200 protein-coding genes, 7 tRNA genes, 1 other RNA gene, 3 pseudogenes and 1 CRISPR repeat array (1 of these 212 running past the window's edge) are annotated in these 228995 nt (G+C 62.2%); of the genes and pseudogenes, 141 read left to right on the top strand and 70 right to left on the bottom strand.

What is annotated here, in order from left to right:
* On the bottom strand, positions 1–2566 hold the 5' portion of the coding sequence (locus MAF45_RS03820) for a ribonuclease E/G (RefSeq protein ID WP_237978223.1). It extends 602 nt beyond the left edge of the window; 2566 of the gene's 3168 nt are visible here — the first part of the coding sequence; it begins with the start codon at positions 2564–2566; its stop codon lies beyond the left edge, outside the window.
* Between the two features lie 759 nt (positions 2567–3325).
* Between MAF45_RS03820 and MAF45_RS03815 the strand changes: the two genes are divergently transcribed.
* Together MAF45_RS03815 and MAF45_RS03810 are read left to right on the top strand one after the other, a co-directional pair.
* Positions 3326–4351: an RluA family pseudouridine synthase gene (locus tag MAF45_RS03815; RefSeq protein ID WP_237978222.1), complete on the top strand. Its 1026-nt coding sequence runs from the start codon at positions 3326–3328 to the stop codon at positions 4349–4351.
* The gene (locus tag MAF45_RS03810) at positions 4326–5009 is read left to right on the top strand and encodes an HAD family hydrolase (RefSeq protein ID WP_237978221.1); all 684 of its coding nucleotides are present in this window, start codon (positions 4326–4328) and stop codon (positions 5007–5009) included. Before MAF45_RS03815 ends, MAF45_RS03810 begins: the two co-directional genes overlap by 26 nt.
* A gap of 29 nt (positions 5010–5038) precedes the next feature.
* Here the strand turns inward: MAF45_RS03810 and MAF45_RS03805 are convergent, their stop codons facing one another.
* Positions 5039–5635, bottom strand: a complete 597-nt coding sequence (locus MAF45_RS03805; protein WP_237978220.1) for a Maf family protein — start codon at positions 5633–5635, stop codon at positions 5039–5041.
* Position 5636: 1 nt separating this feature from the next.
* Between MAF45_RS03805 and MAF45_RS03800 the strand changes: the two genes are divergently transcribed.
* From MAF45_RS03800 to MAF45_RS03695, 22 genes are all read left to right on the top strand, one after another.
* Positions 5637–6185 carry a YceD family protein gene (locus MAF45_RS03800; protein WP_237978219.1) on the top strand — a complete coding sequence of 183 codons (549 nt, stop codon included), beginning with the start codon at positions 5637–5639 and terminating at the stop codon, positions 6183–6185.
* Positions 6186–6259: 74 nt separating this feature from the next.
* Positions 6260–6445 (top strand): 50S ribosomal protein L32, encoded by a 186-nt coding sequence (gene rpmF, locus MAF45_RS03795; RefSeq protein WP_237978218.1) that lies wholly within the window; start codon positions 6260–6262, stop codon positions 6443–6445.
* Positions 6446–6718: 273 nt separating this feature from the next.
* A complete protein-coding gene (locus tag MAF45_RS03790; RefSeq protein WP_237978217.1) occupies positions 6719–7705 on the top strand; it encodes a beta-ketoacyl-ACP synthase III in 987 nt (328 codons plus the stop codon).
* A 121-nt stretch (positions 7706–7826) separates the two neighbouring features.
* A complete protein-coding gene (gene fabD / locus MAF45_RS03785; RefSeq protein WP_237978216.1) occupies positions 7827–8756 on the top strand; it encodes an ACP S-malonyltransferase in 930 nt (309 codons plus the stop codon).
* Positions 8757–8788: 32 nt separating this feature from the next.
* Positions 8789–9559 (top strand): 3-oxoacyl-ACP reductase FabG, encoded by a 771-nt coding sequence (fabG, locus tag MAF45_RS03780; RefSeq protein ID WP_237978215.1) that lies wholly within the window; start codon positions 8789–8791, stop codon positions 9557–9559.
* Between the two features lie 135 nt (positions 9560–9694).
* Entirely contained in the window at positions 9695–9937 is a 243-nt protein-coding gene (gene acpP, locus MAF45_RS03775; RefSeq protein WP_237978214.1) for an acyl carrier protein, read from the top strand.
* Positions 9938–10058: 121 nt separating this feature from the next.
* Positions 10059–11288, top strand: coding sequence for a beta-ketoacyl-ACP synthase II (gene fabF / locus MAF45_RS03770; RefSeq protein WP_237978213.1), 1230 nt, complete (start codon positions 10059–10061; stop codon positions 11286–11288).
* Positions 11289–11461: 173 nt separating this feature from the next.
* On the top strand, positions 11462–13264 hold the full coding sequence (gene lepA / locus MAF45_RS03765; protein ID WP_237978212.1) for a translation elongation factor 4: 1803 nt from the start codon (positions 11462–11464) through the stop codon (positions 13262–13264).
* 41 nt (positions 13265–13305) lie between these two features.
* The gene (gene lepB / locus MAF45_RS03760) at positions 13306–14112 is read left to right on the top strand and encodes a signal peptidase I (protein WP_237978211.1); all 807 of its coding nucleotides are present in this window, start codon (positions 13306–13308) and stop codon (positions 14110–14112) included.
* A gap of 43 nt (positions 14113–14155) precedes the next feature.
* Positions 14156–15040 (top strand): signal peptidase I, encoded by an 885-nt coding sequence (lepB, locus tag MAF45_RS03755; RefSeq protein ID WP_237978210.1) that lies wholly within the window; start codon positions 14156–14158, stop codon positions 15038–15040.
* 23 nt (positions 15041–15063) lie between these two features.
* A complete protein-coding gene (rnc, locus tag MAF45_RS03750; RefSeq protein ID WP_237978209.1) occupies positions 15064–15768 on the top strand; it encodes a ribonuclease III in 705 nt (234 codons plus the stop codon).
* Positions 15769–15827: 59 nt separating this feature from the next.
* Positions 15828–16781, top strand: a complete 954-nt coding sequence (gene era / locus MAF45_RS03745; RefSeq protein WP_237978208.1) for a GTPase Era — start codon at positions 15828–15830, stop codon at positions 16779–16781.
* A gap of 35 nt (positions 16782–16816) precedes the next feature.
* Positions 16817–17554, top strand: a complete 738-nt coding sequence (gene recO, locus MAF45_RS03740; RefSeq protein WP_237978207.1) for a DNA repair protein RecO — start codon at positions 16817–16819, stop codon at positions 17552–17554.
* A 123-nt stretch (positions 17555–17677) separates the two neighbouring features.
* Entirely contained in the window at positions 17678–18724 is a 1047-nt protein-coding gene (gene nagZ / locus MAF45_RS03735; protein ID WP_237978206.1) for a beta-N-acetylhexosaminidase, read from the top strand.
* Between the two features lie 87 nt (positions 18725–18811).
* The gene (pncB, locus tag MAF45_RS03730; protein WP_237978205.1) at positions 18812–20017 is read left to right on the top strand and encodes a nicotinate phosphoribosyltransferase; all 1206 of its coding nucleotides are present in this window, start codon (positions 18812–18814) and stop codon (positions 20015–20017) included.
* Positions 20018–20205: 188 nt separating this feature from the next.
* Positions 20206–21633 carry a sodium:proton antiporter gene (locus tag MAF45_RS03725; RefSeq protein WP_237978204.1) on the top strand — a complete coding sequence of 476 codons (1428 nt, stop codon included), beginning with the start codon at positions 20206–20208 and terminating at the stop codon, positions 21631–21633.
* A 220-nt stretch (positions 21634–21853) separates the two neighbouring features.
* On the top strand, positions 21854–23404 hold the full coding sequence (locus MAF45_RS03720; protein ID WP_237978231.1) for a 2-isopropylmalate synthase: 1551 nt from the start codon (positions 21854–21856) through the stop codon (positions 23402–23404).
* A gap of 120 nt (positions 23405–23524) precedes the next feature.
* On the top strand, positions 23525–23788 hold the full coding sequence (gene rpsO, locus MAF45_RS03715; protein WP_237978203.1) for a 30S ribosomal protein S15: 264 nt from the start codon (positions 23525–23527) through the stop codon (positions 23786–23788).
* A gap of 223 nt (positions 23789–24011) precedes the next feature.
* Positions 24012–26168: a polyribonucleotide nucleotidyltransferase gene (gene pnp, locus MAF45_RS03710; RefSeq protein WP_237978202.1), complete on the top strand. Its 2157-nt coding sequence runs from the start codon at positions 24012–24014 to the stop codon at positions 26166–26168.
* A gap of 105 nt (positions 26169–26273) precedes the next feature.
* Positions 26274–27047, top strand: a complete 774-nt coding sequence (gene tpiA, locus MAF45_RS03705; protein ID WP_237978201.1) for a triose-phosphate isomerase — start codon at positions 26274–26276, stop codon at positions 27045–27047.
* Between the two features lie 26 nt (positions 27048–27073).
* Positions 27074–27457 (top strand): preprotein translocase subunit SecG, encoded by a 384-nt coding sequence (secG, locus tag MAF45_RS03700; RefSeq protein ID WP_237978200.1) that lies wholly within the window; start codon positions 27074–27076, stop codon positions 27455–27457.
* 55 nt (positions 27458–27512) lie between these two features.
* Positions 27513–27597 (top strand) — tRNA-Leu (locus MAF45_RS03695).
* A 282-nt stretch (positions 27598–27879) separates the two neighbouring features.
* Here the strand turns inward: MAF45_RS03695 and MAF45_RS03690 are convergent.
* On the bottom strand, positions 27880–28836 hold the full coding sequence (locus MAF45_RS03690; RefSeq protein ID WP_237978199.1) for a hypothetical protein: 957 nt from the start codon (positions 28834–28836) through the stop codon (positions 27880–27882).
* Positions 28837–28967: 131 nt separating this feature from the next.
* Here MAF45_RS03690 and MAF45_RS03685 point away from each other — a divergent pair, with 131 nt between their 5' ends.
* The gene (locus tag MAF45_RS03685; protein ID WP_237978198.1) at positions 28968–29375 is read left to right on the top strand and encodes a hypothetical protein; all 408 of its coding nucleotides are present in this window, start codon (positions 28968–28970) and stop codon (positions 29373–29375) included.
* Between the two features lie 236 nt (positions 29376–29611).
* Here the strand turns inward: MAF45_RS03685 and MAF45_RS03680 are convergent, their stop codons facing one another.
* The 8 genes from MAF45_RS03680 to earP form a co-directional block, all read right to left on the bottom strand.
* Complete coding sequence (locus MAF45_RS03680) at positions 29612–30253, bottom strand: response regulator transcription factor (RefSeq protein ID WP_237978197.1); 642 nt, start codon at positions 30251–30253, stop codon at positions 29612–29614.
* Entirely contained in the window at positions 30250–32076 is a 1827-nt protein-coding gene (locus tag MAF45_RS03675) for a sensor histidine kinase (RefSeq protein WP_237978196.1), read from the bottom strand. The genes MAF45_RS03680 and MAF45_RS03675 overlap by 4 nt, the downstream gene beginning before the upstream one ends.
* A complete protein-coding gene (locus MAF45_RS03670; protein WP_237978195.1) occupies positions 32073–32432 on the bottom strand; it encodes a cytochrome c3 family protein in 360 nt (119 codons plus the stop codon). The genes MAF45_RS03675 and MAF45_RS03670 overlap by 4 nt, the downstream gene beginning before the upstream one ends.
* 86 nt (positions 32433–32518) lie before the next feature.
* Complete coding sequence (locus MAF45_RS03665) at positions 32519–33856, bottom strand: FAD-dependent oxidoreductase (RefSeq protein WP_237978230.1); 1338 nt, start codon at positions 33854–33856, stop codon at positions 32519–32521.
* 332 nt (positions 33857–34188) lie between these two features.
* Positions 34189–34530: a type II toxin-antitoxin system HicB family antitoxin gene (locus tag MAF45_RS03660; RefSeq protein WP_237978194.1), complete on the bottom strand. Its 342-nt coding sequence runs from the start codon at positions 34528–34530 to the stop codon at positions 34189–34191.
* Positions 34531–34661: 131 nt separating this feature from the next.
* Complete coding sequence (locus tag MAF45_RS03655) at positions 34662–36326, bottom strand: phosphoethanolamine transferase (protein WP_237978193.1); 1665 nt, start codon at positions 36324–36326, stop codon at positions 34662–34664.
* Positions 36327–36422: 96 nt separating this feature from the next.
* Positions 36423–36983, bottom strand: coding sequence for an elongation factor P (gene efp, locus MAF45_RS03650; RefSeq protein WP_237978192.1), 561 nt, complete (start codon positions 36981–36983; stop codon positions 36423–36425).
* A gap of 82 nt (positions 36984–37065) precedes the next feature.
* Positions 37066–38202 (bottom strand): elongation factor P maturation arginine rhamnosyltransferase EarP, encoded by a 1137-nt coding sequence (gene earP, locus MAF45_RS03645; protein WP_237978191.1) that lies wholly within the window; start codon positions 38200–38202, stop codon positions 37066–37068.
* A 110-nt stretch (positions 38203–38312) separates the two neighbouring features.
* Between earP and uvrC the strand changes: the two genes are divergently transcribed.
* Complete coding sequence (gene uvrC, locus MAF45_RS03640; RefSeq protein ID WP_237978190.1) at positions 38313–40184, top strand: excinuclease ABC subunit UvrC; 1872 nt, start codon at positions 38313–38315, stop codon at positions 40182–40184.
* Positions 40185–40294: 110 nt separating this feature from the next.
* Positions 40295–40918 (top strand): CDP-diacylglycerol--glycerol-3-phosphate 3-phosphatidyltransferase, encoded by a 624-nt coding sequence (gene pgsA, locus MAF45_RS03635; RefSeq protein WP_237978189.1) that lies wholly within the window; start codon positions 40295–40297, stop codon positions 40916–40918.
* A gap of 70 nt (positions 40919–40988) precedes the next feature.
* Here pgsA and MAF45_RS03630 read toward each other — a convergent pair whose 3' ends face one another.
* On the bottom strand, positions 40989–42635 hold the full coding sequence (locus MAF45_RS03630) for a formate--tetrahydrofolate ligase (protein WP_237978188.1): 1647 nt from the start codon (positions 42633–42635) through the stop codon (positions 40989–40991).
* 403 nt (positions 42636–43038) lie between these two features.
* Here MAF45_RS03630 and MAF45_RS03625 point away from each other — a divergent pair, with 403 nt between their 5' ends.
* The 16 genes from MAF45_RS03625 (at position 43039) to MAF45_RS03550 (ending at position 57357) form a co-directional block, all read left to right on the top strand.
* Positions 43039–43797: an electron transfer flavoprotein subunit beta/FixA family protein gene (locus MAF45_RS03625; RefSeq protein ID WP_237978187.1), complete on the top strand. Its 759-nt coding sequence runs from the start codon at positions 43039–43041 to the stop codon at positions 43795–43797.
* Positions 43798–43820: 23 nt separating this feature from the next.
* Positions 43821–44744, top strand: coding sequence for an electron transfer flavoprotein subunit alpha/FixB family protein (locus tag MAF45_RS03620; RefSeq protein ID WP_237978186.1), 924 nt, complete (start codon positions 43821–43823; stop codon positions 44742–44744).
* Between the two features lie 12 nt (positions 44745–44756).
* Positions 44757–45167: a PaaI family thioesterase gene (locus MAF45_RS03615; RefSeq protein WP_237978185.1), complete on the top strand. Its 411-nt coding sequence runs from the start codon at positions 44757–44759 to the stop codon at positions 45165–45167.
* Positions 45160–45981 (top strand): 1,4-dihydroxy-2-naphthoyl-CoA synthase, encoded by an 822-nt coding sequence (menB, locus tag MAF45_RS03610; protein WP_237978184.1) that lies wholly within the window; start codon positions 45160–45162, stop codon positions 45979–45981. Before MAF45_RS03615 ends, menB begins: the two co-directional genes overlap by 8 nt.
* The gene (locus MAF45_RS03605; protein ID WP_237978183.1) at positions 45978–47105 is read left to right on the top strand and encodes an AMP-binding protein; all 1128 of its coding nucleotides are present in this window, start codon (positions 45978–45980) and stop codon (positions 47103–47105) included. The genes menB and MAF45_RS03605 overlap by 4 nt, the downstream gene beginning before the upstream one ends.
* 164 nt (positions 47106–47269) lie before the next feature.
* Entirely contained in the window at positions 47270–47632 is a 363-nt protein-coding gene (rpsP, locus tag MAF45_RS11240) for a 30S ribosomal protein S16 (RefSeq protein ID WP_281069896.1), read from the top strand.
* Between the two features lie 208 nt (positions 47633–47840).
* Positions 47841–48344 (top strand): ribosome maturation factor RimM, encoded by a 504-nt coding sequence (gene rimM, locus MAF45_RS03595; RefSeq protein WP_237978182.1) that lies wholly within the window; start codon positions 47841–47843, stop codon positions 48342–48344.
* 26 nt (positions 48345–48370) lie between these two features.
* Positions 48371–49144, top strand: coding sequence for a tRNA (guanosine(37)-N1)-methyltransferase TrmD (gene trmD, locus MAF45_RS03590; RefSeq protein WP_237978181.1), 774 nt, complete (start codon positions 48371–48373; stop codon positions 49142–49144).
* 84 nt (positions 49145–49228) lie between these two features.
* Positions 49229–49612, top strand: coding sequence for a 50S ribosomal protein L19 (gene rplS, locus MAF45_RS03585; RefSeq protein ID WP_237978180.1), 384 nt, complete (start codon positions 49229–49231; stop codon positions 49610–49612).
* A 142-nt stretch (positions 49613–49754) separates the two neighbouring features.
* Positions 49755–50321 (top strand): NUDIX domain-containing protein, encoded by a 567-nt coding sequence (locus tag MAF45_RS03580; RefSeq protein ID WP_237978179.1) that lies wholly within the window; start codon positions 49755–49757, stop codon positions 50319–50321.
* Positions 50322–50458: 137 nt separating this feature from the next.
* Positions 50459–51808, top strand: a complete 1350-nt coding sequence (gene argG, locus MAF45_RS03575) for an argininosuccinate synthase (protein WP_237978178.1) — start codon at positions 50459–50461, stop codon at positions 51806–51808.
* 100 nt (positions 51809–51908) lie between these two features.
* Complete coding sequence (locus MAF45_RS03570; protein ID WP_237978177.1) at positions 51909–52850, top strand: cation diffusion facilitator family transporter; 942 nt, start codon at positions 51909–51911, stop codon at positions 52848–52850.
* A 76-nt stretch (positions 52851–52926) separates the two neighbouring features.
* On the top strand, positions 52927–54594 hold the full coding sequence (gene pyrG / locus MAF45_RS03565; RefSeq protein ID WP_237978176.1) for a CTP synthase: 1668 nt from the start codon (positions 52927–52929) through the stop codon (positions 54592–54594).
* Positions 54591–55445 (top strand): 3-deoxy-8-phosphooctulonate synthase, encoded by an 855-nt coding sequence (gene kdsA / locus MAF45_RS03560; RefSeq protein ID WP_237978175.1) that lies wholly within the window; start codon positions 54591–54593, stop codon positions 55443–55445. Before pyrG ends, kdsA begins: the two co-directional genes overlap by 4 nt.
* Before the next feature lie 62 nt (positions 55446–55507).
* Complete coding sequence (eno, locus tag MAF45_RS03555) at positions 55508–56797, top strand: phosphopyruvate hydratase (RefSeq protein ID WP_237978174.1); 1290 nt, start codon at positions 55508–55510, stop codon at positions 56795–56797.
* A 53-nt stretch (positions 56798–56850) separates the two neighbouring features.
* Positions 56851–57357, top strand: coding sequence for a septum formation initiator family protein (locus MAF45_RS03550; RefSeq protein ID WP_237978173.1), 507 nt, complete (start codon positions 56851–56853; stop codon positions 57355–57357).
* Between the two features lie 84 nt (positions 57358–57441).
* On the opposite strand, the gene hslO is transcribed toward MAF45_RS03550, so the two are convergent.
* Positions 57442–58356 (bottom strand): Hsp33 family molecular chaperone HslO, encoded by a 915-nt coding sequence (gene hslO, locus MAF45_RS03545; RefSeq protein ID WP_237978172.1) that lies wholly within the window; start codon positions 58354–58356, stop codon positions 57442–57444.
* 262 nt (positions 58357–58618) lie between these two features.
* Between hslO and MAF45_RS03540 the strand changes: the two genes are divergently transcribed.
* The 9 genes from MAF45_RS03540 to MAF45_RS03500 all read left to right on the top strand — a co-directional run bounded on the left by MAF45_RS03540 (position 58619) and on the right by MAF45_RS03500 (position 66106).
* Positions 58619–59482, top strand: coding sequence for a PHP domain-containing protein (locus MAF45_RS03540; protein ID WP_237978171.1), 864 nt, complete (start codon positions 58619–58621; stop codon positions 59480–59482).
* A 52-nt stretch (positions 59483–59534) separates the two neighbouring features.
* A complete protein-coding gene (locus tag MAF45_RS03535; RefSeq protein ID WP_237978170.1) occupies positions 59535–60194 on the top strand; it encodes a site-2 protease family protein in 660 nt (219 codons plus the stop codon).
* 3 nt (positions 60195–60197) lie between these two features.
* Entirely contained in the window at positions 60198–60767 is a 570-nt protein-coding gene (locus tag MAF45_RS03530; protein ID WP_237978169.1) for a class I SAM-dependent methyltransferase, read from the top strand.
* Between the two features lie 104 nt (positions 60768–60871).
* Entirely contained in the window at positions 60872–61753 is an 882-nt protein-coding gene (gene dapA, locus MAF45_RS03525; protein WP_237978168.1) for a 4-hydroxy-tetrahydrodipicolinate synthase, read from the top strand.
* Positions 61754–61817: 64 nt separating this feature from the next.
* Positions 61818–63002: an NlpB/DapX family lipoprotein gene (gene bamC, locus MAF45_RS03520; protein WP_237978167.1), complete on the top strand. Its 1185-nt coding sequence runs from the start codon at positions 61818–61820 to the stop codon at positions 63000–63002.
* A gap of 113 nt (positions 63003–63115) precedes the next feature.
* Entirely contained in the window at positions 63116–63631 is a 516-nt protein-coding gene (locus tag MAF45_RS03515; protein ID WP_237978166.1) for a DUF805 domain-containing protein, read from the top strand.
* On the top strand, positions 63615–64262 hold the full coding sequence (locus tag MAF45_RS03510; protein WP_237978165.1) for an FKBP-type peptidyl-prolyl cis-trans isomerase: 648 nt from the start codon (positions 63615–63617) through the stop codon (positions 64260–64262). The genes MAF45_RS03515 and MAF45_RS03510 overlap by 17 nt, the downstream gene beginning before the upstream one ends.
* Before the next feature lie 6 nt (positions 64263–64268).
* The gene (gene mutM, locus MAF45_RS03505) at positions 64269–65093 is read left to right on the top strand and encodes a bifunctional DNA-formamidopyrimidine glycosylase/DNA-(apurinic or apyrimidinic site) lyase (RefSeq protein WP_237978164.1); all 825 of its coding nucleotides are present in this window, start codon (positions 64269–64271) and stop codon (positions 65091–65093) included.
* A 29-nt stretch (positions 65094–65122) separates the two neighbouring features.
* Positions 65123–66106 carry a LysR family transcriptional regulator gene (locus MAF45_RS03500; RefSeq protein ID WP_237978163.1) on the top strand — a complete coding sequence of 328 codons (984 nt, stop codon included), beginning with the start codon at positions 65123–65125 and terminating at the stop codon, positions 66104–66106.
* Between the two features lie 192 nt (positions 66107–66298).
* On the opposite strand, the gene rsgA is transcribed toward MAF45_RS03500, so the two are convergent.
* Positions 66299–67237, bottom strand: a complete 939-nt coding sequence (gene rsgA, locus MAF45_RS03495) for a ribosome small subunit-dependent GTPase A (RefSeq protein WP_237978162.1) — start codon at positions 67235–67237, stop codon at positions 66299–66301.
* A gap of 197 nt (positions 67238–67434) precedes the next feature.
* Between rsgA and orn the strand changes: the two genes are divergently transcribed.
* A complete protein-coding gene (gene orn, locus MAF45_RS03490) occupies positions 67435–67998 on the top strand; it encodes an oligoribonuclease (RefSeq protein WP_237978161.1) in 564 nt (187 codons plus the stop codon).
* Between the two features lie 112 nt (positions 67999–68110).
* On the opposite strand, the gene nfsB is transcribed toward orn, so the two are convergent.
* On the bottom strand, positions 68111–68761 hold the full coding sequence (gene nfsB, locus MAF45_RS03485) for an oxygen-insensitive NAD(P)H nitroreductase (protein WP_237978160.1): 651 nt from the start codon (positions 68759–68761) through the stop codon (positions 68111–68113).
* A gap of 118 nt (positions 68762–68879) precedes the next feature.
* Positions 68880–70019, bottom strand: coding sequence for an AI-2E family transporter (locus tag MAF45_RS03480; RefSeq protein WP_237978159.1), 1140 nt, complete (start codon positions 70017–70019; stop codon positions 68880–68882).
* A gap of 140 nt (positions 70020–70159) precedes the next feature.
* Here MAF45_RS03480 and MAF45_RS03475 point away from each other — a divergent pair.
* Positions 70160–70235, top strand: a tRNA-Arg gene (locus tag MAF45_RS03475).
* A gap of 280 nt (positions 70236–70515) precedes the next feature.
* Here the strand turns inward: MAF45_RS03475 and MAF45_RS11440 are convergent.
* From MAF45_RS11440 to MAF45_RS03465, 3 genes are read right to left on the bottom strand one after another with little or no spacing between them, the layout of a single operon-like run.
* Complete coding sequence (locus MAF45_RS11440) at positions 70516–70776, bottom strand: integrase core domain-containing protein (protein ID WP_370659307.1); 261 nt, start codon at positions 70774–70776, stop codon at positions 70516–70518.
* Positions 70777–70799: 23 nt separating this feature from the next.
* Positions 70800–71954 (bottom strand): MFS transporter, encoded by a 1155-nt coding sequence (locus MAF45_RS03470; protein WP_237978158.1) that lies wholly within the window; start codon positions 71952–71954, stop codon positions 70800–70802.
* A 17-nt stretch (positions 71955–71971) separates the two neighbouring features.
* The gene (locus MAF45_RS03465) at positions 71972–72844 is read right to left on the bottom strand and encodes a carcinine hydrolase/isopenicillin-N N-acyltransferase family protein (protein ID WP_237978157.1); all 873 of its coding nucleotides are present in this window, start codon (positions 72842–72844) and stop codon (positions 71972–71974) included.
* A 168-nt stretch (positions 72845–73012) separates the two neighbouring features.
* On the opposite strand from MAF45_RS03465, the gene folE reads away from it, so the two are divergent.
* The 4 genes from folE to MAF45_RS03445 all read left to right on the top strand — a co-directional run bounded on the left by folE (position 73013) and on the right by MAF45_RS03445 (position 80292).
* Positions 73013–73702, top strand: a complete 690-nt coding sequence (folE, locus tag MAF45_RS03460) for a GTP cyclohydrolase I (RefSeq protein WP_237978156.1) — start codon at positions 73013–73015, stop codon at positions 73700–73702.
* Between the two features lie 127 nt (positions 73703–73829).
* Entirely contained in the window at positions 73830–75803 is a 1974-nt protein-coding gene (locus tag MAF45_RS03455) for a DNA topoisomerase IV subunit B (RefSeq protein ID WP_237978155.1), read from the top strand.
* A gap of 160 nt (positions 75804–75963) precedes the next feature.
* A complete protein-coding gene (gene parC / locus MAF45_RS03450) occupies positions 75964–78336 on the top strand; it encodes a DNA topoisomerase IV subunit A (protein WP_237978229.1) in 2373 nt (790 codons plus the stop codon).
* A 57-nt stretch (positions 78337–78393) separates the two neighbouring features.
* Positions 78394–80292 carry an ATP-binding protein gene (locus MAF45_RS03445; protein WP_237978154.1) on the top strand — a complete coding sequence of 633 codons (1899 nt, stop codon included), beginning with the start codon at positions 78394–78396 and terminating at the stop codon, positions 80290–80292.
* 35 nt (positions 80293–80327) lie between these two features.
* Here MAF45_RS03445 and gluQRS read toward each other — a convergent pair whose 3' ends face one another.
* The 7 genes from gluQRS to fdxA are packed head-to-tail and all read right to left on the bottom strand — an operon-like array spanning position 80328 to position 85566.
* Positions 80328–81194 carry a tRNA glutamyl-Q(34) synthetase GluQRS gene (gene gluQRS, locus MAF45_RS03440; protein ID WP_237978153.1) on the bottom strand — a complete coding sequence of 289 codons (867 nt, stop codon included), beginning with the start codon at positions 81192–81194 and terminating at the stop codon, positions 80328–80330.
* Entirely contained in the window at positions 81194–81604 is a 411-nt protein-coding gene (locus MAF45_RS03435; protein ID WP_237978152.1) for a hypothetical protein, read from the bottom strand. The genes gluQRS and MAF45_RS03435 overlap by 1 nt, the downstream gene beginning before the upstream one ends.
* A gap of 41 nt (positions 81605–81645) precedes the next feature.
* The gene (locus tag MAF45_RS03430) at positions 81646–82674 is read right to left on the bottom strand and encodes an asparaginase (protein WP_283206986.1); all 1029 of its coding nucleotides are present in this window, start codon (positions 82672–82674) and stop codon (positions 81646–81648) included.
* Positions 82671–83873, bottom strand: a complete 1203-nt coding sequence (locus MAF45_RS03425) for an aminotransferase-like domain-containing protein (RefSeq protein ID WP_237978150.1) — start codon at positions 83871–83873, stop codon at positions 82671–82673. Before MAF45_RS03425 ends, MAF45_RS03430 begins: the two co-directional genes overlap by 4 nt.
* Complete coding sequence (nth, locus tag MAF45_RS03420; RefSeq protein ID WP_237978149.1) at positions 83870–84610, bottom strand: endonuclease III; 741 nt, start codon at positions 84608–84610, stop codon at positions 83870–83872. Before nth ends, MAF45_RS03425 begins: the two co-directional genes overlap by 4 nt.
* 28 nt (positions 84611–84638) lie before the next feature.
* Positions 84639–85229 carry an RnfABCDGE type electron transport complex subunit B gene (locus MAF45_RS03415; protein ID WP_237978148.1) on the bottom strand — a complete coding sequence of 197 codons (591 nt, stop codon included), beginning with the start codon at positions 85227–85229 and terminating at the stop codon, positions 84639–84641.
* A gap of 13 nt (positions 85230–85242) precedes the next feature.
* Positions 85243–85566 carry a ferredoxin FdxA gene (gene fdxA, locus MAF45_RS03410; RefSeq protein WP_237978147.1) on the bottom strand — a complete coding sequence of 108 codons (324 nt, stop codon included), beginning with the start codon at positions 85564–85566 and terminating at the stop codon, positions 85243–85245.
* A 207-nt stretch (positions 85567–85773) separates the two neighbouring features.
* On the opposite strand from fdxA, the gene MAF45_RS03405 reads away from it, so the two are divergent.
* Positions 85774–85864: transfer RNA gene (locus tag MAF45_RS03405), tRNA-Ser, on the top strand.
* 195 nt (positions 85865–86059) lie between these two features.
* Here MAF45_RS03405 and MAF45_RS03400 read toward each other — a convergent pair.
* Entirely contained in the window at positions 86060–87022 is a 963-nt protein-coding gene (locus MAF45_RS03400; protein ID WP_237978146.1) for an AEC family transporter, read from the bottom strand.
* Between the two features lie 344 nt (positions 87023–87366).
* Here MAF45_RS03400 and dcuC point away from each other — a divergent pair, with 344 nt between their 5' ends.
* The 3 genes from dcuC to ssrA all read left to right on the top strand — a co-directional run bounded on the left by dcuC (position 87367) and on the right by ssrA (position 89855).
* Entirely contained in the window at positions 87367–88659 is a 1293-nt protein-coding gene (dcuC, locus tag MAF45_RS03395) for a C4-dicarboxylate transporter DcuC (protein ID WP_237978145.1), read from the top strand.
* Positions 88660–88843: 184 nt separating this feature from the next.
* A complete protein-coding gene (locus tag MAF45_RS03390; protein ID WP_237978144.1) occupies positions 88844–89434 on the top strand; it encodes a LysR substrate-binding domain-containing protein in 591 nt (196 codons plus the stop codon).
* Positions 89435–89491: 57 nt separating this feature from the next.
* Positions 89492–89855, top strand: a transfer-messenger RNA (tmRNA) gene (ssrA, locus tag MAF45_RS03385).
* A 321-nt stretch (positions 89856–90176) separates the two neighbouring features.
* Here ssrA and MAF45_RS03380 read toward each other — a convergent pair.
* The gene (locus MAF45_RS03380) at positions 90177–90830 is read right to left on the bottom strand and encodes a cupin domain-containing protein (RefSeq protein WP_237978143.1); all 654 of its coding nucleotides are present in this window, start codon (positions 90828–90830) and stop codon (positions 90177–90179) included.
* A 107-nt stretch (positions 90831–90937) separates the two neighbouring features.
* Here MAF45_RS03380 and MAF45_RS03375 point away from each other — a divergent pair, with 107 nt between their 5' ends.
* Positions 90938–92293: a DUF438 domain-containing protein gene (locus MAF45_RS03375; protein WP_237978142.1), complete on the top strand. Its 1356-nt coding sequence runs from the start codon at positions 90938–90940 to the stop codon at positions 92291–92293.
* Positions 92294–92804: 511 nt separating this feature from the next.
* On the opposite strand, the gene MAF45_RS03370 is transcribed toward MAF45_RS03375, so the two are convergent.
* Positions 92805–93629 carry a MetQ/NlpA family ABC transporter substrate-binding protein gene (locus MAF45_RS03370; RefSeq protein ID WP_237978141.1) on the bottom strand — a complete coding sequence of 275 codons (825 nt, stop codon included), beginning with the start codon at positions 93627–93629 and terminating at the stop codon, positions 92805–92807.
* Between the two features lie 230 nt (positions 93630–93859).
* Here MAF45_RS03370 and MAF45_RS03365 point away from each other — a divergent pair, with 230 nt between their 5' ends.
* Both MAF45_RS03365 and MAF45_RS03360 read left to right on the top strand, forming a co-directional pair.
* Complete coding sequence (locus MAF45_RS03365) at positions 93860–94756, top strand: isocitrate lyase/PEP mutase family protein (RefSeq protein ID WP_237978140.1); 897 nt, start codon at positions 93860–93862, stop codon at positions 94754–94756.
* A 47-nt stretch (positions 94757–94803) separates the two neighbouring features.
* Complete coding sequence (locus MAF45_RS03360) at positions 94804–95142, top strand: 7(1) septoil knot domain-containing protein (protein ID WP_237978139.1); 339 nt, start codon at positions 94804–94806, stop codon at positions 95140–95142.
* A 13-nt stretch (positions 95143–95155) separates the two neighbouring features.
* Here MAF45_RS03360 and MAF45_RS03355 read toward each other — a convergent pair whose 3' ends face one another.
* Positions 95156–95926 carry a GntR family transcriptional regulator gene (locus tag MAF45_RS03355; protein ID WP_237978138.1) on the bottom strand — a complete coding sequence of 257 codons (771 nt, stop codon included), beginning with the start codon at positions 95924–95926 and terminating at the stop codon, positions 95156–95158.
* 142 nt (positions 95927–96068) lie between these two features.
* Here MAF45_RS03355 and MAF45_RS03350 point away from each other — a divergent pair, with 142 nt between their 5' ends.
* Positions 96069–97361 (top strand): amidohydrolase, encoded by a 1293-nt coding sequence (locus tag MAF45_RS03350; protein WP_237978137.1) that lies wholly within the window; start codon positions 96069–96071, stop codon positions 97359–97361.
* Between the two features lie 152 nt (positions 97362–97513).
* Here the strand turns inward: MAF45_RS03350 and MAF45_RS03345 are convergent, their stop codons facing one another.
* Entirely contained in the window at positions 97514–99070 is a 1557-nt protein-coding gene (locus MAF45_RS03345) for a sigma-54 interaction domain-containing protein (protein ID WP_237978136.1), read from the bottom strand.
* Between the two features lie 231 nt (positions 99071–99301).
* Between MAF45_RS03345 and MAF45_RS03340 the strand changes: the two genes are divergently transcribed.
* The 4 genes from MAF45_RS03340 (at position 99302) to MAF45_RS03325 (ending at position 104174) form a co-directional block, all read left to right on the top strand.
* On the top strand, positions 99302–100831 hold the full coding sequence (locus MAF45_RS03340; protein ID WP_237978135.1) for a flavocytochrome c: 1530 nt from the start codon (positions 99302–99304) through the stop codon (positions 100829–100831).
* A gap of 29 nt (positions 100832–100860) precedes the next feature.
* Positions 100861–101226: a cytochrome c3 family protein gene (locus tag MAF45_RS03335; RefSeq protein ID WP_237978134.1), complete on the top strand. Its 366-nt coding sequence runs from the start codon at positions 100861–100863 to the stop codon at positions 101224–101226.
* A gap of 83 nt (positions 101227–101309) precedes the next feature.
* Positions 101310–102962, top strand: a complete 1653-nt coding sequence (locus MAF45_RS03330) for an HAL/PAL/TAL family ammonia-lyase (RefSeq protein WP_237978133.1) — start codon at positions 101310–101312, stop codon at positions 102960–102962.
* A gap of 90 nt (positions 102963–103052) precedes the next feature.
* Positions 103053–104174, top strand: a complete 1122-nt coding sequence (locus tag MAF45_RS03325) for a porin (protein WP_237978132.1) — start codon at positions 103053–103055, stop codon at positions 104172–104174.
* A gap of 122 nt (positions 104175–104296) precedes the next feature.
* Here the strand turns inward: MAF45_RS03325 and MAF45_RS03320 are convergent, their stop codons facing one another.
* Both MAF45_RS03320 and MAF45_RS03315 read right to left on the bottom strand, forming a co-directional pair.
* The gene (locus MAF45_RS03320) at positions 104297–105658 is read right to left on the bottom strand and encodes a tetratricopeptide repeat protein (protein WP_237978131.1); all 1362 of its coding nucleotides are present in this window, start codon (positions 105656–105658) and stop codon (positions 104297–104299) included.
* Between the two features lie 76 nt (positions 105659–105734).
* A complete protein-coding gene (locus tag MAF45_RS03315; RefSeq protein WP_237978130.1) occupies positions 105735–106655 on the bottom strand; it encodes a LysR family transcriptional regulator in 921 nt (306 codons plus the stop codon).
* A gap of 153 nt (positions 106656–106808) precedes the next feature.
* Here MAF45_RS03315 and MAF45_RS03310 point away from each other — a divergent pair, with 153 nt between their 5' ends.
* Together MAF45_RS03310 and MAF45_RS03305 are read left to right on the top strand one after the other, a co-directional pair.
* Positions 106809–107726, top strand: coding sequence for an AEC family transporter (locus tag MAF45_RS03310; RefSeq protein ID WP_237978129.1), 918 nt, complete (start codon positions 106809–106811; stop codon positions 107724–107726).
* A gap of 164 nt (positions 107727–107890) precedes the next feature.
* The gene (locus MAF45_RS03305; RefSeq protein ID WP_237978128.1) at positions 107891–108925 is read left to right on the top strand and encodes a threonine aldolase family protein; all 1035 of its coding nucleotides are present in this window, start codon (positions 107891–107893) and stop codon (positions 108923–108925) included.
* 31 nt (positions 108926–108956) lie between these two features.
* Here MAF45_RS03305 and MAF45_RS03300 read toward each other — a convergent pair whose 3' ends face one another.
* The 3 genes from MAF45_RS03300 to MAF45_RS03290 form a co-directional block, all read right to left on the bottom strand.
* Entirely contained in the window at positions 108957–110468 is a 1512-nt protein-coding gene (locus MAF45_RS03300) for a tripartite tricarboxylate transporter permease (RefSeq protein WP_237978127.1), read from the bottom strand.
* Between the two features lie 10 nt (positions 110469–110478).
* Positions 110479–110949: a tripartite tricarboxylate transporter TctB family protein gene (locus tag MAF45_RS03295; RefSeq protein ID WP_237978126.1), complete on the bottom strand. Its 471-nt coding sequence runs from the start codon at positions 110947–110949 to the stop codon at positions 110479–110481.
* Positions 110950–111091: 142 nt separating this feature from the next.
* On the bottom strand, positions 111092–112072 hold the full coding sequence (locus MAF45_RS03290; protein ID WP_237978125.1) for a Bug family tripartite tricarboxylate transporter substrate binding protein: 981 nt from the start codon (positions 112070–112072) through the stop codon (positions 111092–111094).
* 238 nt (positions 112073–112310) lie between these two features.
* Here MAF45_RS03290 and MAF45_RS03285 point away from each other — a divergent pair, with 238 nt between their 5' ends.
* The 6 genes from MAF45_RS03285 (at position 112311) to MAF45_RS03260 (ending at position 120492) form a co-directional block, all read left to right on the top strand.
* Positions 112311–113735 (top strand): aldehyde dehydrogenase family protein, encoded by a 1425-nt coding sequence (locus tag MAF45_RS03285; RefSeq protein WP_237978124.1) that lies wholly within the window; start codon positions 112311–112313, stop codon positions 113733–113735.
* A 222-nt stretch (positions 113736–113957) separates the two neighbouring features.
* On the top strand, positions 113958–114737 hold the full coding sequence (locus MAF45_RS03280) for a basic amino acid ABC transporter substrate-binding protein (protein ID WP_237978123.1): 780 nt from the start codon (positions 113958–113960) through the stop codon (positions 114735–114737).
* Positions 114738–114908: 171 nt separating this feature from the next.
* Positions 114909–115658, top strand: a complete 750-nt coding sequence (locus MAF45_RS03275) for an amino acid ABC transporter permease (RefSeq protein ID WP_237978122.1) — start codon at positions 114909–114911, stop codon at positions 115656–115658.
* A gap of 8 nt (positions 115659–115666) precedes the next feature.
* Positions 115667–116389, top strand: coding sequence for an amino acid ABC transporter ATP-binding protein (locus MAF45_RS03270; RefSeq protein WP_237978228.1), 723 nt, complete (start codon positions 115667–115669; stop codon positions 116387–116389).
* Between the two features lie 288 nt (positions 116390–116677).
* Positions 116678–118693 carry an FAD-dependent oxidoreductase gene (locus MAF45_RS03265; protein WP_237978121.1) on the top strand — a complete coding sequence of 672 codons (2016 nt, stop codon included), beginning with the start codon at positions 116678–116680 and terminating at the stop codon, positions 118691–118693.
* A complete protein-coding gene (locus MAF45_RS03260; protein ID WP_237978120.1) occupies positions 118690–120492 on the top strand; it encodes a 2Fe-2S iron-sulfur cluster binding domain-containing protein in 1803 nt (600 codons plus the stop codon). The genes MAF45_RS03265 and MAF45_RS03260 overlap by 4 nt, the downstream gene beginning before the upstream one ends.
* Positions 120493–120559: 67 nt before the next feature.
* Here the strand turns inward: MAF45_RS03260 and arsB are convergent, their stop codons facing one another.
* The 4 genes from arsB to MAF45_RS03240 all read right to left on the bottom strand — a co-directional run bounded on the left by arsB (position 120560) and on the right by MAF45_RS03240 (position 125182).
* Positions 120560–121834 carry an arsenical efflux pump membrane protein ArsB gene (gene arsB, locus MAF45_RS03255; protein ID WP_237978119.1) on the bottom strand — a complete coding sequence of 425 codons (1275 nt, stop codon included), beginning with the start codon at positions 121832–121834 and terminating at the stop codon, positions 120560–120562.
* A gap of 295 nt (positions 121835–122129) precedes the next feature.
* A complete protein-coding gene (locus tag MAF45_RS03250) occupies positions 122130–123248 on the bottom strand; it encodes a lipid II:glycine glycyltransferase FemX (RefSeq protein ID WP_237978118.1) in 1119 nt (372 codons plus the stop codon).
* Positions 123249–123420: 172 nt separating this feature from the next.
* Positions 123421–124704, bottom strand: a complete 1284-nt coding sequence (locus tag MAF45_RS03245) for an amidohydrolase (protein ID WP_237978117.1) — start codon at positions 124702–124704, stop codon at positions 123421–123423.
* 85 nt (positions 124705–124789) lie between these two features.
* The gene (locus MAF45_RS03240) at positions 124790–125182 is read right to left on the bottom strand and encodes a hypothetical protein (protein ID WP_237978116.1); all 393 of its coding nucleotides are present in this window, start codon (positions 125180–125182) and stop codon (positions 124790–124792) included.
* Between the two features lie 136 nt (positions 125183–125318).
* On the opposite strand from MAF45_RS03240, the gene MAF45_RS03235 reads away from it, so the two are divergent.
* A complete protein-coding gene (locus MAF45_RS03235; protein ID WP_237978115.1) occupies positions 125319–126032 on the top strand; it encodes an SIMPL domain-containing protein in 714 nt (237 codons plus the stop codon).
* 36 nt (positions 126033–126068) lie between these two features.
* On the opposite strand, the gene mutS is transcribed toward MAF45_RS03235, so the two are convergent.
* A complete protein-coding gene (gene mutS / locus MAF45_RS03230; protein WP_326520668.1) occupies positions 126069–128732 on the bottom strand; it encodes a DNA mismatch repair protein MutS in 2664 nt (887 codons plus the stop codon).
* A 92-nt stretch (positions 128733–128824) separates the two neighbouring features.
* The gene (locus tag MAF45_RS03225) at positions 128825–129619 is read right to left on the bottom strand and encodes an inositol monophosphatase family protein (protein ID WP_237978114.1); all 795 of its coding nucleotides are present in this window, start codon (positions 129617–129619) and stop codon (positions 128825–128827) included.
* Positions 129620–129818: 199 nt separating this feature from the next.
* On the opposite strand from MAF45_RS03225, the gene MAF45_RS03220 reads away from it, so the two are divergent.
* Together MAF45_RS03220 and cysE are read left to right on the top strand one after the other, a co-directional pair.
* The gene (locus MAF45_RS03220) at positions 129819–130622 is read left to right on the top strand and encodes an RNA methyltransferase (protein ID WP_237978113.1); all 804 of its coding nucleotides are present in this window, start codon (positions 129819–129821) and stop codon (positions 130620–130622) included.
* Positions 130623–130688: 66 nt separating this feature from the next.
* Positions 130689–131435 (top strand): serine O-acetyltransferase, encoded by a 747-nt coding sequence (gene cysE / locus MAF45_RS03215; protein ID WP_237978112.1) that lies wholly within the window; start codon positions 130689–130691, stop codon positions 131433–131435.
* 39 nt (positions 131436–131474) lie between these two features.
* Here cysE and nfsA read toward each other — a convergent pair whose 3' ends face one another.
* The 4 genes from nfsA to MAF45_RS03195 all read right to left on the bottom strand — a co-directional run bounded on the left by nfsA (position 131475) and on the right by MAF45_RS03195 (position 134572).
* Positions 131475–132206, bottom strand: a complete 732-nt coding sequence (gene nfsA / locus MAF45_RS03210; RefSeq protein WP_237978111.1) for an oxygen-insensitive NADPH nitroreductase — start codon at positions 132204–132206, stop codon at positions 131475–131477.
* A gap of 160 nt (positions 132207–132366) precedes the next feature.
* A complete protein-coding gene (locus MAF45_RS03205; protein WP_237978110.1) occupies positions 132367–133143 on the bottom strand; it encodes a UDP-2,3-diacylglucosamine diphosphatase in 777 nt (258 codons plus the stop codon).
* 56 nt (positions 133144–133199) lie between these two features.
* Positions 133200–133682 carry a peptidylprolyl isomerase gene (locus MAF45_RS03200; RefSeq protein WP_237978109.1) on the bottom strand — a complete coding sequence of 161 codons (483 nt, stop codon included), beginning with the start codon at positions 133680–133682 and terminating at the stop codon, positions 133200–133202.
* Positions 133683–133789: 107 nt separating this feature from the next.
* Positions 133790–134572, bottom strand: coding sequence for a tetratricopeptide repeat protein (locus MAF45_RS03195; protein WP_237978108.1), 783 nt, complete (start codon positions 134570–134572; stop codon positions 133790–133792).
* Positions 134573–134791: 219 nt separating this feature from the next.
* On the opposite strand from MAF45_RS03195, the gene cysS reads away from it, so the two are divergent.
* From cysS to MAF45_RS03155, 8 genes are all read left to right on the top strand, one after another.
* On the top strand, positions 134792–136210 hold the full coding sequence (gene cysS / locus MAF45_RS03190) for a cysteine--tRNA ligase (RefSeq protein WP_237978107.1): 1419 nt from the start codon (positions 134792–134794) through the stop codon (positions 136208–136210).
* Positions 136211–136378: 168 nt separating this feature from the next.
* Positions 136379–137506, top strand: coding sequence for an acetyl-CoA carboxylase carboxyltransferase subunit alpha (locus MAF45_RS03185; RefSeq protein WP_441295218.1), 1128 nt, complete (start codon positions 136379–136381; stop codon positions 137504–137506).
* Positions 137507–137540: 34 nt separating this feature from the next.
* Positions 137541–139028 carry a tRNA lysidine(34) synthetase TilS gene (tilS, locus tag MAF45_RS03180; protein ID WP_237978106.1) on the top strand — a complete coding sequence of 496 codons (1488 nt, stop codon included), beginning with the start codon at positions 137541–137543 and terminating at the stop codon, positions 139026–139028.
* 187 nt (positions 139029–139215) lie between these two features.
* A complete protein-coding gene (locus MAF45_RS03175) occupies positions 139216–140481 on the top strand; it encodes an aspartate kinase (protein ID WP_237978105.1) in 1266 nt (421 codons plus the stop codon).
* Positions 140482–140556: 75 nt separating this feature from the next.
* A tRNA-Ser gene (locus tag MAF45_RS03170) sits at positions 140557–140646 on the top strand.
* Positions 140647–140764: 118 nt separating this feature from the next.
* A CRISPR array of direct repeats spans positions 140765–142079; the repeat unit is 25 nt; unit sequence CCTTCTAAACCCTATCAATACTGGG.
* A gap of 104 nt (positions 142080–142183) precedes the next feature.
* Positions 142184–143248 (top strand): CRISPR-associated endonuclease Cas1, encoded by a 1065-nt coding sequence (locus MAF45_RS03165; RefSeq protein ID WP_237978104.1) that lies wholly within the window; start codon positions 142184–142186, stop codon positions 143246–143248.
* A 108-nt stretch (positions 143249–143356) separates the two neighbouring features.
* A complete protein-coding gene (gene cas12c, locus MAF45_RS03160; protein ID WP_237978103.1) occupies positions 143357–147220 on the top strand; it encodes a type V CRISPR-associated protein Cas12c in 3864 nt (1287 codons plus the stop codon).
* 353 nt (positions 147221–147573) lie between these two features.
* Positions 147574–149277 (top strand): IS1634 family transposase, encoded by a 1704-nt coding sequence (locus MAF45_RS03155; RefSeq protein ID WP_237978102.1) that lies wholly within the window; start codon positions 147574–147576, stop codon positions 149275–149277.
* Positions 149278–149524: 247 nt separating this feature from the next.
* Here MAF45_RS03155 and MAF45_RS03150 read toward each other — a convergent pair whose 3' ends face one another.
* Both MAF45_RS03150 and MAF45_RS03145 read right to left on the bottom strand, forming a co-directional pair.
* Positions 149525–150955, bottom strand: coding sequence for a lyase family protein (locus MAF45_RS03150; protein WP_237978101.1), 1431 nt, complete (start codon positions 150953–150955; stop codon positions 149525–149527).
* Positions 150879–152333 (bottom strand): lyase family protein, encoded by a 1455-nt coding sequence (locus MAF45_RS03145; protein WP_237978100.1) that lies wholly within the window; start codon positions 152331–152333, stop codon positions 150879–150881. The genes MAF45_RS03150 and MAF45_RS03145 overlap by 77 nt, the downstream gene beginning before the upstream one ends.
* 153 nt (positions 152334–152486) lie before the next feature.
* Between MAF45_RS03145 and MAF45_RS03140 the strand changes: the two genes are divergently transcribed.
* The 7 genes from MAF45_RS03140 (at position 152487) to MAF45_RS03110 (ending at position 159972) form a co-directional block, all read left to right on the top strand.
* A complete protein-coding gene (locus tag MAF45_RS03140) occupies positions 152487–153506 on the top strand; it encodes a LysR family transcriptional regulator (RefSeq protein ID WP_237978099.1) in 1020 nt (339 codons plus the stop codon).
* Between the two features lie 168 nt (positions 153507–153674).
* Positions 153675–154994 (top strand): anaerobic C4-dicarboxylate transporter family protein, encoded by a 1320-nt coding sequence (locus MAF45_RS03135; protein ID WP_237978098.1) that lies wholly within the window; start codon positions 153675–153677, stop codon positions 154992–154994.
* Between the two features lie 19 nt (positions 154995–155013).
* Positions 155014–156522 carry an argininosuccinate lyase gene (gene argH / locus MAF45_RS03130; protein ID WP_237978097.1) on the top strand — a complete coding sequence of 503 codons (1509 nt, stop codon included), beginning with the start codon at positions 155014–155016 and terminating at the stop codon, positions 156520–156522.
* Between the two features lie 59 nt (positions 156523–156581).
* Complete coding sequence (locus MAF45_RS03125) at positions 156582–157859, top strand: lyase family protein (RefSeq protein ID WP_237978096.1); 1278 nt, start codon at positions 156582–156584, stop codon at positions 157857–157859.
* Entirely contained in the window at positions 157849–159249 is a 1401-nt protein-coding gene (locus MAF45_RS03120) for a lyase family protein (protein WP_237978095.1), read from the top strand. Before MAF45_RS03125 ends, MAF45_RS03120 begins: the two co-directional genes overlap by 11 nt.
* 99 nt (positions 159250–159348) lie before the next feature.
* On the top strand, positions 159349–159684 hold the full coding sequence (locus tag MAF45_RS03115) for a M20/M25/M40 family metallo-hydrolase (RefSeq protein WP_237978094.1): 336 nt from the start codon (positions 159349–159351) through the stop codon (positions 159682–159684).
* Positions 159685–159729: 45 nt separating this feature from the next.
* Entirely contained in the window at positions 159730–159972 is a 243-nt protein-coding gene (locus MAF45_RS03110; protein WP_237978093.1) for a hypothetical protein, read from the top strand.
* Between the two features lie 20 nt (positions 159973–159992).
* Here MAF45_RS03110 and MAF45_RS03105 read toward each other — a convergent pair whose 3' ends face one another.
* Together MAF45_RS03105 and argH (MAF45_RS03100) are read right to left on the bottom strand one after the other, a co-directional pair.
* The gene (locus MAF45_RS03105) at positions 159993–161024 is read right to left on the bottom strand and encodes a LysR family transcriptional regulator (RefSeq protein ID WP_237978092.1); all 1032 of its coding nucleotides are present in this window, start codon (positions 161022–161024) and stop codon (positions 159993–159995) included.
* 220 nt (positions 161025–161244) lie between these two features.
* The gene (argH, locus tag MAF45_RS03100; protein ID WP_237978091.1) at positions 161245–162750 is read right to left on the bottom strand and encodes an argininosuccinate lyase; all 1506 of its coding nucleotides are present in this window, start codon (positions 162748–162750) and stop codon (positions 161245–161247) included.
* A gap of 327 nt (positions 162751–163077) precedes the next feature.
* Here argH (MAF45_RS03100) and MAF45_RS03095 point away from each other — a divergent pair, with 327 nt between their 5' ends.
* Positions 163078–163662 (top strand): phosphoribosyltransferase family protein, encoded by a 585-nt coding sequence (locus MAF45_RS03095; RefSeq protein ID WP_237978090.1) that lies wholly within the window; start codon positions 163078–163080, stop codon positions 163660–163662.
* A 263-nt stretch (positions 163663–163925) separates the two neighbouring features.
* Here MAF45_RS03095 and MAF45_RS03090 read toward each other — a convergent pair whose 3' ends face one another.
* Complete coding sequence (locus MAF45_RS03090; RefSeq protein WP_237978089.1) at positions 163926–164255, bottom strand: RnfH family protein; 330 nt, start codon at positions 164253–164255, stop codon at positions 163926–163928.
* 175 nt (positions 164256–164430) lie between these two features.
* Here MAF45_RS03090 and smpB point away from each other — a divergent pair, with 175 nt between their 5' ends.
* The 4 genes from smpB to MAF45_RS03075 all read left to right on the top strand — a co-directional run bounded on the left by smpB (position 164431) and on the right by MAF45_RS03075 (position 166716).
* Positions 164431–164898: an SsrA-binding protein SmpB gene (gene smpB / locus MAF45_RS03085; RefSeq protein WP_237978088.1), complete on the top strand. Its 468-nt coding sequence runs from the start codon at positions 164431–164433 to the stop codon at positions 164896–164898.
* Between the two features lie 425 nt (positions 164899–165323).
* The gene (locus MAF45_RS03080) at positions 165324–166025 is read left to right on the top strand and encodes a reverse transcriptase domain-containing protein (RefSeq protein ID WP_237978087.1); all 702 of its coding nucleotides are present in this window, start codon (positions 165324–165326) and stop codon (positions 166023–166025) included.
* Positions 166026–166045: 20 nt separating this feature from the next.
* Entirely contained in the window at positions 166046–166261 is a 216-nt protein-coding gene (locus tag MAF45_RS11435) for a reverse transcriptase domain-containing protein (RefSeq protein ID WP_370659305.1), read from the top strand.
* Entirely contained in the window at positions 166162–166716 is a 555-nt protein-coding gene (locus MAF45_RS03075) for a group II intron maturase-specific domain-containing protein (protein WP_237978086.1), read from the top strand. Before MAF45_RS11435 ends, MAF45_RS03075 begins: the two co-directional genes overlap by 100 nt.
* Positions 166717–166871: 155 nt before the next feature.
* Here the strand turns inward: MAF45_RS03075 and MAF45_RS03070 are convergent, their stop codons facing one another.
* Positions 166872–168137, bottom strand: a complete 1266-nt coding sequence (locus tag MAF45_RS03070) for a hypothetical protein (RefSeq protein WP_237978085.1) — start codon at positions 168135–168137, stop codon at positions 166872–166874.
* A 124-nt stretch (positions 168138–168261) separates the two neighbouring features.
* Between MAF45_RS03070 and dinB the strand changes: the two genes are divergently transcribed.
* A complete protein-coding gene (dinB, locus tag MAF45_RS03065; RefSeq protein WP_237978084.1) occupies positions 168262–169362 on the top strand; it encodes a DNA polymerase IV in 1101 nt (366 codons plus the stop codon).
* Here the strand turns inward: dinB and MAF45_RS03060 are convergent.
* Genes MAF45_RS03060 through MAF45_RS03050 form a run of 3 tightly spaced genes read right to left on the bottom strand, consistent with a single transcriptional unit; the run spans position 169359 to position 171551 of the window.
* On the bottom strand, positions 169359–170159 hold the full coding sequence (locus MAF45_RS03060) for a BPSS1780 family membrane protein (protein WP_237978083.1): 801 nt from the start codon (positions 170157–170159) through the stop codon (positions 169359–169361). The genes dinB and MAF45_RS03060 overlap by 4 nt on opposite strands.
* Positions 170159–171142: a homoserine kinase gene (locus MAF45_RS03055; RefSeq protein ID WP_237978082.1), complete on the bottom strand. Its 984-nt coding sequence runs from the start codon at positions 171140–171142 to the stop codon at positions 170159–170161. The genes MAF45_RS03060 and MAF45_RS03055 overlap by 1 nt, the downstream gene beginning before the upstream one ends.
* 46 nt (positions 171143–171188) lie before the next feature.
* The gene (locus MAF45_RS03050) at positions 171189–171551 is read right to left on the bottom strand and encodes a hypothetical protein (RefSeq protein ID WP_237978081.1); all 363 of its coding nucleotides are present in this window, start codon (positions 171549–171551) and stop codon (positions 171189–171191) included.
* A gap of 196 nt (positions 171552–171747) precedes the next feature.
* Between MAF45_RS03050 and polA the strand changes: the two genes are divergently transcribed.
* The 6 genes from polA (at position 171748) to MAF45_RS03020 (ending at position 181134) form a co-directional block, all read left to right on the top strand.
* A complete protein-coding gene (gene polA, locus MAF45_RS03045) occupies positions 171748–174555 on the top strand; it encodes a DNA polymerase I (RefSeq protein WP_237978080.1) in 2808 nt (935 codons plus the stop codon).
* Positions 174556–174842: 287 nt separating this feature from the next.
* The gene (locus MAF45_RS03040; protein ID WP_237978079.1) at positions 174843–176465 is read left to right on the top strand and encodes an ammonia-forming cytochrome c nitrite reductase subunit c552; all 1623 of its coding nucleotides are present in this window, start codon (positions 174843–174845) and stop codon (positions 176463–176465) included.
* Positions 176466–176579: 114 nt separating this feature from the next.
* Entirely contained in the window at positions 176580–177557 is a 978-nt protein-coding gene (gene ccmI, locus MAF45_RS03035) for a c-type cytochrome biogenesis protein CcmI (protein ID WP_237978078.1), read from the top strand.
* 15 nt (positions 177558–177572) lie between these two features.
* On the top strand, positions 177573–177821 hold the full coding sequence (locus tag MAF45_RS03030) for a chaperone NapD (protein WP_237978077.1): 249 nt from the start codon (positions 177573–177575) through the stop codon (positions 177819–177821).
* A 178-nt stretch (positions 177822–177999) separates the two neighbouring features.
* A complete protein-coding gene (gene napA / locus MAF45_RS03025) occupies positions 178000–180741 on the top strand; it encodes a nitrate reductase catalytic subunit NapA (RefSeq protein WP_237978076.1) in 2742 nt (913 codons plus the stop codon).
* A gap of 90 nt (positions 180742–180831) precedes the next feature.
* Complete coding sequence (locus tag MAF45_RS03020) at positions 180832–181134, top strand: nitrate reductase cytochrome c-type subunit (RefSeq protein WP_237978075.1); 303 nt, start codon at positions 180832–180834, stop codon at positions 181132–181134.
* A 199-nt stretch (positions 181135–181333) separates the two neighbouring features.
* Here MAF45_RS03020 and MAF45_RS03015 read toward each other — a convergent pair whose 3' ends face one another.
* The 3 genes from MAF45_RS03015 to MAF45_RS03005 form a co-directional block, all read right to left on the bottom strand.
* Complete coding sequence (locus MAF45_RS03015) at positions 181334–181765, bottom strand: META domain-containing protein (protein ID WP_237978074.1); 432 nt, start codon at positions 181763–181765, stop codon at positions 181334–181336.
* A gap of 107 nt (positions 181766–181872) precedes the next feature.
* Positions 181873–182739 (bottom strand): DMT family transporter, encoded by an 867-nt coding sequence (locus tag MAF45_RS03010; protein WP_237978073.1) that lies wholly within the window; start codon positions 182737–182739, stop codon positions 181873–181875.
* 71 nt (positions 182740–182810) lie between these two features.
* Positions 182811–183707: a DMT family transporter gene (locus MAF45_RS03005; protein ID WP_237978072.1), complete on the bottom strand. Its 897-nt coding sequence runs from the start codon at positions 183705–183707 to the stop codon at positions 182811–182813.
* A 141-nt stretch (positions 183708–183848) separates the two neighbouring features.
* On the opposite strand from MAF45_RS03005, the gene xseB reads away from it, so the two are divergent.
* The 5 genes from xseB to trhA all read left to right on the top strand — a co-directional run bounded on the left by xseB (position 183849) and on the right by trhA (position 189075).
* On the top strand, positions 183849–184178 hold the full coding sequence (xseB, locus tag MAF45_RS03000; protein ID WP_237978071.1) for an exodeoxyribonuclease VII small subunit: 330 nt from the start codon (positions 183849–183851) through the stop codon (positions 184176–184178).
* A gap of 21 nt (positions 184179–184199) precedes the next feature.
* On the top strand, positions 184200–185114 hold the full coding sequence (locus MAF45_RS02995; RefSeq protein ID WP_237978070.1) for a polyprenyl synthetase family protein: 915 nt from the start codon (positions 184200–184202) through the stop codon (positions 185112–185114).
* A gap of 56 nt (positions 185115–185170) precedes the next feature.
* Entirely contained in the window at positions 185171–187051 is a 1881-nt protein-coding gene (gene dxs, locus MAF45_RS02990; protein WP_237978069.1) for a 1-deoxy-D-xylulose-5-phosphate synthase, read from the top strand.
* 92 nt (positions 187052–187143) lie between these two features.
* Positions 187144–188169 carry a UDP-N-acetylmuramate dehydrogenase gene (gene murB / locus MAF45_RS02985; RefSeq protein WP_237978068.1) on the top strand — a complete coding sequence of 342 codons (1026 nt, stop codon included), beginning with the start codon at positions 187144–187146 and terminating at the stop codon, positions 188167–188169.
* A 234-nt stretch (positions 188170–188403) separates the two neighbouring features.
* On the top strand, positions 188404–189075 hold the full coding sequence (gene trhA, locus MAF45_RS02980; RefSeq protein ID WP_237978067.1) for a PAQR family membrane homeostasis protein TrhA: 672 nt from the start codon (positions 188404–188406) through the stop codon (positions 189073–189075).
* A 154-nt stretch (positions 189076–189229) separates the two neighbouring features.
* On the opposite strand, the gene MAF45_RS02975 is transcribed toward trhA, so the two are convergent.
* Positions 189230–190417, bottom strand: a complete 1188-nt coding sequence (locus tag MAF45_RS02975; RefSeq protein ID WP_237978066.1) for a metallophosphoesterase — start codon at positions 190415–190417, stop codon at positions 189230–189232.
* A gap of 298 nt (positions 190418–190715) precedes the next feature.
* A complete protein-coding gene (rpsT, locus tag MAF45_RS02970; RefSeq protein WP_237978065.1) occupies positions 190716–190985 on the bottom strand; it encodes a 30S ribosomal protein S20 in 270 nt (89 codons plus the stop codon).
* Positions 190986–191234: 249 nt separating this feature from the next.
* On the opposite strand from rpsT, the gene murJ reads away from it, so the two are divergent.
* On the top strand, positions 191235–192785 hold the full coding sequence (murJ, locus tag MAF45_RS02965) for a murein biosynthesis integral membrane protein MurJ (RefSeq protein WP_237978064.1): 1551 nt from the start codon (positions 191235–191237) through the stop codon (positions 192783–192785).
* A 5-nt stretch (positions 192786–192790) separates the two neighbouring features.
* Here the strand turns inward: murJ and MAF45_RS02960 are convergent, their stop codons facing one another.
* Positions 192791–193060: a hypothetical protein gene (locus MAF45_RS02960; RefSeq protein WP_237978063.1), complete on the bottom strand. Its 270-nt coding sequence runs from the start codon at positions 193058–193060 to the stop codon at positions 192791–192793.
* Between the two features lie 179 nt (positions 193061–193239).
* Here MAF45_RS02960 and aroC point away from each other — a divergent pair, with 179 nt between their 5' ends.
* The 23 genes and pseudogenes from aroC (at position 193240) to MAF45_RS02845 (ending at position 217235) form a co-directional block, all read left to right on the top strand.
* Positions 193240–194301 carry a chorismate synthase gene (gene aroC, locus MAF45_RS02955; RefSeq protein ID WP_237978062.1) on the top strand — a complete coding sequence of 354 codons (1062 nt, stop codon included), beginning with the start codon at positions 193240–193242 and terminating at the stop codon, positions 194299–194301.
* Positions 194302–194425: 124 nt separating this feature from the next.
* Complete coding sequence (gene leuC / locus MAF45_RS02950) at positions 194426–195853, top strand: 3-isopropylmalate dehydratase large subunit (RefSeq protein ID WP_237978061.1); 1428 nt, start codon at positions 194426–194428, stop codon at positions 195851–195853.
* A gap of 25 nt (positions 195854–195878) precedes the next feature.
* On the top strand, positions 195879–196541 hold the full coding sequence (gene leuD / locus MAF45_RS02945) for a 3-isopropylmalate dehydratase small subunit (RefSeq protein ID WP_237978060.1): 663 nt from the start codon (positions 195879–195881) through the stop codon (positions 196539–196541).
* Between the two features lie 114 nt (positions 196542–196655).
* Positions 196656–197732, top strand: a complete 1077-nt coding sequence (gene leuB, locus MAF45_RS02940; RefSeq protein WP_237978059.1) for a 3-isopropylmalate dehydrogenase — start codon at positions 196656–196658, stop codon at positions 197730–197732.
* A gap of 210 nt (positions 197733–197942) precedes the next feature.
* Positions 197943–199076, top strand: a complete 1134-nt coding sequence (asd, locus tag MAF45_RS02935) for an aspartate-semialdehyde dehydrogenase (protein WP_237978058.1) — start codon at positions 197943–197945, stop codon at positions 199074–199076.
* Positions 199077–199267: 191 nt separating this feature from the next.
* Positions 199268–200065, top strand: coding sequence for a hypothetical protein (locus MAF45_RS02930; protein WP_237978057.1), 798 nt, complete (start codon positions 199268–199270; stop codon positions 200063–200065).
* 6 nt (positions 200066–200071) lie between these two features.
* A complete protein-coding gene (gene truA / locus MAF45_RS02925; protein WP_237978056.1) occupies positions 200072–200857 on the top strand; it encodes a tRNA pseudouridine(38-40) synthase TruA in 786 nt (261 codons plus the stop codon).
* An 86-nt stretch (positions 200858–200943) separates the two neighbouring features.
* Positions 200944–201624: a phosphoribosylanthranilate isomerase gene (locus tag MAF45_RS02920; protein WP_237978055.1), complete on the top strand. Its 681-nt coding sequence runs from the start codon at positions 200944–200946 to the stop codon at positions 201622–201624.
* A gap of 74 nt (positions 201625–201698) precedes the next feature.
* Positions 201699–202892, top strand: coding sequence for a tryptophan synthase subunit beta (gene trpB / locus MAF45_RS02915; protein ID WP_237978054.1), 1194 nt, complete (start codon positions 201699–201701; stop codon positions 202890–202892).
* A gap of 6 nt (positions 202893–202898) precedes the next feature.
* Positions 202899–203696 carry a tryptophan synthase subunit alpha gene (gene trpA, locus MAF45_RS02910; protein ID WP_237978053.1) on the top strand — a complete coding sequence of 266 codons (798 nt, stop codon included), beginning with the start codon at positions 202899–202901 and terminating at the stop codon, positions 203694–203696.
* A gap of 110 nt (positions 203697–203806) precedes the next feature.
* The gene (accD, locus tag MAF45_RS02905; RefSeq protein ID WP_237978052.1) at positions 203807–204727 is read left to right on the top strand and encodes an acetyl-CoA carboxylase, carboxyltransferase subunit beta; all 921 of its coding nucleotides are present in this window, start codon (positions 203807–203809) and stop codon (positions 204725–204727) included.
* Positions 204728–204813: 86 nt separating this feature from the next.
* On the top strand, positions 204814–206136 hold the full coding sequence (gene folC, locus MAF45_RS02900; RefSeq protein ID WP_237978051.1) for a bifunctional tetrahydrofolate synthase/dihydrofolate synthase: 1323 nt from the start codon (positions 204814–204816) through the stop codon (positions 206134–206136).
* 38 nt (positions 206137–206174) lie between these two features.
* On the top strand, positions 206175–207059 hold the full coding sequence (locus MAF45_RS02895) for an SPOR domain-containing protein (protein ID WP_237978050.1): 885 nt from the start codon (positions 206175–206177) through the stop codon (positions 207057–207059).
* A gap of 45 nt (positions 207060–207104) precedes the next feature.
* On the top strand, positions 207105–207665 hold the full coding sequence (locus MAF45_RS02890; RefSeq protein ID WP_237978049.1) for a CvpA family protein: 561 nt from the start codon (positions 207105–207107) through the stop codon (positions 207663–207665).
* 120 nt (positions 207666–207785) lie between these two features.
* Complete coding sequence (gene purF, locus MAF45_RS02885) at positions 207786–209288, top strand: amidophosphoribosyltransferase (RefSeq protein WP_237978048.1); 1503 nt, start codon at positions 207786–207788, stop codon at positions 209286–209288.
* Positions 209289–209371: 83 nt separating this feature from the next.
* Positions 209372–209782 (top strand): VOC family protein, encoded by a 411-nt coding sequence (locus MAF45_RS02880; protein WP_237978047.1) that lies wholly within the window; start codon positions 209372–209374, stop codon positions 209780–209782.
* A 439-nt stretch (positions 209783–210221) separates the two neighbouring features.
* Positions 210222–211970 (top strand): biosynthetic-type acetolactate synthase large subunit, encoded by a 1749-nt coding sequence (ilvB, locus tag MAF45_RS02875; protein WP_237978046.1) that lies wholly within the window; start codon positions 210222–210224, stop codon positions 211968–211970.
* Positions 211967–212467 (top strand): acetolactate synthase small subunit, encoded by a 501-nt coding sequence (gene ilvN / locus MAF45_RS02870; protein WP_237978045.1) that lies wholly within the window; start codon positions 211967–211969, stop codon positions 212465–212467. The genes ilvB and ilvN overlap by 4 nt, the downstream gene beginning before the upstream one ends.
* Positions 212468–212546: 79 nt before the next feature.
* The gene (gene ilvC / locus MAF45_RS02865) at positions 212547–213563 is read left to right on the top strand and encodes a ketol-acid reductoisomerase (RefSeq protein ID WP_237978044.1); all 1017 of its coding nucleotides are present in this window, start codon (positions 212547–212549) and stop codon (positions 213561–213563) included.
* 186 nt (positions 213564–213749) lie between these two features.
* Positions 213750–214508 (top strand): SIMPL domain-containing protein, encoded by a 759-nt coding sequence (locus MAF45_RS02860; protein ID WP_237978043.1) that lies wholly within the window; start codon positions 213750–213752, stop codon positions 214506–214508.
* Positions 214509–214607: 99 nt separating this feature from the next.
* Positions 214608–215255, top strand: a pseudogene (locus tag MAF45_RS02855) (phosphatidylserine decarboxylase); the annotation flags it as partial.
* A gap of 429 nt (positions 215256–215684) precedes the next feature.
* Positions 215685–216431: a CDP-alcohol phosphatidyltransferase family protein gene (locus MAF45_RS02850; protein ID WP_237978226.1), complete on the top strand. Its 747-nt coding sequence runs from the start codon at positions 215685–215687 to the stop codon at positions 216429–216431.
* A gap of 111 nt (positions 216432–216542) precedes the next feature.
* The gene (locus tag MAF45_RS02845) at positions 216543–217235 is read left to right on the top strand and encodes a fumarylacetoacetate hydrolase family protein (protein ID WP_237978042.1); all 693 of its coding nucleotides are present in this window, start codon (positions 216543–216545) and stop codon (positions 217233–217235) included.
* 33 nt (positions 217236–217268) lie between these two features.
* Here the strand turns inward: MAF45_RS02845 and mltB are convergent, their stop codons facing one another.
* On the bottom strand, positions 217269–218390 hold the full coding sequence (gene mltB, locus MAF45_RS02840) for a lytic murein transglycosylase B (protein ID WP_237978041.1): 1122 nt from the start codon (positions 218388–218390) through the stop codon (positions 217269–217271).
* Between the two features lie 387 nt (positions 218391–218777).
* Between mltB and MAF45_RS02835 the strand changes: the two genes are divergently transcribed.
* The 3 genes from MAF45_RS02835 (at position 218778) to MAF45_RS02825 (ending at position 219037) form a co-directional block, all read left to right on the top strand.
* A tRNA-Gly gene (locus MAF45_RS02835) sits at positions 218778–218853 on the top strand.
* A 25-nt stretch (positions 218854–218878) separates the two neighbouring features.
* A tRNA-Cys gene (locus tag MAF45_RS02830) sits at positions 218879–218952 on the top strand.
* A 9-nt stretch (positions 218953–218961) separates the two neighbouring features.
* Positions 218962–219037, top strand: a tRNA-Gly gene (locus MAF45_RS02825).
* A 55-nt stretch (positions 219038–219092) separates the two neighbouring features.
* Here MAF45_RS02825 and MAF45_RS02820 read toward each other — a convergent pair.
* Both MAF45_RS02820 and MAF45_RS02815 read right to left on the bottom strand, forming a co-directional pair.
* Positions 219093–220514 carry a phosphoglucose isomerase-related protein gene (locus MAF45_RS02820; RefSeq protein ID WP_237978040.1) on the bottom strand — a complete coding sequence of 474 codons (1422 nt, stop codon included), beginning with the start codon at positions 220512–220514 and terminating at the stop codon, positions 219093–219095.
* A 157-nt stretch (positions 220515–220671) separates the two neighbouring features.
* Complete coding sequence (locus MAF45_RS02815) at positions 220672–221718, bottom strand: acyltransferase family protein (RefSeq protein WP_326520667.1); 1047 nt, start codon at positions 221716–221718, stop codon at positions 220672–220674.
* A 156-nt stretch (positions 221719–221874) separates the two neighbouring features.
* Between MAF45_RS02815 and galE the strand changes: the two genes are divergently transcribed.
* On the top strand, positions 221875–222876 hold the full coding sequence (galE, locus tag MAF45_RS02810; protein ID WP_237978038.1) for a UDP-glucose 4-epimerase GalE: 1002 nt from the start codon (positions 221875–221877) through the stop codon (positions 222874–222876).
* A 55-nt stretch (positions 222877–222931) separates the two neighbouring features.
* On the opposite strand, the gene MAF45_RS02805 is transcribed toward galE, so the two are convergent.
* The 6 genes and pseudogenes from MAF45_RS02805 to MAF45_RS02780 form a co-directional block, all read right to left on the bottom strand.
* Entirely contained in the window at positions 222932–224107 is a 1176-nt protein-coding gene (locus tag MAF45_RS02805) for a glycosyltransferase (RefSeq protein ID WP_237978037.1), read from the bottom strand.
* Between the two features lie 15 nt (positions 224108–224122).
* Complete coding sequence (locus tag MAF45_RS02800; RefSeq protein ID WP_237978036.1) at positions 224123–225115, bottom strand: glycosyltransferase family 9 protein; 993 nt, start codon at positions 225113–225115, stop codon at positions 224123–224125.
* 393 nt (positions 225116–225508) lie between these two features.
* Positions 225509–225652: pseudogene (locus tag MAF45_RS02795) on the bottom strand (IS3 family transposase); the annotation flags it as partial.
* Positions 225653–226134: 482 nt separating this feature from the next.
* Positions 226135–227214, bottom strand: coding sequence for an IS110 family RNA-guided transposase (locus MAF45_RS02790; protein WP_237978035.1), 1080 nt, complete (start codon positions 227212–227214; stop codon positions 226135–226137).
* A gap of 157 nt (positions 227215–227371) precedes the next feature.
* Positions 227372–228031, bottom strand: a pseudogene (locus tag MAF45_RS02785) (IS3 family transposase); the annotation flags it as partial.
* Positions 228032–228305: 274 nt separating this feature from the next.
* The gene (locus tag MAF45_RS02780; protein WP_237978034.1) at positions 228306–228506 is read right to left on the bottom strand and encodes a hypothetical protein; all 201 of its coding nucleotides are present in this window, start codon (positions 228504–228506) and stop codon (positions 228306–228308) included.
* Positions 228507–228995: the final 489 nt, after the last annotated feature.

Genomic DNA, 228995 nt, shown 5'->3' with positions numbered 1-228995 from the left:
CCGGCGCGATCGCAAGGCGGGCGGCCTTGTCCTCGATCGCCTTCATCTCCTGGGCGGCGAGCGCCTCTGGGTTCTCGGGCTCGGAGGCGGCACCCTCTTCGGAGCGGCGCGAGCCGCGGCGGCGGCGACGGCGGCGGGCCTCGCCTTCCGCGGAGGCGGCGGCCCCCTGCGCTTCAGGCCTGGCGCTCGGAGCCTCTCCGGACGGGGTCTGAGCGGGCTGCGCGGCGCGCGGCCTGGCCTTTTCCTCGGGAGCGGGCCTGGCGGCGGCCCCCTGCGCTTCAGGCCTGGCGCTCGGAGCCTCTTCGGACGAGGTCTGAGCGGGCTGCGCGGCGCGCGGCTTGGCCTTTTCCTCGGGAGCGGGCCTGGCGGCGGGCTCAGAAGCTTCGTTCACTGCGGGCTCCGTCCGCTCTTCCTGTGTCGGCGCGGCGGCGCGCTCCGTCTGGCGCACGCGCCTCGAGCGGCGGCGCCGGGTTTCGGACTCAAGGGGACGCGGCGCGCGGTGCTCCGCACCCCGCTCGCCCCGGTCTTCACGCTTTTCCTCGCCTTCTTCCCCGGTCTGGGTCCTCTCCTTCGCGGCGGCATCGGCGCGGCGCTCGGAGGCCGCGCGTCCGCGGCCTCTGCCGCGTCCGCGGCGGGCCTGACGCGAGTCTTCCTCAGACTCCGGCGCTTTCTTTTCAGGAGCGGCCTGAGCGGGCTTCGCCTCCTGCTTTGCGGGCTTGTCTTCCCCGGAGCTGCCGAGCAGCCGGTCAATCAGACGTGAGAAGAAGCCTTTCTTCGGCGCCGCGGCCCTGGGGGCGGGTGCCTTCGGGGCCTGCTCCGGCTCGGTCTTCCTCGTGTGCTCCACGTGGGCCGGGGCCGGCGTGTCACGGGCGATGCTCTTGATCACCGGAATCTGCTTGGGGCGGGCCGGGCGGTTGTCCTCGCTCTTCAGCGCGTAGGGGTCGGTCGCGACAGGCTGCAGGTCCTCGACGCGCTCAAAGCTCGCCACATTGTCCTCAAGCCGCTCGTCGGTCGCGCGCAGCCGCTCGATGTGGTAATGCGGGGTCTCAAGCGCCGTGTTGGGGATGAGCACCACGGGAATGCGGTTGCGCTGTTCGATCTTCGCGATGTCGGCGCGCTTTTCATTAAGGAGATAAGTGGCCACGTCGACGGGCACCTGGGCGTGGATCGCTCCGGTTCCGTCCTTGGCGGCCTCCTCCTGGATGATGCGCAGCACCTGCAGGGCGCTGCTTTCCGTGTCGCGGATCACGCCGATGCCGTTGCAGCGCGGGCAGGTGATGTGATGGCCTTCGGAGAGGGCCGGGCGCAGCCTCTGGCGCGACAGCTCCATCAGCCCGAAGCGGCTGATCTTCGCCATCTGGACGCGGGCGCGGTCATAGCGCAGGGCCTCCTTGAGGCGCTGCTCGATCGCGCGCTGGTTGCGGGGGTCCTCCATGTCGATGAAATCGATGACGACAAGGCCGCCCAGGTCGCGCAGCCTCATCTGCCGGGCGATTTCGTCGGCGGCCTCGCAGTTGGTGCGGAAGGCGGTCTCCTCGATGTCGGAGCCGCGGGTGGCGCGCGCGGAGTTGACGTCGACCGCAACGAGAGCCTCGGTGTGGTCGATCACGATCGCGCCGCCCGAGGGCAGCGTCACGGTGCGCGAATAGGCGGTTTCAATCTGGTGCTCGATCTGGAAGCGGGAGAACAGCGGGGTTTCCTCGCGGTAGCGCTTCACGCGGTTCACCATGTCGGGCATGACGTAGAGCATGAACTGCCGCACCTGGTCGTAGATTTCGTCCGTGTCGACGAGAATCTCCCCGATGTCGGGCTGAAAGTAGTCGCGCACCGCGCGGATGACGAGGTTGCTCTCCTCGACGATCAGGAACGGGGCGGGGTTCATGCGCTTGAGGTGCTGCCCGTCGACGACCGGCTCGGTGACGTAAGTGGTGGTCGTGCGGCCGTTTTCGGTGCGGGTGAGCTCGTACTGCGGGGTCGCGGCCTCGCAGATCGCGCTCCAGAGCTTGAGCAGGTAGTCAAGGTCCCACTGCAGCTCTTCCACGGAGCGGCCTATGCCGGCCGTGCGGGCGATGACCGACATGCCCTGCGGGAGGTTGAGCTCTTCGATCGCGTGGCGCAGCTCCTGGCGCTCCTCGCCCTCGATCCTGCGCGAGACGCCGCCGCCCCTCGGGTTGTTCGGCATCAGAACGAGGTAGCGGCCGGCCAGCGAAATGAACGTGGTGAGGGCGGCGCCCTTGTTGCCGCGCTCCTCCTTCTCGACCTGGACGATGATTTCCTGGCCTTCCCTCAGCGCCTCCTTGATGGTGCAGTTGTGGACGTCGACGTCCTTGCTGAAGTAGCTGCGGGAAACTTCCTTGAAGGGGAGGAAGCCGTGGCGCTCTTCGCCGTAGTCGACAAAGCAGGCCTCGAGCGAGGGCTCGATGCGGGTGATGATGCCCTTGTAGATGTTGGACTTGTGCTGCTCGTGTCCGACGGTCTCGATGTCGATGTCAACCAGGGTCTGCCCGTCGACGATCGCCACCCGGGTCTCTTCCGAGTGGATGGCGTTGAATAGCATGCGCTTCACTTGAGCACTCCTTGGCGCCACTGTCGCGGGCGCGTCAAGCGTGCGGAAGCCTGCACTGGGATTTTCGGCTGCGGCGGCCTGGCGGCCGCTTTCTCTCAACGCTGCTGAGCAATGCCCGGGTTCTCGCGTCGCCGGCATCCGGAGGCGGACGGGCCCGGTCTGCAGACAGCGCGGCCCCGGGCCCGGGGGAAGGAGTCCTCCGCGCCGCCGTGCAGCTCCGTCATGACAGCAGTTCGAGCGCTATCCACGTTCAGGGTTGATCCAAAAAAACAGCCAAAAAAACAAAACGTGCACGCACCGGCCGTTGCCCGCTTCTTTCTTCGGGGGGCGGGCCGGCTGCGGCACTCCATGCATTCTTTCGCAGTCGGGGGCGTGATGCTCTCGCACGGGCCCGACCGGCTCGTCCGTCCTCCAGCGCGCAGCTTCGCCGTGGCGTCTCGCCGGCGGCATTTCTGGGCGCGAGTACAGGACTTGCCTTAGTCAAAAAACAAATACTTTTTCCACGGCGGCGCCGGCCCGGGCGCGAAAATCGCCATAATGAAAGGCGCATCTTCGCTACGCGGGGGGCGTCACCGCCGCCCGGGGCCTCAGGGGCGCCGGGCTATCTGATCGTCAGGGGACCACAACGGCAGGCCGCGTGTTTTTTGCTGCGCGAAGCGCGGAAAAACGGCAGACCGGCAAGGGTTGCTCGAAACCGGATGGGGCTTAACGGGGGTCCGCACCTGAAAACGACGCCCTATAGTATAGTGGATAACATCTATGTCTGAGCTGAAATCAAGAGAAATTGTGCCGGTGCCCTCCTCGAGGGCCCTCAGCCTCTCGCCCGAGCAGGTGAACTGGGTGGAGATCGGTGAGGATGCCGCGGGGCAGAGAATTGACAATTTCCTGCTGCGGGTCTGCCGCGGGGTGCCGAAAAGTCACGTCTACCGCATCCTGCGCAGCGGCGAGGTGCGGGTGAACCGCAGCCGCTGCAGCGCCGAGCGGCGGCTTGAAAAAGGCGATGTCGTGCGGGTGCCCCCGATGCGGATCGCGCAAAGGCAGGATTCCGGCCCCCGGGCCGCTCCGCTGCCTGACGACACGCTTCCGATTCTTTTCGAAGACCGCGACCTGCTCGTGGTCGACAAGCCTGCGGGGCTCGCCTGCCACGGAGGCAGCGGCATTGCCTTCGGGCTGATCGAGCGGCTGCGGGCGAGCCGCCCGGGCGAGCCCTTCCTCGAGCTCGCCCACCGCCTGGACCGGGACACCTCGGGAGCGATCGTGATCTGCAAGAGCCGCCGCGCGCTGGTGCGCCTGCAGCGGCAGATGCGCGAGGGCGGCGTCGAGAAGCACTACCGGGCGCTTGTGAAGGGCGACTGGCAGAACGAGCGCCAGCACGTGAAGCTGCCGCTGTTCAAGTACGTCACCCGCGAAGGCGAGCGGCGCGTCCGCGTCGACGAGGAAAAGGGAGTTCCCGCCCACTCGATTTTCACGCTGCTGCGCCGCTACGGGCCGGTGAGCTACCTCGACGTCGAGCTGCTCACGGGGCGCACCCACCAGATCCGCGTGCACGCCGCGGCCAGCGGCTTCCCGCTCGTGGGCGACGACAAGTACGGAGACTTCGACTTCAACCGCTCGGTGGAAAAGGGCTCGCTCGGCGTCCCCTTCAGGCGCATGTTCCTGCATGCGGCGAGGCTTTCCTTCGAGCATCCGGTGACCCGCGAGCCGCTCCTGATCGAGGCGCCGCTGCCCGGGGCCTGCCGTAACCTGCTGGACACACTCGATGAACAGAGAAAAAAGGCCGTTTGAACTCTACGTCTTCGACTGGGACGGAACGCTCATGGATACGACGCGTTTCATCGCGTTGTCGATCCAGCAGGCTGCCCGCAGCCTCGGCTATCCCGAGCCCACATTTGCGGTGGCCGAGAGCGTGATCGGCCTCGGGCACGAGGACATGATGCGCCGGGCGGTGCCCGAGTGTCCGGCCTCGGAGTACGAGCGCTTCGCCGCCGAGTACTGGAAGGCCTACATCGGACAGGAGGCGGGGCTGCCCGGGCTGCATCCCGGCATTGAGGCGCTCCTCTCGAACATGAAGCGCGCGGGCCTGTGGCTGGCGGTCGCCACTGGCAAGAGCCGCGGGGGGCTCAACCGCGTCTTCCGCAAGACTGGGGCGGGGCCGCTTTTCGTTGCGACGAAGACGGCGGACGAAACCGCCTCCAAGCCTGCCCCGGACATGCTGATCGAGCTGTCCGAGGAGCTGTGCGTGCCGGCCCCGCGCATGGTGATGGTGGGCGATGCGGTGCACGACCTTGAGATGGCGCGCGCGGCCGGGGTGCCCGCGATCGGGGTCACCTGGGGCGCGGCCCGGCGCGACTCGCTCGAAGCGCTTTCGCCCCGGGCGGTGGTCGATGACGTGCCGCAGCTCGCGCGCGCGATGGGGGTGGAAGACCTGTTGCCCGCCGCCTGAAGCCCGCGGGCAGAAGGGAAGGGGCGCGCTCAGCGCAGCCCCGGAAGCACCTCGAGCCCGGACTGGGCGAGCAGCGTGGTGAGCGCGATGAGCGGCAGCCCGATGAGCGAGGTGGGGTCGTCGGACTTCACCGACTCCATGAGCGCGATCCCCAGGCTTTCGATTTTGGCCGACCCAGCGCAGTCAAAGGGTTTTTCGCGGTCCACGTAGGCTTCGATCGTCTCGCGCGAGAGCGGCCGCATGCGCACCTCGGTGGCCGAAAGCCGCTCGCGCGCCGTGCCGTCGGGCGCGATCACGGCGAGGGCCGTGTAGAAGGTGACGGTGCGGCCCTGCATGGCGAGCAGCTGTTCGACCGCACGCTCCCGGGTGTGGGGCTTGCCGAGCTTTTTCCCGCCCAGGTCCGCGACCTGGTCGGAGCCGATCACGACGGCCCCGGGGTGGCTCTTCGCGACAAAGCGCGCCTTTTCCACGGCGAGCCTCTGCGAGGTCTGCAGCGGGGTTTCGCCATCGAGGGAGCTTTCGTCGATGTCGGAGGCGATCGCCTCGTAGGCGATCCCGAGCCTGTCAAGCAGCTCGCGGCGGTAGCGCGAGCTTGAGGCCAAAATAAGCGGAGGATTCTTTATCATAATGGGCACTTATTGTAACGAACTAGAGGAAACAGGCATGGGAGCGGTCCTGATAGATGTGTTCAGGCTTTCGCAGGACCGGCAGTGCGCCTCCGGTGTGCTCGAGGTCTCTGAGCTGCCGAGGCTCGCCGCCGCTCCGGGGGCGTTTCTGAGCGGGCACCTCGCCTGGAGGGCGCAGGGAACCGAAGGGCGCCGCGGGCTTGCAGGGGCAGTGCTGAGTGTGAAGGGGGAGCTGCACGGGACTTGCTGCCGCTGCGGCGCTCCGATCACGCTGCCCGTGCACCTAGAGACTTCCTTTCTCTTTGCGAAGAGCGAGGCCGAGGCCGACGCCATCCCGCTTTCCGAAGACGGGGATGACGAAATTGTTGTAGGATCTACCCGCTTTGACGCGGCCGCGTGGGTCGAGGAGGAAGTGCTCCTGGCGCTGCCGCTTTTCCCTGCGCACGATGACTGCGAGCCGCCCTCCGGGCCCGGGGAAGAGGATGAGCCCGGCAAAGGGGGCAGCCGCAGTCCCTTTGCCGTTCTCGCGGGGCTGAAGGTCAGGCATTAGGTTTTTTCCGGAAGCCCTTCACAAAATTCCGGAGATTTGTTTATAATGCCCTGTTTTCAACGTGGGGTCTAAAAATGGCTGTACAACAGAATAAAAAATCGACTGCCCGCCGTGGCAATCGTCGTTCGCATGACTTTCTTTCCAATCCGGCTCTCGCCGTCGAGCCGACGACCGGTGAAGTGACTCGCCGTCACCACATCAGCCCGTCGGGCTTCTACCGCGGCAAGAAAGTGGTCGAGACCAAGAAAGACGAGGAATAATGTCCTGCAGCGGCATCGCCGCGTTTTTTTCCGGGTGTGGGCTTGCGGCCTGAGACAGCCTGTGCTGCCTGGGCCCCACGGCCAGAGCTTCTTCCTCTAGCGAAGGAGCATCGGCCTTCCTCTCGGGGAGGGCTGGGACAGGTCCCGGGTTCATGCCGGGCATGAACGCGTCGGTTCCGCAAGAGACATTGAATGCGCAAGCGAAGAAAAGAGGGCTGGTTCATCCAACCCTCTTTTTTTAAGTGTTTTTCATCCCGAGGAGGCTTGCTTCGAGTGACTGGACCAACTCTTTTCAGCCGTATTGCCGGCACCGGCAGCGCCCTGCCCACCAGGCGCGTGACCAACGCCGAACTGGCCGCAGCGCTTGCTGCACGAGGCATCGAAACGAGCGACGAGTGGATACGCACGAGAACCGGGATCGCCGAGCGGTGCATCGTCTCGGAAGGCGAGACGACCCACACGCTCGCCCTCGAGGCCTCCAGAAGCGCGCTGCAGGCCGCCTCCTGCGGCCCGTCGGACATCGACCTCGTGATCGTGGCCACGACCACCCCCGACGAGCTCTTCCCCTCCGAGGCCTGCAGGCTGCAGGCCTCGCTCGGCATACCGCCCTGCGGCTGCTTTGACCTGCAGGCGGTCTGCTCGGGGTTCGTCTACGCGCTCATCACAGCCGATTCGCTGATTCGGAGCGGCGCGGCGCGCCGGGCTCTCGTCGCGGGGGCGGACACCTTCTCGAGGCTGCTCGACTGGGATGACCGCTCGAGCTGCGTGCTCTTCGGCGATGGAGCGGGCGCCGTGGTCCTTGAGGCGAGCGACGAGCCCGGTCTGGTCGCAGGCGTCCTTGTTGCAGACGGCAGCCGCGGAGACATCCTGCGGGTTCCGGGCCGCATCGAAGGCGGCAGGCTCCTTGGCAGCGGCTTCCTCCACATGGAGGGGCGGGCGGTGTTCCGCGAGGCGGTGGAGTCGCTCGAGTCGACCGCCCGGGAGGTGCTCGCCCGGGCGGGGATGAACGCCTCGGACATTGACTGCTACATTCCCCACCAGGCCAACATCCGCATCATGACCCACGTGGCGGCCCGGCTCGGGATTCCACAGGACCGAATGGAAACGGCCGTGACGCACCACGGCAACACGTGCGCGGCCTCCGTTCCGCTCGCGCTCGACGAGGCGGTGAGAAGCGGCCGGCTGCGGCGCGGGCAGACGGCCCTGCTGCAGGGGGTCGGCGCGGGCATGACCTGCGCGGCCTCGCTGCTGCGCTACTGAAGCGGGGCGCCGGGGCCCGTCTCTGTTATATGATTCAGGAACGGCGCGGGGGCAGGCCGCCCGCAGGAGCGGAAAGGCCTCCTCCGGCGCGGCGGTACAGACAAAACTAAAGGAACCATTCATGCGCTTGGCAATACTTTTCCCCGGGCAGGGCTCGCAGAGCGTCGGCATGCTCTCCGGGTTTGCAGGCAACGTTGCCGCGGAGTCGGTCATGCGGCGTGCGGGCGAAGCCCTCGGCGAGGATCTTGTGCGGCTTTGCAGCGAAGGTCCGGCCGACAAGCTCAACCTCACCGTGAACACGCAGCCGGCGCTGCTTGCCGCTTCGGTTGCTTTCTACGAGGCGTACCGCGAGGCCGGCGGCCCCGAGCCCGCCGTCATGGCCGGGCACAGCCTGGGCGAGTACTCGGCGCTTACGGCCGCCGGCTCGCTTGAACTCGAGGAGGCGGTTCCGCTCGTGCGCTTCCGCGCCCGTGCAATGCAGGAGGCGGTGCCGGTGGGCCGCGGCGGCATGGCCGCGATCCTCGGGCTCTCCGACGAGGACGTGCGGGCGGCCTGCGCGGAGGCCTCCGCCGCGGGCGTGGTCGAGCCGGTGAACTTCAACTGCCCCGGCCAGGTCGTGATCGCGGGAATCAGCGAAGCGCTCGAGCGGGCCTGCGAGCTGTGCCGGCAGAAGGGCGCGAAGCGCGCGCTGAGGCTTGCCGTTTCGGCGCCGTTTCACAGCTCACTGCTCAAGCCGGCCCGCGACCGGCTCGCGCAGAGGCTTGAAAGCACCGGGGTGAAGCCCTGCCGCATCCCGGTCTACGCCAATGTGGACGCCCGGCTGCATACGACGCCCGAGGCCATACGCGGGGCGCTCGCGCGCCAGGCCTGCAGCCCGGTGCTGTGGTCCTCGATCATGGCCGAGATGAAGCGGGCGGGCGTCACGCACATGATCGAGTGCGGGCCTGGCCGCGTGCTCTCGGGGCTTGCGCGGCGCTGCGTCCCGGACATCCCCTGCTACAGCGTGAGCAGCGAGGAGACGCTTGAGGCGGCGCTTCGGGCGATCAGCTGAGGCAAAGGCCTGAAAGCACGAGGAGAAACTCTATGGAAAACAGCATTTTTTCTTCTGACTGCCTGTCCGGCCGCGTCGCGCTCGTGACAGGAGCAACCCGGGGCATCGGAGCCGCCACGGCCGACCTGCTTGCGCGCATGGGCGCGGAAGTGATCGGCACTGCCACGAGCGCCGAAGGCGCGGAGAAAATAACGGCCCGCCTTGAGGCCGTTCGCCCCGGCGCGGGCCGCGGCGCGCAGCTTGACGTTAACGACGCAGCCCTGTGCGACGAGCTTGTGGCCGGCATCGTGCGCGACCGCGGGCACCTTGACATTCTCGTGAACAATGCGGGCATCACCCGAGACGGACTGCTCATGCGGATGAAGGACGAGGACTGGGAGCGGGTGATCGTCACCGACCTGTCGTCGGTCTTTCGGCTCTGCCGCGCGGTCTGCCGCCCGATGCTCAGAGCGCGCTTCGGGCGCATCATCAACCTCACCTCGGTGGTGGCCTGCTCGGGCAATGCCGGGCAGACGAACTACGCAGCTGCGAAAGCGGGCCTCATCGGCTTTACCCGCTCGCTCGCGCGCGAGATCGGCAGCCGCGGCGTCACCGCCAACTGCATCGCCCCGGGCTTCATTGACACGGACATGACCCGGGATCTGCCCGAAGAGCACCGCGCCGCGCTGCTCGCGCAGATCCCGCTGGGGCGTCTGGGCCGAACGGATGATGTCGCGCAGTCCGTCGCCTTCCTCGCGAGCCCCGCCGCCGCGTACATTACGGGCGCCGTGATCCCGGTCAACGGTGGCATGTACATGGGATAATTCCGGCGGAATTGGTAAAATGCTTTCGAGTTCTTATATAATCTCAGCCCGATTGAAGTTTTGCTGCAGGGCCGGATTCACGATCCGTCAATTTTTCTCTGCAGAGTAAACATTTGTCCGAATCCGGAGAATTAAATGGAAGATATTGAACAGCGTGTCAAGAAGGTTGTTGCCGAACAGCTGAGCATCAACGAAGCGGACATCAAGAACGAATCCGCCTTCATTGAAGACCTCGGGGCGGACAGCCTCGACACGGTCGAGCTCGTGATGGCCCTGGAAGACGCCTTCGGCATCGAAATCCCTGACAGCGAGCAGGAGAAGCTGCGCACCGTCCAGCAGGCGATCGACTACATCAAGGCCCACCAGAAGAAGGCCTGATGCCTGACTTCCGGTTCCGGCGGCCCTGAAAGGCTCCCGGCCAGCCCGAGAAGAGGAAACCAGGAGCTGACTGGTTTCCTTTTTTTGTCTTGAGTTTTTTTGTTGTGGAGAACAGCACAATATGCGACGCGTAGTGGTCACCGGGCTCGGCATGGTCTGCCCGATCGGAAATACTGTGGAAGAGGCCTGGAAAAATGCCCTGGCAGGCGTCTCCGGCATCGGACGCATCACCCGCTTTGATCCGACCGAGCACGGCTGCCAGATCGCCGGCGAGGTGAAGGAGTTCGACGCCACCCGCTTCATGCCCGCGAAGGACGCGCGCCGCTTTGACCGCTTCGTGCAGCTCGGGGTCGCCGCAGCCACGCAGGCTCTCGAGGACAGCGGCCTGGAGGTGACCGAGGAGAACGCGCCGCGCATCGGGGTTTCGATCGGTTCGGGCATCGGCGGCCTCATCTCGATCGTGGAAAACGGCAACACGCTGCAGGCCCGCGGCCCGAGGCGCGTCTCGCCCTTCCTCATCCCGGGCTGCATCGTGAACTCCTGCTCGGGCGAGTTCTCCATCCTGAAGGGACTGAAGGGCCCCAACGTCGCCATGGTGACCGCCTGCTCGACCGGACTGCACTCGATCGGCGAGTCTGCGGCGATGATCGCCCGGGGAGACGCTGACGCGATGGTGGCCGGCGGCACCGAGGCCGCGGTCTGCCCGGTCGGCATCGCCGGCTTTGACAACATGCATGCCCTGTCGCGCCGCAACGACGAGCCCGAGAGGGCCTCGAGGCCGTTTGACCAGGATCGGAGCGGCTTCGTGATGGGCGAGGGCAGCGGCGTTCTCGTGCTCGAGGAGTACGAGCACGCCCGGGCACGCGGCGCCCGGATCTACTGCGAAATCGCCGGCTACGGGCTTTCGGGCGACGCCTACAACATCACCGCCCCGTCGGTCGACGGTCCGGTGCGCTGCATGCGCATGGCCCTCGAGCACGCGGGGATGAATCCCTCGGACATCGATTACCTCAACGCCCACGGCACCTCGACCCCGATCGGGGACGCCAACGAGTGCCGCGCCGTGCTCGAGGTCTTCGGCGAGGCCGCCCGGCATCTTGTGATGAGCTCCACCAAGTCGATGACGGGGCACCTGCTCGGAGGAGCGGGCGGCATTGAATCGGTCTTCACTGTGCTCGCCATCCGCGACCAGGCGGTTCCCCCGACCATCAACCTGGAGCACCAGGATCCCGCCTGCGCGATTGACTGCTGCCCGAACGAGGCACGGCAGATGCCGGTGCGCGCCGCGATGAAGAACTCCTTCGGCTTCGGCGGGACCAACGCGACCGTCATCTTCCGGCGGCTCGGCTGACGCCCCGCCGCTGCCGAAAGCCTTCCTTTCTGGTCCGGCCGCCGCTTCGGCCGGCCGGGTCCTCCATGATAAAATTCAACGCCTGCCGCGCGAGCCGGGGAGCGCAAGCAAACAGTCCCCGGCGGCCGCGGCGCTTTCGGCCGGACCCCCGGACGCGGACGCCATAAACTTCCATGAACAACATTCGCAATTTTTCGATCATTGCCCACATAGACCACGGGAAATCCACTCTCGCCGACCGCATCATCGAGCGCTGCGGGGGACTTTCCAGCCGCCAGATGGAGGAGCAGGTGCTCGATTCGATGGATCTCGAGCGAGAGCGCGGGATCACGATCAAGGCCCAGACCGCCTCCCTCAAGTACAAGGCGAAGGACGGCTGCGTCTATGAGCTCAACCTGATCGACACCCCCGGGCACGTGGACTTCTCCTACGAAGTGTCGCGCTCGCTGTCGGCCTGCGAGGGGGCGCTGCTTGTGGTCGATGCGACGCAGGGCGTTGAGGCGCAGACGGTGGCGAACTGCTACACCGCCATCGAGCTTGGCGTCGAGGTGATCCCCGTGCTCAACAAGATGGACCTCGCCTCGGCCCGGCCCGACGAGGCCCGCGCCGAAATCGAGGACGTGATCGGCATCGAGGCCGACGACGCGATCCTCTGCTCGGCAAAGACCGGGATGGGGATCGACGAGATCCTCGAGACGGTCGTGCACCGCGTGCCCGCCCCGAAGGGCGACCGCGCAGGCAAGCTCAAGGTCCTCGTGATCGACTCCTGGTACGACAGCTACGTGGGCGTCGTGATGCTCGTGCGGATCAAGGACGGCACGCTGCGGGTGAAGGACAAGATCAGGCTCATGGCCACCGGGGCGACGCACCTGGTCGAGCAGCTCGGCATCTTCAGCCCGAAGTCCACGCCCCGCGACATGCTCCAGGCGGGCGAGGTAGGCTTCATTGTGGCCGGCATCAAGGAGATCAAGGACGCCCGCGTGGGCGACACCGTGACGCTTGCCGCGAATCCGGCCGACGAGCCCCTGCCGGGCTTCATCGAGGTGAAGCCCCAGGTTTTTGCGGGGCTCTACCCGGTCGAGGCCTCGGAGTACGATTCGCTGCGCGACGCGCTCGAGAAGCTGCAGCTCAACGACGCGTCTCTGCACTTCGAACCCGAGGTAAGCCAGGCCCTCGGCTTTGGCTTCCGCGCCGGGTTCCTGGGGCTGCTGCACATGGACATCGTCCAGGAGCGGCTCGAGCGCGAGTACAACCAGAACCTCATCACCACGGCCCCGTCGGTCGTCTATGAGGTGAAGCTCACCAACGGCGAGGTGATCAAGGTCGACAACCCCTCGAAGCTGCCCAGCGTGGACCGCATCGAGGAGATCCGCGAGCCGATCGACACGGTGACGATCTTCGTGCCGAACGAGTACGTGGGCACCGTGATGAAGCTGTGCCAGGAGAAGCGGGGCATTCAGAAGAACCTCGCCTACCATGGCCGCCAGGTCCACCTCACCTATGAGCTGCCGCTTGCGGAGATCGTGCTCGATTTCTTCGACACGCTCAAGTCGATCACCCGCGGCTACGCCTCGATGGACTACGAGTTCCTCGAGTTCCGGGCCAGCGACGTGGTCAAGGTCGACATGCTGATCAACGGCGACCGCGTCGACGCCCTGTCGACCATCATCCACAGGAGCAGCGCGAGGCGGCGCGGCCGCGAGATCGCCGCGAAGCTACGCGAGCTCATCCCGCGGCAGATGTACGATGTGGCCATACAGGCCGCGATCGGCGGGGAGATCATCGCCCGCGAGAACGTGAAGGCCATGCGCAAGAACGTGCTCGCGAAATGCTACGGCGGTGACATCACGCGCAAGAGAAAGCTGCTTGAAAAGCAGAAGGCGGGCAAGAAGCGCATGAAGCAGGTGGGGCACGTCACCATTCCGCAGGAGGCGTTCCTCGCCGTGCTGCAGATGGGCGACGCGAGGAACCAGTAACGCGCCGGGCGGCTTGACGCGCGCTCGAAGGCAGGGAGGCTATGGACTACACGCTGCTCATTGTGGCGGTCACTCTGGCGGCCGGGGTCCTCTGGGGGCTCGACCGCTGGGTGTGGGCGCCCGAGAGGCTCGCGAGCCTCGGGCCGCACGCCAGGCGCCCGCGCTGGCTCGACTACACGGCCGGGCTCTTTCCGATCCTGCTGCTCGTGCTTGCGTTCCGCAGCTTTGTCTTCGAGCCCTTCCGCATTCCCTCCGGATCGATGATGCCCACGCTCGTGCCGGGCGACTTCGTGCTCGTGAACAAGTTCGTCTACGGCCTGCGGCTGCCGCTGCTCAACCTGAAGATCGTGCGGGCGAAGGAGCCCGCGCGCGGCGACGTGATCGTGTTCCGCTATCCGGTCAACCCGCGGCTCGACTACATCAAGCGCGTGGTGGGGGTGCCCGGCGACGAGGTGGTGTATCTTGACAAGAGGCTTGTGATCAACGGCGAGCGCCAGCCCCTGAGCCGTCTGCCCTCTTCGCGGGCGGGCGAGGGCACGAAGGAGAGCTGGCAGCAGCTGCGGCTCGAGAACCTCGACGGCCGGCGCCACCGCATTGTGCTCGATCCGCGTCTGTCGCCCGAAGTGCGCCCGGTGCCGGGGATGAGCGCCGCGCAGGACTGCCGCTACAGCCGCCGCGGCATCGTCTGCCGGGTTCCCGAGGGGCACTACTTCGTCCTCGGCGACAACCGGGATTATTCGCAGGACAGCCGCTACTGGGGCTTTGTCCCGGAAAAGAACATCGTTGGCCGGGCGTTCCTCGTCTGGGCCAATTTCTCGAACATGAAGCGGGTCGGCCGCATTCCCTGACGGGCGGCCCGGAAAGAAGCTGATAAGCAGAGAGGAGCAAGGAATGAACTTTCCACTGATACTGCTGGTGCTCACCGTGGTGACCGGCGTTTTCTGGCTGGGGGACGTCTTCTACTGGAAAAAGAAGCGGCTCGCGGCTGAAAAGGCGGCCCTCGAGCGCTTCGACCTCGAGCATGCCGGCGAGGAGCAGAGCCCGCAGCTGCTGGACGCGCGCAAGACCGCGGGCTACCTCGCGCGCCGCCGCCCCGGCTGGCTCGAGTGGACCGCGGGGCTCTTCCCGGTGATCCTCCTCGTCTTTGTCGTGCGCAGCTTCGTGATTGAGCCGTTTCGCATTCCCTCGGGCTCGATGCTGCCCACCCTCGAGGCCGGGGATTTCATCGTCGTGAACAAGTTCCAGTACGGCGTGCGCTTCCCGGTGCTCAACACGCGGCTCACCCGCGGAGAGAAGCCCAAGGCGGGCGATGTGATTGTCTTTGATCACCCGCTCACCCCGGGCACCGACCTCATCAAGCGCATCGTCGGCACCCCCGGCGACCATGTGGTCTACAGCGGCAAGAAGCTCTTCATCAACGGGCGCGAGCAGCCGCAGAGCGCGGTGGGCGACTATGTCGACCGCGAGCTCATGATCACGCTTTCGGAAAAGAAGGAAAAACTCGAGGGCGTCGAGCACCGGATCGTGCTCGACCCGCGCGCGCCCGACGCCACGAGCCCGATGGGTCCCTCGACCCACCCGGGGGCGATTCACTACACCGATCAGGGCTTTGAGACCACGGTGCCCGAGGGCTGCTACTTTGTGATGGGCGACAACCGGGACAACTCCGACGACGGCCGCTACTGGGGATTCGTGCCCGAGCAGAACATCATCGGCAGGGCTTTCTTTATCTGGCTTAACATAGGGCATATGTCCCGGGTGGGATCTTTTAGGTGAGTGTGTGCGGAAAAGAGCGCGAAATGCTTGAACTGACTGAGTTAGAAAAACGCATCGGCTACGCCTTCAGCAACAAGGCGCTGTTGCAGCGCGCGGTGACGCACCGCAGCTTCAGCGCGGACCACAACGAGCGGCTTGAATTCCTGGGCGACTCGGTGCTCGGCTGCACTATCGGCTACGAGCTTTTCAAAATGGACCAGCACTTCTCCGAAGGCAGGCTCTCGCGGGTGCGCTCGAACCTCGTGTGCGAGAAGGCCCTCGACGAGATCGCCGCCGAGGTGAAAATCAGCGATTTCCTGCGGCTTGGGTCCGGAGAGCTCCGCTCGGGAGGGCTCACGCGTCCCTCGATCATCGCCGACGCCATGGAGGCGGTGTTCGGGGCGGTGTTCCTCGACGGCGGGTTCGAGCAGGCGCAGAAGGTGATCCTGCGGCTCTACCGCGACATTCTCGAGGACCTTCCGGAGCGGATGTCGAAGGATGCGAAGACGAGGCTGCAGGAGCTGCTGCAGGGCAACCACCTGCCGCTGCCCGTCTACCGGGTGCTTAGCGCGGAAGGGCAGGCGAACGCGAAGACCTTCCGCTGCGAATGCTTCATCGAGAAGTTCGCCCTGCGCACGATAGGCGAGGGCACCAAGCGCCAGAGCGCGGAGCAAAACGCGGCGAAGGCGGCGCTCGAGGCGCTGCGCAGCCTGCCGCAGGCCGCTTCGCTTAAGGCCGTGGAGTCCTGAAGGCGAGCAAAAGGGCAGCGCGCCCCGGACGCACAGGGATAAAGGGAGAAGGGACAGTCATGACAGAAGAAAAATCCGCCGAAGCCCCCGGACAGGAGGGCATTGTCCTGCCGCCCGCGAGGAAGGTTCCCGCAGGCTTTCGTTGCGGCTACATCGCGGTGGTGGGCCGGCCCAACGTGGGCAAGAGCACGCTCATCAACCGGCTGGTGGGCGAGAAGGTCTCCATCACGAGCCACAAGCCGCAGACGACCCGGGACCGGGCGCTCGGGGTTCTCACGCGCGAGGACGCGCAGTACATCTTCGTCGACACCCCCGGGTTCCAGAGCCGCTACAAGAGCGGTCTCACGCACTACATGAACAATGTCGTCCGGGGCGTGCTCACCGACGTGAACGTGGTGCTTTTCGTGATCGATGCCTCGGGCTGGAAGGGGGCCGACGAAGAGGTGCTGCGGCTCGTGCCCCGGGAGTGCTCGGTGATCCTCGTGCTCAACAAGACCGACGAGATGAAGAACCGCGACGCGCTCCTGCCGCTCATGGCCCTTTCCATGCAGAAGTTCCCGTTTGCGGCGATCGTCCCGACTTCTGCGAAGAAGGGCACGCAGTGCGAGGAGCTGCTCACGGAAATCCGGCGGCATCTGCCCGAGGACGGGCCCTACTACGACCCCGATCTCTACACGGACAAGAGCTCGCGCTACCTCGCCGCTGAAACGGTGCGCGAGAAGGCCTTCCGGCTGCTAGGCGACGAGCTGCCCTACGGGATCGCAGTGACGATTGACAAGTGGGAAGAGGACGAGCGGCATGCGAACATCGTGGCCACGCTGCTTGTCGAGCGCGAGAGCCACCGCCCGATCGTGATCGGAGAAAAGGGGGCGAAGCTGCGCGAGATTTCGAGGCTTGCACGCGCCGACATCGAGCAGATGCTGGGCAAGCCCACGCACCTTGAGGTCTGGGTGCGCGTGCGCCGGGGCTGGAGCGACGATGCCCGGGCCCTGAAGACCCTGGGCTACAGCTGAGCCAGGAGCAGCCGGGAAAGCCCTGCGCCCGAGCCATGTCTTCCCAGTCCTTTCAGACAATCGGGGGCTTCATCAACCGCGTCAGCCCGGAGCGGGTCTCCGGGCAGCCCGTGTTCGTGCTGCGCACGCGCCCCTGGTCGGAGACGAGCCTGCTGGTCGATCTGCTCTCGCGCGACTTCGGCCGGGTCTCGGTGAGGGCCCGCGGCGCGAAGCGTCCTACGAGCCCCTGGCGCGGCATCCTCGCGGAATTCTGCCCGCTGCAGGCGGCCTGGAGCGGTAGCGGCGCGACCAAGACCCTCACGGGGCTGCGGTGGATGGGCGATTTTGCGCCCGTCGAGGGCGAGGCGCTGCTTGCGGGCTTTTACATCAATGAGCTCGTCATGCGGCTGACCGCGCTCGAGGATCCCCAGGAGGGGCTCTTCGAGGCGTACTGGGGAGCACTTCGCGTGCTCTCGGGGCAGGAGCGCGGGAAGACGGTCGAGCAGGCGCTGCGGCTCTTCGAGATGCGGCTGCTCGAGCTCTCGGGCTACGGGCTGCCCAGAACGTTCGAGGACGGGACCTATGAGCTGCGCGGCGCGGAGCTCGTGCGCGCCGGCGCGGGCAGCGGCCCGCGCTACAGCGCCGCGCTGCTGCGGGAAATCGTACAATGCCACTTCTCGGACCCGGCGATCCTGAAGGCGGCGAAGTCGCTGCTGCGTTCGATCATCGCCGCGGCCGTGGGCGACCGGCCGCTCAATTCGAGGCGGATCCTCTCGGAGCTGCACAGGCTCTGAAGCCTGGCGAGGGGGTTGCGCCCGGACGGGCTTCTCTTTCGGGGCGGCGCGGCCTAACCTGATGCAGCCTGAAACCCAAAAAAACGAGGGGCTCCCCGAAGGGGAGCCGCCACATGCACAACTATGCTAGGACCCGCAGTCATTGACATTGAAGGCACGGCTCTTACCGCAGCCGACCGCCGCCGCATCGCCTCGTCGCTTGCCGGCATGGTGATTCTCTTTACCCGCAACTACGAGAGCCCGGAGCAGCTGCGCGCCCTCTGCGATGAGATCCACGGCGCCAGGCCCGGAATCCTGATCTCGGTTGACCACGAAGGCGGGCGGGTTCAGCGCTTCAGGCGCGGCTTCACGAGGCTGCCCGCCCTTGCGCAGTACGGCCGGATGTACGGGCGCGACCGCGGGGAGGCGCTGCGGGCCTCCTGGGCCCACGGCTATGTGCTCGCCGCGGAGCTGCTCGCCTGCGGCGTGGACTTTTCCTTTGCGCCCGACCTCGACCTCGACTGGGGGCACTCGAAGGTGATCGGCCACCGCTCGTTCTCGCGCGATCCGCAGGCCGTGGCCGAGCTCGCGCTCGCGATGATCTCGGGCATGCGCGAGGCGGGGATGGCCTGCTGCGGGAAGCATTTCCCCGGGCACGGCTGGGCCGGCGCCGACAGCCACAAGGAGCTGCCTGAGGACGAGCGCGACCCGCAGCTCATCGTGCGCGAGGACGCAAGCCCCTACCGGGTCCTCGCCCCGGCGCTCGCTTCGGTGATGACCGCGCACGTCGCCTACCCGGGCATGGACCCGCTGCCTGCCACTTTCTCCAGGCGCTGGCTCTCGGAGGTGCTCCGGGGCCGCTGCGGCTTCGAGGGGCTCGTGTTTTCGGACGACCTCGCGATGGGCGGCGCCCGGGTCGCCGGGGGGATCCTCGAACGGGCCCGCGCCGCCCTGGACGCAGGCTGCGACGCGCTGATTCTCTGCAACGCGCCGCAGCTCTCCGACGAGCTCCTCGCGGGCCTTGACTGGAAGCGCAGCGAGCTCTTTGAGCGGCGCAGCGCACGGCTCAACCCCAGCCGGCTCTGGCCCGGCCGCAGCGCGCTCGAGCGCGATCCTCTTTACGCCCAGTGCCGGAGGCTCGTCCCCGCGACCGATTCCGATCTCGTCGACTGGGTGGAAGAGGCGCGCTGAACACTCCGGCGCGGTTGTGCCACAATGGCCGGCAGCCGGGGACGGCCCCGGGATTTTCCCGCGCCCCGGACTCTGAGGAGTTTCTGGATGATTATTGAGTCTTTGCTGGATACCGATCTCTACAAATTTACGATGATGCAGTGCGTGTTGCACCAGTTCCCCGGGGCCGAGGTGAAGTATCGCTTCAAGTGCCGCACCCCGGGCGTTGACCTGCGGCCTTACGTCTCCGAGATCAACGAGGAGATCGACCACCTGTGCGAGCTGCATTTCAGCGACCAGGAGCTCGCGTACCTCGCCTCGCTGCGGTATATCAGGCGCGACTTCGTCGAATTCCTGAGCCTTTTTCACCTCAAGCGCAAGTACATCCGCGTCTCGCCCTCGAACGACTATCCCTGCGGCATCGACATCTCGATCAAGGGGCCGTGGCTGCACACGATTTTGTTTGAGATCCCGGTGCTCGCGATCGTGAGCGAGACCTACTTCCGCCACCGCGTTCCCGCCGACGGCTTCGAGCTGGGCCGCCGCAGGCTTGCCGAGAAGTGCCGGATGATCCTCGAGGAGCCGGACAACGACAACCTCGTGATCTCGGACTTCGGGGCGAGGCGGCGCTTCTCGCGCGCCTGGCAGGAGGAGGTGATCGAATACTGCATCGAGCATCTCGGGCGCCATTTCTCGGGTACGAGCGACGTGCTCTTCGCCCGCGAGTTCGGGGTGGTGCCCCTCGGAACAATGGCGCACGAGTACCTGCAGGCCTGCCAGGCCCTGGGCCCGAGGCTGCGCGACAGCCAGACCTTTGGCTTCGACATGTGGGCGAAGGAGTACCGCGGCGACCTGGGGATCGCGCTCTCCGATGTCTACGGGCTCAAGCCCTTCCTCAAAGACTTTGACATGTATTTCTGCAAGCTCTTTGACGGCGCGCGGCATGATTCCGGGGATCCCTTCCGCTGGGGCGAGGCGATGATCCGGCACTATGCGGCGAACAAGTGCGATCCGAAGAGCAAGACCCTCATTTTCTCCGACGGGCTGGACATCCCGCGCGTGCTCGCGCTTTACCGGCGGTTCAACCACCGCATCCGCCTGGGCTTCGGAATCGGCACGAACCTCATGAACGACGTGGGTCCCAAGCCGCTCAACATCGTGATCAAGATGATTGAGGCAAACGGCCAGCCGGTAGCCAAGATCTCTGACACGCCCGAAAAGGGCATGTGCGAGGATCCGACCTATCTCGCCTACCTGCGGCAGGTCTTCGGGCTGGACGAGCCGGACACCGCCGCTGCCGAACCCAAAGCCTAGTCCTGCCGCCGCCCGGGGCGGCGGGCCCGTGCAAAAAAACGCCCCGCGCCCGTTCGGTGCGGGGCCGCGGATCCACTACAATAAAAAACATCCGGCCGCTGCGCCGCAGGGCTTCCGACCCTCGGGCAGCGCTGGATCAGCCCTCTTCGGACCGGAGGGGACCGTAAATTAAAAAAAGGATTCGGAAAATGTCTTGTTCCAACCTGCCGGGGCGGGCTCTGGCTGCTGCGGCCGCATTTTTTTCGCCGGCCGCTGCTTTTGCTTCTGAGATGAGCGGCGCGGAGCTCTCGCTCGCCTGGGCCGTTCCGTTCGCCGGGATTCTTCTCTCGATCGCCTTTATTCCACTTTTCGCCGCCAAGTTCTGGCACAACCACTTCGGCAAGGTCTCGCTCGCCTGGGCCGTGCTCACCATTGTGCCGATCAGCATGGTTTTCGGGCTTGAAAACGGCCTGATTGCTCTCAACGAGGCGCTGGTAGGCGACTTCCTGCCCTTCATCCTCTTCGTGGGCACGCTTTTCGTCGTGGCGGGCGGCATCCACATTTCGGGCAACTTCTCGGGCCGGCCTGCGGGCAATCTTGCCTTCCTCGTGGGCGGGGCGGGGCTTGCCAACATCATGGGCACGACCGGCGCGGCGATGCTGCTCATCCGTCCGCTGCTCAAGGCGACCGAGCACCGCAAGTACCGGATGCACACCTTCATCTTCTTCATCTTCATCGTGGCAAACATCGGCGGCTCGCTCACGCCGCTCGGCGACCCGCCGCTCTTCATGGGCTTCCTGCGGGGCGTGGACTTCTTCTGGCCTGCCCAGCACCTGTTCCTGCCGATGGTCTTCACGGTGGGGCTGCTCTCGGTGGTCTACCTGGTGATCGACACGATCTGCTGGAAGAAGGAGCATCCGCGCTCCCTTCCGGTCGAGCCTAAAAAGGAGGCGAACGAGTCGCTGCGGATCTCGGGCGCCGTCAACATCATGCTGCTCGTGATCGTGATCGGCGCGGTGCTGCTCTCCGGGGTCTGGGACTCGGGCTTCAAGGTGCAGTTCCTGGGCGTGACGCTCACCGGGCAGGGGCTGGCGCGCGACGGCATCTTCCTCGCCTGCGCGATTCTCTCCGTCATCCTCACCCCGAAAGTGGTCCGCGAGAAGAACCAGTTCTCCTGGGAGCCGATCCTCGAGGTGGCCAAGCTCTTTGCCGGCATCTTCGTGTGCATGGTGCCCGTGCTTGCGATGCTCAAGGCCGGGCACGACGGAAGCTTCGCGCCGCTCGTCGCGCTTGTGACCAATGCCGACGGAACCTACAACAACTCGGTTTTCTTCTGGCTTACCGGAATGCTCTCTTCGTTCCTGGACAACACGCCGACCTATCTCGCGTTCTTTAACCTCGCCGGCGGCGATCCCACCGTGCTGATGGGCGTGGACGCGAAGACCCTGATGGCGGTTTCCTGCGGCGCGGTCTTCATGGGCGCGAACACCTACATCGGCAATGCCCCGAACTTCATGGTGCACTCGATCGCCTGCAGCCGCGGCGTGAAGATGCCCTCCTTCTTCGGGTATATGGCCTGGAGCATGGGCATCCTCATCCCCACGTTCCTGATTGGGGACTGGCTCTTCCTCATGTAACGGCGTTCCGGCGGCCCTCCGCCTCCTTTCAGGAAAGGAAGGAGGCGGCCGCCTGGCCGGCTCTTCCCGTCCTCTCGCGCCCGATTCCCCAGTCCTGGAATTGGGCGCTTGCCTTTTATGCGCTATATTGATCAGAAATGCGGTCTCAGGCAAACCCGGAGCCCGGCCTGCGAAACGGCCGCCCCGGGCAGCGCCGGGACCAGCCTGAAGACTGGAGAACCTGATGGAAAAACTCATCATTTTCGATACCACGCTCCGTGACGGAGAGCAGAGCCCCGGCGCCACCATGACCGGGGATGAGAAAGTCCGCATCGCCCAGCAGCTCGAGCGGCTCGGCGTCGATGTGATCGAGGCGGGCTTCGCAGCCGCCTCGGTGGGCGACTTTCTTGCCATTCAGAAGATCAGCTCGATTGTGAAGAACTCGACCGTGTGCTCGTTGTCGCGCGCGCTCGAGCGGGACATTGAAAAGGCGGGTACGGCGATCTCGGCGGCGGCCCGCGGGCGCATTCACACCTTCATCGCCACTAGCCCCATTCATATGCAGATGAAGCTGCACATGACGCCCGAGCAGGTGATCGAGAACGCCGTGAAGGCCGTGCGGCTCGCCCGCGAGTACACGGACGACGTGGAGTTCTCGGCCGAGGACGCCTCGCGCAGCGAGCCGGACTTCCTCGCCCGGATCTGCGAGGCGGCGATCGAGGCGGGGGCGACCACGGTGAACCTTCCCGACACCGTGGGCTATGCGATCCCCGAGCAGTTCGGCAGCTTCGTGCGCGATATCCGCACCCGCGTTCCCAACTCCGACAAGGCGGTCTGGTCCGTGCACTGCCACGACGACCTAGGCATGGCCACGGCCAATTCCCTGGCCGGCGTGCACATCGGCGGGGCCCGTCAGCTCGAGTGCACGATCAACGGCCTGGGCGAGCGGGCGGGCAACTGCCCGCTTGAGGAGGCCGTGATGGCGATCTCGACCCGCTCCGACTATTTCCAGCTGCAGTGCGGCATCAACACCAAGGAGCTCGTGCCGACCTCGAAGCTCGTCTCCACGGTGACCGGCTTCCCGGTGCAGCCGAACAAGGCGATCGTGGGGGCGAACGCTTTCGCGCACGCCTCCGGCATCCACCAGGACGGCGTGATCAAGGCCCGCCAGACCTACGAGATCATGCGCGCCGAAGACGTCGGCTGGGCCAAGGACCGCATGGTTCTGGGCAAGCTTTCGGGCCGCAACGCCTTCAAGCAGCGCATCCGCGAGCTCGGCATCCCGGTGACGAGCGAGAACGAGATCAACGAGGCGTTCCTGCGCTTCAAGGATCTCGCCGACCGCAAGAGCGAGATCTACGACGAAGACATCCAGGCCCTCTTTGCTCCCTCGGGCTCGCAGCCGCTGTCGAACTACTACGGCTTCGTGAGCCTCGACCAGCGCTCCGAAACCGGAGAGCGCCCGTACGCCAAGGTTGTGATGACCGAGGGCGGCGGCGAGGTGACGACCGAGGCTTTCGGCAACGGCCCGGTGGACTCCGTCTTCAAGGCGATCGAAGCGCATGTGAAGTCGGGCGCCACGCTCGACCTCTACGCGGTCAACGCGATCACGGGCACCTCGGAGGCTCTGGGCGATGTGGTGGTGCGGCTCTCGCTGGGCGGCCGCATCGTCAACGGCGTGGCCACCGATGCGGACATCATCGCGGCGTCGGCCAAGGCTTACATCGCGGCCCTCAACAAGTTGAAGACCGTGAGCCCGATGAACGCGCAGCTCGCCGAGCAGACGCCCTGAGGGCGCGTCGTGGGGCGCTGCGCCGGCAGCGCCTCCGATTTTGCTATACAATAGCGACTTTCACGATTCAGGTTCCTAACGCCTGAAATCGCCCGTTTATCTTTTTTATGGTTAGAAAAAATGGCTGAAATCAACAAGCAGGACATCATCAAGCAGTACCAGCGCGCTGACCGTGACACGGGATCTCCCGAAGTCCAGGTGGCTCTTCTCACGGCCCGCATCAACGGCCTTTCCGAGCACTTCAAGACTCACGAGAAGGACCATCATTCCCGCCGCGGTCTGCTCATGATGGTTTCCCGCCGCCGCAAGCTGCTCGATTACCTGAAGCGCACCAACGTTGAGAGCTATCGCAAGCTCATTGATTCTCTCAACCTGCGCAAGTAATCCTGCTGTCGCGATGGTTCTAGGCGCTGCGGTCTGTCCGATTTCAAAAGAGTTCGGCCAGACCGCAGTTTTTTGTTTTTTCACAAGGCGCCGTTCGCGGGGATGATGGCTTCGCGTTGCGACATGGAGCCCTTTTTGAAGGCTGAGGAGCTCGATGCCGCAGCGTGCCGTCCACTGATTTTCCCTGGGAAACAGGTTGCCCCTTTACAAGGAAACTCAGAACATGACCATGTTCAACAAGGTCTCCAAGTCCTTCCGCTTTGGCGACAACGACGTCACTATCACGACCGGTGAGATCGCCCGCCAGGCCTCCGGCGCGGCCGTCGTCCAGATGGGCGACACGGTGGTTCTCGCCACGGTCGTTGCCAAAAAGGAAGCGAAAGAGGGCCAGGACTTCTTCCCGCTGACCGTCGACTACGTCGAAAAGGCCTATGCGGCCGGCCGCTTCCCCGGCGGCTTCTTCAAGCGCGAAGGGCGCCCCTCGGAACACGAGACGCTCACTTCCCGCCTGATTGACCGTCCGATCCGCCCGCTTTTCCCCGACGGCTTCTACAACGAAGTCCAGGTGATCTGCACCGTCGTGTCCGCCGATCCTGAAGTCGACCCCGACATTCCCGCCATGCTCGGCGCTTCGGCCGCGCTGTCCATTTCCGGCATCCCCTTCAAGGGGCCGATCGCCGGCTGCCGCGTCGCCTACATCAACGGCGAGTACGTCTGCAACCCGCACGTCTCCCAGATGCCCTCCTCGAAGCTCGATCTCGTCGTGGCCGGCACTGAGCGCGCCGTGCTGATGGTCGAGTCTCAGGCCGACCGCCTGCCCGAGGACGTGATGCTCGGCGCCGTCTCCTTCGGCCACCAGCAGATGCAGGTCGCGATCAATGCGATCAACGAGCTCGTCGAGGAAGCCGGCAAGCCCGCCTGGGACTGGCAGCCTCCCGCGAAGAACGAGGCTCTCATCGCCCGCATCCGCGAGCTCGCCTTTGACGGCCTGAAGGCTGCCTACGACATCCGTCAAAAGCAGCCCCGTTCGGAGAAGATCCGCGAGGTCTACGAGCTGGTGCACGAGACGCTTAAGAAGGACTGCGAAGCGAAGGGCGTGGAGCCCGATTTTGACCAGAACGAGGTCGACGGCATTCTCTTTGACATGGAAGCCCACCTTGTGCGCGACCGCATCCTGCGCGGCGAGCCGCGCATTGACGGCCGCGACACCCGCACGGTCCGCCCGATCGAGATCCGCATGGGCGTGCTGCCGCGCACCCACGGCTCGGCCCTGTTCACCCGCGGCGAGACGCAGTCGCTTGCTCTCACGACGCTGGGCACGAAGCAGGACGAGCAGATCGTCGACGGCCTGACCGCCGAGAGCCGCGATCGCTTCATCTTCCACTACAACATGCCGCCGTTTGCCACCGGAGAGACCGGCCGCATCGGCTCGCCCAAGCGCCGCGAAATCGGCCACGGCAGGCTTGCCAAGCGCGCCCTGACCGCCGTGCTGCCCGACTACGACGACTTCCAGTACACGATCCGCGTGGTTTCGGAAATCTGCGAGTCCAACGGCTCCTCTTCCCAGGCTTCCGTCTGCGGCGGATGCCTGTCGATGATCGACGCGGGCGTGCCTTTGAAGGGACTGGTCGCGGGCGTCGCGATGGGCCTCATCAAGGAAGGCAACAAGTTCGCGATTCTGACCGACATCCTGGGCGATGAGGATCACCTGGGCGACATGGACTTCAAGGTGGCCGGCACCGAGGACGGCGTGACCGCCCTGCAGATGGACATCAAGATCGACGGCATCACCGAGGACATCATGAAGCTCGCCCTCGCGCAGGCTCACGAAGGCCGCATGCACATCCTCGGCCTGATGAAGCAGGCCGTGGGCGACCAGAAGCGCGAGCTTTCCTCCTATGCGCCGCGCATGCTCGTGATCAAGATCAACCCCGAGAAGATCCGCGACGTGATCGGCAAGGGCGGCGCCACGATCCGCGGCCTCGTCGAGGAGACCGGCTGCAAGATCGACGTCGAGGAAGACGGCACGGTGACGATCGCCTCGGCCGACACCGAGAAGGCTCAGGAAGCCAAGCGCCGGATCGAAGAGATCACCGCTGAGGTGGCCGTGGGCCAGATCTACGAGGGCACGGTCACCCGCATCCTCGACTTCGGTGCGATCGTTCAGCTGCTGCCCGGCAAGGACGGGCTGCTGCACATCTCGCAGATCGCCAATGTCCACGTCGACAAGGTGAGCGACTACCTGAAGGAAGGCCAGAAGGTCCGCGTGAAGGTGATCGAGGCCGACGAGAAGGGCCGCGTGCGCCTTTCGATCAAGGCTCTCATCAATGATGAAAAGCGGGCGGCCGCCGAAGGCAGCCCTGACATCCAGCAGGCCTGAGCGGCCGGAGCCTGAAAGGCTTTTCGGATGACGAAGGAGGGGAACTGGCTTCCCCTCCTTTTTTTAGCTAAAATAATAAATCTTTCTCATCGACGGGCAATGGACATGAAGGGTCGCTCTTCTCTGGTTGTCGGCAACTGGAAAATGAACGGCTCCCTCGCCCTGGCTGAAAACTGGGCGAAGGAGTTGGCGGCGCTTTGGCGGCAGGCTGCGCCTGCGGCTGAAGCTGGCCTGTGCGTGCCTTCGGTCTTTCTCGACCGGCTTGTGCGCAGCCTCAGGGCTGAAGGCCTCGAGGCGGTCGAGCCCGGCGCGGAGGACGTGAGCGTGCGCGAGGGCTGCGGCGCCTTCACCGGAGAGGTGAGCGCATCGATGCTCAGGGACGCCGGCGCCAGGCTCTGCATCGTGGGGCACTCCGAACGCAGGACGCTTTTCGGCGAAAGCAACGCCTCGGTGGTTCTCAAGGTGAAGGCTCTGGCCGCCCAGGGGATCCGCCCGATCGTCTGCGTGGGCGAGACCCGCGAGGAGCGTGAGGCGGGCCGGACCTCCGAGGTGATCCTCGCGCAGGTGAGGGCGGTGCTCGAGGGCTGCGGGATTGAGTCGCTATCGGGCGGCGCCTTCGCCTACGAGCCGCTTTGGGCGATCGGCTCAGGGGCCGCGGCCTCGCTCGAGCAAATCGAGCCCGTGCACGCGGCGATTCGCGCTGCGCTTTGCGAGGCGGACGCTGGAGCCTCTGAGAAAGTGAGGGTTTTGTACGGCGGCAGCGTGAAGCCGGCCAATGCGTCGGCCATTCTCGCGCTGCCCCACGTCGACGGGGCGCTCGTGGGGGGCGCTTCGCTCAAGGCTGAAAGTTTTTATGGCATCTGCGCCTGCGGGCGCTGACAACCTTAGGTTTTAAGAGGAAAGACATGTCTCTTCTGATGAGCATTGGGCTGGCTGTCCAGGTGATCGCAGCCGTTGCGCTGGTGATTCTCGTGCTTCTGCAGCACGGCAAGGGCGCGGATCTGGGCGCGGCCTTCGGCTCCGGCGCCTCCGGTTCTCTCTTTGGCGCAGCCGGCTCCGGCACGTTCCTGTCCAAGATGACCTGGATTGTCGCGACGATCTTCTTCCTCGCGACGATTGCGATTACGCTCGGTTCGGGCGCCTTCGCCCGCCATAACCAGCTCGAGCGCCAGGCTGAGGGCGGCGGCGTGCTGGGCACGGTGTCCTCGGTTCCTGCGGATGCCTCGTCTCCGGCTGCTAATTCTAGTAATATCCCTAATACCCCTTCACAAAATCAGATTCCGAGGTAAAATACATAACCTCTGACGCAGATATGAATCTGCTTCAGGATCTTTAAGAATTCATGCGGTCGTGGCGAAATTGGTAGACGCACCACTTTGAGGGGGTGGCGGAGCAATCCATATGAGTTCGACTCTCATCGACCGCACCAGAATTTCAAGCGTCAGCAGACGGTTGAAAGCGAGGGCCGGAAGCGCGAGCGACCGGTGCTTTAAAAGACAGGGGTGTCGCCAAGTTGGTTAAGGCATCGGATTCTGAATCCGATATTCGTAGGTTCGAGTCCTACCACCCCCGCCAGCTGATCTTCCTTCGTCTGCCGCCCGTTTGAAAATCCGTTGAAAGCCTGCAGGTTGAAAATCTGCAGGCTTTTGCTTTATGCGCTTCGGGCGGCTGCGCCGGGAAAAGGGCGCGGAGCGCGCGGCGCCCGGAAGCGCTAGTGCTTCGGAAACGACTCCGGGACAAGCCTGGCCGAGACCCAGAACAGACCGGCGATAAACTGCCCGGAGAGCTTTTCTGCGCTCCATTCGGGCGTCTCCGCCGCATAGATCGCCAGAGGCTTTTCGCCGAAGGCCTGGTCCAGGACGCAGTCCAGCCGCAGGACGGCAGAAGAAAAGAATTCGAGCCTCGCGGCCTTTTCGGCCCTGCAGCGCAGCTCCATCAGGCACGCGTCGCTGCCGTGCGGGCTGATGAGCTGAAGGTTCTCCGTGGAGACTTTCACTTCCGGCAGAGCTTCCCGGCCGAGGCCTGGGTGCTGCGAGAGGAAGTCCTGCAGCGCCTCCTCATAAAAGGGGCCTGAGCTTACGCTGAAGGCTTCCCCCGGGGCGAGCTCGGAGGCCAGGCCGAAGCTCTGGCCCACAGCGACGGCGGAGACTTCGAACTCGCATTTCAGTCCGGGCTCGAGAAAGGCCCCGTCATAGAAGAAATACGGCAGCGCGCAGGTGAACACGGTTTCGCCGAATTTAAGGGCGGCGTCGCCTGAAACGCCGTTTGCGTCAGCATGCACGGCCATGACCTCAGCTTCCGCCCGGGTCCCGGGCAGGGCTGGCGCCGTCGTGAAGAGTTCGAAGTTCTCCTCGCCCGGCCTGCGGCGCAGGTAGAGCGAAAGACCGGGAAGCCCGGCCTTACGGGGCGGGTATTCGAGCGCGGTGAACTCGGTCTTATCGGCTCCCTGGGTGCGCCTCCCGCTGGGCTGCGCCTTCTGGATCGCGTCGGGCAGCACGGACAGCAGCGTGAGCCGGGCTTTGGCCGCGGCGGTGTCGTCGGCGGAGGCCTCCGGCGAGACAAGCCAGCCGAAAGGCTCCGGAAGAGCCACATCGCGGTTAAGTGAACCGTATCGCTCGATATAGTCCGCGTCGGCCAGCGTCATGTGAGCGGCCTCATACGTTTCCATAGCCCTACCCCCCTGCGCGATGAACGATTGGAAAGCCGGGCTGATTCCCGCCTGCCCGGGGAAAGAAAGCCGGCTGAAAGGAGAATAAAGGGAATTTTTCCCGCGGGCAACCCCAGAGGTCTGTTTTGCAAGTGAAAATTGAGCGCGGGCTTTCTCCTCTCAAACCGCTCTTCCTGCTTTTTTCTCCGGAGAAGGGCGGCTTCTTCAGGAAGGCGCTTCAGCCCGGAGAACTCGCAGCGGGAGCGTTTCGAGCGCTCCGGCCGCCTTTTCCCTGGGAGCGGCATCAGCCCTCGGCGATTTTTAAGCCTGACTTCGGGCTTTTAACCGGTTTGTCAAAATTGTCTGCTAACTTTTCTTCACGTTCAGAAGATCCAACGGGAGCAGCCGCAATGTCAGAGTTCGAGCATGAGAGCCGGCAGGAACAGATCGATTTTGAAGATGACGAGGATGATGAGGTGGACGAGGGGGAGGAGATCAGCTGGTTTGATGACGACGACGATGAAGCCGAGGGCGCTGCGTCCTTTGCTTCAATCGGGTGAAAATCGGCACAATTCTTTAATTTTCCTGCGAAGTGCACCGATTCAGCCATCAGGAAAAGCCCTCTGGCCGTCGGGGGCTGCGCTGTGAGATCATATTCACGAAGGCAGAGAAACCACGAGGTCAGTAAACCCTCATCAAGCTGGTTTCCGCCACAAGGCCCGGCCAAGACGCTGCGAGCGTCGCACACTCCCGGGCCTTTTCATTTGCCCTGTTTTCTTAAGCGCTCCGCCTGACTTTAAGGCTCAGAGAACTGTTCACCCTGCTTTAGAAGTTCCTTCAGTTCGTCAGAAGTGGAACTGACATGGAGCTTTTTGTTTGCGGAAGAACGGTGAGCCTCCACCGTGCGTTCGCTGATGCCGAAGCGAGTCGCGATCTGACGGCTGGACAGCCCCTGCGCGACGAGCCCGATGACCTCCCGTTCGCGTTCAGTCAGCAGCGAGAGCCGGTGCCGCGCCGAGGTGCTGTCAGTCACAACAGGGCTTTCTTCAAGGGATTTCCGCACCGCTTTCTCGATGACTGCCAGGAGCCTCGCGCTGTCGACGGGCTTTTGCAGAAAATGTACGGCCCCCTCCTGTATCGCCTGCACCGCCATGTCGATGTCTCCGTGTCCCGAAAGGAAAACGACTGGCAGGGGGCTGTTGCGCCTGATCATCTCATGCTGGAGCTCGATGCCGCTGATGTCAGGCATCTGGACATCCAGAATGAGGCAGCCTGGTACAGACGGGCTGTCGTTTCTGAGAAAGTCTTTGGCGGATTTGTAGCCCGCGCTTTTCCATCCGGCGCATCCCAGCAGGAATGACAGGCCTTTTCTGAGGTCCTGTTCGTCGTCCACAATCCGGATCAGAGCTTTTTCCTGAATGGTCTTGAGTTCGTTCATGAGACTGGGTTCTCCTTTTCCTGGGGCTTTTGATCGCGGCAGGGAAGTTCAAAGCTTGCCTGGAGTCCGCCCGCGCTCCTGCGCTCGAAGACAAGCTTGCTGCCGTAGGCCTCGAGCAGCCCGCGAACAATGGACAGCCCGAATCCCAGTCCCCCGGCTTTCAGGCTGGGACCTGAGGGTCTCAGTATTTTTTGAAAGTCCGCGTCAGTCAGAGCCGGACCGTTGTCGATGACAGTGACCCTGACGCAGTTCCCTTGCCGGCGGGTCAGGATCCGCAGGGTCGGTTTCATGACGGTTTCTGCTGCTTCCCCTGCGTTTTTAAGCAGGTTGAACACCACGCACTCCATTTCCAGCGGATCGACTTTAATCCATACGTCTGCTGCAGCAAGGTCTTTCTGAATAAACGGAGGGCGACTTCGCGAGACCCGGTAATTTTCAATTGTCTGATTCAAGACGGAGGAGAAATGCACCCAGGTGCGCCGGCTGCCGCTTTTGGCAGTCCTTGCGTACTGCCGGGCATGTTCGACAATGTCGTTGGCTTTCTTCGTCTGCCGTTCGATTTCTTCAAGCGGCTCCTTCAGGTGGTCTTCAGGGCCGATCACTCCCTTGCCGAGCAGCAGCTTCAGGCCGTCCAGGTAAAAAGAAATGGTTGCGAGCGGCTGCTTCATTTCGTGAGCGAGCATTCCGGATACCTGTCCGAGCGCTCCCATTTTTTGAAGAGCAGCAAGATGTTCGGAGGCTTCCCTCGCTTTTTCCTGCAGATCATTCTGCCTGGCCATCAGGGCCTGCAGCTGGCTGGTCCGGCGCCTGACGAGGTAGCCCGTCCGCCAGGAATGGAGAATCAGCCCCAGCAGCGACAGCAGCAACAGCGCGAGCGCCGGCCAGTATTCATTCAGAAAGCGCGTCAGGGTCCAGTCTCGCAGATACCTGTACTTGCCGAGCCTCAGGGATCTGTAGAGGTGGTCCACATGCAGATAATCGGTGGCGACTCCCCAGGTGTTTCCATGCTCATCGGGAGGCATGTTCATAATCGCCAGGGCGGCTGTCCGCGCCTCTTCAGGCGTCAGCCGGCCGGTGGCCGTGACAGTCCAGTCAGGATAGAGTTCGGTCGATCGAACGCAGGCTTCGCCCTTCTGCGTTTGAGAGTTGATGATGCGCAGCTTCGAGGCAAGCTCAGGGTGACTTTTGGCCCATGTCTCAAAGTAGCAGAGCCGCGCAAAAGCTGCGTCGGTCTGCCCCTCGGCGACCGAGGCCAGGGCTTCGCCGAGGGCGGCTCCCCCGCCGACGAACTGCATGGATGAAAAGAAATTCTCCCAGTCGGCGTCTATTTTTGCTATTTCCCCCATGGGAACGTGAAAGCCTGTGAATGCAACGGGCGTGTTCGCAATCAGGCTCTTTCCTTTGAGGTCTTTCAGGGTTTGCAGGGAGGAATTCCTGCGGACAAAAATGGCGGCACCTTCGCTGTGATTGGGATCCGGGTAGTTTTTCGTCACGAGAGTTCCCAGGACCCGGGTTCCGTGTTTCTGCTGAAGCCGGAAGGACTGTCCTGCGCTCGTGATGAAGATGTCGATTTTCCCGTCATTGAGGGCATCGTCGAGCCGGCTGACGGGAATTTCGACCATTCGGACGTCGCGGTCACTGAACCCTTTTCTCAGGCTCTCGACGGTGGCCTCAATGATCGTTGCCTTTTCTGTCGGTCGGACGAAATTGACAGTTCCGACGAAAAGAGGCTTCCTTGCGGCTTCACAGGCCGAAGTTGAGAACAGAGCCGCGAAGCCGAGGAAAACGCTGAAAGTGATTTTTAACGATGTCTGTGTCGTCACTTTTTAGGCATTGTGAACTGGAACTGGTGGCACTGGCTGCAGACGAGCTTGTCGGCCTTGTGACCCTGATGGCATTCGCGGCAGTCCAGTTCTCCCAGGTGATTGTCGTGAACATTGTTGGGCTTCATGTCCTTGGTGCGCTCTTTCAGCTTCGAGTAGTCGCCGTGGCAGCTCTGGCATTGCGATGTCTTGACCTTTTTTGCGGGCGGGTTCTCCTTGTGGCAGCCGGAGCACTGCACCCCGGCCTTGACGTGCCGGTCTGCCAGGAAGGGGCCTTCGCCTGCTGCGTAGGAAGGCATCGACAGAGTAAAGGCCAGGGCCGCTGACAGGGCCAAAGCGGAAATTTTGGAAATCATACTTGCAGTCTTACCGGTAGGAAAAGGGTAGGGGATTAAACCGCGCAGAAGCCGATTTAATCCCCGGTGCGGTTCAGTTCAGCCCGTCAGGCTTTTTTGGCCCGGGCAGCGGCGCTGCGGGCGGATTCGCGCCCCCAGATGATCGCCGCGCAGAGCTGGGAGCCGCCGATGTAGTCCTTGTAAAGGAGGCCGCCGATTGCGTTGCCTGCCGCATAAAGGCCAGGGATCGGCCGGCCCTCAGTGTTGAGCACTTCGCCTTTGAGTGAAATCTTCGGGCCGCCGAAAGTGGCCGTCATGCCGCCCTGGAACGGGAAAGCGCGGAACGGGGGCTTGACAAGCAGCCGTGCGCCTTTCAGCGTGTTGGGAGGATTGAGCGTGCCGCCCTTGCCGGCCTTGATCGCGGCGTTGTACTGATCCACCACTTTCACCAGGGTCGCTTCCGGAATGTGGGCGTTTCTCGCGAGTTCGGCGATTGTGTTCCCGGTGTAGATCGGCGCGTGGTTTCTTTGATAACGGTTGATGCGGTCCTGAACCGTCGAAATGTTCGTAACCTGATCATCAATGATGATGAAGGCCCAGTTGTTCGGTATGAGCTTCGGCATGGCTTTGGCGACATACACGTAGGTATTGACCTCGTCGATGAAGCGAGTCCCGTCCTGTTTGACCAGAATGCCGTAATTCACCATGATGGACGGATTGGCGCGCGTCGGGCCGTGAATCGGACCGCCGTGGAATTGATCCATATTGACATACATGGGATTGAAAGGCTCGGTCAGCGTGATGTTCTCGCCCGTGATGCAGGTCGATCCGCGGATCGGCATCCAGGCGACATCTCCGCCCATATAGCGGCAGATGAGCTCCTTGTTGTTATGGAAGCCGCCGGTGCACACGATGACACCGCCTCTGGCTTTGAATGTCACGAGTTCTTCGTCTTCGTCGACCGCCTTCACTCCGGTGGCGTGAAGCACCTCGCTGCGGGTGATTTCAATCACCTTGGTGTTGAAGAAGACGGGGATTCCGAGCGCCTTGACGCGATCGAGCATCTGTTTTGCCAGCTGCGCGCCGTGGGGCTTCAGGGGGCCGTCGACCACATGGCCTCTCTGCAGCATGGGCCAGGATTCCTTTTCGAGCTTGCGGAACTTGATCCCGCACTCGCCGGTCAGCCACTGGACGGCTTCCGCGGATTTTTCAACATACATTTTTGTCAAAGCAGGATCGCCCCGGTCCTGCGAGACTTTCATCATATCGGCGTAGAAGGCGTCAAGAGAATCATTGACGCCTTCCTGTTTTTGAACATAGGTGCCGGCGGCGTTGATGATGCCGCCCGAGAAGATCGTATTGCCCGAGGGGCGCGGCATTTTGTCCAGAATGCAGACCTTGCGCCGGCATTCTTTGCCTCGATTGCGGCTGCCATCCCGGCGCACCCGCACCCGATCACAATCACGTCATAGGTTTCGGTTCTGCCCTTTTCGGCTGCGGAGGCAGCGCCGGAAACGGTCGCGGCGCCAGCAGCGGCGGCACCGACCACGCTCGCCTTAATCAGGCTGCGGCGTGAAATTTCTCTTGTCATAGCTTCTCTCCAGGTTGCGGGCTTTTTATCTCAGGCCCCGTCGATTTCATTTTTCCCGGAGGGGTTCGTACGAACTTTGGCTTAGATCAACTAATCCTTGAGGCTTAATTCATGTGATTGATCATGGGCGCTCCGTCTCTGCCCGAGAGCGAAGCGGCGGGTTCCCGCATCGAAGGGCAGCCCCGCTTAATCGCCGCCGGAGGCAGGCAGTCCGGACAGAAGGCTTTTCTCGCTTGCCCTGAATCTGTTTGAGGCCTCGACGATTTCGGCGTCGAACGAATCGACAGGACGGACCAGAACGCCCTGGCGTGCGAGGCCCGAGCGCTCAAGGGCGCTCAGAATCTCCTTTTTCTTCATGGCCGGCGGCAGCGGGCGGCGGAACTTTTGCAGACACCTGCGCAGCGCGACAGCCGCATTGTCGTAGGCCTCCTGAATCGTGGCGCCAAAGCTCGCAAGCCCGGGAATGTCGGGAAAAGTGACGCGGTACCCCTTGTCGGTCAGCAGGAAAGCTGCAAGATATCTGGGCATTCTTCACACTCCACGCCAAGCATTATGACGTAAGGCATATTACCTAGATGCCGGCCCGATTCATTCGAATGTTACGCATTTTTACCTATGCAAAGTCCGGGAAACATCGCACAGGCCTTTTCTTACCGAACTTAGTCGCGGCTGAGGGCGGATGAAAAACGGCGCCTGGATTCAGGCTCTGACCATCGGTAGTCCGGATTGAGAAGGGACTCATGGGGCCGTTCGCCCTTCCAGCGGATCTCCGCCGCATCGAGCAGCAGGCTGTCGGTCCAGTCAGCCCTGAAGGGGCGCTCGGCCGCCTTTCGGACCGCCTGTTCAAGCGGCCCCCGCGCCCAGAGAAGGACAGGGATGCGGTAGCTTGAGGGAGAAGACGGGGAGTGCCCGACGCGGTTGTCGTAGCGGCCGGTCTCCACGCCGTGGTCCGACAGAAAAAGGCAGAGCGTGCTTCGGTTTCCGGCCCCGTCGCGGACGATCCTGAAGATTCGCGCGAGGACTTCGTCCTGATAGAGCATCGCGCGGTCGTAGTCGTTGAGCTGGCCGCGCACGATCGGCCCGCGGCCGAGCTTTTCCATGGATCTTGAGACGCTGTCGGATCCGCTCCAGGCGTCCTTCAGGCGATCCGGATAGCGCAGGGCGAAGTGCGGGTGGGCTCCGAGCATGTGCACGACAATGAGCTTCCTTGGCGCCGGATCCTGCATGGCGGCCGAAAGCGGCTGCAGGAGCTTCTCGTCCATGGACCGGGTGGAGCGGCCTGAGACGCGGTTGAGGAGGACGGCCTTGTCAGCGTAGTCCTGGTAGAGCTCCTTGATCGCGAGGTCGTCCTGGTTCGAGATCCAGATGATCCGGAAGCCGGCGGCGCGGAAGAAGGCGAAAAGATTGCCGCGGCCCTGCAGCTGCGCCTGGCCGGCAGGAAAGCGAAACATCGATTCGAAGGCGGCGATGGTCTGGGCTGCCGTCGACCAGCTGTCGGCAACGGCGGTGATTTCGCCTTTCTGCACCATGCCGCGCAGCTCCGGGGTCGTGTCGCGCGAGTAGCCGAAAAGGCTCATGTTGTCTCGGGTGAGGCTCTCGCCTATGACCAGAACGATGGTTTTCGGCGCGTCACCCACGTGAGTGATCAGGCTTTGCGAGACGTGGGCAATCTCGGCGTTACGCTCGTCGCTCTGCCGCCAGAAGTCCCGGTAGCTTTCCGCGCAGGCCGCGGCCTTGATCCAGGAGAGCGGCACCATGTGCGACCGCCATGAATGGTTGAAGAGGGTGAGTCCCGCGACGGCAGCGGCGGCCAGGCACAGGGCGGCGCCCGACGGGAGGCCGGGCCTGAAGTCGCCCGGCCGCTGCGGCAAAGAACAGCCCAGAGGAAGGCTGCGCCTCAGGCTCGAAAGAATCAAGGCGGCCTGAATCAGGAAAACCGCAAGTCCCGCGCCTGCCCAGAAAAGGATCTGGGGCTGGGCCGTGGCGAGGTACTCGCGGGCCTCCTGCGGGCTGGTGTTCGCAAGCGCCTGGATGACGAACCCCGAGAAGTAGTCCGACTCGTAGGACGTCATGAGAAAGCCCCGCAGGGCCGAATCAGCGCAGCTCAGCAGGCAGGCCGCAAGAAAAAAAGCTGCGGCGGCCCTGACCCATCCCGGCCTGCGCGGCGACAAGGCGAAAAAAAGCCCGAAGGGTATCAGAAGCGAGGCGAGCTGCGCCGAGCGAGCCGCAGGCAGCGCCGAAAAGGGCAGAAAAAAGCCGGCCGCAAGGCACAGGGCGGCTGCGCTCAGGCGCTGGCGGGAAAGAAGGAATGGGAGCTTTTTCATGCCTTGGGTGCCGGGGTAGGCCAGACGCGGGCCGAAAAAAGCCTGGTGCAGAAAATTGCGCCAGGCTTTGGTTCTTTCTCCTGAAGATCAGGGAAATTACTTCACGCGGTTGGAATACTCGCCGGTGCGGGTATCGATTTCAATCTTGTCGCCGACGTTGATGAAGGCGGGGACCTGCAGCTCGTAGCCGGTGTCCTTCAGCTTGGCGGGCTTCATGACCTTGCCGGAGGTGTCGCCCTTCACGGCGGGCTCGGTGTAGCCGATTTCACGCACGAGCTTGGTCGGCAGCTCAACGGAGATGGGCTGGCCGTTGTAGAACGTAAGCTCGGCGGGCATTTCTTCCTGCAGGTACTTCTTCGCCTCGGTCATGGCCTCTTCGCCGACTTCGTACTGGTTGTAATCGGAGTCCATCCAGACATAGGACGGATCGGCGTAGTAGGAGTAGGTCACGTCCTTGCGCTCGAGGATCAGGTCCTCGAACTTGTCGTCAGCGCGGTACACGGTTTCGGTGATGGCGCCCGTCAGAAGGTTGCGCATCTTCATCTTGACGGTGGAGGCGCCGCGGCCACCCTTGGAGTAAACGGCCTTGACCACAACCATCGGGTCCTTGCCAACCATGAAGACGTTGCCGGCGCGAAGTTCCTGAGCGGTTTTCATAATCTGAGTTCTACCTTTAGAGAAGCCTGGCACTTTCTGGCATTTGCTCGCGAACGGCCGGGCGGGGAAAATTTCAAGCCCATTATTCTAGCTCTTTTTTTATCTGTCTGGCTAGGCTGCGGGAGAGCGATCCGAGACCGGCCAGGCGGGCCGCCCAGCGCCGTCCGCCCGCGGCGAGAGCACCGGAGGCGCTGCGGAATGCCGCCCAGTGGCGGTTTTCCCAGCGGTTTTCATTCCAGGCGAGATTCGCCTCCCGCCAGATCGCCCCGGCGGGCTCGAGAAAGGACGGGGCGATCCGGTCCATGAAGGCGCGCAGCTTCACGATGTGCGCGTTCTCATCCTGCGGATAGATGGTCCAGAGGAAAGGCCTTGCGGAGAGCTGGGCGCGCACGAAGGAGTCTTCGCCGCGGACGATGAGGGCGTCGGCGCACCACAGCAGCCGGTCGAACTTGTCCTGCGCAACTGCGGGCACAGGCCGGAAGGACACCTGGGGAGCCTCCAGCGGGCGCAGCGCCTCGCCCAGCCTGCGGCCGGCCTCGCCGGGAGCGGCGAGAACCTGCAGCGGCCTGGGGTCCGCGGCCAGGGAAGCCGCCAGGGATTCGACCGGAGCGCTCGGGTAGGAGAAGAAAAAGAGGCTGAAGGGGCTGTCCGGATCCGCCCCGAGGCTACGAAGCGCCGCGGCCTTGTCCTGCGGGGAGAAGCGGTCGCGCGCCTCCAGCAGCCCGCGCTCTATCAGCACGCCCCCGGTCTTCTGCGTGAAGCCCGGAAAGAAGAAGGTTTTCGTCGCCTGGAGACGCGGGTGCGGCGAGGGCAGCCCGTGGCAGCCCTCCACCCAGTCTTCGGCCGAGAGGTACTCGAGGTTGAGCCAGGCTGTGGGCCGTCCGGAGGCGATCCGGGCGGCGATCGCCTCCTCAAATGCGTCCGGAAGCCGGCAGCCGAAGGTTTCGACCACAGCGTCGCCGGGGCCGCGCCCGAGGCATTCCTCCCAGCCCCGGACGGTGACGCCCGAGACGGTCTGGCCCGAGCGGCGCGAGGGGACGACGCCGGGCGCGATTCGCGCGAGGGTTGCGAGATCGTCGATATAGAGCGTGATCTTGAAGCCCTCCTCGCTGGAAAGCGCCCGGGCGAGCCTCCAGCACACGCCCGCGTCGCCGAAGTTGTCAATCACGTGGCAGAAAATGTCGCAGCGCAGGGGCCGCTCCTGAGTGTAGCTTTGCATGATTTGTCGCCGCAGCAGCAAGGGGCCGCGTGCTTTAGACTCTGAGGCCTTAAGGGGGAGGGAAAGCGCGTCAGCCGTGCTTTTCGGCCTTCCCCCACCAAGGAGACCTCATGCCCAAGGGAACGCCCCCCGCCGATTTCGATTACGCGCTTATTTTAAGAAATCTGCCCTCGCTGCCGGGGGTGTACCGCTACTTCGATGCCGCAGGGCACTGCCTTTACGTCGGCAAGGCCAGGGACCTGAAGAAGCGCGTCTCAAGCTATTTCCAGAAATCGGACCTGTCGCCGCGCATCGCGCTCATGATCTCCCAGGTCGAGAAGCTTGAGACCACCGTCACCCGGTCCGAGGCCGAGGCGCTGCTGCTCGAGCACAACCTGATCAAGTCCCTCAAGCCCAAGTACAACATCGTCTTCCGCGACGACAAGACCTACCCGTATCTCAGGATCGGCTCGGAGGCCTACCCGCGGATCAGCTTCTACCGCGGGGGCGTGGACCGCAGGAGCACGTATTTCGGCCCGTTCCCGAACAGCGGCGCGGTGCGCCAGTCGATCGCGGTGCTGCAGAAGGTGTTCCAGCTGCGCACCTGCGAGGAGACCAATTTCCGCAACCGCTCGAGGCCTTGCCTGCTCGGCCAGATCGGCCGCTGCTCGGCGCCGTGCGTGGGAGCGGTGAGCGAGGAGGAGTACGCGCAGGACGTGCGCCGGGCGAAGCGCTTCCTTTCGGGCGACGGCGGAGAGCTCATGTCGGAGCTTGAATCACAGATGGCTGCGGCGGCCTCCGAGCTGCGGTTCGAGGACGCGGCGAGGCTCCGCGACAAGCTTGCCGCGCTCTCGACCGTGCTCGAGGGGCAGACGATCGAGACCACGGGGGGCGACGTCGACGCCGACATCATCGCGGTCGCCGTCGACAGAGGCAGGGCCTGCGTGAACCTGGCCATGGTGCGCGGAGGGCGGCACCTGGGCGACAGGGCTTTTTTCCCGAGCCACGAGAAGGAGGCCGCGCCCGAGGATGCCCCGGATATCCTCGAGGCCTTCGTGTCTCACCACTACGAGGGGCTGCCGGTCCCGACCGTGGTCGTGACTGCGGACGCGAGGGACCCCGCGGCGCTCTCTGAGCTGCTCTCCGAGATCGCCGGCCGGCGGGTTCCCGTGGTGGGCGAGCCCCAGGGCGCCCGGCGCCGCTGGCTCGAGATGGCCCAGGCTGGCGCGAAAATCGCCCTCGAGAGCCACATCGCGGTCGAGCTGGGCGAGAAGTCGAGGCTGCAGGAGCTCGTCGACGCGCTGGGGATCCGGCCCGAGAGCGGGCGGCTCGAGGACTTCCGCGCGGAGTGCTTCGACATCAGCCACACGGCGGGCGAGGCCACCATCGCCTCCTGCGTGGTGTTCAGAAACTTCAGGATGGACTCCTCCGAGTATCGGCGCTTCAACATCGACGATGTGACGCCCGGCGATGACTATGCGGCGATGAAGGAAGTGATCACGCGCCGCTACAGCGCGGTGGCCAGGGGCCGCTCCCCGATGCCTACGGTGGTCTTCATCGACGGCGGGCGCGGGCAGGTCGAGATGGCCCGGGAGGTTTTCGATTCCCTGGGGCTGGACACTTCCCACATCGTGGGCGTTGCCAAGGGCGAGGGCCGCAAGGTGGGGCTCGAGACCCTCGTCTTTCCCCGCGACCAGCACCGCGAGCCCCTGGTGCTCGGGCCGCAGTCGCCCGCACTCATGCTCGTGGCCGAAATCCGCGACGAGGCCCACCGGTTCGCCATCACCGGCATGCGGGCGCGGCGCGCGAAGCCCCGCAGCCGCAGCCGCCTCGAAGACTTCGAGGGCGTGGGGCCGAAGCGCCGGGCGAGGCTGCTCGCGCGATTCGGCGGCATGAAGGGCCTGCGCAACGCCTCCGTCGAGGAAATCGAGTCTGTCGAGGGCATCTCCAAAACGCTCGCCGAAAAGATCTACCTGCAGCTGCACGGCGAGGCCTCGGCATGAAATTCACTGCTCAGGCGGACGAATTCGTCCTCAGCACGCATTACAATCGGGAACGTCTTCGTTATTTTTTTCTTCGCCCCGCGCCCTGACTGCGGGGCTGCGGTGCCGTTATGTCTGAAGTACAGAATTCCTCGACAGCCCGGTCACGGAGCCGGCTCAATGTGCCGATGGCGCTCACGTGGACCCGCGTCGCGCTGATCCCGTTCGTGATCGGGGTCTTTTATCTCGGCTGCCTCAGCCCGCACGCGCAGAACGTGATCGCCTGCGTGATCTTCTGCATTGCGGCTGTCACCGACGCCCTGGACGGCTTCATCGCGAGGCACTTCAACCTCACCACCCCGATGGGCGCCTTCCTGGACTCTGTGGCCGACAAGTTGCTCGTGTGCGCGGCGGTGATCGCGCTGCTCGCGCTGCGCCGCATCGACATGCTGGTCGCCCTCATCATCGTGGGGCGCGAGATCGCCGTGACGGGGCTGCGCGAATGGATGGCCAAGGTCGGAGCCTCCTCCCACGTGAAGGTGAACTGGTACGGCAAGGTGAAGGCGATCGCGCAGATGGTCGCCATCCCGATGCTGCTCTGGCACGATCCCCTCTGGGGGCTCAACATTTCTCTGATCGGGACCTGGCTCATCTGGATCGCCGTGATCCTCACGCTCTACTCGATGTGCGTTTACACGAAGGCTGCGATCCCCTTCCTGTACCCGGATGAAAAGCTGAAGAACCAGGATCGCTGAAGCGCTTTCCTGCGCACGAAAAAGCCGCCCCGGAGGGCGGCTTTTTTCACTCCCGGCCGGGCCGGGGGGATCAGGACAGGCCCACAATCTGCCCGTCCTTCACATCGATCTTGAAGGCGTTGGGAACTTTGGGAAGGCCCGGCATTCTCAGGATGGAGCCGGTCGTGATCACGACAAAGCCCGCTCCTGCGTTGAGGATCATGCGCTCCACGGGGATGGTGAAGCCCTTCGGGGCGCCCAGCAGCTTCGGATCGTGCGACAGCGACAGCGGAGTCTTCGCGATGCAGATCGGCAGCCGCCCGAAGCCGAGCGACTCGATCTGCTTCAGATCCTTCACCGCCTTGGGCGAGAGGCTGAAGTCCTTCGCGCCGTAGCAGCGCGTGATGACCGCCTGGAGCTTGTCGAGGATCGGGGCGTCCTCCTCGTAGGCGAAATTGATCGGACGGGGATCGCCCTCGCAGGCTTCGACCACCTGCCGCGCGAGTTCCTCGGTTCCGGCGCCTCCGCGGGCGAACCCGTCGGAAACGGCGAAGCGCGCGCCAAGCTCCTCGCAGCGCCTGCGGATCACCTCGATCTCAGCCTCGTCGTCGTTGGCGAAGTGGTTGAGGGCCACGACGACGTTCGGGCCGAAGCCCTGCATGTTGCGCACGTGGTGGTCGAGGTTGCACAGGCCTTTTTTGAGCGCCTCGAGGTTGGGCTGGCCGATGTCGGCCAGCGGGACGCCGCCGTGCCAGTGCAGGGCGCGGGTGCTTGTCACGATCACCGTGGCGTTCGGGCGCAGGCCGGCCGAGCGGCACTTGATGTCGAAGAATTTTTCTCCGCCCAGCTCTGAACCGAAGCCCGCCTCCGTGATGGCGTAGTCGCCGATCGTGAGGGCGGCCTTGGTGGCGGCCACCGAGTTGCAGCCGTGGGCGATGTTCGCAAACGGCCCGCCGTGGATGAACGCAGGGCCGCCTTCGATCGTCTGCACGAGGTTCGGCTTCACCGCCTCGAGCAGCAGCGCCATCAGCGCCCCGGTGCAGCCGATTTCCTTGACGGTGAGCGCCGAGCCGTCGCGCTTTGTGGCGACCACCATCCGGTCGATGCGCGCACGCAGGTCCTCCTCGTCCTTGGCGAGGCAGAACACCGCCATCAGTTCCGAGGCCACCGTGATGTCAAAGCCCGTCTCGGCGGGCACGCCGTTGGCGGAGCCGCCCAGGCCCGTCACGATGAAGCGCAGCTGCCGGTCGTTCACATCGAGCACGCGCTTCCAGGTCACTTCCTTGATGTCGTGCTCGCCGCGGAAGCGGCAGTTGTCGATGATGGCCGCGAGCAGGTTGTTCGCAGCGGTGATCGCGTGGAAGTCGCCGGTGAAGTGCAGGTTGATCGACTCCATCGGCAGCACCTGGGAATAGCCGCCGCCGGCGGCGCCGCCCTTCATGCCGAAGCACGGGCCGAGCGAGGGCTCGCGAAGCGCGAGGCAGGACTTTTTGCCGATCCTGCGCAGTCCCTGGGCGAGTGCGATCGAGGTCGTCGTTTTGCCCGAGCCCGCGGGCATGCCGGAGGTGGCCGTCACAAGGATGAGCTTGCCGTGGGGCTTGCGCTCCGGGGAGAGCTTGACCTTCGCCTTGTCGCGGCCGTAGGGCTCGAACTCCTCGTCAGAGAGCCCGATTTCGTGGGCGAGCTGCTCGATTGGCTTCAGCTTGGTCGCATGGGCGATTTCAATGTCAGACAGCATAGGGGTCTCCTGATTAATTCCAAATGGACAGAAAAACAAAAGAACTCAAAACACTTCATCTGATCATGGGCTTCGTGTTTCCCCAAAGAGCGGCAGGCTTCGCGCGGCGGGGCGCGGGAAAAGGAAAAAGGCAAAGCCCGTGGGCGGGAGCGCGCAGACACCTCCCCCCGGCAATCCCTCTATTTTGACAGAATCGGAGCCCGGGGCTCGGCGCCAGAAGGGGTAGCCGGCTTCGTCACGAAGAAGTAGAGAGGGGAGCTTTGGTGGTATCAAAAAGGCAAGCAGATGACTTTTTCTTCCTCGTTAAAGGCGGGAAGGGGCCTTTATAATGCCTCTCCACACAGCAAGGGCGGGCCCGAGCCGGTGCGTCTCCGCCCATGAACCCCTTTCCTAGGAGCAATGAATGAAGGTTCTGGTTGCAGTTAAAAGAGTGGTCGACTACAACGTGAAGGTTCACGCGCTGGCCGACGGCAGCGGTTTGGACGTTGACGGCAAGCCCGCGGTCCGGCGCTCCCTCAATCCCTTTGATGAGATCGCCGTCGAGGCTTCCGTGCACCTGAAGGAGACGGGCGCGGCCGATGAGGTGGTCGCGGTGAGCGTGGGCGAGGCGAAGGCCGTGGACACCCTCCGCGTGGCGCTGGCCATGGGAGCCGACCGCGGCATTCTCGTTCATACCGACGCGAAGACCGAGCCGCTGGGCGTCGCTCGGCTTCTCAAGGCTGTCGTGGACCGGGAGAAGCCCGACCTCGTCGCCGTGGGCAAGCAGGCGATCGATGACGACGCGGGTCAGACGGGCGCCATGCTGGCCGCCCTGATGGATGCGCCTTTCGGAGCGAACGCGAACAGCGTCGAGCTCAAGGACGGCGCGCTTTATGTCTCCTCCCAGACCGTGGACGGGACCGAGCTGAGGAAGCTGTCGCTGCCGGCGGTGTTCGCGGCCGACCTGCGGCTCGCAGAGCCCCGCTACGTGACGCTGCCGAGCATGATGAAGGCGCGCAGGAAGCCCGTGGAGACGATCGAGGCGGAGACGTTCGGGGCCGATTTCGCCCCGCAGCTGAAAATCACCCGCTACGACGCGCCGCCCGCGCGCAAGGCCGGCGTGATGGTGGGCAGCGTCGCCGAGCTCGTCGAGAAACTGCGTTGCGAGGCGAAGGTCCTTTAACTTTTTATCAGGCTGAAGACAAAATGACGATTCTGGTAGTAGCTGATTTTGAAGAGGGCAGCCTGAAGGCTTCCACGGCCAGCGCGGTGGCGGCCGCCTCTCTGGCGGGCGGTCCCGTGACCCTGCTCGTGGCCGGGCACGGCGCCGAAGGGGCCGGCCCCGAGGCTTCGAAACTGCACGGCGTGGAGCGCGTGCTCGCCGTCGAGACGCCCGAGCATCCGTCGCCCGAGACGATTGCGGCCCAGGTGCTGGCCAACTGCGGAGGCTGCAGCCACATTTTCTTTGCGATGAGCTTCCTGAACCGCGCGGCGATGCCCCGCGTTGCGGCAAAGCTCGGCGTCTCGCCGCTGAGCGAAGTCTCAGCCGTGCTTGGGCCGCACACCTTCCGCCGCGCGATCTATGCGGGCGGCGTGATCACCACGGTGCAGTGCCCGGAAGGGGCCGTCGTGGTGGCCACCGTGCGCACCACCTCCTTTGAGCCCGCCGCGGCGGACGGGGCCGCAGCCGTTGCGCCGGGAGCGGCGGCGCCAGCCTTCGAGGGCAGCGTTTTCGTCACCTCGGACGTGAAAAAGAGCGACAGGCCCGAGCTTCTCACCGCCAAGCGCGTCGTGGCCGGCGGCCAGGGCCTCGAGGATGCTGCGGGATTCCAGGCCCTGGACCGGCTCGCCGCCAAGCTTGGCGCCGCGGTGGGCGCCACCCGCGTGGCCGTCGACGCGGGGCTCGCTCCGAACGAGTGGCAGGTGGGGCAGACCGGCAAGATCGTGGCCCCCGATCTCTACATGGCCTTCGGCATTTCCGGGGCGCTGCAGCACCTCGCGGGCATGATGGGCTCCAAGGTGATCGTGGCCGTCAACAAGGATCCGGAGGCGCCGATCTTCGAGGTGTGCGACTACGGCCTCGTGGCCGATGCGAAGGAGTCAGTCGCCGAGCTTCTGAAGGCGCTTTGACGCGGAGGGGCCATGGGACTTTCCGAAACGCTGGGAATCCGCATCATGCCCGGAGACGATCCGCAGGAGATGCGCGGCGAGCTCGAGGTGACGGAGGGCTGCTGCCAGCCCTACGGGTACTGCGCGGGCGGCGCGATGCTCTCCATCGAGGAGACGCTCGCCGGGCGAGGATCGGCCGCGCTTCTCGAACCGGGGCTGATACCGATGGGCGTGCAGGTGAGCGCGAGCCATGTGAAGGCCGTGCCGCTGGGCGGACGCATCCACGCGGTGGCTAGGCTCCTGAGCCGCGGCCGCAGGCTGCACGTCTGGAACGTGGATCTCTTCGACGAGGCGGGCAGCCTCGTCTCGACGGCCCGGGTGACCAACGCCATCACGCATCTGCGCGGCGAGCGCCGGGCAAAAGCTGAGGAACAAAATGTCTGACATTGAATGGAAGCCGATCAAATCGTATTCCGACATCCGCTTCGAGCTCTACGAGGGCATCGCGAAGATTACGATCAACCGTCCGCAGGTGAGGAACGCCTTCACGCCGGTCACCGTGGCGGAGATGAGCGAGGCCTTCCGGATCTGCCGCGAGCGCGCCGACATCGCCGTCGTGGTGCTCACGGGCGAAGGCGACAAGGCCTTCTGCTCGGGCGGCGACATGCACTTCAAGGGGCGCGGGGGCTACGTGGGGCCCGACGGAGTGCCGAGGCTCAATGTTCTTGACGTGCAGAAGCAGATCCGCTGCCTGCCCAAGCCCGTGATCGCGATGGTCAACGGCTATGCGATCGGCGGCGGAAACGTGCTCGCCACGGTCTGCGATCTCACGATTGCTTCGGAAAACGCGATCTTCGGCCAGACCGGCCCGAAGGTGGGCAGCTTCGACGCGGGTCTAGGAGCCTCGTACCTTGCCTCGATCGTCGGGCAGAAGAAGGCGCGCGAGATCTGGTTCCTCTGCCGCCAGTATTCGGCCGCCGAGGCGCTGGAGATGGGGCTTGTGAACAAGGTGGTGCCTTTCGAAGAGCTCGAGGCGACCACCGTTGAGTGGGCGCGACGCATGCAGCAGTACAGCCCGCTCGCGCTGAGGTTCCTTAAGTTCGGCCTCAACGCCGAGCTTGACGGTCAGCTGGGGCTGCAGCAGTTCGCGGGCGACATGACGATGCTCTACTACATGACCGACGAGGCCCAGGAGGGCGGGAAGGCGTTCCTCGAAAAGCGGGCTCCGGATTTTTCCAAGTCTCCGAGGCTGCCTTGAGCGCTCCCGGGGAGAAGGCAGCCTCGGAGCTGCCGCAGCGGCTCTGGCTGAACGGCCGTGTGCTTGAGGGGCGGAAGGATTTCGAGCGCGCGCTCGAAAACGCCTCCGAGCAGGAGCGGCCGGTGCTGGAGTTCGGCCTAAGGTGGTGCTCCGATGAGCCCGAGATGGTGCTGCATACCTCGGGCTCGACCGGCCGCCCGAAGGAGATCCGCGCGAAAAAGATCTGCATGGCCGCCAGCGCGCGCATGACCGTGCGCAGACTCGGGCTGCGGGCGGGCGACACCGCGCTGCTGTGCCTGCCGATGGATTACATCGCGGGCCAGATGGTGGTTGTGCGCTCGATGCTCGCTGGTCTCAGGCTCGTTGCCCGCCGTCCGAGCCGCAGGCCTTTCGAGGACCTTGCCCGCGCGCCCGACTTCGCCGCGCTCGTGCCCCTGCAGGTGCTCTCGACCCTTGAGCACGAGGCTGAGCGCTCGCTGCTGGCCGCCACCCGCGAGGTTCTGATCGGAGGCGCGGCGGTCGACCGGGCGCTTGCCGCCCGGCTCGCGTCTTTTCCGAACCGGCTCTGGTCGTCCTACGGCATGACCGAAACGCTCTCGCACATCGCGCTGCGGCCGCTTTCGGGGCCGCGCGCCGGAGTTTGGTATGAGCCTCTCGAGGGCGTGCGCGTTTCCTCCTCGCCCCGCGGCACGCTCGCGGTGAGCGCGCCCGCGGTCGGCGTGTCCTTAATCGAGACCAACGATCTGGTCGTCTTCGAGCCGGGAAGCGACCGCTTCCGGGTGCTCGGGCGAACCGACAATGTGATCGACTCGGGCGGCATCAAAGTGCCCGCCGAGGCGCTTGAGGAGCTGATTGGAACGGTGCTCGAGAGCCCCTTCGCGATCGCCCCGCTGCCCGACCCCGAGCTCGGGAACTCGGTCGCCATCGTGGTGGAGGGGACGCCGGATCTCCCGCTGCCGGACTTCCGGGCGCTGCTGCGCGGCGCGGGGCTCTCGCCCTACTGGAAGCCCCGGAGCGCCGTCTTCGTGGAGAGGCTTCCGCGCACCCGCACCGGCAAGCTCGACCGGACCGCGCTCCGGGAGGCTGCCCGAAGCGCCCCGGGCCGCTTCCGCAGGGCGCTCTAGCGTGTTTCGGTCGCGCAGTTGCGGTGGAAAACGAATTGCAATAAAATCACACCTTTCCGACCTCGACCCCGAGGCAGGGGATCAAGTCGGACCTTTTTTTCCTGCCGGCGCCGGGCTCAGGTCCCGGCTGCGGCTTTGTTTTGTCAATTTACGAGGTAAATAGCATGGTTGTTATCCGTCTGGCTCGCGGCGGCTCCAAGAAGCGTCCGTTCTATAACGTTGTTGTCACTGACTCCCGCAAGCGTCGCGACAGCCACTACATTGAGCGCGTCGGCTTCTACAACCCGGTCGCCGCCGGTGCCGACGTTCGTCTTCACTTCGAAGAAGACCGCGTTAACTTCTGGGTTTCCAAGGGCGCCCAGATGAGCGACACCGTCGCCCGTCTGTTCAAGAACCGTGCCGCCCTCTCCGCCCCCGAAACGGCCGAGCAGAAGGCTGCCGTGGCCGCGAAGAACGCTGCCAAGAAGGCTGCCGCCCAGGCCGCCGCCGACGCGAAGGCCGCTGAAGAGGCAGCCCCCGCCGCCTGATTGTTCAGGCGCTGAAGCCGCGCGGCTTCGGGGCGGAATTGCCTTCGCGCCCCGCTGCAGGCCGCGTCGTTTCATACATCGGTCCTTTTTTCCGTACGTCCGGGCTTTGCGGCGTGCTACGTGTCTCGCCGCTGCGAGCGCTTAACCCGGTATCTAGGCGTAGGGAGGAAAGGGCCTCTTTTTTTGCCCGGAGCTTTTAAGCAAGACGATGACAAAATGGATCGAGATGGGCCGCACTGCGGGCCCTTACGGCGTGAAAGGCTGGATCAGGATTTCGCCCGCGGGCGAAGGAGATCTGCTGCTGGGCTCCAGGGCATGGGCCTTCCGGCCCGCCGCCGGAGGCGATCCCCGGCCCCTGGAGCTCGAGGGGGCGAGGGCGCACGGGGGGATGATCATCGCGAAGTGGAAGGGCTGCGACTCGCCCGAGGCGGCCCGGCTCTGGCGCGGCACGATACTGCTCGATCGCAGCGCCTTCCCGAAGCTGCCTGAGGGCGAATGGTGGGCCGCGGACCTTGAGGGCTGCGAAGTCGTGAACCGGGCGGGCGACAGGCTCGGGACCGTCACGGGGCTTGGCAGCAACGGCGCGCAGGACATCCTTCAGGTGAAGGGCGCCTCGCACGGCTACCTCATCCCCATGGTCCCCGCGTACCTGCTCGCAGTGGAGCCTGAAAAAAAGCTCATCACGGTCGACTGGGATCCGGACTGGTTCTGAGGGAGCCGAGAAAAGGGAGGCAAGCCATGCGCTTTGACGTCGTCACGCTTTTTCCTGAAATGTTCGCAGCGGTCTCCGAGTGCGGCATCACTTCCCGCGCCATGAAGCGCGGGCTCTGGCAGCTCGGGCTGTGGAATCCGCGCGATCAGACGCATGATCCGCACCGCACGGTCGACGACCGGCCTTTCGGGGGCGGCCCGGGCATGGTGCTCATGGCCGAGCCGCTCGCGCTCACCCTTGAGGCGATCCGCGCTTCGGGCAACGCGGGCCGGGTGGTGTCCTTCGCGCCCGGCGGCAGGCCTCTGGCGGACGCCGACATCGCGCGCTTTGCGCGCGAGGACGCCCCCCTGGTGCTCGTGTGCGGGCGCTACGAGGGCATCGACCAGAGGTTCCTCGACGAGTTCGTCGACGAGCAGTTCTGCATCGGGGACTTTGTGCTCTCCGGCGGGGAGCTGCCCGCCCTGTGCCTGATCGACGCCGTCGTGCGGCGTCTGCCCGGCGCAATCAAGGAGCTGTCGGCCGAGGACGAGTCCTTCGCGACGGGGCTGCTCGACGAGCCGCACTATACAAGGCCAGAACTCTGGCGCGGGCATCCCGTGCCAGAGGTGCTTCTTTCGGGCAACCACGCGGTGGTTGAGCGCTGGAACCGCGACCGGGCGCTTGAGGCGACTTGCGCAGTGAGGCCTGATTTGATTAAAATTGCGCGTTCCTGCGGAAAACTTTCGCGGGAAGACGAAAGGACGCTGCGGGCGATCGCCCGGGCGGCCAGGGAAAAGGCCGACGCCTCGAAAGAGGCGTGAGCCTTCTGATTTTCAAATCCATCCTACGGCGGCACTCATAAATTTTTTCCAAACGCCGCTCGTGATGGCACCGGAGTTTTTAAAGTGGCAAACATTATCGAAGTTCTCGAGCAGGAAGAAATCGCCCGCCTCAACAAGACCATCCCGGCGTTCGCCGCCGGCGACACCGTGGCCGTTGCCGTGAACATCAAGGACGGCGACCACACCCGCGTCCAGGTCTATGAAGGCGTCGTGATCGCCAAGCGCAACCGCGGCCTCAATTCTTCCTTCACGGTCCGCAAGATTTCGTCGGGCGAAGGCGTGGAGCGCACGTTCCAGACCTACTCCCCGGCTCTCGCCACGATCACCGTGAAGCGCCACGGCGACGTCCGCCGCGCGAAGCTCTACTACCTGCGCAGCCGCGCCGGCAAGACCGCCCGCATCCGCGAGCGCCTCGTCCGCAAGGATGCCGCGAAGGCCGCCGAGTAAGCGCCTGTTCGGGAAAAAGCGCGGGGCCTGCGGGCCCGCGCGCGAAGCAGTACACTTTGGAGAATCCGCCGGAGCTCAGCCGCACCGGCGGATTTTTTCAGACCTGAGGGAGCTCAGAAAGACAGGAAAGGAGCTGAAGGCGATGATGACCGATGATGAGAAGCTGCGGGAAACGAGGCTGGGCGGCGAGCCCGTGTTTGAGGGCAGGCTGCTGCACGTGTTCCGCGACCGGGTCCGGCTGCCCGACGGACGGGAGTCGACCCGGGAGTATATCCGGCACCCCGGCGCTTCAGCCGTCGTGCTGCTGCGCGGCGGCGAGGTGCTGCTTGAGCGGCAGTGGCGCTATCCGCTGGGCCGCGCGTTCTGGGAGGTCCCCGCAGGCAAGCTCGAGCCCGGCGAGGAGCCCCTGAGCTGCGCCCGCCGAGAGCTCGCCGAGGAGACGGGCTACGAGGCCGAGGGCTGGGCGAGCCTGGGCTCCATGTGCCCCGGGATCGGCTACTCGAACGAGGTGATTCACCTCTTTCTCGCGCGGGCGGCCTCGGGCGGCGAGCGCCACCTTGACGCCGGAGAGTTCCTCGACCTCTTCTGGGTGCCGTTTGAAGAGGCCGTCGCGCGGGCGGCCTCGGGCGACATCGACGACTCGAAGACGATCGCGGCCCTCTTCCGCGCGGAAAAGTACCTCGAAAGGAACCCCCGGGAAGGGCGGTGAGAAAAAAAGGGGGATTCCCCGGTCCCCTTGAGAGGCTGAATTCGAGGATAATGGGCAAGTGAGCGTCCGGATCCTTGCCATCTCCGGTCCCATTTTTTTACAGCCCATGGCTGGGCCAAACAAAACGATTACGGCAAATGTCACAAACAATCCTACAAAGCGTTCCGGTCGGCCAGAAGGTCGGCATTGCGTTCTCCGGCGGTCTCGACACGAGCTGCGCCCTTCACTGGATGAAGAAGAAGGGGGCTCTGCCCTACGCCTACACGGCCAACCTCGGCCAGCCTGACGAAAAGGATTACGAGGCGATCCCCAAGCGCGCCATGGAGTACGGCGCCGAGAAGGCCCGCCTTATTGACTGCCGGCCCCAGCTTGTGTCCGAGGGCATCGCCGCCATTCAGGCGAACGCCTTCCACATCTCCACGGGCGGAGCGATCTACTACAACACCACCCCGCTCGGGCGCGCGGTGACCGGAACGATGCTCGTGAACGCCATGCGCGAGGACGGCGTGAACATCTGGGGCGATGGCTCCACCTACAAGGGCAACGACATCGAGCGCTTCTACCGCTACGGGCTCATCGCCAACCCGAACCTCAAGATCTACAAGCCGTGGCTTGACACCGCCTTCATTTCCGAGCTGGGCGGGCGCGCCGAGATGAGCGCCTTCCTGCAGTCCGAAGGGTTTAACTACAGGATGTCCGCCGAGAAGGCCTATTCGACCGACTCCAACATGCTCGGCGCCACGCACGAGGCGAAGGATCTCGAGCACCTGAGCACCTCGATGAAGATCGTCGAGCCGATCATGGGCGTCGCCTTCTGGGACCCCGAGGTCGTGATCAAGCCCGAGGAAGTGACGGTCACCTTTGAGGAAGGCCGCCCGGTCGCCCTGAACGGCACCGAGTTCACCGACCTCGTGAAGCTCATGTACGAGGCCAACCGCATCGGCGGCCGCCACGGCCTCGGCATGTCCGACCAGATCGAGAACCGCATCATCGAGGCGAAGTCCCGCGGCGTCTACGAGGCCCCGGGCATGGCGCTGCTGCACATCGCCTACGATCGCCTCGTCACCGGCATCCACAACGAGGACACGATCGAGCAGTACCGCATCAACGGCATCAAGCTCGGCCGCCTGCTCTATCAGGGCCGCTGGTTCGACAGCCAGGCGATCATGCTGCGCGAGTCCGCCCAGCGCTGGGTGGCCCGCGCGATCACCGGCGAGGTGACCCTCGAGCTGCGCCGCGGCAACGACTACACGATTCTTGACACCCGCAGCCCCAACCTCACCTACGAGCCCGAGCGGCTCACGATGGAGAAGGGCGACTCGATGTTCACGGCCGTCGACCGCATCGGGCAGCTTACGATGCGTAACCTCGACATCGTCGATACCCGCCAGAAGCTTGGCATTTATGCGAAGCAGGGACTGCTCACCGGCGGCGCCGGCACCATGGCCCCGATGATCTCGATGGAGCTCAAGGCCGACAAGAAGTAAGCGGCGGCCGCTTCGTCCGCAGAAAAGCCGGGGAGCTGTTCCCCGGCTGCTTCGCCCTCGCGCAGATGCTGCTGTGGAGGGCGTTTTGTTTGATTGCAAAATGACAGAAAGAACGCCTTATCAGGTCTCGCGCCGGCAGGTCGAGCCCTACTCCTCGCACGAGCAGGGCGACTCCTCCTACAACCACTGCTCCACGAAGGTGAGGGTCTCGGTGCTCGGGACCGCCATCGCACTTACCCTGGGCTTCTCCGCGATCGAGCTGACGGTGGGCCTCATCGGCAATTCGCTCGCCCTCGTGGGCGACGCGGGCCACATGGTGACCGACTCCATGTCGCTGCTTTTCGCGCTGATTGCCAACATCTTTTCGAGGAAAGGCGCCGACGAGGACCACTCCTTCGGGCACGGGCGGCTCGAGGCGCTCGCCGCTTTCGTGAACGGGCTGCTCATGGCGGCCGTGATCTGCTGGATTCTCCGAGAGGCGGTGGGCCGCATCCTCACTCCGGAGCCCGTCTCGGGCGGCTCGGTCATGCTGGTGGCCGCAATCGGCCTCGCGGTGAACATGGGGGTGGCCTGGTCGCTCTCCCGGGACAGGAAGAACATGAACACGCGGGCCGCGCTCGTGCACGTGCTGGGAGACCTGCTCGGGTCGCTTGCCGCGATCAGCGCGGGCTTCATCATCTGGATGGGCGGCCCCACGATCGTCGACCCGCTGCTGTCGCTGTTTGTCGCTGTGCTTCTCGTGAAGGCGACCTACGGAGTGCTGCGCGAATCGACCCGGGTGCTGCTTGACGCCGTCCCTGAGGGAATCGAGTACGAGGCGGTGGGCGACACGATCGCCGCGGTTCCGGGCGTGCGCGCCGTGCACGACCTCCATGTCTGGACGATGGCGCCCGGACATGCGGCCGTGCAGGCGCACGTGCACGTAAGCGGCCCCGCCGAGTGGCCCGGGGTGCTCGAGGGGGTGAGGCTGGCGCTTTTCAAGCGCTTCGGAATCGACCACGTCACGATCCAGCCCGAATGGGACGCCGGGCAGAAGCGCTGACGGGGCTGCTGCGCCTCCGCGGCCTGCCCTCCTTTATAATTCTCTCTTTACAGTCCAACCTACTTTTGAGATCACGATGACCAAATTCGTATTTGTGACAGGCGGTGTGGTTTCCTCGCTCGGCAAGGGCATTGCGGCGGCTTCGCTTGCCGCCATCCTCGAGTCGAGGGGACTCAAGGTGACGATGATCAAGCTCGACCCGTACATCAACGTTGACCCGGGCACGATGTCTCCCTTCCAGCACGGCGAGGTCTTCGTGACGGAGGACGGCGCCGAGACGGACCTGGACCTCGGGCACTACGAGCGCTTCATCTCGGCGAAGATGCACAAGCCCAACAACTTCACGACCGGCCAGATCTACGAGTCGGTGCTACGCAAGGAGCGCCACGGCGAGTATCTCGGCAAGACCGTGCAGGTGATTCCGCACATCACCAACGAAATTCAGGAGTTCATCCTCAAGGGCGTGCGCAGCGCCTGGGACGGTCATCCCGACGTGGCCGTGATTGAAATCGGCGGCACGGTGGGCGACATCGAGTCGCTGCCTTTCGTCGAGGCGATCCGCCAGCTCTCCTTCCGCGTGGGCCGCAACAATACCTGCTTCATGCACCTCACGCTGTGCCCGTGGATCGCGAGCGCGGGCGAGCTCAAGACCAAGCCCACGCAGCACTCCGTGCAGAAGCTGCGCGAGGAGGGCGTCTATCCCGACGTGCTGCTGTGCCGCGCCGACCGCCCGATTCCGGAATCCGAGCGCGCGAAGATCTCGCTTTTCTCCAACGTCCCGATGGATCACGTGATCTCGGTCTACGATGCGAAAACGATCTACGAGGTGCCGCTTATCCTGCACCGCCAGCACCTGGACGACATTGTCTGCGCGAAGCTCGGCATCGAGGCGAAGCCCGCTGACCTCTCGCGCTGGGAGAACATCGTCAAGCACTTCATGGATCCGCAGGGCGGCTCGGTCACGATCGCAATGGTGGGCAAGTACGTCGACTACGCTGACTCCTACAAGTCCCTCAACGAGGCGCTCATCCACGCGGGCATCGCCACCGACACCCGCGTGAAGGTGAAGTACATTGATGCGGGTGACATCGAGACCCACGGCACGGACTGCCTCAAGGGAGTCGACGCGATCCTCGTGCCGGGCGGCTTCGGTAAGCGCGGCGTCGAGGGCATGATTCAGGCGATCGAGTACGCCCGCAAGAACAAGATCCCGTTCCTCGGGATCTGCCTGGGGATGCAGTGCGCGGTGATCGAGTTCGCGCGCCACGTCTGCGGCCTGGGCGGCGCGAACTCCACCGAGTTCGACATCGATACGCCGCATCCCGTGGTCTCGCTCATCACCGAGTGGCACGACCGCTCCGGCGAGGTGATCCACCGCGACGAGGCCTCGGACCTGGGAGGCACGATGCGGCTGGGCCGCCAGGAGTGCCCGGTGAAGGACGGCACGCTCGCGCACAGCATCTACGGCGACCACGTGGCCGAGCGCCACCGCCACCGCTACGAGGTGAACAACTCCTACGTCGCGCAGTTTGAGGAAAAGGGCATGGTGATCTCCGCGCGCACTCCGAAGGACCGCCTGCCGGAGATGATGGAGCTGCGCGATCACCCGTTCTTTGTCGGCGTGCAGTTCCACCCTGAATTCACGTCCAACCCGCGCGAGGGCCACCCGCTGTTCAAGGCCTATGTGAAGGCGGCGATCGCGCAGCGCGACCGCAAGGCCGCAGCGGAAAAGGCCAAGGCATGAAGCTCTGCGGATTTGAGGTTGGACTGGATCGGCCGATCTTCCTGATCGCCGGCCCCTGCGTGATCGAAAGCCGGGAGCTCTGCATCGAGGTCGCCGGGCGGCTCAAGGAGATCTGCGCCGGGCTTTCGATTCCCTACATCTTCAAGGCGAGCTTCGACAAGGCGAACCGCACCTCCGCGAAAAGTTTCCGCGGCATCGGCATGCAGGCCGGGCTGAAGGTGCTCGAGGACGTGCGCCGCGAGGTGGGCGTGCCAGTCCTCACCGACGTGCACACGGAGGCCGAGGTTCCGGAAGTGGCCGCCGTGGTCGACGTGCTGCAGACGCCGGCTTTCCTGTGCCGCCAGACCGACTTCATCCGCGCCTGCGCGAAGTCCGGCCGTCCCGTGAACATCAAGAAGGGGCAGTTCCTCGCCCCGCAGGACATGGTGAACGTGGTCGAGAAGGCGCGGCTTGCCGCCCGCGAGGCGGGACTCTCCGAAGACCGCTTCCTCGTGTGCGAGCGGGGTGCGAGCTTCGGCTACGGCAACCTCGTCTCGGACATGCGCTCGCTTGCCATCATGCGGGGCACGGGCTGCCCGGTGGTCTTTGACGCGACGCACTCCGTGCAGCTGCCGGGAGGCAACGGCTCGAGCTCCGGCGGACAGCGCGAGTTCGTGCCCGTGCTCGCCCGCGCCGCCGTGGCCGCCGGCGTCTCGGGGCTTTTCATGGAAACGCACCCGAATCCCGAGCGGGCCCTCTCCGACGGCCCGAACAACGTGCCGCTTGACCGGATGAAGGAGCTGCTTGAAACGCTGGTCGCAATCGACCGGACGGTGAAGCGTCCGGGCGTGTTTATCGAGCGCACTTTCTGAAGAATGACCGCAGGCCGGGCTCCGCGCCCGGCCTCACTGACACACAAAGCAAAGGAAAAAAGATGAGTTCAATCGTTGATGTTGTCGGCCGTGAAATTCTCGACTCCCGCGGCAATCCCACCGTGGAGTGCGACGTGTGGCTCGAGTCCGGCGTCATGGGCCGCGCGGCCGTTCCCTCGGGAGCCTCCACGGGAGTGCGCGAGGCGATCGAGCTGCGCGACAAGGACCCGAAGCGCTTCGGCGGCAAGGGCGTCACGAAGGCCGTGAGCCACGTAAACGAGGAACTCGCCAATGCGGTGCTCGGGCTCGAGGCCTCCGACCAGTCCTACATTGACAGCAGGATGATCGAGCTCGACGGCACGGACAACAAGAGCCGCCTCGGCGCGAATGCGATCCTCGCCGTGTCCATGGCGGTCGCCCGGGCCGCGGCCGAAGAGACGGGGCTGCCGCTTTTCCGCTACTTCGGGGGCGCGGGCGCGGTGACGATGCCGGTGCCGATGATGAACGTGATCAACGGCGGGGCGCACGCGAACAACAACCTCGATCTACAGGAGTTCATGATCATCCCCTACGGCGCCCCGACTTTCTGCGAGGCCGTGCGCTATGGCGCGGAGACCTTCCACGCGCTCAAGTCCGTGATCAACGGGCTCGGGATGAGCACCGCCGTGGGCGATGAGGGCGGCTTCGCCCCGGCCATGAAGAGCCACGAGGAGGCGATCGAGCTCATCGTGCGCGCGATTGAAAAGGCGGGATTCCGTCCCGGCGAGGACATCGGCATCGGGCTCGACTGCGCGAGCAGCGAGTTCTACGACGAGAAGAAGAACCTCTACACGCTCACCAAGCAGGGCGTCACCTACAGCGCCGAGCAGTGGATCGAGGTGCTCGAGGGCTGGGTGAAGAAGTATCCGGTGGTCACAATTGAGGACGGCATGGCCGAAGGCGACTGGGAAGGCTGGGCAAAGCTCACCCGGGCGCTGGGCGACCGCGTCCAGCTGGTGGGCGACGACCTGTTCGTCACCAACCCGAAGATCCTCGCCGAGGGCATTGAGCGCGGCGTTGCGAACTCGATTCTCATCAAGATCAACCAGATCGGCACACTTTCGGAAACCTTCGAGGCGATCCGCATGGCGCACCGCGCGGGCTACACCGCCGTGGTTTCGCACCGCTCCGGGGAGACCGAGGACTCGACGATCGCCGACATCGCCGTCGGCATGAACGCGGGCCAGATCAAGACCGGCTCGATGTCGCGCTCCGACCGCATGGCGAAGTACAACCAGCTGCTGCGCATCGAGGAGCGCCTGGGCGAGGCCGCTCAGTATCCTGGCCGCCGCGCCTTCGCGCATCTGCGCTGATGCCCGCCGGCGAAGGAATTTCAAGACCTTAGGACTGGAGCGGCTTCTGTCTTATGGAACGCTGGCGATACTGGCTCGCACTCGTGATCTGGGCTCTTGCGATCCTGATTCAGTGGCCGCTGTGGTTCGGCAAGGGCGGCTGGCTCAGGGTTTCGAAGCTCGAGCAGAGGCTGGTCGACACCCAGCAGCAGATCGAGCGCGAGAAGACCTCCAATGAGGCTCTTTACGCCGAGGTGATGTCGCTGCGCCAGGGCACCGACGCCATCGAGGAGCGCGCCCGCCGCGAGCTCTACATGGTGCGCGGCAACGAGGTGCTCTTCCGGGTGAAGAACTCGCCCGAGGAAGAGGCGCGGCTCGCCCAGGAGGAGGCGCGGCGCGCCGCCGACGAGGTGAAGGCCGAAAGCCGAGCTCTTGAAAAGTCGAAGGAAGGCGGGGCCGACATGGGCGATGACAGCGAGGGCGCGGCCGAAGAGATCCGCGAGGGCGAGGCTCCCCGCGCGAAGGCCGACCCGCGGAAGTCCGAAAAGAAAAGCGCCCAGGGGCAGGCCCAGAAGCGCTGATCTGCCGCCGGGCGCCGGCCTGGCCGTGCGCGCGTTGTACCGAAGCAGGAGGCCTTTTTCCGGCACTCCTGCTTTTTTTCTCCTTCAGTTGATCGAACCTGTGGCTTTCGCGGCCCGCTCTTCGAAGAGCGCCTGCACGTCAATCGAATCGAAGCTGTAGGTCTTTCCGCAGAATTCGCACGTGACGTCGATTGAGCCTTTTTCGGCGAGCAGCTCGAGGGCCTGCTTCTCGCCCAGCGCCCGGATCATGCCGCCCACGCGGTCGCGCGAGCAGCCGCATTCAAATCGGGGCGACCGGGGCTTGGCCAGCGAGGGGTTCTCCTGCCAGAAAAGCCTCCTCAGCAGTTCCCGGGGCTCGAGCCTGAGCAGCTCGTCGGCCGTGACCGTTTCGGCGAGCTTCTGCACGCGGTTCCAGTCCTCCGGATCGTAGTCGGGCGCCTCGCCGCGGCCGCCCTCGTCCGCCACCTTCTGCAGCATCAGGCCCGAGGCGGCCGTCGCGTCGGCCGACAGCCACAGCCGGGTCTCGATCTGCTCGGAGTGCGTCATGTAGGCGGCGAGGGCCTCGGCAACGCTGGAGGTCGAAGCGATGTCGACGATGCCCTGGTAGCTTTCGGCGCGCCGGGCGGGATCGGGCTGCACGAGCGTAATCGCGCAGCGCCCTCCACCCGCCGCGTTGACGAGTTCGCGCATTCCCGCACCTTCCGGCACCGGGACGTCCTCGCGCAGCCTCGCGACGGCGCGAAGCCCCAGATCGGGCTTCACCTCCACCATCGCGAGCCGCACCGGGCCGTCGCCCATGATCTGCAGCAGCACGGAGCCGGGGAAAGTGATCGAAGAGGCGAACATCGCCGCCGCGGCCGTCATTTCGCCGAGCAGCTTCTGCACGGGGGCGGGGTACGCCCTGCGCTCAAGGATCGTCTGCCAGGACTCCTGCAGCCGCACGGCGCTGCCGCGGGCGTTGGCCCTGGGAAAATAGAAATGCTCCAGAGTGTCGAACATGGTGCTCCAGTCCGGGGCGGCCGCGCGCCGCGGCGTCCCGATGAGGGTTAGGCGAGGGGCGGCGGACAGGGGTCGGGCCGCCCATCGGAGAAAAAGATCTCTATTTTAGGATTCCAGGGCTCCCTCCGTGCGGCGCGGCCGCGTTTCCCGCATTCTTGTCATGTCGCGGCGGCTCCTGAAGGCCGCGCAATGACCTAACATTGTGACCTGTTCGGTTTTTATTGTTTCGAAAGCGGAGCGCCGCGCCCTCCCTCTTTAGCCCATGAAGATCGACCTGCACACCCATTCAAACGCCTCGGACGGAGGGCTTTCCCCCTCGCAGCTCGTCACCCTTGCCCAGAGCTGCGGCGTCGGGCTGCTTGCGCTCACGGACCACGACACCGTGAACGGCCTTGAGGAGGCCGAGGCCGCGGCCGCGAAGGCAGGCATCACTTTCGTGCCGGGCATCGAGGTCTCGACGCTCTGGCGCGGGATCACCATCCATGTGGTGGGGCTCGGCATCAGGCACCGCGACGGCGTGATGCGCAGGATTTTCGAAAGCGTGGGCGAAAAGCGCATCAGGCGGGGCGTGGAAATAGGGCGGCGCTTTGAGGCCCTGGGCTATCCCGGCGCCTACGAGGGGGCGCTGCGCTACAGCTCGAGCCCGGAGTCTCTCGGGCGGGTGCACTTCGCGCGCTGGCTCGTGCGCGAGGGGATCGTGCGCAACCAGCAGGAGGCCTTCGACCGGTTCCTGCGCGACGACGGCCCGGCCTTCGTGCAGGCCGTCTGGCCGAGCATCGCTCGCGCGGTCGAGGTGATCGGCTCCTGCGGGGGCATCGCCGTGCTCGCCCATCCCGGGCGCTACCGCTGCAGGCCGGGCAAGTCCCTCGAGGAGCTGCTCGCCGACTTCAGGGCCGCGGGCGGGCGCGCGATCGAGGTGAGCTCCGGCAGCCAGTCGGCGGAATCCGATCGGCTGCTCGCCGCGATCGCCCGCGAGGAAGGCTACTGGGCGAGCCTCGGATCGGATTTCCACAACCTCGGCGGATCGCGTCCAAGGCCGGGCGGGGAAAGGCCTCTGCCCGAAGGGCTGGAGCCTGTATGGAAGCACATCCCGGGGCTGCCTGCGCTCGACTGGGACCGGGCGTGAGCGGCCTGCAGGGCCCACGCTCCGCCCCGCCTCCTGCTAGACTTCGTGCACTATGAACATCAATGCCATTGTCCAGCTCATCACCGTCTGCGCGATTCCGCTCATCTTCGCCATCACCATGCACGAAGCTGCCCACGGCTACGTCGCGCGCAGGTTCGGCGATGCGACCGCGTGGGCCATGGGCCGCGTGACTCTCAATCCCGTCAAGCACATCGACCCCTTCGGCACGATCATCCTGCCCGCACTGATGCTGGCCGCCTCGGCCGCGGCCGGAGGCCCGGGCTTTCTCTTCGGATGGGCCAAGCCCGTTCCGGTCAATTTCAGCGCGCTGCGCAACCCCAAGCGCGACATGATCTGGGTGGCGCTTGCCGGACCGCTGTGCAACCTCTGCCAGGCGATCCTCTGGGGCATTGTGCTCAAACTGCTGCTTGTCGCAGGCGTGCAGGAGGAGTTCTTCCTCCGCATGGCGGTCTGGGGCGTGAACATCAACATCTTCCTGATGGCCTTCAATCTGATCCCGATCCCGCCGCTTGACGGCGGACGCGTCGCCGTGGGGGTTCTGCCCTGGAGCATCGGCCGCTACATCGACCGCCTCGAGCCTTACGGGATGTGGATCGTGATCGCGCTGTGCTTTATCGGCGGGGCGAGCTTCCTGGTCGAGCCGCTTGTCCGGTTCGGGCAGGCCGTGGTCTCGCTTTTTGCGGGGATCTGAGCGATGCCGGCGGCCAGACAAGGCACCGAGCCCCGTCTGTCGGCCTGGGTGGAGAGGTTTCTGGCGCTTGCGCCGCGCTCGGGCGCGCGGGTGCTCGACCTCGCCTGCGGCCTCGGCAGGCACAGCCTGTACGCCTCGGTGCTGGGTTTTCGGGTGCTTGCGGCCGACCGCGAGCCCGATTTCGGCGTGATGTCGATCGGCATTCCTGCGATCGAGTTCCGGCGCACGGACCTGGAGTCGCAGCCTTGGCCGTTCGGAGAGGAGAAGTTCGCGGCCGTGATAGTCACGAATTACCTCCACCGTCCTCTGTTTCCTCGGATCGCCGGGGCGCTCGAAGAGGGCGGTCTGCTGATCTGCGAGACCTTCACCGCTCCGCAGGCCGAAGCTTTCGGCAGGCCCTCCAATCCCCTGCACTGGCTGCGCAGCGGCGAGCTGCTCGGGCTCGTGCGCCCGCTTTCGGTCGTTGCCTACGAGGAGGGCCGCACCGAGCGCGGCCGCTTCGTGCAGCGCATCTGCGCGGCAAAACCCTCGCCGGAACGGGGCGCGCAGCGCTTCGAGCTCGGGGCGCGCTGAGTTCCCGGTGCCTGCGGCTTTTGCTCTAAAATGAACTGAATTTTTGTTTCCAGACCGCGCCGGAAAACCTGCCGCGGCTTTGTTTAACCTAACTGGGCTGTCAAATGATTAAAGGTTCAATGATCGCCATCGTCACCCCGATGCGGGAGGATGGTTCGATTGACTACGACTCTTACCAGAAGCTGATCGACTGGCAGGTCCGCGAAGGCGCCGACGCCATCGTCTCGATGGGCACATCGGGCGAGAGCCCCACGGTTTCCTTCCAGGAGCACACCGACGTGGTGAAGGCGGCCGTGGAGGCCGTGGGCGGGCGGGTTCCTGTGGTGGCCGGCACCGGCGCGAACAGCACCGTCGAAGCGGTCAGGCTCACGCAGGAGGCCCGCGCGGTCGGAGCGGATTATTCGCTGCAGGTGGTGCCCTACTACAACAAGCCCACTCAGGAGGGCCTCTTCAGGCACTTCAGCACGGTGGCGAAGGAAGGCGGGTTGCCGGTGATCCTCTACAACGTGCCGAGCCGCACCGGCCGCGACATGACCAACGAAACAGTGCTGCGGCTGGCCGAGGTGCCCGGGATCGCGGGGCTCAAGGACGCGACGGGAGATCTCGCCCGCGCCGAGAGCCTGCTCGCCGCCCTGCCGAAGGACAGCGGCTTCGCCCTGTACTCGGGCAACGACGACTCGGCCCTCTCGCTCATGCTCGCGGGCGGTCAGGGCGTCATTTCGGTCACCGCGAACGTCGCCCCCCGGCTCATGCATGAAATGGCCGCCGCCGCGATCGCGGGCGATGTCGCCAGGGCCCGCGAAATCAATGAGCGGCTGCTGCCGCTTCACCATGAGCTCTTCTGCGAGTCCAATCCGATTCCGATCAAGTGGGCTCTGTGGCGCATGGGCCGCATTCCCTCCGGCATCCGTCTGCCGCTCACCTGGCTCTCCGAACCCGGCCAGAAGAGGGTCGAGAAGGCGCTCGCCGCCGCGGGCCTGATTTAAGGTACACTGATTCGCTCCGGGAGTCCTGAGGCTCCCGGTTTCTATGACTGGAAGGATCGAACACATGAATGGAAAAGTGCTGCGCGTAGCGCTGATTGCGGCCTTGCCGGCGGCTCTGGGCGCTTGCTCCTACCTGGGGCAGACCTTCAACAACGACAAGGTGCAGTACGAATCAAGCAACTCGCGCGCTCCGCTTGAGATTCCGCCGGATCTGTCGCAGTTGCCGAAGGAAAACCGCTACACGGTGCCCGAGCGGACCCGTCCCGTGAAGGCCTCGGAGCTGAGCAGCCGGGCCGCGGCCTCCGCCGCTTCCGGCGCGGCCTCCGGAACCACGACCGTGCTGCCCGAAATGGTGACCGCCAAGATCATGAAGGACGGCGACGAGCGCTGGGTGCACGCCAACGTTCCGGCCGAAAAGCTCTGGCCCATCGTGCAGGACTTCTGGGCCTCGGTGGGCCTCACGATCCGCAGCCAGGATCCGAAGACCGGCTACATTGAAACCGAGTGGGCCGAGAACAAGGCAAGGCTCCCCCAGGACATCATCCGCGCGACGCTGGGCAAGCTGATCGACGCGGTGTACTCGACGGGCGAGCGCGACCAGTACCGCTGCAGGCTTGAGCGCTCCGACCAGGGCGGCACCGACATCTACATCACTCACCGCTCCATGGTCGAGGTGGTGAAGAACAAGGAAGAGGCTACGATCTGGCAGCCCGGTCCGCGCGATCCGCAGCTTGAGGCGGAGATGGCGACCCGCCTCGCGCAGAAGATCGAGCAGGAGTTCAACCCCGGCGTGAAGAAGTCGGACCTGCCCTCCACCAAGGCGGCTGAGGCTGAAAAGAAGGCCGCGGGGGCGATCGCCGCCGCGCCCGTCTACAAGAGCGAGATTGTGAACGGGGCCGACGGCCGGGCCGCGGCAGTCCTGATCAAGGAGCCGTTTGACCGCGCCTGGAGGCGCGTTGCGCTCGCGATCGACCGCATGAATTTCACTGTGACGGACCGCGACCGCGCGAAGGGCATCTTCCTCGTGAAGTACCTTGATCCGGCCTACGAAGAGAGGATGAAGAAGGAGCAGGGCTTCTTCACGAATCTTTTCAGTCGCACCAAGACGGTTGAGCCGCCGGCCTATCAGATCAAGCTCACGGGAGAAGGCAGCCAGTCGCGCCTCACCGTGACGGGAGCCGACGGGTCGCCTGACAAGACCGGGGTTGCTCCGAAGATCATCACGCTGCTGGGCGAGCAGACCCGGTAGGAGCTCGGGCAGCGCGGCACTTTGCGGCCGGCTTTCGAAGGCGCAGTCGTGCGGCCCCGCGGGGGTTTCAGCGCGGACTGCGCCTTCGGCGGCTTTGGAAAAGGAGTCTGACAGTGACAGAAAACGGACGGCGCGGAGGATTCCTGCGCGACCTCTTCGCAGTGCTGCCCGATGGGCGGCTGCCGCGGTCGCGCTATGCGCTGTGCCTGATCGTGTGGGCCGCGGCGCTGGCGGCCTCGGCGATGGCCGCATCGTGGCTTCTGTCTAGGGGCGGCCCGGCCTGGGCCGCGGCGGGGGCCGCTGCCGTAAGCGGGTGGTTCGCCCTCACGGCCTCGGTGAGGCGACTGCACGACATCGGGCGCTCGGGCTGGTGGGTGATCGCTGCGGCGGCCCTTCTGCCGCTCGGGCTGCTGGTGCTGCTGTCCATGGAGGGCAAGCCTGGCGAGAACCGCTGGGGCGAGAACCCCAAGGGGTTGCTGCGCATCGACGACGAGCGGCTGCTCGAGCGGCTCGCGCGGGAGTCGAGGCCCGGCTCGGCGATGGACGAGATCCTTTCCGGAAAGGGCGCTGCCGGGCCGCAGGGCGCCGGCAGCCAGAATCAGGGGGAATGCAATGGCAAAGACAGTTGAGGCGGGCAGCCTCGTCACTATTTTCGTAACGGTCTGGGACCTGCGCGGCAACATCGTGGACCAGACCGGCGAGGAGGGCGTGTCGCTGCGCTGCGGCAACGAGGACGTCTTCCCGCGCATGGACCAGGCGCTTGTGGGGAAAAAAGAGGGCGAGAGCTTTGATGTCATCCTCGAGCCCGAGGAGAGCTTCGGGGACTTTGACGAGAACCTTGTCCACCTTGTGCCCGTGGCGAGCCTCGGAGTAAAGAACCTTAAAAAGGGCATGCGCTTCTCGCACATTCCCGGCGTGCCCGTCGACGAGGGCCGGGCCTACATCGTCACCGACATTGCCGACGGACAGGCGGTGCTCGACGGCAACCATCCTTACGCCGGCTGGACGCTGCGCTTCTCGGTGAAGGTGCTCCGGGTCGAGTCCCTCGAGGAGGGAGATGTGGACGACAGCGACATCTTCATACCCGATTTTCTCAAGCCCGCGAGCGCGAGCGTGAAGCGCGAGGCCGAGGACATGCTCGACGTCGAGCGGGCCCGCAAGAGAATCAGCGAGGCGCTCGACCGCAGGGAGCAGTCCGAGCCCGCCCATCCGATGGGCAGCGGGCTTTTTACCTCCTTCGTTCCCAAAAAAGACGAGTGAGGAGCCATGCCGGAGCTGCCGGAAGTCGAAGTGGTCCGCCGGTACCTGGACGAGCATCTGCCGGGTTCAGAGATCGAGTCGGTTGATGTGAAGCTGCCGAGGCTTCTTAAGAACGCGTCGCCCGAAGCCTTCGGGGCGGCGCTCAAGGGGCGGGTCTTTGCCGCCGTGCGGCGAAAGGGCAAGTACCTGGTGCTGGGTCTCGACGGCCCGAAGAGCCTTCTCGTGCATCTGCGGATGACCGGCCGGCTTGTCTGGAAGGCCGACCCGGGCGCCCGGCTGCCCCCGTACACCAGAATCGTCTTCCAGCTTTCGAAGGGCGTGCTCGCATACGGCGACGTACGGACGCTGGGCGAGCTGTGGCTCATTCCCTCGCAGGGCCTCTCGGGCGTTCCGGGCTTTGATGCGCTCGGGCCCGACGCGCTCGACCCGAAGCTCACGGCCGAGGGGTTCGCGCGGGCGCTGCGGGCGGGCAGAAGCAGTGTGAAGGCCTTCCTGCTCAACCAGCGCAACCTCGCCGGGGTCGGCAACATCTACGCCGACGAGGCGCTCTTTCTGGCCGGCATCAGGCCGGAGCGCCCCTGCGCTGCGGTATCGGCCCAGGAAGCCGAGAGGCTTTTCAAGACCGTGAGGCAGGTCTTCGAGACTTCGATAGAAAGCGGCGGGACCACTTTCCGGGATTTCCTCGACGGCAGCGGACGCGAGGGCGGCAACGCGGCGAACCTGTATGTTTACGGGCGCGAGGGAAAGCCCTGCAGGGTCTGCGGGACAGCGATCGAGCTCACGCACATTGCGGGCCGGGGCACGCGCTTCTGCCCGAAATGCCAGAGCTGAGGTTTTCTTGAGGAAGAAGGAGGCGAGATATGGGCAGCAGCGCCGCACCCGACTGCGAAACCGTGCTGATGCGCAGCGCCGAGACGTTTCTCGCGGTGTGCCGTACGCGTTCCTTTCACGAGGCCGCAGCCGAGCTTGGTGTGACGCAAAGCGCCGTGAGCCAGAAAATCGCGCTGCTCGAGTCGGCGCTTTCCGTCGAGCTGTTTGACCGCACAACCCGGCCTCTCACGGTGACGAGCGAGGCGAAGCTCCTGCGCAGCTCGCTCGAGGGCGCCCGCAAGAAGCTGGGCGAGGCGATTCTCGCGATCCAGGAGGAAAACAGCAAGCTGCCGGACATCAACTTCGGCATGATCGAGTCGTTCACCCAGACCATGGGCGCCGACCTCCTGGTCAGCCTCAGGGGGCGGACCCACCGCACCATTTTCCGCCAGGGCGCCTCGGATTACCTCATGCATATGCTGCGGCGCCGCGAAATCGAGACTGTCGTCGTCCTCGACAATTTCCAGAGGGGCGACGAGTGCATGTGCGAGCCGATCATGGACGAGCCCATGGTGGCCGTCATGCCCGCCTCGTTTGCGGCCGGCTCGCCCTGGACCCTGCAGAGGCTGTCGCGCTGCGGACTGCCCGTCCTGTCCTCGCCCCGCGACACCGGTATCGGCCTGCACATCGCGGCGGCCATGGACGCGGCCGGCGTGGACCTGCCTGAGCAGTACGGCATCGACAACAAGGCGGTTGTGCTCAGTCTGGTCGAAAGGGGATTCGGCTGGTGCCTCACCTTTCCGCTGGGACTGCTCGGCCACCGCATGGACTGGAGCCGCTTCTGCATCAAGCTCGTGAACGAGCCCGGAACGACGCGCCACATCGTCGGGCTCGCCATGCGTAGCAACCCGTCTTCGGCCCTGAAGCTCATCGCCGAAAACTGCAGGAGGCTGCTTGTGCCTAAAGTGGGGCAGATCGAGCGCATCTGGCCGGAGCTCAGGGGCCGGATCCGCATTCATCCGGGAAGTGATTAACTGCTTCTAATACTATCTATTAGTTTAAGCTATCTTTGTCCGGCGGCGTTCAGGACGCCGACTACAATTTGCAAAGATCTCTTTGAGAATGCAAAGATTTTTTCTCAAGGAGATCGTTGAATCAGACATATTCTCAGGCGGGGCCGCACGATTCGGCTGCCGCCTGTTTTTTTCTCCACGGTCTCCGGGCCCTTAAGGCGCATAAGTCCGGCGGCTGAGAACAGAGCGCGCAAGCGCCTCGTAAAACTCATAGCGCCGGGGGCTGATTTCTCCCCGATCGAGGGCGGCCTTCACCGCGCAGCCCGGCTCGGACAGATGCCGGCAGTTGGCGAAGCGGCAGCCCCGGGCAGCTGCCGCAGCGATATCGGGCATGCCAGAGATCACGTCCTCGAGCGAGAGGTGTTCGAGCCCGAATTCCTGAAAGCCAGGCGAATCGACGATCGCGCCGCCGCCTGTCAGGTCGTACCACCGCGCGGCGGTCGTTGTCTGCTTGCCGAGGTCGAGCGCCTCGGAAAATTCGCGGGTGAGGGCTTGCGCCTCCGGGACGAGAAGGTTAAGGAGAGTGGATTTCCCCATGCCCGACTGTCCGACCAGAAGCGTTCTGCGGCCGCGCAGCAGCGGCTCGAGAAGGCCGCGCGCCTCTACGGGGCGGACCCTGGCGGACACGCTGATGGTGCGCACTCCCAGGCGCGACAGCAGCGCGAGCGCCTCGTCCGCCTCAGGGGCGCCTTCCTGCAGATCTGACTTGTTGCGCACCGCGATCGCCTCGATCCCCGCCTTGCCGGCGGCAAGCAGCGCCTTCCAGATGAACCAGGGGTTGAAGGTCGGGCGGCTGGCGAATACGACGGCGACCTGGTCGATGTTCGCGGCAAGCTCCTTCACACGCCACTTGTCGCTGCGATAGAGCAGCGAGCTGCGGGGAAGGATTTCCTCGATCGCGGCCAGGCCGCCTGCGATGGAAACCTTCACCCGGTCGCCTACGACCACGTCTGCCTTTTTTCCCCTGCGGTGAGCTTCGAGAATCCGGCCCTCGCTCGTCCGGACATAGTGATGCCGGCCGTGCGTGGCGATGACCAGGGCCTCTGTGGAATTCAGGGCCGGAAGCGGGGATTTTTTTACACCGGGGCGCATGCTGTCTCTTCAGGGGGAAGCGTTTGAAAATGAAACTGCGGATGAACGCAGACTAGCGCGGACGTTTTTTTTCTTCAACATCGGGAAGGCAGGCCCCAGGGTGTCGCCTGCGGCCCGAAAGTGCGAAAATGGCGGAAATTTCAGCCTGCGGCGCCGTCTGCGGGCGCGAGCTCAATTCAAGCATAAAGGGACAGAAAATGGCAGCGGAACGCGATCCCCGTTTTTCGGAGACGAATTTGATCTGGGTGGACCTGGAAATGACCGGCCTGCAGCCGGAGGTGAACCGCATCATCGAGCTCGGGGCCGTGATCACCGACGCACAGCTCAACATCATTCACGAGGGGCCCGTGATCGCGATTCACCAGAGCGACGCGGTGCTCGCGGCGATGGATGCGTGGAACCGAAAGACCCACGGCGAGTCAGGACTCGTGCGCCGCGTTCAGGAAAGCACGATTGACGAGGAGCAGGCCACGGACCTCTGCCTCGAGGTCTTCTCGCGCTTCGTGCCCCCGGGAAAGAGCCCGATGTGCGGAAATACGATCGGGCAGGACCGGCGCTTCATGGCCCGCTGGATGCCCCGGCTCGAGTCCTTCTTCCACTACCGCTCGATCGATGTTTCGACTCTGAAGGAGCTTGCGAGGCGTTGGGCGCCGGAGGCGGTCTGGCGCTCCGTGAAGACGACGAAGCATCAGGCGATTTCAGACATCAGGGAGTCAGTCGAGGAGCTGCAGCATTACAGGAAGCTGCTGATGAAGGTCTGAGAGCGGCCTTCTGCTCTTGAAACAGGAAAAAAATCGAAGGACCGGAAGCCCCCGCCGGGCAGGCAGAAGCTTCCAGGCCTTTGCGTCGGGCGCCCCTTGCGGGGCGTCGTTTTTAGAGCTCGTGGATCACAAGATCGCGCGCGAGCCTTGACTTCGGGCGGATCGCATTGCCATCGTTGTCAGCGTGGTAGCCGAAGCTCACGACGAGCACCGAGGCGAGGCCTTTTTCCCTGAGGCCGAGTTCGCGGTCGAGCGCGGGGAAGTCAAATCCTTCCATGATGGTGGAGTCGATGCCGGCCTCGGCGGTCGCCATGACGACGAAGCCGCAAGCCAGATAGGCCTGGCGGGTGAACCATTCCGTGATTTCGGCCGGGCTGATCTGGTGCAGGCCGACGAAGTGCCGGCGGCCCTGGTCCTGGGCATTCTTCAGTTCCGGATTCGCATAGCGCCCGTCGAGATCTTCCTTCTCGAGCACGGCCTTCAGGTGCGATTCACGCGCAGCAAGGGGTACCGTGAAAACCACGACGTGACTCGCCTTGAGAACCCTCTCCGCATTGATGCTGAGGACGGCCTTGGCCACTTTGGCCCGGGCCGCCTCCGTTGAGGCGACGAAATATTCGACGGGCTGGTAGTTTACGGAGGAGGGGGCGAGCCGCAGGATTTCCTCAACCTTCGCCCAGTCTTCGGGAGAGATCTTCCGGCTGGGGTCGTAGTGCTTGGCGGTGTAGCGCTTCTGAACGGTTTCCAAAACGTTGCTGATCATGTGTTCCTGTCCTTAAAAAAGCGGGCCGCGGGGGACGCGGCGGCAGGCTAAGTGTAGCGGCGGGGTCAAAACCGCGTCAGGCCGCTTCCGCCCTCTTTCCTGAAGAGCGGCTTGTTTTTCAGCCGGCTTTCTTCTGCTCGCCGTCTCCGCCTTCAGCCGCCTCGCTGACAATTTCCATCGTCTGCGGGGACTTGGACACGGGCTTTGCGAGCCAGGCCGTAAACAGCGTGGTGCCGAGCGACAGCAGGATCGGTCCGAGCAGGATCCCGAGGAAGCCGAAGGCGATGAGGCCGCCGAACACGCCGAGGAAGACGAGCGCCATCGGCAGCGGGGTGCCCCGCGAAATCAGCAGGGGCTTGAGGAAGTTGTCGACGCTTGAGACCACGCAGGATCCCCAGATCGCGAGAAAGATCGCATAGCCCACCTCTCCCTTGAGATAGAGCGCGACGGCAAGCGGCCCCCACACGAAGGGAGGCCCCATCGGAACCATCGAGAGGATGAACACCATGAAGGCGAAGAGCGTCTTGTTGTCGATGCCGCAGATCCAGAAGCCGATGTAGGCGAGCAGCGCCTGGCCCAGAGCCGTGCCGAAAATCCCAAACACCACCGAGCGGGTTGTGTTCACGAGGATGTTCTGGAACGAGGAGGAGAGGTTGCCGCCCACTTTTTCAAGAAGGCTCTGAACTTTTTTCGCGAGCGTTTCGCCGTTCCTGTAGAAGATGAAGGCGACGGCCGCGATGAGCAGCAGCTGCACGATGATGTTCACCACCGAGGCGCTCGAGCTGATCACACCGCGCGTGAGGGCGGTGCCGGCCTGCTTGATGGCCGAGGCGACTTCGGGGTACTTGACTATTTTCCCGAGTGGCTCGTGCAGGTAGGAGCCCACCCAGGGCAGCGAGCTCGCCCAGGCCGGCAGCGGCATGCCTTCGGCCACCCACTCGCGGATGAGGATGAGGGCGCTCGAGAGCTGCTGCATGGCGAAGACGACGATGAAGGTGAGCGGCAGGATCACCATCACGCCGATGATCAGCACCATGATGGCTGAGGAAAGCGTCCTGCGGCCTTTCACCAGCGCGTCGACCCGGAGGAAAAAGGGCCAGGTGACCACGCAGAGCATTGCGGAAATCAGGATGGCGGTGGCAAAAGGCGCGACTACCATGTAGCAGCCGATGGCGATCAGCACGCCGAAGGCGATCTTGATCAGCAGGTCGATGCGGTCGGCCAGATTTTCTCTGAGGGAATTTAAGGGTATTCTCATGAGAGGGCTTTTAGGAATACACGTACTTGTTTTTCCGCCCATGGTATCGCGAAACACCGCGTTCGGGGGTCCGGCAAGCAAAGTTCTTTCATTTTGAGTAGAATCTATTCCTCGTTTCCGATCGAGGTCGGAAACCGGGCGTCCCCGTAGTTCAACTGGATAGAACAAGCCCCTCCTAAGGGTTAGATCCGGGTTCGAGTCCCAGCGGGGGCACCATTATTCTTAATAAAATCAGCAATTTACACAAAATTGTTGATTTTACCCCCTTCTTTGCCCCCTTCTGGGGTCTATCTGCTCCCCTGTTCAGCCTAGCTTTTTTTGCGGAATGTAGTTTCCTGAAATAGGTTGACTACTTTTGCCTCTTAACCCTTAAAAAGTTTGACTCGGTTAAGTTGCTAAAACGGAAGAAAGTTGACTTCTTTCTCCTAACCCCGAAATAAGTTGACTGCCGTCGCCTTCTTCCTTTCGGAGGTTGACTGCCAAAGTGCCGGCTGTACTAACCCTGCCGGCACGAATCCGAAAGTAAACATATCTCAGGGTTATTGCAAGCGTCGCGCTGATTTTTCAAGTGCATCTCCCTGCGGCGGGTCCACCGTTTAGGAATATCTCCAACGTTGTCCGCAGCATCTCTTGGTGTCTTCATGTCTACGCTCATGTGAGGATGCTCCTCGTTGTAGAACCTGACGGCCTTCTCAACCGCCTTCGTTACTTCCTGGATGGATTCGAACCGGACGCCCTTCAGGAGCTCGTTCTTCATCGTGTTATAAAGCGGCGGGCCGCTTAGTTTCCGGTTCGGTCCCTGAAGTGCACCAGCAGGGCCGAGCCTCCCATCAGGGCGGCCTGCGCGATGAAGATCCAGAAAACGCCGATCAGGGCCGTGACGGCGCCGAAACAGACCGGCACGATAGTATGGGCGGCGTTTCTCATCATGGTGCGGATGCCCAGCGCTTCGCCCACGCGTCCGGGCGGCGCGTTGTTGTGCAGCAGGGTCATCACGTTGGGCTGACTGGCGCCCAGGCCCAGCCCGAGCAGGAAAGCGACGGCCAGCAGCGGCGGCAGAGACGTGAAAAAGGGAAAGATGGCGTAGGCCGCCGCGCCTGCGGAAAGCACGAAGACCATGAATGTCCAGGGCCCGATGCGCCTTGACAGAATCGGCATCAGGAAGCGGACGATGAAGGTCGCGGAATAAAATGACCCGATCAGCCAGCCGATATGGGTGGCCGAAAGCCCGATCTCGTGTCCATAGACCGGGAACATGAAGTTTTCGAGTTCCCAGGCCACCGAAACAATGGCCGAGACGATAAGGACAATCCTCAGCGTTGGATGCCCGAGGAGCTCAAATGCACCGGCTCTGTGTTCTTTTTTCTTCACTTCGCCCCAGGAGGCGGGAACAATCTTCAGATTGAGGAGAAAGAGCGAAAAGCCCAAAACGATGGCCAGCAGCGCAAGCGCGTAAGCCCAGCGGTGGCCGAAAAGATCAATGGTGTAGCCCGACAGGACCGGGGCGCACAGGCCCGAGGCGGCAAACCCGACCGCGAGCCAGGAAAAGGCGTCGGTCCTGTGCTCGGGCCGCGACAGGCTGCCCATCATCTGCAGCGAGGCCATCTGGATGCACATGAACCCGATGCCGTCCAGAATGCAGCACAGATACAGGGGAACGATCCCGTAGCGGGCCATCGGAAAGGAAAAGGGAAAGAGCGCCGCCGCGGCCAGGCAGGCCGCGCCCGCCAGAATCGGCTTTTGCGCCCCCGCCCGGTCCATCCACCGCCCGAAGGGCATGGCGAGGAAGGTGGGGAAAAGCGCGAGCAGGCTCATCATGACGCCGACCTGAAACGCCCCGCCCTGATGCGCGAGCGCGTCAAGGCTCACGGTGACGCGCATGCAGACATAGCCGAACTGCAGCAGCACGCAAAAAGCAATGATGCGGAAGATCATGGCGGGCCGCCTTTCCATTATTTCTCAGATCCAGCCGGCAGGGCGACCCCGCCGGGGGCCTTGGGGAAAGGAGTTTCATCGACGGACCTGAGCGAGTGCGGATCGTCCTTCTGCTCTTCCCACTCAAGATGCAGCTGCGGGGCGCCCGAGGCAGGAATCCTCACGACCATGAAGGCGATCGTCCTCTCCCGGTGCGCTTCCCCGGTGCGCCAGATGCTGTCGTCAGGCCCGGCCGTGCGGTCGTGGCCCATGGCGATGAAGTCCTGGAGGCTGAAGGCCTTCCGAGAGGCGAGCAGGCTGCGGATGCGGCTCAGCCTCGCGGCGCTGCTTTCTCCGATTTTTTCGTTGAAGCGCTCCGAGCCGGGCTCGATGTAGTGGTTGGTGTGCGCGGCGGTGCCGTTTTTAACCCGCCGCACCGTGCGCGTAAGGTCCGGCAGGACTTCCACGATGGCCACCTCCGTGCGGTCGGCCAGGATGAAGTTCGCGGGATGGTCGAACACCTCCTTTGCCGCAAGCGCCTCCTCGACCGTTGCGCAGCGCTCCATCAGGTACTCCAGAGGTCGCTCGCCCGCGGGGCCCCTGAAGCGGGGGTAGGAAAGCCGCTTTTTCTTCGGGACGGATCCGGCGGTGGAAAGCCCTGCGGCCAGCCCCGCGCTGTTGATCCCCATATTGAAGGTGGGGCGCTTCCCGACAAAGAGCCCCCGGTACGCGTATCCCTTTTCGGGGACGACGGTGCGCAGCACCTGGCTACCCGGCAGCTGGTCGCGGACCTTGGCCATGAGCGTGCCGCCGCCGGCGGCTGCGCCCGCGGCTCCGTAGAGTGTGCAGGGCAGAGCCGCGGGCGAGGCGGCGAGAAGGAAGAGGGATAAAAGAGCGGGTTTCATTCTCATGGCGCATCGTTTCCGAGAGGGGCTCAGCCCATCATAGTCCCGGTCCGTCCGCTTCAGGGCCTCCGGGAGCCGTTAAACTAAAGTTTTTAGCAATGAGAGGGCAGGGTGCGCGCGGACGGCCCGCGCAGAAGCACTCCGGGCCCGTGGCAAGAGAAGGGCAGCACAGCAATGAATAAAAGCGCCGGAAAGCTCATTTCGGACATTATCCGCGAACGGCTGCAGAAGGCGGGAGCGGACTTCTGCGCGAACGACAATATCGCCGAGTATCTGCAGGAAGGCGATCTGGAGCGGCTCCAGCAGGAGGTCGAGGAGCGGGTTCAGGCGCTGCTCGGCTCGCTGGTGATCGACACCGAGCGGGATCCCAACACCCGCGAGACGGCTCACCGGATCGCCAAGATGTACCTGCAGGAGGTTTTCGCGGGGCGCTATGCCCCCCGCCCGAAGATCACCGAGTTCCCCAACACGAAGAATCTCGACCAGGTCTACACGGTTGGGCCGGTCACGGTGCGCAGCGCCTGCTCGCACCATTTCGTGCCGGTGATCGGCCAGTGCTGGATCGGAGTGATTCCCTCGGGGCACCTGATCGGGATATCGAAGTTCTCGCGGCTGGCCCAGTGGGTCTTTTCCCGCCCGCAGATTCAGGAGGAGGCGACCGTGCAGCTCGCCGACGAGCTTGAGCGGCTCATTCACCCGCACGGGCTCGCCGTGATCGTGCGCGCCCGTCACGAATGCATGTCCTGGCGCGGAGTGAAGGAAAACGACTGCGCCATGACGACTTCGGTGATGCGCGGCTACTTCCTGAAAAACACCGCGACCCGCATGGAGTTCCTCTCCCTCATCCGCGATCCCCGCGGCTGAGCGCCGTCCGGTCCCGCCCGGGCCTTCCGCGGCCGGCGGGAACGGGCCGGGGCCCGCGGGGGCCGCGCGGCCGGCTGCGTTAAAATGGCCCGGCCTAATTTTCCAAAAAGTCTTACTCGCCTGCGACATGTCAACCCGAAAAACCACCGGCAGCTACGTCGAATCGAGTGTCCGCGTTCTCAAGGGACTCGAACCCGTCAAGGAACGCCCGGGGATGTACACCCTCACCTGCGATCCCCTGCACATTATTCAGGAGGTGATCGACAACTCGAGCGACGAAGTCCTCGCCGGGTTCGGCACGAAGATCGAGGTCTGGCTGCACAAAGACAACTCCGTGACGGTCGAGGACAACGGCCGCGGCATTCCCGTGGGCCTGCACCCGACGGAGCACCAGCCCGTGGTGGAGCTCGTCTTCACCTCGCTGCATGCCGGCGGCAAGTTTGACAAGACCAATGGCGGGGCCTACGCCTTTTCCGGCGGGCTGCACGGCGTGGGCGTGTCGGTGACAAACGCGCTTTCGCGCCGCATGGAGGTCACCGTCTGGCGCGACGGACTGGAGAGCACGATCGCCTTCGAAAACGGCTTCACCGTCGAGCCCCTGAAGTCCCGCAAAAGCCCCAGGCGCAAGTCCGAGACGGGCACCCGCGTCACCGCCTGGCCCGATCCGAAGTATTTCGACTCGCCGGTGATCCCGGTTGACAAGCTCGTGCGGCTGCTGCGCTCGAAGGCCGTGCTCATGCCCGGCTGCGAGGTGATCTTCCACGACGAGACCGCGGGCAGCGACCAGCGCTGGCGCTACGAGGGGGGCCTGGGCGAGTATCTCGCCTCCGAAATGCAGTTCCAGCCCGTGATACCCGCGTTCGAGGCCGAGGGATTCGCCGGCCCGGAATCGGATAATTTCTCGGAGGGCGAGGGCGCCTCCTGGGTGGTCGCCTGGACCGAGGAGGGAGGGCTCGTGCGCGAGTCGTACGTGAACCTCATCCCGACCCCGGACGGCGGCACGCACGAGTCGGGTCTGAAGGACGGGCTCTTCCAGGCCGTGAAGGCGTTCATCGACGCGCACCAGCTCGCCGTGAAGGGCGTGAAGCTACTGCCCGAGGATGTCTTCTCGCGTGCTTCCTTCGTGCTGTCGTGCAAGATGCTCGACCCGCAGTTCCAGGGGCAGACGAAGGACCGGCTTACGAGCCGCGACGCCTTGAAGCTGGTCTCGACCTTTGTTGCGCCGCAGTTCGAGTTCTGGCTCAACGACCACGTCGAGGAGGGCCGGAAGCTCGCCGAGCTCGTGATCCACCAGGCGCAGCGCCGGCAGTCCTCCGCTCCGAGGATCGACCGCAAGAAATCCTCGGGCGTCGCGGTGCTGCCCGGCAAGCTCACCGACTGCGAAAGCTCCGACACCTCCCGCAACGAACTCTACCTGGTCGAGGGCGACTCGGCCGGGGGTTCGGCCAAGGTCGGGCGCGACAAGGAGTTCCAGGCGGTCCTACCGCTGCGCGGCAAGATCCTGAACACCTGGGAAGTCGCCCAGGGACGGCTGTTTGACAGCCAGATCATTCACGACATCGCCACCGCGATCGGCGTGAATCCGCACGCCGCCGCGGCTGAAGGCGACCTGTCGCACCTGCGCTACGGCAAGATCTGCATCCTCGCCGACGCGGATGTGGACGGCTCACACATTCAGGTGCTGTTGCTCACGCTCTTTTTCCGGCATTTCCCCGCGCTGGTCGAGGCCGGGCACGTCTTTGTGGCGATGCCCCCGCTTTTCCGCGTCGAGGTGCCGGCCCGGGGCCGCAGGCCCGCGCGGCGGATCTACTGCCTCGACGACCGCGAGCTCGCACGCACGCAGCAAAAGCTCGCCAAGGAGAAAATCGCCCCGGAGGACCTCACGATCGCCCGCTTCAAGGGCCTGGGCGAGATGAGCGCCTCGGAGCTCGGCGAGACCGCTCTCAACCCGGACACGCGCTGCCTGCTGCCGATCTCCTGGGGCGACGTGGACCGCGCGAGCACCTCGGCCGTGATGACGATGCTGATGGGGCACAAGGAGTCGGCCTCAAGGCGCGAATGGCTGGAGCGCTACGGCGACCAGGCCAACGCCGACGTTTGATGCCGGCCAAGGACAAACGCTTATGACAACGAAAGACGATCTGACGCAGCCCGGGGCGACGGCCGACGGCGCGGACGGAAAGGGGCCCGGAGAGGCCCGGGGCCAGGCTGCCCTCCCGGCGGCCGCGCAGCCCGATGCGCTTGCGCTCATGGGCCGCTTCATGGGCGAGACCGAGGCCGACGAGCGCGACGAGGGCAGGCTCACGCTCGCGCGGTTTGCGAGCCGCGCCTACCTCGACTATGCAATTTCAGTGGTGACCGACCGCGCTCTGCCCAACGTCTGCGACGGGCAGAAGCCCGTCCAGAGGCGTATCCTCTACGACATGTCGCGCGAGCTGCACCTGACGGCCGACAAGAACTACGTGAAGTCCGCCCGCGTCGTGGGCGACGTGCTCGGCAAGTTCCATCCGCACGGCGACCAGTCGGCTTACGACGCCATGGTGCGCATGGCGCAGCCCTTTTCGCTGCGCTATCCGCTGGTCGACGGGCACGGCAACTTCGGCAGCCGCGACGGCGACGGACCGGCCGCGATGCGCTACACCGAGGCGAAGCTCACGAAGATTTCCGAGCTGCTGCTCTCGGAGCTCGATCAGGACACGGTGGACTTTGTCCCGAACTACGACGGGGCCTTCAAGGAGCCGGCGGTGCTGCCCGCGAGGCTGCCCTTCGTGCTGCTCAACGGGGCGAGCGGCATCGCGGTGGGCATGGCCACCGAGATTCCGCCCCACAACCTCCGAGAGGTTGCCGCGGCCTGCCAGCTGCTGCTCGAGAACCCGCAGGCTGGGCTCGACGAGGTGCTTGCGGTGCTGCCCGCGCCGGACTATCCCGGCGGGGCGCAGATCATCTCGCAGCCTTCGGTGATACGCGAGATTTACCGCACGGGGCGCGGGACGCTGCGTGTGCGTGCCCGCTACGAGTTCGAGGAGATGGCGCGCGGGCAGTGGCGGCTCGTTGTGACGGAGCTGCCCCCGGCGGCCTCGAGCGCCCAGGTGCTCTCGGAGATCGAGTCGATCACCAGCCCGCGCCCGAAGGCCGGAAAGAAGTCCCTCACGCCGGAGCAGCAGCAGGCGAAGTCGGCCATGCTCGCGTTGCTCGGCCACGTGCGCGACGAGTCCGACAAAAACGTCCCGGTGCGGCTCGTCTTCGAGCCGAAGACCTCGAAGGTCGACCGCGACGGCTTTGTGGCCGCGCTCTTTTCACAGACGAGCCTGGAGTGCAACGCTCCGATGAACCTCGTCATGATCGGCGCGGACGGGCGCCCGCGCCAGAAGCCGCTGCTCGAGATCCTGCGCGAGTGGGTGGACTTCCGCGTGAAGACCGTCCGCCGGCGCACTGAAAACCGCCTCGGGCGGCTTCAGGACCGCATTCACGTGCTCGAGGGGCGCGAGAAAGTTCTTCTCAATATCGACGAGGTGATCCGCATCATCCGGGGCAGCGACGAGCCAAAGCCCGAGCTGATGCGTGCCTTCGCCCTCACCGACCGGCAGGCCGAGGACATCCTCGAGATCAAGCTCAGGCAGCTCACGCGGCTCTCCGAGATCCAGATCCAGAAAGAGCTGGCCCAGTGCCGCTCGGAGGCCGAGTCGCTTGAAAAGCTGCTTTCTTCCGAATCCAGACTCGCCCGGGCTGTCGCCCGCGAAATCGGCGCCGACGCCAAGGCCTACGGAGATGACCGGCGAACGCTCGTGCAGCCCGCGCAGACACTGCAGGCAGGGCCCCAGATGGTCGACGAGCCGGTCACCATCGTGATTTCCCGCAAGGGCTACATCCGCACAAGAAGCGGCCACGGCCACGACATCTCACTCATGAGCTACAAGGTGGGCGACGGTCCGGGCCGGGCGATCGAGTGCAGGAGCACCGATACCCTCATCGTGCTGTCGAGCTCGGGGCGCTCGTACTCGATCGCCGTCTCGCAGCTTCCCGGATCGCGCGGCGACGGGCTTCCCCTTTCAAGCTTCATCGAAATGGAGCCGGGGGCCGAGGTCGCCGGCATGCTCTGCGGTCCGGCCGAGCAGCCGGTGTTCCTCGCGAGCACCCTGGGCTGCGGCTTCATTTCGAAGCTGGGCGACATGCCCGCCCGGGTGAAGGCCGGCAAGGCGTTTCTGCGGGTTGACGACGGCCGGGCGCTCGAGCCGAAGCTCATCGGCGCGGACCAGACGCTCATCGCGGTGCTCTCGGAGCGCGGCAGGCTGCTTGTCTTCCCGATCGGGGAAGTCCGCTCGCTGCCCTCCGGCGGGCTCGGGGTGCAGCTGATGGGGCTCGAAAAGGGCGAGCGGATTGTCGCCGCCCTGCCGATTTCGCCCTCCGGGGTCGTCGTGGAGGGAGAAGGACGGGCCAAAAAGCCGCGCGAGGAGCCTCTGAGCGGGCAGCGTCTCGCCGAGTACACGCTGCACCGCACAAGGAAGGGCCGCGGGGTCTCGCCCCGCCTGATCCGCGTGACGGGCCTTCGGGAGCTTCCCGCCAAAGGATCCCCGCAGCCTGAGGCCGCGGCGCAGCCTTCCGAGGATGAAGACGGCAACATGACCCTGCTTTAAGCAGAGGGGCCCGGGCGGCGGGCCGCCCCGCACCGCCCGGCAAGGTGAATTGGACAGATGAAAAACGGCCAGATCAAATTTCGCAGCCTCTCGATGAGGCTGCTCGCGCTCACGGCTCTGTGGGTGTCCTTTGTGGTGGGGGTGGTGGGCTATACGATGCTGCTCAGCTGGAACTCGGAGTCTTCGGCGGCGGCTGTGAACCAGATCTATGAAATCAAGCTGAGTTTCCACAAGGCAGGGGTCTTCGCCAACCCCGGCTATTCGCCCGAGATGCTCAACGAGGAGATCAGCCATACGGAGAAGCTGCTCGACGGCCTGAGCGAGGAGAACTTCTGGAAGCCCTTCAAGCTGCCCAACACGCCGCAGGTGAAGGAAGGAATCGACCGCGTGCGCCTCATCTGGCTCAATGAGGTGAAGACGCGGCTGGTCAACAAGCAGCGCACGGGCCTGGTTTTCAACTCCTCCGCCTTCCACGAGTACATTGGCGCGCTCGATTACCTGAAGAACAACATCGAAAGCTACCGGCAGAGCTACATCGAGCAGATGCGCTACCTGCAGGTGCTCATCATGCTGCTGGCGATCGGCAGCCTCTTTGTCATCCTCTACCTGCTTAACGTCTGGGTGATCCGCCCGGTGCAGGCGCTGGGCAAGGTGATAGGCCAGGTGACGGCCGGAGACCTGTCGGCGCGCGTGCACATCGGCCGCAGCGACGAATTCGGGCAGATCGGCGAGGGCTTCAACCGGATGACCGCGAGGCTCGAGGACCTGTACAACAACCTCGAAGAGAAGGTGGCCGAAAAGACCGCCTCGGTGCAGGAAAAGAACACGAATCTTGCCCAGCTCTACGAGATGACCACCTTCCTGAGCCAGTCCAACGGGATTGAGGACATGGCCGAAGGGTTCCTCGAGCGCATCCGCAGCTACACCAAGGCCGACGCCTGCGCCGTCCGGCTCTTCGACAGCGCGAGCGACAGGCTGCCGTTCGCCGCCTCGATCGGGCTCTCCGGCCAGTACCTCGACGTCGCCACCCGGGAACCCAACGAAAACAATCCGGTGCGCGAGGCCTTCTCCAAGCCTCTGCCCACGCGCTTCGAGCTTTCCTCCATCAGCACCGACGGGGCGAGGCTGCTCATGAGCGAGGGTTTTGCCTGCGCCTATATCTTCCACCTGAGAAACGGGCAGAACAACCTCGGTATCTTTGAGCTCGAGTTCAAGGATGACCGTTACATTCCTTCGCCCGCCTTCCGTCAGCTCGAATCCTTCGGCACGCATCTGGGAATCGCGGTCGAAAACTACCGGCTCAACGAGCGCGAGCGCCAGTTCGCCGTGGTCCAGGAGCGCACATTCATGGCCCAGGGACTGCACGATTCGATCGCGCAGACGCTCTCCTTCCTCAACATGCAGGTGCAGCTGCTCGAGTCGTCGCTCGCGAGCAACGACCGTCCGATGGTGGCCGAGTGCGTGAAGCAGATCAAGGCCGGCGTTCAGGAGAGCTACGAGAATGTGCGTGAGCTGCTGCTCAACTTCCGGGAAAAGATCCACAAGGAGGACTTCAAGACCGCGCTGCTCACGGTGACCCGGCGCTTCGAGGCGCAGTCCGGCGTCGAGGCCCGCGTCGTGATCAACGGCAGCGGCCCGCACCTCACGGAAAAGCAGAAGCTGCAGATCACCTTCATCGTTCAGGAGGCGCTGTCCAACGTGCGCAAGCATGCGAAGGCGAAGCATGCGGAGGTGAGGGTGGAGAACTACGAGAATTTCACCGCCTCAGTGACCGACGACGGGGTCGGCATCGACCGCAGGCTGGCCGAGGCGCGGCGCGCGAGGCACGTGGGCCTGTCGATCATGGAGGAGCGGGCGAAGAAGATCGGGGCGAAGCTCACGATCGAGTCCGAGCCCGGGCGCGGCACCTGCGTGAAGGTCTTTCTGCCCGCCGCGGCGCGGGCAGCGGCTTCGTAAAAAAAGCGGAGGCCGCAGGCCGGGGGCTCTGTCCTTCAGCCGCCCCAGCGGCCGGCCCAGATCGGGATGGCCGCCCTGAGGAAGGCCTGGGGCGAGCCGGCTCCGATTCTCGGAAAGCCCAGCCCCGCCCAGGCCCGCTCGAGGCAGCCCATGGTGTCGTCCTCGGGCAGGGGCGCGGCCCCCGCCTGCTTCGAGAGCTTTTCCCCCCTTTCGTTCAGGACAAGCGGAAGGTGCAGGTAACGCGGCTGCGGCAGCCCGAGCGCCCTCTGCAGCGCGATCTGGCGTGGCGTGTTGTCGAGCAGATCCTCGCCCCGCACGATATCGGTGACGCCCTGGAAGCCGTCGTCCACCACCACTGCGAGCTGGTAGGCGGGCAGGCCGTCCGCGCGGCGGATGATGAAGTCTCCCAGCTCGCTTTCCAGCCTCTGGACAAAGGGGCCGCGGCGTCGGTCCGTGAACGCGACCGGTTCGTCGTCGACCCTCAGGCGTATCGAGCGCACGGGGCGCCCCCCTGTGCCGTTCCTGCACAGACCGGGATAGACCGCGGGATTGCCGCCGTAGATGTGGTGCCAGTCAAGGATTTCGTGGCGCGAGCAGGCGCAGCCGTAGGCCATTCCTTTTTCAAGCAGGCGGCTGAGTGCCTCCCGGTAGGCCCCAAGCCTGTCGTGCTGCCAGAGCACGGGCTCGTCCGAGGCCAGGCTGAAGCGGGCAAGCGTCTGCAGGATCTTCTCGCCCGCGCCCGGGATGTCGCGGAAGGGATCGATGTCCTCGATCCGCACAAGCCAGAGGCCGCCGTGGGCCCGGGCATCGAGCCACGAGGCGAGGGCGGCAAGGAGGCTGCCCGCATGCAGCAGCCCCGTGGGCGACGGGGCGAAGCGGCCCCGGTAGGCCGGCCGCGCCATCAGAGGCGAGCCGCCCCGAAGCGGCCGAGGACGTAAAGAGCGACGCTGGCGGCCGCGACCTCCGCCACTGCGCCCGGAAGGTCTTCGGCCTCGAGTACGGGAATGCCGAATTCGCCCGCCTCGTTCATCATGAGCACGCTTTCCTCGTAGGAAGCCTTGAGAAAGGCTGTCACGGCCGCATCGGAGGGATCCGCCCCAGCTTCGTCAAGGAGCCCCGAGGCGCCGCCTCCGTCGTCAACCTTCCAGCCGCCGGTCTCCGAGTCCGGCGCCACGTACACCATCACCTCTTCGCCTGTGCCGGGGTAGGTGTTCGGGAACCGAAGGGCGAGCGTTTCGTTTTCTTCATCCCAGAGAGACTGCGCGGGAATGCCGCCGGCAGCGAGTCCGGCTAAGGGTTCGGGCAAGGCCATGGCTGAAAGGCTCCTTTTTTGGCTCGGACAGATAGAAAAAGTCAGAAACGGGCGAAGAGCGCCTGAAGGCTCTCCCGGGAGGCGTCGGGCCGCATGAGCAGCGCGAGCTGCAGCAGCACGCGCGCTTGGGAAGGCGACAGCGACCCGCCGCAGACAAAGCCGTGCTGCGCGTCATTTATTTCGCCGGCCGCGAGGACCGCGCCGAAGGGCGAGCGGCTCGCCCGCACGACGGCGATCCCTTCGGAGGCCGCGGCGTCGGCCGCGTGCATGAGGCCCGAGGGAACGTTGCCGTCGCCCATGCCTTCGATCACAATGCCGCGGCAGCCCGCCTGCGCGCAGGCATCAAGGGCCACGCCGTCGACGCCCGCCCAGGTCGCGATGACCGCGACCCGCGGCAGCCCCTTGGTCTCATCCAGGTCGGCGCTCGAGGCGAGAGGCAGGCCGGGCACGCGCGCGGGAGCGGCTGCGAAATGCACTTCTCCGTTCTGCGTCCAGCCCACCGGGCCCGTGATGCGGGCGCGGAACGTGGCCACTGAAGTCGTGTGCGACTTCAGCAGCCCGCGGGCGGCGTAAAGCTCGCTGTTCATCGCGACAAGCACACCGTAGGCCGCGGCGCCGGGACAGGCGGCCGTGCAGACCGCATTGAAGATGTTTCTCGGGCCGTCGGCCGAAATGGCGGTCGAGGGCAGCATCGCGCCGGTGAGAACGACGGGGCGGCCGGGCTTGAGCACGAGGTCGAGGAAAAAGGAGGTTTCCTCCATCGTGTCGGTGCCGTGCGTCACCACGAACCCGTCAAACCGGTCCCGGTCCTCATCGATTGCGCGGGCGAGCCGGATCCAGACCGTCTCGTTCATGTCCTGGGAGGGGATGTTCGCGATCTGGCGCACGGAGACCTGGGCTACGCGGCCGAGATCGGGCACCGAGGCGAGCAGCTGCTCGCCGGAAAGCTCGCCCGAGTGATAGGCGGAGCCCGAGGCCGAGTCGCCGGTTCCGGCGATGGTGCCCCCGGTGGTGAGCACTTCAATGCGTGGAAGAGTCATTGTCTTACAGGCCTCCGAAAAAAGTGTCAGAGATGGAGCTCATCGCGGATGAGCGAGGATAGGCGTTTCACGCCTTCCCGCATCAGATCCTTGCGCACCGTCACAAAAGCGAGCCGGATGCAGTTCACGTCAGGCCGCAGGGCGTAGAAGAACTGGCCGGGCAGGTAGAGTATCTTCTTTTCAATGGCGCGGTGCATCATCGCGAAGGTGTCGAGCTGCTTCGGCAGGTGCAGCCAGATGAACATGCCCCCTTCGGGGTGCGTCCAGTGGATCTCTGGGTGCCGGGGCATCAGCTCCTCGAGCTCGGAGAGCATCGCCTCGGCGTGCTCGAGGTAGATCGCGCGGACTTCCGGAAGGTGCGTTTCCATGAGCCCTGAGGAAAGAACCCGGGCAGCCGCGAGCTGGTTCACGGCAGGCGTGGAGAGCACCGCGAAGCTCTGGATGAGCGTGAGGATGCGGATCACCCTGGCCGGTCCCGTGATGTAGCCCAGGCGGATCCCCGGGGCCAGGATCTTGGAGAAGGAGCTCATGCGGATTGTGCGCTCCGGGGCGAGCGAGCGGATGGTGCAGGGCGGAGCCTTGCGGTACCAGAGTTCACCGTAAGGGTCGTCTTCCAGGATCCAGAAATCGAGGCTGCGCGCCCGCTCGGCAAGCGCCTCGCGCGCGGCGCGGCCCAGCGTGCGGCCCGTCGGGTTGGAGAACGTGGGCAGAATGTAGGCAAAGCGTGCGCCGCGGGCCTCCTCGCCGATGGCCTCGGGCTCGAGCCCGTCGGGGCCTTCGGGCAGCTCGACGTAAGCGGGCCGCGACAGATTGAAGGCTTCGAGAGCGCCAATGTAGGTCGGGCGCTGGACGAGGATGCGGGAGCCCGGGTCGCAGAAAGCCCTCGCGCACAGATCAAGCCCCTGCTGGCTGCCGGAGGTGATGAGCACCTCATCGGGCGTTGTAGGCGTTCCGCGCTGCTCGGTCTCGTAGCGCGCGACCGCCTCGCGCAGTTCAATTTCGCCCTGCGGGCCGGAGTACTGGAGGGCGCGCTGGGCGCTGCTGCGCAGCACCTCGTCGCAGGCCCTGCGCATCGCATCGACCGGAAAGCCCTCGGGGCAGGGCAGGCCGCCACCGAAGGAGATAAAGGAGGGATCCGTGCCTTCGGCGAGAATGGGGCCGAGGATGTCGTCGGGAATGCCCTGCGCCGTCAGCGAGAGGCGCGGCATGGTCTGAATGTTCTCAGTCATGAGTCCTGTTTTTTCGTTTTATTTTTCAGTGATGGGGACGGCGTCCCGCGCTTCCTGCCCGCCGGCCCTTTGGGAAGGATGTGCCTCACGGGCACGGGCTGCGGCTGCGGGGTCTTTTCCGTGAACTCGCACAGAGCCTTGATCGGGCACTCCCAGCAGCGGGGGCGCCGCGCCGTGCAGCAGTACCTGCCGTGCAGCAGCAGCCAGTGGTGGACGTTGCGCAGCAGATCCTTCGGGCAGGTCCGGCGGATTTTCTCCGAGACCTCGTCGGGAGTCGATCCCCGGGCGAGCCCCGTGCGGTTCGCGACGCGGAAGATGTGGGTGTCGACCGCGACCGTCGGGTGTCCGAAGGCGACGTTGAGGACGACGTTTGCGGTCTTGTGCCCCACGCCCGGCAGCGAGCAGAGCGCGTCGAAGTCATCGGGCACCCTGCCGCCGAAGCGCTCGATCAGCTCCCGGCACAGCCCGATCACATGCTTTGCCTTGGAGCGGTAGAGCCCGATGCGGTTGATGTAGGGGATGAGCCCGTCTTCGCCCAGGGCGAGAATCGCCTCCGGGGTGTTCGCCCGGGGGTAGAGCACCGCGGTGGCTTCGTTCACACTCCTGTCGGTCGCCTGCGCGGAAAGCACGACGGCCACCAGCAGCTCAAAGGGGGTGCTGTATTTCAGTTCGCTTTGCGGATTGGGCCTCGCGGCTGCGAGCGCGCGGTAAATGGCCTCTCTTTTTTCCTTGTTCATGGACGTCCTCGAAAGGCAGGAGCGGGTCTCAGTTTTTTTTCGGGGCGAGCCCCAGAAGGGCGAGGATGGCCTCTTTTCTGCGGTTCTCGTCGCCTTCTCCCAGCGACCGGTAGAGCTCTGCGGCCCTGGCGCGCTCGCCTTCGAGCCGGCTGAGCTTCTGCTCGTGGCGGCGCCTTGCAAGGCGGGCGTCCTCCCGGCTCCAGACGCGGCCGGCTTCGACCATGTCGATGCAGGCAAGCGGGCAGGCGCTCTGGCAGAGGGCGCATCCCGTGCAGACGCCCTCGATCACGGCATGCAGCCTCTTCTGCCCCCCGATCACGGCGTCGACCGGGCAGACTCGGAGGCAACGCCCGCAGCCGATGCATTCCGAGGCGCGGATGCGGGCGATCGCAAAAGGCATCTCCCTGCCGTACTCCGGGTCGAGGGGCAGGGGCTTTGTGCCCAGGATACGGGCGAGCTGCCGGATGCCCGCCTCGCCCCCGGAGGCGCAGCGATTCAGCGGGGCGCGGCCTTCGGCCATGGCCCGTGCGTAGGCTGCGCAGCCCTCAAAGCCGCACTGCCGGCACTGGGTCTGGGGAAGGGCGTCTTCGAGGGCCTCGAGAAGTTCGGGCTGAGCCATGGGCGCGGCCCGCTCAGCGCTTCAGGTACTTCAGCTTGTCCTTGACGTTGGACCACTTTTCCCAGCCTTCCATCGGCGGCTTGCGGCGGGTGATCGAAGGCCACTGCTTGGAGAGCTCCGCGTTGATCTGGATGTACTGCTCCTGGCCCGCGGGAACGTCCTCCTCGGAGAAGATGGCCGCTTCGGGGCACTCGGGGATGCACACGGCGCAGTCGATGCACTCGTCGGGATCGATCACGAGAAAGTTGGGGCCTTCGCGGAAGGCATCGACCGGGCAGACGTCCACGCAGTCGGTGTGCTTGCAGTTGACGCAGCCGTCACAAACAACATGAGCCATGAAAATTACCTCTGGCAGTCAGTAAGACAAAAACGGCAGGATCTGCCGCTCACTTAAGGAAAACTATTATTTTACTCCCGGAGGAAATTTGACAATGGGAAATCGGTATGTATAATTTCAAGTCTCGCTGATCGCTTGCGATCGCGTCCGGAGACGTAAACCTTTATCCGGGCCGGGCCTGAAAGGCTTGAGCGAAACCCATCCCATGGAAGGGTGGCAGAGTGGTTGAATGTACCGCCCTGGAAAGGCGGCATAGGGCCTCGCCCTATCGAGGGTTCGAATCCCTCCCCTTCCGCCAGTTTCAGCGCCCGGACGAGCAGCGGCTCGCCCGGGCGTTTCGTTTCTGGTGAATCCCGCGGCCCCGCTCCGGGAGTCTGCCCGCTGCCGCCGGGGCCTGACTTCAGGCCTGAATGCCGCAGGTTTCCTTTCCGCCGAAAGAAAGCGGGGCTTCTTTTTTCGCTTTCCCGGCGCCCGGGTCTTCCGGCCTTCGCTTTCAGAAGACGTGCTTCAGGGCTGTCACGATAAGCGGCACCGTGAGGGCCGAGACGAGCGTCGTGATCACCATCGCGTTGGCGATTTCCGCCTCGATCACCCGGAACTGCTTGGCCATCAGATAGACGTTCACGCCGCAGGGCAGCGACCCCAGAAAGACCACGGCGGTCGATTCGACCGGGCCGAGCCCGATCAGACGGGTGAGGAGAAAGACGACCAGGGGCTGCACCGCGAGCTTTCCAAAGCTGACGATTGCCCCCGTGCGAAGGCCTTTGCCGATGCCGTATTCCGCAAGCCCCATGCCGACCACGACAAGCGAAAGGGGCGTGGCCGCGTTGCCGAGAAGCCTCAGAGGCTCATCCACGGCGTACGGCAGCTCGATTCGCGTGAGGTTCCAGATCGCGCCGGCGAAAATCGACAGTATGAGCGGGTTCTTAAAGACGATTCTGGCGGTATGCGCGAAAGCCGAGAGCGACAGCGCGCCGGTTCTCTGGGAGAGCTCCGCGGAGAAGGTCGCCAGAGTCCACAGCACCATTGCGTTAAGAGAGAGCACCGCGGCAACTGACGGAATGTACTGGTCGCCCAGCATCACCATCGCCAGCGGCAGTCCCAGCAGCCCGTTGTTGGAGAACACGCAGGCCGTCCCGAAGACCGAGGCGCCGACCGGCCCGATTTTGAGGGCCTTCTCCGCGAAAACATGGCCGATTGAAAAGACGATGAGGCAGGCGCCGAAGAAAGCGACGAGCAGCATCGGGTCGGCGCTGTTCTGACTCTTGAACTGCTGGGAGAGCAGCCGGAAGAGCAGCGCAGGCAGCGCAATCGAAAAGGCGAATTTTGCGAGCCCGTCGCTCGCGCTTTTCGGGAACCGTCCCCAGCGCGACAGTGCAAAGCCTGCGGCAATCAGGATGAAAAGCGGAATGCTTTTGGCAAACTGGAGCGCGAACTGTCCGAGAAATTCATCCATGGCCTGTTGTCCTATTGTTTTCTGCCGCGGCCGGCGGGCAGATCTTCCGGTCTATTCTCCGGCGCATTTCCGTTGCCTTCAGGCGGCAGGGGGCAGTCATATATATGATTTTCCTGGCGCTTCGCCGGCTGGTCCGGGGCCCCCTGGCCGGGATGGCGCGCCGCCGGGTCTAAAGTCAATCCCGCCTTAGTGATATTTCGTCGGGCCGTAGGATAGAAAAACGTTTTGTCCGGGCTTATAGTAGCAGGGTCTGATGCCGGCTGGTCCGGAAGCCGGGACCCGAAGTTGGGCGGCCAGTCCGGTCCGCGCGCGTCAGGCGCAACAAAAAAACAGAGAGTAAAAAAATGCAGACTTTCACTACGATTGTTGCCATAGTCGGGGTGATCGGCGTCATCTGGGGCCTTGTGAAGCGCTACGAGACTCGACTGGTGCTGATTGCCGGCGGCCTGTTCATGGCTTTCCTGTCATTGAAGCCGATGGTGGCCTTCCACCAGTTCGACAAGTCGATGACGAACCCCAACCTGATCATCGCCATCTGCTCGGCCATGGGCTTTGCAGCTGTCGTGAAGCTCACCGGCTGCGACGTTCATCTGGTCGGGCTTCTCACCAAGCCTCTGAAGAGAATCGGCATCTTCCTGCTGCCCGCCTGCGGGCTCGTCACGGCGTTGGTCAGCATCGCGCTGCCTTCGACCGCCGGCTGCTCGGCTGCAGTCGCGCCGACCATCATTCCGCTGCTGATCCGCGCGGGTTTCAAGCCCGCTGTTGCGGGCGCCGTGGTGGTGGCTCCGATTTCGACCTTTGCCTTCTTCAACCCCGGCGTCTCGCACAACGCCTTCATTGCGAAGATGGCGAACATGGACGTGATGGACCTGATTGGCCTTAATGCGAACCGCATCCTGATTCTGGGCTTCCTCACGATCATTCTCCTTACGGTGGTGTGCGTGGTCTACAAGGACTACAACAAGCATCAGACCAAAGAGGAAATGGAAGCGAACCTCGCCCTGAGCGGATCAGGCGGGAAAGTGGATCTGCCTGAGCATCCGAGCGTGCTGCGCGGCATCACCCCGCTGCTGCCGGTTGTGATCCTCGTGGTCTGTTCCATCTGGTTCAAGGAGCTCAAGGTTTCGGTAGCCACGGCCATGCTGATCGGCACCATCTACTGCTTCCTCGTCACTCGTGCGAATCCTGCTGAGATCACGAAGAAGTTCTTCGACGGCATGGGCTCCGGCTATGCGAAGATCATGGGCATCATCATCGCGGCCGGCGTGTTCGCCGCCGGACTCCGCGCCGCGGGCGTGATCGATCAGCTCGTTGACTTCCTCAAGCACGCCCAGGCCATTGCGAAGCTGGGCGGCTCCCTTGGGCCGTTCCTGCTCGGCCTGATCACGGGTTCTGGCGACGCTGCGGCCTTTGCCTTTAACGAGGCCGTGACTCCGCATGCTGCTGAATTCGGCATGACCATTCCTTCTCTGGGCATGCTCGCCGCCATCGCAGGCGGCCTTGGACGCCAGATGTCGCCTCTGTGCGGCGGCCTGATTCTTGTGGCTGGCGTCGCGGGGGTCTCGCCGATGGACATCGTGCGCCGTACGGCGCCGGTGATGACGATTCTGCTCGTCGTGCTTTACGTCATTTCCTGAAAAAAAACAGAAATGCCCCGGCGTCAGGGCCTGCCTGAGTGCAGGCCTTCACCCGGGGAGCCCTCTGAAACCCGGACGGAGTAGGCCTCCCTCCGGGTTTTTGCTTTTCCTGCAGCGCGGGCAGGCGAAGCGCTTCAGGCCGTGCTAACTTACCTCCACGGCTTTTTTCTTCCAGGAGACAGCGATGGCTGGCAAAACCTTTCGGCTCGGCACTCTCGAGAGCGTGCTCAGGACCCGGCTCGAGCCCGTGCGGGCGCGTCTTAAGGCGGCCTGTCCGATGACGGTCACGGTCGGGCACAGCCGCGACCTTTTCAAGCGCCTGAAGGCGGGCGAATTCGACGCAGTCTTTGCGATCGACTGCCCGGAGGATCCGGGGATCAGGCGGGCGAAGGCCTTCGGCGAGGACGTGATGCTGATCTATCCCGACTCGCACTGCCCGGTGGAAAGCGCCTTCGATCTCGAAGACCTTCCGATGGCGGCCCTGCCCGAGGGCTGCTCCTACAGAAGGCGGCTTCTTGCCTGGATGGACAGCCAGGGGGCGAAGCCCCTGTCAGTTGAGGACCAGCCCGATTACGCCTCGATTCTGCGGACAGTCGCCTCGGGCGGCGGCTTCGCCCCGGTGCCGGCCTCGGTGCTCTCGGCTTCGGACGTGAAAAGTGAGATTCAGGCCGACCGGCTGGAGGGGCCCGAGGGGCGCGTGTGGGTTGAGCTGCTGTGGCGGTCCGAGGCTCCCGCGCAGGGCATCGCGGCCCTGCGCTCGGCGCTTGGGTTTTGAGGAAATTTGTCAGCGGCTTTGCTCCTTGCTTCAAAACGGGTAAAATAAAACCCCTTTGGGGCTGCCTTGGTTTCGACGTGGGTCACGAAGCGGCACAATGCATGTCGAGGTCCGGAATCCTCGTTAAACAGTTCGGAAAGTAATAAACGCCAATAACGAGCGTTACGCTCTCGCGGCTTAATCCCGCGGGATGATGCACCGGCTTGTCTGAGGGCCGGGTCAGGCAACTGACAGCATCACCATATACTCAGGCTGGATCTGCGCGGAGTCGTGACGCGCAGGTTGAGATCAAGCGACTGGCTTTCGAAGGGCCCGCCGACGGGCATGAGCGAAAGTGAGACTTTAAAATCCGCCTGCTAAGCATGTAGATTTGTACGGGGACGATTTGCGGACGCGGGTTCGACTCCCGCCAGCTCCACCAGACACTAATCCCAGACTGTCTTAGGACGTCTGGGATTTTTTATTAAATCAAAAATTTACGAGAAAATTCCGTCTCGGACTGTCTAAGGCTGTCTAAAGAAATCCATGACTTTATGATGGATAGTATGGTAGGTAAATGAGAGTTAAGTAATCACATTGCTCGCAAAGACCCCGGGTATACCCGCCATGCTTTCAAGTGGTCCGATCGAGCTTAAAGAGCGTGAAACGCACACCCTGGTCCCGCAGAGTGCACCCGAAGGGGGCCGGGAATCAGGCCAGGGAGTGCTGCTCCGCACCTGATGCCGAGGGACCCCGGGGCGCTCTATGGGAGCTCAAGCAGCAGGGCCATCTGAAAGCCGGAAGGAGCCCCAACGCTGTGCCTGCCCCCTGCTGCGAACTTGAAGTTTTCGCCCGCCCGGATCGGATGCTTTTCGCCTTCGTACCCGATCAGGCCCTCGCCCGAGAGCGCCAAAACCAGGGCGTCGCCCGGCGCGGCGTGCTCGGAAAGGCCTGTGCCGGCGCCAAAGCTCATCAGAGCGAACTTAAGCGAGGGGCTTGCCACGAGATCAAGGTTCACAATCCGGCCGGGTTGCAGCGGGAGGATTTCGGTGATGTGCGCGGCGGCCCCGGGCCTGAGGACCGGATTCACACGGGCCGGGCTTTTAAGCGAGATTTCCAGATAGACCGCCCCTTCGGCGCTTCGGATGCCGACCGGATTTCCGACCGGAGTGAGGAAAAGGTCACCCGCCTTCAGCCCTGCGGCTTTGCCTCCGGCCAGGGCTTCGGCCTGGCCTTCCAGCAGGAGCCAGATTTTGGGGTGCTCGTAGAGCTCAGAGCCGATGTCCGTTCCGGCGGCAAGCGAAAAGCAGGAAATGGCATAGCGCCCGGTCTCGGAAAGGGAAGTTGAGATCGTGCAGCCCGCGGCCGGCGCGTTTTCCCCGGCCAGTGAGAAGACTTTTCCCGCGATGCCTTTCATTTGAGGAACCTCCTTGAAAAGGGTTGAAGTTTTTTAATATGTATTTAGAATACATCTTTAAAAATCGAAATGCGAATTTCTTTTCTCCAAAGCTCAGCAGGACTGCCATGACCGATTTGAAAGACATCAGGGGACTTGACGATAGGAAACTTGAGACGGCGCTCGCCATTCGCAAGGCGTACGAAGCGGGGAGGCTTTCGCTTGAAGAAGCCCACCGGCGCTTGAAAAGCGAAGTCCGGTCCCTGAAGCCCTGGGAGATCGCCAGGATCGAGCAGGACCTCACGGCGGAGCAGGGCGGCGACGACTGCCGCTCCCGCAGGATTTCAGAACTCTTTCTGATCTACGGCCCGGTGCTGGACCGCAGCCGCCCCGAGCTTCCGGACGACCACCCGATCGCCCGCTACTACCAGGAAAACGACCGCGAGCGCGGCATCGTGAAGGAAATCGAGGATCTCCTCCAGTATCCCGTGATCCGAAACCAGTGGCTCGAGCTCTACGACAGGCTCTCCGAGATCCGCAGGCATTTCTCCCGCAAACAGAACCAGCTCTACTCCGTGCTGGAGAAGAAGGGTTTTGAGCATCCCTCCACCCACATGTGGCTTTTCGACGACGCAGTCCGGGACGAGATTCGTGAAAACCGCAGGCTGCTGGAGGCCGGAGAGGACGATCAATTCATCGCCCGCCAGGCCTCCCTGGTCGAAGACCTGAAGGACCTGATGGAAAAGGAGGAGCAGGTGTTGCTGCCGACCTCGCTCATGCTGGTGAGCCGCCGCGAGTTTGACGAAATGCGCCAGGGCGATGCGGAAATCGGCTACGCCTGGCTCGGCGAGGCGGCAGCCCCGGCGCGCGGGCCTCAGGACGCGCCGGCCGAATCGGGCGCCAGGGAGGGGTTTTCAGCCGATCTCCAGAAGCTGCTCGTGCGCTACGGCCTCGGCTCCGGCGCTCCGGCCGACGGAAAACTCGAAATGAGAAACGGCAGGCTTACGCTCGAGCAGGTGAACCTCATGCTGCGGAACCTGCCGCTCGACATTTCCTTCGTGGACGAAAACGATCTTGTGGCTTACTACTCGGACACCGAGCACCGTATTTTTCCGCGAAGCCGCAATGTGATCGGCCGTCAGGTGCGGAACTGCCACCCGAGGACAAGCGTGAAGTACGTGGAGGAAATCCTCGCGAAGTTCAAGTCCGGAGAGGAGAACACAGCGGATTTCTGGATCGACGGGAAGGACGCTTTCATCTACATCCGCTATGTCGCCGTTCGGGACGAGAAGGGAAAGTTCCGCGGCGTGCTCGAGACCATGCAGGACTGCACCCGCATCCGCGAACTCACCGGATCCCGCACTCTGCTCACCTGGAGCAGCGAAACGCACGCTCCGGAGCGCGTCTATGGGATTTCGGAGCCGGGGACAAGCGACGACGAGCCCGTCACTAAAGACGGGAACCTGACGGGAAGAGCCTTTTAGCCGCCTCGGAGAAGTTCCTGAGGCGGGGTCGGCTCTTTTTCCCCGGTGTCAAAAGACAGCGGGGTCGGCGCGCCCGGCCAGGCTTCGCCACAATGAAACTGAAGGATATGGAACTCGCTGCGGCTGAGAAACAGGATCTGCCCGTGGCTGTAAGGCCGCCATGCAGGAAGCCCTTCAAAAGGGCTTTGAGTCGAAAATACGGACCGAGTGAAAAAAGGTCCTTCCCGACTTGCGATCGAGAAGATGCATCCATGCATCCGGGCGCAGAAGTCTGGAAAACATGCGCGCTCTGTTTCGAGCAGCGGAACACCCGCTTTTACGTCAAGCGGCAGCGGTTTTGCCGTTACGGAATTCTTTTACGCCAGACACCCGATGCCGGGCGTGCCGGCCAACTTTATCGGCGAAGGCGGAGAAGGGCTCTTTAATTTCCAGAAATGGAAGAAGCCGCTCCCGCATGGACCGGTCTTCCGGGGCCGCAGGCCTGAGGGCGCGGCTCCGGCGGCAGCGGAGTTCAGAAGGCGGCGAGGACCGAGCCCTTGTATTTGTTGTTCACGAACTCCTTCACCTCAGGGCTCTCAAAGGACTCGAGCAGGATCTTGAATTCCGGACGGCCCTTGCTGTCGGTCTGAACCACCAGCACATTGGCGAAATCCGAATCGGCTCCTTCCAGAAGGAAGGCGTCCCGGGAGGGAGTGAGGTTGGACTTCACGGCCCAGCTGCCGTTGATGACGGCAAACTCGACGTCCGGCAGGGTGCGCCCGAGGTTGGCGCTTTCGACTTCGCGGAACTTCAGGTGCTTCGGGTTGTCCACGATGTCGTGAACCGTGGCATGGGAGCCCGTTCCCTCCTTGAGTCTGATGATCCCGTTGCGCTCGAGCAGCTGCAGGCCCCGTCCCTGGTTCGCTGCGTCCGAAGGCACCGTGACGAGTCCGCCGTCATGGATTTCGTCCTTGCTGTGGATCTTGAGGGAGTACACCCCGATCGGGAATATCACAGTTTTCCCGAGAGCCGTGAATTTGTAGCCCTTGCTCTGGATGGCCTTGTTGAGGTAGGGGATGTGCTGGAAGGCGTTCGCGTCTATGTCGCGCGCGTTGAGCGCCTCATTGACCTGGGCGTAGTCGGAAAATTCAACCACCTGGACTTTCAGCCCCTTTTTGGCCGCTGCTTTTGCCGCCACTTCGGCCACTTCGGCGTGGGGGCCTGAAAGCGTCCCGAGCTTGACGGGCTTGAGGCCGCCCTCCGCAGTGCCGGAGTCCTGCTCCTTCCTGCCGCAGGCCGACAAGGCTGCGGCCGCGGCAGCCGTCAGGCCGAGGGCTAGAAATGTTCTGCGATTCATGGCGTTCTCCTTTGGTAATGTCGTGTGCTCGCCTGCAAGGCCCGGGGAGAGAGAGCCCGGGGCGGCGGTGTGATCTTTCTCTTTGTAAACTATCAGTTTTAATGAAGTCCGGACTTTTTATCTGCGGCTCGGCTGAGGTATTACCTGGCAGGGCGCTGATAAAGCCGCGGGGGCGCTTTTCGAGCGGGGCTGCGGCAGTACACTGAAGTCTCATTTTTGGGACATTCGCCATGACCTCAGCACACGACAAGCGCCTTCAGTTTCGCAGCAACTTGAAAAACGGGCGGTTTATGACCGCCCCCGGCATCTACGATGCCCTTTCGGCCAAAATCGCCCAAGAAGCTGGCGTGAACTGTCTCGCGATGGGCGGCTACGCGATTTCAGCCTCGCGCCTCGCGCGGCCCGACGTGGGCTTCCTCTCCCAGACCGAAATGGCCCAGGCGCTCAAGGAGGTCTGCGACGCGACGGACCTGCCCGTCATCGGAGACGGCGACACGGGCTACGGCAATGCTATGAACGTGCTGCGCGTCGCGTGTGAATACGAACATGCCGGGGCGTCGTGCATTTTCTTCGAGGACCAGGTCTGGCCCAAGCGGTGCGGCCACATGGATGGCAAGCAGGTGATCTCCGCCGAGGAGCACGCGCAGAAGATCCGCGCGGCGTTCGACGCGCGCGAGGATCCGGCCACCGTCATCATGGCCCGCACGGACACAAGGGCTGTCCACGGGCTCGATGACGCCATCCGCCGCGGCAGGCTCTATGCCGAGGCCGGCGCGGAGGTGCTTTTCATCGAGGCGCTCCGGGACCGCGCCGAGATGGAGACTGTGGCCCGGGCGTTCAAAGGAACGGGCGTCGCGCTGTTTGCCAACATGATCGAGGGCGGGAAGACGCCCATCCTCAGCAACCGGGAGATCCAGGAAATGGGTTTTGCCGGCGTCTTCTGGTCGTGCACGTCGCTTTATCTGGTGGCAAGCGCCCTGTACCGGGGGTTCCGCACGCTGGTGGAGGAAGGGACCACGGATTCCCTGAAAGGTCAGATGATCGAGTTTTCGCAGTTCAACCGCTTCGTCGGTCTGGACGTCTACCGGGAGCTCGAAAGAAAATACCGGGTCGGCCGGGACGACTGAGGGCGTGTGCGGTTCAGGTTTAAAGAGGGAGGCGGGGGAGGAGCGCGATGAGACTTCAAAGTATAGGCCGGACGGCGGTTCCAGGCGTTTTGTCTCTGCTTTTCATTTTCCCGGCCCCGGCCTGGGCCGGGGGAGTTTCTGGGGACTGCAGCTGGAACGGCATCCCGCTTTACGGAAACGTCAAAGTGGTCGATTCATTCCCGGACATCAAGGTGAAGATTGTCTCGAGCTTTCCCGACCTGAAGGTCAAAGAGGTCAATTCGTTCCCGGACTCCTGCGGGAAGTGGCGCTTCGTCGATTCGTTTCCAGACTTCAAGGTGAAGTTCGTCAATTCCTTTCCAGACATAAAAATCAAGTATGTGGAATCCTTTCCTGGGCTGCCCTAGAAGAGGGGGCCCTTCAGAGGTCGAAGGCCAGCCGTACCTTGAGGAAGTCCACCTTCATGCGCCGCATTTCAACCGGTACATGCCCGTAGGTTTTTGAAATGCGCCTGCAGCAGCAAAGCGGCGTGCCTGCGGCGATGGAGTTCCCGATCGCCTCGAGCGTGTCGCGGCCGCACACCTCGCATGAGACGTAGTTGGCGGTCTCCGTGATGACGACTCCGAAGGCCCGCTCGTAAAAGGCGTAGAGCGATTCATGGGGATCAAGGTTCTTTTTGAAGAACTCCAGCGTGAGACCCGGAAAATACCTGGCCGGCAGAAAGAGCTCGTCAAGCCCCAGAGAGCAGTCCGGGTTCGTGATCCGGCGGGTAATATGCAGGACTCGCTCGCCGGGCGGCAGCTGCAGGCTCTCGGAGAGCTCGCCCTGCGCCGGAAGCTCTTCAAAGCGCACGGGGACGCGTTCCTTCAGCTGCAGGGGCCTGCCGTCAAGCGTCTGAAAGGGCTGGAAGCGGTTCCAGTAGCGCCCGGCCCCGAAGCTGCCCACGTACGTTCCCGAGCCCTGGAGCCGCACCAGCACGCCTTCGTCCACAAGCTCGGAGACCGCGCGGCGCAGCGTGCCGACGGAAATGCCGATTTCGCGGGCGAGCACGGGCTCGGCGGGAATCCTCTCGCCGGGCTTCCACTGCTTGGCAAGCAGCCGCCCGATGATGGTCCTTTTGGCGGCCATGTAGCGGGGAATGCGGCGCCTGCTGCCCGGCGGGTTCCTGCGGTCGATTGATTCGCTAGGCATGATGTCCTGTGTTCCATCAAATCATATACATGATATGAGAAGAAGCGGGCCGACGGGCTTTGCCGTGTACAAAATAATCCCATGGGCAGAGCGGATCGCACAGGCGCGCCCGCCTCTGCCGGTTGAAAAAGGAGAAAGCAGCATGGCAGATGAATACGATGCTTACGTGCCGGAGATGGTTGAGACCCGGCGCAGGCTTCACGCCCACCCCGAGCTCGGCTGGACTGAATTTGAGACGACGGCTCTCGTGGCGCAGAGGCTGCAGGCTCTCGGCTTTGAGATCCATCTGGGCACTGAGGTGGTGAATCCCGAGGCGGTCCTCGGACGCGATCCGAAGGCCGCGAAGGCGGCCGAGGAGCGGGCTCGTGCGCACGGAGTTCCCGAAGAGATCCTGCAGCGCATGGGCGGCTACACCGGCTGCGTGGGCATCCTCGACACCGGTCGACCCGGACCCACGCTTGCGTTCCGCCACGACATGGACGCCCTGCCAATTCAGGAGATCACCGACCCGAAGAGCGGCCACCTGCCGGCCGTCGAGGGCTTCGCCTCCACAGTGAAGGGCGTGATGCACGCCTGCGGGCACGATTCGCACACTGCCACGGGCCTCGGGGTCGCGCACTGGCTCTCCGACCACAAGGCGGAGCTCTGCGGGCGCATCAAGCTCATCTTCCAGCCTGCCGAGGAGGGCACCAGGGGAGCGGGCGCGATGGTGGCCGCGGGTGTCGTCGACGACGTCGACTGGTTCTTCGGGGCGCACGTCGGCACCGTGGCGAAGCCCGGCGAAATCGTGATCCAGCCCGACGGCTACATGGCGACCACGAAATTCGACGTGAACTACACGGGCGTGCCCTCGCACGCGGGCGGCAATCCCGAGAAGGGCCGCAGCGCGCTCATCGCCGCGGCCGACGCAGCCGTGATGCTCACCGCGATCACGCGCACCTCCGAGGGCGACACGCGCGTGGCCGTGGGGCGGCTTGATGCCGGCGAAGGCCGCAACATCACTCCGGTGCACGCGCACATGGAGTGCGAGGTCCGCGGCTCGACCTTTGCAGCGAACGACTACATGTTCTCCCGCGCCCAGGAGGTGGTGAAGGGCTCGGCCGAAATGATGGGGGTGAAGTACGAGATCATCAAGACGGGCCAGGCCGGCGTGATCGAGACCACTGCCGCGGCGCTTGCCGCGATGCACAAGGCGGCCGAGGCGATTCCCGGCATCAAGGTGCGCGAATACCACAACGCGGGCGGCAGCGAGGACTGCACGCTGTTTATGCACCGCGTGGCCGAGCACGGCGGCAACCCCGGGTTCTTCCTCTTTGGCTGCAACCATCACGGCCATCATCGCCCTGACTTCGACACTCAGGACACGAAGAATATGAAACCCGCGTTCCTGGTTTTCGTGAACCTCGCGCGCGACATCTGCGGGCGCAGGGCCTGACGTCTCCTGACGTAAAAAAGGTGCGCGGGCGGTGGAACACCTCCCGCTACGTCCCTTTTTTCCGCGTCGGTGCTTTTGTTGAAGAGGCGGAAAGAGAAGGCGGATCGCCTGTCTCCTCTTTCCGCTTTTTTCGTCTGCTGCCGCCGCGATCCTTAAAGGAGTCCGAGCTTCGAGAGCCGGCTGCGCAGTGTGTTGGGATGCATTCCGGCGCGTTCGGCGGCGCCGCCCGGGCCCGAGATTTTGCCGTAGCAGCTTTTCAGCAGGGCCGCGAAATAGGCTTTCTGCAGCCCCTCCCAGTCGTAGGCCGCGAGATCCGGGGCGGCCGGCTCCGCGCGCTGCGGCAGGGGCCTTGCCAGGGCGGCGGGCGCGGGGCGGGGCCCCGGGCGCTGCACGAGGTGCCGGATGACGGGGCCCTCTTCAAGCGCAGCGCGCTCCGTCGAGTTCTCAAGCTCGCGGACGTTGCCGGGCCAGCGGTAGCGGACCGCCTCCTCCAGGGCCTGGGCTGTCAGCCTGGGAATTTCGGAGAGGTGGTACTTCGCGGCGATCCGCTTTAAGAACAGCCTCGCGAGCAGCCCGATGTCCCCCGGTCGGTCCCGAAGCGGGGGGAGCTTGATCGGGAAGACGTGCAGCCGGTAATAAAGATCCGTCCGGAAAAGCCCCTTTTCAACCATTTCCTCCAGGCTTCGGTTCGTGGCCGCGATGATCCGGACGTCGACGGGAATTGAGCTCTCGCCGCCCACCCGGGTGATGGTGCGCTCCTGCAGCACGCGCAGTAGCTTCACCTGCGCAAGCGCGGACAGCTCCTCGATTTCGTCCAGGAAAAGCGTTCCGCCTTCAGCCTGCTCGAAGTAGCCTGCGTGGCGGTTTTTAGCATCCGTGAAAGCGCCTTTTTCATAGCCGAAGAGCTCGCTTTCAATGAGCGAGGCGGGGATTGCGCCGCAGTTGATTGCGATGAAGGGGGCATTGCGCCGGGAGGACATCTGCACGAGGGTGCGCGCCGTCACCTCCTTGCCGGTGCCGGATTCGCCCTCGATCAGGACCGTGACGTCGGTGTCGGCAATCCGGCGCATTTTCTGCGCGACCTGGTAGAGCCCGGGCGAGGCGGCAAGGAACCGCTCGAGCGGCTCGGACTTTTCCTGCCGGAGCTGCCGCCTGAGGGCCTCGTTCTCCCTGCCGATGTGGGCGGCCCAGGCGCGGGCGACCCAGGTGGACAGCGGCTGGGCGAGCGATGCGATGAGCGCCGCCTGCGACTCAAGCCAGGCTTTCTCCCTCAGGCTGTAAAAACAGATGACGCCGACATGCTGCCCGTCGAGTTCGAGGCGCTGCATGACGTAGGAGCCTATGCCGGCAATGACGTTTCGGGTCGCCCATGCCGTGACGGGGTCCTCCGAGAGCGATCTTACGAGCAGCGTCTCCGGCCGGTGCTCGTAGGAGAGTTCGCCCACGAGCCCCTCGGGGATCTTCACCTCGATGTCGAGCCTCAGGCTCTCCGTGGCGTCGGCCCGGGCGAAGAACCGGATGCTTCGGGTCTCGGAGAAAAAGGTGTTCACGAAGATGCCGCTCACCGGCAGCCCCTGCTGCTGCAGCAGCCTCACGAGCCGCCGCAGAGCCTGCAGGGGGCTGGCGAGGCTGCAGACCTCGCTCACCGACTCGTAGAGCTCACGGGGAGCCTGGCCCGGGCCCTCAAGGCCTTTCTGATGAGTGTCCATTGTTAACGAAATGTCGTAATTTAACGAATATTCGTAATTTTATACGAAATATCGTTTCAATAGTTAGTTCAAAAAGCGTGGATTCAGTCTTTAATACGTCGAGAGAATTAGTTCTAAAAGCCCCACCGGACGGTGGATTACGCGCTGCGGGAGGTACTGCGTCTCAAAGCTGGCACGGTTTGTGCTTTAAGTCTCTGTGAAAAAATGAAAGAGCCTTTTTTTGAGGTCAGCATGAAAAAAAACATCATCCAGAAGGAGACCAGCCGCCGCAGCCTGATCAAGGCCGGCGCCGCCGTCATCTGCGCCGGGGCCGCAGCCTCGCACGCCGCCCCCGCGCCAGCGAAGGCGCGGTTTGACAAGATCTATGACGTGATCGTCGTGGGCTCGGGCTTTGCCGCCCTCGCCGCGGCGCTGCGCGCCCGTGAGCAGGGCGCTCATGTCCTGCTCATCGAAAAGATGCCGGCCTTCGGCGGCAACTCTGCAATTAACGGCGGGGCTTTTGCCGTGGCCGGCTCCCCCCTGCAGGAGAAGTCCGGCATCAAGGACTCCCCGGAGTTGATGCTCAAGGACATGATCCGCTCGGGCCGCGGTCTCTCGCACGTCGACCTTCTCAAGATGATCGTGGAGGGCACCCGCCCCGCCTTCGACTGGGTCGTGAGCTACGGGGTGAAGTTCAAGCCCTTCGTGCAGCACTTCGGCGGGCACAGCGTCCCGCGCATCATGCAGACCGTGGAGTCCACGGGCGGCGGCATCACTCGGCCGCTTGCCGAGGCCTGCCTTAAAAAAGGCGTCGAGATGCACAGGCGCGCGATGATGCGCGACTTCATCCGCAGCGCCGACGGCCGCGTGATCGGTCTGAAGGTGCGCGAAGGCTACATCTTCCCCAAGGAGGATTCCGGGGTGGACGTCACCTACGGGGCTCGCCGCGGCGTTGTGATGGCGACCGGGGGCTTTTCACGCAACATCTGGTTCCGCAGCCAGCAGGATCCGCTGCTTGATTCCCGGCTTGACTCCACGAATCAGCCCGGGGCGACGGGCGAGGGCCTTCTCAAGATGCTCGCGATCGGCGGCGCTCCCGTCCAGCTCGACCAGATCCAGCTCGGCCCCTGGAGCTCGCCCGAGGAAAAGGGCTTCGGCCTTGTCTCCCAGTTCAACACGATCGCCGGCTTCCCGATGGGCATCATGGTGGATCCGCGCACGGGCCGCCGCTTCTGCAACGAGCTTGCCGACCGAAAGGAGCGCGCCGACAAGATCCTCACCATGATTGAAAACGGCAAGCCCGTCTACCCCATCTGCTTTACCGACACGAAGGGCGTCGCGAAGGCTCAGACCCTAAAGAACGGCCTCAAGTACGGTGTGATCCACAAGTTCGACTCGCTTGAGGCGATTGCCCGCGGTTTCCACATGCCGGTCGAGGCTTTCGTCGCTCAGGTGAAGGAGTTCAACGGCTATGTCCGCGCGAAGGACGACAAGCAGTTCCACCGCCCGCTGCAGCTCGCGATCGTCCTGGACAAGCCCCCGTTCTACGCCGTGAAGGTCTGGCCGAAGGTCCACTACTGCATGGGAGGCGTCGGCATCAATCCGAAGGCCGAGGTGCTCGACGTGATGGGCCGTCCGATTCCCGGACTCTTCGCCGCGGGCGAGGTGACCGGCGGCGCCCACGGGGCGAGCCGCCTCGGGGGCTGCGCGATTGCAGACGGCCTGTGCTTCGGCCGCATCGCCGGACTGTCCGCGGCCAGCAGCACCCCTGTTGATCTTTAACCCAGGCGAAGAAGAGGAAGGAGACTGAAATGATGAAAAAACAGATGCTGGCCGCGATGTCTGCAGCCGTCCTCGGCGCCTTCGCCCTGAACGCCTGGGCGGCCCCTGCGGTTCCGATGGGAGCCCACCACGCGAAGATGAAGTGCGAGACCTGCCACACGAAGGACAACGCCGTGAAGGGCAACGCCTTCGTGCCGCCTTCGGACAAGACCTGCGAGGGCTGCCACGGCAGCTACGCGGCGCTTGCGAAGAAGACCGCGGGCGGCTCTGAGCCCAACCCCCACTATTCGGCCCATTACGGCGAGTCGCTGTCTTGCAGCGCCTGCCACAGGCAGCACGAGAAACCACAGTCCTACTGCAACAACTGTCACGACTTCAGGCACAAGATGCCCTGAAACCGAACACTGGGTCGAAAATAAAACTTTTTTTCAAGGGCACCGCTTGAGCGGGCCCGACTTACCACTGGAGAGAACTAAAAATGGCAAAAACTAGAATCATTGCCGCCGCCGTCGCCCTTGCCTTCGCCGGCAGCGCTTACGCCGGCGTCGTCACTCTGGACGGACACCACCTCACGATGGATCAGGCCTGGGAGGTCGCCAACGGCCAGTCCACCGTCGAGATCGCCCCGAGCGCGAGGCAGAATCTGATCCTGTCGCACAAGCTCGTGATGGAAGCCGCCGCTCAGGGCAAGCCCGTGTACGGCCTCACCACCGGCGTGGGCCTCAACAAGGACAAGAAGCTCTTTGACGCGAACGGCAAGCTCACCAAGGAGGTGCTCGACGCCTCCCGCGCCTTCAACTACAACGCCTTCCGCGCGCACTCGGCCGGCATCGGCCCGATGATGCCGGAAAACCTCGCCCGCCTGTCCATGGTGATCCGCCTGAACACCATGCTTGCGGGCCAGTCCGGCGCCCAGGTCCGCGTGGCTGACCTCTACCGCGAATTCCTCAACAAGCACATCACCCCCGAGATCCCCTCGCGCGGCACGATCGGTGAGGCCGACATTCTGCTCGCCTCGCACGTCGGCTCCGTGATGATCGGCGAGTGGCGCGCCCGCGTCGACGGCCGCCTGATGAGCGGCGCCGAAGCCCTCAAGGCAAAGGGCATTACCCCTCTGGTTCCCGAGGGCAAGGACGCCCTCGCGGTCCTTTCGAACAGCTCGGTCGCCATGGCCTATGCGCTTGACGGCTACAAGAAGGCCCTGCAGGTCACGAAGACGACTCCTGTTGTCTTCGGCCTTTCCCTCGAGGGGCTCAACGGCAACGTCGCCCCGTTCCTGCCTCAGACGGTCGCCGTGCGTCCGTTCCCCGGCCTCGACAAGGCGGCCGAGTCCCTGAGGCTCTCGCTCAAGGGCTCCTACCTCTGGCAGCCCGCGAAGGATCGTCCGCTGCAGGATCCGCTCTCCTACCGCACCACGGTCTACGCGCTGGCTGAAGCGAACAACGCGCTTGCCGACCTGAAGAAGGTGATCGACGTCCAGATCAACGCGGGCGACGACAACCCCGCCACGATTCTCAATGCGAAGCAGGACTACCGCTCCGAGAGCAAGCAGGTCGCCAATTACTTCATCGACGGCAAGGAAGTGAACGGCGCGATCATTCCGAGCGCGAACTTCGAGGTCCTGCCGGTTGCGCTCGCCCTGCAGCGCGCGTCTCTCGCGGTGGCCCACCTGTCGCACAACGCCGTGCAGCGCACGATCCACCTCTCCGATGAGCACTTCACGGGCCTCACCCGGTTCCTTACCGCCCCGGGCAACAAGGGCCACGCCTTCGGCGCGATCCAGAAGGCCTTCATGGGCATGCACGTCGACACGATGGCGCTCGCCCAGCCCGTGTCGCTCTACGGCATGCCGGTCGCAGGCGACATCGAGGATACGTTCACGCAGCTGCTGCAGGCCGGACAGCGCCTGGGCCAGATTGCCGAGAACACGCGCTACGTCTACGGGCTTGAGCTGCTGCACGGCGCCCAGGCAATCGACCTTCGCCGCCAGAAGAGCGGGAACTTCGCCATGTCCTCCGACACCGCGAAGCTCTACAACGCCTTCCGCAAGGTTTCTCCCTATGTCGACCGCGACCGTCAGTTCACCGACGACATTGAAAACGCCGCGAAGCTGATCGGCAGCTGGAATTAACGCTTTTCTCTCTCCGGACAGGGCGGCCCGGCGCCTTTTTGCGGGCGCCGGGCCGCACCTGTCTCTCTCTGCTATTCAAAGGAAAAAACCATGAATTCCAACAAGATTGCTGCGGCGCTCGCCGCCGCGGCCCTGTCCGGGGCGGCCGCAGCCGCCCCCTCGGTCACGATGTACGGGGTCGTTGACACGGGCCTGCAGTACACCCACGTCTCAAACCGGGGCGTCGACACGTTCGAGATGAATTCCGGCAACTATGCGGGCTCGCGCTGGGGCGTGAAAGGCGAGGAGAAAATCGGCTCCTCCAGCGTGGGCTTCATTCTGGAGTCGGGCTTCGCAAGCGATACGGGCGCGCAGGGCAAAAGCGGCAGCATCTTCAACCGCGAGTCCCAGATCTATGTGAAGGGCTCCTGGGGCCGGATCGGCGCTGGCCGGGTCGGGGCCTTCACCTCGGGCTCTTCGTCCCTTTCCCGCTACTGGGACTTTGAGCCCTTCGAGACCGGGTACTACGACGCGGGGCTGCAGGGCACGCAGGTGAACGTCTGGAGGCTCAACAGCAACACCCTCTACTACGTCTCCCCGAAGATGAACGGCTTTGAGTTCGGCGGCCAGTATTCGTTCACGGGCAGCACGTCCGACAAAGAGACGAACGGGATGGCCCGCGACAGCCACTTCGGGAACATCTACGCGCGCTGGGACGGAAAGAACGCGCGGGTGATCGCCGGGGTTGAGGCCGACTTCATCGGCCACGACTACCGGGACACCGACCCGAACAAGACGAGGTGGTCGGCGAAGCTTGCCGGCGCCTGGACCCCGAACGCGGGCCCGGTGACGCTGTTTGCGGGCTACAACTATTACAAGAACCAGAACCGCTTCACCGACTCGACCTGGGACGACGACTACAAGGTGGTCTATGACGGCAGCGGCCGCGGGCTCGAGGGACATGCCTTCTTCCTGGGCGGCCGCTACAGCGTTGGAGCCGCGAGCTTTCTCGGGCAGTTCCAGTTCCTCACGGGCAAGAACAAGGGCGCCGTGAAGGGCGATGAGGACGACTACAAGCGCTACGTGGGGTCGCTCGGCGTGCACTACTACTTCAGCAAGCGCACGATGGGCTACGGCGTCGTCTCCTACGCGAAGGGCACGGGGCTGCTTGACACCGACACGACCGAAACGAACCGGGTCGTGACGACCGTGGGCGTCACGCACTGGTTCTGACAGACAAGCGGCTCTTTTTTCCGGTCTTTCTTTTTAAGCCGGAAGTCTCCGGGGCGAAAGCCCCGGAGGTTCACTGGCCCTGTTTCCGAAGGGCCCTGGCGCGGGCGCTGTCCCGCGCCTTTTTAGTTGAGAATACGGCCGCCGCGCCTGAAGCCTGAGCTGGAGCCGGAAGCCGGCGCAGGCATCTGCGCGAGGTTGTATTTGGCCGTGACGCTGCCCTGGTCCGCCGCCCTCCCGAACCATTCCCGGGCCTTCTCCAGGTCCCGCGGGACGCCCCGGCCGTGGTAGTAGCAGGACCCGAGGCTGCACTGGGCCGGGGCGTCGCCCTGCAGGGCTGCCTTCAGGTACCACAGGGCGGCCTGCTCGTAGTCGAGCTCGGTCCCAATGGCGCCCTCGTAGCAGCCTCCGAGGTTGTTCTGTGCGACGGCAAGCCCCTGCCGGGCGGCCTTTTCATACCATTTGAACGCTTCCTTGTCGTCCGGGGCGACGCCCCGTCCCTCCTCATAGAAGACGCCCAGCGAGTTCTGCGCGTCGGCAAGGCCCTGCAGGGCCGCCTTCCTCACCCATTCGAAGCCCAGCGTCTCGCTTTGCTCGACTCCCGTGCCCTCGGAGTAGAGCAGCCCCAGGCTGTACTGGGCCTCGGCCACTCCCTGATCGGCCGCTTTTTTATACCAGCGGGCGGCAAGCTTCGGGCTGCGGGGCAGGCCCCGGCCCCATTCGCGGCACAGCCCCAGGAAATACTGAGCGTCGGGCTGACCCTGCGAGGCGGCTTTTTTCGCCCAGTACACGGCTTTTTTCTCATCCTGCTCGACGCTGATGCCATGGTCGTAGGAGGCCGCGAGCTCGTACTGGGCCTCCCGGTCGCCCTGCTCGGCGGCCTTCGTGAACCACTCGAAGGCCTTCATTCCGTCCCGGGGCACCCCCGTGCCCTCGTCGAAGCAGACTCCGAGCTCGTACTGCGCAACGGGCAGCCCCTGCAGAGCCGCCATGGCGATCCACTGCGCCCCGTACGCTTCGTTTTTTTCTATCCCCCTGCCGTCGAGGCACAGGCAGCCGAGCAGGTACTGGGCCTTGGGTTCGCCCTGCAGGGCCGCCTTGAGCGCCCAGCGAGCGGCCCGGGCGCTGTCCTTCGGGACACCTCGCCCCTCGTCGAGCATCAGCGCGACTTCGTACTGCGCCAGCGCGAGCCCCTGCTCGGCCGCCCGCTCGTACCACTTGAAGGCCTCGGGGTAGTCCTGGCCGATGCCCGAGCCTTCGTAGAGGCAGTCGGCGAAATTGAACTGCCCGGAGGCGCTTCCGCCCTCGGCCGCCTTCCTGTACCACTCGAGCGCGGTCTTGAGGCTGCGGCTCACGCCCCGGCCCGTTTCGAACCTCAGGCCGAGCTCGGACTGCGCGTCGGCGTCTCCCGCGAGGGCTCTCCTTTTGACTTCTTCGATGTCGGAGCCGCCCTCGGCGTCCTTCGGCTTTTCTCCGCTTCTTTTCATTGCTGTGTCTGTCGTTTTTTTCTGAAAAACTAGATTCTGCACCCTGGAGCGGATTCCGCAAGCGCCCGCCCCGGGATCAGCCGGCCTCAGAGCGCATCAGGTCGCAGAAAGTCTGCGCCGCGCGCGAGAGCTCTTCGCCCTCGCGCTTGAAAAGAACGAACCGCCCGCGCTCGAGCGGCTCCTTGAGCTCCACCTCGAAAAGATCCGGGTTCTTCAGGTGCCCGGGGGAGGGGTCGCATTTGATCATGGCCCCGAGGCCGAGCCCCGCCTGCGTGAGGTCCTCGATGATCGCCGAGGTGTCGCAGTCGAAGGCCGCATTGAGCTCGAGTCCCGCCGCGGCGAAGGTCCGGCTGAGGAATGAGCGCGAGTCGCTGCCCTCGCGCAGCACGATGAGCGGATAGCGGTTCAGCTCGGAGAGCGCGAGCCTGCGGCCCTCGATCGTCCCGAAGCGCCTGCGGCTGGCCGCGAAGAAGTTCCGGTACGGACGCAGCGGCAGCGCCTCGGTTCCAGCCGGAGCGGGCCCGTCGCCGTGCACGGCGTCGAGGAAGAAATCGATCCGGTCCGCGGCAAGCAGCCGCACGAGTTCCCCGCGCCGGTTCTCGCACTTCAGGTGCACGCGCACCCGCGGGAACGCCTCGGCGAAGCGCCCGAGATGCGGCATCAGGTAATAGTGCAGCAGGAGGAAGGGAAACGCGATCGAAAGTTCGCCCTCCTCGAGGTTGCGCAGGCCCGCGAGACGCCCCTGCCCGCGGGCGAGGGCCGACTCGATGTCCCGGGTTGTCGCAAAAAGCGCCTCGCCTTCAGCGGTGAGCGCAATTGAGCGGCCCCTGCGCGAAAAAAGTTGACAGCCCAGCCTCGACTCGAGCAGCGCGATCGAACGCGAGACCGCGGGCTGCGTGATGAAAAGCGCGCGGGCGGCGAGCGTCATGCTGCCGGTTTTGGCCACCTGGCCGAAGACCCGCAGCAGGTCAAGGCTGATGTCGCTGAGATTTTGCATGATGAAAGCCATTTTGCATCAGTTCTGTTTATGCATGCATAAACAAATATCACTATTTTTTCTAGGTATTTTTACTTAAAATCTTTTTCAAGAAGAAAGCCGCACACCCGCCCCCTGCGCGCGGGGCCCGGGCGCCGGCAAGGGGAGGCTCGGATGCCGTTTTTTGCCGTCATTGTTCAGCCCTTCATCCTGATCGCGCTGGGGTTCGCTTTGTCGAGAAGCCGCATGTTCCCCCGCTCGCTCTGGGAGGGCGTTGAAAAGCTGGTGTTTTACGTGCTGTTTCCGCCGCTGCTCTTTAACAGCGTCGCCAACGCTCAGCTCACGGTTTCCCAGACGGGGATTTTCCTCGCCTGCGGCGTCGGTTCGATGACGATCGGCATGGCGCTCGCCTGGCTCGTCTCGAAGATCGCCCCCATGGGGCCGATGACCGACGCGAGCCTCCGGCAGTGCGGCTATAGGTTCAATTCCTACATCGGGTTTGCGATCGTCTTTGCGCTCTTCGGAGCAAAGGGGCTCGCGCTTTTTGCGCTGCTCATGGGCGTCTGGGTGCCGATTTCAAACGCTGCGGCCGTGGCGGACCTCGCTGCCGCCTCGCGCTCGAAGGGGGAGGGCGCGCGGGGCATCCTCCGCTTGATTGTGAAGAACCCCCTCATCATCGGCACCGCCGCGGGCCTCTTCTTCAACGTGACGGGGCTGCACATGCCGGAGCTGGTCACCTCGGTCTTCAAAAGCCTTGGCTCGGCCTCGCTCGCGCTCGCTCTGATGTCGATCGGCTCGGGGCTGCAGCTCGGGAAATTCAGGCAGGAGGCGGTTCCCCTGTCGCTTGCCACGATCGAGCGGCTTGTCTGCGTGCCGGCCGCAGCGCTTGCGATCGGGCTCTTTTTCGGGCTCTCCCCGGTGGAGCTCGGGGCGCTCATGAGCTTTGCGGCGCTTCCCACGGCGAACTCCTGCTACATTCTCGCGGTCCGCATGGGCGGCAACGGCCCGGCGGTGGCGAATCTCACGACGCTGCAGACCGTGTGCGCGCTGTTCACGATTCCGTTCTGGATGGGGCTGCTGCAGTCGCTCTGACCCGGGGGCTGCGTCCTGCGGGGCTAGGGGAGCAGGAGGCGGCTCTTCCCGTTTGTCTGTCAGACAATTTCTGCGGGCGCATAGCCGGAAAAAAAATACAATGGGTTCCATCCGGCGGAGCCCTCCGCCCTTTTTTCCCTTCACTCAAGACAGGACCCCTTCGAATGATCCGATTCAACAACGACTACTGCTGCGGCGCGCACCCGCTGATCCTCAAGGCTTTCGAGCGGACCAACCCGGAGCGTTACCCGGGCTACGGCGTGGACGACTGGTGCGCGAAGGCGGCCGGCATGATCCGGGAGGCCGCCGGAGTCCCCGAGGCGGCGGTTTTCTTCTTTCCCGGTGCGACTCAGGCCAATTTCGTCGTCGCCGCCGCTGCCCTAGCCTCCACCGAGAGTGTGATCGCCGCCGACACGGGCCACATCAGCTGTCACGAATGCGCCTCGGTGGAAAACACGGGGCACAAGGTGCTCACGCTGCCCAACGTCGACGGGAAGCTCACGGCGGAGGCGGTCGAGTCCTGCGCCCGCCGCTACGTGGAAAGCGGGGAGGCCGAATACATCACGCGCCCGGCGATGGTCTACCTGTCGTTTCCGACCGAGAGCGGAACGCTTTACAGCCGCGCCGAGCTTGAGGCGATCTCCGCGGTCTGCCGACGCTACGGCATGCTGCTTTTCGTCGACGGGGCGCGGATGAGCTACGGGCTCATGTCGGAGGCGAACGACCTCACGCTCAAGGATTTCGGGCGCCTTGCCGATGTCTTTTACCTCGGGGGGACCAAGTGCGGCGCGATGTTCGGCGAAGCCGTGGTGATCACGCGTCCCGCGCTCGCCCGCCGCTTCAAGGCCCGCATGAAGCAAAACGGCGCCGTGCTGGCGAAGGGCTGGGTGCTCGGGCTGCAGTTCTGCACGCTGCTCGAAGGAGGGCTTTACTTCGACATCGCGAAGAAGGCCGATGAACAGGCGATGCGCATTCGCCGGGCGTTTCTCGGCCGCGGGTTTGCCATGTCGGGCTCAAGCCCCACGAACCAGCAGTTCGTGCTGCTGGGAGAGGAGCAGAAGCGGGCCCTCGCCCGGAAGTACATCTTCGAGGACGAGGGAGCAGTCCGCGGGGGGCTCAGCGTAGTGCGCTTCTGCACGTCCTGGAGCACGTCGGACGCGGAGGTGGATGAGCTCGTCGCGGACATCGCGGGGCTCTGAAGCCCGCCCTGGCTGCCTCCGGGATCTCCCGCTAGTCGTTGTCCTGGAAGGCGACCTCGCGCTTTTTGCGCACGGCCGGCGCGAGCACAACGATAAGGAGGACTGCGGCCGCGATCAGCAGCCCGCAGGAGATCGGCCGCGTGAAGAACACGCTCGGGTCGCCCCGCGAGAGCAGCAGCGCGCGCCTGAGGTTTTCTTCCATCATCGGCCCCAGGATGAAGCCAAGCACGAAGGGCGCCGCCTCGCATCCGAGCTTGATGAAGACGTAGCCCAGAAATCCAAAGGCGATCGACACCCAGATGTCAAACACGTTGTTGTTGATCGAGTAGGTGCCGATCACGCAGAAGGCAATGATCGCCGGGAACAGCCACCGGTACGGCACCCGCAGCAGCTTCACCCAGACGTTGATCATCGGCAGGTTGAGCACGATCAGCATCAGGTTGCCGATCCACATCGAGACGATGAGGCCCCAGAAAAGCCCGGGGTCGGTGCTCATCACGAGGGGGCCGGGCTGGATGTCGTGGATCATCATCGCGCCGATCATGAGCGCCATCACGGCGTTGCTGGGGATGCCGAGCGTGAGCATCGGGATGAAGGAGGTCTGCGCGCCCGCGTTGTTCGCGGTCTCGGGGCCCGCGACGCCGCGGATGTTGCCCTCGCCGAAAGGCGGGTTCGCGTTCTTGCCTGCGATCTTCTTCTCCATCGTGTAGGAGGCGAAGGAAGACAGAAGCGCTCCGCCCCCGGGCAGCACTCCGAGCAGCGACCCCACGGCCGTGCCGCGCAGGATCGGGCCCACGCAGTTCTTGATGTCGCTCCAGGTGGGCAGCACCTTGCCGACCGGAGCCGTGCTGAAGGACCGGGTGCTGCGCTGCTCGAGGTTGTTCATGATCTCGGCGTAGCCGAAGATGCCCATCGAGATCGCCACGAAGCTCAGTCCTTCCTGCAGGTCTTCGAGCCCGAAGGTGAAGCGCATGGCCCCGGAGTTGATGTCGGTGCCGGTGAGTCCCACGAGAAGGCCGAGCAGCACCATGCAGAACGCCTTGATGAGCGAGCCATTCGCGAGCACCACGGCCCCCACGAGGCCGAGCGCCATGAGGCTGAAGTATTCCGCGGCCTCGAACTTGAAGGCGATCGAGATCAGGGGCGGCGCGAAGGCCGCGATCAGGAACGTCGCCACGCACCCGGCGAAAAACGACCCGATGGCCGCGATGCCGAGGGCGGCTCCCGCGCGGCCTTTTTTGGCCATCTTGTGGCCGTCGAGGCAGGTGATCACCGCGGAGGCGTCGCCCGGAATGTTCACGAGAATCGCGGTGGTGGAGCCGCCGTACTGCGCTCCGTAGTAGATGCCCGCGAGCATGATGAGCGCGGCCGAGGGCTGCAGCGTGTAGGTGATCGGCAGCAGCATCGCGATGGCGGCCACGGGCCCGAGCCCCGGCAGCACCCCGATCAGCGTGCCCACGGTGACGCCTGCGAAGCAGTAAAGGAGGTTCGCAAGCGACAGGGCTTCTCCGAAGCCCGTTGCGAGATTATTCAGAAAGTCCACGGCCGCCCCCTTACTTCACGAGAAACGCCGGAATGACCGGGATCGTCATGCCGAGCAGGTAAACGAAGACCACCCAGCAAAGCGCCGCGAGGATCACGATGAGGGCGATCACCTCCTTCGCCCGGAACTCTTCGCTTGCGGCCGAGCAGACGGTGATCATGACGGCCAGCGCGATCACGAACCCGGTGAGGTCGAGCAGCAGGCAGAACAGCACGATGCCGCCCAGCACGAGGCCGAGTACCTTCCAGTTGAAGCGCGTGACGCGGCCCCCGTCGGGTGAGTCTCCGGCAAAGAAGAGCCCTTTGACCGCGCAGACGGTGCCCAGCAGCGCGAGGCACCCCCCGAGCAGCGTCGGGAAGTACGCGGGCCCCATGCGCTCGGCGGTGCCCAGTTCATTTTCCTGGGCCGTGACGATGAAAAAGATTCCGAAGGCCGCAAACAGGATGCCGGCCCAGAAATCCCTCTGATTTTTGATGCTCAAGGTGTAGTCCTTCGTTGAAGGAAGCAGAGGTGGGGGAGAAAAGGCGGCGGGAGGCAGCCTCGCTTTGGCCCGAAGCCAGTCTCCCGGTTCGGCGTGCGGGCCCTCTGATTCTCAGGCAGCAGGGGCCCGCGGCGGGAGTTTCTCAGTCGACCCGGGCGCCCGAGATCTTCACGATGCGGGCGTACTTCGGGATTTCTTCGCGGATGAGGGCCGCGAACTCCTCGGAGGTGGTGGGCGAAGCTTCGCCGCCCTGACGGGCGAGCCGCTCGACCACAGGCTTGGAGCGCAGGGCCTTGGTGAAGGCGGCGTTGAGGCGGTCAACCGTCGCCCTGGGGGTCTTTGCCGGGACGAAGAGCCCGTACCAGGTCGAGATGTTGAAGTTTTTCACGCCGCACTCGATCATGGTGGGCACCTTCGGCAGCGCCTTGGCGCGCTTCGCGGTGGTCACCGCTAGCGGCACGAACTTGCCCGCGTTGATGTTGGAGGTGGCCGAGGCGAGGTTGTCGAAGATGAGCTGCGTCTGGCCTGAGAGCACCGACATCTTGGCCGGGCCCGCGCCCTGGAAGGGGACGTGGACCATGTTGATGCCGGCCTCGGCCTTGAAGAGCTCGCCCGCCATGTGGCCGGCCGAACCGTTTCCGCCCGAGGCGTAGTTGAGCTTGCCCGGGTTCTTCTTCGCGTAGGCGATGAGGTCCTTCACGCTCTTGATCCCCGTCTTCTTCTGAAATTCGGGGGTGATCACGAGGACATTGGGAACGTGGGCGATCAGCGTGATCGGGGTGAAGTCCTTCACGGGGTCATAGGGCAGCTTTCTGAAAAGCGACGGATTGATGGCGTGCGTGGCGACTGCGCCCACCACGAGGGTGCGGCCGTCGGGCTTGGCCTTCGCCACGGAGCTCACACCGCGGTTGCCGCCCGCGCCGGGGCGGTTTTCAACAATGACGTTGCCGAGATCGGGCGCCACGGCTTCGGCGAGCGTGCGGGCCGCCACGTCAAGCGGGCCGCCGGCAGGCCAGGGAACCACGATGGTGATTGGCCTCTCGCCGATGGCAAGGGCGCTGGGGGAGACTGCGGAGAGGGCGGCTGCAGCGGCTGCTGCGCCAAGGAGGGTGCGACGATTCATGCGGACCACGATGATCTTCCTTTTGTTCGCCCGCGGGGCCTCGGATGACGCCGGCCGCCGCGCGCTGGTTGATGCGAAAAAATCGGAATTGCCTTCCATTAGAAAGGTTTGTCGCCTCAAGTGCAACTAAAATAAACGTCAACAAAGGGAAAACCCCTGTGCTTTCTTCAGGCCGCGCGCCGTCAGCCCTTTTTTCCCAGGGGCGGCAGAGGCGGCTTGTGCAAAAGGAGGATCGCAGATGGATTTTGGAAAGATTTTCATCGCCGGGCGCTGGAGCGAGCCTGCCTCGAAGGACTGGATCGTGGTGGAGAATCCCGCCACCCGCGAGGAGATTGCGCGGGTGCCCGCATGCTCGTCCGAGGACGTCGACCGGGCCGTGAAGGCCGCCTCGGCCGCTTTTCCAGCCTGGGCGGCCATGCCGCTTGAGGGCCGCATGGCGCTCATGGAGCGCTTTCTCGAGCAGTTTCGGTCCCTCGAGCCGCAGCTGGTCGACATCACCGTGCGCGAGCTTGGCTCGCCGGTCGCCTTCACGACGAAGTCCCAGGTCGAGTACCAGTACGTGCGCACCCGCTCCTACATCGACCTTGCGCCGAAGGTGCCGCTGTTTGAAAAGATGGCAGCCTCCTCGGTTTACCGCGAGCCCGTGGGGGTCGTGGGCTGCATCACGCCCTGGAACTATCCGCTCGGGCAGGTGATTCAGAAAATCGTGCCGGCGCTGCTCATGGGCAACACGGTTGTCCTTAAGCCGAGCCAGCACACGCCGCTTTCCTCCTATTACCTCACCGAGGCGATCGAGCGCGCAGGCTTCCCCGAAGGGGTCTTCAATCTCGTCACGGGCCGCGGCAGCGAGATCGGCACGGCGCTTTCCACGCATCCGCTGGTCGCGATGGTCTCATTTACCGGCTCGACGAGCGGCGGCATCACCGTGGCGACGAATGCGCTGCGCTCGGTCAAGCGCGTGAGCCTCGAGCTCGGCGGCAAATCCCCCTACATCATTCTCCCGGGGCTTAAAAACTGGGACGAGCCGATTCACATTCTCTTTAATTCGATCTTCCTTAATTCCGGACAGACCTGCACCGCCTTCTCCCGGCTTCTCGTGCCGAGGTCGGAGGCTTCCGCGATCGAGTGGCGGCTGGCCGAGATCAGCCGCGAGTACACCGTGGGCGATCCCCGGGATCCGGCTGTAAAGCTCGGGCCGGTGTCTTCCGAACGTCAGTTCAGGAAAATCCGGAGCTACATTGAAAAAGGCATCGAAGAGGGGGCGAAGCTGCTCGTCGGGGGCGTTCCGTCCGAGCCGGGCCCGAAGGAGGGCTGGTACGTCCATCCCGTGATCTTCACGGGGGTGAGCAACAAGATGACGATTGCCCGCGATGAGATCTTCGGGCCGGTGCTGTGCGTCATAGCCTACGACAGCGCCGAGGAGGCGGTCGCGATCGCGAACGACACCACCTACGGGCTCAACGCCGGCGTCTACGGCGAGAAGTCCCTCGCGCTCAAGGTCGCGCGCCGCATCGAGGCGGGCAACGTCTACGTCAACTCGAGTCCGCGCGACACTTCGGCGCCCTTCGGCGGCTTCAAGGCGAGCGGCATCGGGCGTGAGGGCGGCGTCTACGGCATGCTCGAGTTCACGCAGCAGAAGGCTCTCTTCGACACGAAGCTCTGAAAGAGCGCCTGCTCCAAAAGCCAGGGGGAGGAGCGCAGGGCCGCCTCTCCCCGGAAGGTCCCCGGAGCCTCTGAATCTTTTTTGGGGAAAAAAGGGGATTGGGATTTTTTTCCGCGGGCTTTTGGTGGATAATGTCGCAGTTTCAAATTTTTAACTGTGAGCGGCGGGGCCTCCGGCAGGTCGCCTCACGCTTCCGATTCAATCCAAAGGGAGAGTTCCTCTATGGTTCTCAAGCGCTTCCTCATCGCGGCCGCTGCTGTGGCCGCCATGACCGCCGGCCAGGCCTATGCGGCGGCCGTTGAATACACGGTTGGCACCGGCGCCACCTATCGTCCGTTCGAATTCCAGAATGCGAAAAAGGAACTCGTCGGCTTTGACATCGACCTCGTCAAGGAAATCGCCAAGGCCCAGGGCTTCAAGGTGAAGTTCGTGAACACCGCCTGGGGCGTGATCTTCGAGTCGCTCAAGAACGGCGACCGCGACTTCATCATCAGCGGCATCACGATCACTCCGCAGCGCAAGGAGACGATCGACTTCTCCGCCCCGTACTTCGCTGCCCACCAGCTCATCCTCACGCAGAAGAACGTCAAGGTGAAGGGGCTGGCCGACCTGAAGGGCAAGAAGGTGTCCGTGGTGGCCAACTCCGCGGGCGACATCGCCTGCAGCAAGATGTTCGGCAAGGCGAGCACCTCGATCAAGCGCTTTGACAACACGCCGCTTGCGCTCGAGGAGCTCAACGCCGGCGGCGTTGACGCCGCCGTGGGCGACGTGGGCGTGTTCGCGTATTACGCCCAGCAGAATCCCTCCAAGCACTTCAACATGGTCCGCGACCCGTCCTTCGAGGATCAGTACTTCGGCATCGGCGTGAGGAAGGGCAACACCAAGGTCCTCAAGGATGTGAACGAAGGCCTGAAGAAGGTGATCAAGTCCGGCGCCTACGCGAAGGTCTACCACAAGTGGTTCGGCGCCAAGGCCCCTGTGCCGAAGCTGCCGACCAAGTAAGAGGCTGCTGCAAAGCTGCAGCGAGGCCCCGGCCCGAGTTGACGCAGAGACTCCGCCGGGGCTGATTTTGCCGGGAGCCCGCTTTCCCTCGCCCCTTCCCCGCGGTGCGCGCGGCCCGAAGGACGGCAGGAGCGTCCGGCATTCAACCCGCATTTGTCCCATAGGCATTCAATGACTGCATTTAGATTTGACGTGGTGGGTGAATACTGGCCCCTTTTCCAGGAAGGCGCCGGTATGACAATCAAGCTCACGCTCGCCTGCGTGTTCTGTGGCGTGATTCTCGGCATGCTGCTCGGCCTGGCCCGCATGGCCTCGGCGCGGCACGCTCCGTGGAAAGGCATCCTGCACTACGGCGTGCGATGGCCCGTGACGGTCTGGGTCAGCTTTTTCCGCGGGACCCCGCTCTTCGTCCAGATTTTCCTCATGTACTTCGCCGTGATGCCGGTGTTCATCCACCCGGTCGACGGGCTGCTGGTGAGCGGCGATCTCGCCCGGGAGCTGAGGAGCGAGTACGGAGCCTTCATCGCGGGCTTCGTCGCCATTTCACTTAACGCCGGAGCCTACATGTCGGAGGTCTTCCGTGCAGGCATCCAGTCGCTCGACAAGGGGCAGGCCGAGGCCGCCCGCTCGGTGGGCATGACTTACTGGCAGTCGATGCGCTACATCGTCCTGCCGCAGGCCTTCCGCCGGATGCTGCCTGCCCTGGGCAACAACGCCATTGCTATCCTCAAGGATTCCTCGCTCGTGTCGGCGATCGGCCTTACCGAGCTCGCCTACGCGGCCCGCACGGTGGCCGGCGCTTCGGCGCGCTACTGGGAGCCGTACCTCACGATTTCCGCCATGTACTGGGTGATGACGCTCGGTCTGGCCTGGCTGATCCATGTGCTTGAGGCCCGGATGGGCAGAGGAGACCAGAAATGAGCGACGTGATGATTTCGATCCGCGGCCTGAAAAAGAGCTACGGAAAGCTCGACGTGCTCAAGGGCATCGACCTCGATGTGCACAGCGGCGAGAAGGTCGTGGTGATCGGCCCCTCGGGTTCGGGAAAGTCGACGATGCTGCGCTGCATCAACGGACTCGAGGATCCCGACGAGGGCACGATCACGATGAACGGCGTGGAGATCACCTCGAGGCGCACGAACATGAACAAGGTGCGCGAGCGCCTCGGCATGGTCTTTCAGCGCTTCAACCTCTGGCCCCACAAGACCGTGGCCGAGAACGTGATGCTCGGCCAGATGGTGGTGGGGCACCGCACGAAGGCCGAGGCCCGCGCGAGGGCTCTGGAGATGCTGCGCCGCGTGGGGCTCGAGGAGAAGGCCGATGTCTATCCGGTGACCCTTTCGGGCGGGCAGCAGCAGCGCGTCGGCATCGCCCGGGCGCTTGCAATGAACCCCGATGCGATCCTCTTTGACGAGCCCACCTCGGCGCTCGACCCCGAGCTCGTGGGCGAGGTGCTCTCGGTGATGAAGAAGCTCGCCGAGGAAGGCATGACGATGATCGTGGTCACCCATGAGATCGGATTCGCCCGCGAGGTCGCCGACCACGTGATTTTCATGGACGGCGGCGTGATCGTTGAGCAGGGCACTCCAGAGGAGGTTCTTGAGCACCCGAAGGAAGAGCGCACCCGGGGGTTCCTCAAGCGTGTGCTCTGAGGCTGTGCCCCGGGCTTTTATTTAAGTTAAACTCGGCTCTGCCTTCCGGCGGCGCCGGGTTTTTTGTGTGCATGACCGCGCGCGTTTCCCGGGGGCGCGTTCCGCGCGGAAGGTGAAGAAGAATAAGAAAGGATACTGACAACCCCCGGAAACAAGGGTGCCGAAGGAGACGCACCCGCCCGCGGCTTGCGGCCGCGCCGCCCCTTTTTTGCTGCGTCGGGGCGGCCGGGCGCGCGGCCCTGCGGGTTCCGGCCGGCGGCCGCTCGTGCCGCGGGCCAGTTGAATTTCATGCGAAAAATACTCTATGGAGTCTGGAAGGGCGTTAAGTACGACAACACCCAGGGCGGGCACGCCGCCCCGAAGGATCTGCCGCTTGACAAAATCAACAACTTCAATCCCGGCAATCCGATCGACGCCCTCATCAGCAACTTTGGCTTTCTCGTCTTTGACGAGTCGGTGTCCCTCGCCGGCATTCTCGCCCGCTACTATTCCTACGTGCATGAGATCTCCTGCGGACGCTGCACGCCCTGCCGCACGGGCTCGATCCTGATCGAGATGGCGCTGCGGGATGCACACGCCGGGCGGGCCGCCGAGGTCGACTGGGACCACATCCTGGAGTCTGCCGAGCAGATGGAGCAGACGAGCCTGTGCGGCATCGGCCGCACCACCGCCGTGGCGATGATCGGTGCGCTCACCTTCTTCAAGGATCGGCTGCTCGCGCCCGCCAAGCCGATGAAGGGCGACATGTATCTCACGATGACCGCGAAGTGCATCGAGGCCTGCCCGGCCCACGTGAACATTCCGCGCTACATCGACTACGTGCGCGACGGGCATCCGGAACTCGCGGCCGGGGTGCTGCTGCACCACTACCCGCTCGTGTCCACCTGCGGGCGCGTGTGCGTGAAGCCCTGCGAGAAGGCCTGCAACAGGAACGCCGTCGACGCCCCGGTGGCCATCAAGGAGATTAAGCGCTATATCTCCGACCACTCGGGAATGCCCATTTCCGAGCTTTTCAAGGGCATGGACCCGATGACCGACTACACGAAGGCCCGGGTCGCAGTGGTGGGGGCCGGGCCCGCGGGCCTGAACTGCGCCTACCACCTGCTCATGATGGGCTATCCGGTGGACATCTTCGACAAGGACCGGCAGGCGGGCGGCATGGCTCTCCGCGGCATACCGCCCTACCGGCTGCCCAAGGGCGTGCTGCAGAAGGAGACCGACGCGATCGGCGAGCTGGGCGGGGTCTGGCACTTCGGACAGAGGCTCGGGCGCGACTTCACCGTCTCGAGCCTCTTTGATGACGGCTACGGGGCGGTCTTTCTCGGCATCGGGTGCGCCGAGGGCGCTTACCTGGGACTGCCGGGCGAGGACACCAGCATGAAGGGCTACAGGAACGGCATTGACTTCCTGCTCGACATCGAGACCAAGGTGGCCGACGGGATTCTGCCGAGGATCGACGGCGACGTGGTGGTCGTGGGCTGCGGCAACGTGGCGATGGACTGCTGCCGCACCGCGCGCCGCATCGCCACCGGCAAGGTCCATGTGGTCTACCGCCGCACCGAGCAGGACGCGAGCGCCGACCCGGACGAAATCGAGGCGGCGCGCGAAGAGGGGATTGAATTCCATTTCCTCACCAACCCCGTCTCCATCCTTTCCGAGGACGGGCATGTGACGGGCGTGAAGCTTACCCGCATGCGCCAGACGGAGCGCGACGCGCGCGGCCGCCGCGGCGTCAAGCCGATCGAGGGCAGCGAGTACGACGTGAGCTGCTCGACACTCATCGCCGCAATCGGGCAGAAGGTTGAGCGCAACGTGCTTTCCGAGGCTGACGGCGTGCTGCTCGACCGCCGCGGAAACATTTCCGTGAACTCCGCCCTCGCGACGAGCCGCCCGGGCGTGTTCGCGGGCGGGGACTGCGCGAGCGGCCCCACGATCCTGATCGAGGGCCTCGCCAAGGGGCAGATGGCCGCCAACAGCATCGACGAGTATCTCTCGCGCGGCTCCGTGGGCTTCACGCCCCGCACGCGCATGGGCGAGATCATCCACGACTGCAGGCTGCTTGACGACGGCGCGGACTACACGCGGATCCTCAAGCGCCCGCGGGTCGAGACGCCGCACATCCCGGTCTCTGAGCGCAACAATTTCCGCGAGGTCGACCTTACGATCTCCACGGAGGCGGCCGAACACGAGGCCGAGCGCTGCATGCGCTGCTACAGGATGTACGCCGTGGTGACGCCCCGGCCCATTCCCGGCAACGACACCGACCGGCTCTATCGCAGGAAGCCCGAAACGGAGATGAAATGATGAAGGCCTGGATCAACAATCAGGAAGTCGAATTCACGGAGGGCGAGTCCATCCTCCAGGTGGCGAAGAAGGCCGGCATTTTCATTCCGACGCTCTGCGCCTTTCTGCCCCTTAACCACACGCCCGGCACCTGCCGGGTCTGCCTGGTCGAAATCGAGGACAAGAGCGCCCCGGGCGGCACCCGCGTGGTGACCTCCTGCACCACCCCGATGCTCGAGGGCATGCGGGTCATGACGCGCACGAGGCGCGTGCGGCGCATGCAGCGCCTGCAGATGGCCTGGATCTTCGCCGACCACGACCAGGACTGCGCGAGCTGCGTGCGCTACGGCAACTGCGAGCTGCAGGACGTCGCCATGTACGTGGGCCTCAAGCACAACACCTGCAACGGGCGCTTCACGACGCCGCGGCCCTTCGACCTCACGCAAAACGGGCTGCTGCGCGATGTGAACAAATGCATCCGCTGCGGGCGCTGCGTCGAGGTCTGCCGCCAGGTGCAGGGCATCTCCGCCCTCACGATCGACGACATCAGCACGCACTGCGGCGTGGGAATCGCGCACGCGAAGACCTGGGCGGAAAGCCCCTACTGCGTGCAGTGCGGCCAGTGCACGATGGTCTGCCCCACCGGTGCTCTGGGTGAGCACGACCAGGGCGAGACCGCGATCGACTGGTTCGAGGACCCGGAGATCAAGACGGTGGTCGCCTTCGCGCCGGCAGCCCGCGTGACCGTGGGCGACGCCTTCGGGATGGACCCCGGGGCGAATACCGAGGGGCAGATGGTGACGGCGATCAAGCGGCTCGGGGCCGACTACGTCTGCGACATCAACTGGGCGGCCGACGTGACGATCATGGAGGAGGGGACCGAGTTCATCGAGCGTCTGAGCTCCGGCGGACAGCTGCCGATGATGACCTCGTGCTGCTCGGGCTGGGTGAACTACGTCGAGAAGCACCATCCGGAGTTCCGGCAGAATCTTTCGACGACGCGCTCGCCCCAGGGGATTTTCGGCGCGCTGGCAAAGACCTGGTTCGCACGCGAGCACGGGCTTGATCCGGAGAAGCTGCGCTTCATCTCGATCATGCCCTGCACGGCGAAGAAAGACGAGGCCGCGCGCCCGCAGCTCTCCCGCAACGGCATGCCCGACACCGATCTCGTGCTCACGGTGCGCGAGTTCGCGAGGCTTCTCTTCCAGCACGGCATCCGGCTCGACCGGCTGCCCTCTACGCCCTTTGACTCGCCCTTCATGTCCCAGAACACGGGCGCGGGCGCGATCTTCGGGACGACCGGCGGGGTCATGGAGGCTGCGCTCCGCACCGTCTACCGCAAGGTGAACGGCAGGGAGCTCGACTCGGTCGACTTCATCCCGGTGCGCGGCATGGAAGCGGTCAAGGAGGCGAAGGTCGACCTCGGGAAGTTCGGCTCGGTGAAGGTCGCCGTGGTGCACGGACTGCGCAACGCCGAGAAGGTGCTTTCCGACATCGACTCGGGCCGCGCGGACTACAAGTTCCTCGAAGTGATGGCCTGCCCCGGCGGCTGCATCGACGGGGGCGGCACGATCCGCATCAAGAACAGCTACCTGTCGCGCTCGAAGGCGAGGATGGCCTCGATCTATAAGATCGACCAGCACAGGAAGCTGCGCCGCAGCCACGAGAACCCGGACGTCATCCGGCTCTATGACCAGTATCTGGGCGAGCCGGGCAGCGAGGTCGCGCACGAGCTGCTGCACACGGTCTACCGCAACAGGAAGAAGGACCCGCCCACCGAGACCATCACGGAGATCTGGAAGAAGGTGAAGCTCGGCTGAGGGCCGGACAGATGAGGGGGAGGCGGCTAGACTGCCTCCCCTTTATTTTTTCTCCGGGGCGCGGCTCCTAGCCCAGTGTGAGCGCTAGCGCCGCGAGCGCCGCCAGGAGCACCGGGGCGGTGAGGACGATGCCCGTGCGGATATACATGCCCCAGGTGACCTTCAGGCCCTTGTGGGCGAGCACGTGCAGCCACAGCAGCGTGGCGAGGCTGCCGATCGGAGTGATTTTCGGGCCGAGGTCGCAGCCGATGGCGTTCGCGTAGAACATGGCCGTGCGCACAGCCTCGGGCACGCCGGCCGACTCAATCGAGAGCGCCCCGGTCATGACGGCGGGCAGGTTGTTCATGACCGAGGAGAGCGCGGCGGCCAGGACCCCCGTGCCGAACACGGCCGGAGCCGTCCCCAGGGAGGCGAGCGCCTCGAGCGCCTGGGTGAGGCCCGAGGTGAGCCCCTCGTTTCTCAGACCGAAGACGACGAGGTACATGCCGAGAGAAAAGATCACGATCTGCCAGGGGGCCTGTCTGAGCACGCGCGAGATGCTGACGACCCGGCGCCGCCTCGAGGCGGCCAGAAGGAGGGCGGCGGCCGATCCGGTCACCGCGCAGACGGGGATGCCGCCCGCGCCTGCGGCAAAGCACAGCGCGGGCAGGGCCGCGAGGACGGCCAGCCCCAGCCGGAACACCAGGGGGTCGGCGACGGCGCTCGAGGCTTCGGGAAGCCGCGCGGCGTCGTACCGGCGAGGCAGCCAGCGCCGGTAGCGCAGCCACAGCACGCCGAGGCTTGCGGCGACGGAGGCGGCCGCCGCCGGCGCCATCGCCTCTGCGTACTGACCGAAGGCCGCGCCGAAAAAGTCGGCGGTGATGATGTTCACCAGGTTCGAGGTGGTGAAGGGCAGGCTCGCCGTGTCGGCTATGAAGCCCGCCGCCATCACAAAGGCGATCACGGCCTGGCGCGGAAGGGCGAGCTCGGCCAGAACCGCGGCGACCACCGGAGTGAGGATGAGGACCGCCCCGTCATTGGCAATCAGCGCGGCAAGCAGAGCCCCGAAGAGGATGACGCACACGAAGAGCCGCGAGGCGCTTCCGCCTGCGGCCCGGCAGATGCGGATCGCGGCCCAGCGGAAGAGCCCCGCTTCGTCAAGCGTGAGCGTGAGAACGATCAGGCCGATCAGCGTCGCGCTCGCGTTCCAGACCATGCTCCAGACCTTCGGGATGTCGGAGAGCGACACGCAGCCCGAGAGCAGCGAAAGGGCCGCGCCGAGCGCGGCCGACCAGCCGATGTCCAGCCCCCGGGGCTGCCAGATCACCAGGATGATCGTCAGGACAAAGATGGCGGCGGACATGTTCGAAGTTCCGGGGAGAGACAAGGATTGATGTGGATCAAAATCATAAGGGCCTCCGGGCCGATGCGGCCGGCGGCCGTGAAGCCCCTGAATCCGGGCCGCCCGCGGATCCGCTGATCCAATGGATGATGCCTGAATCAGCCAACCGACGGATCACACCGCATCCGTTAAGCGTATCGATTTTCATCGCAATATCAGTAATATATGAGGCAGCTCACAGAGTTGTTGAAGCTGCCCGGACAGGTTCTCTCCTTCCTGTCCGGGATTTTTTTATGCCCGCGTGCTCCCGCAGGCCTCAGGCGTAATAGCCCGGAGAGCTTAATTCCAGGGCTGAGAGCGCGGCGTATTTCTCCGGCTGCAGCGGATAGTCCCAGCAGCCGAGCTGGTGAAAGACCGATCCCCCGAATCCCTGCTTGAAGCGCAGCAGCCCGTACATCGGATGCGAGGGGGCGGGGTTCGGGGCGACGCCGAAAAGATCATACTCGCTGCAGCGGCAGGTCTTCGCCATCCGGATCGCCTGCCACTGGAGCGCGTAGGTGGGCATGAGCTCACGGTGCAGCGAGGACGAGGCTCCGTAGAGGTAGGTCGCGCGGCCGGCCGAAAGGACGAGGAACATGGCCGCCAGCGGCAGCTCGCCTGCATAGGAGACCAGCAGCTTCACCGTGACGCTGGGATCGACATTGTCGAGCTTGGCCGCCACCACGGACTGGAAGCAGCGGATCGGGCTCAGGTGCAGGCCGTTGCGCAGGGCGGTTTCCCGATACAGCCCGTACCAGAGGGGGAGTGCCTTCGCGCCCATGTCCCTCACCTCGATTCCTTTTTTGAGCGCGAGGCGGATGTTGTAGCGGGTCTTGGGCTTCATGCGCCCGAGGATCACCTCCTCGGGCTCGTTCAGATCGAGCAGGATGGTATCCGCGGGCAGCACGTTGGTGCTGGACTTGCGCAGGTTCCAGTTCCGGGTGGAGAAATTGAGCTGCATCTCCTGGAACTCCCTTTTCGGGGCTCCGCGCCAGAGCCCTTCGCTGTCGAAGTCCTCCTCGCGGCACCAGTGGGAGCGCCAGTTGAGGTCGTAGCGGATGCCGATGCAGTGCGGGCCAAGGTGCGGGCGCAGCTGCTCGGAGAGCTCCTCGAGGAAAGCGCCCTGGCGCTCTTCCGAGGGCTCGACCTCGGGGCCGTAGGGCAGATACGCGATGTAGTCTTCCCGGTTCACGAACTGGTAGAACATGATGAAGTCGGCGTTCGTGCGCGAGTAGCCCCCGACGCCGCAGTAGAGGTCGCTGTTGCGCACCGAATACTCGAAGGCCCTCGAGCGTATCCCGAGGCGGCGCTTCACGCCGGACCAGAAGGCGGTCTGCTGGACGATGGGGGTGCTGTAGGCGTCGCGGGCGTCCTTGGGCTCGAGCCGGATATCCATGTCTTCTTCCTGTGGCCTGATCCCGACTTTCAGTCGGTGGCGAACCGGCCCCGGAGGAGGTTCCGCCGGGGCTAAATCTAGGTATTTTACCCTAGATGAAGGGAGTTTTCTTCAGATAGGAAGAAGGCCTTTGCGTGCGGAAAGAGAGGGCGCGCCGCCCCTGCCCGGAGCTTCAGCCGAGGATCCTTTTGAGAACCTGCACCCACATCTCAAAGCCCGGCTTGTCGCTCACGGTGTCCTGGGTGTCGAAGTCCGGCCTGTGGTGGCCGTGGTGCGAGCAGCCGAAGAGAAAATAGCCGGGGTTGCCGCCGTGCTGCGCCACCCGGTGCATGAGCACGGTGCAGTCTTCGCTGCCGGGGCAGGGCGGTGCGGCCATGACCTTCATGCCGGGCACGGCCCGCGCGGCCTCGTAAAGAAGGCCGAGCGCGGCCTGCGTCGTGACGAGAGTCGAGCCCTGGCCCACGCGCCTCAGATCGACGCCGACTCCGGTCATGGAGGCGGCCCCGCGGACTACTTCCTCGGCCCGCTCGGTCATGAATTCGTTTGCCTCGGCGGTCTCGCCCCGCACTTCGAACTCCATATGGGCGTCGGCGGGCGTGATGTTGCGCGCGCTGCCCGAGACGAGCTTTCCCACGGCGACCCGTGTGTCGCCCTGGGAGGTCCGGGGGATGGCCGAGAGCATCACTGCGGCGTTCGCGGCGGCAAGCAGCGCGCTGCGCCCCTTCTCGGGGCTGCTCCCGGCGTGCGACGGGCAGCCCTTGAAATCCGCGTCGAATTTGGTGGTGGCCATGAAGCCGCGGTCGGCGATCTGCAGCTCGCCGGGCCCTGCGGTGGTGCCCACGTGTCCGCAGATGAGCCAGTCAGCGTCGTCCACCACGCCTCGGGCGGCCATGGCGGCCGCGCCCCGCGCGCCTTCCTCCGCGGGCTGGAAGATGAGCTTCAGGGTGCCGCGCAGGCCCGCTTCGTGGTCCCTGGCCCAGCGCGCGACGGCCAGACCGATCGCCGCGTGGTTGTCGTGCCCGCAGGCATGCATTTTTCCAGGGAAGACGGAGGCGAAGCCCTCCACGGCGGGCAGGTGGCCCGAGGCCGGATCCGTGGGCTCGTTGATCGGCAGCGCGTCCAGGTCGTAGCGGAAGGCGCACACGGGGCCGGGCCGCCCGGTTCTGAGCACGCCCACGCATCCCGTGTAGCCTCCCATGCGCGCGAGAAGCTCTTCAGGGACGCCGGCCCGGCACGCCCGTTCTTCGGCCTGCTGCGCCTCCTCGGCGCTGCGGCCCATCACGCGCTCCGGGTCGATCACCTCGAGCCCCAGATGCACCTCGAAGCCGAGCGACTCGAGCCTCTGCGCGACAAGGGCCGTGGTCTCGAACTCCGTCCAGCCGGTTTCGGGCCTTCTGTGGATTCTGCGCCGGGTCTCGATCAGCTCCGGCATGTAGGCGTCAAATTCATCGGTCATGCAGCACTCCTTTTTCCTTCGGGCTGCGCGGGGCGGTGCGGCTCCGGCTCAGGCCCGGAAAACTTTTTTCCGGTCGCTTTTCCCTTCAGCCGGCTGCCTCGAGGCTCACCTGCTCGAGCGCTCCTTCGAGCCCGTCGCGGATCTGGTCGGCCTCCTCCTCGGAGTAAAGCCCTTCGGCGGGGCTGGAGACGTAGGCGTTCAGGAAGTCCTCCCAGGGCACGTTCTCAAAGTAGTCGCTCGCCCAGTCGAACGCGTTGTAGTCGTCGACCGGCATGCCGGCCTCGTGCAGCAACAGCACCGCGGCCTGGGCGACCAGGCCCCGGTCCTCGCCCCGCCTGACCATTTCGTAGGCCGCCTTGAGGACGATCATGGCGAAGCCCAGGCGGCATTCGTCCTCCGAAAGGTAGTGTGAAAAGTCGCTTACGTCGACCCCCGCTTCATCGGGGTCGTCTTCGTCGAAATCAGGTTCGAAGCTCATGAAGATATCCTGCGTCGCCTTTGGGGCGCATGGCTGATAAGATGGGAACGAACCAATCATAGCGGCGGGCGAGGGCTTCGGCGAGGCTGCCGCAGCCCCGCGCCGGAAGAATTCTATGCGGGGAGGGAGCTGCACCATGGGACTGACGGACAAAAGCTGGATTTCGGGCGCCTGCGTGGGCCTGGGCGTGGCCGCGGGCCTGATCTTTCTCGGCTGTTCGGTCAAGGGCGCGGTGGACGCCTACATCGGCCAGGCCCGGGTGGTCACCGTCAAGGGGCTGGCCGAGCGCCGGGTGCCGGCCGACCAGGTGATCTGGCCGATCACCTTCCGGCGCACCGGGGACGATCTCCTTGCCACCCATGCCCTGCTCGAAGCCGACAGCGAGAAGGTCATCCGGTTCCTGAAGGACTCGGGGCTGGGCGAGGAGGAGATCTCCTTCGGGGCTCCGAACGTGCAGGACCGCCAGACTGAGTACTCGAACGGCGCCCGCGGTCCGCGCTATGTGCTCACCGGTGTGATTACCGTGAACACTTCGAAGGTCGCCCTGGTGCGCAGCCTGATCTCCAGGCAAAAGGAGCTCGTGGGGCAGGGCATCTCCGTGGCCTCCGAGGCCTGGAACACCCGCTACATCTACACGAAGCTCAATGACGTGAAGCCCGGCATGGTGGAGCAGGCGACGAAAAACGCCCGCGAGGTGGCGCAGAAGTTCGCCTCCGACTCGGGCTCGCACATCGGCAGGATCAAAGCCGCCACCCAGGGGCAGTTTTCCGTAACGGACGCCGACAGCAGCATGCCCTATGAGAAAAACGTGCGCGTGGTGACGACCGTCACGTATTTCCTGAAGGATTAGAGCCGGTCGGCCCGGCTTTCCGGACCCCTCAGGCTTTCAGGCTGGCTTTCCGCCGCGCGCCTGCTCGATCAGGGTGTAGAGCCTGACCAGCGCATCGCGAGGCGTGAGCGAGTCCGGGTCGAGCGCGGCGATTTCGTCGCGCAGCCTGAGCGCGGCCTGCGCCTCCGTGTCCTCCTCCTCTTCGGCCGGGGCTTCGTCCTGCGCGCCGGCGCCGGGCGAGGAGAAGAGGTCGGGCTGCTCGCCCGAAAGCCTTGAGCGCTCCTCGAGCTCGCGCAGCGTCGAGCGCGCTTCGCGGATCACCCGCTGGGGAACGCCTGCAAGCTGCGCTACGGCGATGCCGTAGCTCTGGCTCGCGGGCCCCTCGCGCACTTCATGCAGAAACACGACGCGGCCCGAACTCTGGATGGCCCGGACGTGGACATTTGCCACTTCGGCGCAGCTTTGCGAGAGCTGCGTGAGCTCGAAGAAGTGGGTGGCAAAGAGCGTATAGCTGCGGATCCGGTCGGCGAGCTCCCGCGCGATCGCGGCCGCAAGCGACAGCCCGTCGAAGGTCGAGGTGCCGCGCCCGATCTCATCCATCAGCACGAGCGAGCGGCTGCTTGCCTGGTGCAGGATCGCGGCCGCCTCCACCATTTCGACCATGAAGGTGGACTTGCCGCCCGCGAGGTCGTCGCTCGCGCCGATGCGGGTGAGGATCCGGTCGATCGGTCCGATGCGGGCCGACTGCGCGGGCACCCAGGAGCCTGCGAGCGCGAGCAGGGCGATGAGAGCGACGCTGCGCATGTAGGTGGACTTGCCGCCCATGTTGGGGCCGGTGATCACCAGGAGACGCCTTCCCGGCACGAGCTCGCAGTCGTTGGCGACGTAATGTTCGATTGCCTTTTCGACCACGGGGTGGCGAGCCCCGCGGATCACGATCCCGCTCTGCTCGGACAGCTCGGGCTCGGTCCACTCCATGTCGCGCGCGTGGCGCGCGAGCGACAGCAGCGCGTCGATCGAGGCGGCCGCTTCCGAGGCTTCTGTGAGCCGCTCGACCCAGGCCGAGCAGGACCTGACGAGCCCCTCGTAGAGCTCGCGTTCGAGCTGCACAGAACGCTCCCGCGCGGCGATCGCCTTGTCCTCCCAGCCCTTGAGCTCCGGGGTGACGAAGCGCTCCACGTTTTTCAGAGTCTGGCGGCGGCGGTAGTCCGCGGGCACCCGGTCGGCCTGTCCGCGCGTCACCTCGATGAAGTAGCCGGTCACGCGGTTGTATTCGACCCGCAGGTTGGGGATCCCCGTGCGCTGCTTCTCGCGGGCTTCCAGTTCGGTGAGGAAGTCGCCCGCGTGATCCCGAAGGCTCCGCAGCTGCCGCAGCTCGTCGCTGAAGGAGTCGGCGATGACCTCCCCGTCGCGCAGCGTCACCGCAGGCTCCGGCAGCAGCGCCCGGGTGAGCGTTTCAGAGAGCTCCTGCGGGGGGTCGAGCACGGGGGCGGCGGCCTTGAAGCAGTCCGAGAGGCAGCCCGCCGCGGCCTTGGAAAGCTTCGAGAGCTGCGGCAGCGCGTCGCGCAGCCCGGCCAGCTCCCGGGGCCGCACGGAGCCGAGCGCGATCCTCGAGGCGATGCGCTCGAGGTCGGGCAGCGGGCGCAGCGCCGAGGCGAGCTCCTCACACTTGTCGGGGTCGCCGACCAGTTCGCCCACGGCCCGGTGGCGCTCTCGGGGCACCTCGGGGGCGCGCATCGGCTGGGTGATCCAGCCGCGCAGCATCCTCGAGCCCATCGCGGTGAGGCAGTGGTCGATCGTGGAGAGCAGCGTGGGTCCGCCCCCGCTTCGCAGGGACTCGGTGAGCTCGAGGTTGCGCCGCGTGGCGGCGTCGAGCCCCACGAAGCGGCTCGACTCCTCGAGCACGAGCGGCCGGATGTGCGGCATCGACTCGATCTGGGTCTGGGAGACGTAGCCCAGGACCGCGCCCGCAGCGGCGAGGATCCCGGGCTTTTCAGAAACCGCCCACGCGTCCAGGCTTTCCATCTGGAAGTGGTGCCGCAGCTGCTCGGCCCCGTGCTCGGGGTCGAAGTGCCAGTCGGGCAGCGGCGTGACAAGCGCCCCGGAGGCAAAGCCCTGGGCTTTCTCGCGGATCGAGTCCGGCACCAGGATTTCCTTCGGCGCGATGCGGGCGATCTCGCCCGCGAGCTCCTCCTCGGCGACGCTCATCGCCTTGAAGGCGCCGTTTGAGAGCACAAGGCTCACGATCGACCATTCCGGCGCCTTTTTCCCGAGCGGAGGCTCGAGCGCGAGCAGGGCCGCGTCGGCCTTCGAGGGCAGGAGCTCCGATTCGGTGAGTGTGCCCGGGGTGACGATGCGCACGAGCTTGCGCGGAACCGCGCCTTTGTTCGTCGTGGAGTCGCCCTGCTGCTCGACGATCCCGACGGCCTTGCCCGCCTTCACGAGGCGCGCGAGGTAGGAGTCGAGCGTCATGTAGGGCACGCCCGCAAGCGGCACCGGCACGGTTTTCCCGCGGCTTGTGAGCGTAATGCCGAGCAGTCGGTTGATCTCGACGGCATCCTCGAAGAACGTTTCGTAGAAGTCCCCCATCCGGTAGAGCAGGATGATGTTCGGGTACTGCTTCACGAGCCCGCGGCGGATCTCAAGGAACTGCTGCATGGCGGGGGTGAGCGAGGCCGGATCCGCATTTTCGGTGGTGAGAATCGGTTTCGAAGCGTTCAAAGCTGGGTTCCTCATGAGGGTTTCATGGAAAAGAAAAAGAGGGCGGCCACCCGAAAGAGGCTGCGCCCTCTCCTGCCGAGCCGCGGGCCGCTTCAGGCCTGGACCGGGGCCGAGCCGTTGAGGATCGGCATCAGCGCTCCCAGGATCTTCGGGGTACCGGCCACGATGCGGCCCGAGTCGAGGTAGCCGTCATTGCCGTCGAGGTCGGTCACGAGGCCCCGGGCCTCAAGGACGATGAGGGAGCCGGCGGCTACGTCCCAGGATTTGAGGCCGGTCTCCCAGAAGGCGTCGAGCCGGCCGCAGGCCACATAGCACAGGTCGAGTGAGGCCGCGCCCGCGCGGCGGATGCCGGAAGTGCGGCGCGCCACCTGGGTGAAGACCTTCGCGTAGCCCTCGAAGTCGTCGCCCTCGCGGAACGGGAAGCCCGTCCCGATGAGCGCGGAGGAAAGGTCGATGCGGCCGGAGACGCGGATGCGGCGCTTGTTCAGGCGCGCGCCCTCGCCGCGGACCGCGGTGAACATTTCATCCTTGAGGGGGTCGTAGACCACCGCCTCGAGGATGTCGTTGCCGCGGCGCAGCGCGATCGACACCGCGTACTGCGGGAAGCCGTGGATGAAGTTCGTGGTGCCGTCGATCGGATCGACTACCCAGACGAATTCCGAATTGGTCTGGCCCATCAGGCCGCATTCCTCGGAAAGCACCGCGTGGCTTGGGCAGTAGTGCGTGAGGATGTCGACGATGGCGCGCTCCGAGGCGCGGTCCACGTCCGTCACGTAGTCGTGGAAGGCCTTGGTCTGGACGTTGATCGTTTCGATGCTGCGGGAAGCCTGGTTGATGATGTCGCCGGCTTCGCGGGCCGCGCGGATGGCTGTTTCAATGTAAGGCATTTGTCGGTTCGCCTGAAGAAAAAAGGAGGGCGGGCAGTTTTGGAAGGAGCGCCGCCCTCGGGCGGCCCGCTTGAAAACCCGTCTTTTCGTTCTTAAAGATGCAATTCTAATGGAAATGGAGGCCCGGGGCCTCCGGAAGGGCGCGGTGCTGTTAAGCTTTGCGCAGCTTTGTTTGTCCAGTTTTTCCGGTGACAGTTTCATGAAAACGCCAATTTCAGCCTCCAGGGTCCGCTTCGTGCTGTGTGAGCCTAGCCTTCCCGCCAACATCGGCGCCGCCGCCCGGGCCGTCAAGACCATGGGATTCCGCAGCCTCTGGGTCGTCAATCCGCGGGTGAGCTCCTACCGGGAGGATCCCGACGCGGTTGCCCTGTCGACGAGCTCCGTGGACGTGCTGCGCGAAAGCCGCTGCGTGCCGACCCTGACCGAGGCCCTCGAGGGGGTCACGTTCGCCTGGGCGCTTTCGGGCTACGACCGGCGCTTCGGCCCTCCGATCGAAGACCTGCGCGGGGCGGCGGGCCGCGCATGCGACTTCCTCGCCTCGGAGCTGGGCGATATCGCCTTTGTCTTCGGCACGGAGCGCAGCGGCCTGACCAACGAGGAGATAGAGATCTGCCAGGCCGTGGCGGCGATTCCCGCTGATCCGGAAAGCCCGAGCCTCAACCTCGCGCAGTCCGTGCAGGTGACCGCCTATGAAATGCATGTGACGCAGCTCGAGCGCGCGGGCGACGCGCACCGGCTCTACGACTGGGAGAAGCGCTTCGAGGCGGAGCCCCCCGCCACGGTGCCCGCGATCGAGGGATTCCTCGAGCACTGGCAGCGCGCCATGGAAGCCTGCGGCGCGCTTGACCCGAAGGAGCCCAAGTTCCTGATGCCGATGACCCGCCGGATCGTGGCGCGCGCGGGCCTCACTCAGCCCGAGGTCGACCTGCTCCGGGGCATCTGCGCGGCCATCATCCGGCCGAAAAAGGAGCGCGCAGGGAGCAAAAAGGGGAAGGCCCGCTGATACCTGAGTGAAAAACTCGGGTATGATGTCCCGACCTACAGACGCCAGTTAATCGAGGCTTTTTCCATGTTTGAACGCATCAGGGAAGACATTCGCACCATCAACGAGCGGGACCCCGCGGCGCGCGGCACGCTCGACGTGCTGCTCTCGTACCCGGGTTTCCATGCCGTCCAGTTCTGGAGGCTGAGCCACTGGTGCTGGATTCAGGGCTGGTGGACCCTTGCGCGCTGGATTTCGCACGTGGCGCGTTTTCTCACCGGCATTGAGATCCATCCCGGAGCGAAGATCGGCCGCCGGGTCTTCATCGACCACGGCATGGGCACGGTGATCGGCGAGACGGCCGAGGTGGGCGACGACTGCACGATCTACCAGGGCGTCACGCTGGGCGGCACGAGCCTCGGCCGCGGCGAGAAGCGCCATCCAACGCTTGAGTCGGGCGTCATCGTGGGCGCGGGCGCGAAGGTGCTGGGCGGCTGGACGGTGGGGCGCAACGCCCGCATAGGCTCCAATGCCGTCTGCCTCAAGCCCGTGCCCGAGGGAGCGACCATCGTCGGGGTGCCGGGCCACAGGGCGAAGAAAAAGGAAGAGACGGTGCAGGCCCCGAAAAAGGTCTTCGAGGCCTACGGCGTCGTGCTGGGCGCGGAAGACCCGGTCGCCCGGGCCTTCGCCCAGGTGAAAAGGGAGCTCGACCAGCAGCGCGACCTGATCAATACGATGGAGCGCGAAATCGCGCGGCTTAAGGGCGAGCCGGAAGGCTGCTGCCCGTCCATCAAGGACCCGGGCGAGCGCAGCTACCTCGACTCCGGGCTTTGATCCAAGGGGAGGGAGCGGCCGCCCTCTTTGCGCGACCTTTCAGCGTTTCCCGAAGCCTTTTTTCTGCAGGTAGGCGAGCAGGAACGGGCGTCTTTCGCGTAGCAGGATCCGTTCGATGCCCGCTTTCCACGAATCCTTCTTCGGATTGCGGCTGCGGGTTTCGTAATAACGGGCGAGCTCCCTGTCGTAGTTCTCAAGCAGCGCCGGATCGGGCTCGCGGTACGTGTTTTCGCAAAGCAGCGCCTCGCGCGGCAGGCGGGGCTTGAGCTCGTTGCGGAACGCGGGATGCCCGAAGGCGAGCCCCAGCACAGGAATGACGTTTTCCGGGAGCCCGAGCAGGCGGTCAACCTCCTCGATGCTGTTGCGGATGCCGCCCGCATAGACGCCGCCCAGCCCCAGGGACTCGAGGGCGGCCATGGCGCTCTGGGCCATGATGGCGACGTCCGTGCAGCCGACCAGCAGCTGCTCAGTCCAGCCGAGGTCGAGCGTTTTGCCGGCCATGACCTCGCAGCGGCGGTAGTCCGCGCAGAACACCCAGAATTCGGCGGCGGTCTCGATGTGGCGCTGCCCGCCGGTGAGCTTCACGAAGGCGCGGCGCTTTCCCGGGTCCGTGATCCTGATCACGGTCACGACCTGCAGGAAGCAGGACGAAGAGGAGGCCCGGGCTGCCTCGAAGATCGCGTTCCTGTCGGCTTCGCTCACGGGCTCCGCGGTGAAGTCCCGCACGGAGACGTGCGAAGTCAGGGTCTTGATGGTGCTGTTTTGAGACATGGGAATCATTGCCTGCGGATCTCCTGCAGATAACGGATCTTTCCATTTTATCCGCCCGGGGGAGCAGCCCGGCCTTCCCTTTCACGGTCACAAAACAAAAGCGCCGGGGCAGCGGCCCCGGCGCTTCTGATTCTTCCTTTGTGATGAAAAGCCTTCCGGCCTACATGATGATCTGCAGCCGCTTGCCGTCCACCGTGCGGATGTAGCCCCAGTGGTCGCGGCCGGCGCCGGAGTCGAGATCCCAGTCCGGAAGAACCCAGCGCTCGATTTCCGCGAGCTCGTGGCTCGCCGGTTTGTGGGTGTGGCCGTGGATCACCACGTCGGCGCCCGCGGCCTTGGCGGCCTTGTAAACCTCGACGTCGACCACATCCATCATCTCTGCGGTTTTCTTCACCTTCGTGCCCTCGGACTGCGAGCGGGCCTGGCGGGCGATCTCCATGCGCTTTTCAAGCGGCAGCGACAGCGCCCCGATCTGCCACTGCGGATCGCGGGTCATGGCGCGGAACTTCTGATACTCCGTGTCCTTCGTGCACCACTCGTCGCCGTGCGAGAGCAGAAACCTGCGCCCCATGCACTCCACGGTCACCTCGGGGGCGAGCAGCGTCGCACCGCAGGCTGCGGCGAAGCCTGGCCCCAGCATGACGTCGCGGTTGCCCGGCGTGATGAGCACTCGCTTGCCGATCGAGGAAGCGTAGGCGAGCGCCTTCACGATCGGCGCGGCGGTGTCGATCGTGTCGTCGCCGATCCAGTAGTCGAAAAGGTCGCCCAGGATCACGAGCTCCTCGTAGTAGGGGACCTGAGTTTTCATGAACCTCAGAAACTGCATCAGGGTTTTCGGGTGCTCCGGAGCCAGATGCAGATCGGAGATGAAGACCGGGTTGACAAGCGGCGCGACCTCCGTCGTGCCGGCCAGAGCCGGAGCGGTGATTTCAGACATTTGTTCCTTCCTCGTCCTTTTCCGACCGGGGAGGAGGCTCCCCGGGGCCGGCTGCGTTAGAGGATCTCAGCCTTTTCAATCACGACGTCCTCGAGAGGGACGTCATCAAACCAGCCGCGGCGGCCGGTGCGCGCAGCGGCGATCGCGTCGACCACATCGGAGCCCTTCACAACGCGCCCGAACACGGCGTAGCCCGCATTGCCCGCGCTGTAGTTGAGGAAGTCGTTGTCAGCGACGTTGATGAAGAACTGGGCGGTGGCCGAGTCGGGATCGCTGGTGCGGGCCATCGCGATCGTGTAGCGGTTGTTCGCAAGGCCGTTCGAGGCCTCGTTCACAATCGGGTCGCGCGTCTGCTTTTCCTTCATGCCGGCCGTGTAGCCGCCGCCCTGGATCATGAAGCCCTTGATGACGCGGTGAAAGAGCGTGCCGTTGTAGAAGCCGTCCTTCACGTACTGCTCGAAATTGGCGGAGGTCACGGGAGCCTTGGCCGGGTCGAGCTCGATGTCGATCACGCCCATGCTGGTGGTTAAACGGATCATGCTTTGTCTTCCTAATTCAATAAACGTAAGGAGGGAGGGGCTCGCGCCTTCTCCCGGGTCCTGGGTTCCTAATTGTAGCGGCTAAATGAATCCGCGCCCCGCCCGCTTCAGGGCTTGATCTCGGGCAGCGGCTTGAAGAGGCTGTTCTCGCTGCTGCGGCTCTCGTAGCTGCTGGCCGAAACGCCGCCCGAGACCTGGGAGGCAGGGCCTGCCGCGGCAGTGGCGCCGGCGCCCTGCGCCCGGGAGCCCGTGCTTGTCTTCGGCTGCGCGGAGGCCTGGGGCCTGGAGCCTGCGGCCGGCTCGGGCGCGGGGTCGTTGCCGGTCACGATCTGAAGCATGGTGATCTTTTCGCCCACGCGCTTGAGCTGCTTGCGGGTGCCGCCCTTGAGCGGAACGGCCTTGCGGTAGTTCTGCAGGGCTTTCAGCGCGTAAAGGTCTCCCAGATTCTCGTGCGCGGTCGAGAAGCTGGGGTTGGCGGTGATCGCCCGCTGCAGCAGCTCGATTGCATGGTCGATGTCGCCCCTGCCGCTGTCGGCCACGAGAATCGCGAGGTTGTTGTAGGGCTCGGGAATCTCGGGGTAGAGGCGGATCATCTTCGAGTACGCCTCGCGGGCCTCGTCGAGACGCCCCATGCGCTCGAGAATCAGCCCGCGCTTGAACATGAGGTTCAGGTTCTTCGGATTAAGGGCCAGGCCCTGGTCGGCGTACTGAAGGGCTTTCTCGTAATTCTTCTCGCTGATCATCCGGTTCACGAATACCGGATAGTCGGTCACAAGCTTCGGCTCCTTCTGCGGCTCCGGAATCGGGTAGAGCACGGTCTGGGCCGAGGCGGCGCAGGAGGCGATGGCGATCAATATGGCGGCCGCGGCCGCCCGAATGGTTTTATTCATAAACGAAAATCCATGGGCTTTTTCATGAAAGCGGTGGGGAGAGGCACCCGGGGCTGCCGCGCCGCAAAAGCGCGGGGACGTGCCTGCGCGTTCGAACCGCTATACTTTTCAAAGGATTTTACCCGTTCGGTAAAGATTCTCCGCGATCCCCCGCCCGCCGGGGCGGGCGTCTCGCCGTTTTTTTCACTTTTTTAAGAATGCGAGGAGCGCAGTCCAGACATGATCTCCACCAATCCCCTGATGATTTACTCGACGCTCAGCCGGCGCAAGGAAGTTTTCAAGCCCGTGCATGAAGGCAGGGTCGGCATGTATGTCTGCGGAGTGACGGTCTATGACTACTGCCACATCGGGCACGGGCGCACCTTCGTCGCCTTTGACGTCATCCGCCGCTGGCTTGAGGCGCGGGGCTATCAGGTCACCTTTGTGCGCAACGTGACCGACGTGGACGACAAGATCATCCGCCGCGCCGCCGAGCGCGGAATCTCTACGCTCGAGCTCACCCGCGAGTTCACCGCGGCGATGCAGCAGGACATGGCCTCGCTCGGCTGCCTGCCTCCGACCTACGAGCCCCATGCGACGGACTTCATCCCGCAGATGCTCAATCTCATCAGGACTCTGCAGGACAAGGGCCTCGCCTACGTCGGCAGCGACGGCGACGTCGATTTCGCGGTCCGCAGGTTCCCCGGCTATGGGAAGCTCTCAGGCAAGAGTCTCGATGACCTGCAGGCCGGTGCCCGCATCGGCATCGGCCAGGGCAAGCGCGACCCCCTCGACTTTGTGCTTTGGAAAAAGGCGAAGCCCGGCGAGCCGCACTGGACGAGCCCCTGGGGCGAGGGGCGGCCCGGCTGGCACATTGAGTGCTCAGCGATGAGCTGCCACTACCTTGGCAAGACCTTCGACATCCACGGCGGCGGCCCCGACCTCATCTTCCCGCATCACGAAAACGAGATTGCCCAGAGCGAGGGAGCCAACGGCGTGCGGTTCGCCAACTACTGGATGCACTCCGGGCCGCTGCGCGTCCGCGCGGCCGACGGCACCGAGCAGAAGATGAGCAAGTCGCTGCACAACTTCTGGACGATCCGCGACGCGCTATCCGAAACCGACGGGAAGTTCGGCGCGGGCAACGGCGCCGAGGTGCTGCGCTTTTTCCTCCTGCGCACCCATTACCGCAGCCCGATCTCCTTCAACACGGGCCTCATCGTGGACGCGCACAAGGCCTTGACGAGACTCTATGAGGCGCTCGACGGGGCGAAGGGCGACGGCCTGCCGCTTGACTGGGAGGAAAAGCACGCGGCGGCCTTCGCCCGCGCGATGGACGACGACTTCAACACGCCGGTGGCGATCGCGCAGCTCTTTGATCTTGCCACCGAGGTCAACCGCTCGAAGGACCCCGCGCTCGTGCGCCAGCTCAAAGGTCTGGGGGGCGTGCTCAACATCCTGCAGCGCGATCCGGCAGCGTTCCTGAAGGGCGCGGTCAAGGGGCTCGACGAGGAGGAAATCAACCGTCTGATCAAGGAGCGGAGCGACTGCAAGAAGAGCAGGAACTTCGCGCGGGCCGACGAGATCCGGGCCCAGTGCCTCGCGCAGGGCATCGTGCTGCTCGACACCCCGCAGGGCACCACCTGGAGGCGCAGCTGAGCGCCCGGGGGCCGGCAAGGGCCCGCCGCTTCAAGGGAAGAGGCGAAAAGACGCTAATCCCTGCGGCGGCGCGCCTGCGGCCCGGCCTCTCCCTTTTGGCTAAACTAAAGGGACAGTACGGCTCCGCAGGGCCTGGCGCCCGGCGGACATCATTCGCACGGGTGCAACGTGAAAAAATTCTTTCTCGACTTTGAAAAGGACATTGAGGCTCTGGAGCAGAAAATAGAGGAGCTGCGCTCCCTGCAGGAGTCCGATCCGTCCCTTGATATCGCCTCTGAGGTCGATCAGCTGGAGGCCAAGTCGCTCGCCCTGCTCAAGCAGGTCTACTCGAACCTCACGCCCTGGCAGATCTCTCAGGTGGCGAGGCATCCTGCCCGCCCCTACACGCTGGACTACATCCATGCGATGTTTACGGACTTTCACGAGTTGCATGGCGACCGTTTCTACCGCGACGACCCCGCGATCGTGGGAGGGCTTGCGAGGCTGGGGGGCGATCCCGTCATGGTGATCGGCCACCAGAAAGGCCGGGACGTGAAGTCCCGGACCTTCCGCAATTTCGGCATGGCCAACCCCGAGGGCTACCGCAAGGCCCTGAGGCTCATGAAGCTCGCCGAGAAGTTCGGCCTGCCGGTGGTCACCTTCGTGGACACCCCGGGGGCCTATCCGGGAATTGAGGCAGAAAAGCACGGGCAGTCCGAAGCGATCGGCCGCAACCTGGTCGAGATGACGCATCTTGAGGTGCCGGTCGTGACGACGGTGATCGGCGAAGGCGGCTCGGGCGGAGCCCTTGCCATCGCGGTGGCCGACGCAGTGCTCATGCTGCAGTACGCGACCTATTCGGTGATCAGCCCCGAGGGCTGCGCCTCCATCCTCTGGAAGGATGCCGCCAGGGCGCCCGAGGCGGCCTCCGCGCTGTGCCTCACGGCCGACCGGCTGCGCGCGCTGAAGCTTGTCGACGAAGTGGTCTACGAGCCGCTCGGGGGCGCGCACCGGGATCCGGAACTCATGGCGCGCACGCTGAGCAAGTCTTTGATCGACCGGCTGAAGTCGCTCAAGCGCATGCCGGTGGAGAAACTGATCGCAAGGCGTCTGAGCCGCATCATGCGTTACGGCGACTACAGCGTGATCACGCAGAAAGAGGCCGACCGCATCCGCGCCGACGCGATTGCGCAGCGCGAAATGCAGAAGGCGAAGGCGGCGCAGGCCAAGGAGGCGCAGTTCGCCGAACGCGCCGCGGCCAAGGCGGCCGCAGGCAGGGCCGCCGCGAAGGAGCCTGACGGAGCGGCCGGATCCTGAGCCGCGTACGGGAGGCCGAGGGGAGAGAGGAAGCATGCCGCAGAAAGCCGAAAAAATTCCCAGCCTTCGCACGCTGGAGTCCCGTCTGGGCGGGGCGATTGCCTCAAGCCTGGAGCGGGTGAACGCTTCGCTCAGAAACCGCGACGAAATGCTGCTGGCACCCCCGGAGCGCCCGCTTCGCATCGGGATCGGCTTTTCCGGCGGCCGCGACAGCATGTCGCTGCTTGAGGCCGCGTGGCGCCTCTCCCGTTCGAAAAAAGGCGCCCGACTCATTGAGTCCGTCTGCGCCCTGCACGTGAACCACGGACTTTCCAAAAACGCGGAGAGCTGGGTGCGGACATGCGAGGACTTCTGTGCGCGCCGCTCGATACCTCTGCGCGTGCTTAAGGTCCATGTCGACCGCCGAGGCCGCGGCATCGAGGCGGCGGCCCGGGAGGCGCGCTACAGGGCGCTCGCCTCGGCTGCCGAGGAACTCGGGCTTGACGCCGTTCTTACGGCCCACCACCAGGATGACCGCCTGGAGACCTTCCTGCTGCAGTGGATGCGCGGCGCGGGCATCGACGGCCTCTCCGGCATGCCGGTCGTGCGCGGGTTCGGCAGCGGCGCGTGCCTGCTGGTGCGTCCGTGGCTGGAGATTCCCCGCAGCTGGATCGAGGCTTACGCAAAGGGCCGGGATCTGGCCTGGGTCGACGACGAGAGCAACGACGACACGGCTTTTCTGCGCAACCTGATCCGCCACGAGGTTCTTCCCGTGCTCGACCGTGCGAGGCCGGGGTTCCGCAAGGCCGCCTGCCGCTCCGTCGAGCTCGTCATGGAGGCGGGCGAGGTGCTTCATTCGGTGGCTGCGGAGGATGTGGCGCATTGCCTCGATGCAGCGCACCCCCATGCGATGAAAATCACCGCTCTGCTCGAGCTTCCCATTCCGCGGCAGGCGCTTTGCCTGCGCGCCTGGATCGCCTCGGAGGGCGTCGAGCCGCCGCCCCGCGCGACGCTGATCGAGGCATTGAGGCAGGCCCGGCAGACGCACTCCGACACGGCGCTCACCATCAGGCTGGGGGCCTATGAGATACGGCGCTGGGGCTCCGACATTGTGCTCAGGGCCTTTGCGAAGCCCGTGAGGGACACCTCGAGAAACAGGCGCTTTTTCTGGCACGGGGAAAATGAAATTGAGCTCGCTCCCTGGGGCGGCGTGCTCACTTTCCGAAGGGCCGCCCCGGGAGAGGACGGCTTCGCGGAGTCTTTCCTCAGGGCTGCGCCTCTTGAGGCCCGGGCCCGGCAGGGAGGTGAAAAGATTAAGCTTTTCCGCTTCCGCCCGAGCCGGCACCTGAAGCAGCTCTACCAGTCCAAGGGCATTCCTTCCTTTGAGCGCGGGGATCTGCCGCTGCTCTGGCGCGACGGCAGGCTCCTTTTCGCCGCCGGGCTGGGTTCCGAGATACGGCTGATGGAGCACGGCGAGGAGGCGGCCGGAGAGCCGCTCTGGGTGATCGGCTGGAAGCCGGACCGTCCGCTCTTCGGACTGTGAATCCGGGCAGCTGCATCAGCCCTCGGAGAGGGATTAGGCTGTTTTTCTTACCCTGTTTGAGTGATGCGTCGGATGTTTTGTCTGCAGAGTGGCTCCGCATGGGCTATTTTGATTCATAAGTCCTGCTTTTTTCCGCAGGGAAGAGGGCAGTTTTTTAACGCGCTCCATTGAGTTGAGAAACACAATCATGGCACTTATCGTTCATAAATATGGCGGCACTTCGATGGGCTCACCCGAGCGCATCCGCAATGTGGCGCGCCGTGTCGCCAAGTGGAAGAAGGCAGGCCACCAGATGATCGTCGTCGTCTCCGCCATGAGCGGGGAAACGAACCGGCTTCTCGCCCTTGCCAAGGAAGTCTCCCCGCGCCCCGATCTGCGCGAGCTTGACGTCGTGGCGACCACAGGCGAGCAGGTTTCGATCGGGCTGCTTGCCATGGCCCTCAAGGACCTCGGAGTTGACGCGGTCTCGATGGCCGGCTGGCAGGTGGGCATTCACACCGACAACGCCTTCACGAAGGCACGCATCGACACGATCGACGAGGATGCGATTCGCCGTCAGCTTGACGCCGGGCGCGTTGTGGTGGTGGCCGGTTTCCAGGGCATTGATCCGGACCGCAACATCACGACGCTGGGTCGCGGAGGTTCGGACACGTCAGCCGTTGCGATCGCCGCGGCGGTGCACGCCGACGAATGCCTGATCTTCACTGATGTCGACGGCATCTACACGACCGATCCGCGCATTGTGCCCGAGGCGAAGCGCCTCAACAACATTTCCTTTGAGGAGATGCTCGAGCTTGCCAGTCTCGGCTCCAAGGTCCTGCAGATCCGCTCGGTGGAGTTTGCGGGCAAATACAAAGTACCCCTGCGGGTGCTTTCGAGTCTTTCCGACCCCGATCTGCCGGTCTCCGTTGAAGCTGTTTCCGGCACCCTGATTACCTATGAGGAAGATCCCAAAATGATGGAAAAAGCCGTAGTCACGGGCATTGCCTGCTCGCGCAACGAAGCGAAGGTCACCGTTCACAACGTCCCGGACACTCCGGGGATCGCCTCCAAGATCCTCGGGCCCATCGCCGCCTCCAACATTGACGTGGACATGATCGTCCAGAACGTCGGCGTGAACGGGCGCACGGATTTCACTTTCACCGTGCCGCGCACCGATCTCGAGCGCACGGTCGATGTCCTGAAGTCCGACGTGCTGCCCTTCATTGGCGGCGAGCAGATCCTCACCTCCAACAACATCGCGAAGATCTCGGTGGTGGGCGTCGGCATGCGCTCTCACGCGGGCGTCGCCTCCCGCATGTTCCACGCGCTCCCCCAGGAGAACATCAACATCCAGATGATCGGCACCTCGGAGATCAAGGTGAGCCTGGTGGTTGACGAGAAGTACACGGAGCTTGCCGTTCGCGTCCTTCACAAGGCTTTTGGCCTTGAAAACGGCCCGGCGGAGATCTGATCTATCCTGTTTTCCCTTTTCCGCACGTTTGCGCGGGAAGGGGGAAGAATGTAAAATAAACCCCTTCTATGCCTCGGAAGGGTGGCAGAGCGGTTTAATGCACCGGTCTTGAAAACCGGCGAAGCTTCAAAACTTCCGTGAGTTCGAATCTCACCCCTTCCGCCAAAACCTCAAAAAACGCCCTCGATTCAAGTGATTGATTCGAGGGCTCTTTCTTGCGATCAATATTATTAATGCGTTTATTCTAGAAGATAATTTCTGTACTCGTCTGTTTGCTTCTTGTCCTTCTAAACCCTATCAATACTGGGCCTATGATTTCGGTGGAACCTTCTAAAACCTATCATTACTGGGTTGAACACCCCCTCGTAGCCTTCCAAACCCTATCAATACTGGGATTGGCACCATTCGCGTGCCTTCTAAACCCTATCAATACTGGGTGGAGTATCTGGCTTTGACCTTCTAAACCCTATCAATACTGGGTTTGGGCTTTTGGCGTGCCCTTCTAAACCCTATCAATACTGGGTCACCGACCAGACCGCGCCTTCTAAACCCTATCAATACTGGGGCTGCATGGGGGTCGTGACCTTCTAAACCCTATCAATACTGGGGACGGAAAGCAGATCGTTCCTTCTAAACCCTATCAATACTGGGTTACCGCAACACGAAGATCCCTTCTAAACCCTATCAATACTGGGCGACGGCATTCTGCTAAACCTTCTAAACCCTATCAATACTGGGTTACAAACTCGTTCAAATCCTTCTAAACCCTATCAATACTGGGTCGGCCAGACGCTCCGAGCCTTCTAAACCCTATCAATACTGGGTGCGCAAAGCCTTGAAAACCTTCTAAACCCTATCAATACTGGGCCGTGCCAGTAAAGCACACCTTCTAAACCCTATCAATACTGGGTCCGGAAGGCACCTCTGCCCTTCTAAACCCTATCAATACTGGGATGATCCTCCATCCGCCTTCCTTCTAAACCCTATCAATACTGGGTTTGGGCTTTTGGCGTGCCCTTCTAAACCCTATCAATACTGGGTCACCGACCAGACCGCGCCTTCTAAACCCTATCAATACTGGGAATGCTCATGGTGTTGAACCTTCTAAACCCTATCAATACTGGGCGGTGTAACCAGCTCCGACCTTCTAAACCCTATCAATACTGGGCATATCGAATCTTCGTGACCTTCTAAACCCTATCAATACTGGGACAGCGCCTGATTGCAAACCTTCTAAACCCTATCAATACTGGGCATGACTCACTCCGGCGACCTTCTAAACCCTATCAATACTGGGTGAGGATAAGGGGGAGAGTCCTTCTAAACCCTATCAATACTGGGGTGGCATCCAAAAAATCGCCTTCTAAACCCTATCAATACTGGGAGATGTCCTCCCGCTTGCCTTCTAAACCCTATCAATACTGGGTTGGAGCTGGCCATGGGCCCTTCTAAACCCTATCAATACTGGGTTCGCTTTGCTGCAGGGCCCTTCTAAACCCTATCAATACTGGGGCATCTGGACGATGACAGCCTTCTAAACCCTATCAATACTGGGTGGGTATCCAATTCTCATCCTTCTAAACCCTATCAATACTGGGAGTATAGCACTTATTTGATTGAATAATAAGTAGAAACATGAAAGTAATAATGCTAATATTGGCGCATTAATTGCTTAATTTCTCAAGGATATTTCAGTTTCAGCATGGAATTTGAATTTGGTCTACCAGTCCAGAAACTGAATGAGATACAGCATTCAGATTTTATTTGGACATGGAAAAGCAACAAAAGAAGTTCACGTATGAGTTTGTGGCTTCCTTATTACGGGAAAGCTGAAAAAATCCCGCGAAGCAAGCATTGGAAGATATCCTACAACGGTGGAATTTTGGAGGTAGATCTTTCAAGCATCGACTTCATTATGCTCTACGGAGCCACCGGCGATCTTCCCGTTGCTTTTTTGGACGAGTTGTCCCAACATCGTATTACTTTGATTATTCATCGTCGGAATCAGCCCTTCCCGTATGTCTTCCAGCCTGTGCCTTCTTCTGATGATGCGGATGTCCTGACGAAGCAAATTTTGTTTCGTGAGAATCAGATCAAGCGGGTGTACATCGCAAAGACATTGATCAAGGCCAGGTTAAGCCAAATGGCAGGGATGTTGGCCATTTCCCCAACTGTTCTCAGCGAGTTGGCGAAGTCAAAAAAGATTGAAGATGTGAGAGCAATAGAGGCCCACCAGACAGCCAGGTACTGGAAGCAATATTTCACGGGGCTGAAGCTGGATGTGTCGAGACGAGAGCAAAGTCCCATTGCCTCCGCGCTTGACGCAGGGTCGAAGTTCCTTTACGGAATCATGCTGCGGTGGATTTTGTTTCACAAAATGTCCCCTTGTCACGCATATCTCCATGAGCCGTCAAGTTATCCGACCTTGGCATATGACTTGATGGAGCCTTATCGGTACATATTTGAAGAGGCTGTTGCTGCTGCGGCGGCTAGTGGCATTGGTGATAGCAAGAAGCTGGTTGCCAAATCTCTCTCTATACTTAAAGACAATTTGGAAGTCATCGTGTATGTGCCGGCCACCAGGCAGTATGTTCGGAGGAAAAACCTGCTTCACGGAGCCGTGCTGGCTTTGAGAGCATATTTGCTTGGGGAGGTTCCCCGATTGGTTTTGCCTCAGGAAGGCAAGAGAAAAGGCGGCCGTCCGCCAAAGACAGGCTATCGGTTGCCAGGGGAAACAAAGCCAGGAAAAGAAAATGGGGGCATTTGATAGGCACCGGCCCCCGCGGCGCCCAACCGACCAAGGTACGGAGATCTGCGAACAGATGGTCCAAAAGCCGGAAGGGGTTTGTCTGCATTGTACAACAGGATGGTAGGTATGGATAAGGATTCCAGAGTCAGGATTGATTTCAAACTTCGGGATTTTGTGTCTGGAATGACGGCAAGGCGGTACAGAAGAAAGTTAGCTGCTGTGTCCAGTCGTCCAACAAACTCCATGCTGACACTCAAGTTTCGTCTTGATTTGCCCGATCGTTTTGCGAAGCGCGTTCCCTTTGAAAAATATCGTCAACTTTATGACATTGTCGAGGGCACAGGACCTGGATCGCTGACCTACCTGCTGTTCACGCTTGTCACACAAGGTTTCCGCATTTTCCCAAAAGCTGGTGGAGCGGATATCTTCGCGAACCGTCAGGCATTTGACGATGACAAATTCGCAGAAGCGGTCACAGATCAAATAGGAATCAAACTGCCAAAGTTTGTTCCTTCCAATATCAGCAATCGATTGGTCACGGAAGTTCGCGGAACAAAAGGGAAAGATAACCGCTTTTGCTCCGAGGTCATTGTCCGTGAATACGCGAAGTCTCTTGGAGAAAAGTTCCGCGAAGAGGGAAGTCGATCTATCCAGGAAAAGCTGTTCTCAAGAATTGCAGACTCAATTTTGAAAGATTTTTCCAGTTGGGGAGATTTAAAAAAAGCACCTCAAAAAGCATGTTCCTGCGTTGATCGTGCTTTGGCAGAATTTGGTGCATTCCCATCGATTAGACAAATGGTCAGCAAGGCTGTCTCCAGTCTCCCTGTTAAATCAACCATTGCATTCGATTCATCGGCAGACTGCTCGCAATGCGAAGAAAAGGATTTGCCTTATTTCGCTGTGGCAACAGTACTCCGCCATTATTCCGGAGAATGCGCAGCCAAACAGATGACCAAGTATGTGCAGGAAAACTTGACGACCACAACAAACAGCGGTCTGTCCTGGTTGTTTGGAAAAGGCCTTGAAGTTCTGGGAAACTCATCCGTGGAGGAACTTTCACAGTATTACGGGATTCCTCAAGAGAAGCAGGAAGCTGTTGAAAGGGTGCAAAGCGCAGCCAGGGCAATCCCAGCGCAAACGCTGCTTTGCAATGACAAAGGCGGGGCGCTGAGCTATAGCATTTTCCGCAGTTCACTGGGTGGGCACCTTGACAGTTGGGTGGCCAATTACATTAGTCGCTTATGGGAACTTTTGGAGTTGTTGGCGTCTCTGCCAGAAAAGCTGATGTTGCCAGTCGGGCTTGTGGTGGATGGCAAGGACTTCTTGGAGACGACAGACTGCAGTAGAGAAGAGGCAGAGGCTTTTTGCAATGCCTTTTCGGGTGTCCGCAAGGCAGGGGTGCTGTCAGTTAAAAGGCTGTTAGGGATAGAGTCAGGCCTCACCGGGCGCGATATCGGGCAGGTGAAGGAGTGCATTGATTTGGTGAACCGCTTGCTGTCCGTCTACAACCAAATTACAAATGCCTTGGAGCAGGCTGAGAAAGATGATGGAGCTGAATGGAAGGGGCTGAAGAAATCCCTTTCGGAGAGTTGGACGGATTGGGAAAAATTAGCGCGGTTGCCAAAGCTCAACCAACAGACTGGAGGAGTGCCCAAAGTTGAAGAGGAACTGGAACATGCCTCGCAGTCATTGCGCTATCTGGTCAATGCCCAGAGAAAACATTTCGCAAGATTGACTGACTGGTTGAAGGGGCAGGGACTTCAGTTTGATCCTCTTGGTGCAGAAACAAAGAAGCAGAAAAAATTGCTGAGTAAACGCACCGTCGCAAGGAATGTTTTTTCAGCGGAGGAGATGGCTTTTCGAAGCATTCTTCAAAAAATTGGAAATGCAGTCAGGTATGACCGGAGTGAAGTTGCGAAGCTTGTAAAAGACTGGTTTGCTGACCAAGGCATCTTCGCGAGCAAAAAGCTCTACAACCAATTCTTCTGCAATTTCCAAGGAAGGATTTATGTCTCTCCCTTCAGCACGGAGCGACATCAGGGGATGGAGTTAGATCACTCGGTGGTTCAAAAGGCCCGGGAGGTCCTGGACTCATTCAAGGTTGTGCTGGAGCAGGCGGAGCTTTTGTCAGATAAGGAAACAAAGGGTCGAGAGACATTTTTGAAACTTCAAAAGACCTGGATGCAGCTTTTGCTTTGCAGTGTTGAGTGCGAAGTTCCAAGTTCTATCGCAAGACTTGATGTGCCTGCGCAGTACTCAGACGCGGTTTCCGCTGACCTACGAATGATGCTGAAAAGAGAGTCCTTGCCGATGAGCAGCTTGATCAAGTTGTTCAATGTTTATACAAGCTTGATCAGCGGGCTCAATATCATTGTCCGCAGGGAAAAGTTTTTCTTGAGGACAAAATTCAGTTGGGTTGGCAACTGCCGTCTTCTTTATGTGCCCAAGAATGTTCTATGGGCAATGCCTGACCGCTATTTCAACTCGGAGTCATGGAAGCAAATTGTTGAGTCAGGAGTTCTTGTCTTCAGCAATGACCATGTCGTGGATGTCAAAGCCACATTCCAAAAAATCAAAGGCAGTCACGCTGATTTGACCGGTACTCTCTGTCCTCTCCTGGTGCAACTTCCGCATGATTGGTGTTACGCACTTCCCATGGCAGCAGACACTGGCGTTGAGACCTCTAAAGTAGATGCGCTGAGTGTCCAAAAAGATGGGGCGAAAGGGACAGTCCCGACATTTTGCGAAATAAACAATTCAAACCTTGCCCGGTTGGTTGGTCCCTCCAGCTATAAGGGAAGATTGGACAGTCTGTTGATCCATCCTCAGGCAGAGACTGTCAGCGACATGACGCTGTTGGTTGATCAGCCGGTGGATCAGGAAATGACCGCATCGGGAGGGATTGACCTGACTTATGATGAAAGTGTTCTTTCATTGGCAGTGCCAATTTCTCGTGTGGCGGACAAACCTGGCACTCCTGAAGAAATTCAGAAGACCTTCCAAAGGTTTGTGGCGATTGATCAAGGCGAGAATGGACTGGCATATGCCGTTTTCAGTATGAAGGATGTCGGCAATATTGTGGCGGAGCCACTTGTCTGCGGAACTGTGAGAATCCCGTCTATTCGGAGATTGATAAAAGGGGTCCGAAAGTTCAGGAAGTCCGGGCAGAAAGTACAAAAGTTCAACCAAAAATTCGATTCCACTCTGTTCAACCTTCGAGAGAATGTGACAGGGGATGTGTGTGGTGCGATTCTTGGTTTGATGCAGAAGTTTTCTGCTATTCCGGTCCTTGAGTATCAGGTGAAGAACTTGGAGAGCGGATCAAAGCAGTTGGAACTTGTATACAAGGCGGTCAACGCCAGGTTCCTGCATTCGCAAGTGGATATGCAAAACAACGAGCGCAAGGCTTGGTGGGAGCAGGGGGATGTGTGGACCAACTTGGGTTTGCTCAGACTGTACAAGTCAAGCGATTTGAACAAGCAGCCTGCCGATTTGGTCCGGGTGAACGACCAAGGGTATGTGCCTCTCAAAGCATATCCAGGGGTGTCGGTTAATGCGCGTGATACCAGTCGGATTTGCTCTAGGTGTGGCAACAATGTATTCGAGTTGATTCGACAGATCGAGGCAGATGGAGTTTCTGGGGTAAAAGTAGATGCTGGCGGAAGAATCAACTTGTGTGGAAAGGTGATCCAGCTTTTTGACAAGCCAGACATGGAGGAAAGGAGGCGTTTTGCAAGAAGAAATGAAAATGCGCCTCTGACGAAACCCATCCGCTCTGGCGTGCTTTCGATTCCGGAATTAAAAGCAAAGGTCAAGTTTAATTTGCGTCGCCCGCCAAGAAGCAAACAGACAAAAGATACGACTCAAAGCCGCTATTTCTGTGTCTTTGAAGATTGTTCATGGCATCGGCGCGAGCAACATGCCGATGTGAATGCGGCGGTGAATATTGGCCGCAGACTTCTGTCGGAAGTTATTGAGATGGAGAAATAGCTCACACGACATAGACCGGATTGCCAAGCGGTCAATAAAATGGCGTAAATAAGCATATGTTTTGCAGGCATACCTGTGTGTCACAGAAGTCGCAACATTGATCAGAGCTATTTTTTGGCTATGGGTTGTATGATAGTTGGCAAAAAAAGGGGAAAAAAAGAGGGAAAAAATTAAATTTTCCCTAAAAATAGTGTGGCTACGCTGACGTTCTACCCTGAAAGTCGCCTAATGCCCGCATAAAATCGCCAGATATCAGTCTGGGGAACCGTCGAAATAATTGAAATTTCGCCGGTTTTTTCTTGACTTATTTAGTGTTTCTATAATATAATATGAATACATTATATGAGATCGCCATGCCGCGTCCTTTTACGGGAAAAATCCACATCGGCACCCGCCGCATCACCCGCCCCAATGGGGACGTCTACGTTTACGAACGCCAGACGCAGTACGATCCACAAACCCGCAAGACCAGGACGATTAAAACAACTTTGCTGGGAATTCTTGATCCCGAAACGGGGAAAATCAGGTCGACAAGGAAAAAATCGATTAAAAAGGCCTCGTCTAAGACTTCAAGGCAGTGCACCGGCACGGCGGATCTTCTGGAGTGGGTCTCGCGGCAGACCGGAATTTCCGATCAGCTGCGGATGAGTTTCGGAGAGCCCGCCGCTCAAAAAATTGACACGGTCGCGCGCTACCTGGTTGCCACCGACGGGGCTCCGATGCCCCGCATAGAGTCCTGGCAGATCAACCACCCGACTCCTTATGCTCCCGGGTTGAGCGAAGACGTTTACGGAAAACTCTTCCACGACGTGGGAGTCCATGAGGACGGCCAGCAGAAGTATTTCTCGCAGCGGGCGGCATGCCTCAGCACCAACCCCTGCATTGCATTCGACTCGACCACGATTTCGACCTACAGCCACAACCAGACCGAAGCAAGACAAGGCTTCAACAAAGACCGGGACGGAGTCAACACCATCAAGCTGCTGATTCTGTACTCGACGTCGGACAGGCAGCCGATCGCTTTTGCAAAACAGCCCGGTAACATTCCCGATGTCATTTCGATCAAAAACACCCTCAGGCAGATCAAGTGCCTTCCGCTGGCCAGGCCCGTCGTAGTGACGGAAAACGGCTTCTGCAGCCAGAGCAATATGGCCGAATTCGCCCGCAGCAACATGAAGTTCCTGACGCTCATCCGCTCAAGCGTCTCCTGGGTGCGAGAAGAAATCGACGCCGCCCGGGAAGAGGTGGGCAGACTTGAAGCCGTGTGCTCCTTCGATCAAAAGGTGAGCGGCGTCACCCGCCGCCGCATGCACCGGCTTTCTGTGGTCCGGCAGCGCACGCGCGGCGGCTTTGCCGCCGGTGAAACGGAAGAGTTTGAACGCCGTCTGTATGTTCATGTCTTCTACAACCGGGACAACATCGGCAGGGACGAACAGAATTTAATTGATGATCTGCTCGAACTCAAGCGCACGGTTGAGGCTGGAGACCCTTTGAGCGAAGCAGGCAGGAGGAAAGCCGAAAAATTTCTCATCTGCAGCCGTGTCGGCCGGGGAGGCGCGCTCAAGGTCTCGTTTAACGAAGACGCCTTCAGGCAGGCCAGGAAGTACTTCGGCTTCTTCGTGCTCGTTTCGAACGAGGTCAAAAATGCCGACGAAGCTCTGAGAATGTACCGGGAGAGGGAGAAAATCGAGGAGATGTTTGATGTGCAGAAGAACTCGCTTGACGGCAGGCGACCTCGCGTGTGGTTCCCGGACAGCCTCAAAGGCAGGCTCTTCTGCCAGTTCGTAGCGCTCGGCTATCACTGCTTTCTGACGAAGGCCATTGATGCCGTGAAGGAAAAACTCGGCAGAGAAGCCGCATCAAAGACACAGTCGCAACTCGAGCTGGAGCGCAGCCTCAAGCGGTGGCTTGAGGTGCACTCCCTGGTTCAGATTCTGGAGTGGTTTGATTGTGTTGAAACGACGACCGTCCAGACACCCAGAGGCGCACAGCGCTGGAGCACGGAATCCATTCGGCGGGACGAGCTGCTGCTTGAAATGCTGGGAATCACTCACTGAATTTTCGTGGTTTCTTTAGACGACTTTCAGGGGGCATGGCTGGCTCCAATAGTGTTATCTATATTATATGTAGTAACATTAAATAGGTCAAGAAAAAACCGCAGAAAACATACCCTTTCTGCGGTCTACTCAGCCGAAATCAACCGAACGTGTGCCTGTTGTAGAACTTTCAGGATAGTCTGGCTTGATCATAACAACACTCGGGCAGTGTCTAATTGCCCGGGCACGTTAAAGTTCGCTTTTCCAGTTATGAGTTTCTGAAGGACTCGATCAAGGCCGTGTTTTTCCTTGGAGTAGACAGCGTGGTGACGTCAAGCAGGCGGGAAGCATTTTCTTCAGAAAGGATCCGTTCCCTTACAAGCGCGTCTCTGCAGTTGCAACCGTCAGTTTCCATGCGGCGGGCCACTTTTTCCGCCGCCTCTGTTCCAAGAGCTTTTTCGACAACTATCATCAGTGCGGCAGAGTCTTCGGCCTGGCCTAGGGCTCGCAGTTTAAGTGCGGTGATTCCGTGAATCAGCTTCTTTTTTGTCACAAGCATCGCCCGAGCAAGAAGAATGCCTGAGTCCATGATCATTTTGACCGGAATCGTGGAGCGCATGCCTTCTGCCAGCCATCCGGACTGCAGGGACGAAGCGAGCGCGGCTGCGTTGGACGAGACGCTGTCGGCTAGGAGTGCGCCCAGCTGAGCCATCGTGGGATTGATTTTTCCGGGCATAATAGAAGAGCCCGGGGCGACTGCCGGAAGTGCTATTTCGCGGATCCCCGTACGAGGTCCGGATGAAAGGAATTCGAGATCGTGCATGATGCGCCAGTAGGCAGTTGCCAAGGACTGGATGCATGCATGTGCGGAGCAGAGGCGGTCAACCGCGGTGATCCCATCCATGAAATCCGCATCCGGCTTGAACAGCAGGCCGGTTGCTCGGCTGAGTTCATCTGCAGCTGCCAGGGGGAAACCTTCCGGAACATCCAGCGAGGTTCCCACGTCTCCCGCCCCAAGCAGGGAGATGGACAGCTCGCGGATCTCCTGTTCTATTCGCCCACGGCACCTGTCAATCGAGTGCGCCCAGGCCTGAAACTCTTTCCCTAGATTTACAGGCAGAGAATCCTGAAGCATAACGCGCCCGCATTTGACAACGTCGGAAAACTGCCCGGCCTGCGAGCGGAGTTCTTCAGCGAAGGCGGCGGAAGCATCCTTCAGTTCCTGAAGGACTTCAATGGCCGTGAGGTTGACTACAGTGACCGAGACGTCCGTCGGGGTCTGCGAAGCATTCACTTCGTCTGCGGTGATTTCAAGGCCGGAGCGTTCGGCGGCCTCCTTCGCCAGCCAGCAGTTTGCGGCGCGGTTCAAGGGTGAGCCCATGACGCGGTAAATTGAAAGCAGTTCAAGCGCGCTGCCTCCTTCGGCCAGTTTGTCAGCGGCTTTGGCGATGGCCTCAGCCTTTTCCTTTGAGATTCTCCCGCACTGGGCATTGCCGCGTGCCGCGGCTTTTTTCACCGTTGCAACCGCTTTCACAAGCTCCGGGTAGGTATCAAGCCGAAGCTTTCCGAGATTGATGAGCTGCATGTTTACCATTTTTGAATCATCCCTGCCTTGAATGGGTTTAAGAAATCTTGCGAAGCTTTCCGTATTTGCGGAACATTTCAACGGTAGCTTTTCGATCCGTGAGCCTGCGGACATCGAAAAGCTCCTCAGCCACGCCGGGCGGCAGGAGGTGCTCCTGAAGCGCGGCCTCCTTGCAGGTAATACCTTCCTTTGCCGCAAGTTTGGCGATCTTCACGCCGGTGGGGTACCCGTAAAGGGCGCTCACCATGGTGGAAAGGGAGCCGGAGTACTCGGCATTGCGGAGGCAGACTTCTTCGTCCACCCGGACGCCGGCGACGCACTGGTCGGCAAACAGAAGAAGGGCCTGAGTGAGCGTTTTCATCGTGTCGATTAGTTCAATAAAGCCCCCGGAATTGCTCGAGCCGTGGTCGAGCTGGTCTTCGTTTGCGGCGTAAGTCGCCATCTGCTCGGCGGCAATTGCCTGATGGGCGACCTGCATCATGACTTCCGGCAGATAGGGTTCGTTTCCCAATTCATAGCTGCTTGATCCTTTGCCGAATTTCGGCAGAGTTACTTCGCGCAGTCCAGATCTGGGGCCGGATGAAACCAGCATCAGGTCGCTGGCGATGCGTCCGGCAGCCGTGGCAAGCGCCTTGACATGAGCTGCGAGCATCATCTGGTGATCGGTGTTGCGCATGCCGTCGAAAATGGCGCTATCGGGGATTACTTCGTTGTCCATGCGGGCCCAGCGGACCTCAAAGCCCAGCACGCTGGAAAGATTCTGGTAGATATGTTCGGCGTACCCGGGCTGCTGTCCCATGCCAGTGCCGACCGCAGTGCCGCCCAGTACGATATTTTGGAAAACTGAGCTATAGGAGAGCAGGGCCCTGCGGGTTCTCTGGATCATGCACTGCCAGCCGCCGAAAACCTGTCCCCAAGTGTTGGGAACGGCATCCTGCATCCCGGTGCGGGCGAGCCTCACCGTGTCTTTGAATTCCAGCGCCTTGCTGCGGAGGACGGTTTCAAAGTGCTCGGCGCTCTTCCCGAGTTTGTCTATGAGCCGGTGGAAAACGATATTTTCCGCGGTCGGAAATACGTCGTTCGAGCTCTGACACATATTCACGTGCGTGTTGGGATGAACCTGATCGTAGCCGCGGTGTCCGGTGAGAATCTCGTTGGCCCGATTGGCGAGCACCTCGTTGGTGTTCATATTGACCCCGGTGCCCTGCGAGCGGTAGATCTTCACACGGAACTCTTTGTCAAACCTGCCGGCAATCATTTCATCGCAGGCCTGCACGATCGCCTCGGATTTTCTTCGGTCAAGTGCGCTGATCTGGGCGTTTGTGATTGCGCAGGCCTTTTTCACCTCAGCCATCGCCCGGATCACCTCCGGGTATTCGGAATACGTGTGGCGCGTCACGTCGTAATTGCCAGAGCACCGGACGGTCTGGATGCCGTAGTAAGCCTCGTCAGGAACCGGCAGTTCCCCAAGGGCGTCTTTCTCAATTCGCATAATATTCTCCGGCTGAATCAATTTCGAAGGGGTGGGGGAAGATATCCTTTTTCCTTCCTTAAAAATATTTTTCGGCCGTTTCAGCGCCTTTTCTAATGATTTGCGCTGATATCATGATCATTATTCGCAGGGCGCAAATCTGAAGAGAAAGCGATGTCGAAAAATGATGAAGAAGTCCCGGTGGGGAGAATCCCCGGCATCAGCTATTTCCTGTCGCTGCCAGCGGAGATTTTCCTGAGTCTCGCGAAGACCCGAAACTTTTCCGCCACTGCAGCGCAGTTCGGGCTGTCGCAGTCCTCCGTTTCGCGCCGGATAACGGAACTTGAGGAAGAAATCGGCGCTGCGCTCATCAATCGCACTCACAGACCTATAGCGCTAACCGAAGAGGGCAGGCTGCTTGAGGAGGGGCTTCGAGGACGGGCTCAGGGGCTGCCTGAGCTCGTGCACCAGATCCGGGGGATCAGCCGCCGCAAGCCGGCCCTTCGGCTGGGAGTTGTGGACAGCCTGTGCTCAACCCTGGGTGTCGAGCTTATTCGCAGGCTGAGCGCAGAGACGAGTTCAATCACATGCCTCACAGGCACCAACGACCGCTTGCTTGAAAAGGGAGTTTCCGGCCAGATTGACCTTCTGATCGCATCGGAAGCCCTGTCCCAGGCTGTGGACATTCACCGGAACGTACTTTTTGAGGAGCCAAGCGTTCTGGTCATGTCCAAAAAAATGGCATCTGAACTCGACTGGCGGCAGCCGAACTGGACGGCGCTTCGCTTCTGCGGAAGGCCTTATATGCGCTATTACCGGGAAACGGGGGGTGGCAAGCTCTCCACAGAATATCTGACTTCTCATGGCATCGAGCTCGTGGGTTCGCTTCAGGCCGACACCTCAACGATTCTTTTTCCCCTCATCGCGGGCGATGCAGGCTGGACCATCGCCCGGCCGACGGCCCTGCTGAAAAACAGATGGATTCTTCCGGAGCTCGCAGTGCTGCCGATGCCGACACCAACGATGCTTCGCGAGGTTTTTGTCCTCTCCAGAAAGAGTTTCCCGCTGCTGCTGCATGAAAGAGTTTTCTCTCTGAGCAGGGATATTTTCACGCAGACTCTGGAGCCTCAGCTTAAAACTCTGGTCCCCTGGTTCAGGGACTGCTTCGAAGAAGTCGATCTGCGTTGGAAATAACGGAACCGGTTACAGTTTTTCCCATAGCCATCATCCGCTGGCCGCATAATTCATTTGTGTAAGGCGGAATTTGCTAGCAGGTCATTGGTACCAACATAAGAATTACCTTAGGCAGCAGAAGGACAGACGCGGTCGAGCGCGCCGTCTTCGCTTTCAAAGGAGAACTTTATGTTGAGCACAATACTTCAGATCGTTGTCGTTTTCGGCGCGATCGCCATGGGAGCCCGATACGGCGGCATAGGGCTTGGCATCTGGGGCGGCATCGGCCTGTTCCTGCTGGTATTTGTTTTCGGGCTGCGCCCCACGTCTGCCCCGGTCGATGTTCTCCTGATTATGATTGCGGTCGCCACCGCAGCTTCCGTGATGGACGCGGCGGGCGGGGTGGACTACATGGTCCGCATAGCAGAAAGGATCATCCGCGCCAATCCGAACCGAATCGTGCTGGTCGCACCTTTCGTCACCTGGTTCTTCGCTTTCCTTGCGGGCACAGCCAACATTGCCCAGTCTCTGATGCCAGTGATCTATGAAGTCTCCCACGGCGTGGGCATCCGTCCCGAGCGCGCGATGACCGCCTCCGGTGTGGCGGCTCAGCAGGCCCTCGTGGCGAGCCCGGTGGCCGCCTGTACGGCGGCTCTGATCGGGCTTTACGCCAAAAACGGCTATGACTGGACCATCCTTGACATTCTGAAGGTGACGATTCCCTCGACTCTTGTAGCCGTCCTGGTTGTCTCTCTTGTCATGATGCATTACGGCAAGGATCTCAAGGACGATCCCGAGTACCAGGCCCGCCTCAAGGCCGGCCTCATTCGTAAGATGGCCCCAAAGTCCGAGCGTCCTCCGCTTCAGCCCCACGCGAAGCTTGCCGCTGCGCTTTTTGTCCTGTCCGTGGTCGCAGTCGTCATCACAGGCCTGTTCCCGTCGTTGCGCACTCCGGCTGACGGCGGCAAGCCGATCGGCATGGGCACGCTGCTGCAAATCGGCATGTTCGTCGGTGCCGGTCTCATTCTCACATTCTGCAAGCCCCAGCTCCGCAATGCGATCACCAGCCCCATCATGAGGGCCGGCATGACCGCTGTGATCTGCGTGTTCGGTCTCGCTTGGATGTCAGACACTTTCATCACCGCTCACAAAGCGCTTTGGATCGGTAGCATCAGCGATGTTCTCAAGAGCTATCCCTGGCTTTTCGCCTTCGTGCTCTTCTTCGGCTCTATGCTCCTTAACTCTCAGGCTGCAACCGTCAGAAGCCTGATTCCGCTTGGTTTTGCCCTAGGGCTGCCGGCCAACACCCTTCTTGGCCTTTACCCGGCCGTCAACGGCACCTCGTTCCTGCCGACCTCCGGCGTTGTGGTCTCCACCGTGGCTTTCGACCAGTCCGGCACGACCCATATCGGGAAATACGTGATCAATCACTCGTTCCTTGTACCCTGCGTCACTGCGACGACGACCTGCGTGATTGTCGCCTATTTCCTTCAGTCCATTTTTCTTTGATTTAACCGGGGGATAAACCATGTCTGTTGAAAACAACCGCGGCCGCATTAAAAAGCCGATTGCTCCCGAGATTGTCAAGTACATCAGCGATCCTGTGGCCAAGAGCGACTACGAAACCTCTTATTTCACCTACCTCACAGTGAATCGCGCCCATGTTCTCATGCTCGAAAAGCAGGGCATCATTACGCGCGATGTCTGCCGGCAAATCCTGAAGGCAACGCGCGAAATCGAGGCCAATCCGATTGCGCCGGACTTCAAGAAAGACTCTGGCATTGAGGACCTTTATACAACCTTGGAGCGTCGGCTCATAAAGATGGTCGGGCTCGAGGTCGGCGGTCAGCAGCACACAGCGCGTTCTCGCAACGATCTGGGAGCCACCGTGGTGCGCATGGATACGCGCGATTACTACCTCAAGATCTGTGAGTATTTCCTGAAGCTACGCCGGACGCTAATCGATGTGGCGCGGAAAAATTATGATGCGGTTTTTTCGGGCTATACCCACATGCAACCCTCCGAACCCATTACCTATGCGCATTATCTGTCCGGAGTGCTCACAGGCCTGGAACGCGACTACCGCCGCTACGAGGCTGCCTGGCAGGGTCTGAACATTTGCCCGCTGGGCGGCGGTTCTATGGGGTCCACCTCTTTCCCGATTGACCGCTGGATGACCACGAAGCTCCTCGGGTTTGACAGGCCGATTCCGAATTCAATCGATACGGTGGCCTCCCGTGACTACGCCCTTGAAATCACGGCCACTCTCGCCATGGCTGCCGATACGCTCTCGCGTCTCGCCTTCGACAATTACATCTGGTCGACGCCTGAATACGGCTATATCGAAGTTGATGATTCCTGTGCCGTCTGCTCCTCGATCATGCCGCAGAAAAAGAACGCCTTCACGTTCGAGCACATCAAGGCGAAGGCGGGGCATATGGCGGGCTACGCCATGGCCATGTATGCCTGCATGAAGAACATCATCTATTCGCACAGCAAGGATACGAGCGTTGAGACGACTAAAAATCTCCGCGTCGCCATGCAGGAAATGGAATCTGACTTCGTGCTGGCCGAGCTTACGATGAGAACGCTCACTGTGAACAAGGACGTGATGTATGACCACGCTCGGCGGAACTTCTGCACGGTGACCGAACTTGCCAACTACCTCGTGCGCCATGACGGAGTCTCCTTCCGCGAAGCCCACGAGATTATCGCTACGGTGGTCGGCAACCTGGTCGAGAGGAAGCTCACCTGCGCTGAACTCGACCGGGCCTCCATCAATGAGGTCTCCAGAAAGGAATTCGGCTTTGAGACGAAGCTTACCGACGAGCTGATTGCTGAAGCCCTGGATCCGCGCCGCATTGTAGAGGCGAAGAAGGTTCTGGGCGGTACTGCGCGCCAGGAAGTCGAGCGGCAGCTCGCGGCTCTTGAGGAGCAGCTCGTGAAAGATGAGGCCACTCTTCAATCCCGCCGGGCGGGTCTTGCCACCGCTCAAAGCGAACTGGATCGCCTCACTTCCGAGATGATCGGCGGCTGAAGGCGGTCGAGTCGCATTACTCTGGCAGCTCTCCGCCTTGTTTAAAGACCGCTGGCTTTATGAAGAGCCGGCGGTCTTTGTCTTTATCAGATGTTGAAATGGGAAGAATCAGCATGGAAAATGAAGCCATCACCGGCATGAGTCTGAAAAAATTCCCCGATGTCGTTGAAGCTCTTGCGCTTGTCAAGGTCTCGTTTGCTGCGGCAAACGCCGAATGGGGGCTGCTCGAAAGGGAAAAGGCTGAAAAGATCGTCAGGGCGTGCGCCGAAATTCAGGAAAAGGCACCGCCTGAACTTTTCTGCGAATTCTGGGTCGAGGATCTTTCGGTTCTCGATCACAAGATGAACAAATGGTTGGCCTGTAAGACTGGGATCGCCGAGCGGGAAGCCGCGTTGGCACAGACCGTACCCGTTCTTTCACAGGCTGTTGAAAGTGTTGTGATCGGCAGAAGACTGCGCAAGGCTCTGGAAGGAACGGAAATTCTCGAACAGGAGTTGCGCCGCAAGGCCTTGGAGTTTTCGGACAAAGTCCGCGTGAGCCGCACCCATATGGCCGAAGATGCTCTTTCGACATGGGGGCAGGTTTTCGGGGCTCTGGCCCTTTCAGTTGAGCGTGCGCGCGGCAGGCTTCAGGCGGATTTGAAGCTTTTCAGCGTGTCGCTGGCCGGCTCGTTTGTCCTTGGCTCTTACCTGGCTCCCAGAGACTACGCGCGCAGCCTCTGTGCTGAAATTGCATCGAGGTCAAGCCTCCCCATGGCTGCTCCTCAGGATGCGGAAGGGATTCCCGCGGGCAGCGCTGCGCTAGATCAGCTCATGGGCAGTGACAGGCTCATGATTCTAATGTCCGATGTCCGCCTGACGGCGATGGCCTTCACGCGCATGTGCCATGGTTTTTTCGTTTATGGTTCCGGACCCCGAGCCGGGATTGCTGAGATTACTCTCCCGGCTATCGCGCCGGGATCCACAATCATGCCCGGGAAAATCAACCCGAGCATGCCGATGCTCCTCTTGCAGGAAGCGGAGCATATTCTTGCGTCAGACCAGATGTCGGTTTACTCATACAACGAGCTGGATTTCGACGGTTCGTACCAATCTGGCGGAGCCTTCATCATGGCGACTGAGTCGCTCGAGCTCATAGACCGGGGCAGCAGGCTTTTCACCGAAAAATGTCTGAAAGGCTTCGGAATCACAGAGGCAAGCGCGATTCATGCGAATCAGTTCTTCGCCGGCGGAGCGGGTTCAGAAGCTGAGGAATTAAGGATCACGAAAAACGGACTTTCGTTCGATGATCTAAAAAAAGCGCTGAACTCCGACTGGGAGAAGACAAATGCGGATTGAACATGACGGCTTCGGGGATCTTGAGCTTTCTGACGACGTGTACTACGGAAGCGTTGCCGAACGGCATCGCGTCTGTTTTCCGGTCGGACCTTTTGATTTGGATGATTACCCGGAATACGCGCAGGCGGTGGCGTTGATTAAGATTGCCTGCGCCCGGGCGAATGCCGAGATAGGCGCTTTGGACGCCGTAAAGGCAAGATATATCGAAGCGGCGGGCCGCGAGGTGGCCGACGGGAAATTTTCCGGAAACTTCTGCATCAATATCTTCAGAGGATCGGGGACTCCGCTCAATGCGGCGGTTAACGAGGTGATCGCTCACCGCGCCAACGAACTCATGACGGGAGACAAGACTCTGGGCGGGATTCACCCCAATACTCACGTCAACATGGGGCAGTCTTCCAACGATGTCATCCCGTCTGCGAAAGATATTGTTATTTACTGGGAACTTGAGCGGCTGATCGGTGCTGCGGGGCGGTTTGCATCCGCGCTAGAAAAAAGAGCGACCGAAACCCGCGATGTCCTCAAGCTTGGACGGACAGGACTGCAGGACGCAGTCCCTGAAACACTCGGACAGATTCTGGGAGCTTATGCACACGGTATCCGGCGCATGGAAGGCAGGCTTAAGGTCGAGCAGCGTCGCTGGAATCACAGTTGCCTCGGCGGTACGGCGGTCGGCACCGGCATGGGCTGCCTGCCCGGATTCCGAGCAGTGATCCACAGGCATCTTTCCGATGTCTTGGGACGGGAAATGGTTCCGGAAGAAAACGTGATGGACGGAATGATGGCGCTCGACGGGCTCATCATCGCGCATGCGCATATTCTTGCCCTGGCAACCGAAGCATGGAAAGTGGCCCGGGATCTGCGCATCATGGGCAGCGGCCCCCGATTCGGTCTGCGAGAAATCACCTGGCCCGCAAGGAAAGTGGGAGAGCCTGATTACGCTGAACTGCTCATCTCCGTTGCAAACCGTGTGACCGCAAATAATTCAGCTGTCACTCTGGGAGTTCAGTCCGGATGGCTCGATTTGGGCGCATCATCCGGCATCCCGATTCGGGCCATTATCTCAAGCTGCCATATGCTCTCGAACGCGATGAATCTTTTCGCTGACCGAATTGTTTCCAGATTCACCCCGAATAAGCGGCACTGTGCGGAAGTGGCTGAGCAGTCGACTTCGACCTCAACTATGATCTCGACTATTTTTGGCTACGATATCGGCACCAAAGTGGCGCATTACGCACTGGATCACCATTTGTCCTGTCGACAGGCCGCACTCGAGATGAAAATTCTTCCCAGGGAAGTCATTGAAGAGATTTTTGAGCTTTCGAATCTGGTGGATCCTGACCGCATGGAGGCGCTTTTCCAAAAATACAAGGCTTATCGTAAAGTCTAGCCGTTTGCTTGAAATGCTTTTTTTACAGCGGATACCGCAGCGAACGGCAATGCCGGGCGGCGGCAGACCGCGGGTCCGATATGCGCAGGGAGATCAACAATGCTCCTAAAGTTCGAAGAACTGTTTCCTCAGGTTGAAGCCACGGCAGCAGGCCTTTCCAAAATTAATTCCGTGACTCCCCCTTCCGACACGCGCGCCATTGTCCGGTATGCAAATTCGCTGCTGCTTAACGGGCATCTGGATACTTTCGAGATTGTGGCCCCGGAACGCTGGCGGCATCCGCCTTTAGGCGGCGAGGTGATTGGGCGGCGTCTTTATGGCGTAGGCGTTTCAGACATGAAAGCCGGATGCGCCTCGTTGTTGTCCACTTTCATTTTCATGGCGCAGCATCGTGACTTATGGAACGGAGAGCTCATGCTGAGTCTGGTGGGCTGAGAAGAAGCCGGGGGGAAGCACGGTACGGATTTTCTGCTGCGCAGTATGGAAGACCTGAAGTCCGTGGATGTCTGCCTTATTGCCGATGTGGGTTCGACCAGAGTCATTCGATTTGCGGAGAAAGGAAGGTATCGCTTCAAGCTTGAGGCGAGAGGCATTCCCTGCTACAGCTGCGGAGTAGAGGGAGGTAATATGGGCGCTCCCGATGAGTATGTGGATTTCGATGAGCTTGACCGCGTGTTCCAGACCCACCTTTACAGCTGTCTGGAATTTCTTTCTTCACCCTGAAAGAGCATGAGCCCTGCCGCTCAGAGCACAAGCGGGTTGCTCTCGATTCCTTTTCCTACAGGTCTTCGAGCGCCGTCTTTGCCTGCTGCCACAAACATGTAGTCCAGGGTCCAGGGTGCAAACGTCTTGATTTCTGGAATGATTCTTTCCGTAAAGACTGAGGCGGCAATTTCCGTGATCCTGCCGGTCAGTTCAGAAAATTCCCCGTTGCGGGATATGACGTAGAGCTCTCTGGCCGCAACGGGATTCGGCATCCTGTACGACCGGATGCCGGCTATCAGCTCCGGATGCTGGACTAGGGATGTCGGACGCGTCAGGGCCCATCCGAGGCCGTTGGAAACGAATGTCAGCAGCACTGCGTTGATGTCGGCTTCAAGGCGGTTGATGAAATGCAGGCCGAGGCGGTTGAAGAGCTTCTGCTGAAGTTTTCCGCCGGAATTGTTCGGATGGTACTGAATAATGGGCAGTCCGCAGTACTGAAGATCGTGCCAGGACGGCGGTGTTGTCAGCTTCAGCGATCCTGGGGCGATGACTATGGAGGGCTCCCGGAAAAGGAACGTCCGGCTGAGATCGTTCCTGTTGGTAAACGGGTCGGAGCAGATGATGACGTCTAGCTGCCCCTCGTCGAGCTTCTGCAGAAGATAAGCTGCGATCCCCGTCATGACGATGATATGCGAACACTCTGAATTAAGAGACTGCACGATCCGTTCGGCAAGAATTCTCGCGACGCTTTCGACAATACCGATCCTAAGCCGCGGCTGTAGGAAATTTTTATCCCGCAGGCCCTGCAGGTATGCGCCAATGCTCTGGGATTCGGCCAGAAGGAATTTCTGCAGCGCCGCGCCTTCGGGCGTGAATCTAATGGGGCGAACCGAGTGGTCGATCAGCGCGATCCCAAGCTCTGCCTCAAGGTCGTTCACAATGCGCGAGATGGAAGACTGGCTGACGCCGAGCTGCCTGGACGTGGCCGTGAAACTGTGCGTTTTTCCCAAAGAGAGAAGCACAGCCACCCGATCCTTCAGAAACACAGTAGAAAAATTGCCTTTTTTCATGGTCGCTGTACGACTTCATTTCGCGGGGTGCCACCGGGCTTTCTGGGAAAAAGAGCGAGGAGGCTCCGATTAAGCTTCAGAATATCAAATTAGGAAAGGCGCTTAGGATTTTTCATCCTTGGCGGATGTCATGAGGGACGTGAAGGAAGGACAGTAAAGCAAAGGGCCTGCCGGGGAAGACCCCGTCAGGTCCTTAGGGTGGGCGGCTTATTGAAACGCCTTAAGCCACGAACTGCTGCACGGCCTCTTTAAGCTTCCGGGCAGCCTTCTCCGTGTGCTCCCGGCGCTCGGCAAGCCGCTTTTCGTCCTGGACGAGCTCCTCGCGGAGAAGGCCGATCTGACGCAGCACCTCCTCGTGAGCCGTACCTCCGATGCATTTCTTCTCCTGCACCACGCGACAGGGGTCGAGAGCCTCGCGCACGAGTTCGTCGGTGAGCTTGGTTTCGAAATTGAAGAGGCTGCGGCTCACCTCGTTGATCGCCCCGCGATCGATGTCAGCGCTCGTAAGTTCCCGGTCGCACATGTTGGCGACGACATCGGCGATGATCTCGTGGGCCTCGCGGAAGGAGACTCCGTCATAGCGCACGAGGTAGTTTGCGAGCTCGGTGACGGTGCAGAAGTTTTTCCGCGCGTTGTTCAGCATCCGCTTCGGTTTCACGCCGAGGGTTTTCACGGTGACGTTAAGCAGCGCGATGTCCGCCTCCATCTCCTGCATGGCGGTCCAGAAGAAGCGCGGGGTTTCCACGCTGATGTCGCGGCAGTGGGAGAAAATGACGTTCTTCATCCCGTTGTAGACGGAGATCATGAACCCTTCCATATGGGCGGCCTTCGCTTTCACGTGCTCAAGGGTAAAGGGGTTCTTCTTCTGCGGCATGATCGAGGAGCAGACGGCGCAGGAGTCGTCGACCTCGATGTAGCCGTACTCGGGCGTGGCCCAGTTGTAAAGGTCGAGCGCGCAGCGGCTCATTGTGTTCGCGGTCTGCGCGAGCGTCATCACTATGGACAGCACGTAGTCGCGCGAGGCCACGCAGTCGAGCGAGTTCTGAACCGGGGCGTCGAACCCGAGCAGCTGCGCGGTGTAGTTCCTATCAATCGGAAACGAGGTCGAGCCCATGGAGCCGCCCCCGAGTGGGCAGAGGTTGAGAGACCTCCAGGACTGTTCGAAGCGCTCGTAGTCCCGCGCGAGGGCGAAGGAGACGCCCGAGAGGTAGTGCCCGAAGGTGATCGGCTCGGAGGGCTGCATATGGGTGTAGCCCGACATGACGGTGTCGACGTTTTTCTCCGCGAGCTCGATCAGACTGCGCCGCAGCTCGTTCATCATTCCGGCGAGCTTCAGGTAGTAGCGGCGCGTATCCATGCGGATTTCCGTGGCGAAGAGGTCGTTGCGGCTGCGGGCCGTGTGCTGCTTGCCTCCCACCTCAAGCCCGGTGAGTTTGATGAGGTAGCGCTCCAGGTTGAAGTAGAGATCCTCGACCTCGGGGTTGATTTCAAAGCTGGGATGGTCCTTCTCGCTTTCAATCTGAAGCGTGGCGGCTAGGATTTTCTTAGCGTCGTCGCGCGAGATGATGCCCTGCTTCGCGAGCATCAGGACATGGGCCTTGTTGATGTCAAGGATGGTGTTGTAGGAGCGTTTGAGATCGGTTTCGATCGCGGGCCGGATCAGGTACTTCACGGCCTCAGCGCAGGGAGACTTCTTGATTTTTCCTCTCTGTACGGCTTTCGACATGGCGTTCTCCTTTTTGGCGTTGCGTTTCTGAACTCGATGAAAAGATTGTTGGCGGAAGAGCCGTCCTTTGATAAACATCATGAAAAAAAGGGAAAATAATTATTTCCCCTGCGGATGGAGGCTAGGTAAAAAAAGGCGGCGCCGTGGCCTGTCCTGCCTCGCGGGTGTGCGCCCTCCTGCAGGCGGAAGAGCGAGCCGCGCTTCCCTGATCCGTCCTGTGCTCTTAAAATTCCAGTTTTGTTGAAATGGACAGAATCAGGGCGCCGGGAGGGGCTTTTGCGGGCAGGGCCGCACAAGCGCCTCTCCTCCCGGGCCGGGGGAAGGGCGATGAACCAGAAGTATTTTGACTTTGAGATCATGGGCATTCGGCGCAGGCTGCCCTATGTGAAGGTGTCCGATTCCGTGGGACTGGCGAGCTTTGTCTGCATTTCCGACACAGAGCTCGTCGAGACAGTGGCCCCGAAGCTCGTGGAGAGGCTTCCGCGCAACGTTGACATGCTGATGACCGCCGAAGCGAAGGGCATCATCCTCTGCTACGAGATGAGCCGCCTCATGGGCATGAAACACTTCATCGTGGCCCGCAAGAGCCGCAAGCCCTACATGCAGAACCCGATCTCCCATACGGTTCACTCCATCACGACGCAGAAGGAGCAGACGCTGTGGCTCGACGGCTGCGACGCAGAGGAGATCCGCGGCAGAAACGTGGCGCTGGTGGACGATGTCATCGCGACCGGGGAATCTATGGAGGCCATCGAGTCACTGGCGAAAAAAGCGGGAGCGAATGTTGTTGCGCGGGCGGCGATCCTCGCCGAGCTGCAGTCGGTGAACCGCCGCGATGTCATTTATCTCAAGAAGCACTATGTGTTCCGGCCGAATGCCGACGGAACCTTCACACCCATTGACCGCCTTTGAGAATTCCGGGCACGAAAAAGGCCCGGGAGTGTGCGGCGCTCGAAGCGCCTTGGCCGGGCCTTGTGGCGGAAACCAGCCTTAATGAGGGTTTACTGACCTCGTGGTTTCTCTGCCTTCGAGAACATCATCGCTCCGCAGGCGGCGTTTCGCCAGGGGCATATGTCCCTATGGAGGCCCGGAGGATAAAGAGGCATAATAAAAAAATAAGCCTGAAAGAGGGAGCCCCCGCTTTCAGGCTTTTCGCTTTTTAATTTCGGTTCGGCTTAAATGAGGCGGTGGCGGCTACCGTGCCGGCCCCGGGAGGGGGCGGCAGCCGCTCGCTCGGCCCGCAGCCTTCTGGCCTCAGCCGGGTCGATTACGAGCGGTTCGGTCCACTCGATGCGGTCGTCCCCGCGGACCCGCTGGCCGCGTCCCGCTTTTTTGCCCCAGACGGAAAGGGAGCTTTCCTCGCCGCAGACAAAGCCGCCCGCGGCCCGCGCGATCTCCGCGGCCTGCTCGACCGTGCTGCCATTGGGCACGATCAGGCTTATCTCCCGCACCTGTCCGTCCTTTGTTTTCCCGGCGGCGGATATCCGAATGCCTTGATCAGCCATCGCTGTCCCCGAGTCTCCGAAGAGGCTGAAATCCCGGCGGTGCGCGCAGGGCGCGGCCGCCGTTGCTACAATAAAACTCCAATTTTAGCTGATGGAAGGCTCCCGCCCGCGGCAGTCCCCGTGTCCCAGAGGGGAGCGTTTCTGTTTTTGAGAAAAGAGTTCGGACGGATAAGCCGTGGCCAATACAAATCCCCATATCGTCAACCGCAAGGCGCATTTCAACTATTCCGTTGAGGAGAAGTTCGAATGCGGCCTGGTCCTGAAAGGCTGGGAGGTGAAGAGCGTGCGCGCGGGGCGGGTGCAGATCGGAGACAGCCACGTCTATGAGTACGGCGGGGAGCTCTGGCTTTGCAATGCCCACATGAACCCGACCGATGAAATTTCCACGCACGAGAAGGCCAACCCGACCCGGACGCGCAAGGTGCTCATGCATAAAAAGGAAATCATGCGGCTGATTGGCCGCGTCGAGCGCCAGGGGTACTCGCTCATCCCGCTGGACATGCACTTCACGCGCGGACGAGTGAAGCTTACCCTCGCGCTCGCTAAGGGAAAGCGCGAGTTCGAAAAGCGCGAGGACGAGTCAAAGCGCCAGTGGGAGCGCGACCGTCAGAGGCTGATGAAGACGCGCTCGCGCGGCCGCTGAGCGCCTTTCCATTCCCGCCGGGACGCGGCGTCCGCGCCCCGCGGTTCTAGTGCGCTCGGCATGAGCGCGTTCTAACGGGTGAAAGTCCCGAGTGCAGGAGACAGCACCAAGCACATAGCCGTAGGCAAGGGCGTCCGCCGCGAGACGGAATCTGAAGGAAGCCCGAGGCAAACCGCCGATCCGACGAACAGGAACCGCATAAGGCATACGAGGAAGGATGAGCCTGCTAGACAAGGCGAAGTCCCCAGCTGTCCGGATTCCGAGGTGTCAATGCGGCGGATGCATGGCGGGAAAGAACGTGTTCTTACCCGAGGAGATCTCGCGGACATGAAGCCTCTCGGCTCATGGAGTAAAGCCTGCCGCGAGAAGTCAGCAGAGGGCATAGTAACCGGAGCAGCAGCCGGCGAAGGCCCGAATCCAGCGGAGTGTCATCCCGGAGATGCAAAGTCTTATGGCGCAGAAAACCAGAACCTGCCCGGCACCGGATTATCCGCGGAACGGGGAAAGAGTGCCGGGAGGGCGCAAAGACCGTCATAGCGAAGGAAGAGACGACACATGCTGAGCCCGACTTTTCGGGCATCACGCGCGAGAGGATACTGAGCCCCTCCAACCTTCTGCTCGCCCTGAAGCAGGTCAAGTCGAACAAAGGGGCTCCCGGCGTGGACGGGATGAGGACCGAAGAGCTTCGGGACTACATCGTCAGCCACCCGGGCGATCTCACGAGCGCGGTGCGCGAGGGGCGTTACCGCCCCTCCCCCGTGAAGCGGGTGACCATTCCTAAACCAGAGAAAGGGAAATACAGAGATCTTGGAATCCCGACAGTCCTCGACCGGCTTGCCCAGCAGGCCGTGGCGCAGGTGCTCGGGATGCGCTACGACCTGACGTTCTCGGACTCGAACTGCGGCTTCAGGCCGAACCGGGGTGCGTCTGACGCGATCCTCCGGTGCATCGGCCATGCCGATGCCGGGTTCAAGTGGGCAGTGGACATCGACCTCGCCAAGTTCTTCGACACCGTGGACCACAGCCGACTCATCAGGAAGCTGTCAGTGCGGATCAAGGACAGGCGGGTCATATCGCTGATCCACCGGATGCTCAAGTCGGGCATAGACACGGGCGCGGGGAGGTGATCCGGCCGGAGGTAGGACTGATGCAGGGCGGGCCGCTCTCGCCGCTCCTTGCCAACATCTATCTTGATGAATTGGATAAGGAGCTGGAAGCGCGGCACCATCGCTTCGTCAGGTATGCTGACGATCTGATCATCCTGTGCAGGAGCAGGAGGGCGCGGAGCGGACGCTTGAACGAACCTCCCGGTTCCTTGAGAAGCGGATGCTCCTCAAGGTCAATCAGGACAAGTCGGGCGTGAGCTTCATCGCCCGGGGCGTCAAGTTCCTGGGCTTCGGGTTTCACATCCAGGCAAAGGACAGGCGCACCCTGCCGACTGTGCATGCCAAGTCGAAGGCAAGGCTCAAGGAGGCCGTCAAATCCCTGCTGAGCAGGTCTCCGAAGAAGAGGCTTGAGGCTGTCAAGGAAGATCTGCGGCAGAAGCTGACCGGATGGGGAGCCTACTTCAGGCTCGCAAACCTCTCGACATGGATGAAGCAGATTGACGAGTGGACGCGCAGACGCATCCGCCAGCTGCTGTGGAAGACTTGGAAGAAGGTGCGAACCCGCTGCAAGGCACTTCGGAGGCTTGGGTGCCCACACCCGGTGGCGCTCCGATGGGCGAACACGCGCAAGTCGTACTGGCGCGTGGCGCACTCCCAAATCCTTGCCACGACTCTCTCCAACGATTTTCTGAAATCCCACGGATGGTGCTGACTCAGCTTGGTCTGCAAGCCAGTGGAATGGAAGTAGATCCGGAGGAAATCGCCGTAAAACAGACCGCGAGGCCTCCCTGCTAGACCGATACGGGCGGTGGTGTGAGAGGACGGCGGGCGAACCGCCCGCCTCCTACTCGATTTCTCCTCCCAAGCCTAATTGAGAATGGGCTGCTGCGAGGGGTCCTGCTCCACTTCGATCGGGGCGCGCTCTTCGTTTTCCATGAATTCCTGCAGGAAGTCCCGGCGAAGCCCGCCGCAGAGCAGCGCCGGGTGCAGCCGGTGGATGAAGCGCTTTTTCGCCGCGCTCCAGCGCCAGACATGGATTTTGGGGGAATTCATGGGCGCCCCCCTGCCGAGGATCCTGCGGCCGAGAGCCTGGCGCCTCGCGAACAGCGCCTGCGCGGGCAGGTGCCCGTATACGTGCGCGATCAGGGGAAACACCTTCGACCACGTCGACTTCAGGTCGTCGATCAGGCGTTTTTTCTGCCTTTCGGGCATTTTTTCGCCGTCCGTGGACAGGAAGTCCCCGGCGCTCTCCAGGATGAAGCCCAGGGTGGCGTGGCGCGGCAGCGGAATGGCGTAGTCGAAATAGGAATTTTTGGAGACGAAGCCCACGCTGAGCGAGGCTTCGGCGGAGGCGGCGCTGCGTCCCCGGAACACAAAGCAGCCGAGGCAGGGCTCGCCCAGCATCTCGATGCCCTGGCCAGTCAGAGAAAGCCAGAAGCAGGGCGAATTGAAAGGCTTGAAGAACGAGTCGGGCAGGAAGTCTCCAAGGCCGGGCCCCGTGCGCCTGATCATCTTCGCGTCCTCGGCACTGTAGGCGATCACGTCCTTGAACACCTCCCAGGAGGCGGCCGCGAGCCGGGTCTGAACGCTGGTGACGACCTCGGCGTAATTCTCCGGGCTGAGCACGAAGTTCTGGCCTTCGGCCTCGTCCTCGTCGAAATGGTCCACAGACTCTTTTGCGAAGGCGAAGGCGTGCCTCAGGGCGGCGCTGATCTTGAAGCCTGCCGCTTTGAACGATTCCCCGTACTCTTCCTTTTCGGGCGCCTCCCAGGCGGAGCCGTCCGGCCTCGGACAGGACGGCGGGAGCTCAGAACTCTCCTCGCCGCCTTCGGGCGGGAGTCCCTGCAGCTCGGGCAGCACCACGCCCTGCATATAGAAATCGGAGGGGATCAAAACATCTTCGGGCCAGGCCGACTCGGGAATGTGCCGCAGCTTTCTCTGCGCGGTGTAAAGCGTCCGGATCTGCGCGTCAAACCCCGGGTAGGCCCCCTGCACCTGCCACAGGAACTGCTCGGGCGGGAGGATGTCCGTGATGTCGCTGCCGTAGATGGGGAAGGACTTTTCGCTTTCCTCGGGCAAGGGAGCGGGAGAGGACACGGAAAAAGAGGCTTTTGACGCAGGCTGGCTGGGCATAGAGCGGCCGCGGCAGGGCGCTGCCGCGGGAAAAAACTTAAAGGCTTGAAAATTAAGAGGCGCCTATTCTACAGCAGCCCGAGGGTTCCGATTCCTTTTTGCCGTTTCGTAGAATAAGCTCATCATGAAACGCCCCTACCGCAAAATCATCCACATCGACATGGACGCTTTCTACGCCTCCGTCGAGCAGCTCGACCACCCGGAGCTGCGGGGCAGGCCGATTGCGGTGGGCCGCGGCGAAGGCCGCTCCGTGGTCGCCACCGCGAGCTACGAGGCCCGGGCGTTCGGCGTGCATTCCGCGATGCCTTCCTTCAAGGCGAAGGCGCTCTGTCCGGAGCTTGTGTTTGTGCGCCCGCGCATGGAGCGCTACCGGCAGGTCTCCGAGAGCGTGCGTGCGATCTTCCGGCGCTACACCGAGCTCGTGGAGCCGATCTCGATCGACGAGGCGTTCCTTGACGTAAGCGAGGGAAGGCTCTCGGGGCCGGAGGCCGCCGCCGCGATCAAGCAGGATATCCGCCGCGAGCTGCACCTGGTCGCCTCGGCCGGGGTCTCGTTCAACAAGTTCCTCGCCAAGGTGGCGAGCGACTGGAACAAGCCCGACGGTTTTTTCGTCATCCGTCCCGAGGACGCGGTCGAGTTCATAGCGGCGCTGCCGATCGAGGACTTCTGGGGAGTGGGTCCGGTCACGGCCACGAAGATGCGCGAGGCAGGCATCGAGACGGGAGCCGATCTGAGGAAGTGGAGCCTCGGGGCGCTCGTTCAGGTCTTCGGGGCTGCGGGCGAATCCTGCTACCGCTTCAGCCGGGGCATCGACGAGAGGCCCGTGACGCCGGTGCACGTCCGCAGGTCCGTCGGGAGCGAAACCACGCTAGAGAGCAATGCGGTCACCCTTGAGGAGGTTTTAAGGGAGCTTGAGCCCGTGGAGCTTTCGCTGATGAGGCGGCTCGCCCGAAGCGGCTTTCTGGGCTCGACCCTGACACTCAAGCTCAAGCTGCCGGACTTCCGGGGCGTCACGCGCTCGAAGAGCCTCGGGCACCCGCTGCAGTCTCCGCAGGAGATCAGGCGGCTGACCAGAGAGCTGGCAGCCGAGGTGAGGCTTCCGGCCGCCGGAGTGCGGCTTGTCGGGCTTTCGGTCTCAAGGGGTGACCGGGACGAGCAGCTGGAGGCCGGCGCCTCGCAGCTGGAGCTGGGGCTGTCCGAGGGCGGCTCGGAGCCCGCCCCTTAAAAGCCCGCGGGCCGCTCCGAGCGGGGTCCCTCGAACGTGACCTCGCTGAAAACCGTCTTCCACATCGGGTAGTAGGTGCCGTAGATCAGGGCGGTGCACAGGAAGGAGACGGGAAAAAGAAAGAAAAGTGCGACCGCGCCCAGGCCTGAAACCGAGACAAAAAGAGCGGTGAGCCCCATGAGCAGCCCCGTCGCACTGAAGGCGAGGAAAAGGGCGACCGCAATGGCGGGCAGGTTCGAGAGGCATCCGAAGAACGAGAAAAAGAGGGCCTTCGGCAGCGGCAGGTTCTTCAGGTAGATCAGCAGCGGCGCGAACCACAGCGCCATGGCGCACGGGATGTAGACGGCCAGGGCCGCCACGATCGCTCCGTAGGGGACGTGCTGCGCGGCGGAGTCCCAGTTGATGCGTCCCTCGGCGCTGATCTCCCACTTCGCGATGTCGTCTGCGGCAAGAAACTCCCAAATGATTGACACGAGCACGATCATCATGGCGTAGAGGATGCCGACACGCAGCATCCTCAGCCTCGTGTCGGTCCGGTGCCAGGACTGGAAGAGGATTTCAAGCGTGGGCCTGCGCCCGGAGAGCGAGTCTGCGCCGCCCTTTGCGATGAGCAACGTCCCGAAGGGCCAGAACAGTCCCGCAAAGACGAGCCCCACCCAGGGCAGCATCCCGAAAAGCGCCATCGTCATCACGTAGACCGAAGCGACCGCCGTGAAGCCAAGGGGCTGCAGGCGCAGGATCCGGAGGCTCGAGGAAAACCAGGACAGGCCGTTTTTAATCTGCGAGACGACGCCCATCAGAGACCCTCCCCCTCGGGCCAGGGCAGCGCGCAGGTCTGTCTGTCGCGCAGCACCCGGTGGAACTCTTCCGGATCAAGGGGATGGAGAAGCTCAGCCTCGCGGGGCATGTAAAAGTCGGTGAGCCGGCTCACCCAGAAGCGGAACGCCGCGGCGCACAGCGCCCCGCGCCACATCTTGCGTTCCAGCCCGGAAAGAGGCCGCACCGCGTTGTAGGCCGAGAGAAAAGCGCTCGTGAGCTCAGGCCGGAAGGCTCCGGTCGCAGGATCGCTGCACCAGTCGTTCATCGTGACGGCGAGATCGTAGACAAAGGGAACGCAGCCTGCGAAGAAGAAGTCAAAGACCCCGGTCACCCGCTCCTGCGCAGTGCCGACATCGGCGAGCTTCGCGTTGTTGCGGAACAGATCGCAGTGACAGGCCCCCGCGGGCAGACTCTTCCAGTCCGGGCTGCCCTGGAGCGCGATCTGGGCCTGCAGCTCGTGGGCGAGGTCGGGCCGCAGAGACTCAGGAATGCGCGGCAGGATCACGGGGATCGTCTTGATCCACCAGACGAGCCCCCGGGGATTGTCCAGGCTAAGCCTGAAGTCGCTCACCGCGAGGTGCATCCGCGCGAGAGTCTCGCCCATTGAGGCACAGCCCTTCTGCGACACCCGGCGTCCGTCTTCGCCCGGGAGATATCCGCAGAGGATGCAGGGCTTGGAGCCGAAGTGCTCAAAGAGGTCGCCGTTCACGGTGCGCAGGGGGCTGGCCACCCTGCAGCCGTGCTGCGCGAGGTGCTCCATGAGCGAGAGATAAAAGGGCAGCGACTCGTCGGTGAGCTTCTCGAAAACCGTAAGGACCCAGCGCCCCGCGTCGGTATTGATGACGTAGTTGGTGTTTTCGATGCCGGTTGCGATCGGCTCGAGGGACTCAAAACGTCCTGCGTTCCAGCGGCCGATCAGGGCCGCGGCTTCGCTAGGCGTGATCTTTGTAAATACAGCCATGGCGTTTTCCTTTCACGCGATTAAACAGAGGGCGGGGCTCTGCGCCTCACCATCCGATGCGGATCTGCCGGGTTGTGCCCATCGTGCTTTTGGAATTTCCGCCCGGGGTGTCGTCCGCAGGCCGGTCGGCCTCGTTTTTCATCGTGTAAGGGATATGCGTGGAGCCGGGCGTCACCACGTACTCCGTCACATGGTTGTTGGGGTCGCGCACCTGCTCGATCGTAGTGTTCTTGGCCGGCGGCTCGGGCGCCCGGCCGGCTTCCCGCTCGGCGCGGGCTTTCTGCATGTCGGCTTGGGTGGGGACCAGTCCCGTGGCATCGTCCGGGACGCTGTTGCCCGCCGCGGAGGCGGGCGCTGCAATCGCGAGGAGGGCGGCAGCGGCGGCCGCCATGACGGCACAAATCTTCATAGAAGTATCCTTTCTTCTGGGGTCGGTTCGATAGGCTCGAACCGATTAAAACTATTTTGCCATGTCCCGGGCCCGGCGTGGCAGGCCGGGGACTAAAAAAGCGCGGGGGCGGACAGGCGAAGCTCCCCAAACACGGTTAAAGTGAGAGAAAAGCGCCCGCGGCACTCCGCCGCTGGCTCCCGGAGGAATATTCAACATGTCAGAAACGCTGCTCCTGGTCGACGGCTCCAACTATCTCTTCCGCGCTTTCCACGCGCTGCCTGATCTTCGTACAAGCGCGGGCGAGCCCACCGGGGCGATCAAGGGGTTCACGGCGATGCTCGGGGCCGTGCGTTCGAAGGTAAAGCCTGATTTCGGGGTCTGCGTGTTCGACGCGAAGGGCAAGACGTTCCGCTCCGGGATCTATCCTGAATACAAGGCGAACCGCCCGCCGATGCCTGAGGACCTCGCGGCTCAGATCGGTCCGATTCACGAGTTCGTCCGCGCGCTGGGCTGGCGCATCATCGAGAAAAGCGGCGTCGAGGCCGACGATGTGATCGGGACGCTTGCAACGCGCGCAAAGGCAGAGGGCCTCACCACTTACATCGCAACGGGCGACAAGGACCTCAACCAGCTGGTCGAGGACGGGCGCGTGATGACGATCAACACGATGACCCACGAGGTGCTGGACGAGGCGGGCGTCAAGGCCAAGTTCGGGGTCCCTCCCGGACTCATCATCGATTACCTCGCGCTCATGGGCGACAAGGTCGACAACGTGCCGGGCATCTACAAATGCGGGCCGAAGACGGCCGCGAAGTGGCTCGAAGCCTTCGGCAGCCTCGAAGCGGTCGCCGAGCACGCCCCCGAGGTGAAAGGGAAGGCGGGCGAGTATCTCCGGCAGGGACTCGGCTTTCTTCCTGTCGCGAAGGATCTGGTCACGATCCGCACCGCGGTGGAGCTGCCCGAGGTGGGGACCTGCCGCGATCTCACCTTCTCGGAGCCTGACGAGGCGAAGCTCGAGCCTCTTTTCGCCCGCTGGGAGATGCGCAGCTCGGCCGGACGCATAAGAAAGCAGGCGGCGCAGGCGAAAAAGCCCTCTGCGCCTGCAGGCGCGCAGCCAGACCTGTTCTCCGCGCTGCCCGCCTCGGGGCCGGCGCCGGCCGGCGTCCTTCCTCAGCCGCCCGGACTGCTCGAGGATCCCGTGGACTTTTCCCTGGTCGAGGACGAGGCCTCGCTCAAGGCGATGCTCGGGGTCCTCGGGGCGCAGGAGCAAAGCGCGATTCCTGTTTCTGTCGAAATCCTTGCGGACTCGCACCAGCCCATGACCGCGAAGCTCTGCGGGATCGCGCTCTGCGCGGGCGGCGCGGGGGCTTGGTACATGCCGCTCGCGCTTGGCGACGGAACCCGCTCGAAGCCGCAGCAGGACCTTCTCGAAGGGCTTCGGCCGTGGCTTGAAGGCGGGGCGCCGAAGGTCGGCCACAGCGTGAAGTTTCTCCTTCATGTCTTCGCGAACGAGGGCATCAGGCTTTCGGGAAGGCCCGGCCGGGGCTTGGAGGACACGCGGCTGCAGGATTACGTAATCGAGTCTCACAACCGCCATGAGCTGCCGCGGCTTGCGCTCCGGTGGCTGCGCCGCCCGATCCAGGGGCCCGAGGAGGTCTTCGGGCGCGGGGCCTCGGAGAAGCGTCCCTGGGAGGTTCCCCGCGAGCAGGCCGCGCGATATGCGGTGGAGAGCGCTGCGGCGATCCGCGCCCTTTACGCGCGGTTCCTTCTCAAGATGCGCGAGGAGCCCGCGCAGAAGCTCGAGTCAATCTACGAAGACATAGAGCTGCCCACCGAAAGCGTGCTCTTTCGGATGGAGAGAACCGGCACACTGATCGACCCCGTGCGGCTCGAGGCGCAGAGCCGCGAGCTCGCAGCCCGGATCGGCGAGCTCGAACGGCGCGCCTGGCAGGAGGCGGGCGAAGAGTTCAACCTGAGCTCTCCGAGGCAGCTCGGGCACATCCTTTTTGAAAAGCTCGCAATCCCGGCGAAGAAAAAGACCGCGAGCGGTGGCTATTCGACCGGTGAGGAGGTGCTCTCGGAGCTCGCGGCGGACTATCCCCTGCCCCGGACCGTGCTTGAGTACCGCGCGCTCGCAAAGCTGAAGAGCACCTACACGGACAAGCTGCCGGCGATGATTTTTCCGGGCGACGGACGCGTGCACACCACTTTCGGGCAGGCCACGGCCGTGACCGGAAGGCTCGCCTCCTCGGACCCCAACCTGCAGAACATCCCGGTGCGGACTGAGGAGGGAAGGCGCGTGCGCGAGGCTTTCATCGCGCCCGCGGGCTGCAGGATCGTCTCGGCAGACTACTCCCAGATCGAGCTTCGGATCATGGCCCACCTGTCCGGCGACCCGGGGCTTGTGAGCGCCTTCCAGCGCGGCATGGACGTGCATCGCGCGACGGCCTCCGAGGTGTTCGGAGTGCCGCCCGAGGAGGTGACGCCCGAGCAGCGCCGGATGGCCAAAGTGATCAATTTCGGCTTGATCTATGGCATGGGAGCGCACGGCCTCGCGCAGAACCTGGGGGTCGACCGCGCGAAGGCGGCGGAGTTCATCTCGCGCTACTTCGCGCGCTATCCGCTCGTGCATGAGTACATGGACCGGACCCGGCAGCTTGCCCACGAGCGCGGTTACGTCGAGACCGCCTTCGGGCGCCGGCTGTGGCTGCCCGACATCGAAAGCACGCGCGCAGTGGTCCGGGCCGGCGCAGAGCGCCAGGCGATCAACGCGCCGATGCAGGGCACAGCGGCCGACCTGATCAAGATCGCGATGGTCTCCGTCCAGAAGTGGCTCGACGAGAGGGCGCTGTGCTCGAGGCTCGTGCTTCAGGTTCACGACGAACTCGTGCTCGAGGTCCCCGATGAAGAGCTCGGCGAGGTCATGAAAAAGCTCCCCCTCATCATGTCCGGCGTCGCGACGCTCCGCGTACCGCTCACCGCCTCCGTGGGTTCGGGCGAGAGCTGGGAAGCGGCGCATTGAAAATCAGCTTTTTTCACGAAAATACATTGATCTAAGCCAAACATTGATTTGAAGGAAACAAATTTTAAAAAATTGTTTTTAGTAACAAAGAACTAAACTATTTTGTTTTTAACATATTACCACTTTAGTGTATTATCAAATAGTTCTTTCGGATGGTGAATAGCTCCGTGCCGTAAGGTTTAATTAAGACTGACAGCAAGATGGCGCATGAAGGCGGCGGAAGACAGAAAAAGACCGCTTTGAGCCGACAAAGAATGCAGCGATGCAGCGTTTAAGGAGACTTAACTATGCAGCTCACCCGTAGTTTGTTAGCCCGATGTTTTGCCTTAGCGGTTGCGGGGACCTTCGCCTCGATCGCCTCGGCCGCAAATAGCGCGTCCTGCGCGGGCTGCCACAAGGACATCACAGAATCCAACCACATCAGCGCCCACAAGAACGTGGCCTGCTCGACCTGCCACAGCGATCTTGACAAGCACGTCGCCGGCCAGGTGAAGCGTCCGGGTACCAACAATGACCCGGCGGTCTGCGGCACCTGCCACAAGGAGCAGTTCACAAGCCTCTACAAGGCCAACGACAAGAGGGAGGCCCGCAAGAGCAAGACTGCGGCGAACGGTCCTTCCCCGAACCCCTTCTTCAATATGGCCTTGGGCGGCCACGGCTTCACCACCGAGCATGACGAGCCGCGCTCGCACAACTTCATGCTGATGGACCAGATGCTGGTCGACCGCGGCTGGGGCGGACGCTTCCAGCCGAAGGAAGGCTGGCTCTACGCCGCCCATGGCTCGGGCGCGATCAAGGCCTGGGACATGGTGAAGGACATCTGGCCCGGCGACAACCAGCAGAAGGTCCGCGGCGTGCCCGGAACGGCGGCGGCCGGCAATGCGGTGTGCTGGACCTGCAAGACGACCGACCCGATGCTCGGCTGGGCGTATCTGGGCGATCCGAAGCCCGGCACCACCTTCTCGCGCACCGGCTCGCCGATCGACGTGATGAGGGCGTCCAATCACGCGCTCAACTGCAACTTCTGCCATGATCCTCACAACGCGAAGCCGCGCATCGTGCGCGACGCGCTCATCCAGGCCGTCACACGCACGGACTTCCCCTCCGTCTACAACGAGGGCAGGAACTGGGCCAAGGTCGACGTGAAGGATGCGGGCGTCCGAGGCTTCGTGCGCAAGGTGGGTTACCTGAGCAAGCCCGACTCCAAGCTCATGTGCGCCCAGTGCCACGTCGAGTACGTCTGCAACCCGGGCCTCGATCCGAAGACCGGCAAGAAGGTGGGCTTTGACAGCCGGCTCACGAACCTCTTCCCGTTCGTGACCACCGACACGATCGAGAAGTTCTACGACCATGTGGGCTACGCCGACTTCAAGCATCCGCTCACCGGGGCGAAGCTGATCAAGATGCAGCATCCCGACACCGAGACCTACAACAACTCGGTGCACGACAAGGCGGGCATCGGCTGCGCCGCCTGCCATATGCCCAAGGTGAAGAAGGGCGGCAAGACGATCACGAACCACTGGGCCACCTCTCCCCGCAACTATATGAAGGAGACCTGCCTGACCTGCCACAAGGACAAGACGGCCAAGCAGATGAACCAGGTGATCGATGCGATGCACAATCACTACACGGGCAAGGTCCGCAACGCCGAGCAGCGCATGACCGAGATGTTCAATGCCTTTGAAATCGCGAAGGCGGCCGGCGTCTCCGAGGACGTGCTCGAGCAGGCCCGCAAGCTGCATGCCACCGCGCATGTGAACTGGGAATGGAACACGGCGACCAACGGCGCCTGGTTCCACAATCCGGAACTCGCCATGAAGCAGCTTGATACCGCCGCGAAGAGCGCCACCAAGGCCCGCGATCTGCTTCGCAAGGCGGTGGCCGACAAACAGGGCGCCGCGAAGAAGTAAGCCGGCAGCTCCTTCCTGAAAAACGGGAAAAGGCCCGGGCCGTCCGCCCGGGCCTGCTTAACCCGGATCGCAGAGCGGGCGGGTTTTCCGCCCGATCTTTTTCAACCACTCTCTATGAACGAAACGTTATGGTTTGCCGCTGCGGCGGCAGGGCTCGTTGCCGTTGTGCTCGCCCTCCTTTTTGTGCCGGCGGTCAGGGCCCGGAAGAGGGCCGCTTCGCCCGAGTCGCAGCGCGACGAGGCGAGAAAGCTCCTTGCCGGCGAGCGCTCGAGGCTTGAAGCGGACCGGAAGGCGGGCCGCATTTCCGAACAGCAGTACCTCGAAGAGACCGAAGAGCTTGAACGCAGGGCCCTCGAAGAGCTTTCGTCCGGGGCCCGCGGCGGGTTCTTGAAGAACAGCCGCTCCCTCAGGATCGCCACGGCCCTGGTGCTCGCAGCCGCGGTGCCGGGCGCGGCCTGGCTGGCCTACAGCCATTTCGGCAGTCCTGAAATCCTGGGGCTGGCCGGTGGAAGGGCCGAGGCGCCCACCGCCTCGCAGGCTGCGGCGGTCGCCCAGGCCTCCGATCCCGCCTCTGAAATGAAAGCTCAGGCCGAGCAGCGCGCCGCGGCCGGGATTACGGAAAACACGGACGACGCACAGCTTGAGGCCTGGTGTCGCGCGCATCCCGGCGACGGGCGCGCGGCGGTGATGCTCGCGCGCCGGTATGCGGATCGCGGGCAGTTCGGCCCGGCCGCCGACTATTACGAACGGGCGCTCTCGGGCGACCCGAAGGCGCGCAACCCCGTGGTTTACACGGAGGCGGCCGCGGCCCTCATTTCCATGCCTGAGCCGATGAGTCTTGAGGTGCGCATGAAGAAGGCAGTCGGATGGCTCGACCAGGCTTTTGCGATGCAGCCCGACTACGGAAACGCCATGATGGTGCGCAGCGCGATCGCCGTGCAGCGCGGGGAGTGGGCGGTCGCCGAGAGACTTTTCCGCACAATGGCGGAAAAATTTCCGACGGGCAGCGCCGAGCGCGCCCAGCTGCTCGCACAGGCCGATAAGGTCGTGCAGTTGCGTAAAGCCTCCGCCCGGGCGGGCCGGGGCTCCTGATCAAAGGGGATCTTCATGTTTTATTCAGGCATACTTGTGACTGCGGCTCCGGGAAAATTTGACCTTGCCGTGAAGTCCGTGCAGGAGCACGGGCTCGAAGTGTTCCAGCAGGAACGGGCTTCGGGGCGCTTCATCGCCGTGATCGAAGGCGAGTCCATTTCTAAGGAAGCCGGGATCTTTCGGGAGCTTCTGGAGCTTCCGGGCGTGCAGGACGCCTCTCTGGTCGTGAGCCAGGAGGACAGCGCAGAGGGGTCCCGGGCGTAGTTTTTTAAGTTCGTTTTTTTAGATCCGGCCGCGGAGCCGCGGGCGCAGACTTCGGGAGAATGAGGTCCGCGCCGCAGCGGCGGCTCCTGCGGTCCGGCAGGCAAAGGGGCTCCCCGCGCCATGCAAGCCCGCAGACAAGAAGGGCGGCGCGGCGGTGCCCCGCAACTAGGAGAAGCAAATGGAAAACACCAGTGCGATTTCTACGGTGCGTGTCAGCCGCCGGCGCCTCATGAAGGCGGGCGTCGCGGCCTCCGCCGCAAGCATCGCGGGCATTCCAATCACCTCCGAGGCGGCAGGGGCCGCGCGCGAGGCTGAAGCGGGCATCACTTGGACCAAAGGCGTCTGCCGCTTCTGCGGTACGGGCTGCGGCCTGCTCGTCGGTACGAAAAACGGCCGCATCGTGGCGACCAAGGGCGATCCGGACTGCGAGGTGAACCGCGGCCTCACCTGTCTCAAGGGCTACTACAACTCTGAGATCATGTACGGCAAGGACCGCCTCACGCGTCCCCTGATGCGCCGCACGAACGGCAAGTTCGACAAGAACGGCAAGTTCGAGCCCGTCAGCTGGAAAGAAGCCCTCGACGAGATGGAGAAGCACTGGAGGGCCGCCTATCAGGAGCTCGGCCCCACCGGCGTCGGGATCTTCGGCTCCGGCCAGTACACCATTCCCGAGGGCGTTGCAGTCGTGAAGCTCCTCAAGGCCGGATTCCGCTCGAACAACATCGACCCGAACGCCCGCCTTTGCATGGCGTCGGCTGTGGTGGGCATGTACCAGGTCTTCGGCGTGGACGAGCCCTCGGCCGGCTACCACGACTTCGAGCGCACGCAGAACATCGTGCTCTGGGGCAACAACCCCGCCGAGGCGCACCCTGTGCTCTGGAGCCGGATCATCGCCGCGAAGCGCACGATTCCGGGCTATCGCATCATTAACCTGCAGACGCATCCGACGCTTTCCTCGCGCAACGCCGACGTCGACATCATCTTCAAGCCGAACAGTGACCTTGCGATCGCGAACTACATCCTGCGCGAGATCGTGCACCGCGGCTGCTACGACAAGGACTTCATCGACCGCCACTGCATTTTCGCCACGGGCCCGACGGACATCGGCTACGGCATGCGCCCGACCGACAAGTTTGCCTATCCGGCTGAAAAAGACACGCAGGCCAAGCAGGTGAAGAAGGTGCTCTCGGAGGCCGAGGCCGTGGGCCAGCGCCGCCGGCCGGGTGAAGCGGTCGAGCAGAAGCACGCGGGCGGCCCCGCGGGCTCGCACTGGCACATCACCTTCGAGGACTTCAAGAAGGGCGTCGAGCCCTACACGCTCGAGTATACGGTCCGGGTCGCGAAGGGCGATCCCGATGAGTCGGCGGACTCTTTCGCCAAAAAGCTGAAGATGCTTGCCGACATTTACTGCGACAAGGCCTCGCGCGTCATCTCCACGGGCTGCATGGGCACCAACCAGCACCAGCGCGGCACCTGGATCAACGAGTCGCTGTACTCGATTCACCTTCTCATGAACAAGCAGGCGAAGCCCGGCAACAGCATGTTCTCGCTCACCGGCCAGCCTTCGGCCTGCGGCACCTGCCGCGAGGTGGGGACGTTCTCGCACCGCCTGCCCTCGGATCTGCTCGTGGCGAATCCGAAGCACCGCGCGAAGTGCGAGAAGATCTGGGGACTGCCTGAAGGAACGCTCAACGGCGTGGTGGGCTACGACGCCATGAAACTGCTGCGCGGGCTCGAGGACGGCACCGTGCGGTTCCTGTGGACCCAGGTCGTCAATATCTTCCAGTCGACGCCCAACTCGACGCACTGGCTGCGCGCCGCCAGAAAGCCCGAGAACTTCATCGTGGTGGCCGATGCCTATCCGACGTTCTCCGCCACGCAGGCTGCGGACCTGATACTGCCCGCCTCGATGATCTTCGAGAAGTGGGGCGTTTACGGCAACGGCGAGCGGCGCACCAACGGCTGGCCCGAGATGGTGAAGGCCCCGGGCGAGGCCCGCACCGACGTCTGGATGATGCTCGAGTTCGCCAAGCGCTTCAAGATCAAGGAATGCTGGAAGGAGCAGAAGCTGCCTGGCGGCAAGACCCTGCCCAACGTGCTCGACCGCGCCCGTGCGATGGGCATCGACCCCGAGGCCTCGCTCTACGACGTGATTTTCGGCAACAAGTTCCTGCGCAGCTTCAAGTGGCCCGATCCCAAGTGGAAGGGCCGCGCCTGCGGCACGGCCGAAGTTCTGGGCGACGGCTGGTTCCCGGAGAAGGCGCTCTACGAGGAGTACTGGCAGTTCACCCAGGGTGAGCACCAGATCTGCCACTTCGACGAGTCGATCCTTGGCCACGGCATCGTCTGGCCCTACATCGACGGCAAGAGCATCTCCTACCGCTTCAACGGCAAGTACGACCCCTTCTGCAAGGGAGCGGACTTCGCCTTCTACGGGCCGCTGATGAAGGCGATCCCCTCGGGCAACCTCGACGGGGTCACCGACAAGACGCCCAAGCCCCTGCCGAACCGCGCGAAGATTTTCTTCCGTCCGTACGCCGACCCGGTCGAGATGCCCGACGAGAAGTACGACCTGTGGTTTGACACCGGCCGCCTCATGGAGCACTGGCATACCGGCACGATGACCACCCGCGTGCCCGAGCTCCTGAAGGCCGTGCCGGAGGCAAGGCTTTACATGAACCCGGCCGACGCCAAGAAGCGGGGAATTGCCGACGGGGACCGCGTGAAGGTGACGAGCCGGCGCGCGACCATCTACGCCAGGGCCTGCCTGGGCGGCAGGATGCCCGTGCAGAAGGGCATCACCTGGGGCGCGTTCTTCGACCAGAACGTGCAGTTCAACCAGCTGTGCCTGGACGCCACCTGCCCGCTCTCGCTCGAGCCGGACTACAAAAAGTGCGCCATTCGGGTCGAGAAGGCCTAAAAGCCTGCCGAAGAACCGGCCTGAGGACCGCCTTCCCGCCCGAAAGAGGGACGGGAAGGCTCCCCGGGCCCAGAGAAGAAGGATTCTGACATGATGACAAAGAAAATCGGTGCCGCGGCTTTCGTGCTTCTCGCGGCCTTCGCCGTGAATGCGGGCGCGGCCACCAACGTTCTCATCCCCCATGATACGAAGGGCATGGAGATCACAAAGGACAAGAACATGTGCCTGATGTGCCACGCCGACAGCTACAAGAGGGTGGGGCAGCCTGCGAAGAAGGGCACGGCCACCGCAATGCCCGCGGATCACTGGATGAAGGGCAAGAACGGTGCGATGGAACCCGCGCCGATCCGCTACAACTGCTCGGCTTGCCACTCGCCTGCCAACAATTACTGAGGCGGGGCGGCCGCGCTGAAGGGAGGCGGGCTTTCCTCCTCCTTTCAGTCCGGCGGGAGATGCAGATAAAAAAAGCGCGGCCTGAAGCGAAAGCTTCGGGCCGCGCCTTTTTCGTGGTGCGCCCAGCAGCGCACGTGTGACCAGTTACGGAAAAGGAAGCCGCAGGGCTTTGCGCCCTGCAGGAGCCTGAAAGGGAGCTCTACTGGCATGAGCCTGCCACGGCGGGCGTGAGCCGCAGCAGCTCGCGGCCTTCGGCATCGAGCAGAATGAGATCGCTTCCGGCAGGCTTCGCCGAAGCGGTCCGGTCAAGCGCTCCGGCAAAGGCATGCTCGAGGTCGAGGAACTGCTTCGCGCAGTTGCGGCTGGTCTTGTTGCGGCGCTTGATCGAGAGCCGCTTTCCGTCCGTTTCCCAGGTCCCGCCGAATTCGTTGCACCCCGTGTCGCCCTCGAGGGTTCCGTCTTTGGCGAAATCGACCTCCGGCGGCACCTCGCAGCTGCTGCCCTTGGGAAGCACCATCATCCAGCGGGTGCCCCCGAGATTCTTGAGGGCGGGGGCCTGCGCGGCGCGCGCAGGGGGAAGGCAGCCAAGGGCGAGGGCCGAAAGCGCCAGGGCGAAGGTTCTGCGGTTCATGGGTTCAATCCTGCTTTGGCAATGAGAAGGGAGGCGTCCCGCCTCGGGGCGCCTGAGTGCGACAAGCATAGCGCAGCGGGTCCGGGGGTGAACGGCCGCTGCCTCCTTCAGCCCGCCTGCCTGTGCCTTCGGATGTAGAGCGAGGCGGTGATCCCCGAGACGATGATGATCGCGATGCCCGCCGCGGCGTCCCCGGAGATCCGGTCGCCGAAGAACAGGTAGCCGAAGACGGTGGCGAAGATGATCGCCGAGTACTGCAGCACCGAGGAGACGAGGATGTTCTTCACGCCGAAGGCCTGAGTCATGCACAGCTGCGCTACCGTGGCCGAAAGTCCCATGCCGGCCAGCGGCAGGAGGCTCTCGCGGGTGATCGCGGAGAGGCTGCCGTTCAAGAGCAGGTGTCCTCCCAGGCCCCAGACGGTGCCGAAGGCCGTGTAGTAGAAGACGATCCGCCAGGTGGGCTCGTGCATGCGCGCGAGCTCCCGGATCTGCAGCCCCACGAGAGAGGCGAGGAGTCCCGAGAAGAGGCCCAGCAGCGCGGGCCTCACCTGGCCGGCCGCGACCGTCGGGTGCAGCATCAGCACGACGCCGAAGAAGCCTGCCCCGATGGCCGCTACGAGCCCCCACTGCGGACGCTCGTGATGCAGCAGGGCGGCCGTCGTAATGATGACCGCCATGAACAGGGGATTTGTGTAGTTGAGGGTGAGGCCGGTCGCGAGCGGCAGCAGTCCCATCGCATAGAACCAGAGCGTCATCGAAAAAGTTCCGATGAAACTGCGCTTGAAGTGCCCGAGAAGATGCGGCGTCGCAAGGGTCCGGTGCGTGGCGGCGACCCAGGTGCCGATCAGGATGACACCGAAGAGCGAACGGTAGCCCACCAGTTCGAAAAACGAGAAGTGGCCGGCCCCCATTTTGACAAAGGCGGACATCAGGGCAAAGAAAAACGATGCACCAAGCATCCAGAGTGATCTCATGGGTTTAGGCTGCTTTTTTGTGGTTGGCTGAAAGGCCGGAAAGCTGATTGTAATGCCGCGTCAGAACCCTTTCAGGAGCGGTCCGCAGCGTCTCCCTCGAGTTTTTCCCAGCCTCTGCGCGAGAAATAAGTGGCTGCGGTGCCGGCCGCGATGATGAGCGCGATCCCGAACACCGCCGAGGCGGAGATCGGGCTGCCGAAGGCCACGGCGCTCATGATGGCCGAAAAGACGATCGCGGAAAACTGCAGCGCTGAAGTGAGCAGGATGTTGCCTCCTCCGAAGGCGCGGGTGAGGCACAGCTGTGCCAAAATGCCGAAAAGCCCTACGCCGAGCAGCGGCGCGATGCCCCTGAAGGTCGGGATCACCGCGAGTCCCCGCGGTTCGAAAAAGGAGCCGCACAGGCCCGCGATCACTCCCATCAGCGTGAAGTAAAAGACGATGCGCCAGGTCGGTTCGTGCATCGCGCTCAGCTCCCGCACCTGCAGCATCGCCCAGCAGGAGAGGAATCCGCAGGACAGGCCGATGAGGACGGCCGTGTGCTGGCCGGCGGCAACCGAGGGCTGCAGCACGAGCAGCACGCCGAGAAACCCGGCGATGATCGAGCCCGAGAGGGGCCAGTCGGCGGGCAGCCCGCGCCTGAGGTGCAGCAGCGTGATGTAGGCCGCCATGTAGAGCGGGCTCGTGTAATTGAGCGTCATCGCGGTTTCAAGCGGCAGCCGCCCGAGCACCCAGAACCAGATGACGAGACTCGAGGTGCCGATGAAGGAGCGCTTCACGTGCCCGAGAAAATAGCGCGTGCGGATCGTTCGGCCGCTTGCGGCGATCCAGACTCCCAGCGCGGCGAGCCCGATAAGCGAGCGCCAGAAGACGAGCGCGAAGGTGCCGTAGTCGGCCGCGCCCCATTTGGTGCAGGCTGCCATCAGAGTGAAGAGCACGGCGGCGGCAAGCATCCAGAAGGGCTGAAACATGGCGCAGGACTTCTCGGGGAGGGAAAGGGAAGCAGACGAAAGCGGATTGTAATCCGCCGCGGCCGGCCGGAGTGACGGCCGCGCGGTTCTGTACAATTGAAGCCATCAACGTTTGTTGCATAAGGCGGAGCTTCTTACAAAATGTCAGCAGAAGCGAGGATAGCGGCGAAGAAACTGACCTACGAGCAGGCTGTGGACGAGCTTGAAGAGCTTGTCGCGCGGATGGAGGAGGGCAACCTCCCGCTCGAGGAATCGCTTGAGGCCTACAGGCGCGGCATGGAGCTCACGCGGTTTTGCCGCGGCAAGCTTTCCAGGGCCGAAAAGGAAATCAAAAAGCTGGAGGCTGACGGGGAGCTCTCACCGCTGAAGGACTCGGAGCTGCGGGCCGACAGCGCCTCGAGGGCGCCCGAGCGCCCGGACGCGGTCTCGGGGGCGTCCCCCGCCGCGCTGGACGATGACGTCCCGTTCTGAGGTTCTTGCGGGAGACGGAGCATGACTTCATTTGAAGACTGGGCGCGGGAAAGGCGCGGACATTTCGAAGCGGCGGCCGAGCGGGCGCTGCCCGCGGGCGTTTTCCCGGAACTGCTGCAGGAGGCGATGCGCTGGTCGGTCCTCGGAGGAGGAAAGCGCGTGAGGCCCCTGCTCGCCTATGCGGCGGGCGAACTCACCCAGGCGCCTGAGCCTGCGGTTGACGCCGCTGCTCTCGCGCTTGAATTCATCCACTCCTATTCGCTCGTCCACGACGATCTGCCCTGCATGGACAACGACTCCCTGCGGCACGGCAGGGCCTCGACCCACGCGAAATACGGCTTCGCCGAAGGCGTGCTCGCGGGCGACGCGCTTCAGGCTGAGGCTTTTCGGGTGCTCGCTTCGGGCGCTGTGCCAGGGGCGAGGCTGCAGCGGCTCGTGCGGCTGCTCGCCGAAGGCGCGGGGGTGCGCGGCATGTGCGGCGGGCAGTGGCTCGACATCAAGGCGACGGGCGCAGGGGTGTCCGGCCCGGGCCTTGAAGATCTGAAGCGGCTGCACGCGATGAAGACCGGAGCGCTTATCCGCGCGGCCGTCCTCATGGGCGCGGCCAGCGGCGAGGAGCGGCTGGCCGTTCCGGAGCTTTTCGAGGCTTTGTCTCGCTACGGCTCCGCGGTAGGGCTTGCCTTCCAGATCGTCGACGACATTCTGGACGTGACGGCCGACACGGCGACGCTTGGCAAGTCCGCGGGCAAGGACCGCGAAGAAGGAAAGGCGACCTACGTGTCGCTGCTCGGGCTGGACGAGGCCCGCAGGCTCGCCGCTGAGGCGGGAAGGGAGGCCGCCGCGGCCCTGGACGGCCTCGAGCGCGATCCGCGCTACGCCGGAAAGACAAGGCGGCTTGGAGAGCTCGCGCGCTTTGTGGTGTCGCGAGGCCGCTGAAAGGAGCTCATCCGCCTGAAAAGGAAACAGGCTTAGAGAAAAAGGTCCAGTCAGTCATGGGGAATCTGCTTGATTCGATCAGGAGCCCGGAAGACCTGCGAAAGCTTCCGGAGGAGAAGCTCCCGGAACTTGCCGCTGAGCTTCGAGCCTTCATTGTGGAGTCGGTTTCGAAGACCGGGGGGCACCTCGCCTCGAGCCTCGGGGCGGTGGAGCTTGCCATTGCGATCCACTATGTGTTTGATACGCCCGACGACCGCCTGGTCTGGGACGTGGGGCATCAGGCCTACGCGCACAAGATCCTCACGGGGCGGCGCGAGGCGATGAAGGGGCTGCGCCAGACGGGCGGCATCTCGGGTTTTCCGCGCCGCAGCGAGAGCCCTTTCGACGCCTTTGGAACCGGGCACTCCTCCACCTCGATTTCAGCCGTGCTCGGAATGGCCGTGGGCTCCTATCTTTCCGGACACAGGGACCGCTGGCACATCGCGGTGATAGGCGACGGGGCGCTCACGGGAGGCATGGCAGTCGAGGCGCTGAATGACGCGGGCTCCTGGAAGGACCGCATCCGGCTGCTGGTGATCCTCAACGACAACAACTACTCGATTTCAGCCCCGGTCGGAGCCCTTTCGCGCAACCTTACGAAACTTGTCTCCGCCCCCGCCTTCATGGGGGCGAGGGAGCGCTCCAAGCGCCTTCTCTCCTCAGTCCCGCACCTGTGGGACCTCGCGAAGCGGATGGAAAAGCAGGCCGTGAATTTCTTTTCCCCGCCTTCTTCCCTTTTCTCGACTTTCGACCTTAACTACTTCGGACCGGTGGACGGGCACGACATCGGCTACCTCGTGCGGGTGCTGCGCAACCTGAAGGAGCTGCGCGGCCCGATGGTGCTGCACGTGGTGACGAAAAAGGGCAAGGGCTATCCGCCCGCGGAAGCCGATCCCACGGCTTACCACGGCGTGGGCCGCTTCGACCCCGTGCACGGAATCGCGAAGGCGCCTGCCTCAGGTCCTTCCTACAGCGCGGTTTTCGGGCGGTGGGCCTGCGACACGGCCCGCAGGGACCCGCGCTTTTACGCGATCACGCCTGCCATGCGCGAGGGCTCCGGGCTGGTTGAGTACGCCTCGCTCTATCCCGAGCGCTTCCGCGACGTCTCGATCGCTGAGCAGCACGCCGTCACCTATGCGGCCGGGCTCGCATGCGAGGGCATGAAGCCCGTGGTGGCGATTTACTCGACATTCGCGCAGCGCGCCTTCGACCAGATCGAGCACGACGTCGCGCTGCAGGGCCTGCCGGTTCTTTTCGCCGTGGACCGGGCGGGCATCGTTGGCCCGGACGGCACCACGCACCATGGCTTTTTCGACATTCCCCTTTTCCGGACGCTGCCGGGCGTGACCATTTTCACTCCGTCGGACGAAAACGAGGCGAGGCTTGCGCTCAACACGGCCTACAGCCTGGACTCGACCACCATGGTGCGCTATCCCCGCGGCAAGGGGCCTGGAGTCCCGGTGTCGGCCGGCTTTGAGACGATCCCGGTCGGAAAGGCCCGGACGCTGCGGGAGATCCAGCCCGGCGTTCCCGCCGGGCAGCGCGTCATTTTCCTCGCCTTCGGCTCGATGGCCTGGCGGCTTCAGAAAGCGGCCGAGGAGCTGGGCGCGGGACTCGTTGACATGCGCTTTGCAAAGCCCCTCGATGAGGAGGCGGTGCTCAAGGTGGCCCGTTCCTGCGACTGTCTGGTGACGGCCGAAGAGGGGGCGCTTGAAGGAGGCGCGGGCGACGGGACGCTGGAGCTGCTCGCCTCGCACGGCCTGTCGCCCCGGGTGCTGCAGTTCGGGATTCCGGACCGGTGGGTCCCGCACGGCGCAACCGAGGATCTGATGCGGCTCTGCGGACTCGACACGGACTCCGTCGTGCGGCGCGTGCGCGAAAGACTGGCGCTTCCTTAAGGGGGGCCCCAAAAGGAGTGCGGCGCGGCAGCGGCTTTCTGTTAAAGTATTCTTTTCACTTCGCGCGATAAAACACGATTTCCAGACCAGCCATGCAGATTGAGAAGAACGTTTCCGTCGGGTCTCTCACCACCTTCCATATCGAGGCGAAGGCCTCCCGGCTTCTCACGCTCAAGAGCGAGAACGAGCTGCCCGCCCTGTGCGAGGCGTTCAGGGCCGAAAAGGGCGCGGCCAGGCGGCCGCTTATCCTCGGGGCGGGCTCCAACGTGCTTTTCACGGGCGACTACGACGGGCTTGTGGCGGTGAACCGTCTTACCGGCGTGCGCGAGCTCGAGCCGGGCCCGGAGGGCGAGTACCGCTTCCGCGCGGCCTCGGGCGAAACGATGGACCATCTCGTGCGGATGCTCACCCTTTCGGGGCACCCGGGACTCGAGAATCTCGTCCTCATCCCCGGTTCCGTGGGCGGGGCCGCGGTGCAGAACATCGGGGCCTACGGTCTCGAGGCGGCTGAGCGGATCGAGTCCGTCGAAATCTGCGATCTCGAGGACGGCAGCCGCCGCGTCCTTTCCTGCGAGGAGTGCGACTTCCGCTATCGCGATTCCGTTTTCAAGCGCCCGCAGGCCGCCTCCTGGCTCGTCACCGCGGTCACGTTCTCGCTGCCTGCGCCTCAGGACTGGCTCCCCGTCACGGGCTACAAAGGACTTGCAGCGGCGCTTGAAGGAAAGCCTCTGGACGCGGCCGCCGTGATGCATGCGGTCGAGGCTCTTCGGCGCGCGAAGCTTCCGGACCCCGAGGCGGTCGGCAACGCCGGATCTTTCTTCAAGAACCCGGTCATTCCGGAGCTGCAGGCCCGGGCCCTGCTCGAGTCCTATCCGAGTCTCGTCTCCTACCCGCTTGGCGGCCGGCGCACGAAGCTGGCCGCGGGCTGGCTCATCGAGGCAGCGGGCTTCAAGGGTGCGTCCGTGGGCGCGGCTGCCGTCTGGGACCGGCAGGCGCTCGTCCTTGTGAACCGCGGCGGGGCCACAGGCCGGGATGTCGAGGCGCTTTGCGCCCGCATCATCGAGGGCATCGAGCGGAAGTTCGGCGTGAGACTCACCCCTGAAGTCGTGATTCTCTGAGGCTTTGCGTCAAAACGCTTCAGAAGCCGGCTTTTATCGCGGTTTGTTTACAAATAAACACAGAAATTAGGGTTAACACCTAAAATTGGGCGCGTTTACCGGACGGCCGCCCCGTCACAATGCCAGTTGCCAGCTCAAGGAAGGGTTTCCCCGGATAAGGATCGGACAATCCGGTATGCTTTTCGGGGAAAAGCCCGGTTCCTCTGGCATTTCATTGTGAGTGAGGGAAGAAAAATGGCAGGCCAGGCCGCTTTTTACACATTTGGCGAAGAAGTCGCCAACAGCGTCACGCACGGCGTCGCGGCGCTGCTTTCGATTGCGGGTCTCGTCGTCATGGTGACCTTTGCGGCGCTCTGGAGCCGCTCTGCGGTGGACGTCACCGCGGTGGCGCTGTTCGGGGCCTCGATGATCATCCTTTACACCGCCTCGACGCTCTATCACGCGATTCCCCGGCGAAAGGCGAAAGCGAAGAAAGTCTTCCAGGTCTTCGACCACGCTTCGATTTACCTGCTGATCGCGGGCAGCTACACGCCCTTTTGCCTGATCACGCTGCAGGGGACCCGCGGTTGGGTGCTGTGCATCGTGGAGTGGGTGCTCGCCGCGGTTGGCATCGCCCTGCAGCCGGTTCTGATGAAAAGGGGCGATTTCATCAACTGCCTCATCTACCTGCTGATGGGCTGGCTCGTCCTTGTCGTGATCAAGCCTCTGGTCGAGGCGCTGCCCGCGGGCGGCATCATGCTGCTGGTGGCCGGCGGCCTCGCGTATTCGGCAGGAGTCTTCTTCTACGTGAAGGAGCGCATCCCCTTCCACCACGCGATTTGGCACGTCTTCGTCTTCGCGGGGACGCTGCTGCAGTTCTTTTCGGTGCTCTTTTACGTGCTGCCGAGCAGCTACGTCACGGCCTGAGGCCGCAGCAGGGGCGGCTCAGACCCCTTAAGCGCCAGGGCTTCTCGCGCGTGGAATGAAAAGGCGCAAATAAAAGGCGCGGCCTTTCCGGAAAGGAAGGCCGCGCCTTCGTCGTCTTTGGGGCGGGGCCCTGCGGTAAGCCCGGCTCCTGCGTCTATCTGGCCGCCTGCGCCGAGCGCAGCGTGATCAGGGTGAGTTCCGGGGGAACGCCCAGGCGCATCGGCGCCCCGCTCCACAGGCCGAACCCTGCGCTCACGTAAAGAGGCATGCTCCCGAACCGGTACAGGCCGTGGACGTAGCCGTGGTTCTGAAGAGCGACCATTGGCCAGAGAAAGAGCATCTGGGAGCCGTGCGTGTGGCCCGCGAGCTCGAGGTCCACCTTCCAGCGCGGATCGGCCTGGGGGGCGGGATTCTCCGGGCGGTGGATGAGTGCGATGCGGAGCGCGTCGGGGGCGGCGTCGGACAGCGCCTTCGAAATGTCAGGCCCCGGGAAGCCGCGCAGTTCTCCGGAACGGTCCGTGAGGCCGGCCACGGTGACGGCCCCGCCTCGGAGCGTGAGGCGCACCGAGCCGTTCTCGAGCAGCGGCAGCCCCAGGCTGCGGTAGCACTCGCGCCAGGCCGCGAAGTCCACGTAATAGTCATGGTTGCCCGGCACCATGACGACCGGAGCGCTCTTTTGAAGGCCGACGAGAACCCTGACATCGGCGAGTCTCGCCTGCGGCGTGCCGTCCGCGATGTCGCCTGTCACCACGATGAGATCGGGCTTCAGGGTCTGCGCGGCCTTGACGATCCTCACGATCCGTCTGTGGGCGAAAAGGGGCGAGAGATGCACGTCGGTGAGCTGCACGATCCGAAGGCCGTCCATCGAGGAGGGAAGACGGGGAATCGGAATCTCGACCTCGCGGATGAGGGGCAGGCGCTGGGTTTGCCAGGTTCCGTAGGCCGCGCCCGCGAAGGCGAGGAAGGCGAAGAAGGCGGGAAGGGCTGCTGAACGCTTCCGCTCGGGTGCGAAGGAAAGGCTGAAGGAGTCGCCCGAAATCCGGCGGCGGATTTTTCCTGCGGCCCAGCGCAGCGCGAGCCACAGGTCGCGCAGCACGAGCAGGAGCGTCTCAAGAAAGGCCGCGGAGAAAAAGAAGCCTGAGACGACAATCGCGATGTGCATGCCGTCGCCCCAGGGCCTCGTGATGCCCATCACAACGAGGATCGGGTAGACGGCGTAGGAGAGGGCGGCAAAAACGGCGGCCGAAATCTGCAGCAGGCCTCTGCCCCGCAAAAGGGAATAGATCCTAAGCGCCGTGTAAAGGCCCAGCGCGCCAAGCGCCCAGTAGTAAGAGGTGTACATGTCTCGAAGACCCCGGAGTCCGCGGCAGCGGAGAAAGCATCGGCATGCCGCGGCTCTGTTGAAGGATGCGGAAATTTTATCTTCGCGGAGCTGGCCCCGCCAGCAGGAGCGTCCCCGGATTCCTGCGGCCTGAGGGGCTTTTGAGGCGGGAAAACGCCTGGTCCCTGCTTCCGGCCCGATGCAGCTTCAGAGGACCGGGCGACAAAAAAGCCTCCGGTCCTTGAGGGATCAGAGGCTTTGGCACTTTTTTGCCGGCGGGGGCAGTCAGCTGTCCCGGGCCGGCTTCAAAAAAGCGGGATTACTTCGCAGCGATCGCCTTGATGGCGGCCGACAGGCGGCTCTTCTGGCGGGCGGCGGCGTTCTTGTGCAGAACGTGGCGGCAGGCGAGGCGGTCGAGGATGCCGGAGGTCTTCTTGAACTCTTCGGCGGCGGCAGCCTTGTTGCCGGCGGCGACGAGCTTCTCAACCGCCTTGATGGCGGTGCGGTAGCGGGTGCGCTGGGCGGTGAGGCGAAGATTGTGTTCGACGGCCTGGCGGACGCGCTTGCGGGCCTGTTTGGTGTTGGCCATTTTTCTGTTTCCTTTTAATTTGCCCGGTGGAATCTCGATCCCAGTGGGGCTTATGAGTAAAAAAAGATTTTCCGAAGCCCGGAAAATCCGAAAGAATGGATTATGTCAGAAAAAGCGGTCGAAGGCAAAGTCTGCGGCAGCGCCCAAAGCAGGAGAAAGCGCCGAAGGGTAGACTAAGCCATCCATTTTTTCCAGGAGGCATGGGCGCGGCCGCCTCCGTTGCGCCTGCGCCCCGTTTGTCTTTTCGCCATGAGTCTGCTTCGATCCGCCGCCTCGGTTTCGCTCCTGACGCTTCTGTCGCGCATCACCGGCGTGATCCGTGACATGCTGATCTCCCGCTATTTCGGCGCGACGATCGAAACCGATGCCTTTTACGTCGCCTTCAGGCTGCCCAACATGCTGCGAAGACTCTTTGCCGAAGGGGCTTTCCAGCAGGCCTTCGTCCCCATGGTGGCCTCGGTGCGGGCGACCGAGGGCGAACAGCGCACCAAGGCCTTCGTGGATCATGTTTTTTCCGTGCTGGCTCCTTCGGTGGTCGCCGTGAGCATTCTCGGGGTGCTTTTCGCCCCCGTTCTCGTCTGGCTCATCGCCTCGGGCCTCGCCTCGGATGCCGGGGGCTTTGCCCTGGCCACCTCGCTCACGCGCTGGATGTTCCCCTACATCGCCTTCATGAGCCTCGTGGCGATGAGCGCTGCGGTGCTCAACACCTACCGGAAGTTCCGTGTGCCGGCCTTCACGCCGGTGCTGCTCAACCTGTCCTTCATCGGCTGCTCGCTGCTGCTCGCCCCGCACCTGAGCCGTCCGATCTACGCGCTTGCCGCAGCCGTGATCCTGGGCGGTTGCCTGCAGCTCGCCTTCCAGGTTCCGGCCCTGCGCCGGATCGGGATGATCCCGAAGTTCGGCAGCCTGCGCGAGGCCTCCGGCGACAAGAACGTGCGCTCGGTGCTCAAGCTGATGGCTCCGGCGCTTTTCGGCGTGGCGGTGGCTCAGCTCTCGATCCTCATCAACACGAACATCGCCTCGCACCTGTCGCGCGGGGCGGTCACCTGGCTGCACTATGCGGATCTTCTCATGGAGTTTCCGACGGCGCTGCTCGGGGTGGCGCTCGGCACCGTGATGCTTCCGTCGCTGTCGGCCGCGCACGCCGCCGGCGACGAGGCCCGCTACAACGGGCTGCTCGACCACGGGCTGCGGCTTGTGGTGCTTTTCGGCATCCCCGCGGCCGTGGGGCTCTTCGCTATGGCCGAGGGGCTGGTGGCGTTTCTCTTCGGCGGCCGGGCCTTCTCCGGCGCGGACGTCCTGCAGACCTCCTACGGCGTGGTGGGCTACTCGGTGGGGCTGATCGGCCTGATCGCGCTCAAGATCGTGGCTCCTGCCTTCTATGCGAGAAAGGACATCAGGACCCCGGTGAAAGTGGCCGCGCTCAGCCTCGTCTGCGTCCAGGCGATCAACCTTGTGTCGGTGCCGCTTTTCGCGCAGGCGGGGCTGGCGCTTTCCGTGGGGCTGGGCAGTCTCGTCAATTCCGGCACGCTCCTCTACCTGCTCGGCAGGCGGGGAATCTACCGGCCGCTGCCGGGCTGGGGAAAGCACTTTTTCAGAATTATCGCCGCGTCCTTCCTGATGCTCGCGGTGCTGCTGGGGCTGCAGTGGGGCGAGCACTGGGCGCAGCTTTCCGACCCCTGGCTGGTGCGGGCTGCGAAAGTGCTCGGGATGGTCGCGGCCGGGGCCGCGGTGTACGGCGCGGGGCTTCTCCTGCTGGGCTTCAGGCCCAGGGACCTGAGGCCTCCGCGCGGCTCCTGAAAGCTTCAGGCCGCTTCATCTTCCGCTTGCCCGAAGGGATAGGCGCGCGGGTAGGCGAGCAGCTCGTCCTCCGAGAAAAGGTCGAGTCCCGAGGCTCCGCAGCGGGCGGTGTTCACCGCGTAGTTGAGCTTGGCGTAGACCTCGGCCACACGGTCCTGCAGGATTTCATCCGCCTCCTCGGGGTGCTTTGCGAGCTCTTCGATGGCGGCGTCCAGCGCTTCGCGGGCGTCCGTGAGAGTGGCTTCCAGCCATTCGGTCTGAATCGGTTCTGCCATGGCGGTTTGCTCCTGTCTTGAGTCATGAAGGGCCCCTCGGGGCCGCTTTGTCGCCGAAAGTCTAAAACAGAATCGCTAGAAAGTCCGTAGAATCGTCCGGCAACAGGCTTTCCGAGGCGCGGGGCGGGGCTTTGTCCCCCGGCGCTCCCGGGCCGGCCGCAGAAAGGAGAATAAAGCTTATGTCAGGATCCTCGATGGGACGCATATTCACCGTGACCAATTTTGGGGAAAGCCATGGTCCGGCGATAGGCTGCGTCGTGGACGGCGTCCCCGCGGGCCTCGCGCTCGAAGCCTCGGACATCCAGCAGGAGCTCGACCGCCGCCGTCCCGGCACGAGCCGCTTTGTCACGCAGCGGCGCGAGGCCGACGCCGTGGAGATTCTCTCCGGGCTCTACGAGGGCCGCACCACGGGTTCGCCCGTCGCGCTGCTGATCCGCAACACAGACCAGAAAAGCCGGGACTACAGCGCGATCGCCGACAAGTTCCGGCCCGGACACGCCGACTACGGCTACTTCACGAAGTACGGCTTGCGCGACCCCCGGGGCGGCGGCCGAAGCAGCGCGAGGCTCACCGCTCCCACGGTCGCGGCCGGCGCGATCGCGAAAAAGTGGCTCGCGAGGGAGTTTGGCACGGTCGTCCGCGCCTGCGTGACTCAGGTGGGGCCGGTGCGCTTTCCGGTCGAGGACTGGGCGCAGACCGGCGCGAACCCCTTTTTTGCGGCCACCGCCCGCGAGGAGCCGCTGCGTCAGGCCGGGGAGCTTCTTGATCAGCTTCGGCGCGAGAGCGACTCGATCGGGGCGAGGCTGCGGCTTGAGGCGCTCAACGTCCCCGCGGGGCTGGGAGAGCCCGTCTACGACAGGCTTGACGCGAGGCTCGCCTGCGCGCTTATGGGGCTGAACGCCGTGAAGGCGGTCTCGATCGGCGAGGGCTTCGGCGTCTGCGGCATGCGCGGCAGCGAAAACAACGACGAGATGACCTCCGGAGGCTTCCTGACGAACCACGCGGGCGGAATCCTGGGCGGGATTTCGACCGGAGAGCCGGTCGTGGCCGAGCTCGGCATCAAGCCCACGCCCTCCATCCGCCGCCAGCAGAGGACGCGCGATGAGGCCGGAAGCGAGGTGCTCATCTCCACCACCGGCCGGCACGATCCCTGCGTGGGGCTGCGGGCCGCGCCGGTTGCCGAGGCGCTCGCCGCGGCGGTTCTCATGGACTTCGCGCTTCTGGCCCGGTGCGCGCGCTGAGCCGCCTCTGCGCCCGCATTGTTAAAATCAGGCATCGCCAGTCACGAAATTTTATGCAGGGCGGTCCCCGCGCGTTGCGGGAACCCGGCCGCCCTTACTGTTAGGAAAGCGGAAAAAAGACCCTATGACAGCCAAGACTCTCTACGACAAGCTCTGGGACGAGCACGTGGTGTCCGCCAAGGCGGACGGCACAACGGTTCTCTACATCGACCGCCACCTGATTCACGAGGTCACTTCTCCCCAGGCCTTCGAGGGGCTTGCAGAAATGAAGCGCAGGCCCTGGCGGATGAGCTCGGTCGTTGCTACGACCGACCACAACACGCCCACCACGGGCTGGGAAAGGGGACTCGACGGGATCGAGGACCCGGTCTCGAAGCTTCAGGTGACGACGCTCGTCGACAACATGAAGAAAAATCCTCCGGCGGGCTTCTTCCCGTTTCTGTCCCGCCGCCAGGGCGTGATCCACGTGATGGGGCCTGAGGAAGGGGCGACGCTGCCGGGCATGACCGTGGTCTGCGGCGACAGCCACACCTCGACGCACGGGGCGTTCGCCACGCTCGCGATGGGCATCGGCACCTCCGAGGTCGAGCACGTGCTCGCAACGCAGACGCTGATCACCCGCAAGAACCGCAACATGCTGGTGCGGGTGGAGGGCGAGCTGCAGAAGGGCGTCACCGCCAAGGACATCGCCCTCGCCTTCATCGGCAGGGTCGGCACGGCCGGCGGCACCGGCTGCACGATCGAGTTCGCGGGGTCGGCCATCAGGTCGCTTTCCATGGAAGGCCGCATGACGCTGTGCAACATGGCGATCGAGGCCGGGGCTCGCTCCGGGCTCGTTGCCGTTGACGAAAAGACGATCGAGTACCTGAAGGGCAGGCCGCTCGCTCCCGAGGGTGCCCTCTGGGACCAGGCGGTCGAGTACTGGAAGACGCTCAAATCCGACCCGGACGCACACTACGACCTCGTGGTCGACATGCGGGCCGAGGAGATAGAGCCCATGGTGAGCTGGGGCACTTCTCCGGAGATGGTCGCCCCGATTACGGGCGTGGTTCCGGATCCGAAGGACCAGCCCGATCCGGTGAGGCGCGAGGGCTGGGAGCGGGCGCTCGCCTACATGGATTTGAAGCCCGGGACCCCGATGACCGAGATTTCCCCGGACCACGTGTTCCTTGGCTCCTGCACGAACGGCCGCTACGAGGACTTCAAGGCCGCGGCCGAAGTGATCCGCAGGATGGGCGGCCGGAAGGCTCCCGGCATCGTCCAGGCTCTCGCGGTTCCCGGCTCCGGCCTTGTGAAGGAGCAGTGCGAGCGCGAGGGGCTTGACCGGGTGTTCACCGAGGCCGGCTGGGAGTGGAGGATGCCGGGCTGCTCGATGTGTCTTGCGATGAACGCTGACCGGCTCAATGCGGGCGAGCGCTGCGCCTCGACCTCCAACCGCAATTTCGAGGGCCGGCAGGGCCGGGGCTCGCGCACGCACCTCGCGAGTCCGGCGATGGCGGCTGCGGCAGCCATGGCGGGCCACTTCGTGGACATTCGCAAGATTCTCAAGTAATTCGGACGGGAGGAAGGATTCCATCATGCAACAGTTCATTCGCCACACGGGACTGGTCTGCCCGCTCGATCGCTCGAACGTCGACACGGACGCCATCATCCCCAAGCAGTTCCTGAAGTCGATCTACCGCACGGGCTACGGACCGAACCTTTTCGACGGCTGGCGCTACCTCGACCGGGGCGAGCCCGGAATGGACAACAGCCGCCGGCCTCTCAACCCGGATTTTGTGCTGAACAAGCCCCGCTACAAGGGGGCTGAGATCCTGCTTGCCCGCAAGAACTTCGGCTGCGGATCCTCGCGCGAGCACGCGCCCTGGGCGATCCTGCAGTACGGCTTCAAGGCGGTGATCGCCCCGTCGTTTGCGGACATCTTCTACAACAACTCGCTCAAGAACGGGCTCGTGCTGGTCACGGTGGACGACAAGACGCTCGACCGTTATTTCCGTGACTGCGAGGCGCACGAAGGCTACAGGCTCACCGTGGACCTCGAGCGGCGCGTCGTGGTGGAGCCCGACGGCACGGAGACTTCCTTTCCTTTCAACGAGTTCCGCCGCGAGGCGATCATGAAGGGGCTGGACGACATCGGCATCACGCTCGCCACGCAGGTGGAGAATATCCGCGCCTTTGAGCAGAAGCGGCTAGCCGAAAAGCCCTGGCTCGTGAAGAAATTCCCCGCCGGACTTGACTGAGGGCGGAGCCGCAAGGCCGTTTCAGACGGGGAGGAGGGAGCCTCTCAAGGCTTCCTTCCCTCCGTGAAAGCAAGCACATCAAGCAATACTTACGGAAAAAAGCAGAAGAGAGAAATGACAAAGAAAATTGCAGTGCTCCCGGGCGACGGGATCGGTCCTGAAATCATGGATCAGGCCGTCAAGGTCCTCAAGGCCCTGGGCGAGAACTTTGAATACGAGTACGCCGACGTGGGCGGAGTCGCCTACGCCCGCCACGGGCACCCGCTGCCCGAGGAGACGCTCGGGCTTGCGAAGTCGGCCGACGCCGTGCTGTTTGGCGCCGTTGGCGACTTCAAGTACGACACGCTCGAGCGCAGCCTCCGCCCCGAGCAGGCGATTCTGGGACTGCGCAAGAACCTCAACCTCTTTGCGAACCTGAGGCCCGCGGTGTGCTATCCGGAGCTCGTGTCCGCCTCCACGCTCAAGCCTGAGGTGGTGAGCGGGCTTGATCTCGTGATCGTGCGCGAGCTCACGGGCGACGTCTACTTCGGAAAGCCCCGCGGCCGCAGGCTTTCTCCCGACGGAGCCTTCAAGGGTGCGGAAGAGGGCTTTGACACTATGCGCTACAGCCGTCCGGAGATCGAGCGCATCGCCCACGTGGGCTTCAGGACGGCCATGCAGAGGAAGAAGCATGTGACCTGCGTCGACAAGAGCAATGTGCTTGAAACCTCGCAGCTCTGGCGCGAGGTGGTGACTGAAGTCTCGAAGTCCTATCCCGAGGTGAAGCTCGACTACCTCTACGTCGACAACGCCGCGATGCAGCTCGTGCGCGCGCCCACCTCGCTCGACGTGGTGCTCACCGGTAACCTCTTCGGCGACATCCTGTCCGACGAGGCCGCGATGCTCACCGGCTCGATCGGGATGCTCGCCTCGGCCTCGCTCAACGAAAAGGGCACAGGGCTTTTCGAGCCCTCGCACGGCTCGGCCCCCGACATCGCGGGCAAGAACATCGCCAATCCGATCGCAACCGTGGAATCTGCGGCGATGATGCTGCGCTACGCCTTCCATATGGACGAGCAGGCCGACCGCATTGAAAACGCGATCAAGTCCGTGCTCGCCGCCGGAATCCGCACCGGGGACATCTGGAGCGAGGGCTGCCGCAAGGTGAGCTGCTCGGAGATGGGCGACGCGATCCGCGACGCTCTGCGCTGACATAAGCCGGGGCGGCCCCGGCAGACCGGCATCCTGAGAGTGCCCGAAGCAGTAATTCTGCTTCGGGCGTATTCTTAATACTCAGCGGCAGCCGGACAGGCGTCACGCGCGGAACGGTCGCCGCTTTGGCACACAACAACGAAAGAGAGCCGCGGCGGGCAGCGCCCTTTTCTTTTTTCCGCGGCCTCAAGAAAAGAGGGGGAAACAGCCATGATTCTCGGTATGGTGGGCTGGCGCGGCATGGTGGGCTCGGTGCTCACGAGCCGCATGCAGCAGGAAAACGACTTCGCGCTGGCCGACAAGGTGCTTTTCTATTCCACTTCCAACCCGGGCGGCCCGGCTCCGGCGCTGCCGAACGGCGAGCCGCGTCTTCTTGGCGCGAACAGCGTGGAGGACCTCGCGCGCTGCGATGCGATCATCACCTGTCAGGGTGGAGACTATACGAAGGCTCTTCATCCGAAGCTGCGCGATGCGGGCTGGAAGGGCTACTGGATCGACGCCGCGAGCGCGCTGCGGATGGACGACAACGCGGTGATCATTCTCGACCCGGTGAACGACGCGGTGATCCGCCGCGCACTTTCTGAAGGCGGGCTCGACTACATCGGCGGAAACTGCACGGTGTCGCTCATGCTGATGGCGATGGACGGGCTCATCCGCGAGGATCTGGTCGAGTGGGTGAGCTCCATGACCTATCAGGCGGCCTCGGGAGCAGGCGCGAAGAACATGCGCGAGCTGCTGCTGCAGATGGGGGCCCTCTACGGATCCGTGAAGGACCTGCTCGCCGACCCGAAGTCTTCCATCCTTGAAATTGACCGCCGCGTGAGCGCGGAGTTCCGCAGCCCGGACTTCCCGAAGGAGGCCTTCGGCGAGCCGCTGGCGGGCTCGGTGCTGCCTTGGATCGACAAAGAGCTTCCCAACGGCATGTCGCGCGAGGAATGGAAGGGCGGAGCCGAGGCGAACAAGATCCTCGGCCGCCCCTACCAGCCAGCGCCCGGCTCCATCATCATTGAGGGGCTGTGCGTGAGGATCAGCTCGATGCGCTGCCACAGCCAGGCCCTCACCGTGAAGCTGAAGAAGGATCTTCCGGTGGAGGAGATCGAGGCGAAGCTCGCGGCGGCCAATCCCTGGGTGAAGGTGATCCCGAACCACAAGGAGGTGTCGCTCAAGGAGCTGTCGCCCGCGTACGTGGCGGGCACGCTCTCGGTGCCGATCGGGCGCATCAGGAAGCTTGCCATGGGGCCGGAGTACATTTCCGCCTTCACGGTGGGCGACCAGCTGCTCTGGGGCGCGGCCGAGCCGCTGCGCCGCATGTGGCGGATTCTCTGCGGCTTCAAGAAGGCTTAAGGCCGTCCGGGGGAAGGCTCCTTCCGGAGGGGTTTCCGCCCGGCACACAGGCGGGTGAAAGGCTTTCGACGGCTTTCGGGCCGCGAAAGCCTTTCGCTTTCCGCGACCGGGAGGCTTCCCGTGACGCTGCGGCCCATTTCCGGCTAGGATAGTGGGCGAGTTTTCCCTTCCACCGACCGCACAGAAGGATCATGATGAACATCCGAAACCTGATGCTGGGAGCGGCGCTGGCCGCGGCCTCGCTGTCGGCTCACGCCGAGGGACAGCCGATCGAGCCGCCTGCGGCCGCGCAGTCCGCCGCAGCCGGGCAGGGCGCGCAGCCCCCGCTGTCTGCGCCGACGGCCTCACCTGAGGCCCCTGCCGCGGCTTCCGCCGAGGCCTCCGTTCCGGCCGTGAGCCACAAGCCGGAGCCGGTCGCGGAAGAGCCCCTTCCCGCCTGGCCTTTTTACGCGGCGGGGGGCGCTGCGGTCCTCGTGCTTGCTCTTGTCCTTGCCCTTCGCCGCCGCAGGCACAGCGAGCTTGCGGGCGTGCGCAACGCCCAGACTGATTTCTGGAATCCAATCCGCTTCGTTCCTTTCCATAAGGACTCGAAGCCCCTGCCGCAGGCGGGCTCCGGCCCTGAGCCCGGGCTCGAGGCGGTGGACAAGACCGTAGAGGCTGTGATGAAGGCCGAGGCCGAGGAAAGGCTGCGTCGCGGAGGGTCTGAGGGCGAGTCTGCGCGGGAAAGTGGCTCGGACGGCTCCGGGCAGGCGCCGGTGCAGACCGGGAGGATCGATCCCCGGCGGGCTCTGGTGGAGCTGCTTGAAGCGAAGGTGAAGCTCTCGCGAGACTTCATCGCCCGGGGCGCGATCAAGGAGGCACGGGAGCTTGCCGAGGACGTTCGGCGCGAACCTTCAGCGCCCGAACCGCTCAAGGCCGAGGCGCGCGAGATTCTGCGCGAGCTGGGACCTGCGCCCCGTCCCAGCGCTCCGGTTGAAAAAGAGGACTGAAAGGCCATGCGGGTCGCTTTGGGGATCGAGTACGACGGCCGGCCTTTCAACGGCTGGCAGGTCCAGCCGGATCTGCCGACGGTGCAGGCCGCCCTTGAGCGGGCGCTTTCGCGCTTCTGCGGAACGGGGCAGGCGATTGCCACGATCTGTGCGGGCCGTACCGACACCGGAGTGCATGCCACGGGTCAGGTGGTTCACTTCGATGCCCCGGTCTCGCGCCCGATGAGCTCCTGGGTGCGGGGCACAAACGCGTTTCTGCCTGAAACGGTCGCGGTGCGCTGGGCTCGCGAGGTGCCGGAGGATTTTTCCGCCCGCTTCTCCGCCTCGGAGCGCACCTATGAATACTGGATTCTCAACGACCCGGTGCGCTCCCCGCTTCTGGCGGGCCGCACCGGATGGTGCTTCCGGCCCTGCCGGGAGGAGTTCATGCGCGAGGCCGCGCGGCCGCTGCTCGGCCGGCACGACTTCACGAGCTTCCGGGCCGCGGAGTGCCAGGCGAAAAGTCCTGTGCGGACGCTGCGCGAAGTGACGATCGAACGGCGGGGGCGGCTGATCGGCATCCGCCTTCGGGCCGACGGGTTCCTGCAGCATATGGTGCGCAACATCGTGGGTAGCCTCGTCTACGCGGGGATCGGGCGCGTGCCGCCTGAATGGGTGGGCGAGGTGCTCGAAGCCTGCGACCGCAGCAAGGCTGCTCCGACCTTTTCGCCCGCCGGGCTCTATCTCACCGGCGTGCTCTATCCGGGATCGGGCCTGCCTGAAAAAGGCGAAAGTCCCTTCTGGCCGCTTTGACGGCCGGCCTCTTCATTTCCTTTGAAAAAAATACTGACTGGGCTTTCTTAAGCGGAGAATTTCTGCTAAAGCCCCTGGAGTGCATGATGCAGGGCAGTTTCCTAAAAAATGTGAGGACCGGGCGCGTGCAGGTGAAGATCTGCGGATTCACCCGCCCGGAAAACGTGCGCGAGGCGGCGGCGCTGTCAGCTGACGCCTTCGGTTTCGTTCTTTTCAGGAAAAGCAGGCGCTTCGTTCCTGAGGAGGCTCTTGAGGCGCTGCTCGCAGAGGTCCCGCAGCGAATCACGCCGGTGCTGCTGCTGGTCGACCCTGCGCCGGAGCAGGTGCTGAGGTTTTCCAAAAAGTTTCCCCGCGTGATGCTCCAGTTTCACGGGAGCGAATCGAGGGCGCTTTGCGAGCTCTCGGGCCTCCCCTACATGAAGGCCGTGCATTTCAGGCAGCCGGGCGATCTCGCGCGGGCCGCGCGGGATTACCCGACGGCCTCGGGTATTCTCGCTGACTGCCCGGCTCCGGACGCGGCGGCGGCCCCGGGCGGCAACGGTGCCGCCTTCGACTGGGAGGCGGCCCGCGCCGAGGCTGCGGGGCTTCCCCTCCCGCTCGTACTCGCAGGGGGTCTCAACGCCTCGAACGCGTCCCGGGCCGTGAGGCTTCTTCGGCCCGCGGCGCTTGACGTGAGCAGCGGGGTGGAAAAATCTCCCGGAATTAAGGATATGATTAAGGCAGAACAATTTCTGGTTTCGGCCCGGAGTGCAGCGAACCTCGCGTGAGGCTTCAGGCCGTCCTGCCGGTCGGGGAAAAAGGAATTTCCGGCCGGATTTTCAAGTCGAAAGAGGAATCATCCATGTATAACATGCCGGACAAGAAGGGGCACTTCGGCCCCTATGGCGGCGTATTCGCTTCTGAAACGCTAATCAGCGCGCTCACCGAGCTTAAGCAGGCCTACGAGCGCTATCGCAATGATCCTGATTTCGACCGAGAGTGGCGCTACGAGCTTGAGCACTATGTAGGCCGCCCCTCCCCGATCTACTACTGCGAGCGGCTCTCCGAGATGACCGGCGGCGCTCAGATCTACCTCAAGCGCGAAGACCTCAACCATACCGGGGCCCACAAGGTGAACAACACCGTCGGGCAGGCGCTTCTCGCGAAGCGCATGGGCAAGAAGCGCGTGATCGCCGAGACGGGCGCAGGCCAGCACGGCGTGGCCGCGGCCACCGTAGCGGCCCGCTACGGCATGAAGTGCTGCGTCTACATGGGCGCGAAGGATGTCGAGCGCCAGGCCCCGAACGTGCTTCGCATGAAGCTGCTCGGCGCGGAAGTGCGTCCCGTTACGACGGGCTCCGGCACCCTCAAGGACGCCCTGAACGAGGCGATGCGCGACTGGGTGACGAATGTGGACGACACCTTCTACATCATCGGCACCGTGGCCGGCCCCGCTCCCTATCCGGAAATGGTCCGCAACTTCAATGCGATCGTCTCCGAGGAAACGGTGAAGCAGTTCCCGGCGATGACCGGCTCGGAGCCCGACTATGTGGTCGCCTGCGTGGGCGGCGGCAGCAACGCGATCGGAGCCTTCTACCACTGGATCGACCACAAGAATGTGAAGCTCGTGGGCGTCGAGGCCGCGGGCCGCGGCCTTGAGACGGGCGAACACTGCGCCTCGCTCGAGCGCGGCACGACCGGCGTGCTGCACGGCAACCGCACCGCGCTTCTCATGGAAAACGAGGGCCAGATCAAGCCCGCCTATTCCATTTCCGCGGGTCTTGATTACCCGGGAGTGGGCCCCGAGCACGCGTACCTGCGCGACATCGGGCGCGCCCAGTACGTGGCGATCACCGACCAGGAGGCGCTCGACGCCTTCCACAAGCTCTGCCTGATCGAGGGCATCATCCCGGCGCTCGAGTCGAGCCACGCGCTTGCCTACGCGCTCAAGATCGCCCCGACGCTGCCGCGCGACAAGAAGATCCTCGTGAATCTTTCGGGCCGCGGCGACAAGGACCTGGAAGTTGTGCTGAAGACCATGGGCGAAAAGGAGTAAGAAGAAATGTCACGTCTGGAATCCAGTTTCAAAGAGCTCCGCGAGGCGGGCAGGAAAGCCCTGGTTCCCTACATCTGCGCGGGAGATCCGTCGCTCGAGGCGACGGTGCCCCTCATGCACGCGCTTGTCGCGGCCGGCGCCACGGCGATCGAGCTGGGCATGCCGTTTTCCGACCCGATGGCCGACGGCCCCGTGATCCAGCGCGCCTCCGAGCGCGCGATTGAAAACGGCGCGAACCTCGACTACGTCTTCGAGTGCCTGAGGAAGTTCCGCGAGACCGACAGCCGCACGCCTGTGGTGCTCATGGGCTATGCGAACCCCGTCGAATACCGCGGGCAGGAAAAGTTCATCGCGGACGCGAAGGCTTCGGGCGCGGATGGGATCCTCATCGTCGACTATCCCTACGACGAGGTCCCCGAGTTCTACGAAGCGGTGAAAAAAGCCGGAATGGATCCGATTTTCATGCTCGCACCCACCTCTGCCGAGTCCCGCGTGAAGGAGGTCTGCGCCCTGGCGACCGGATACCTCTACTACGTGTCCCTCAAGGGCACCACCGGCGCGGGCACGCTTGACATCGGCTCGGTGCGCGAGAATGTCGCGAGAATCGAGAAGTACGCGAAGTGCCCGGTGCTCGTGGGCTTTGGCATCAGCAGCGGCGAGACCGCCCGCGCGATCGCCCAGACCTGCAGCGGGGTCATCATCGGCTCGGCCCTGATCCGCCACGTGACCGCGCACCGCGAGGATGCCATCGCCGCCGCCGGCAGCTGGATCTCCGAGATCCGGCGCGCCCTTGACGCGGCCTGATGCGGGCCTTCGGCTTTTTTGGGTAATGAAAACGGCCCGGGAGGAAAGCTTCCGGGCCGTTTCTGCTTTATCCTTACCACCTGACAGGTTCAATCACGGAGTCACAGAAGATGAGCTGGATTGACCGGCTTCGCCCGAAAATCAAAACCGAGAACGTCCCCGCCCAGAGCCGGGTTCCCGAGGGACTCTGGAGCAAGTGCCCGAACTGCGAGCAGGTGATCTACAGCCACGAGCTCGAGGCCTCGCTCAACGTGTGCCCGAAATGCGGCTACCACATGCGGGTGGGGGCGCGCTCGAGGCTTGAGAATTTTCTAGACTACGAAGGGCCCCGCTTGGAGATCGGCCGTGAGATCGTCTCGAAGGATCCCCTGCATTTTGTCGACTCCAAGCCGTACCCGAAGCGCGAGGCCGAAGCGATCGCGAAGACCACTGAAACGGAGGCCCTTGTGGTGATGGCCGGCGAGCTCAAGAGAAATCCGGTCGTGGCCGCCGCCTTTGAATTCGGATTCATGGGCGGCTCCATGGGTTCGGCCGTGGGCGAGCGCTTCGCGCGCGGGGTCGGCTACTCCATCGACCACAGCTGTCCCTTCATCTGCTTTGCCGCCTCCGGCGGGGCTCGCATGCAGGAGGGGCTGCTCTCGCTTATGCAGATGGCGAAGACCTCGGCTGCCGTGGCGGAGCTTTCGAAGGCGGGCCAGCCTTTCATTTCGGTCCTGACCGATCCCACCATGGGCGGGGTGTCCGCTTCCTTTGCCTTCGCGGCCGACATCGTGATCGCAGAGCCCGGGGCGCTCATCGGCTTTGCGGGCCCGCGGGTGATCGAGCAGACGGTGCACGAGAAGCTCCCCGAGGGATTCCAGCGCGCCGAGTTCCTGCTGGAAAAAGGCGCGATCGACATGATCGTGGACCGCCGCGACATGCGGAGCGTGATCGGGCGGATTCTCGCCATGCTCGCCGGACGGCCCCCGAAGGGCTCGGCCGCCCGCGAGATTGCTCCGGCCGAATCCGAGGTTCAGGCGACTCCCTGGTAGAACGCCTTTTTTAAAATAAAATGCACGGACGGCCCCGAAGTTCAGCAGGGCCGTCTTTTTTCTTTCCCTTTTGTCAGAAGGCTGCGATGGCAGAAAAATCCCTTTCCGAGTGGCTCGCCTACATTGAGGACATGCACGGCGGCATGCAGGTGATCGATCTGGGGCTCGAGCGGATGCAGGAGATGATCCGACGGCTCGGCATCCGTTTTTCGATTCCGGTTTTCACCGTTGCCGGCACAAACGGCAAGGGGAGCACCTGCGCGATCCTCGAGTCGGTGCTCCGAAGCGCGGGGCTTCGCGTCGGCATGCACACTTCGCCCCACATGCTGCGCTTTAACGAGCGAGCCTGGCTTCTCGGGCGCGAGGCGACCGACGACGAGCTCGTTGCAGCCTTCAGCGAGGTTGAGGCCGCGCGCGGAGACCTGAAGCTTTCCTACTTCGAGTTCACGGGGCTTGCGATCCTGAGGCTTTTCCAGAAGTCGCACCTTGACGCCCTCGTGCTTGAAATCGGGCTCGGCGCGCGGCTTGACGCGATCAACGCGATCGATCCCACGGTCTCGATCGTGACCACGGTGGGGATCGACCACACGGCTTTCCTCGGGCCCGACCGGGAGTCGATCGGGCGGGAAAAGTCTTTCGTCTACCGCGGGGGGCCGGGCCATGCGGCGGTCTGCGCAGACCGCGATCCGCCCGAGAGCCTGCTCGGACACGCGCGCGAGATCGGGGCGGATCTGCGGGTGCTCGGGCGCGATTTCGATGTCGTCGAGCACGGCGACGGGACCTTTGACTACCGCGGCCCGCTCTGGGACCTGCGGGGGCTGCCGCGTCCCGCGCTCGCAGGCGAGATGCAGCTCTCGAACGCCGCCGGAGCGATCGCGATGCTCGAGGCTGCGGCGGGACTCCGGCTGGGACTGCCCGTAACCCGGGCGGCTCTTGAAGAGGGGCTGCGGCGCGTGGCGATCACGGGACGCTTCCAGACCGTTTCCGTTTCCCCCAGGATCATCCTGGACGCGGGCCACAACCCGCACGCGGCGCGCGAGCTGCTTCGCAATCTCCGCGACTCGGCTCCCCGCGCGGGAGGCCGCACCATTGCGGTGGTGGGGATGTTGCGCGACAAGGACCGCCGCCATGTGGCCGGCATCGTGAAGGACGAGATCGATCTCTGGCGGCTAGCCTCGCTCACCGGCCCGCGCGCGAGCACGGCGGCCGACCTTGCCGCCGAGTTCGAGGCCGCAGGCGTGCCCGCTTCCCGCGTGAAGCTTTTCGATGACGTGGCCTCGGCGCTTGATTTTTCAATCGGCGAGGCCTCGGGCGCTGATAGAATTATCGTATTTGGTTCATTTGTGACGGTTTCGGCCGCCATCGAGGCCCTTCGCGCCCGCGGGATCGCGGTGGCGGTGGTTCCTTAAAAAGAGAGAAAGCCTCAAGGGCAGGAAGGCAGCAGAGCATGGGATTTGGTTTCTGGAAGAAAAAGGGCGAAGGGTCCGAGGACGAGAAGCGCCGGACGAAGCCCGCGCGCGAGGTGAAGTCTCCGCAGGACAGCGATTTTCAGGTGCGGCTTCGCCGCATTGCGATCGGAGCCGCGGTTCTGCTTTCGGCCCTGGTGATCGCAGGTCCCTTTTTTGTAAGCCACCGGGCGGTTGAGGCCGAATCTCCGGCGAAAACCGAGATCCCCCCGGCTCCTTCGCCTGCGGCTTCCGTTCCGAGCGAGGCGAGCGCGGTGGTGAAGGCTCCGGAAACAAGCGTTCCGGCGGCTCCCTCCGGGGCCCAGCCGATGGCTGACTCTGATCAGGGCGCTTCGCGCCAGGCCCAGGCTCCGGCGGCCCAGCCCGCTCAGGCCCAGCCGGATATGAAGGACTCGAAGATCGCCTCGGCCGAGGATGCGGCGCGCGCAAAGGCGAAGGCCGATGCCGAGGCGAAGGCCCGGGCTGCGGAGATAGCAAAGCAGAACGAACGCGCGAAGGCCGCGCTCGACAAGAAGGCAAAAGAGGCTAAAAAGCAGTCTGAAGACCAGCTGGCGGCCGCGATTCAGCGTGAGTCGGGCCGCAAGGGCGCTGCGGCCGATGCCAAGGCTTCGAAGGACCAGAAAGCCGCGGGCGGCGTCTGGACCATGCCGCTGGGGGCCTTCTCGGATCCGGCCGCGGCGAAAAAGGTTGCGGCCACCGCGAGGGCGAACGGCGTGCCTGTGGCTGTTTCAACGGCTAAGAGCGGGGGCAAGGCTCTGACCCGCGTCACGGCCGGCCCCTTCAAGACGCGCGACCAGGCGGCCGCGGCCGAAGGGCGGCTTGCAATGGCGGGCATACGCGCCGGCGCGCCCCGCCAGTCGAAATAAGGGACAAGCGTGCGGCTGACGGCCTCTCTAGCGGAGTAAACCCGGATGGACTTTTCTGCCTTTAACCAGATCGACTGGGTGATCGCGGCCGTGATGACCCTCTCGGGCCTGCTCGGGCTGTGGCGCGGCGTGGTCCGCGAGATCGTCTCGGTGGCCGGCTGGATCGCAGCCGTCATCCTTGTCTTCCGTTATGCGGCGGAGCTGGCTCCGCATCTCACGTTTTTCACGGCTTTCGGCGACATAGGCCGGGTGGCTGCGGCAGCCGCAGTGATTGCGTTTGCCACCGTGGCCGCCTTTGCGGTGGCCGGAGCGGTGCTGCGGCTGCTCATCAAGGCGGTCTCCGGAGGCCTGGGAGACAGCCTCTTAGGCCTGCTCTTTGGCTTTGCCCGGGGTTTCCTCATCGTGGCCCTCGGCGTCTTTGCCGCGAGCTTCACCTCAGCGCCCGAGGGGCTGTCCTGGCAGCGAAGCGAGCTGCTGCCTTACGTTGAAAAGGGACTTTCGCTCATGCGCCCTCTCATGCCCGAGGCGCTTGTGCAGATGGAGGAGCTCGCGCAGCGCAGGCAGCGCGCGTTCCGCGCCGCCTGGGAGGCCAAATTCAAGCTTTAGGGGGCATTTCCTCCAAAGGGCGGTCCCGCATGAAGGCGTCCAAATGCCAAAGATCCGTCGCGATTTTTAGTTAAAATGAGCGGCGTTCTCTTCTTTTACCTTTCGAGGGCTCGACAAGTTATGTGCGGCATTGTGGGAATGGTTTCTGACTCTCCTGTCAACCAGCGTCTGTACGATGCGCTGCTTCTTCTGCAGCACCGGGGGCAGGACGCGGCGGGCATTGCGACTTTGGACGGGCTCACCTTCCACCATCACAAGGCTTTGGGACTCGTGAACGAGGTGTTCCGAACCCGCAATATGCGCAACTTGAAGGGCAACGCGGGCATAGGGCACACACGCTATCCCACCGCAGGCTGCTCCTCTTCTTCGGATGAGGCGCAGCCTTTTTATGTGAACGCTCCTTACGGCATCATGTTCGCGCACAACGGCAACCTGACCAACGCGACCGCGCTCAAGCAGGAGCTTTACGAAAAGGATCACCGCCACATCAACACCTCCAGCGACAGCGAGGCGCTTCTCAACGTGCTGGCCGACGAGATCAGCCGTCTGGTGCAGGGTTCTTCGCTTACGGCTGACAAGGTGTTCGAGGCGGTGCGCGGCGTCCATCACCGCATCCGCGGCGGCTACGCCTGCATCGCACTCATTGCCGGCAAGGGGCTGCTCGCTTTCCGCGACCCGAACGGCATCCGGCCGCTTTGCTTCGGCTCCTACGTGAACGAGCGCGGCTTCACCGAATACATGGTCGCTTCCGAGTCCGTAGCGCTGATCGGCACGGGCTTCACGATGGACGGCGACATCGCCCCGGGGGAGGCGATCTGGATCGACATGCAGGGGCATATGTCGCGCTGCCAGTGCGCGGACAATCCGAAGCTCACGCCCTGCGCTTTTGAACTCGTGTACTTCGCAAGGCCCGACAGCGTAATGGACGGCATCAGCGTATACGGAGCAAGGCTTCGCCTGGGCGAGTATCTGGCCGATGAAGTGGCCCGCTCGATCAATCTCAAGGACATCGACGTTGTCATCCCGATCCCGGATTCGGCTCGTCCCTGCGCGCAGCAGCTGGCTGCGAAGCTGGGCCTGCCCTACCGCGAGGGGATCATCAAGAACCGGTATGTGGGCCGCACGTTCATCATGCCGGGCCAGGCCGTGCGTAAAAAGAGCGTCCGCCAGAAGCTCAACGCCATGCCGGTCGAATTCCGCGACAAAAACGTACTGCTGGTCGACGACTCGATCGTGCGCGGCACGACGATGGGCGAGATCGTGGCGATGGTGCGAAGCGCGGGGGCGAAGAAGGTCTATGTCGCCTCTTCGGCGCCCCGCGTGTGCTTCCCCAATGTCTACGGCATTGACATGCCGACCCGCTCGGAGCTGCTTTGCGGCGACGGCAAGGGCGAGGACGAGGTGGCCCGCATTATCGGGGCGGACAAGGTGGTCTATCAGAGCGTCGACGGACTGCGCGGAGCCCTCTCGGACATGAATCCGTCGATTCCTGACTTCGACTGCTCCTGCTTTGACGGACACTATGTCACAGGCGACATCGACGAGGCTTACCTCGAAAAGCTGGAAGCAGAAAAACGGGAGGCCAAGGAAGCCGACAAGGCGCGGAAGGCCGAAGAGGACTGATTCGCGCCCGCTCCGATATTGGCCCTAGCGCCTCTGAGCGCGGAACGCCGCTCAGGGGCGCGGCTTTCAGGGAGAAAAAAGAAGTGGAAAGCGAGCCTGAGAAGCAGCGCCCGGCCGTCGTGGACAGCCTGGATCATCTGGTGCTTACGGTGGCGGATCCGGAAGCGAGCGTGCGCTTTTACTGCCGCGTGCTTGGCATGAGGCGCATGGTCTTTGGAAACGGGCGGCTCGCCCTTGGCTTTGGCAGCCAGAAAATCAATCTGCACAGAAAGGGAGCGGAAATCGCCCCCTTTGCAGCGAAACCCACGCCCGGCTCGGCAGATCTGTGCTTTCTCACGCGCTCGCCCCTGAAGCGGGTCGAGGAAGCGCTTGAGGCCTGCGGCGGGAAGCTCGAACTCGGGCCCGTTCGCCGCACAGGCGCGCAGGGACCGCTTCTGTCAATTTATTTTCGGGACCCCGACGGCAACCTGATCGAGGTCTCAAACCCTCTTTGAAGAAAAGTGGGGCAGCCCGGCGACACATCCCAGCTTTTGACGGTAGAGAAGCTGGGCCAGAGGTCGGGTCTGCCCTAAGCCTCCTCTGCCTGCGCCCGGCGAGGGGCTCTTTCCCGGAAGCGGTTGTTTCGCTTTCTCCTCCTCAAAAAACAGCCCCGCTGAACTGATTGCGCGGCAAAGCCGCTTAGCCAGGCCCTCTCATAGCCCATAAGTTTTTCGCGGCCTTTTCCCTTTGCTCTGACAGTATTTGCTTTTTCATTGTCGGAAAGTGTATATTTTTAAACATTGGCTCTGACAAAAGCCATCCAGCGTCATCTTCCCGTCTTTACCGGGCCGGGCCGCGTTGACGAAGCATTGGTGATATGACCGTTTTCTGGCCACAAGCCGGAAGCAGGTCCTCCAGACAAATTCATTTCCCGAATTTGAAAGGAACGAATTCATGAACGCAAGCGAGCCGGCTCAGAGTCGAGCCGACGCCCCCATCACGGGGGCTGAAATCGTCTGTCGGGCCCTTGCGGCCGAAGGCGTGACCGAAGTGTTCGGTTACCCGGGCGGAGCGGTGATTCCGATCTACGACGAGATTTTCAAGCAGAACAAATTCAGGCACATCCTCACGGGACACGAGCAGGGCGCGGCGCACGCCGCCGATGCCTATGCGCGTGCCACGGGGCGACCGGGCGTGCTGCTCGTGACCTCGGGCCCCGGCGCGACGAACGCCGTCACCGGCATTTCCACCGCCTACAGCGACTCGATCCCCATGGTGATCATCACCGGCCAGGTGGGCACCGACATGATCGGGACCGACGCCTTCCAGGAGTGCGACACGGTGGGCATCACGCGCCCCTGCGTGAAGCACAACTTCCTCGTGCGAAGCGTCGAGGAACTCGCCGAGACGATTAGGAAGGCCTTTTACATTGCGACCACGGGCCGTCCCGGCCCGGTGCTGATTGACATTCCAAAGAACCTCCAGACCTCGAGGTGCGTTTTCCGCTATCCCGAGAAAGTGAGCCTGCCCACTTACAAGCCTGTCGTGAAAGGGCACTCAGGGCAGATCAAGAAGGCGCTCGCCGCGCTTCTCGATGCCCAGCGGCCGCTCATTCTCGTGGGCGGCGGCGTGATTCTCTCAAACGCAGCCGATCTCATGAACCGCTTCGCCAACCTCACCGGCATGCCCGTGATCTCAACCCTCATGGGGCTCGGTGGGTTCCGCGGCACGGACCGCAAGTTCCTTGGCATGGCCGGCATGCACGGGACGCTCGAGGCGAACCTCGCTCTGCAAAACTGCGATGTCCTCATCAACTTCGGCTCCAGGCTGGAAGACCGGCTGATCTCGGACGTGAAGGATTTCGAGCGGCTGCCCCGCACGGTGATCCACATAGACGTGGATCCCTCTTCGATTTCAAAGCGCGTGACCGCGCATATCCCGATCGTGGGCGACGTGCGTTCGGTGCTTGCGGACATGGTGCGGCTGCTCGAGGAGGAAAACGCGCAGCCCGACACCGAGCAGCTCGCTCCCTGGTGGAACCAGATCGACGAGTGGCGCTCCCGTCGCAGCCTCGACTACCCGAAGACGGGCGACGTGATCATGCCCGAGGCGGTGGTCGAGCACACGCAGGCGGCCGCCCCCGAAGGCACCATTTATACGACCGATGTGGGCGAGCACCAGATGTATGCGGCCCAGTACCTGAAGCTCGATCGCCCGCGTGAGTTTCTCACAAGCGGCGGACAGGGCACGATGGGGTTCGGGCTGCCCGCCGCGGTCGGGGCCGCGATCGCAAAGCCTGACCGCCCGGTCGTCTGCTTCACGGGCGACGGGTCGATACAGATGTGCATCCAGGAGCTCATCACCTGCAAGCGCTACGGTCTTGCCCCGAAGATCGTGATCTTCAACAACGGATACCTCGGCATGGTCGCGGTCTGGCAGCGGCTTTACTGCGGAGGGCGGCTCTCGGAGACGACGCTCGACCCGCAGCCCGATTTCGTTGCGCTCGCCCGTGCCTACGGCCACGTGGGCTACCGCTGCAAAACCTACCAGGAGCTCGACGCAGCGCTTTCCGATGCGTTCGGGACCCACAGGGACGACTGCTGCGTGCTCGACGTACACATCAGCCGCGACGAGCCTGTGATCCCCATGGTGGGGCCGGGCGAAGGCCTCACAAGCATGATTCTGCGGGAGGGAGCCAAATGACCAGCGAACGCCATGTCCTATCCGTGCTCCTGGAAAACAAGGCGGGAGCGCTCTCGCGCGTGGTGGGGCTTTTCTCCGCCCGCGGCTACAACATCGACAGCCTTACGGTCGCGCCGACCGAAAGGCCCGATTTCTCGCGCATGACGATCGTGAGCCACGGCGATGCGGACCTGCTCGAGCAGATCACGAAGCACCTGAACAAGCTTATCGAAGTGCTCAAGGTGGTCGACCTCACCGAGGCTCCGTACGCCGAGCGCGACCTGATGCTCGTGAAGGTCCGGGCCTCAGGGCGGGAGCGCGATGAAATGATGCGGCTTGCGGACATCTTCCGCGGCCATATCGTCGACGTGACCGACAAGTCCTTCACGATCGAGATCACCGGCGACTCGGGCAAGCTCGACGCCTTCCTCGCGGCGATCGATCCCAAGCAGGTGCTGGAGACCGTCCGTTCAGGCGTTCTCGGCATCGGCCGGGGCGAGCATATTCTTAAAGTTTGACCGTTTTTTCTTTTCTTTTTTCGGGCCGGGAAACCGGACCATCTGGCGGGGGGCGCTGCGCCCCTTAGGAGATACTTACATGAAAGTCTATTACGACAAGGACTGCGACCTTTCGATCATCAAGGGAAAGAAAGTCGCCATCATCGGCTACGGCTCTCAGGGCCACGCACATGCCCAGAACCTCCATGACTCCGGAGTCGATGTCGTGGTGGGCGTGCGCGAGAACGGCGCTTCCTGGAAGAAGGCGACCGCCGCAGGCCTCAAGGTCGCTCCGGTCGAGGAAGCCGTCAAGGGCGCGGACGTCGTGATGATGCTGATCCCTGACGAGAACATCGCCAAGGTCTACCGCGAGCAGGTCGAGCCCAACATCAAGCAGGGCGCGGCCCTCGCTTTCGCGCACGGCTTCAACATCCACTACGGCCAGGTGATCCCCCGCGAGGATCTCGACGTCATCATGATCGCCCCGAAGGCCCCGGGCCACACGGTCCGCTCCACCTACAAGGCGGGCGGCGGCGTTCCGCAGCTGGTCGCCGTCTTCCAGGACAAGTCCGGCAAGGCCATGGATCTCGCGCTGTCCTACGCCAGCGCCAACGGCGCTGGAAAGGCCGGCATCATCGAGACCACCTTCCGCGAGGAGACTGAAACCGACCTCTTCGGCGAGCAGGCGGTGCTCTGCGGCGGCCTGGTGCAGCTCGTGAAGACCGGGTTCGAGACGCTGGTGAAGGCTGGTTACGCGCCTGAGATGGCCTACTTCGAGTGCTTCCACGAGATGAAGCTCATTGTCGACCTCATGTACGAGGGCGGCATCGCCAACATGGACTACTCGATCTCGAACAACGCCGAGTTCGGCCAGTACTGGACCGGCCCGAAGGTGGTGGGCCCCGAGGCCCGGGCTGCCATGGAAAAGTGCATTGCGGACATCCAGAGCGGCGTCTACGCCAAGGCCTTCCTTGAGGAGTGCGCCCTGGGCTACCCGGTGCTGCGCTCGATGCGCGCCCAGACTGCCCGCCATCCCATCGAGACCACGGGCGCGAAGCTGCGCGCCATGATGCCCTTCATCACGGCGCACCGCCTGGTCGACAAGAGCAAGAACTAAGCCGTTGAAAAAATGCGCTCCGGGGACCGCCTTCGGGCTCCCCGGACACGTTTTGTTTCAGGTCCGGGGGCGCAGGCTTCCGGATCTTTTTGTTTTCCAGAGTAAAGTGTTCTCCTTATGAAGCGGGTCTCGAGCGCGCCGGGGGACGGCGCGGGACGCTTCCTTTTTGTTTTTTGGAGCACGAATATGGCCTGGAAGGCAAGTTTGATCGCGGCGGCCGCCGCTTTGTCGATTTCGCTGCCCGCTGCGGCGCAGCCGGTTCTTACGCCCGCGCGCGGCGCTGAAATCTCCTGCTCGGTCACCGTCACCCGGCCGGTGGCCAACGACGAGGCGGTGATCACTCTCTCGCTGACCCGCCAGGCCAGGACGGCCCGCGAGGCTCAGGACAAGCTCCTTTCAGCGATGGCCCCCGCGATGCGCGCCATCCGCGGCTCCGTTCCGTCCTCGGAGGCCGAGTTCCAGACCGGGCAGCTTTACACGAACGCGAACTACAGCCAGAGAAAGCCGGGCGAAGCCCCGAAGATCGTTTCCTGGACCTCGCGCCAGAGCGTGGCGGTAAGGCTCAGCAACCCCTCGCGGGCGGGCTCGCTCATTGAGGCGGCCACCCCGCACTTTGAATTCTCGGGCCTCTCCTTCCAGGTCTCCAAGGGCGCCTCGCGCCAAAACCGCAGGGAGCTGATGGCTGACGCCCTGCGCGAGCTCGCCGACCGAGCCTCGGTCATCGCGCGCTCGATGAACCTGCCCGCTTCCGAAGTGAAGCTGCAGAAAGTGAACTTCGGGTCGACGGGAGGCCCCGTTCTCTATCGGCCGGTCCGAATGATGGCGATGGCGAAGGCCGAGGGCGCGGCTAATCCGGCGCCTGATCTCGCCCCGGGCCAGTCGGATGTCGAGCTCACGGCTTCTGCGGTCTTCTCGATCGGGGAGAAGCCTGAGGTGCGGAAGTAGAACGGGTTTCCCGGAGCGGCCCGCCTGAATGTGCGCCCGCACCGGGGCTGTTAAAATGATCCCCCAACATTAGTGCTTTTTTGTCCTTGGAGTCTTTACATGGATAAGCGCATCTATCCCCATCCTTTCATCGCGAAGGAAGGCTGGCCCTTCATCGCGGGCACGGGTCTTGTCGCACTTGTCGTGACCGCTCTTGACTGGGATTTCCTGTCCCTGATCTGCTGGGCGCTTTTCGTTCTGGTGCTTCAGTTCTTCAGAGATCCCGCCCGTGAGATTCCGCAGGGCGAGAAGCTGGTGCTCTCGGTGGTTGACGGCCGGGTCCTCAAGGTGGAAAAAGCAGTCGATCCCTATACGGGGCAGGTCTCGCTTCTGATCGCCGTTTTCATGAATCTCTTTAACGTCCACAGCCAGAGGTTTCCGGTGAACGGCACGGTCCTGAAGAAGGTGTACCGGCCCGGAAAATACTTCAACGCATCGCTGGACAAGGCAAGCGCCGAAAACGAGCAGTGCGGTCTCGTGGTGCGCGCCTCCGATGGAAATCAGCTCACGTTTGTCCAGATTGCGGGGCTCGTCACGCACCGGATTCTCAACTACGTGAAGGAGGGTGACGTTCTCAAGGCCGGAGACCGCTACGGCTTCATCCGTTTTGGGAGCCGCGTAGACATGTATCTGCCGCTCAACGCCCATCCGAAAGTGGTGATTGGCGAAAAAGTCTGGGCAACAACCACCGTTCTCGCAGTTCTTGACGAGCCGGCAGGCGTCGAGCCCGCCCCCGAGCCGGAGGTGAGGATCACAGGCGGCGAGGAGGCAAAGCCCGAGGCCCCCGCCGAGACCATTGTGGTGGATGCGGGGAAAACCGAAGCTGCTTCAGCAGCGGCTGAGCCTGCCGCTGCCGGGGAAAGCGGCGCCTCCGGACAGAGCGCCGCTGCGGCCGCAGCAGAGGAGCCCGCAGCCGGGGCTGCCGCTTCTCCGGAGTCTCAGGAGCCGAAGGCCCCAAAAGACTCGGAGGTCCGCTAAGGCCGAGGCAGATCCGTCCCGCAGGCGGCTTTCTGCTGCGGGACTCTGATAGTGTTTTTTAAGTTTAATTTTTAGATTTAAAAGAATCTCAAGATGCCCAATGAACGTGTTCCAGGCCAGCGTGTCCCGTTGACTGAAATCGGCAAGCGCAACATCAATATGGTGCGGACCCGGGGGATTTATGTTTTGCCGAATCTCTTTACGACCGCATCGCTTTTCTGCGCTTTTTACGCCATTGTTCAGGCTTTGGGCGGGCACTATGACGTCGCCTCTCTCGCCATTTTCTTTTCCATGCTCTTTGACGGCTGCGACGGACGCGTCGCCCGCCTCACCCATACCGCAAGCGAGTTCGGCGTCCAGTACGACTCAATCGCGGACATGACGGCTTTCGGCGTGGCTCCCGCGATCGTGATCTACCAGTTCGCGCTCTCCGGACTTGGGAAAATCGGCTGGGCCGCGGCGTTCATCTACTGCCTGGGCGCAGGGCTGAGGCTGGCGCGCTTCAACACGAATGTCGGTGTCGTTGACAAGCGCTTTTTCCAGGGGCTTCCGAGCCCTGCGGCCGCAGCCCTCATTGCGGGGTTCGTCTGGCTCGCGGTGGACAACAGGCTGCCGCCCTGGATCGTGGACGCCCTGCCCTGGGTCGCGGCCTTCCTGTCGGTGTACGCGGGCCTCACGATGGTCTGCAACGCGCCTTTTTTCTCCGGCAAGAACCTCGCCGTCGTAAAGACCGTGCCGTTCTGGTTCCTGCTTGTGGCCGCCGTCCTGTTTATTCTGATTTCGAGCAACACATCGCTTTCCGTCTTCATCATCTTCTGCATCTATTCGGTCTCGGGGTATGTCTACCAGGCCTGGCTGTGGTGGAGGGGAAAGCCGAACCCGGTGAGGCCCGAGCGCACTGAGTAAAAGCCGCGGCTGCGCGGGGAAAGTTCTGACGCCGGATCTGTGCGCGGTTCCGGCGTTTTTCTTTCGCGCCGCAGCCGTTAAAATGCAGTTGTCTTCCTTGAGGAGTCTGCCATGCCGTTTCTTTTTGCACCGCCCGCTCAGGCCGTGCTGCCGATAGAAGGCGAAAAAGATCTGTATTTTCCCCTTCACCGCGTCTACCACATCGGACATAACTATGCGGAGCACAACAGGGAGCTTTCCGCTCCGGACGAACCGGTCATTTTTTTAAAGCCGGTGGACGCCGTGGTGCCGATGGTCTCAGGCAGGACGGCCGAAGTGCCGTATCCGCCGGAAACCAGCAATTTCCAGCATGAGATCGAGCTGGTCGCGGCGCTGAAGGCGGGAGGCCGGAACCTGTCGGCGGAGGAGGCCCGGGCCTGCATCTATGGCTTTGGCGTCGGCATCGACTTCACCCGCCGCGACCTGCACCTCGCACTGCGGGGAAAAGGACAGCCCTGGGAAAAGGGCAAGACGGTCGATGACGCGCTTCCCGTGACCGAGCTGCGCCCGATTGAGCGCACTCCGGAAATGGACAATCTGGAGATCTGGCTCTATGTCAACAATGAGAAGCGTCAGAGCGGATCGACCTCTCAGATGATGTTCCCGGTGCCGGAGCTCATCGCGCACCTCTCGAAGTACTGGGAGCTCAAGCCCGGTGACATCATCTTTACAGGGACGCCGGCCGGTGTGGGTCCGGTGCAGAAGGGGGACGTCCTCAAAGGCGGGATTTCAGGAGTCGGAACTTTTGAACTGAAGATTGTCTGAGCCGAATCTTCGGGGCCGGCCGCTGCGGGCCGGTCATGACGCTGCCGAAGAGCTCTGCGCCATTTCCGAGGCCTCCTTGTCCATGGAGGCCGTTTCTATTTCCTGGGCCAGATCGGCAACGGCGCTCGCGTAGAAATAGCTGCGGTTATAGGAAAGGATGGCTGCGAAATTGCGGGTTCCCAGGCGGTATTCCGTCATGAGGTTCCCGTCCGGGTCCTTGGTGGGAAGATTGACGACAAGCAGCGGCTCGTCATCCGGAAGATCGATTTCAAGATCCGGCACAAAGCCGTTTTTAAGCACCTCGCCCAGCGTGGTGTTGGGCTGAATGCCTCCCTTTACGAGGCCAAGATTCGCGCCGGTTTCGGGCGTGCAGGTAAAGTAGGCGGGCAGGCCCCGCACCCAGCCGCTGTTTGCCAGATAGTTCGCCACGGAGCCCACGGCGTCAGCCGGCGAATTCACCAGGTCGATCTTTCCGTCATGGTCGTAGTCGACTGCGAGCTTTCGCACCGATGAGGGCATGAACTGCACCATGCCGATGGCGCCGGCAAAGCTCCCGAGAACGGAAGTGGGGTCCAGATTCTGTTCGCGGACCAGAAGAAGAAACTCGGTTAGTTCTTTGCGGAAATAGTCGGCCCGCCGTTTGTAGTCAAAAGATAGGGTGCAGAGGGCGTCCAGCACCCGGAAGCCGCCCTGATTGCGCCCGTAGACCGTTTCAACGCCGATGATTGCGGCAACAAAATCGCGCGGCACTCCGAACTGGTCTTCTGCATCGGAGAAAGCCTGTTCGTTTTCATCCAGGAAGAGGCATCCGCCCTGGATCCTCGCCCGATTCACCATGCGGCGGCGGTACGCGGCCCAGTTGCTTCGGGGGGCGGCGCCCGCCGCTTTGGGCTTCGGGGTCATCAGCTGCTCGACCCGCGGAGAGTAGGTGGCCAGATCCAGGGTGTCAGCGATGAAGTTTTTAGGCAGCTGGGTCGCGGCTGACGTTTCTTCGATATAGGCCTGCACCTCTTCAAGGGAAGAGTAGGGAAGAGACTCGCTTGACTGCTGCGACTTGAGGCTCAAGTCCGACACCTGGGCGCAAACGATCGCAGGCAGCCCGGGTATTGCGGCTGTCAGGGCAAAAGTCAGCAGTTGCCGTCTGGTCAGAGTCATGCCTTAAAGTCGAAATCGTCAAGATATTTCAATTATAGAGTCGATTGACAGAACGATAAGCCCGTTCAGCTCACGGATAGAGCGTTCTGAATTTTTTTAAGAAAATTAGAAATTTCTAATCTGCCCCTACGAAGAACTAATTCAAAAATTCCATGTTTTTAAAGGATGTAGCCATATGCATAGAACAATGGCGTGACTGTTATTGATGGTACTTTGGGAATATCCCCAAAACCAAACGAAGCGAATTGAAACGGCAAATTAGCTGAAGTACTGGTTATGGAAAAAATTAAAGCTTGGTTATCTGAGATGAACCGCTTTATGTTGTGTAGATTTGATGACAGGCTATCTTGACAAAAGAAGAGAAATTGGTAAAATTTCAAATCTCATGCGGGAGTAGCTCAGTTGGTAGAGCGCAACCTTGCCAAGGTTGAGGTCGCGAGTTCGAGACTCGTCTCCCGCTCCACTTTCTAGAAATAGAAAGCAAGGACGGCGCGATAGCAAAGCGGCCATGCACCGGATTGCAAATCCGTAGACGGCGGTTCGACTCCGCCTCGCGCCTCCACATCAAATTGCGGGAGTAGCTCAGTTGGTAGAGCGCAACCTTGCCAAGGTTGAGGTCGCGAGTTCGAGACTCGTCTCCCGCTCCAATATTGGTTCGGGCATCTCCTCGTTGTGTAAACCTTTTTATCCAATTGCAGAGGCTTACTGATGGTGGGGGTTATTTTCAGCAACTAATGAAAGTTTTTTCCCATATTCGACCCCTGGCTGATCAAAAGGATTAATGCCAAACAAGGCTCCCAACATCGTAGTTTTGTGCTCATACATTGCCATCAGAGAGCCAAGCCTGCGTGGGGTTAGTTCATCAATTGCGATCGTTGTTACACCATTAAAGTATGGTGTTAGGGGGTCTCGAGCGACCAATGCCTCTGCTTGTGCTCTAGCGTTAGATAAAAGAACTTTATTCAGTACTGAATGATTGTGCCCTGGTTTTTCACACCAGATAATATCGACACTAGTCTTACCTGTTCCTTCCCTAAGCCACTGGAAAAAAGAGTGTTGAGACTCGTCGCCGTGTCCTCCCCACACGCCCTGTCCAGTACTACCAATCACTGGCATTCCGTTAGTTTGACGAGATTTACCAAGGCTTTCCATTTCTAGTTGTTGAACCCAAGAAACAAACATCCGAAGCCTTTCGTCATATGGCAAAATACATTGCAGCATAATCCCTAATCGAGTTGCATTCCAGTAAGAAATTAATGCTAAAAGGGCGGCAAAATTCCTGTTTAGGGGGGAATTAGCGACATGGCAGTCCATATCATATGCACCAGCTAGGAATTCGCTAAAAATTTCTGGCCCTAAAGCAATGACATCTGGAAGGCCGACAGATCCCCAGACTGAAAATCGTCCTCCCACCCAGTCCCACATAGGGAAAAGATTTTCTTTTGGTAAATTTAAAATATTTGGCGCCTTAGGATTAGCTGATACAACCACAATATGTTTAGCTCTGTCTGTTCCTTTAATACCAGATTCCTGAAGCCATTTATCTATTTCTGCGGCATTGACTAGAGTTTCTCTAGTTTTAAAGCTTTTACTAGAAACAATGATCAAAGTCTTGTAAGGGTTAACTGTACCAACGATTCTGTCAAAAATAATTCCATCTACACTGGATAGAAAATGAATCTGAATTTTAGGATTGACTTCATGAAATGCATGGTACAAAGCTTTCGGGCCCACCTCTGAACCGCCAATTCCAATATTAATAATGTCAGTAAAACTATCTCCTTTACAGCCTTTTAATTCTCCAGATCTAATTTTTTTGGCAAACAAAAACATTTTCTGTTTAGCTTGATTTATTTCTTGATAGTGAGGGGCATTGGCGGTTTGAGAACGTAATGCTGTATGAAGTGCTGCCCTATTTTCAGTACGGTTTACTAAATTACCATTCATCATAGATAAGAAATTTTCCATTAATTTCCTATCTTCAGCAAAAGAAATTAATCGGTTAAGGTCAGACATAGTTAGCCTTTGGCGACCAAAATCCAACCTTATTCCACAATCTTCAAAAGAGACAACTCCATCTCCATCTCTTAAGAAAGGAAGTACCGTTACGGGTGATGAGGACATTCTGTTAATTTTTCCTTTTTATTCGTATTCTAATTTCAATATTAGATATTTTACAATAACTAAAATTTTTAATTCTTGCAAATTTATTCATTGTAATTTCTTTGGTGCAAGATATGCAAGAAAAATTTTAGTAAACTATAAAAGAAAGTAGTTTATTTTATTTACTAATCAGAAAAATTCCCTTCAACAAATATAATTTATTAAATATGAAGTTTCTTATGATATCTATAACAAAACAAATAAAATAGATAGACACTGTTGCAAATACATACCATATAATAAAATAATTTTTATCAAAAAAATTTTCAGGGTTAAACAAATGCCTAAAAAATATTGGATAAAGCATGCCGCAGTGGATAAGATAAACGGGAAAAGATTTCTGTGATAGTAAGTCAATAAAAGATGGAAGTTTTGGCTTTAGTGTAATACAGATCGAAAATAACAATACAGTTAGAATGATGATAGGTGATTTCTCAACTGTCCATATAAAAAAATCTGGAGAAATGCTTTTTGTATATTTAGCAAAAAGGAACTCAGAAAATAAAATTAATGAAAAAATAAGGCAAGCTAAAAATATTAAAACTTTTCTATATTTTATAAGATATTCTATTTTTTGTTCATAAATATATATTCTTATAAATCCACCAACTAAATAAAGAAGAATGAAGATATCAATTTTGCTATTTATATTAAAGTAGTTTTGAAGAGTAAAGGTTGGAATAATAGAAGAAATACAAAAAATTAAGAGTATTAATTTTAATATTTTATCTTTAAAATTTAACAAAATACTGTTAATGAATGGAACGAAAATAATTAACAAAAAATATGTACTCATGAACCAATATTTAGCTGTTATTATTGGGAAAAATTGTGAAAAAAGTCCATGAGGAACAAATTTCAAGTGTGCGGAAATGTAATAAGAAAAAATAGAATAAAATAAAACAATTGAATAAAGAGAAAAAAGGTGACTTAAATTTAATTTATTTTTTTTACAAAGCAAAAATCCTGAAATTAAAACAAAAACACAATTTCCAATTCCGCCTCCCATACGAGCAATCGCAAAAAACCACCAATTTAAACTAATAGAATGTAATGAATTAAAATCAACAGGACTATGATCTGTAAAATGAAAAGCGATTATTCCTAGCATAGCAAATATTCGCATATATTGAATCGATGTGATCTTGTCTTTTACCGAAGCCATTGTTATGATATTTAAAAATAATTTATATAAATATCAAATTCATATCATAATAAAAAATATGAACTGATATGGTTCACGAATAAGTGTTTAGCGCTTAATGGTAACACATAAAATGATATATAATATTTGAATATTATAAAACGATAGGTTCTTGTTATGAAGATATTTTTAACAGGCGGTGCAGGATTTATCGGTTCTCATACCGCAGTTGTGTTGCTAAAAGCTGGCTATGAAGTTGTTATTTATGACAATTTTTCAAATTCTCAACCATCAGTAATTGATCAAATAAGCAAAATTGCAGGGAAAAGACCAGAAACGATTGAAGGGGATATTAGAGATAAAGAAAAGCTACTGCAGGCTTTAGCTAATGTTGATGTTGTTATTCATTTTGCGGGTTTAAAAGCCGTAGCTGAGTCAGTCAAAGAACCACTTAAGTATTATGAGAACAATGTCAATGGAACTTTAGTATTATTAAGAGCAATGAATGAAAAAAAGATAAAAAGAATAATCTTTTCTTCTTCCTCTACTGTTTATGGTATTCCAGATAAATTGCCTTTAACAGAAAATTCACCTACTGGAGGTGTTTCAAATCCGTATGGGAGAACAAAACTTCAGATCGAAGAGATCTTAAAAGATATTTGCGCGGCAGATCATTTATTTAGTGCGGTATGTTTAAGATATTTTAACCCTATCGGTGCTCACGAATCTGGATTAATAGGTGAAAATCCAAATGGTATTCCTAATAATCTTTTGCCGTATGTAGCTAAAGTTGCGCATGGAATATTGCCTTATGTTCGAGTTTTTGGTTCAGATTATCCAACTTTAGATGGAACTGGGGTCCGAGATTATATTCATGTTATGGATTTAGCAGAAGGCCATGCTTTATCTATTCCTTACATAGTTAAAAATTTAGGATGGAAAGCCATTAATTTAGGCTGTGGTAAAGGATATAGTGTTCTAGATATTATTCATGCCTTTGAAAGAGCAAGTGGGAAAAAAATACCATATAAGTTTTTGCCAAGACGGCCTGGAGATATAGCAGCAAATTGGTGTGATCCATCCTTGGCCCATACTTTGTTACATTGGGTTGCGAAAAGGGATTTAAATGATATGTGTAGAGATTCTTGGAATTTTGAGCTTCAATATCAAAAAAAATAAATCTTCTTAAAAAAGTTTCAACGCATATAGCGTTGAAACTTTTTTTATTTAAAAATCAGATAGCTTTTGCATACGATTTAATTCTTAACAAGGGAATGTTAAAAATTCGTAAAGAACGTTCTTCTGGAGCTTTTCTCCATTCAATAATCTTGAATAAAGAAATAGTAAAAAATACTTTATTTGGAGTCAGATATTTTATGTAGAGAAAAGGTATACCTAAAATTTTTGTTTTAATACGAGTTTGTTCTATTTTTTTCGTAAAAATAGGTATTATTTTAAAAATACTGATGCGGAAAGTATCAACAATATTTTTGTTTAATGAGGTGTTAGATAAAGAAGGGTATTCATTTATTTTTTTATAATTATTTGCAATATCGAACCAAATTCCTACAGTTGAAATATTAGACCTGTCAAAATCAGTTCCTCCTAAAGCAAGCCATTCTAAATGATTTCTGAACCATTCCGGATATGATTGAAGCAGTAATTGATTATTCCATGGCTTTTGATTAGTACCAAAATGTACCATTTTAGCTAAAGGTGCATAGCCATGATGAGCGTGGCAGACGAATTCATTCCAAGAAAATTCGTTAGGTTTGATGTTTTTATCTTGGTAAAGCAGTTGAATAACAGCTTGGTCTAAATTTTTCAGATGATTAGCCCATTTCATAGATAGAGAATAGCAGTAAGCAGCTAAATCTTTATAGTTTGGGAGATCATCGTTGACGACCATTACGGCATTTATGTGGCTGTCCCGTTCCATGTCATAACCAGGAACGGGTTTAATGAACTGATCACCAACTGTCCATACTGTATTCCAATTTAAGTCTTTTGCTTGTCCGATCGGTCCGTATTTCTCTAATTCAGATATGTCGCCTTGTACACATATATCACAATCAAGCCAAATGACTGTTTTATATTCATCTAGAAGATTAAAAATTTCAAAATGGGCCGCTGTTAGTAAAGAATTAGGATTAGTCCATCTACCGTTTTTTGGTAATCCTTTATCAGACAGCATAAATTTTTGGAAAGAAGGGTCGAAACTAAATTCCTTCAAAATTACGCGTGGAATTTTTTCTAATGCTTTTATATTTTGAGTTTGAAGTTTTGTATGATATATGACTATGTCAAACTCTTTATGTGGCATATACTTATTTAATCCTAATGCCACATTCCCTGCTGCAAAAATAATATTATCAGAGCAAATTAAAAAATAAGCTAATTTTTTTTTCATTTTCTCACCTTTTAATCAGTCTCTGTAAAAAGCTTGATCACACCATAGTGTAGCTTTTGAATGTAAAAAGTCTTCAAGTTTATTGGCAGGATTGGATTCGGCTATTTCTGTTTGAATAATATTAGAGCGTGTTGATAATTTATCAAAATTATTTTTTATAGCCTTAATAATGTCAGAACTTTTAATGTTTCGCACGCATTTGTAATTATAAAAACACGGTTGATGTTGAGGATCTCTTAAATTTTTTGCGCATAAATCACAATAGTCTATAGCTTTGACTAGTATATTATTTTTATAAAATGTACAACTGATAGGTTCTCCGGTTGACTGGAGAACTAGAGAATTACAATTTGCTGCCTTTGCTAAATGAATCAAGCCCCCTACACCACCAATAAAAAATAATGAATTCTTTAATAATCTTAAAGAGTCTAAAATATCTAAACCGCGGCAATCCTTTACAGATTTTAATAATCTATCTTTTTTCCCGCCGAGCTGAACGAAAGAAACTTTATCTGAAAAATAGTCTATGATAGGTTGCATAATTTCACAAGGAATAGCTTTATAGTTCTGGAGCCCGCCCGTCATAATACATATATATTGATCTTCTTTATTTTTTATTGGGAAACCGAAGTCTAATGGTATCTTTATTTCTATTTCTCCAGACAGCCCCATTCTTTCACAATATGTGGTAATCATATGTTTTCTTGGCCAACAAGTAACATTATTTTTAAAAGATGGAGCAAGATATTTATAACTGCTAGCAGTAATAAACGTTGGCTCTAAATCTTCAACCATAGCCTGTTCTATAAGCTTCGATCCTTCATTGCTGTTCAATTTATTGAAAGTAAACCAATCGATAGCTTCAACATAAGGGCATAGTTTAGTTAAGTTCTTAAAATTTGTACCAATGATAGCTTTTTCACCAGTTAGTTTAAAATAATTGTAGGCTGCGGCTAATAAGACAAGATTATCTCCCATGCCTGACCAAGTAAAAAATAATTTTTTCAATTTGAATTTCCTTGTCTTTTAGAAAAGTAACAATGTATTATACACGGCGAGAATTTGATGATAATCTGCAACTATATTAAAAAAGTAATTAATAGAGCAATTCATGCCGAAGGCTAACTCTGTTTTGCTGAACAACAGCTGAATTACTGATTAAAAATAGTTATACTACAGTATTATGTAAATAGCATATAGGTTGTTTGTATGGTTGATTTTACAATAATGCGACGAATGAATCGAAGGAGACGCGGACAAAAACCTAGATGTAATCGAGTATCATAATATGCCTGACCATTGCTTTCACACAGAAAGGGGATACGGACGTTTTTCTGGATTGTCAAGCGTATGTCGATTTGCCCCCCAGGGGAGGAGATGCGGACGTTTTTCTGGACCAAATTAATGTACTAAAACCCGCCTTTGACGGAACTCCAGGGGACTGAGTCCACCTAGTGAAACCTTGATTCGTTTTCGGCAGTACCAGCGCATGTACGCCTCGAGGTGATTGATAAAGTTTTCCAGCGTGACGCCTTCCCAGCTCCTGTTGTATACGTGGTCAGCCCAAACTGTTGAGGCGTAGTTTCCCTAACGGGGCATGCGCAAGCATGCCCCAACTTTAAAAATCTCAATTAAAAAGCTCAAATCGAAGAATCAGCATCGAGCCGCCGCACCAGTGCGCGCATGATCAACACTTGCGCGCACCCATTATCGCGGCGGCGAGCGTCGAATTTCATCTGCCGCCACAACCTGATTCCCATAACCATTCCTGCCGATGCACTTGTAGCGCCAGCTCTTCGTGTGATGAGGAGGCTTCACAGCAATACGTCCGCGGTCGTCATGAGGAAGGTTTTCTCTTCCTCGCCGCCTAGTGATATTCGGGTGCGGCGGGAGCGCACTATAAAAAACGCAGTTTCATAGACTTGAACTATTGCATTTTCCTGCGTTTTCCCGCCGCCTTGAGCCGGATCGTCACTACAACATTGGCCTTCGTGGTCCTGAGAAAATATTCTTAGCTGCTCTCCGACTTAAGCCGCAGCCCTCGATCTGCCGGCTTTGATAGGCTGAGGCCTGTATTCCATGCCTTTCTCACAGAGTATTCTCCAGGCGATGCGGGCGAGCTTTGCCGCGATGGCGCAGACCTTGACGCCGTATTTCTTTCCGGACGCCTTGATCTTCCGGACCCATTCGCCAAGAGTTCCCTCGAGCCTGTCAGCCATGATCATCAAAGCCGCGGCCCCCTGAACTAACATGGATCTGGGGTGTTTCGGCCCTCTCTTCGTAATGTGGCCCAGGGTGTCCCTGTCTCCGGTCGAGTTCTGGCGGGGCACAAGGCCGAGAGACGCCGCAAACTGCCGGCTGTCGCGGAAGCGGGAGGCTTCCCCGCAGTGCGTGAGGAGAGCGCCGGCGCATTTGGGGCCAATGCCCGGAATTGTCATCAGACGCTTCGAGTCCTCGTTTGCACGCACGAGTTCGTCATACTTCTGTCCGGCCTTTTTCTCCCATTCAGAGGCCTCGAGCCAGGAGTCCCGCAGCATCAGGAGGGCTTCCTCGGCCAAAGGCGTCAGATCTTTCGTATGCGTCTCTATGAACTCCGGCAGGTGTTCGGCTATGAACCGGCTGGTTTGAGGACTGCTTAAACCATATTCGAGCAGCAGGGCGTGAATTCGGTTTCCGAATTCTATGCGGGTCTTCATGTAGCCCTGATAGATGCGCTGCAGGGACTGGAGATCCTGCTGCGCCTGGGTTTTCGGGACCACAAAGCTGATGCCCGGAATGTACCAGGCCCAGGCGATGTAGGCGGCATCAAGCATGTTGTTCTTCTGATGTCCGCATCTGATCCGCTTCACATCCCCGGGGTTCAGGAGGCGTCCGTCGTGCCCCAGCGCTTTCACCTTGCGGACGAAGCAGTGGCTTCCGCCGCAGGCCTCCATCAGAACGGAGGCCCGGGGCATGTTCGCAAGCCTTTCCAGCAGCTTTTCCTTCGAAATGCGGGGCAGCTTCAGGGCTATCTTCCGATCTTTGTCAAAACCAACAACATCACAGTGAGTTTTGGCAAGGTCGATGCCGATGACAACAGCGGGATTGTTTGAGAGGGTAGAATTCATGGCGGAGCGCTCCTTGGTTTTGGATACCTCAGTTATAACCCCGGGCGGGGTTGTGTTCTGAGAAGCAAGGGCGCTCTTTTTGTTTTCAGCTACAGTTTTCATGATGGATGGTCACCGCGAGTAAGGCCCCGCCGTAGGGGGCTGACCATCTCATTAACATCTCGTTTTTCAGCCTCCCGAAAAAGCCTTCGCAGGCGGAATTGTCCGGGCTGCACCCCTTTCGGGACATGGATCGGACAAGGCCCGCGTGCTGGGTCAGAGAGATCCACTCAGGCCAGCGATAATGGCACCCACGATCCTAATGAATCACCGGGTGTTCTCCTGCCTTCAGAATTGAGATTGCTTTCTTAAGCATCAGGTTGGCCAGATCCGAGCTTGGGCTGGTTCCTATGGTCCAGGCCACTGGCATCCCGTCAAAGCAGTTGATAATTGGAGATAAATAGACCTTCCCTGCGGGAATTGCGAACTCAGTGATATCCGTCAGCCACAGTGCGTTTGGGGTGGAAGCGTGGAATTTCCTCTGCACGATGTTTGGGACTTCAGGCGTCAGTTCTCCGCGATAGGACGAATATTTCCTTTTCCTCGGCGTATACACGTAAAGTCGATCCTGCCGCATGATCCGACGAACTACTTTCTCAGAAAGACGGATGCCAGCCCGCTTCAGAAGCCACCACAGCCGCCTGTAGCCATAGCTGCGGTAATTCTCTGTGAACAGCTGAAAGATCAGACCTCTGGCCTCTTTGTACTTGTCCGGCTTGTCAACTGCGGCCTTCTGGTAGAAATAGCTGCTTTTCGAAAGGCCAAACGCAGCTAAAAGGGGGGTGCGGACGTTTTTCGGGACCACAAAGCTGAGGCCCGGATTTTACCAGGCCCAGGCGATGCAGGCGGCGTCAAGCATGTTGTTCTTCTGATGTCTGCGCACCGTATGCGCTTCACATCCTTGGGGATCGGAAGGCGTCCGTCGTGCCACAGCGCTTTCAATTTGCGGAAGCTGTGGTCCCCACCGAAGGCATGCATCAAAACGGAGCCCCGGGGCATGTTCGCAAGCCTTTCCAGCAGGTTTTCCTTCGAAATACGGAGCAGCCTCAGGTCTATTTTCCTGTTCTTGTAAAACCAACGATATCACAGTGAGTTTTGGCAAGGCCGATGCCGATGACAGCAGCGGGATTGTTTGTGAGGGTAAAATTCATGGCGGAGCGTTCCTTGGTAACGGATACCTCAGTTATAACCCCGGGCGGGGTTGTGTTCTGAGAAGCAGGGGCGCTCTTTTTGTTTTCCACTACAGTTTTCATGCTGGATGGTCACCGCGAGTAAGGCCTCGCTGTACAGGGGCTGACCATCTCATTAATATCCAAGGCTCTACGAACAGTATTCGCTTAAGTAAGTAGTTGCTAAGCGAACTGATGAACATTCAGATGTTGTCCGGGGAGGGCATCACGCCTCTGCTCTCCGAAATCACGCAGAAGCACCTACAAATATTTGACTGCATGGTTGTGCCAAGGCACTCCATTTGACCTGCACAGTATATATTTCGCGGATTTCACATTGGTAATAATTACAGTTTTTTTGAAGGGGCAGGTCCATGTAGTTTTGGGAAAGGCGTGTTTGAGTGCACTTTTTTTATTCATACAACCTCGTATCCCCACCCTAGGAGCGTAAATTCCGCAAAATTTATAACTAGTTAAGAGCAAAAATATTTTTGATTTCAGTCAATTAATCCCTCGAAAGAGGGTTTATTTTTCGGAGAAAACACAGTATAATTATAACTATATAGAATTGAT

Origin of the sequence: Mesosutterella porci, assembly GCF_022134585.1 — a bacterium.
In the GTDB taxonomy this organism is placed as follows: domain Bacteria; phylum Pseudomonadota; class Gammaproteobacteria; order Burkholderiales; family Burkholderiaceae_F; genus Mesosutterella; species Mesosutterella porci.
Note: the sequence above shows the minus strand (reverse complement) of the source record. Positions and strands in the feature narration are given on the sequence as shown.

Coding starts and splice junctions, on each gene's coding strand:
- tpiA (WP_237978201.1), top strand. CDS start 26,274: ATGAAGGGTCGCTCTTCTCTGGTTGTCGGCAACTGGAAAATGAACGGC.
- tilS (WP_237978106.1), top strand. CDS start 137,541: ATGCCGCAGAAAGCCGAAAAAATTCCCAGCCTTCGCACGCTGGAGTCC.
- polA (WP_237978080.1), top strand. CDS start 171,748: ATGTCAGAAACGCTGCTCCTGGTCGACGGCTCCAACTATCTCTTCCGC.
- MAF45_RS02805 (WP_237978037.1), bottom strand. CDS start 224,107: ATGAAAAAAAAATTAGCTTATTTTTTAATTTGCTCTGATAATATTATT.
- dxs (WP_237978069.1), top strand. CDS start 185,171: ATGGGGAATCTGCTTGATTCGATCAGGAGCCCGGAAGACCTGCGAAAG.
- MAF45_RS03120 (WP_237978095.1), top strand. CDS start 157,849: ATGCGGATTGAACATGACGGCTTCGGGGATCTTGAGCTTTCTGACGAC.
- folC (WP_237978051.1), top strand. CDS start 204,814: ATGGCAGAAAAATCCCTTTCCGAGTGGCTCGCCTACATTGAGGACATG.
- MAF45_RS03155 (WP_237978102.1), top strand. CDS start 147,574: ATGCCGCGTCCTTTTACGGGAAAAATCCACATCGGCACCCGCCGCATC.
- era (WP_237978208.1), top strand. CDS start 15,828: ATGACAGAAGAAAAATCCGCCGAAGCCCCCGGACAGGAGGGCATTGTC.
- hslO (WP_237978172.1), bottom strand. CDS start 58,356: ATGTTCGACACTCTGGAGCATTTCTATTTTCCCAGGGCCAACGCCCGC.
- rpsT (WP_237978065.1), bottom strand. CDS start 190,985: ATGGCCAACACCAAACAGGCCCGCAAGCGCGTCCGCCAGGCCGTCGAA.
- MAF45_RS03145 (WP_237978100.1), bottom strand. CDS start 152,333: ATGCGAATTGAGAAAGACGCCCTTGGGGAACTGCCGGTTCCTGACGAG.
- murJ (WP_237978064.1), top strand. CDS start 191,235: ATGAGTCTGCTTCGATCCGCCGCCTCGGTTTCGCTCCTGACGCTTCTG.
- MAF45_RS03105 (WP_237978092.1), bottom strand. CDS start 161,024: ATGAAAAAAGGCAATTTTTCTACTGTGTTTCTGAAGGATCGGGTGGCT.
- MAF45_RS03670 (WP_237978195.1), bottom strand. CDS start 32,432: ATGATTTCCAAAATTTCCGCTTTGGCCCTGTCAGCGGCCCTGGCCTTT.
- lepB (WP_237978210.1), top strand. CDS start 14,156: ATGAACTTTCCACTGATACTGCTGGTGCTCACCGTGGTGACCGGCGTT.
- trmD (WP_237978181.1), top strand. CDS start 48,371: ATGCGCTTTGACGTCGTCACGCTTTTTCCTGAAATGTTCGCAGCGGTC.
- MAF45_RS03125 (WP_237978096.1), top strand. CDS start 156,582: ATGAAGAGCCGGCGGTCTTTGTCTTTATCAGATGTTGAAATGGGAAGA.
- nth (WP_237978149.1), bottom strand. CDS start 84,610: ATGAACAAGGAAAAAAGAGAGGCCATTTACCGCGCGCTCGCAGCCGCG.
- MAF45_RS03005 (WP_237978072.1), bottom strand. CDS start 183,707: ATGTTTCAGCCCTTCTGGATGCTTGCCGCCGCCGTGCTCTTCACTCTG.
- MAF45_RS11435 (WP_370659305.1), top strand. CDS start 166,046: ATGCAGGGCGGGCCGCTCTCGCCGCTCCTTGCCAACATCTATCTTGAT.
- MAF45_RS03115 (WP_237978094.1), top strand. CDS start 159,349: ATGCTCCTAAAGTTCGAAGAACTGTTTCCTCAGGTTGAAGCCACGGCA.
- argH (WP_237978091.1), bottom strand. CDS start 162,750: ATGTCGAAAGCCGTACAGAGAGGAAAAATCAAGAAGTCTCCCTGCGCT.
- MAF45_RS02790 (WP_237978035.1), bottom strand. CDS start 227,214: ATGAATTCTACCCTCTCAAACAATCCCGCTGTTGTCATCGGCATCGAC.
- xseB (WP_237978071.1), top strand. CDS start 183,849: ATGTCAGCAGAAGCGAGGATAGCGGCGAAGAAACTGACCTACGAGCAG.
- arsB (WP_237978119.1), bottom strand. CDS start 121,834: ATGTCCGCCGCCATCTTTGTCCTGACGATCATCCTGGTGATCTGGCAG.
- rimM (WP_237978182.1), top strand. CDS start 47,841: ATGACAAAATGGATCGAGATGGGCCGCACTGCGGGCCCTTACGGCGTG.
- lepB (WP_237978211.1), top strand. CDS start 13,306: ATGGACTACACGCTGCTCATTGTGGCGGTCACTCTGGCGGCCGGGGTC.
- MAF45_RS02845 (WP_237978042.1), top strand. CDS start 216,543: ATGCCGTTTCTTTTTGCACCGCCCGCTCAGGCCGTGCTGCCGATAGAA.
- cysS (WP_237978107.1), top strand. CDS start 134,792: ATGATCTCCACCAATCCCCTGATGATTTACTCGACGCTCAGCCGGCGC.
- MAF45_RS03285 (WP_237978124.1), top strand. CDS start 112,311: ATGGATTTTGGAAAGATTTTCATCGCCGGGCGCTGGAGCGAGCCTGCC.
- folE (WP_237978156.1), top strand. CDS start 73,013: ATGAATAAAAGCGCCGGAAAGCTCATTTCGGACATTATCCGCGAACGG.
- trpA (WP_237978053.1), top strand. CDS start 202,899: ATGTCACGTCTGGAATCCAGTTTCAAAGAGCTCCGCGAGGCGGGCAGG.
- rpsP (WP_281069896.1), top strand. CDS start 47,270: ATGGTTGTTATCCGTCTGGCTCGCGGCGGCTCCAAGAAGCGTCCGTTC.
- MAF45_RS03335 (WP_237978134.1), top strand. CDS start 100,861: ATGATGAAAAAACAGATGCTGGCCGCGATGTCTGCAGCCGTCCTCGGC.
- MAF45_RS03150 (WP_237978101.1), bottom strand. CDS start 150,955: ATGTCCGCAGGCTCACGGATCGAAAAGCTACCGTTGAAATGTTCCGCA.
- pnp (WP_237978202.1), top strand. CDS start 24,012: ATGACCATGTTCAACAAGGTCTCCAAGTCCTTCCGCTTTGGCGACAAC.
- MAF45_RS03655 (WP_237978193.1), bottom strand. CDS start 36,326: ATGAAAAAGCTCCCATTCCTTCTTTCCCGCCAGCGCCTGAGCGCAGCC.
- MAF45_RS03330 (WP_237978133.1), top strand. CDS start 101,310: ATGGCAAAAACTAGAATCATTGCCGCCGCCGTCGCCCTTGCCTTCGCC.
- MAF45_RS03510 (WP_237978165.1), top strand. CDS start 63,615: ATGGCAAAGACAGTTGAGGCGGGCAGCCTCGTCACTATTTTCGTAACG.
- MAF45_RS03205 (WP_237978110.1), bottom strand. CDS start 133,143: ATGTCTGAAATCACCGCTCCGGCTCTGGCCGGCACGACGGAGGTCGCG.
- MAF45_RS03050 (WP_237978081.1), bottom strand. CDS start 171,551: ATGAAGATTTGTGCCGTCATGGCGGCCGCCGCTGCCGCCCTCCTCGCG.
- aroC (WP_237978062.1), top strand. CDS start 193,240: ATGTCAGGATCCTCGATGGGACGCATATTCACCGTGACCAATTTTGGG.
- MAF45_RS03015 (WP_237978074.1), bottom strand. CDS start 181,765: ATGAACCGCAGAACCTTCGCCCTGGCGCTTTCGGCCCTCGCCCTTGGC.
- MAF45_RS03095 (WP_237978090.1), top strand. CDS start 163,078: ATGAACCAGAAGTATTTTGACTTTGAGATCATGGGCATTCGGCGCAGG.
- MAF45_RS03030 (WP_237978077.1), top strand. CDS start 177,573: ATGTTTTATTCAGGCATACTTGTGACTGCGGCTCCGGGAAAATTTGAC.
- MAF45_RS03470 (WP_237978158.1), bottom strand. CDS start 71,954: ATGATCTTCCGCATCATTGCTTTTTGCGTGCTGCTGCAGTTCGGCTAT.
- pgsA (WP_237978189.1), top strand. CDS start 40,295: ATGTCTGAAGTACAGAATTCCTCGACAGCCCGGTCACGGAGCCGGCTC.
- MAF45_RS03315 (WP_237978130.1), bottom strand. CDS start 106,655: ATGCAAAATCTCAGCGACATCAGCCTTGACCTGCTGCGGGTCTTCGGC.
- ccmI (WP_237978078.1), top strand. CDS start 176,580: ATGAACGAAACGTTATGGTTTGCCGCTGCGGCGGCAGGGCTCGTTGCC.
- MAF45_RS03070 (WP_237978085.1), bottom strand. CDS start 168,137: ATGCCCAGCCAGCCTGCGTCAAAAGCCTCTTTTTCCGTGTCCTCTCCC.
- MAF45_RS03250 (WP_237978118.1), bottom strand. CDS start 123,248: ATGGATATCCGGCTCGAGCCCAAGGACGCCCGCGACGCCTACAGCACC.
- MAF45_RS03530 (WP_237978169.1), top strand. CDS start 60,198: ATGCCGGCGGCCAGACAAGGCACCGAGCCCCGTCTGTCGGCCTGGGTG.
- truA (WP_237978056.1), top strand. CDS start 200,072: ATGCGGGTCGCTTTGGGGATCGAGTACGACGGCCGGCCTTTCAACGGC.
- eno (WP_237978174.1), top strand. CDS start 55,508: ATGAGTTCAATCGTTGATGTTGTCGGCCGTGAAATTCTCGACTCCCGC.
- accD (WP_237978052.1), top strand. CDS start 203,807: ATGAGCTGGATTGACCGGCTTCGCCCGAAAATCAAAACCGAGAACGTC.
- uvrC (WP_237978190.1), top strand. CDS start 38,313: ATGCCCAAGGGAACGCCCCCCGCCGATTTCGATTACGCGCTTATTTTA.
- dcuC (WP_237978145.1), top strand. CDS start 87,367: ATGCAGACTTTCACTACGATTGTTGCCATAGTCGGGGTGATCGGCGTC.
- pncB (WP_237978205.1), top strand. CDS start 18,812: ATGATTATTGAGTCTTTGCTGGATACCGATCTCTACAAATTTACGATG.
- MAF45_RS03265 (WP_237978121.1), top strand. CDS start 116,678: ATGCGAAAAATACTCTATGGAGTCTGGAAGGGCGTTAAGTACGACAAC.
- MAF45_RS03245 (WP_237978117.1), bottom strand. CDS start 124,704: ATGACCGATGAATTTGACGCCTACATGCCGGAGCTGATCGAGACCCGG.
- MAF45_RS03040 (WP_237978079.1), top strand. CDS start 174,843: ATGCAGCTCACCCGTAGTTTGTTAGCCCGATGTTTTGCCTTAGCGGTT.
- MAF45_RS03810 (WP_237978221.1), top strand. CDS start 4,326: ATGAACAGAGAAAAAAGGCCGTTTGAACTCTACGTCTTCGACTGGGAC.
- MAF45_RS03220 (WP_237978113.1), top strand. CDS start 129,819: ATGAAAACGCCAATTTCAGCCTCCAGGGTCCGCTTCGTGCTGTGTGAG.
- MAF45_RS03270 (WP_237978228.1), top strand. CDS start 115,667: ATGATTTCGATCCGCGGCCTGAAAAAGAGCTACGGAAAGCTCGACGTG.
- MAF45_RS03305 (WP_237978128.1), top strand. CDS start 107,891: ATGATCCGATTCAACAACGACTACTGCTGCGGCGCGCACCCGCTGATC.
- leuC (WP_237978061.1), top strand. CDS start 194,426: ATGACAGCCAAGACTCTCTACGACAAGCTCTGGGACGAGCACGTGGTG.
- MAF45_RS03055 (WP_237978082.1), bottom strand. CDS start 171,142: ATGGCTGTATTTACAAAGATCACGCCTAGCGAAGCCGCGGCCCTGATC.
- cas12c (WP_237978103.1), top strand. CDS start 143,357: ATGGATAAGGATTCCAGAGTCAGGATTGATTTCAAACTTCGGGATTTT.
- MAF45_RS03200 (WP_237978109.1), bottom strand. CDS start 133,682: ATGATCCGTTTAACCACCAGCATGGGCGTGATCGACATCGAGCTCGAC.
- MAF45_RS03415 (WP_237978148.1), bottom strand. CDS start 85,229: ATGGCTCAGCCCGAACTTCTCGAGGCCCTCGAAGACGCCCTTCCCCAG.
- MAF45_RS03630 (WP_237978188.1), bottom strand. CDS start 42,635: ATGCTGTCTGACATTGAAATCGCCCATGCGACCAAGCTGAAGCCAATC.
- MAF45_RS03260 (WP_237978120.1), top strand. CDS start 118,690: ATGATGAAGGCCTGGATCAACAATCAGGAAGTCGAATTCACGGAGGGC.
- murB (WP_237978068.1), top strand. CDS start 187,144: ATGCAGATTGAGAAGAACGTTTCCGTCGGGTCTCTCACCACCTTCCAT.
- argH (WP_237978097.1), top strand. CDS start 155,014: ATGTCTGTTGAAAACAACCGCGGCCGCATTAAAAAGCCGATTGCTCCC.
- MAF45_RS03340 (WP_237978135.1), top strand. CDS start 99,302: ATGAAAAAAAACATCATCCAGAAGGAGACCAGCCGCCGCAGCCTGATC.
- MAF45_RS03355 (WP_237978138.1), bottom strand. CDS start 95,926: ATGCCTAGCGAATCAATCGACCGCAGGAACCCGCCGGGCAGCAGGCGC.
- nfsA (WP_237978111.1), bottom strand. CDS start 132,206: ATGTCTCAAAACAGCACCATCAAGACCCTGACTTCGCACGTCTCCGTG.
- dinB (WP_237978084.1), top strand. CDS start 168,262: ATGAAACGCCCCTACCGCAAAATCATCCACATCGACATGGACGCTTTC.
- MAF45_RS03165 (WP_237978104.1), top strand. CDS start 142,184: ATGGAATTTGAATTTGGTCTACCAGTCCAGAAACTGAATGAGATACAG.
- MAF45_RS03290 (WP_237978125.1), bottom strand. CDS start 112,072: ATGAATCGTCGCACCCTCCTTGGCGCAGCAGCCGCTGCAGCCGCCCTC.
- MAF45_RS03140 (WP_237978099.1), top strand. CDS start 152,487: ATGTCGAAAAATGATGAAGAAGTCCCGGTGGGGAGAATCCCCGGCATC.
- rnc (WP_237978209.1), top strand. CDS start 15,064: ATGCTTGAACTGACTGAGTTAGAAAAACGCATCGGCTACGCCTTCAGC.
- secG (WP_237978200.1), top strand. CDS start 27,074: ATGTCTCTTCTGATGAGCATTGGGCTGGCTGTCCAGGTGATCGCAGCC.
- MAF45_RS03235 (WP_237978115.1), top strand. CDS start 125,319: ATGGGACTGACGGACAAAAGCTGGATTTCGGGCGCCTGCGTGGGCCTG.
- rsgA (WP_237978162.1), bottom strand. CDS start 67,237: ATGCGCCCCGGTGTAAAAAAATCCCCGCTTCCGGCCCTGAATTCCACA.
- MAF45_RS03280 (WP_237978123.1), top strand. CDS start 113,958: ATGGTTCTCAAGCGCTTCCTCATCGCGGCCGCTGCTGTGGCCGCCATG.
- leuD (WP_237978060.1), top strand. CDS start 195,879: ATGCAACAGTTCATTCGCCACACGGGACTGGTCTGCCCGCTCGATCGC.
- MAF45_RS02920 (WP_237978055.1), top strand. CDS start 200,944: ATGCAGGGCAGTTTCCTAAAAAATGTGAGGACCGGGCGCGTGCAGGTG.
- ilvN (WP_237978045.1), top strand. CDS start 211,967: ATGACCAGCGAACGCCATGTCCTATCCGTGCTCCTGGAAAACAAGGCG.
- argG (WP_237978178.1), top strand. CDS start 50,459: ATGTCACAAACAATCCTACAAAGCGTTCCGGTCGGCCAGAAGGTCGGC.
- mutM (WP_237978164.1), top strand. CDS start 64,269: ATGCCGGAGCTGCCGGAAGTCGAAGTGGTCCGCCGGTACCTGGACGAG.
- ilvC (WP_237978044.1), top strand. CDS start 212,547: ATGAAAGTCTATTACGACAAGGACTGCGACCTTTCGATCATCAAGGGA.
- asd (WP_237978058.1), top strand. CDS start 197,943: ATGATTCTCGGTATGGTGGGCTGGCGCGGCATGGTGGGCTCGGTGCTC.
- MAF45_RS11440 (WP_370659307.1), bottom strand. CDS start 70,776: ATGAAGAACGAGCTCCTGAAGGGCGTCCGGTTCGAATCCATCCAGGAA.
- MAF45_RS03480 (WP_237978159.1), bottom strand. CDS start 70,019: ATGAGAATACCCTTAAATTCCCTCAGAGAAAATCTGGCCGACCGCATC.
- MAF45_RS03325 (WP_237978132.1), top strand. CDS start 103,053: ATGAATTCCAACAAGATTGCTGCGGCGCTCGCCGCCGCGGCCCTGTCC.
- trhA (WP_237978067.1), top strand. CDS start 188,404: ATGGCAGGCCAGGCCGCTTTTTACACATTTGGCGAAGAAGTCGCCAAC.
- nagZ (WP_237978206.1), top strand. CDS start 17,678: ATGCTAGGACCCGCAGTCATTGACATTGAAGGCACGGCTCTTACCGCA.
- MAF45_RS03275 (WP_237978122.1), top strand. CDS start 114,909: ATGACTGCATTTAGATTTGACGTGGTGGGTGAATACTGGCCCCTTTTC.
- MAF45_RS03800 (WP_237978219.1), top strand. CDS start 5,637: ATGGGCACTTATTGTAACGAACTAGAGGAAACAGGCATGGGAGCGGTC.
- MAF45_RS03540 (WP_237978171.1), top strand. CDS start 58,619: ATGAAGATCGACCTGCACACCCATTCAAACGCCTCGGACGGAGGGCTT.
- MAF45_RS03020 (WP_237978075.1), top strand. CDS start 180,832: ATGATGACAAAGAAAATCGGTGCCGCGGCTTTCGTGCTTCTCGCGGCC.
- MAF45_RS02975 (WP_237978066.1), bottom strand. CDS start 190,417: ATGTACACCTCTTACTACTGGGCGCTTGGCGCGCTGGGCCTTTACACG.
- MAF45_RS03370 (WP_237978141.1), bottom strand. CDS start 93,629: ATGAATCGCAGAACATTTCTAGCCCTCGGCCTGACGGCTGCCGCGGCC.
- MAF45_RS03310 (WP_237978129.1), top strand. CDS start 106,809: ATGCCGTTTTTTGCCGTCATTGTTCAGCCCTTCATCCTGATCGCGCTG.
- MAF45_RS03615 (WP_237978185.1), top strand. CDS start 44,757: ATGGGACTTTCCGAAACGCTGGGAATCCGCATCATGCCCGGAGACGAT.
- MAF45_RS02780 (WP_237978034.1), bottom strand. CDS start 228,506: ATGAAAACTGTAGTGGAAAACAAAAAGAGCGCCCCTGCTTCTCAGAAC.
- bamC (WP_237978167.1), top strand. CDS start 61,818: ATGAATGGAAAAGTGCTGCGCGTAGCGCTGATTGCGGCCTTGCCGGCG.
- MAF45_RS03010 (WP_237978073.1), bottom strand. CDS start 182,739: ATGAGATCACTCTGGATGCTTGGTGCATCGTTTTTCTTTGCCCTGATG.
- trpB (WP_237978054.1), top strand. CDS start 201,699: ATGTATAACATGCCGGACAAGAAGGGGCACTTCGGCCCCTATGGCGGC.
- efp (WP_237978192.1), bottom strand. CDS start 36,983: ATGAAAACCGCTCAGGAACTTCGCGCCGGCAACGTCTTCATGGTTGGC.
- MAF45_RS03350 (WP_237978137.1), top strand. CDS start 96,069: ATGGCAGATGAATACGATGCTTACGTGCCGGAGATGGTTGAGACCCGG.
- MAF45_RS02890 (WP_237978049.1), top strand. CDS start 207,105: ATGGACTTTTCTGCCTTTAACCAGATCGACTGGGTGATCGCGGCCGTG.
- MAF45_RS03320 (WP_237978131.1), bottom strand. CDS start 105,658: ATGAAAAGAAGCGGAGAAAAGCCGAAGGACGCCGAGGGCGGCTCCGAC.
- MAF45_RS02895 (WP_237978050.1), top strand. CDS start 206,175: ATGGGATTTGGTTTCTGGAAGAAAAAGGGCGAAGGGTCCGAGGACGAG.
- MAF45_RS02850 (WP_237978226.1), top strand. CDS start 215,685: ATGGTGCGGACCCGGGGGATTTATGTTTTGCCGAATCTCTTTACGACC.
- MAF45_RS03365 (WP_237978140.1), top strand. CDS start 93,860: ATGACCTCAGCACACGACAAGCGCCTTCAGTTTCGCAGCAACTTGAAA.
- MAF45_RS02960 (WP_237978063.1), bottom strand. CDS start 193,060: ATGGCAGAACCGATTCAGACCGAATGGCTGGAAGCCACTCTCACGGAC.
- MAF45_RS03135 (WP_237978098.1), top strand. CDS start 153,675: ATGTTGAGCACAATACTTCAGATCGTTGTCGTTTTCGGCGCGATCGCC.
- MAF45_RS03375 (WP_237978142.1), top strand. CDS start 90,938: ATGACCGATTTGAAAGACATCAGGGGACTTGACGATAGGAAACTTGAG.
- MAF45_RS02815 (WP_326520667.1), bottom strand. CDS start 221,718: ATGGCTTCGGTAAAAGACAAGATCACATCGATTCAATATATGCGAATA.
- MAF45_RS03445 (WP_237978154.1), top strand. CDS start 78,394: ATGAAAAACGGCCAGATCAAATTTCGCAGCCTCTCGATGAGGCTGCTC.
- napA (WP_237978076.1), top strand. CDS start 178,000: ATGGAAAACACCAGTGCGATTTCTACGGTGCGTGTCAGCCGCCGGCGC.
- MAF45_RS03225 (WP_237978114.1), bottom strand. CDS start 129,619: ATGCCTTACATTGAAACAGCCATCCGCGCGGCCCGCGAAGCCGGCGAC.
- fabF (WP_237978213.1), top strand. CDS start 10,059: ATGCGACGCGTAGTGGTCACCGGGCTCGGCATGGTCTGCCCGATCGGA.
- MAF45_RS03500 (WP_237978163.1), top strand. CDS start 65,123: ATGGGCAGCAGCGCCGCACCCGACTGCGAAACCGTGCTGATGCGCAGC.
- MAF45_RS03465 (WP_237978157.1), bottom strand. CDS start 72,844: ATGAGAATGAAACCCGCTCTTTTATCCCTCTTCCTTCTCGCCGCCTCG.
- MAF45_RS03360 (WP_237978139.1), top strand. CDS start 94,804: ATGAGACTTCAAAGTATAGGCCGGACGGCGGTTCCAGGCGTTTTGTCT.
- parC (WP_237978229.1), top strand. CDS start 75,964: ATGGGCGAGACCGAGGCCGACGAGCGCGACGAGGGCAGGCTCACGCTC.
- MAF45_RS03240 (WP_237978116.1), bottom strand. CDS start 125,182: ATGAGCTTCGAACCTGATTTCGACGAAGACGACCCCGATGAAGCGGGG.
- kdsA (WP_237978175.1), top strand. CDS start 54,591: ATGAAGCTCTGCGGATTTGAGGTTGGACTGGATCGGCCGATCTTCCTG.
- MAF45_RS02860 (WP_237978043.1), top strand. CDS start 213,750: ATGGCCTGGAAGGCAAGTTTGATCGCGGCGGCCGCCGCTTTGTCGATT.
- MAF45_RS03690 (WP_237978199.1), bottom strand. CDS start 28,836: ATGGAAACGTATGAGGCCGCTCACATGACGCTGGCCGACGCGGACTAT.
- galE (WP_237978038.1), top strand. CDS start 221,875: ATGAAGATATTTTTAACAGGCGGTGCAGGATTTATCGGTTCTCATACC.
- MAF45_RS03580 (WP_237978179.1), top strand. CDS start 49,755: ATGATGACCGATGATGAGAAGCTGCGGGAAACGAGGCTGGGCGGCGAG.
- MAF45_RS03660 (WP_237978194.1), bottom strand. CDS start 34,530: ATGCCCAGATATCTTGCAGCTTTCCTGCTGACCGACAAGGGGTACCGC.
- MAF45_RS03815 (WP_237978222.1), top strand. CDS start 3,326: ATGTCTGAGCTGAAATCAAGAGAAATTGTGCCGGTGCCCTCCTCGAGG.
- MAF45_RS03625 (WP_237978187.1), top strand. CDS start 43,039: ATGAAGGTTCTGGTTGCAGTTAAAAGAGTGGTCGACTACAACGTGAAG.
- purF (WP_237978048.1), top strand. CDS start 207,786: ATGTGCGGCATTGTGGGAATGGTTTCTGACTCTCCTGTCAACCAGCGT.
- gluQRS (WP_237978153.1), bottom strand. CDS start 81,194: ATGGCGCGGCCGGCCTACCGGGGCCGCTTCGCCCCGTCGCCCACGGGG.
- nfsB (WP_237978160.1), bottom strand. CDS start 68,761: ATGATCAGCAACGTTTTGGAAACCGTTCAGAAGCGCTACACCGCCAAG.
- orn (WP_237978161.1), top strand. CDS start 67,435: ATGGCAGCGGAACGCGATCCCCGTTTTTCGGAGACGAATTTGATCTGG.
- MAF45_RS03400 (WP_237978146.1), bottom strand. CDS start 87,022: ATGGATGAATTTCTCGGACAGTTCGCGCTCCAGTTTGCCAAAAGCATT.
- rpmF (WP_237978218.1), top strand. CDS start 6,260: ATGGCTGTACAACAGAATAAAAAATCGACTGCCCGCCGTGGCAATCGT.
- MAF45_RS03390 (WP_237978144.1), top strand. CDS start 88,844: ATGGCTGGCAAAACCTTTCGGCTCGGCACTCTCGAGAGCGTGCTCAGG.
- MAF45_RS03570 (WP_237978177.1), top strand. CDS start 51,909: ATGACAGAAAGAACGCCTTATCAGGTCTCGCGCCGGCAGGTCGAGCCC.
- MAF45_RS03535 (WP_237978170.1), top strand. CDS start 59,535: ATGAACATCAATGCCATTGTCCAGCTCATCACCGTCTGCGCGATTCCG.
- mltB (WP_237978041.1), bottom strand. CDS start 218,390: ATGACTCTGACCAGACGGCAACTGCTGACTTTTGCCCTGACAGCCGCA.
- cysE (WP_237978112.1), top strand. CDS start 130,689: ATGTTTGAACGCATCAGGGAAGACATTCGCACCATCAACGAGCGGGAC.
- ilvB (WP_237978046.1), top strand. CDS start 210,222: ATGAACGCAAGCGAGCCGGCTCAGAGTCGAGCCGACGCCCCCATCACG.
- MAF45_RS03805 (WP_237978220.1), bottom strand. CDS start 5,635: ATGATAAAGAATCCTCCGCTTATTTTGGCCTCAAGCTCGCGCTACCGC.
- dapA (WP_237978168.1), top strand. CDS start 60,872: ATGATTAAAGGTTCAATGATCGCCATCGTCACCCCGATGCGGGAGGAT.
- menB (WP_237978184.1), top strand. CDS start 45,160: ATGTCTGACATTGAATGGAAGCCGATCAAATCGTATTCCGACATCCGC.
- leuB (WP_237978059.1), top strand. CDS start 196,656: ATGACAAAGAAAATTGCAGTGCTCCCGGGCGACGGGATCGGTCCTGAA.
- MAF45_RS02995 (WP_237978070.1), top strand. CDS start 184,200: ATGACTTCATTTGAAGACTGGGCGCGGGAAAGGCGCGGACATTTCGAA.
- pyrG (WP_237978176.1), top strand. CDS start 52,927: ATGACCAAATTCGTATTTGTGACAGGCGGTGTGGTTTCCTCGCTCGGC.
- fabG (WP_237978215.1), top strand. CDS start 8,789: ATGGAAAACAGCATTTTTTCTTCTGACTGCCTGTCCGGCCGCGTCGCG.
- MAF45_RS03110 (WP_237978093.1), top strand. CDS start 159,730: ATGGAAGACCTGAAGTCCGTGGATGTCTGCCTTATTGCCGATGTGGGT.
- MAF45_RS03425 (WP_237978150.1), bottom strand. CDS start 83,873: ATGACTGAGAACATTCAGACCATGCCGCGCCTCTCGCTGACGGCGCAG.
- fdxA (WP_237978147.1), bottom strand. CDS start 85,566: ATGGCTCATGTTGTTTGTGACGGCTGCGTCAACTGCAAGCACACCGAC.
- MAF45_RS03380 (WP_237978143.1), bottom strand. CDS start 90,830: ATGAAAGGCATCGCGGGAAAAGTCTTCTCACTGGCCGGGGAAAACGCG.
- acpP (WP_237978214.1), top strand. CDS start 9,695: ATGGAAGATATTGAACAGCGTGTCAAGAAGGTTGTTGCCGAACAGCTG.
- MAF45_RS03550 (WP_237978173.1), top strand. CDS start 56,851: ATGGAACGCTGGCGATACTGGCTCGCACTCGTGATCTGGGCTCTTGCG.
- MAF45_RS03435 (WP_237978152.1), bottom strand. CDS start 81,604: ATGGCCTTGCCCGAACCCTTAGCCGGACTCGCTGCCGGCGGCATTCCC.
- recO (WP_237978207.1), top strand. CDS start 16,817: ATGTCTTCCCAGTCCTTTCAGACAATCGGGGGCTTCATCAACCGCGTC.
- MAF45_RS03195 (WP_237978108.1), bottom strand. CDS start 134,572: ATGAATAAAACCATTCGGGCGGCCGCGGCCGCCATATTGATCGCCATC.
- MAF45_RS02930 (WP_237978057.1), top strand. CDS start 199,268: ATGATGAACATCCGAAACCTGATGCTGGGAGCGGCGCTGGCCGCGGCC.
- MAF45_RS03725 (WP_237978204.1), top strand. CDS start 20,206: ATGTCTTGTTCCAACCTGCCGGGGCGGGCTCTGGCTGCTGCGGCCGCA.
- fabD (WP_237978216.1), top strand. CDS start 7,827: ATGCGCTTGGCAATACTTTTCCCCGGGCAGGGCTCGCAGAGCGTCGGC.
- MAF45_RS02820 (WP_237978040.1), bottom strand. CDS start 220,514: ATGTCCTCATCACCCGTAACGGTACTTCCTTTCTTAAGAGATGGAGAT.
- MAF45_RS03680 (WP_237978197.1), bottom strand. CDS start 30,253: ATGAACGAACTCAAGACCATTCAGGAAAAAGCTCTGATCCGGATTGTG.
- MAF45_RS03175 (WP_237978105.1), top strand. CDS start 139,216: ATGGCACTTATCGTTCATAAATATGGCGGCACTTCGATGGGCTCACCC.
- MAF45_RS03620 (WP_237978186.1), top strand. CDS start 43,821: ATGACGATTCTGGTAGTAGCTGATTTTGAAGAGGGCAGCCTGAAGGCT.
- lepA (WP_237978212.1), top strand. CDS start 11,462: ATGAACAACATTCGCAATTTTTCGATCATTGCCCACATAGACCACGGG.
- rpsO (WP_237978203.1), top strand. CDS start 23,525: ATGGCTGAAATCAACAAGCAGGACATCATCAAGCAGTACCAGCGCGCT.
- MAF45_RS03090 (WP_237978089.1), bottom strand. CDS start 164,255: ATGGCTGATCAAGGCATTCGGATATCCGCCGCCGGGAAAACAAAGGAC.
- MAF45_RS03060 (WP_237978083.1), bottom strand. CDS start 170,159: ATGGGCGTCGTCTCGCAGATTAAAAACGGCCTGTCCTGGTTTTCCTCG.
- earP (WP_237978191.1), bottom strand. CDS start 38,202: ATGCAAAGCTACACTCAGGAGCGGCCCCTGCGCTGCGACATTTTCTGC.
- MAF45_RS03345 (WP_237978136.1), bottom strand. CDS start 99,070: ATGGACACTCATCAGAAAGGCCTTGAGGGCCCGGGCCAGGCTCCCCGT.
- MAF45_RS03455 (WP_237978155.1), top strand. CDS start 73,830: ATGTCAACCCGAAAAACCACCGGCAGCTACGTCGAATCGAGTGTCCGC.